Annotated in this window: 216 protein-coding genes, 7 tRNA genes, 1 other RNA gene and 1 pseudogene (2 of these 225 cut by a window edge); 137 read left to right on the plus strand and 88 right to left on the minus strand. The window is 71.7% G+C overall.

Annotation, left to right across the window (positions count from 1 at the left end):
• From ACQPYE_RS00845 to ACQPYE_RS00870, 6 genes are all read left to right on the plus strand, one after another.
• A protein-coding gene (locus tag ACQPYE_RS00845) for a GNAT family N-acetyltransferase (RefSeq protein ID WP_498718596.1) crosses the window boundary here: on the plus strand, positions 1–594 show its 3' portion. Its footprint begins 54 nt before the window's first position; 594 of the gene's 648 nt are visible here — the last part of the coding sequence; its start codon lies off the left edge, out of view; it ends in the stop codon at positions 592–594.
• A 63-nt stretch (positions 595–657) separates the two neighbouring features.
• A complete protein-coding gene (locus ACQPYE_RS00850) occupies positions 658–2,184 on the plus strand; it encodes a M28 family peptidase (protein WP_498718597.1) in 1,527 nt (508 codons plus the stop codon).
• Positions 2,185–2,339: 155 nt separating this feature from the next.
• Positions 2,340–3,944 carry an SdrD B-like domain-containing protein gene (locus ACQPYE_RS00855; protein WP_498718598.1) on the plus strand — a complete coding sequence of 535 codons (1,605 nt, stop codon included), beginning with the start codon at positions 2,340–2,342 and terminating at the stop codon, positions 3,942–3,944.
• A gap of 110 nt (positions 3,945–4,054) precedes the next feature.
• Positions 4,055–4,654, plus strand: a complete 600-nt coding sequence (locus ACQPYE_RS00860) for a class I SAM-dependent methyltransferase (RefSeq protein WP_498718599.1) — start codon at positions 4,055–4,057, stop codon at positions 4,652–4,654.
• A 182-nt stretch (positions 4,655–4,836) separates the two neighbouring features.
• On the plus strand, positions 4,837–6,183 hold the full coding sequence (locus tag ACQPYE_RS00865) for a hypothetical protein (RefSeq protein ID WP_498718600.1): 1,347 nt from the start codon (positions 4,837–4,839) through the stop codon (positions 6,181–6,183).
• Between the two features lie 173 nt (positions 6,184–6,356).
• Positions 6,357–6,443, plus strand: a tRNA-Ser gene (locus ACQPYE_RS00870).
• Positions 6,444–6,615: 172 nt separating this feature from the next.
• On the opposite strand, the gene ACQPYE_RS00875 is transcribed toward ACQPYE_RS00870, so the two are convergent.
• Positions 6,616–7,086 carry a MarR family winged helix-turn-helix transcriptional regulator gene (locus ACQPYE_RS00875; protein ID WP_498718601.1) on the minus strand — a complete coding sequence of 157 codons (471 nt, stop codon included), beginning with the start codon at positions 7,084–7,086 and terminating at the stop codon, positions 6,616–6,618.
• Between the two features lie 134 nt (positions 7,087–7,220).
• On the opposite strand from ACQPYE_RS00875, the gene ACQPYE_RS00880 reads away from it, so the two are divergent.
• Both ACQPYE_RS00880 and ypfJ read left to right on the plus strand, forming a co-directional pair.
• Positions 7,221–8,954 carry a bifunctional metallophosphatase/5'-nucleotidase gene (locus tag ACQPYE_RS00880; protein ID WP_498718602.1) on the plus strand — a complete coding sequence of 578 codons (1,734 nt, stop codon included), beginning with the start codon at positions 7,221–7,223 and terminating at the stop codon, positions 8,952–8,954.
• Positions 8,955–9,501: 547 nt separating this feature from the next.
• Complete coding sequence (gene ypfJ, locus ACQPYE_RS00885; protein ID WP_498718604.1) at positions 9,502–10,404, plus strand: KPN_02809 family neutral zinc metallopeptidase; 903 nt, start codon at positions 9,502–9,504, stop codon at positions 10,402–10,404.
• Positions 10,405–10,500: 96 nt separating this feature from the next.
• Here ypfJ and ACQPYE_RS00890 read toward each other — a convergent pair whose 3' ends face one another.
• Positions 10,501–10,935, minus strand: coding sequence for a MarR family winged helix-turn-helix transcriptional regulator (locus tag ACQPYE_RS00890; protein WP_498718605.1), 435 nt, complete (start codon positions 10,933–10,935; stop codon positions 10,501–10,503).
• An 82-nt stretch (positions 10,936–11,017) separates the two neighbouring features.
• On the opposite strand from ACQPYE_RS00890, the gene ACQPYE_RS00895 reads away from it, so the two are divergent.
• The 3 genes from ACQPYE_RS00895 (at position 11,018) to ACQPYE_RS00905 (ending at position 16,027) form a co-directional block, all read left to right on the plus strand.
• Positions 11,018–12,031 carry a hypothetical protein gene (locus ACQPYE_RS00895; RefSeq protein ID WP_498718606.1) on the plus strand — a complete coding sequence of 338 codons (1,014 nt, stop codon included), beginning with the start codon at positions 11,018–11,020 and terminating at the stop codon, positions 12,029–12,031.
• Between the two features lie 75 nt (positions 12,032–12,106).
• Complete coding sequence (locus ACQPYE_RS00900; protein WP_498718607.1) at positions 12,107–15,172, plus strand: RHS repeat domain-containing protein; 3,066 nt, start codon at positions 12,107–12,109, stop codon at positions 15,170–15,172.
• Positions 15,173–15,277: 105 nt separating this feature from the next.
• Entirely contained in the window at positions 15,278–16,027 is a 750-nt protein-coding gene (locus ACQPYE_RS00905; RefSeq protein ID WP_498718608.1) for a sulfite exporter TauE/SafE family protein, read from the plus strand.
• A gap of 4 nt (positions 16,028–16,031) precedes the next feature.
• Here the strand turns inward: ACQPYE_RS00905 and hisC are convergent, their stop codons facing one another.
• Positions 16,032–17,099: a histidinol-phosphate transaminase gene (gene hisC, locus ACQPYE_RS00910; protein ID WP_498718609.1), complete on the minus strand. Its 1,068-nt coding sequence runs from the start codon at positions 17,097–17,099 to the stop codon at positions 16,032–16,034.
• A 121-nt stretch (positions 17,100–17,220) separates the two neighbouring features.
• On the opposite strand from hisC, the gene ACQPYE_RS00915 reads away from it, so the two are divergent.
• The 7 genes from ACQPYE_RS00915 (at position 17,221) to ACQPYE_RS00945 (ending at position 23,248) form a co-directional block, all read left to right on the plus strand.
• The gene (locus ACQPYE_RS00915) at positions 17,221–17,898 is read left to right on the plus strand and encodes a dienelactone hydrolase family protein (protein ID WP_498718610.1); all 678 of its coding nucleotides are present in this window, start codon (positions 17,221–17,223) and stop codon (positions 17,896–17,898) included.
• Between the two features lie 174 nt (positions 17,899–18,072).
• Complete coding sequence (locus ACQPYE_RS00920; protein WP_498718611.1) at positions 18,073–18,765, plus strand: hypothetical protein; 693 nt, start codon at positions 18,073–18,075, stop codon at positions 18,763–18,765.
• The gene (locus ACQPYE_RS00925; protein WP_498718612.1) at positions 18,765–20,108 is read left to right on the plus strand and encodes a PPE domain-containing protein; all 1,344 of its coding nucleotides are present in this window, start codon (positions 18,765–18,767) and stop codon (positions 20,106–20,108) included. The genes ACQPYE_RS00920 and ACQPYE_RS00925 overlap by 1 nt, the downstream gene beginning before the upstream one ends.
• Positions 20,105–20,869 (plus strand): ESX secretion-associated protein EspG, encoded by a 765-nt coding sequence (locus ACQPYE_RS00930; RefSeq protein WP_498718613.1) that lies wholly within the window; start codon positions 20,105–20,107, stop codon positions 20,867–20,869. The genes ACQPYE_RS00925 and ACQPYE_RS00930 overlap by 4 nt, the downstream gene beginning before the upstream one ends.
• A gap of 59 nt (positions 20,870–20,928) precedes the next feature.
• Entirely contained in the window at positions 20,929–22,926 is a 1,998-nt protein-coding gene (locus ACQPYE_RS00935; protein ID WP_498718614.1) for an acetoacetate--CoA ligase, read from the plus strand.
• Positions 22,927–23,043: 117 nt separating this feature from the next.
• Positions 23,044–23,133, plus strand: a tRNA-Ser gene (locus ACQPYE_RS00940).
• Positions 23,134–23,172: 39 nt separating this feature from the next.
• Positions 23,173–23,248 (plus strand) — tRNA-Arg (locus tag ACQPYE_RS00945).
• Between the two features lie 106 nt (positions 23,249–23,354).
• Here the strand turns inward: ACQPYE_RS00945 and ACQPYE_RS00950 are convergent.
• Together ACQPYE_RS00950 and ACQPYE_RS00955 are read right to left on the minus strand one after the other, a co-directional pair.
• Positions 23,355–24,569 carry a tyrosine-type recombinase/integrase gene (locus ACQPYE_RS00950; protein ID WP_498718615.1) on the minus strand — a complete coding sequence of 405 codons (1,215 nt, stop codon included), beginning with the start codon at positions 24,567–24,569 and terminating at the stop codon, positions 23,355–23,357.
• Positions 24,566–25,252 carry a helix-turn-helix transcriptional regulator gene (locus ACQPYE_RS00955; RefSeq protein ID WP_498718616.1) on the minus strand — a complete coding sequence of 229 codons (687 nt, stop codon included), beginning with the start codon at positions 25,250–25,252 and terminating at the stop codon, positions 24,566–24,568. The genes ACQPYE_RS00950 and ACQPYE_RS00955 overlap by 4 nt, the downstream gene beginning before the upstream one ends.
• 94 nt (positions 25,253–25,346) lie before the next feature.
• On the opposite strand from ACQPYE_RS00955, the gene ACQPYE_RS00960 reads away from it, so the two are divergent.
• Positions 25,347–25,574 (plus strand): DNA-binding protein, encoded by a 228-nt coding sequence (locus ACQPYE_RS00960; protein WP_498718617.1) that lies wholly within the window; start codon positions 25,347–25,349, stop codon positions 25,572–25,574.
• A gap of 59 nt (positions 25,575–25,633) precedes the next feature.
• Here ACQPYE_RS00960 and ACQPYE_RS00965 read toward each other — a convergent pair whose 3' ends face one another.
• Positions 25,634–25,957 carry a hypothetical protein gene (locus ACQPYE_RS00965; RefSeq protein WP_498718618.1) on the minus strand — a complete coding sequence of 108 codons (324 nt, stop codon included), beginning with the start codon at positions 25,955–25,957 and terminating at the stop codon, positions 25,634–25,636.
• Positions 25,954–26,523: a bifunctional DNA primase/polymerase gene (locus ACQPYE_RS00970; RefSeq protein WP_498718619.1), complete on the minus strand. Its 570-nt coding sequence runs from the start codon at positions 26,521–26,523 to the stop codon at positions 25,954–25,956. Before ACQPYE_RS00970 ends, ACQPYE_RS00965 begins: the two co-directional genes overlap by 4 nt.
• A gap of 477 nt (positions 26,524–27,000) precedes the next feature.
• On the opposite strand from ACQPYE_RS00970, the gene ACQPYE_RS00975 reads away from it, so the two are divergent.
• The 4 genes from ACQPYE_RS00975 (at position 27,001) to ACQPYE_RS00990 (ending at position 31,403) form a co-directional block, all read left to right on the plus strand.
• Positions 27,001–28,335: a helix-turn-helix domain-containing protein gene (locus ACQPYE_RS00975; protein WP_498718620.1), complete on the plus strand. Its 1,335-nt coding sequence runs from the start codon at positions 27,001–27,003 to the stop codon at positions 28,333–28,335.
• Positions 28,316–29,053 carry a RibD family protein gene (locus ACQPYE_RS00980; RefSeq protein ID WP_498718621.1) on the plus strand — a complete coding sequence of 246 codons (738 nt, stop codon included), beginning with the start codon at positions 28,316–28,318 and terminating at the stop codon, positions 29,051–29,053. Before ACQPYE_RS00975 ends, ACQPYE_RS00980 begins: the two co-directional genes overlap by 20 nt.
• Positions 29,054–29,239: 186 nt before the next feature.
• Positions 29,240–29,794 (plus strand): MobC family plasmid mobilization relaxosome protein, encoded by a 555-nt coding sequence (locus ACQPYE_RS00985; protein ID WP_498718622.1) that lies wholly within the window; start codon positions 29,240–29,242, stop codon positions 29,792–29,794.
• 7 nt (positions 29,795–29,801) lie between these two features.
• On the plus strand, positions 29,802–31,403 hold the full coding sequence (locus ACQPYE_RS00990) for a relaxase/mobilization nuclease domain-containing protein (RefSeq protein WP_498718623.1): 1,602 nt from the start codon (positions 29,802–29,804) through the stop codon (positions 31,401–31,403).
• Between the two features lie 306 nt (positions 31,404–31,709).
• Here ACQPYE_RS00990 and ACQPYE_RS00995 read toward each other — a convergent pair whose 3' ends face one another.
• Together ACQPYE_RS00995 and ACQPYE_RS01000 are read right to left on the minus strand one after the other, a co-directional pair.
• Complete coding sequence (locus ACQPYE_RS00995; protein WP_498718624.1) at positions 31,710–32,099, minus strand: hypothetical protein; 390 nt, start codon at positions 32,097–32,099, stop codon at positions 31,710–31,712.
• A 67-nt stretch (positions 32,100–32,166) separates the two neighbouring features.
• Positions 32,167–32,382: a hypothetical protein gene (locus ACQPYE_RS01000; protein WP_498718625.1), complete on the minus strand. Its 216-nt coding sequence runs from the start codon at positions 32,380–32,382 to the stop codon at positions 32,167–32,169.
• 2,077 nt (positions 32,383–34,459) lie between these two features.
• On the opposite strand from ACQPYE_RS01000, the gene ACQPYE_RS01005 reads away from it, so the two are divergent.
• Both ACQPYE_RS01005 and ACQPYE_RS01010 read left to right on the plus strand, forming a co-directional pair.
• On the plus strand, positions 34,460–35,272 hold the full coding sequence (locus tag ACQPYE_RS01005; RefSeq protein ID WP_498718626.1) for a hypothetical protein: 813 nt from the start codon (positions 34,460–34,462) through the stop codon (positions 35,270–35,272).
• Complete coding sequence (locus tag ACQPYE_RS01010; protein WP_498718627.1) at positions 35,265–36,461, plus strand: helix-turn-helix domain-containing protein; 1,197 nt, start codon at positions 35,265–35,267, stop codon at positions 36,459–36,461. The genes ACQPYE_RS01005 and ACQPYE_RS01010 overlap by 8 nt, the downstream gene beginning before the upstream one ends.
• A gap of 226 nt (positions 36,462–36,687) precedes the next feature.
• Here the strand turns inward: ACQPYE_RS01010 and ACQPYE_RS01015 are convergent, their stop codons facing one another.
• Positions 36,688–37,995, minus strand: a complete 1,308-nt coding sequence (locus ACQPYE_RS01015; RefSeq protein ID WP_498718628.1) for a pentapeptide repeat-containing protein — start codon at positions 37,993–37,995, stop codon at positions 36,688–36,690.
• Between the two features lie 417 nt (positions 37,996–38,412).
• On the opposite strand from ACQPYE_RS01015, the gene ACQPYE_RS01020 reads away from it, so the two are divergent.
• A complete protein-coding gene (locus ACQPYE_RS01020; RefSeq protein WP_498718629.1) occupies positions 38,413–38,562 on the plus strand; it encodes a hypothetical protein in 150 nt (49 codons plus the stop codon).
• Positions 38,563–38,697: 135 nt separating this feature from the next.
• Positions 38,698–39,102, plus strand: a complete 405-nt coding sequence (locus tag ACQPYE_RS01025) for a hypothetical protein (RefSeq protein ID WP_498718630.1) — start codon at positions 38,698–38,700, stop codon at positions 39,100–39,102.
• A 153-nt stretch (positions 39,103–39,255) separates the two neighbouring features.
• On the opposite strand, the gene ACQPYE_RS01030 is transcribed toward ACQPYE_RS01025, so the two are convergent.
• The 6 genes from ACQPYE_RS01030 to ACQPYE_RS01055 form a co-directional block, all read right to left on the minus strand.
• Positions 39,256–40,521 (minus strand): DNA sulfur modification protein DndB, encoded by a 1,266-nt coding sequence (locus tag ACQPYE_RS01030; protein ID WP_498718631.1) that lies wholly within the window; start codon positions 40,519–40,521, stop codon positions 39,256–39,258.
• Positions 40,522–40,776: 255 nt separating this feature from the next.
• A complete protein-coding gene (locus ACQPYE_RS01035; RefSeq protein ID WP_498718632.1) occupies positions 40,777–42,102 on the minus strand; it encodes an AlbA family DNA-binding domain-containing protein in 1,326 nt (441 codons plus the stop codon).
• 369 nt (positions 42,103–42,471) lie between these two features.
• Positions 42,472–43,152: a DUF2637 domain-containing protein gene (locus ACQPYE_RS01040; RefSeq protein WP_498718633.1), complete on the minus strand. Its 681-nt coding sequence runs from the start codon at positions 43,150–43,152 to the stop codon at positions 42,472–42,474.
• Positions 43,149–43,790 (minus strand): helix-turn-helix domain-containing protein, encoded by a 642-nt coding sequence (locus tag ACQPYE_RS01045; protein ID WP_498718634.1) that lies wholly within the window; start codon positions 43,788–43,790, stop codon positions 43,149–43,151. The genes ACQPYE_RS01040 and ACQPYE_RS01045 overlap by 4 nt, the downstream gene beginning before the upstream one ends.
• Entirely contained in the window at positions 43,787–44,203 is a 417-nt protein-coding gene (locus ACQPYE_RS01050) for a hypothetical protein (protein ID WP_498718635.1), read from the minus strand. The genes ACQPYE_RS01045 and ACQPYE_RS01050 overlap by 4 nt, the downstream gene beginning before the upstream one ends.
• A 255-nt stretch (positions 44,204–44,458) precedes the next feature.
• Positions 44,459–44,794, minus strand: coding sequence for a hypothetical protein (locus ACQPYE_RS01055; RefSeq protein WP_498718636.1), 336 nt, complete (start codon positions 44,792–44,794; stop codon positions 44,459–44,461).
• Here ACQPYE_RS01055 and ACQPYE_RS01060 point away from each other — a divergent pair.
• Positions 44,793–45,149, plus strand: a complete 357-nt coding sequence (locus ACQPYE_RS01060; RefSeq protein ID WP_498718637.1) for a hypothetical protein — start codon at positions 44,793–44,795, stop codon at positions 45,147–45,149. The two genes, ACQPYE_RS01055 and ACQPYE_RS01060, sit on opposite strands and share 2 nt — an antisense overlap.
• A 10-nt stretch (positions 45,150–45,159) precedes the next feature.
• Here the strand turns inward: ACQPYE_RS01060 and ACQPYE_RS01065 are convergent, their stop codons facing one another.
• Together ACQPYE_RS01065 and ACQPYE_RS01070 are read right to left on the minus strand one after the other, a co-directional pair.
• The gene (locus ACQPYE_RS01065) at positions 45,160–45,402 is read right to left on the minus strand and encodes a hypothetical protein (RefSeq protein ID WP_498718638.1); all 243 of its coding nucleotides are present in this window, start codon (positions 45,400–45,402) and stop codon (positions 45,160–45,162) included.
• Positions 45,402–45,647 (minus strand): hypothetical protein, encoded by a 246-nt coding sequence (locus ACQPYE_RS01070; protein ID WP_498718639.1) that lies wholly within the window; start codon positions 45,645–45,647, stop codon positions 45,402–45,404. The genes ACQPYE_RS01065 and ACQPYE_RS01070 overlap by 1 nt, the downstream gene beginning before the upstream one ends.
• Before the next feature lie 97 nt (positions 45,648–45,744).
• Between ACQPYE_RS01070 and ACQPYE_RS01075 the strand changes: the two genes are divergently transcribed.
• Positions 45,745–47,325, plus strand: coding sequence for a hypothetical protein (locus ACQPYE_RS01075; RefSeq protein WP_498718640.1), 1,581 nt, complete (start codon positions 45,745–45,747; stop codon positions 47,323–47,325).
• A 688-nt stretch (positions 47,326–48,013) separates the two neighbouring features.
• Here the strand turns inward: ACQPYE_RS01075 and ACQPYE_RS01080 are convergent.
• From ACQPYE_RS01080 to ACQPYE_RS01090, 3 genes are all read right to left on the minus strand, one after another.
• A complete protein-coding gene (locus ACQPYE_RS01080) occupies positions 48,014–48,271 on the minus strand; it encodes a hypothetical protein (RefSeq protein WP_498718641.1) in 258 nt (85 codons plus the stop codon).
• Between the two features lie 416 nt (positions 48,272–48,687).
• Positions 48,688–49,635, minus strand: a complete 948-nt coding sequence (locus ACQPYE_RS01085; RefSeq protein ID WP_498718642.1) for an HNH endonuclease — start codon at positions 49,633–49,635, stop codon at positions 48,688–48,690.
• Positions 49,636–49,709: 74 nt separating this feature from the next.
• Positions 49,710–50,789 (minus strand): aldo/keto reductase, encoded by a 1,080-nt coding sequence (locus tag ACQPYE_RS01090; protein ID WP_498718643.1) that lies wholly within the window; start codon positions 50,787–50,789, stop codon positions 49,710–49,712.
• Between the two features lie 174 nt (positions 50,790–50,963).
• On the opposite strand from ACQPYE_RS01090, the gene ACQPYE_RS01095 reads away from it, so the two are divergent.
• The 5 genes from ACQPYE_RS01095 (at position 50,964) to ACQPYE_RS01115 (ending at position 54,590) form a co-directional block, all read left to right on the plus strand.
• Positions 50,964–51,875, plus strand: coding sequence for an AraC family transcriptional regulator (locus ACQPYE_RS01095; protein ID WP_498723096.1), 912 nt, complete (start codon positions 50,964–50,966; stop codon positions 51,873–51,875).
• A 235-nt stretch (positions 51,876–52,110) separates the two neighbouring features.
• Positions 52,111–52,893, plus strand: coding sequence for a hypothetical protein (locus ACQPYE_RS01100; protein WP_498718644.1), 783 nt, complete (start codon positions 52,111–52,113; stop codon positions 52,891–52,893).
• 92 nt (positions 52,894–52,985) lie between these two features.
• Positions 52,986–53,405 (plus strand): hypothetical protein, encoded by a 420-nt coding sequence (locus tag ACQPYE_RS01105; RefSeq protein ID WP_498718645.1) that lies wholly within the window; start codon positions 52,986–52,988, stop codon positions 53,403–53,405.
• A gap of 1 nt (position 53,406) precedes the next feature.
• Complete coding sequence (locus ACQPYE_RS01110; RefSeq protein ID WP_498718646.1) at positions 53,407–53,631, plus strand: helix-turn-helix transcriptional regulator; 225 nt, start codon at positions 53,407–53,409, stop codon at positions 53,629–53,631.
• Entirely contained in the window at positions 53,628–54,590 is a 963-nt protein-coding gene (locus ACQPYE_RS01115) for an NAD(P)-dependent alcohol dehydrogenase (RefSeq protein WP_498718648.1), read from the plus strand. Before ACQPYE_RS01110 ends, ACQPYE_RS01115 begins: the two co-directional genes overlap by 4 nt.
• Here ACQPYE_RS01115 and ACQPYE_RS01120 read toward each other — a convergent pair whose 3' ends face one another.
• Positions 54,591–56,588, minus strand: a complete 1,998-nt coding sequence (locus ACQPYE_RS01120; protein ID WP_498718649.1) for a glycosyl hydrolase family 28-related protein — start codon at positions 56,586–56,588, stop codon at positions 54,591–54,593.
• Between the two features lie 135 nt (positions 56,589–56,723).
• A complete protein-coding gene (locus ACQPYE_RS01125) occupies positions 56,724–57,548 on the minus strand; it encodes a serine hydrolase domain-containing protein (protein ID WP_498718650.1) in 825 nt (274 codons plus the stop codon).
• Positions 57,549–57,565: 17 nt separating this feature from the next.
• Between ACQPYE_RS01125 and ACQPYE_RS01130 the strand changes: the two genes are divergently transcribed.
• Complete coding sequence (locus tag ACQPYE_RS01130; protein ID WP_498718651.1) at positions 57,566–58,480, plus strand: ribonuclease Z; 915 nt, start codon at positions 57,566–57,568, stop codon at positions 58,478–58,480.
• 2 nt (positions 58,481–58,482) lie between these two features.
• On the opposite strand, the gene ACQPYE_RS01135 is transcribed toward ACQPYE_RS01130, so the two are convergent.
• Positions 58,483–59,403, minus strand: coding sequence for an NAD-dependent epimerase/dehydratase family protein (locus ACQPYE_RS01135; protein ID WP_498718652.1), 921 nt, complete (start codon positions 59,401–59,403; stop codon positions 58,483–58,485).
• A 117-nt stretch (positions 59,404–59,520) separates the two neighbouring features.
• On the opposite strand from ACQPYE_RS01135, the gene ACQPYE_RS01140 reads away from it, so the two are divergent.
• Together ACQPYE_RS01140 and ACQPYE_RS01145 are read left to right on the plus strand one after the other, a co-directional pair.
• Positions 59,521–59,733, plus strand: coding sequence for a hypothetical protein (locus ACQPYE_RS01140; RefSeq protein WP_498718653.1), 213 nt, complete (start codon positions 59,521–59,523; stop codon positions 59,731–59,733).
• Positions 59,734–59,881: 148 nt separating this feature from the next.
• Positions 59,882–61,312 (plus strand): hypothetical protein, encoded by a 1,431-nt coding sequence (locus tag ACQPYE_RS01145; RefSeq protein ID WP_498718654.1) that lies wholly within the window; start codon positions 59,882–59,884, stop codon positions 61,310–61,312.
• On the opposite strand, the gene ACQPYE_RS01150 is transcribed toward ACQPYE_RS01145, so the two are convergent.
• Positions 61,302–62,090, minus strand: coding sequence for a hypothetical protein (locus tag ACQPYE_RS01150; protein WP_498718655.1), 789 nt, complete (start codon positions 62,088–62,090; stop codon positions 61,302–61,304). The genes ACQPYE_RS01145 and ACQPYE_RS01150 overlap by 11 nt on opposite strands.
• An 83-nt stretch (positions 62,091–62,173) precedes the next feature.
• Here ACQPYE_RS01150 and ACQPYE_RS01155 point away from each other — a divergent pair, with 83 nt between their 5' ends.
• The 5 genes from ACQPYE_RS01155 (at position 62,174) to ACQPYE_RS01175 (ending at position 66,618) form a co-directional block, all read left to right on the plus strand.
• Complete coding sequence (locus tag ACQPYE_RS01155; protein WP_498718656.1) at positions 62,174–63,385, plus strand: DNA cytosine methyltransferase; 1,212 nt, start codon at positions 62,174–62,176, stop codon at positions 63,383–63,385.
• Positions 63,386–63,778: 393 nt separating this feature from the next.
• On the plus strand, positions 63,779–65,038 hold the full coding sequence (locus tag ACQPYE_RS01160) for a thioester domain-containing protein (RefSeq protein ID WP_498718657.1): 1,260 nt from the start codon (positions 63,779–63,781) through the stop codon (positions 65,036–65,038).
• A gap of 148 nt (positions 65,039–65,186) precedes the next feature.
• Positions 65,187–65,360, plus strand: a complete 174-nt coding sequence (locus ACQPYE_RS01165; RefSeq protein WP_498718658.1) for an antitoxin — start codon at positions 65,187–65,189, stop codon at positions 65,358–65,360.
• Entirely contained in the window at positions 65,357–65,983 is a 627-nt protein-coding gene (locus tag ACQPYE_RS01170) for a putative glycolipid-binding domain-containing protein (RefSeq protein ID WP_498718659.1), read from the plus strand. Before ACQPYE_RS01165 ends, ACQPYE_RS01170 begins: the two co-directional genes overlap by 4 nt.
• Positions 65,984–66,063: 80 nt before the next feature.
• Positions 66,064–66,618: a hypothetical protein gene (locus ACQPYE_RS01175; RefSeq protein WP_498718660.1), complete on the plus strand. Its 555-nt coding sequence runs from the start codon at positions 66,064–66,066 to the stop codon at positions 66,616–66,618.
• 129 nt (positions 66,619–66,747) lie between these two features.
• Here the strand turns inward: ACQPYE_RS01175 and ACQPYE_RS01180 are convergent, their stop codons facing one another.
• The 5 genes from ACQPYE_RS01180 to ACQPYE_RS01200 all read right to left on the minus strand — a co-directional run bounded on the left by ACQPYE_RS01180 (position 66,748) and on the right by ACQPYE_RS01200 (position 74,056).
• Positions 66,748–67,932 (minus strand): thiolase family protein, encoded by a 1,185-nt coding sequence (locus ACQPYE_RS01180; protein ID WP_498718661.1) that lies wholly within the window; start codon positions 67,930–67,932, stop codon positions 66,748–66,750.
• Between the two features lie 13 nt (positions 67,933–67,945).
• Complete coding sequence (locus ACQPYE_RS01185; protein ID WP_498718662.1) at positions 67,946–69,751, minus strand: hypothetical protein; 1,806 nt, start codon at positions 69,749–69,751, stop codon at positions 67,946–67,948.
• A gap of 66 nt (positions 69,752–69,817) precedes the next feature.
• Positions 69,818–71,560, minus strand: coding sequence for a hypothetical protein (locus ACQPYE_RS01190; protein WP_498718663.1), 1,743 nt, complete (start codon positions 71,558–71,560; stop codon positions 69,818–69,820).
• A 9-nt stretch (positions 71,561–71,569) separates the two neighbouring features.
• Complete coding sequence (locus ACQPYE_RS01195) at positions 71,570–72,520, minus strand: prephenate dehydrogenase (RefSeq protein WP_498718664.1); 951 nt, start codon at positions 72,518–72,520, stop codon at positions 71,570–71,572.
• 300 nt (positions 72,521–72,820) lie between these two features.
• Positions 72,821–74,056 carry a M20 metallopeptidase family protein gene (locus ACQPYE_RS01200; protein ID WP_498718665.1) on the minus strand — a complete coding sequence of 412 codons (1,236 nt, stop codon included), beginning with the start codon at positions 74,054–74,056 and terminating at the stop codon, positions 72,821–72,823.
• An 89-nt stretch (positions 74,057–74,145) separates the two neighbouring features.
• Here ACQPYE_RS01200 and ACQPYE_RS01205 point away from each other — a divergent pair, with 89 nt between their 5' ends.
• The 4 genes from ACQPYE_RS01205 to ACQPYE_RS01220 all read left to right on the plus strand — a co-directional run bounded on the left by ACQPYE_RS01205 (position 74,146) and on the right by ACQPYE_RS01220 (position 78,200).
• A complete protein-coding gene (locus ACQPYE_RS01205) occupies positions 74,146–74,634 on the plus strand; it encodes a tRNA adenosine deaminase-associated protein (protein WP_498718666.1) in 489 nt (162 codons plus the stop codon).
• A gap of 31 nt (positions 74,635–74,665) precedes the next feature.
• Positions 74,666–75,100: a nucleoside deaminase gene (locus ACQPYE_RS01210; protein ID WP_498723097.1), complete on the plus strand. Its 435-nt coding sequence runs from the start codon at positions 74,666–74,668 to the stop codon at positions 75,098–75,100.
• A gap of 83 nt (positions 75,101–75,183) precedes the next feature.
• A tRNA-Ser gene (locus tag ACQPYE_RS01215) sits at positions 75,184–75,268 on the plus strand.
• 481 nt (positions 75,269–75,749) lie between these two features.
• Positions 75,750–78,200, plus strand: a complete 2,451-nt coding sequence (locus ACQPYE_RS01220; RefSeq protein WP_498718667.1) for a DUF8508 domain-containing protein — start codon at positions 75,750–75,752, stop codon at positions 78,198–78,200.
• Between the two features lie 64 nt (positions 78,201–78,264).
• Here the strand turns inward: ACQPYE_RS01220 and ACQPYE_RS01225 are convergent, their stop codons facing one another.
• Positions 78,265–78,885 (minus strand): hypothetical protein, encoded by a 621-nt coding sequence (locus tag ACQPYE_RS01225; RefSeq protein ID WP_498718668.1) that lies wholly within the window; start codon positions 78,883–78,885, stop codon positions 78,265–78,267.
• A 122-nt stretch (positions 78,886–79,007) separates the two neighbouring features.
• Positions 79,008–79,092: transfer RNA gene (locus tag ACQPYE_RS01230), tRNA-Ser, on the minus strand.
• Between the two features lie 96 nt (positions 79,093–79,188).
• Between ACQPYE_RS01230 and ACQPYE_RS01235 the strand changes: the two genes are divergently transcribed.
• Positions 79,189–80,106, plus strand: a complete 918-nt coding sequence (locus tag ACQPYE_RS01235) for an iron-siderophore ABC transporter substrate-binding protein (protein WP_498718669.1) — start codon at positions 79,189–79,191, stop codon at positions 80,104–80,106.
• Here the strand turns inward: ACQPYE_RS01235 and ACQPYE_RS01240 are convergent.
• Positions 80,103–80,378 (minus strand): hypothetical protein, encoded by a 276-nt coding sequence (locus ACQPYE_RS01240; protein WP_498718671.1) that lies wholly within the window; start codon positions 80,376–80,378, stop codon positions 80,103–80,105. The two genes, ACQPYE_RS01235 and ACQPYE_RS01240, sit on opposite strands and share 4 nt — an antisense overlap.
• A gap of 23 nt (positions 80,379–80,401) precedes the next feature.
• A complete protein-coding gene (locus ACQPYE_RS01245) occupies positions 80,402–80,698 on the minus strand; it encodes a hypothetical protein (RefSeq protein ID WP_498718672.1) in 297 nt (98 codons plus the stop codon).
• A 98-nt stretch (positions 80,699–80,796) separates the two neighbouring features.
• On the opposite strand from ACQPYE_RS01245, the gene ffs reads away from it, so the two are divergent.
• The 5 genes from ffs to ACQPYE_RS01270 all read left to right on the plus strand — a co-directional run bounded on the left by ffs (position 80,797) and on the right by ACQPYE_RS01270 (position 84,715).
• Positions 80,797–80,893: signal recognition particle sRNA small type (gene ffs / locus ACQPYE_RS01250), an RNA gene on the plus strand.
• A gap of 30 nt (positions 80,894–80,923) precedes the next feature.
• The gene (locus ACQPYE_RS01255; RefSeq protein ID WP_498718673.1) at positions 80,924–83,239 is read left to right on the plus strand and encodes a DNA polymerase III subunit gamma and tau; all 2,316 of its coding nucleotides are present in this window, start codon (positions 80,924–80,926) and stop codon (positions 83,237–83,239) included.
• A 53-nt stretch (positions 83,240–83,292) separates the two neighbouring features.
• Complete coding sequence (locus ACQPYE_RS01260) at positions 83,293–83,640, plus strand: YbaB/EbfC family nucleoid-associated protein (RefSeq protein ID WP_233818784.1); 348 nt, start codon at positions 83,293–83,295, stop codon at positions 83,638–83,640.
• Positions 83,640–84,233, plus strand: coding sequence for a recombination mediator RecR (recR, locus tag ACQPYE_RS01265; RefSeq protein WP_498718674.1), 594 nt, complete (start codon positions 83,640–83,642; stop codon positions 84,231–84,233). The genes ACQPYE_RS01260 and recR overlap by 1 nt, the downstream gene beginning before the upstream one ends.
• Before the next feature lie 11 nt (positions 84,234–84,244).
• A complete protein-coding gene (locus tag ACQPYE_RS01270; RefSeq protein WP_498718675.1) occupies positions 84,245–84,715 on the plus strand; it encodes a uridine kinase family protein in 471 nt (156 codons plus the stop codon).
• 116 nt (positions 84,716–84,831) lie between these two features.
• Here ACQPYE_RS01270 and ACQPYE_RS01275 read toward each other — a convergent pair whose 3' ends face one another.
• Positions 84,832–88,092 (minus strand): AfsR/SARP family transcriptional regulator, encoded by a 3,261-nt coding sequence (locus tag ACQPYE_RS01275; RefSeq protein ID WP_498718676.1) that lies wholly within the window; start codon positions 88,090–88,092, stop codon positions 84,832–84,834.
• A 229-nt stretch (positions 88,093–88,321) separates the two neighbouring features.
• Here ACQPYE_RS01275 and ACQPYE_RS01280 point away from each other — a divergent pair, with 229 nt between their 5' ends.
• The 5 genes from ACQPYE_RS01280 to ACQPYE_RS01300 all read left to right on the plus strand — a co-directional run bounded on the left by ACQPYE_RS01280 (position 88,322) and on the right by ACQPYE_RS01300 (position 94,144).
• On the plus strand, positions 88,322–90,001 hold the full coding sequence (locus tag ACQPYE_RS01280; RefSeq protein WP_498718677.1) for an ABC transporter substrate-binding protein: 1,680 nt from the start codon (positions 88,322–88,324) through the stop codon (positions 89,999–90,001).
• Between the two features lie 71 nt (positions 90,002–90,072).
• Positions 90,073–91,077 carry an ABC transporter permease gene (locus tag ACQPYE_RS01285; RefSeq protein WP_498718678.1) on the plus strand — a complete coding sequence of 335 codons (1,005 nt, stop codon included), beginning with the start codon at positions 90,073–90,075 and terminating at the stop codon, positions 91,075–91,077.
• Positions 91,074–92,000 carry an ABC transporter permease gene (locus ACQPYE_RS01290; RefSeq protein ID WP_498718679.1) on the plus strand — a complete coding sequence of 309 codons (927 nt, stop codon included), beginning with the start codon at positions 91,074–91,076 and terminating at the stop codon, positions 91,998–92,000. The genes ACQPYE_RS01285 and ACQPYE_RS01290 overlap by 4 nt, the downstream gene beginning before the upstream one ends.
• Positions 92,001–92,006: 6 nt before the next feature.
• Positions 92,007–93,005, plus strand: a complete 999-nt coding sequence (locus tag ACQPYE_RS01295; protein WP_498718680.1) for an ABC transporter ATP-binding protein — start codon at positions 92,007–92,009, stop codon at positions 93,003–93,005.
• The gene (locus tag ACQPYE_RS01300) at positions 93,002–94,144 is read left to right on the plus strand and encodes an ABC transporter ATP-binding protein (protein WP_498718681.1); all 1,143 of its coding nucleotides are present in this window, start codon (positions 93,002–93,004) and stop codon (positions 94,142–94,144) included. The genes ACQPYE_RS01295 and ACQPYE_RS01300 overlap by 4 nt, the downstream gene beginning before the upstream one ends.
• A gap of 45 nt (positions 94,145–94,189) precedes the next feature.
• Here ACQPYE_RS01300 and ACQPYE_RS01305 read toward each other — a convergent pair whose 3' ends face one another.
• The gene (locus ACQPYE_RS01305) at positions 94,190–94,891 is read right to left on the minus strand and encodes an SDR family oxidoreductase (RefSeq protein ID WP_498718682.1); all 702 of its coding nucleotides are present in this window, start codon (positions 94,889–94,891) and stop codon (positions 94,190–94,192) included.
• Between the two features lie 81 nt (positions 94,892–94,972).
• On the opposite strand from ACQPYE_RS01305, the gene ACQPYE_RS01310 reads away from it, so the two are divergent.
• Positions 94,973–95,419 carry a winged helix-turn-helix transcriptional regulator gene (locus ACQPYE_RS01310; RefSeq protein ID WP_498718683.1) on the plus strand — a complete coding sequence of 149 codons (447 nt, stop codon included), beginning with the start codon at positions 94,973–94,975 and terminating at the stop codon, positions 95,417–95,419.
• Between the two features lie 101 nt (positions 95,420–95,520).
• Here ACQPYE_RS01310 and ACQPYE_RS01315 read toward each other — a convergent pair whose 3' ends face one another.
• On the minus strand, positions 95,521–96,084 hold the full coding sequence (locus tag ACQPYE_RS01315; protein WP_498718684.1) for a TIGR03086 family metal-binding protein: 564 nt from the start codon (positions 96,082–96,084) through the stop codon (positions 95,521–95,523).
• Positions 96,085–96,149: 65 nt separating this feature from the next.
• On the opposite strand from ACQPYE_RS01315, the gene ACQPYE_RS01320 reads away from it, so the two are divergent.
• Positions 96,150–96,767 carry a TetR/AcrR family transcriptional regulator gene (locus tag ACQPYE_RS01320; RefSeq protein WP_498718685.1) on the plus strand — a complete coding sequence of 206 codons (618 nt, stop codon included), beginning with the start codon at positions 96,150–96,152 and terminating at the stop codon, positions 96,765–96,767.
• An 80-nt stretch (positions 96,768–96,847) separates the two neighbouring features.
• On the opposite strand, the gene ACQPYE_RS01325 is transcribed toward ACQPYE_RS01320, so the two are convergent.
• Entirely contained in the window at positions 96,848–97,318 is a 471-nt protein-coding gene (locus ACQPYE_RS01325; RefSeq protein ID WP_498718686.1) for a helix-turn-helix domain-containing protein, read from the minus strand.
• Positions 97,318–97,605 carry a hypothetical protein gene (locus tag ACQPYE_RS01330; RefSeq protein ID WP_498718687.1) on the minus strand — a complete coding sequence of 96 codons (288 nt, stop codon included), beginning with the start codon at positions 97,603–97,605 and terminating at the stop codon, positions 97,318–97,320. The genes ACQPYE_RS01325 and ACQPYE_RS01330 overlap by 1 nt, the downstream gene beginning before the upstream one ends.
• Before the next feature lie 190 nt (positions 97,606–97,795).
• Between ACQPYE_RS01330 and ACQPYE_RS01335 the strand changes: the two genes are divergently transcribed.
• Complete coding sequence (locus tag ACQPYE_RS01335) at positions 97,796–98,632, plus strand: helix-turn-helix domain-containing protein (protein WP_498718688.1); 837 nt, start codon at positions 97,796–97,798, stop codon at positions 98,630–98,632.
• 12 nt (positions 98,633–98,644) lie between these two features.
• Complete coding sequence (locus ACQPYE_RS01340) at positions 98,645–98,833, plus strand: DUF397 domain-containing protein (protein ID WP_498718689.1); 189 nt, start codon at positions 98,645–98,647, stop codon at positions 98,831–98,833.
• Positions 98,834–98,836: 3 nt separating this feature from the next.
• On the opposite strand, the gene leuA is transcribed toward ACQPYE_RS01340, so the two are convergent.
• A complete protein-coding gene (gene leuA, locus ACQPYE_RS01345; RefSeq protein WP_498718690.1) occupies positions 98,837–100,627 on the minus strand; it encodes a 2-isopropylmalate synthase in 1,791 nt (596 codons plus the stop codon).
• Positions 100,628–100,854: 227 nt separating this feature from the next.
• On the opposite strand from leuA, the gene ACQPYE_RS01350 reads away from it, so the two are divergent.
• The gene (locus tag ACQPYE_RS01350) at positions 100,855–101,154 is read left to right on the plus strand and encodes a hypothetical protein (protein WP_498718691.1); all 300 of its coding nucleotides are present in this window, start codon (positions 100,855–100,857) and stop codon (positions 101,152–101,154) included.
• On the opposite strand, the gene ACQPYE_RS01355 is transcribed toward ACQPYE_RS01350, so the two are convergent.
• Together ACQPYE_RS01355 and ACQPYE_RS01360 are read right to left on the minus strand one after the other, a co-directional pair.
• On the minus strand, positions 101,151–101,756 hold the full coding sequence (locus ACQPYE_RS01355) for a nitroreductase family protein (RefSeq protein WP_498722814.1): 606 nt from the start codon (positions 101,754–101,756) through the stop codon (positions 101,151–101,153). The two genes, ACQPYE_RS01350 and ACQPYE_RS01355, sit on opposite strands and share 4 nt — an antisense overlap.
• Before the next feature lie 38 nt (positions 101,757–101,794).
• The gene (locus ACQPYE_RS01360; protein WP_498718692.1) at positions 101,795–102,994 is read right to left on the minus strand and encodes a hypothetical protein; all 1,200 of its coding nucleotides are present in this window, start codon (positions 102,992–102,994) and stop codon (positions 101,795–101,797) included.
• A gap of 101 nt (positions 102,995–103,095) precedes the next feature.
• Between ACQPYE_RS01360 and ACQPYE_RS01365 the strand changes: the two genes are divergently transcribed.
• The 3 genes from ACQPYE_RS01365 to ACQPYE_RS01375 are packed head-to-tail and all read left to right on the plus strand — an operon-like array spanning position 103,096 to position 106,881.
• Positions 103,096–104,361: an aspartate kinase gene (locus ACQPYE_RS01365; protein WP_498718693.1), complete on the plus strand. Its 1,266-nt coding sequence runs from the start codon at positions 103,096–103,098 to the stop codon at positions 104,359–104,361.
• Entirely contained in the window at positions 104,358–105,443 is a 1,086-nt protein-coding gene (locus ACQPYE_RS01370) for an aspartate-semialdehyde dehydrogenase (protein WP_498718694.1), read from the plus strand. The genes ACQPYE_RS01365 and ACQPYE_RS01370 overlap by 4 nt, the downstream gene beginning before the upstream one ends.
• 10 nt (positions 105,444–105,453) lie before the next feature.
• Positions 105,454–106,881 carry a gluconokinase gene (locus ACQPYE_RS01375; protein WP_498718695.1) on the plus strand — a complete coding sequence of 476 codons (1,428 nt, stop codon included), beginning with the start codon at positions 105,454–105,456 and terminating at the stop codon, positions 106,879–106,881.
• Here the strand turns inward: ACQPYE_RS01375 and ACQPYE_RS01380 are convergent.
• Positions 106,864–108,039 carry an MFS transporter gene (locus ACQPYE_RS01380; protein WP_498718696.1) on the minus strand — a complete coding sequence of 392 codons (1,176 nt, stop codon included), beginning with the start codon at positions 108,037–108,039 and terminating at the stop codon, positions 106,864–106,866. The two genes, ACQPYE_RS01375 and ACQPYE_RS01380, sit on opposite strands and share 18 nt — an antisense overlap.
• 85 nt (positions 108,040–108,124) lie before the next feature.
• Here ACQPYE_RS01380 and ACQPYE_RS01385 point away from each other — a divergent pair, with 85 nt between their 5' ends.
• Together ACQPYE_RS01385 and ACQPYE_RS01390 are read left to right on the plus strand one after the other, a co-directional pair.
• Positions 108,125–108,541, plus strand: a complete 417-nt coding sequence (locus ACQPYE_RS01385) for a Fur family transcriptional regulator (protein WP_498718697.1) — start codon at positions 108,125–108,127, stop codon at positions 108,539–108,541.
• Positions 108,542–108,571: 30 nt separating this feature from the next.
• Positions 108,572–110,020, plus strand: coding sequence for a catalase (locus tag ACQPYE_RS01390; RefSeq protein ID WP_498718698.1), 1,449 nt, complete (start codon positions 108,572–108,574; stop codon positions 110,018–110,020).
• Between the two features lie 132 nt (positions 110,021–110,152).
• On the opposite strand, the gene ACQPYE_RS01395 is transcribed toward ACQPYE_RS01390, so the two are convergent.
• Positions 110,153–111,220 (minus strand): alpha/beta hydrolase, encoded by a 1,068-nt coding sequence (locus ACQPYE_RS01395; protein ID WP_498718699.1) that lies wholly within the window; start codon positions 111,218–111,220, stop codon positions 110,153–110,155.
• Positions 111,221–111,300: 80 nt separating this feature from the next.
• On the opposite strand from ACQPYE_RS01395, the gene ACQPYE_RS01400 reads away from it, so the two are divergent.
• The 3 genes from ACQPYE_RS01400 to ACQPYE_RS01410 all read left to right on the plus strand — a co-directional run bounded on the left by ACQPYE_RS01400 (position 111,301) and on the right by ACQPYE_RS01410 (position 112,898).
• On the plus strand, positions 111,301–111,861 hold the full coding sequence (locus ACQPYE_RS01400; RefSeq protein ID WP_498718700.1) for an NADPH-dependent FMN reductase: 561 nt from the start codon (positions 111,301–111,303) through the stop codon (positions 111,859–111,861).
• A 113-nt stretch (positions 111,862–111,974) separates the two neighbouring features.
• Positions 111,975–112,397, plus strand: a complete 423-nt coding sequence (locus tag ACQPYE_RS01405; protein ID WP_498718701.1) for an organic hydroperoxide resistance protein — start codon at positions 111,975–111,977, stop codon at positions 112,395–112,397.
• Between the two features lie 15 nt (positions 112,398–112,412).
• Positions 112,413–112,898 carry a Dps family protein gene (locus ACQPYE_RS01410; RefSeq protein WP_498718702.1) on the plus strand — a complete coding sequence of 162 codons (486 nt, stop codon included), beginning with the start codon at positions 112,413–112,415 and terminating at the stop codon, positions 112,896–112,898.
• 235 nt (positions 112,899–113,133) lie between these two features.
• On the opposite strand, the gene ACQPYE_RS01415 is transcribed toward ACQPYE_RS01410, so the two are convergent.
• From ACQPYE_RS01415 to ACQPYE_RS01425, 3 genes are all read right to left on the minus strand, one after another.
• Positions 113,134–114,942: a prolyl oligopeptidase family serine peptidase gene (locus tag ACQPYE_RS01415; protein WP_498718703.1), complete on the minus strand. Its 1,809-nt coding sequence runs from the start codon at positions 114,940–114,942 to the stop codon at positions 113,134–113,136.
• The gene (locus tag ACQPYE_RS01420; protein WP_498718704.1) at positions 114,939–115,724 is read right to left on the minus strand and encodes a class I SAM-dependent methyltransferase; all 786 of its coding nucleotides are present in this window, start codon (positions 115,722–115,724) and stop codon (positions 114,939–114,941) included. The genes ACQPYE_RS01415 and ACQPYE_RS01420 overlap by 4 nt, the downstream gene beginning before the upstream one ends.
• Positions 115,725–115,799: 75 nt before the next feature.
• Complete coding sequence (locus tag ACQPYE_RS01425; protein ID WP_498718705.1) at positions 115,800–116,012, minus strand: hypothetical protein; 213 nt, start codon at positions 116,010–116,012, stop codon at positions 115,800–115,802.
• 251 nt (positions 116,013–116,263) lie between these two features.
• Here ACQPYE_RS01425 and ACQPYE_RS01430 point away from each other — a divergent pair, with 251 nt between their 5' ends.
• From ACQPYE_RS01430 to ACQPYE_RS01440, 3 genes are all read left to right on the plus strand, one after another.
• Positions 116,264–116,464 (plus strand): hypothetical protein, encoded by a 201-nt coding sequence (locus tag ACQPYE_RS01430; RefSeq protein ID WP_053715626.1) that lies wholly within the window; start codon positions 116,264–116,266, stop codon positions 116,462–116,464.
• 262 nt (positions 116,465–116,726) lie between these two features.
• Complete coding sequence (locus tag ACQPYE_RS01435) at positions 116,727–117,059, plus strand: hypothetical protein (RefSeq protein ID WP_498718706.1); 333 nt, start codon at positions 116,727–116,729, stop codon at positions 117,057–117,059.
• 516 nt (positions 117,060–117,575) lie between these two features.
• Entirely contained in the window at positions 117,576–117,926 is a 351-nt protein-coding gene (locus tag ACQPYE_RS01440; RefSeq protein ID WP_498718707.1) for a helix-turn-helix domain-containing protein, read from the plus strand.
• 212 nt (positions 117,927–118,138) lie between these two features.
• On the opposite strand, the gene ACQPYE_RS01445 is transcribed toward ACQPYE_RS01440, so the two are convergent.
• Both ACQPYE_RS01445 and ACQPYE_RS01450 read right to left on the minus strand, forming a co-directional pair.
• Positions 118,139–118,212 (minus strand) — tRNA-Pro (locus tag ACQPYE_RS01445).
• 24 nt (positions 118,213–118,236) lie between these two features.
• Entirely contained in the window at positions 118,237–119,196 is a 960-nt protein-coding gene (locus tag ACQPYE_RS01450; protein ID WP_498718708.1) for a metallophosphoesterase, read from the minus strand.
• Between the two features lie 64 nt (positions 119,197–119,260).
• On the opposite strand from ACQPYE_RS01450, the gene ACQPYE_RS01455 reads away from it, so the two are divergent.
• Complete coding sequence (locus ACQPYE_RS01455) at positions 119,261–119,728, plus strand: GatB/YqeY domain-containing protein (RefSeq protein WP_498718709.1); 468 nt, start codon at positions 119,261–119,263, stop codon at positions 119,726–119,728.
• 636 nt (positions 119,729–120,364) lie between these two features.
• On the opposite strand, the gene ACQPYE_RS01460 is transcribed toward ACQPYE_RS01455, so the two are convergent.
• Positions 120,365–122,836 carry a transglycosylase domain-containing protein gene (locus ACQPYE_RS01460; protein WP_498718710.1) on the minus strand — a complete coding sequence of 824 codons (2,472 nt, stop codon included), beginning with the start codon at positions 122,834–122,836 and terminating at the stop codon, positions 120,365–120,367.
• 256 nt (positions 122,837–123,092) lie between these two features.
• Here ACQPYE_RS01460 and ACQPYE_RS01465 point away from each other — a divergent pair, with 256 nt between their 5' ends.
• Complete coding sequence (locus ACQPYE_RS01465; protein ID WP_123744590.1) at positions 123,093–123,389, plus strand: WhiB family transcriptional regulator; 297 nt, start codon at positions 123,093–123,095, stop codon at positions 123,387–123,389.
• A gap of 14 nt (positions 123,390–123,403) precedes the next feature.
• Here ACQPYE_RS01465 and bagB read toward each other — a convergent pair whose 3' ends face one another.
• Genes bagB through ACQPYE_RS01485 form a run of 4 tightly spaced genes read right to left on the minus strand, consistent with a single transcriptional unit; the run spans position 123,404 to position 126,135 of the window.
• On the minus strand, positions 123,404–124,519 hold the full coding sequence (gene bagB / locus ACQPYE_RS01470; protein ID WP_230570035.1) for an ATPase BagB: 1,116 nt from the start codon (positions 124,517–124,519) through the stop codon (positions 123,404–123,406).
• On the minus strand, positions 124,516–125,508 hold the full coding sequence (bagA, locus tag ACQPYE_RS01475) for an ATPase BagA (protein WP_498718711.1): 993 nt from the start codon (positions 125,506–125,508) through the stop codon (positions 124,516–124,518). Before bagA ends, bagB begins: the two co-directional genes overlap by 4 nt.
• Positions 125,509–125,563: 55 nt before the next feature.
• Positions 125,564–125,815 (minus strand): hypothetical protein, encoded by a 252-nt coding sequence (locus tag ACQPYE_RS01480; protein WP_123744587.1) that lies wholly within the window; start codon positions 125,813–125,815, stop codon positions 125,564–125,566.
• Positions 125,816–125,847: 32 nt separating this feature from the next.
• On the minus strand, positions 125,848–126,135 hold the full coding sequence (locus tag ACQPYE_RS01485; RefSeq protein WP_498718712.1) for a hypothetical protein: 288 nt from the start codon (positions 126,133–126,135) through the stop codon (positions 125,848–125,850).
• Here ACQPYE_RS01485 and ACQPYE_RS01490 point away from each other — a divergent pair.
• From ACQPYE_RS01490 to ACQPYE_RS01515, 6 genes are all read left to right on the plus strand, one after another.
• Entirely contained in the window at positions 126,119–126,679 is a 561-nt protein-coding gene (locus tag ACQPYE_RS01490) for a DUF5753 domain-containing protein (RefSeq protein ID WP_498718713.1), read from the plus strand. The two genes, ACQPYE_RS01485 and ACQPYE_RS01490, sit on opposite strands and share 17 nt — an antisense overlap.
• Entirely contained in the window at positions 126,676–126,858 is a 183-nt protein-coding gene (locus ACQPYE_RS01495) for a DUF397 domain-containing protein (protein WP_498718714.1), read from the plus strand. The genes ACQPYE_RS01490 and ACQPYE_RS01495 overlap by 4 nt, the downstream gene beginning before the upstream one ends.
• Before the next feature lie 69 nt (positions 126,859–126,927).
• Positions 126,928–127,083: a Sp36 family protein gene (sp36, locus tag ACQPYE_RS01500; RefSeq protein WP_106616451.1), complete on the plus strand. Its 156-nt coding sequence runs from the start codon at positions 126,928–126,930 to the stop codon at positions 127,081–127,083.
• The gene (locus ACQPYE_RS01505; RefSeq protein WP_498718715.1) at positions 127,080–127,538 is read left to right on the plus strand and encodes a RidA family protein; all 459 of its coding nucleotides are present in this window, start codon (positions 127,080–127,082) and stop codon (positions 127,536–127,538) included. The genes sp36 and ACQPYE_RS01505 overlap by 4 nt, the downstream gene beginning before the upstream one ends.
• A gap of 1 nt (position 127,539) precedes the next feature.
• Complete coding sequence (locus tag ACQPYE_RS01510) at positions 127,540–128,142, plus strand: hypothetical protein (RefSeq protein WP_498718716.1); 603 nt, start codon at positions 127,540–127,542, stop codon at positions 128,140–128,142.
• Positions 128,143–128,180: 38 nt separating this feature from the next.
• Positions 128,181–129,527: a hypothetical protein gene (locus ACQPYE_RS01515; protein ID WP_498718717.1), complete on the plus strand. Its 1,347-nt coding sequence runs from the start codon at positions 128,181–128,183 to the stop codon at positions 129,525–129,527.
• Between the two features lie 56 nt (positions 129,528–129,583).
• Here the strand turns inward: ACQPYE_RS01515 and ACQPYE_RS01520 are convergent, their stop codons facing one another.
• Positions 129,584–130,483, minus strand: coding sequence for a Gfo/Idh/MocA family protein (locus ACQPYE_RS01520; protein WP_498718718.1), 900 nt, complete (start codon positions 130,481–130,483; stop codon positions 129,584–129,586).
• Positions 130,484–130,491: 8 nt separating this feature from the next.
• Complete coding sequence (locus tag ACQPYE_RS01525; RefSeq protein WP_498718719.1) at positions 130,492–130,848, minus strand: hypothetical protein; 357 nt, start codon at positions 130,846–130,848, stop codon at positions 130,492–130,494.
• Positions 130,849–130,876: 28 nt separating this feature from the next.
• On the opposite strand from ACQPYE_RS01525, the gene ACQPYE_RS01530 reads away from it, so the two are divergent.
• Positions 130,877–131,680, plus strand: a complete 804-nt coding sequence (locus tag ACQPYE_RS01530; protein ID WP_498718720.1) for an NUDIX hydrolase — start codon at positions 130,877–130,879, stop codon at positions 131,678–131,680.
• Positions 131,677–132,450 carry an MBL fold metallo-hydrolase gene (locus ACQPYE_RS01535; RefSeq protein ID WP_498718721.1) on the plus strand — a complete coding sequence of 258 codons (774 nt, stop codon included), beginning with the start codon at positions 131,677–131,679 and terminating at the stop codon, positions 132,448–132,450. Before ACQPYE_RS01530 ends, ACQPYE_RS01535 begins: the two co-directional genes overlap by 4 nt.
• A gap of 61 nt (positions 132,451–132,511) precedes the next feature.
• Here ACQPYE_RS01535 and dnaN read toward each other — a convergent pair whose 3' ends face one another.
• From dnaN to ACQPYE_RS01555, 4 genes are all read right to left on the minus strand, one after another.
• Entirely contained in the window at positions 132,512–133,618 is a 1,107-nt protein-coding gene (gene dnaN / locus ACQPYE_RS01540; protein WP_498718722.1) for a DNA polymerase III subunit beta, read from the minus strand.
• A gap of 67 nt (positions 133,619–133,685) precedes the next feature.
• A complete protein-coding gene (locus ACQPYE_RS01545) occupies positions 133,686–134,921 on the minus strand; it encodes an MFS transporter (RefSeq protein ID WP_498718723.1) in 1,236 nt (411 codons plus the stop codon).
• A 442-nt stretch (positions 134,922–135,363) separates the two neighbouring features.
• Positions 135,364–136,038, minus strand: coding sequence for a Crp/Fnr family transcriptional regulator (locus ACQPYE_RS01550; protein WP_033441932.1), 675 nt, complete (start codon positions 136,036–136,038; stop codon positions 135,364–135,366).
• 199 nt (positions 136,039–136,237) lie between these two features.
• Positions 136,238–136,489, minus strand: a complete 252-nt coding sequence (locus ACQPYE_RS01555; RefSeq protein ID WP_015097743.1) for a hypothetical protein — start codon at positions 136,487–136,489, stop codon at positions 136,238–136,240.
• 312 nt (positions 136,490–136,801) lie between these two features.
• Here ACQPYE_RS01555 and nth point away from each other — a divergent pair, with 312 nt between their 5' ends.
• Genes nth through ACQPYE_RS01575 form a run of 4 tightly spaced genes read left to right on the plus strand, consistent with a single transcriptional unit; the run spans position 136,802 to position 140,020 of the window.
• Positions 136,802–137,569 carry an endonuclease III gene (nth, locus tag ACQPYE_RS01560; RefSeq protein WP_498718725.1) on the plus strand — a complete coding sequence of 256 codons (768 nt, stop codon included), beginning with the start codon at positions 136,802–136,804 and terminating at the stop codon, positions 137,567–137,569.
• A complete protein-coding gene (locus ACQPYE_RS01565; RefSeq protein ID WP_498718726.1) occupies positions 137,566–138,168 on the plus strand; it encodes a TlpA disulfide reductase family protein in 603 nt (200 codons plus the stop codon). The genes nth and ACQPYE_RS01565 overlap by 4 nt, the downstream gene beginning before the upstream one ends.
• On the plus strand, positions 138,165–138,836 hold the full coding sequence (locus ACQPYE_RS01570; RefSeq protein ID WP_498718727.1) for an NUDIX hydrolase: 672 nt from the start codon (positions 138,165–138,167) through the stop codon (positions 138,834–138,836). Before ACQPYE_RS01565 ends, ACQPYE_RS01570 begins: the two co-directional genes overlap by 4 nt.
• Positions 138,833–140,020 carry a MarP family serine protease gene (locus ACQPYE_RS01575; RefSeq protein WP_498718728.1) on the plus strand — a complete coding sequence of 396 codons (1,188 nt, stop codon included), beginning with the start codon at positions 138,833–138,835 and terminating at the stop codon, positions 140,018–140,020. The genes ACQPYE_RS01570 and ACQPYE_RS01575 overlap by 4 nt, the downstream gene beginning before the upstream one ends.
• 39 nt (positions 140,021–140,059) lie before the next feature.
• Here ACQPYE_RS01575 and ACQPYE_RS01580 read toward each other — a convergent pair whose 3' ends face one another.
• The 5 genes and pseudogenes from ACQPYE_RS01580 to ACQPYE_RS01600 form a co-directional block, all read right to left on the minus strand.
• Positions 140,060–140,986, minus strand: coding sequence for an alpha/beta fold hydrolase (locus ACQPYE_RS01580; RefSeq protein ID WP_498718729.1), 927 nt, complete (start codon positions 140,984–140,986; stop codon positions 140,060–140,062).
• A gap of 8 nt (positions 140,987–140,994) precedes the next feature.
• A complete protein-coding gene (locus ACQPYE_RS01585; RefSeq protein WP_498718730.1) occupies positions 140,995–141,465 on the minus strand; it encodes a phage holin family protein in 471 nt (156 codons plus the stop codon).
• A gap of 68 nt (positions 141,466–141,533) precedes the next feature.
• Positions 141,534–141,806: pseudogene (locus tag ACQPYE_RS01590) on the minus strand (Na+/H+ antiporter NhaA); the annotation flags it as partial.
• Between the two features lie 195 nt (positions 141,807–142,001).
• Positions 142,002–143,978: an acetate--CoA ligase gene (gene acs, locus ACQPYE_RS01595; protein WP_498718731.1), complete on the minus strand. Its 1,977-nt coding sequence runs from the start codon at positions 143,976–143,978 to the stop codon at positions 142,002–142,004.
• Positions 143,979–144,181: 203 nt separating this feature from the next.
• Entirely contained in the window at positions 144,182–144,751 is a 570-nt protein-coding gene (locus tag ACQPYE_RS01600) for a GNAT family N-acetyltransferase (RefSeq protein WP_498718732.1), read from the minus strand.
• A gap of 92 nt (positions 144,752–144,843) precedes the next feature.
• Here ACQPYE_RS01600 and ACQPYE_RS01605 point away from each other — a divergent pair, with 92 nt between their 5' ends.
• Positions 144,844–145,569 carry a Fic family protein gene (locus ACQPYE_RS01605; protein WP_498718734.1) on the plus strand — a complete coding sequence of 242 codons (726 nt, stop codon included), beginning with the start codon at positions 144,844–144,846 and terminating at the stop codon, positions 145,567–145,569.
• 126 nt (positions 145,570–145,695) lie between these two features.
• Here the strand turns inward: ACQPYE_RS01605 and kynU are convergent, their stop codons facing one another.
• Entirely contained in the window at positions 145,696–146,817 is a 1,122-nt protein-coding gene (gene kynU, locus ACQPYE_RS01610) for a kynureninase (RefSeq protein WP_498718735.1), read from the minus strand.
• Complete coding sequence (locus ACQPYE_RS01615) at positions 146,814–147,629, minus strand: tryptophan 2,3-dioxygenase (RefSeq protein ID WP_498718736.1); 816 nt, start codon at positions 147,627–147,629, stop codon at positions 146,814–146,816. The genes kynU and ACQPYE_RS01615 overlap by 4 nt, the downstream gene beginning before the upstream one ends.
• A gap of 108 nt (positions 147,630–147,737) precedes the next feature.
• On the opposite strand from ACQPYE_RS01615, the gene ACQPYE_RS01620 reads away from it, so the two are divergent.
• A complete protein-coding gene (locus ACQPYE_RS01620; protein ID WP_201438208.1) occupies positions 147,738–148,187 on the plus strand; it encodes an Lrp/AsnC family transcriptional regulator in 450 nt (149 codons plus the stop codon).
• Here the strand turns inward: ACQPYE_RS01620 and murQ are convergent.
• The 6 genes from murQ to ACQPYE_RS01650 all read right to left on the minus strand — a co-directional run bounded on the left by murQ (position 148,156) and on the right by ACQPYE_RS01650 (position 156,167).
• A complete protein-coding gene (murQ, locus tag ACQPYE_RS01625; RefSeq protein WP_498718737.1) occupies positions 148,156–149,091 on the minus strand; it encodes an N-acetylmuramic acid 6-phosphate etherase in 936 nt (311 codons plus the stop codon). The two genes, ACQPYE_RS01620 and murQ, sit on opposite strands and share 32 nt — an antisense overlap.
• On the minus strand, positions 149,088–150,005 hold the full coding sequence (locus ACQPYE_RS01630) for a MurR/RpiR family transcriptional regulator (protein WP_498718738.1): 918 nt from the start codon (positions 150,003–150,005) through the stop codon (positions 149,088–149,090). Before ACQPYE_RS01630 ends, murQ begins: the two co-directional genes overlap by 4 nt.
• 109 nt (positions 150,006–150,114) lie before the next feature.
• A complete protein-coding gene (locus ACQPYE_RS01635; RefSeq protein WP_498718739.1) occupies positions 150,115–151,770 on the minus strand; it encodes a serine hydrolase domain-containing protein in 1,656 nt (551 codons plus the stop codon).
• A gap of 13 nt (positions 151,771–151,783) precedes the next feature.
• Positions 151,784–153,031: an exo-beta-N-acetylmuramidase NamZ family protein gene (locus ACQPYE_RS01640; protein WP_498722815.1), complete on the minus strand. Its 1,248-nt coding sequence runs from the start codon at positions 153,029–153,031 to the stop codon at positions 151,784–151,786.
• A 5-nt stretch (positions 153,032–153,036) separates the two neighbouring features.
• The gene (locus ACQPYE_RS01645) at positions 153,037–154,764 is read right to left on the minus strand and encodes a glycoside hydrolase family 3 protein (RefSeq protein ID WP_498718740.1); all 1,728 of its coding nucleotides are present in this window, start codon (positions 154,762–154,764) and stop codon (positions 153,037–153,039) included.
• A gap of 590 nt (positions 154,765–155,354) precedes the next feature.
• Complete coding sequence (locus tag ACQPYE_RS01650) at positions 155,355–156,167, minus strand: HAD-IB family hydrolase (protein WP_498718741.1); 813 nt, start codon at positions 156,165–156,167, stop codon at positions 155,355–155,357.
• Between the two features lie 491 nt (positions 156,168–156,658).
• Here ACQPYE_RS01650 and ssd point away from each other — a divergent pair, with 491 nt between their 5' ends.
• The 8 genes from ssd (at position 156,659) to ACQPYE_RS01690 (ending at position 162,621) form a co-directional block, all read left to right on the plus strand.
• The gene (gene ssd / locus ACQPYE_RS01655) at positions 156,659–157,711 is read left to right on the plus strand and encodes a septum site-determining protein Ssd (RefSeq protein WP_498718742.1); all 1,053 of its coding nucleotides are present in this window, start codon (positions 156,659–156,661) and stop codon (positions 157,709–157,711) included.
• Between the two features lie 590 nt (positions 157,712–158,301).
• A complete protein-coding gene (locus ACQPYE_RS01660; protein ID WP_498718743.1) occupies positions 158,302–159,432 on the plus strand; it encodes a TadA family conjugal transfer-associated ATPase in 1,131 nt (376 codons plus the stop codon).
• Positions 159,429–160,190 (plus strand): type II secretion system F family protein, encoded by a 762-nt coding sequence (locus ACQPYE_RS01665; protein ID WP_498718745.1) that lies wholly within the window; start codon positions 159,429–159,431, stop codon positions 160,188–160,190. The genes ACQPYE_RS01660 and ACQPYE_RS01665 overlap by 4 nt, the downstream gene beginning before the upstream one ends.
• A complete protein-coding gene (locus ACQPYE_RS01670; protein WP_498718746.1) occupies positions 160,187–160,741 on the plus strand; it encodes a type II secretion system F family protein in 555 nt (184 codons plus the stop codon). Before ACQPYE_RS01665 ends, ACQPYE_RS01670 begins: the two co-directional genes overlap by 4 nt.
• 31 nt (positions 160,742–160,772) lie before the next feature.
• On the plus strand, positions 160,773–160,928 hold the full coding sequence (locus tag ACQPYE_RS01675; RefSeq protein WP_498718747.1) for a DUF4244 domain-containing protein: 156 nt from the start codon (positions 160,773–160,775) through the stop codon (positions 160,926–160,928).
• Positions 160,925–161,281, plus strand: a complete 357-nt coding sequence (locus ACQPYE_RS01680; RefSeq protein ID WP_498718748.1) for a TadE family type IV pilus minor pilin — start codon at positions 160,925–160,927, stop codon at positions 161,279–161,281. Before ACQPYE_RS01675 ends, ACQPYE_RS01680 begins: the two co-directional genes overlap by 4 nt.
• A gap of 136 nt (positions 161,282–161,417) precedes the next feature.
• A complete protein-coding gene (locus tag ACQPYE_RS01685; protein ID WP_498718750.1) occupies positions 161,418–161,750 on the plus strand; it encodes an Rv3654c family TadE-like protein in 333 nt (110 codons plus the stop codon).
• A gap of 268 nt (positions 161,751–162,018) precedes the next feature.
• Positions 162,019–162,621 carry a bifunctional DNA primase/polymerase gene (locus tag ACQPYE_RS01690; protein WP_498718751.1) on the plus strand — a complete coding sequence of 201 codons (603 nt, stop codon included), beginning with the start codon at positions 162,019–162,021 and terminating at the stop codon, positions 162,619–162,621.
• Here ACQPYE_RS01690 and ACQPYE_RS01695 read toward each other — a convergent pair.
• A complete protein-coding gene (locus ACQPYE_RS01695) occupies positions 162,591–165,194 on the minus strand; it encodes a DEAD/DEAH box helicase (RefSeq protein WP_498718752.1) in 2,604 nt (867 codons plus the stop codon). The genes ACQPYE_RS01690 and ACQPYE_RS01695 overlap by 31 nt on opposite strands.
• A gap of 205 nt (positions 165,195–165,399) precedes the next feature.
• On the opposite strand from ACQPYE_RS01695, the gene ACQPYE_RS01700 reads away from it, so the two are divergent.
• From ACQPYE_RS01700 to ACQPYE_RS01745, 10 genes are all read left to right on the plus strand, one after another.
• Positions 165,400–167,703, plus strand: a complete 2,304-nt coding sequence (locus ACQPYE_RS01700) for a sodium-translocating pyrophosphatase (protein ID WP_498718754.1) — start codon at positions 165,400–165,402, stop codon at positions 167,701–167,703.
• 155 nt (positions 167,704–167,858) lie between these two features.
• A complete protein-coding gene (locus ACQPYE_RS01705) occupies positions 167,859–168,443 on the plus strand; it encodes a hypothetical protein (protein ID WP_498718755.1) in 585 nt (194 codons plus the stop codon).
• A 40-nt stretch (positions 168,444–168,483) separates the two neighbouring features.
• Positions 168,484–169,092: a hypothetical protein gene (locus ACQPYE_RS01710; RefSeq protein ID WP_498718756.1), complete on the plus strand. Its 609-nt coding sequence runs from the start codon at positions 168,484–168,486 to the stop codon at positions 169,090–169,092.
• A 90-nt stretch (positions 169,093–169,182) separates the two neighbouring features.
• Entirely contained in the window at positions 169,183–170,166 is a 984-nt protein-coding gene (locus ACQPYE_RS01715; protein WP_498718757.1) for a hypothetical protein, read from the plus strand.
• Between the two features lie 126 nt (positions 170,167–170,292).
• Entirely contained in the window at positions 170,293–173,070 is a 2,778-nt protein-coding gene (topA, locus tag ACQPYE_RS01720; protein ID WP_498718758.1) for a type I DNA topoisomerase, read from the plus strand.
• A gap of 13 nt (positions 173,071–173,083) precedes the next feature.
• Entirely contained in the window at positions 173,084–173,590 is a 507-nt protein-coding gene (locus tag ACQPYE_RS01725) for a hypothetical protein (protein ID WP_498718759.1), read from the plus strand.
• A gap of 84 nt (positions 173,591–173,674) precedes the next feature.
• Positions 173,675–175,702 (plus strand): bifunctional MFS transporter/dTMP kinase, encoded by a 2,028-nt coding sequence (locus ACQPYE_RS01730; RefSeq protein WP_498718760.1) that lies wholly within the window; start codon positions 173,675–173,677, stop codon positions 175,700–175,702.
• A 20-nt stretch (positions 175,703–175,722) separates the two neighbouring features.
• Entirely contained in the window at positions 175,723–176,922 is a 1,200-nt protein-coding gene (locus tag ACQPYE_RS01735; protein ID WP_498718761.1) for a DNA polymerase III subunit delta', read from the plus strand.
• A 201-nt stretch (positions 176,923–177,123) separates the two neighbouring features.
• The gene (locus tag ACQPYE_RS01740; protein ID WP_498718762.1) at positions 177,124–178,257 is read left to right on the plus strand and encodes a patatin-like phospholipase family protein; all 1,134 of its coding nucleotides are present in this window, start codon (positions 177,124–177,126) and stop codon (positions 178,255–178,257) included.
• Entirely contained in the window at positions 178,254–180,677 is a 2,424-nt protein-coding gene (locus ACQPYE_RS01745; protein WP_498718763.1) for a protein kinase domain-containing protein, read from the plus strand. Before ACQPYE_RS01740 ends, ACQPYE_RS01745 begins: the two co-directional genes overlap by 4 nt.
• A gap of 4 nt (positions 180,678–180,681) precedes the next feature.
• Here ACQPYE_RS01745 and ACQPYE_RS01750 read toward each other — a convergent pair whose 3' ends face one another.
• Complete coding sequence (locus tag ACQPYE_RS01750) at positions 180,682–182,265, minus strand: hypothetical protein (protein ID WP_498718764.1); 1,584 nt, start codon at positions 182,263–182,265, stop codon at positions 180,682–180,684.
• A gap of 126 nt (positions 182,266–182,391) precedes the next feature.
• Here ACQPYE_RS01750 and ACQPYE_RS01755 point away from each other — a divergent pair.
• Positions 182,392–182,465 (plus strand) — tRNA-Thr (locus ACQPYE_RS01755).
• A gap of 168 nt (positions 182,466–182,633) precedes the next feature.
• Positions 182,634–182,813 carry a hypothetical protein gene (locus ACQPYE_RS01760; RefSeq protein ID WP_498718765.1) on the plus strand — a complete coding sequence of 60 codons (180 nt, stop codon included), beginning with the start codon at positions 182,634–182,636 and terminating at the stop codon, positions 182,811–182,813.
• Here the strand turns inward: ACQPYE_RS01760 and ACQPYE_RS01765 are convergent.
• Together ACQPYE_RS01765 and ACQPYE_RS01770 are read right to left on the minus strand one after the other, a co-directional pair.
• The gene (locus ACQPYE_RS01765; RefSeq protein WP_498718766.1) at positions 182,800–183,750 is read right to left on the minus strand and encodes a TIGR03617 family F420-dependent LLM class oxidoreductase; all 951 of its coding nucleotides are present in this window, start codon (positions 183,748–183,750) and stop codon (positions 182,800–182,802) included. The genes ACQPYE_RS01760 and ACQPYE_RS01765 overlap by 14 nt on opposite strands.
• 11 nt (positions 183,751–183,761) lie before the next feature.
• Complete coding sequence (locus ACQPYE_RS01770) at positions 183,762–184,445, minus strand: excalibur calcium-binding domain-containing protein (protein ID WP_498718768.1); 684 nt, start codon at positions 184,443–184,445, stop codon at positions 183,762–183,764.
• A gap of 290 nt (positions 184,446–184,735) precedes the next feature.
• Here ACQPYE_RS01770 and ACQPYE_RS01775 point away from each other — a divergent pair, with 290 nt between their 5' ends.
• Together ACQPYE_RS01775 and ACQPYE_RS01780 are read left to right on the plus strand one after the other, a co-directional pair.
• A complete protein-coding gene (locus ACQPYE_RS01775) occupies positions 184,736–185,251 on the plus strand; it encodes a MarR family winged helix-turn-helix transcriptional regulator (protein WP_498718769.1) in 516 nt (171 codons plus the stop codon).
• Positions 185,251–186,927, plus strand: a complete 1,677-nt coding sequence (locus ACQPYE_RS01780) for an MDR family MFS transporter (RefSeq protein WP_498718770.1) — start codon at positions 185,251–185,253, stop codon at positions 186,925–186,927. Before ACQPYE_RS01775 ends, ACQPYE_RS01780 begins: the two co-directional genes overlap by 1 nt.
• A gap of 87 nt (positions 186,928–187,014) precedes the next feature.
• Here ACQPYE_RS01780 and ACQPYE_RS01785 read toward each other — a convergent pair whose 3' ends face one another.
• A complete protein-coding gene (locus ACQPYE_RS01785; protein WP_498718771.1) occupies positions 187,015–187,518 on the minus strand; it encodes an inorganic diphosphatase in 504 nt (167 codons plus the stop codon).
• A gap of 114 nt (positions 187,519–187,632) precedes the next feature.
• On the opposite strand from ACQPYE_RS01785, the gene dacB reads away from it, so the two are divergent.
• The 4 genes from dacB (at position 187,633) to hpt (ending at position 191,928) form a co-directional block, all read left to right on the plus strand.
• A complete protein-coding gene (gene dacB / locus ACQPYE_RS01790; RefSeq protein WP_498718772.1) occupies positions 187,633–189,255 on the plus strand; it encodes a D-alanyl-D-alanine carboxypeptidase/D-alanyl-D-alanine endopeptidase in 1,623 nt (540 codons plus the stop codon).
• Between the two features lie 182 nt (positions 189,256–189,437).
• On the plus strand, positions 189,438–190,451 hold the full coding sequence (locus tag ACQPYE_RS01795; RefSeq protein ID WP_498718773.1) for a zinc-dependent metalloprotease: 1,014 nt from the start codon (positions 189,438–189,440) through the stop codon (positions 190,449–190,451).
• Positions 190,448–191,359 carry a tRNA lysidine(34) synthetase TilS gene (gene tilS / locus ACQPYE_RS01800; protein ID WP_498718774.1) on the plus strand — a complete coding sequence of 304 codons (912 nt, stop codon included), beginning with the start codon at positions 190,448–190,450 and terminating at the stop codon, positions 191,357–191,359. The genes ACQPYE_RS01795 and tilS overlap by 4 nt, the downstream gene beginning before the upstream one ends.
• A 17-nt stretch (positions 191,360–191,376) precedes the next feature.
• Positions 191,377–191,928, plus strand: a complete 552-nt coding sequence (hpt, locus tag ACQPYE_RS01805; RefSeq protein WP_498722816.1) for a hypoxanthine phosphoribosyltransferase — start codon at positions 191,377–191,379, stop codon at positions 191,926–191,928.
• A 203-nt stretch (positions 191,929–192,131) separates the two neighbouring features.
• Here the strand turns inward: hpt and ACQPYE_RS01810 are convergent, their stop codons facing one another.
• Complete coding sequence (locus tag ACQPYE_RS01810; RefSeq protein ID WP_498718775.1) at positions 192,132–193,832, minus strand: substrate-binding and VWA domain-containing protein; 1,701 nt, start codon at positions 193,830–193,832, stop codon at positions 192,132–192,134.
• A gap of 422 nt (positions 193,833–194,254) precedes the next feature.
• Between ACQPYE_RS01810 and ftsH the strand changes: the two genes are divergently transcribed.
• The 8 genes from ftsH to ACQPYE_RS01850 are packed head-to-tail and all read left to right on the plus strand — an operon-like array spanning position 194,255 to position 201,533.
• Positions 194,255–196,516 (plus strand): ATP-dependent zinc metalloprotease FtsH, encoded by a 2,262-nt coding sequence (gene ftsH, locus ACQPYE_RS01815; protein WP_498718776.1) that lies wholly within the window; start codon positions 194,255–194,257, stop codon positions 196,514–196,516.
• 17 nt (positions 196,517–196,533) lie between these two features.
• The gene (folE, locus tag ACQPYE_RS01820; RefSeq protein WP_498722817.1) at positions 196,534–197,157 is read left to right on the plus strand and encodes a GTP cyclohydrolase I FolE; all 624 of its coding nucleotides are present in this window, start codon (positions 196,534–196,536) and stop codon (positions 197,155–197,157) included.
• Positions 197,158–197,186: 29 nt separating this feature from the next.
• Positions 197,187–197,975: a dihydropteroate synthase gene (folP, locus tag ACQPYE_RS01825; protein WP_498722818.1), complete on the plus strand. Its 789-nt coding sequence runs from the start codon at positions 197,187–197,189 to the stop codon at positions 197,973–197,975.
• Positions 197,976–198,003: 28 nt separating this feature from the next.
• Positions 198,004–198,366 carry a dihydroneopterin aldolase gene (gene folB, locus ACQPYE_RS01830; protein ID WP_498722819.1) on the plus strand — a complete coding sequence of 121 codons (363 nt, stop codon included), beginning with the start codon at positions 198,004–198,006 and terminating at the stop codon, positions 198,364–198,366.
• Positions 198,367–198,392: 26 nt separating this feature from the next.
• Complete coding sequence (gene folK, locus ACQPYE_RS01835; RefSeq protein WP_498718777.1) at positions 198,393–198,875, plus strand: 2-amino-4-hydroxy-6-hydroxymethyldihydropteridine diphosphokinase; 483 nt, start codon at positions 198,393–198,395, stop codon at positions 198,873–198,875.
• Positions 198,872–199,258, plus strand: a complete 387-nt coding sequence (locus tag ACQPYE_RS01840) for a hypothetical protein (RefSeq protein ID WP_498718778.1) — start codon at positions 198,872–198,874, stop codon at positions 199,256–199,258. Before folK ends, ACQPYE_RS01840 begins: the two co-directional genes overlap by 4 nt.
• A gap of 17 nt (positions 199,259–199,275) precedes the next feature.
• Complete coding sequence (locus ACQPYE_RS01845; RefSeq protein WP_498718779.1) at positions 199,276–199,728, plus strand: DUF3180 domain-containing protein; 453 nt, start codon at positions 199,276–199,278, stop codon at positions 199,726–199,728.
• A gap of 50 nt (positions 199,729–199,778) precedes the next feature.
• The gene (locus tag ACQPYE_RS01850; protein ID WP_498718780.1) at positions 199,779–201,533 is read left to right on the plus strand and encodes a DUF6779 domain-containing protein; all 1,755 of its coding nucleotides are present in this window, start codon (positions 199,779–199,781) and stop codon (positions 201,531–201,533) included.
• Positions 201,534–201,537: 4 nt separating this feature from the next.
• On the opposite strand, the gene ACQPYE_RS01855 is transcribed toward ACQPYE_RS01850, so the two are convergent.
• Positions 201,538–202,602, minus strand: coding sequence for an NADH-quinone oxidoreductase subunit D (locus ACQPYE_RS01855; protein ID WP_498718781.1), 1,065 nt, complete (start codon positions 202,600–202,602; stop codon positions 201,538–201,540).
• A 616-nt stretch (positions 202,603–203,218) separates the two neighbouring features.
• Between ACQPYE_RS01855 and ACQPYE_RS01860 the strand changes: the two genes are divergently transcribed.
• Complete coding sequence (locus tag ACQPYE_RS01860) at positions 203,219–204,802, plus strand: hypothetical protein (protein WP_498718782.1); 1,584 nt, start codon at positions 203,219–203,221, stop codon at positions 204,800–204,802.
• Here the strand turns inward: ACQPYE_RS01860 and ACQPYE_RS01865 are convergent.
• Together ACQPYE_RS01865 and ACQPYE_RS01870 are read right to left on the minus strand one after the other, a co-directional pair.
• Positions 204,799–205,245 (minus strand): DUF1203 domain-containing protein, encoded by a 447-nt coding sequence (locus ACQPYE_RS01865; protein WP_498718783.1) that lies wholly within the window; start codon positions 205,243–205,245, stop codon positions 204,799–204,801. The two genes, ACQPYE_RS01860 and ACQPYE_RS01865, sit on opposite strands and share 4 nt — an antisense overlap.
• Positions 205,246–205,307: 62 nt before the next feature.
• A complete protein-coding gene (locus tag ACQPYE_RS01870; protein ID WP_498718784.1) occupies positions 205,308–205,751 on the minus strand; it encodes a MarR family winged helix-turn-helix transcriptional regulator in 444 nt (147 codons plus the stop codon).
• Positions 205,752–205,800: 49 nt separating this feature from the next.
• Between ACQPYE_RS01870 and ACQPYE_RS01875 the strand changes: the two genes are divergently transcribed.
• Positions 205,801–206,124: a cupin domain-containing protein gene (locus tag ACQPYE_RS01875; protein WP_498718785.1), complete on the plus strand. Its 324-nt coding sequence runs from the start codon at positions 205,801–205,803 to the stop codon at positions 206,122–206,124.
• Between the two features lie 3 nt (positions 206,125–206,127).
• On the opposite strand, the gene ACQPYE_RS01880 is transcribed toward ACQPYE_RS01875, so the two are convergent.
• The gene (locus tag ACQPYE_RS01880; protein WP_498718786.1) at positions 206,128–207,039 is read right to left on the minus strand and encodes an SAM-dependent methyltransferase; all 912 of its coding nucleotides are present in this window, start codon (positions 207,037–207,039) and stop codon (positions 206,128–206,130) included.
• 30 nt (positions 207,040–207,069) lie between these two features.
• Here ACQPYE_RS01880 and ACQPYE_RS01885 point away from each other — a divergent pair, with 30 nt between their 5' ends.
• From ACQPYE_RS01885 to ACQPYE_RS01905, 5 genes are all read left to right on the plus strand, one after another.
• Entirely contained in the window at positions 207,070–208,242 is a 1,173-nt protein-coding gene (locus ACQPYE_RS01885; RefSeq protein ID WP_498718787.1) for a PrsW family intramembrane metalloprotease, read from the plus strand.
• A gap of 91 nt (positions 208,243–208,333) precedes the next feature.
• Entirely contained in the window at positions 208,334–209,224 is an 891-nt protein-coding gene (locus ACQPYE_RS01890; protein WP_498718788.1) for a Rossmann-like and DUF2520 domain-containing protein, read from the plus strand.
• Positions 209,221–210,111 (plus strand): pantoate--beta-alanine ligase, encoded by an 891-nt coding sequence (gene panC, locus ACQPYE_RS01895; RefSeq protein WP_498718789.1) that lies wholly within the window; start codon positions 209,221–209,223, stop codon positions 210,109–210,111. Before ACQPYE_RS01890 ends, panC begins: the two co-directional genes overlap by 4 nt.
• Before the next feature lie 10 nt (positions 210,112–210,121).
• Positions 210,122–210,604 (plus strand): aspartate 1-decarboxylase, encoded by a 483-nt coding sequence (panD, locus tag ACQPYE_RS01900; protein WP_498718790.1) that lies wholly within the window; start codon positions 210,122–210,124, stop codon positions 210,602–210,604.
• 27 nt (positions 210,605–210,631) lie between these two features.
• Complete coding sequence (locus ACQPYE_RS01905) at positions 210,632–211,417, plus strand: type III pantothenate kinase (protein ID WP_498718791.1); 786 nt, start codon at positions 210,632–210,634, stop codon at positions 211,415–211,417.
• A 134-nt stretch (positions 211,418–211,551) separates the two neighbouring features.
• Here the strand turns inward: ACQPYE_RS01905 and ACQPYE_RS01910 are convergent, their stop codons facing one another.
• A complete protein-coding gene (locus ACQPYE_RS01910) occupies positions 211,552–212,307 on the minus strand; it encodes a class I SAM-dependent methyltransferase (protein ID WP_498718792.1) in 756 nt (251 codons plus the stop codon).
• Positions 212,308–212,369: 62 nt separating this feature from the next.
• Here ACQPYE_RS01910 and lysS point away from each other — a divergent pair, with 62 nt between their 5' ends.
• The 5 genes from lysS (at position 212,370) to ACQPYE_RS01935 (ending at position 217,456) form a co-directional block, all read left to right on the plus strand.
• The gene (gene lysS / locus ACQPYE_RS01915; protein ID WP_498718793.1) at positions 212,370–213,881 is read left to right on the plus strand and encodes a lysine--tRNA ligase; all 1,512 of its coding nucleotides are present in this window, start codon (positions 212,370–212,372) and stop codon (positions 213,879–213,881) included.
• Positions 213,882–213,995: 114 nt separating this feature from the next.
• Entirely contained in the window at positions 213,996–214,343 is a 348-nt protein-coding gene (locus ACQPYE_RS01920; protein WP_033443198.1) for a histone-like nucleoid-structuring protein Lsr2, read from the plus strand.
• A 259-nt stretch (positions 214,344–214,602) separates the two neighbouring features.
• Positions 214,603–215,592, plus strand: a complete 990-nt coding sequence (locus ACQPYE_RS01925; protein ID WP_498718794.1) for a FecCD family ABC transporter permease — start codon at positions 214,603–214,605, stop codon at positions 215,590–215,592.
• Positions 215,593–215,627: 35 nt separating this feature from the next.
• A complete protein-coding gene (locus ACQPYE_RS01930; protein WP_498718795.1) occupies positions 215,628–216,653 on the plus strand; it encodes a FecCD family ABC transporter permease in 1,026 nt (341 codons plus the stop codon).
• On the plus strand, positions 216,650–217,456 hold the full coding sequence (locus tag ACQPYE_RS01935) for an ABC transporter ATP-binding protein (protein ID WP_498718796.1): 807 nt from the start codon (positions 216,650–216,652) through the stop codon (positions 217,454–217,456). Before ACQPYE_RS01930 ends, ACQPYE_RS01935 begins: the two co-directional genes overlap by 4 nt.
• Positions 217,457–217,467: 11 nt before the next feature.
• Here the strand turns inward: ACQPYE_RS01935 and ACQPYE_RS01940 are convergent, their stop codons facing one another.
• Positions 217,468–218,268, minus strand: coding sequence for a (2Fe-2S)-binding protein (locus ACQPYE_RS01940; protein ID WP_498718798.1), 801 nt, complete (start codon positions 218,266–218,268; stop codon positions 217,468–217,470).
• 361 nt (positions 218,269–218,629) lie between these two features.
• Here ACQPYE_RS01940 and ACQPYE_RS01945 point away from each other — a divergent pair, with 361 nt between their 5' ends.
• Positions 218,630–221,188: an ATP-dependent Clp protease ATP-binding subunit gene (locus tag ACQPYE_RS01945; protein WP_498718800.1), complete on the plus strand. Its 2,559-nt coding sequence runs from the start codon at positions 218,630–218,632 to the stop codon at positions 221,186–221,188.
• A 98-nt stretch (positions 221,189–221,286) separates the two neighbouring features.
• Here the strand turns inward: ACQPYE_RS01945 and pcp are convergent, their stop codons facing one another.
• The gene (gene pcp, locus ACQPYE_RS01950; RefSeq protein WP_498718801.1) at positions 221,287–221,919 is read right to left on the minus strand and encodes a pyroglutamyl-peptidase I; all 633 of its coding nucleotides are present in this window, start codon (positions 221,917–221,919) and stop codon (positions 221,287–221,289) included.
• An 18-nt stretch (positions 221,920–221,937) separates the two neighbouring features.
• Between pcp and ACQPYE_RS01955 the strand changes: the two genes are divergently transcribed.
• Complete coding sequence (locus ACQPYE_RS01955) at positions 221,938–222,912, plus strand: endonuclease/exonuclease/phosphatase family protein (RefSeq protein WP_498718802.1); 975 nt, start codon at positions 221,938–221,940, stop codon at positions 222,910–222,912.
• Here the strand turns inward: ACQPYE_RS01955 and ACQPYE_RS01960 are convergent.
• Together ACQPYE_RS01960 and ACQPYE_RS01965 are read right to left on the minus strand one after the other, a co-directional pair.
• Positions 222,884–223,681, minus strand: coding sequence for an SIR2 family NAD-dependent protein deacylase (locus tag ACQPYE_RS01960; RefSeq protein ID WP_498718803.1), 798 nt, complete (start codon positions 223,679–223,681; stop codon positions 222,884–222,886). The two genes, ACQPYE_RS01955 and ACQPYE_RS01960, sit on opposite strands and share 29 nt — an antisense overlap.
• A 10-nt stretch (positions 223,682–223,691) precedes the next feature.
• Positions 223,692–223,978, minus strand: partial view of an antibiotic biosynthesis monooxygenase family protein gene (locus ACQPYE_RS01965; RefSeq protein ID WP_053715850.1) — the 3' portion only. 22 nt of this gene lie beyond the right edge of the window; only the last 287 of its 309 coding nucleotides appear in the window; the start codon falls outside the window, past its right edge — the gene reads right to left on this strand; it ends in the stop codon at positions 223,692–223,694.

Below are 223,978 nucleotides of genomic sequence, written 5' to 3' on the forward strand. Positions count from 1 at the left end.
CGGCCCGACGACGACGAGGGCCTGGTCGAACTGGCGGAGCTGGCGCTCGACGGCGTCCACCCGCCGGAGCGGATGCCGTTCGGCGTCGAGTGGACCGACGCGCCGCGCGACCGGCTCGGCCTCAACACCCTCCAGCACTACTGGCACGAGCGCTCGACGCTCTCGCCGCGGCGGTGGACGGTGAACTTCGTCGTGCGGCTGGACGGCCGGGTGGTGGGCGTGCAGTCGCTCGGCGCGGACGACTTCCCGGTCCTGCGCGAGGTCACCAGCGGGTCGTGGGTCGGGCTGCGGCACCAGGGGCGCGGCGTCGGCACGGAGATGCGGGCCGCCGTGCTGCTGTTCGCGTTCGACCACCTCGGCGCGGTGGCGGCGCGGTCGAGCGCGTTCGACGACAACCTCGCCTCGCACGGCGTGAGCCGCAAGCTCGGCTACCGGCCGGATGGCACGTTCACCCAGGTCAGGAGGGGTGAGCCGGCTCGGCAGACCCGTCTGCTGGTCACCCCGGGCACGATCCGGCGACCGGACTGGGCCTTGGCGGTGGCCGGTGTCACGCCGTGCTTGCCCCTGCTCACAGGGCGACAACCAGCCGAGTGACGGATTGCGCTCGCCCCCGCGACTTGTGAGGGTTCGGCATCCGAGTGAAGGGGAAACTCGATCATGTCAGGTAGAACCGGGATTCGACGCGCGGTGGTCCTCGCGGCGTCAGCGTCCCTCGCACTGGTCGCCGTGCCGGGCGCCAACGTCGCTTCGGCGGCGGCGCTGGACGGGCCGAAGCTGGCCAAGAACCTCACCAAGAACGTCACCGCGGAAGGGGTCAACCGCCACCTGATCGCCTTCCAGCGCATCGCCGACCGCAACGGCGGCAACCGCGCCGCGGGCACGTCCGGCTACGACGCCAGCGTCGAGTACGTGGCGGGCAAGCTGCGCGGCGCGGGCTTCGAGGTGTCGACGCCGGAGTTCACCTACCCCGTGCAGATCACCGACGCCGCGACCGCGAAGGTCGGCTCGACCACGTACGAGAACATCCCGCTGGAGTTCTCGCCGCAGACGCCGGCCGGCGGCGTCACCGGCCCGCTGCGCGTCGTGCCCGAGGACGAGACCCCGGGCTGCGAGGCGACCGACTTCGCCGGGCAGGACTTCACCGGCTCGATCGCCCTGATCCGCCGCGGCTCCTGCACGTTCGACGTCAAGCACCGCAACGCCGCCGCCGCGGGCGCCATCGCGGTGATCATCTCCAACAACCGCGAGGGCGCCCTGTCGGGCGTCACGCTCGGCGCGCCGGGCGTCGTGCCCACCGGTGGCGTCACCCAGGCCGACGGCACCGCGCTGGCCCAGCTCGGCGGCCAGGCCGTGACCGTCGACCTGCGCTACCACGAGGAAGACCACATCTCGCGCAACGTGATCGCGCAGACGAAGACCGGTCGCACGGACAACGTCGTGATGGCGGGCGCGCACCTCGACAGCGTCGAGAACGGCGCGGGCATCAACGACAACGGCACCGGTTCGGCCGGCCTGCTGGAGACCGCGCTGAAGCTCGGCGGCTCGCCGAAGGTGAACAACGCGGTGCGGTTCGGCTGGTGGGGCGCGGAGGAGCTCGGCCTGGTCGGGTCGACGAAGTACGTGCAGGCGCTGACGTTCGAGCAGCAGCTCGACATCGCGCTGTACCTGAACTTCGACATGATCGGCTCGCCGAACGCGGCGTACTTCGTCTACGACGGCGACGACTCCGACGCGGTCGGCGCGGGCGCGGGCCCGTACGGCTCGGGGCAGATCGAGCAGGCGTTCGTGGAGTACCTGACGGTCGAGAAGGGCGTGCAGACCGAGGGCACCGACTTCACCGGCCGCTCGGACTACGGCGAGTTCATCGCCCAGGGCATCCCGGCCGGCGGTCTGTTCACCGGCGCCGAGGGCGTCAAGACCGATGCGCAGGCGGCGAAGTGGGGCGGCACGGCCGGCGCCGCCTACGACCCGAACTACCACGGTTCCGGTGACAACCTGGGCAACGTGGACCGCGTCGCCCTGGACCGCAACGCCGACGCGTTGGCGTGGGTGACGGCCTCGTACGCGATCAGCACGGAGAGCGTGAACGGCGTGCCGGCGCGGTCGGTGCGGGCCGCGGCGCGCGCGGCGGCGGCGCGTTCGCTGCACGTGGAGCACCACCACTCGCACGCCGACGTGGCGTAGATCACGGCTGGACGGGTAACGGAGGCCGGTCTCCCCCACGGGAGGCCGGCCTCCTCCCGTTCCCCAGAACGGTCCACAAAGGATGGACGGGTGCGGTGGTGATCGAGGTCGGTTAGGTTGCCGCCAACCGATTCCACCACCCAGGGGGCCTGGTCTTGACTTCCTCCCAGCGCGTGGTCGCGCGAAGATCCCTTGCCTTCGCCGCGGCGCTCGCGGTCACCGCGACCCTGTCCGTCGCGGCCCGCGCCCAGGAGCCGGCCACCGCGGCCGAGCCCGTCGCGCCGGCCGCCACCGGAGCGCCACCGGCCCAGGCCCAGGCCCAGCCCGCTGCCGCTGCTGCCGCCCAGCCGAGCGGGTCGCAGCCGACCGGGTCGCAGCCGGCCGCCGCGCCCGCGACCTCGTCGCCCGCTGCCGCCGCCGCCCGGCTCGCGATCTCGGCCACCGTCGGCGCGGGCCCGTTCCTGGTCGGCGAGCAGATCCCGGTCGAGGTGACGGTCTCCAACACCGGTGACGCCGACGCCACCGGCGTGAAGGCCTCCGGGTACTCGAGCGCCGGGTCCGACTTCTTCATCCAGTCCGCCGAGTGGGGCGAGCTGGCCACCTGGCCCGGCCCCGGCACCACCCTCCCCGCCGGGCAGCGGCGCGTCCTCACCGTCCGCGGCGAGGTCCAGGGGTGGAGCGGCGCCGCACCGGTGGTGAAGTTCCTCGTCTGGCAGGGCAACGCCTCGGTCGCCGAGCACACGCTGCCGCTCCCGGTCCGCGACCCGAACTCCGCCTCGGACGTCCTGGCCGGTCTCGTCTACGGCGACCGCAACGGCAACGGCGCGCCGGACGCCGGCGAGGGGCTCCAGGGCGTCCGGGTCACCGCCGCCACGAACGGCTCGCCGTGGGTGAGGCTGGAAGCGACCACCGGCGCCGACGGCCGGTTCCGGTTCGCCGACCTGTCGGTCCAGGTCTACGCGGTGTCCGTGGACAACGCGCCGGACGGCTGGGTCGTCGAGTCGCGCTACTCGCGCGTCGCGGTGGACGGGACCGGCTCGGCCGCGACCGTGCTGCTGCGCGCCACGCGGCCGACGAGCGACGTGCTGGCCGCGGCCATGCGGTTCACCCGGGACGCCTACCGGGTCGGCGACCAGGCCGAGGTCGAGGTGACGTTGACCAACCGCGGCGCCGCGGACCTGACCGGCGTCAAGGCCGCCTGCGACCGCGTCGGCGGCGGAGGGCCGGAGCTGCGCGACGTCGTCCTCGGCGACCTGGGCTGGGACGCGCCGGGCGTGACGGTGCCCGCGGGCCAGTCGCGCGTGCTCACCATGACCGGCCGCGTCTCCGAGGCGACGGCCGAGTACGGCGCGGTGAACCACGTCTGCGACTTCGGCCCGGAGCCGGACTCCGAGGGCCGCCCGCAGGCCTACGCCCTGGCCAAGGTGCCCGGCCCGGCCGTGGCGCTCCGCCTGGCCTTCCACCACGACGCCGACGGCGACGGGCGGGGCGAGCCGGAGGAGATGGTCCCCGGTCTGGCGATCGTCCTCAGGGACGCGGTCACGGGCCGGGTCGCGGCCGAGGGCCGGACCGACGCGGAGGGCCGCGTGCGCTTCGACGACCTGCCCTCGGGCCCGTACCGGGTGCGCGTCTACGGCGCGTGGCAGCAGCGCGGCGACGGCATCGTGTTCGCGGGCACCTGCGGCAACTGCCAGGCCGAGCTCTGGACCGACGTCGGCCCCACCCCGGACGTGACGAACACGCGTCGTGGCGGCAGGTGAGCAGGCGAACCGCCCGGACCCGGTGACCGGTCCCCCGCGGTGACCGGTCTGACCACGGTGAATTCCGCAGTGGTGGTGTCCGGGGTCTCGGCGTCGGCTACGGTACGACCGTGGACAAGACTGACGGTCAGGACTACACGGACCGGCTCGCGCGCCTGCAGAACCTGCCCTGGAAGCGTGTCCTGAACGTCCAGGCCCCGTACCGGTGGAACGTGCGCCGCATCTTCGGCGAGCGGGAGGTGCTCGACGTCGGCTGCGGCATCGGGCGCAACCTCAAGCACCTGGAGCCCAACGGCGTCGGGGTGGACCACAACCCCCATTCGGTGCAGACCTGCCGGGACATGGGCCTGACGGCGTTCACCACGGACGAGTTCTTCGAGACCGAGTACGCCAAGCCCGGCCGCTTCGGCGGCATCCTGGCCGCGCACCTGGTCGAGCACATGCCGCGCCCGCAAGCCGTGGAGATCCTGCGCGGCTACGTGGAGTTCCTCGCGCCCGGCGGCCTGCTGGTGCTCATCTGCCCGCAGGAGAAGGGTTACGCGTCGGATCCCACGCACGTGGCGTTCACCGACCTCGACGGCCTCGCGGACGTGACCTCCCAGCTCGGGCTGGTCGAGCGCGACCGCATGTCGTTCCCGTTCCCCAGGTCGGCCGGGAAAGTGTTCACGTACAACGAATTCGTGCACATCGCAGCGAAACCCGAGAACTGAGAAACCGACCTCAATTCGCTTTCGGCCGTCGTATCCCTGAGGTAGTGTCGCGCCCGTTCGGTCGAGTCGGGGGCTCGTCCCACAGGGGGGTCGCGCTTTGCGCTGCCAATGTCCGCGTGTCTCTGTCACGGACTGGCTGTAGACCGACGCCTTAATTCACTGTGCCATCAGGAAAGAGGATCATGCGTCGTTCCGCAGCGCTGCTGGTCGCCACCGCGGCGACCGCCGCCGTGGTGGCGGTCGCGGCTCCGGCCACCGCCGAGCCCGCGTCCGTCCACAATGGAGACCAGGTCGCCCGCACCGAGCTGTCGCTCGACCGCGCCGGCCGCACCGGTCGCCCGTACGGCACGAAGGCGACCGAGGCCAACGGCCAGGAGGTCGAGGCCGAGGAGTACCTGGGCACGCGGTTCATCCCGACCGCGCCCAGACGCATCCTGGACACCCGCAGCGGCATCGGCCGCGGCGGCATCACCACGCCCGTCGGCGCGGGCGGCCGGATCGAGGTGCCCGTCACCGAGCTCCCGGCGTACACCCTCGCCGTGGTGCTGAACGTGACCGGCACGTCGCCGACCGCGAACACGTACGTGACGGTGTGGGACGGCGGCGCCGACGTGCCGCGTCCGGGCGTGTCGACCCTGAACCTGGTGCCGGGTGAGACCCGCGCCAACTCGGTCACCACCTGGGTGTCGCTCGACGACACGATCAACCTGTACAACAACGCGGGCAGCACCCACCTGATCGCCGACATCGCGGGCTACTACGTCTACGACAACCCGAACGTGGCGGTCACCCCCGGTCGGTACTTCGCCACCGGCCCGACCCGCGCGTACGACTCCCGCAACACCGGCGGCCCGTTCGGCGGCGGCGAGTCCCGCTCGGTCGACTTCAGCTCCTACGGCGTGCCCTCGGGCGCGACGGCCGTGGCGCTGAACATCACCGGCGTCAACGCGACCGCGAACACCTACGTGACCGCGTGGCCGTCCGGCTCGGCCCGGCCGACCGCGTCGAGCCTCAACCTCGGCCCGAACTCCGCCACGCCGAACGGCGTGACCGTCGCGCTGGGCTCCGACCGCAAGGTCAACCTGTTCAACAACGCGGGTTCGGTGAACCTGATCGTGGACATCACCGGGTACTACCTGCCCACCGAGACCGGTGGCGCGGACTTCTACCCGGTCACCCCCGGTCGCGCGTTCGACACCCGCGACAGCTCCGGCCCGATCTGGCCGGGCGAGACGCTGACGCTGCTCTACCTGGACGAGGAGCTGGCGCCGGGCAACAGCCTGCTGCTCAACCTGACCGGCACCGAGCCGACCGCCGACACCTACGTCACGCCGTTCCCGGCGGGCGAGAGCAAGCCCGGCACCTCGGCGCTGAACCTGGCGCCCGGGCAGACCTCGCCGAACATGGCCACGGTCCGCCTCGGCCTCGCCTACGACGACGAGAGCGGTGTGAACCGCCCGTCGCACGCGTTCTACAACAACGCCGGCTACACGCACCTGGTCATCGACGTGTTCGGCATCTTCGCCTGATCACCGCGCCCGCCGGGTGAGCACCCGGCACAGCGGCAGGACGCGCGGGGTCCCGGTCACCGGGGCCCCGCGCGTTCGTCTTCCCGGGAGGACTCGGCCAGGCCGTCCGGGCGCGTGGTCGGGGTGAGCGGACTGCCCGCCGACGACGCCCGTCGGCTAGGCTCCTCCACCGGGGTAGCGTGCCCGAGCGGCCTAAGGGACACGTCTTGAAAACGTGCGAGGGTTGATCCCCTCCGTGGGTTCAAATCCCACCGCTACCGCGCTCGACGCGCCCCCGCGCCCCTCACCGGGCGCGGGGGCGCTGTCACGTCACGGGCCCGCCGCCGGATCACCGGGCCGCCGTGCCGGGCCGCGCTACCGTGCCAGGCCGCGCTACCGTGCCAGGCCGCGCTACCGGGCCGCCGCGTCACCGGCTCGGGTCACCGGCTCGGGTCACCCCTCCACGTCCCGCAGGTGGGTGATGATCCGCCCGAAGACCTCGGCCACCACCGCCTGCTCCTCCCGCGACAGCAGGTCGACCATGTGCTCGCGCACGCCCTCGACGTGGGTCGGCGCGGACGTCTCCAGCAGCGCCATGCCCTCGTCGGTCAGCTCGGCGAACACCCCGCGGCCGTCCTCGGGGCACTCCCGCCTGCGCAGCAGCCCCTCCCGCTCCATCCGCGCGACCTGGTGCGACACCCGGCTCTTGGACGACGCCACCTCGTCCGCGAGCTGCGACATCCGCATCCGCCGCGCCGGCTGCTCCGACAGGCGCACGAGCACCTCGTAGTCGGCCAACGACACGCCGTGCCCGTCCTGCAGCTCGCGGTGCAGGCGGTCGGCGAGCATCGACGCCCCGACCACGTAGTTGCGCCAGGCGCGCATCTCCCCATCGTCGAGCCAACGCGGCTCCTGCTCAGTCACCCCACAAGGTTAGGCCGCACATATCCGTTAACGGACGATCCACGAACATGTCTGGTGCCGGTCAGCTCCGCCAGGCAAACTCCTGCGCCGTACCGCGCCCTCCTACCGGGGCGCCGCAGGGAGGAACCCACCCCATGACCTCGTTCAGACGCACCGCGCAGCGCTCCGCCGCGCTCGCGGTCACCGCGGCGGCCGCGCTGGCGGTCACGCTGGTGCAGAACCCCGCGTCGGCCGACCAGGACAACCGGCCGGCACGCACCGTCGACGTCCGCCTGATCGGCATCAACGACCTGCACGGCAACATCGAGCCGCCCTCGGGCTCCTCGGGCCGCGTCACCCTGTCGGACGGCACGCAGGTCGAAGCGGGTGGCGCCGCCTTCAACGCGACCCACATCCGCACCCTCCAGGCCGAGGTGCGCAACTCGGTGGTCGTCGGCCAGGGCGACCTGATCGGGGCCTCCCCGATCGTGTCCGCGCTGTTCCACGACGAGCCGACGATCGAGGTCCTCAACAAGGTCGGCATGGACACGACCGCGGCGGGCAACCACGAGTTCGACGAGGGCTACCGGGAGCTGCTGCGGGTGCAGCGCGGCGGCTGCCACCCGGCCGACGGCTGCCAGTTCCGCGAGGGCTACGGGGGCGCGGACTTCCCGATCCTGGGCGCGAACGTGACGCTGGCCAAGAACGACCTGCCCGCGCTGCCGCCGTTCTGGGTCGAGTTCCGCGACGGCGTGCCGATCGGGTTCATCGGCATGCCGCTGAAGGACGTGCCGATCCTGGTCGACCCGAACGGGATCAAGGAGCTGGAGTTCGGCGACGAGGTCGCCGCCGCCAACCGGTACGCCGACCTGCTGAACTGGCTCGGCGTGAAGTCGATCGTGCTGCTGATCCACCAGGGCGACAGCACCTCCGGCGGCGGCCCCAACGACTGCCGCACGGTGCCGAGCGGCCCCGGCCGCAGCATCGCCGAGCGGGTCAGCCCGAAGATCGACGCGATCTTCTCCGGCCACAGCCACCAGCACTACAACTGCACGGTCACCGACCCGGCGGGCAACCCGCGCCCGTTCATCGAGGGCCTGGCGTTCGGCCGCGAGCTGTCCGTGGTCGACCTGAAGATCGACAAGCGGACCCGTGAGGTCGTCCGCTCGGCCACGGTCGCGCGCAACCACGTGGTCACCCGGGACGTCACCGCGGACCCCGAGGTGCAGGCGATCATCGACCTGGCCAAGTCGAAGTCCGGCCCGATCGCGAACCGCCCCGTCGGCGCCATCGCCCGGGACATCCCCCGCGCGCAGAACCCGGCGGGCGAGTCCCCGCTCGGCAACCTGATCGCCGACTCCCAGCTGGCGGCCACCACCGACAACGGCGCGGTGCTCGCGCTGATGAACCCGGGCGGCGTGCGCGCCGACCTGACCCACGCCTCCTCGCCGGCCGGCGAGGGCGACGGCGTGGTGACCTACGGCGAGGCCTTCACCGTGCAGCCGTTCGGCAACATCCTGCAGACGGTCACGTTGACCGGCGTGCAGCTGAAGGCGGCGCTGGAGCAGCAGTGGCAGGTCGTGAACGGCGCGCAGCGGCAGATCATCCTCCAGCCGTCGGCCGGCCTGGCCTACTCGTGGTCGGCGTCCGCGCCGATCGGCTCCAAGGTGTCGGACATCGTCCTCAACGGGACGCCGCTGGACCCGGCCGCGAGCTACCGGGTCACCATCAACAGCTTCCTGCAGGGCGGCGGTGACGGCTTCACCGCGTTCACCGGGGGCACGGAGATCGCCGGTGGCGGCATCGACCTGGACGGCTTCACGGCCTACCTGACCGCCAACCCGAACACCGTCCCGCCGGCGCTCGGCCGCATCACCACCACGCCGTGACGCACGCGCTGTGAGCGGGCTCCCCATGTGCCCGCCCACAGCGCGCGACCACCGTGCCGCCGATCCGGATGAATTCCGTTTCACCAGTTCAGGGGCTTCTCCTCGGGTTGTGCATTACGCCGGACAGGCGCATCCTCGATGGAGGACCTGCCATCGGCGGAACCCGAGCCGACTCGCCGGCGGCACGCCCGGAAGGGGTAGGTGGTGCGGTGCAGGTAAGTCCTCGCGGTGACGAGCCACGTTCGAACCGCAACCCCGCGGGCGGAGCGGTCAGGAGACCGGCCCGATCGCGACCGTGAACGGTTCCGACGAGGTTTCGAGCGCAGGGCGCCCTCGGCGCCATCGCCGCGCTTGACGATGTTGACCCGGTAGGTCATCAGGGCGCCGTCTCCACCGTCGGCGCCGACCGAGGTCCACGCCGACCTCGTCACGAGGTTTTCGTCACTTCCACATGGGAAAACCCGGGTGCGGTGCCCCGACGTCGGGCTCCGCACCCGGGGCCTTGCCTTGTCCGGGTTCGGTTTTGTTCTGTCTGGGAGGACGCGCGGTGCAGTTCAACGAGAACGCCGAGCTGGACACGTCACAGGTCTCCGACCAACGAGGGGTCGGCGGCCGGGTCGCCCTCGGTGGCGGTGGGCTGGGAATCGTCGGTCTGATCCTCTACTTCGTGCTCTCCCAGCTCGGCGGTGGCGCGCAGCTGCCGTCCGGCTCGGGGTTCGGCGACGTCGGCCAGGGGCAGCAGGTGGGCTCCGAGGCCATCAAGGAGAAGTGCCGGACCGGCGCGGACGCCAACCGCGAGTCCGACTGCCGCGCGGTGGCGTTCATCAACTCGATCCAGGGCTACTGGAGCGACCAGTTCGCCCGGTCGGGCCGCACCTACCAGGTCGTGCAGACGAACTTCTTCTCCGGCAGCGTGTCGACCCGGTGCGGCAGCGCGTCGTCCGCGGTGGGGCCGTTCTACTGCCCGGCGGACTCGCAGGTGTACATCGACCTGGGGTTCTTCCAGGAGATGCGGGACAAGTTCGGCGCCACGGGCGGTCCGTTCGTCGAGGCCTACATCCTGGCGCACGAGTACGGCCACCACGTGCAGAACCAGCTCGGCACGTCCGACCGGGTCGACTCGGGCTCCGGGCCCACGTCCGGCTCGGTGCGGCTGGAGCTGCAGGCCGACTGCTACGCGGGCGCCTGGGCCAACCACGCCGAGACCGTGCCGACGTCGTCGGGCCAGCCGCTGATCACCGGCGTCACGCGGGACGACGTGAACGCGGCGCTGGACGCGGCGTCCCGCATCGGCGACGACTTCATCCAGGGCGAGCTGGGCGGCGGCCAGGTCGACACGACCAAGTTCACCCACGGCACGTCGGCGCAGCGCCAGAAGTGGTACACGACGGGCTACGAGACCGGCGACCCGGCGCGCTGCAACACCTTCGACACCGACAACCTGGGCTGAGCGCCGCCTGTCGAGCACCGGGACCGCGACGGTCCCGACGAACCGGGCCACCCCGTCACCGGCCGCGATGTGCCGGTGACGGGGCGGCCCGGTTCGTCAGGACCGGTCGGTCAGGACCTTCGAGCACCGCGCCAGCAGGGCCCGGAGGGTCTCCCGCTCCGCCTCGCTGAACTCGTCGGCCAGCCGCCGCTCGACGGCGGACGCCCGCTCGTCGGCCGCCTCGAACGCGACCCGCCCCGCCTCGGTCAGCCGCGTCTCCAGCACGTTGCGGTGCACCTCGTGCGGCACGCGGGCGATCAGCTCGGCCGCCTCCAGGTTGCGCAGGATGGTGGTCATCGTCTGCGGCGTCACGCGGCAGCGGCGGGCCAGTTCGGCGGCCGACACGCCGGGGTGGTCGTCGAGCACCAGCAACGTCGCGTACTGGGCCACGGTCAGCCCGGCCGGCCGCACGGCCTGCTGCTTCACCAGCATCAGCTCGTGCTCGACCCGCTTGATGTCGCCGCCAAGGCGCTCCTCGACCGGCATGCCCATGTGCCGATCGTAAAGTGCGTTGACTCATATCAGTGCTCTGATCTAACTTCGTGTTCGTACTTGCACAAGTGGACGGAGCATCATGCGCTTACTGACGGTTCTCGTGCTGGTGGTCCTCACCGCCGCCCCGGCCGCCGCCGCGACACCCGGCCCGGCCGCCGCCACGCCCGCGCCGGACGTGATCACCGGCCGATCCGCCGCACTGCACCCCGAGGGCATCGCCTGGGACCCGCTGCGGCATACGTTCCTGCTCGGCTCGATCCGGCGCGGCACCGTCGAGGTCGTCCGCGACGGCACCACGAAAACCCTGATCAGCGACCCGCGGATGGTGTCGGCGTTCGGCGTGCACGTGGTCCGCGGCCGCGTCTACGTCGCGTACGGCGACATGGGCGTCGGCGTCCGGTCCACGCCGGAGACCACCTACCGGTCCTCCGGCCTCGGCGTGTTCGACCTCGCCACCGGGCGGCCGGTGCACGTGGTCGACCTGGCCATCGGCCCCGGCCGGCACAGCGCCAACGACGTCGCCGTGGACCACGCGGGCAACGCCTACGTCACCGACCCGGCCTCCGACGCGCTCTACCGGGTCGACCGCGACGGCCGCGCCACCGTGCTGGCCCGCGACCCGCGGTTCGGCAGCGAGACCATCGGCCTGAACGGGATCGTCTGGCACCCCGGTGGTTACGCGCTCGCGGTCCGCTACGACACCGGAGCGTTGTTCAAGATCACCCGATCGGGTCGGATCTCGGAGGTCGCCCTGGACCGGCCGCTGGTCGGCGGCGACGGCGCGGACCTGCGTCCGGACGGCACGCTCGCCGTGGTCACCAACTCCCTCGGCGCGCCGGGTGAAGCGGCCGTCAGCGTGCTGCGGTCGGACGACGGCTGGGGCACGGCCCGCACCACCCGCCGCGTCGCGCCGTGGGGCGACGACGAGCCGACCACGATCGCGCGTTCGCCGCACGGCAGCTACGTGGTCGACGGCGACCTGGGCACGCTGGTCGGCGGCACGGGGCTGTCCGACGCGCACACCCTGCGGAAGTTCCCGGAAAGCCGGGGACGGCACGGCGGCGAAGCGGTAGCTTCCGACCCGATCAGGTAAGGGCCCTGCCCGGCGGCGGCTCGGGGACGTCGGCAACCCGCGGTGGGCGAGGACCTACTCACGGGGGGACACCAGATGTCCGGCAGCACCAACGCGGGGCGCTTCGCGCGGGTGGTCACGGCGGGCGCGCTGGCGCTCGCCGTGGCGCTCGGCGGTCCGGTCGCGTCAGCGCAGGAGACCACACCCGCCACGACCACGACGCCCACCACGACCACGACACCGTCCGAGCCGCCGGCGGAAACGCCCGCCGGGACCACGACGCCCACCACGGCCACGACCGGGTCACCGGTGGAGACCTCGTCGCCCGCCCAGCCGGACCCCACCACCCCGCCGGCCGAACCCGAGCCGGCGCCGCCGGCCGTGCCGCGGGCCGGTGCGGCGCCCGTGCCGCGGGCCGACCTGGAGGTCTCCCTGGCCTTCGACCGCGCCGAGTACCCGCCGGACTCCGACATCGGCTTCACCGTCACGGTCCGCAACACCGGCTCCGCGCCCGCGGTCGACGTCCGGTTCACCCACTGGGGCGACCTGCGGCTCACGGCGGGCACGGCGGAGCTGCGCCGCGTGCCCGGCCCGACCATCGCGCCCGGCGAGGCGAGGACCTACCGGCTCGCCGGGCGGCAGCAGGTCCCGCTCTACGACCTGGTCGAGTACGCCGTGACCGCGAACACGGGCACGCAGTCGCTCCCGGACATGGACCCGACGCCGGAGGACAACACCGGCCGGGCCACCACCCGCGTGCCGCTGACCTGGGGTCGGGCCGGCGGCGTGCTCTACCGCGACGCCGACGGCGACGGCGCGTTCGACGAGGGCGAGGGCGTGGCGGACGAGCCGGTCTACGCCGAGGGCGGCCTGCCCTGGAACTGGCTGAGCGGTCGCACGGACGCCACCGGCCGGTTCACCTTCGGCGGCGACGTGCCCACCGGCCGCTACCGCGCCTCCCTGATCGAGCACGGCAACCCCTTCGTCATCGCGCCCGGCCACGCGGAGTTCACCGTCGAGCAGGGCGTCACCACCGAACTCGCGCTCCCGATGGCCTCGCCGGTCCTGGAAGTGCTCCGGCCCCGGCTGGAGTTCGACCGCGAGTCCTACCGGCCCACCGACCCGGTCGGCATCGACGTGACCCTCGCCAACACCGGCGCGACCGCGTTGACCGGGATCGTCGCGGTGTGCGACGAGGAGCCCGACGAAGGCCGGCTGACCGGCACCGGTCCCGCGTGGGCCGCGCTGAGCCCGGACGGCCCGGGCGTCACGCTCGCGGCCGGCGAGACGAAGGTGCTGCGGATCACCGAGACCGTGCCCGGGGACGCGGTGGCCGTGGGCCGGATCGGCGTCGCCTGCAACTTCGGCAACAGCGGTCGCAGCACCGCGGGCTACACCGGCTCGTCGGACTTCGCCGAGGTCGGCTCGTTCGGCGCGGTCGAGGGCACGCTGCGGCACGCCGACGGGACGCCCCTGGACGACGTGCGGCTCCTCGCGCTCGACCAGCGCGGCGGCCTGCCGGTCGCCGAGGCCCGGTCGCACGACGGCGGCGCGTTCTCCTTCGCCAAGCTGCCGGTGGGCCGCACGAAGCTCCTGGTGCTCGGCGAGTACCGGGACCAGGCCACCGGCGACGGCTGGTTCACCGTCGACGTCGTCGCCGACACGACCGCGCGGGTGGCGTTCGTGGTCGCGCCCGGCCCGGAGGTCGCCGAACCGGTCGAGGTGGACGGGATCGAGGTGACGGCGTCGTTCGACCAGGCGGCCTACGACATCGCCGAGCCCGTGACGGCCCGGGTCAAGGTCACCAACACGGGCGTCGGGCCGCGCGCCCCGGTCCGGTTCGTACCGGACTGGGTGCCGTCCACGATGCTGTACGACCACGCCCAGTGGGGCCCGCTGTACCCGGGAGGCCTGTACCTGTGGCCGGGCGAGTCCTACGAGGTCACCGTGGTCGGCGAGCCGCGGACGTGGACCGGCGACCTGGTCTCGCTCAAGGGCCGGTTCACCGTCGGCACGCGCGGCGCGTCCGTGCCGCTCGACCTGTCCGCCGCGGTGAGCCACGCGGTGGGCGACGCCACGATCCTGATCTACGGCGACGCCAACGCCAACGGCGCGTTCGACCCCGGCGAGGCGCTGCCGAACCAGTCGGTGACCGTCGAGGGCGGCCTCCCCACGACGCACCACCAGGGCGACACGGACGCCACCGGCCGCTACCGGGTCGAGGACACCCCGGCGGGCAACTACCGGGTCCGCGTCTGGCACTCGTCCCGCTGGGCGCTGCCGATCGACTTCTACGACCGGTTCACCCTCACCGCGGCCGGCGCGACGTTCGAGGTCGGCCTGGTCCGGCCCGCGGACACGCTGACCGCCGTGATCGCCTGGGACAAGCCCGCGTACCGGCCGGACGAGCGGCCCGGGCTGAACGTCACGATCACCAACAACAGCGGGTCGGACCGCACCGTGCACGCGGTGTGCGGCGGCGTCGGCACGCCGTACCAGATCGAGAACGGCGAGGAGTGGGGTCCGCTGGGCGAACTCGGCGGGGGCGTGCCGATCGCCGAGCGCAGGTCGTGGACGACCACCGTGGAGGAGACCATGCCGGCCGGGTCGCCCGACCACGGGTTGATCACGGCCTCGTGCGCGTTCGGCACGCGTGACGCCGACGGCCGGTTCCGCGAGCTGTCGCCGGTCGTCAAGGCCACGGCCAGGGTGCCGGGCGCGGTGTGGACCACGACCGGCCGGGTCGTCGAGTGCTGCGGGACGCAGGGCGTGGGCGTGCCGAACGCGACCGTGCTCCTGGTGGACCCCGACACGAACGGGACGGCGGCCCGCGCCACGGCGGACGCCGACGGCGTGCTCACGTTCCCCGACCTGGCCGTCGGGCACTACACGCCGGTGGTCCTCGGCCCGTGGCGGGTGGTCCGGACCCACGAGGACCCGCAGTTCGAGGCGGTCCGCGGCTCCGCGACGCCCCAGCTGATCGCGGTCGAGCCGGGGCCGGTGGTCGTCGACCCGGACGTCACCCCGCCGGCCGGCGGCGGCGGTCCGACCCGGGACGCCCTGGCGACCACGGGCGCGAGCGTGCTGGGGCTCGGCCTGCTCGGCTTGGCGCTGCTGGCGTTCGGCGTCGGCGCGCGGGCGCTGGGACGGCGTCCGGCGTAGCTCGCCGGCCCACCCGGCGGGGCGGGGTGTCGCAATCGCCACACCGCGCCCCGCCGGACGCGGTGTTAGCGTCGCTGACCAACCGCGAGAACCAGGGGGTGGCCGGTGACGGCGCTGGAGATGATCCTCGTCGTCCTGGCCGGTGTGTTCGCCGGTGGGATCAACACGGTGGTGGGCTCCGGCACCCTGGTGACGTTCCCGGTGCTGATGGCCGTCGGCTACCCGCCGGTGGTGGCGAACGTGTCCAACAGCCTCGGCCTGGTGCCCGGCTCGCTCAGCGGCGCGTGGGGCTACCGGCGCGAGCTGACCGGGCAGGCGGGCCGGGTGAAGCGGCTGCTGCCCGCCTCGGTGCTGGGCGCGGTGGTCGGCGCGATCCTGCTGGTCGTGCTGCCGGAGGACGCGTTCTCCGCGATCGTGCCGGTGCTGATCGCCGTCGCGCTGGTGCTGGTGGTCGCCCAGCCGTGGCTCAACCGCAAGCTCGCCGAACGGGAGCGGCACGAGCATGGTGGCGTGGCGCTGTGGGTCGGCGTGTTCTTCGCGGGCGTCTACGGCGGCTACTTCGGCGCGGCGCAGGGCGTGCTGGTGATGGGCCTGATGGGCGTGCTGATGAGCGAGCACATCCAGCGGATGAACGCCCTGAAGAACGTGCTGACCGCGTTCGTGAACCTGGTCGCGGGCGTGCTGTTCATCTTCATCGCCGACGTGGCGTGGCTCGCCGTGCTGCTGCTGGCGATCGGCTCGGTCGTCGGCGGTCAGCTCGGCGCGAAGGTCGGCCGCCGACTCCCACCCGCCGCGTTGCGCGCGGTGATCGTGGTGGTGGGAGTCGTGGCCATCACGCAGATCCTCACCCGCTGAACGCTCAGCCGGCGAAGGACAGGGCAGCCGCCAGGAACGCGTCGTTCTCCTCGGGCTCGCCGATCGTGACGCGCGCGCCGTCGCCGACGAACGCCCGCACGACCACCTTGTGCGCCAGGCAGTGCTCGTTGAACGCCGCGGTCCGCCCGCCCAGCGGCAGCCACACGAAGTTCGCCTGCGACTCGGGCACCTCGAAGCCGGCGGCCAGCAGCTCGCCGCGCACCCGCGCCCGCTCGGCCACGATCGCCCGGCACCGCGCCATCAGCTCGGCCTCGGCGTCCAGCGACGCCAGCGCGGCGACCTGCGCCAGGGCGTTCACGCTGAACGGCACGTAGACCTTGCGCAGCGTCTCGGCCACCGCGGGCGACGCCACCGCGTACCCGACGCGCAGGCCGGCCAGCCCGTACGCCTTGGAGAACGTGCGCAGCACGGCCACGTTGTCCCGACCGGCGGCCCACTGCGCCTTGGCCAGCTCCACGCCGTCGGGCACGTCCGGGTCGTCCACGAACTCCTTGTACGCCTCGTCGACCACCACGAGCACGTCCGACGGCACCCGCTCGACGAACCGCTCGATCTCCGCCGCCCGCAACGCCGTCCCGGTCGGGTTGTTGGGGTTGCACACGAACACCAGGCGGGTGGCCGGGGTGATCGCGGCGGCCATCGCGTCCAGGTCGAGCCCGTGGCCCGGCGTCAGCGGCACCCGGTTCTGCCGCGCGCCGACGACCGCGGTGATGAGCGGGTACGCCTCGAACGAGCGCCACGGGAACAGCGCCTCGTCGGCCTCGGTGCACGTCGCCTGCACCAGCTGCTGGCACAACGTCACCGAGCCGCAGCCCACGGCCACCTGGTCGGCGGGCACGCCGAGCTTGTCCGCCAGGCGCGCCACGAGCTCGGTGGCGGCGGTGTCGGGGTAGCGGTTCACGGCGGTGGCCGCGTCCGCGATCGCCCGCACCACGCTGGGCAGCGGTCCGGCCGACACCTCGTTGCTGGCCAGCTTGATCGCGCCGGGGATCGTCTTACCGGGCACGTATCCGGGCAACGCGACGAGGTCGGCGCGGGTTCGCACGGTCATCCAAGGACTCCCTTCGGGGTTCTGAGCTGGACGTTATCCGGTGAAAGACCCGGATGGGGCATACCTGCCGTACGGATGCTCACGTTGACTGCCGTTCACCCCCACGTGGAAGGGTTGGGACATGATTGCTACCCGCACCGAGACGCTCTCCCTCACCGACGGCCGCGAGCTGCGGTTGACCGTCGCCGAGCCGGAGAACGCCGTCCGCGGCGGCCTGGTCGTGCTGCACGAGGCGCGCGGCGTGACCGACACCGTCCGCGGGTTGGTGAGCAGCCTGGCCGCCGAGGGGTGGTTGGCGGTCGCGCCGCACCTCTACGACGAGGTGTCCGGCGACGAGGCGCCGGCGATGGTGAGCGGGTTGTCCGGCGACGCCGTGCTGGCCGACACCGACGTCGCGTTCGTCTGGTTGGCCCAGCGGGGCGTCGGCCAGGACCGGATGGGCGTCATGGGCTTCGACCTGGGTGGCACGGTCGCGATGGTGGTTGCGGGAAGCCGAACCGTCGGCGCGGCGGTGACCGTCGGCGGCGGCGGGATCCTGGAACCGCTGGCCGAGGGGCTGCCCTCGCTGGTGGAGGTCGCGGAGGAGCTGACCTGCCCGTGGCTCGGCCTGTACGGGGACGACGACGCCGAGATCCCGTACAGCGACGTGGAGAAGCTGCGCGACGCGGCGGCGGCGGCGCCGGTGGCGACCGACGTGGTCCGGTTCGCCCACACCAGCCACCGGTTCGACACCACCCCGGAGGCCAGCGCGGAGGCGTGGCAGCGCGCGTTGAACTGGTTCGACTCACATCTTCGCTAAGCCTCTGGTCGGCGGCTTGGAACCGAACCGGCTTCCCGGTACATCTAAGGGAGGCGTCCGGAACGCCTGATTTCGGTCGTCGTGGGCTAACGCGCGGTCGGCCTGCGGCGAATCGCAGTGCAGGGGGTAGTGATGAGCGACGGGAACACGGTCCCACTCGCGGGTGCACAGACGGTGCAGATCCCGCCTGGCTTCACGCCGTCCGCGGCGGCCCAACCGGCGGTCGTGGCGGACGCGCCGGTGGTCGAGGTGCCACCGGTTCCCGTGCCACCCGATCCCACGTCGGTCGCTCCACCGGTGTCGGTCCCGCCGGAGTTCGCTCCGCCGGTGACCGTGCCACCCGTGGCCGCTCCACCGCCTCCCGCACAGGCTCCCGTGCCGGCTCCCACGCCGACCGACGCCACCGTGACCCTGCCCGCCGCGACCGCGACCGATCCCGACGCGGCCAAGCCCGTGGTGGCGGAGAGCTTCGCGAAGGCCGCGCAGACCGACCTGGACAAGGCCACCACCGCGCTGGACGCGGTGGACAAGGACTCCGTCCAGCTCGACCTGGACAGGCAGGGCGTCAACGACCTGCTCAAGCTGGTGTCGCAGGCGCGCAACCTGGTCGACACCGTGCACGGCCGCGCGGTCGACAACCTCGACGTCGAGCTCCAGTTCGGCAACAACTGGGTGAGCGACGCGATCAGCAGGCGGCTGCGCGAGGTGGCCGTCGGGAACGAGGAGTCGGCGGTCAACGTGATCGGCGACTTCATGCAGGTGCTCTTCGAGGTCGAGGAGACCATCCGCGAAGCGGCGCGGAACCTGGAACGGGCCGACGACGAAGCGGCGGACGCCTTCGGATCCGCGGGGGAGGCCAAGGGCTGATGGGCGACAACAAGCACGGCGGCAACAACAACCACGGCAACCATGGCGGTGGTCAGGGCAACAACCACGGCAACAACCACGGCAACAACCACGGCGGCGGCCAGGGCGGTGGTCAGGGCTGGGGCCAGGGCAAGGACAAGCCCGCCGACCTCGGCCAGAAGGTCGACTGGATGACCTACACCCACCAGCAGCTGTGGGAGATGATCAACACCGGCGTCGACCTCAAGGCCGCCGGCAGCGCGCAGGCCGACTGGGCGACCGTCGGCAAGGCGCTCGGCGAGGTGCAGGAGCTGCTGGCCAAGGCGATCGGCCAGTCCACCCAGGCGTGGACGGGCGAGTCGGCCGAACGCGCCCGCGAGGCGCTGGAGTCGGTGGAGAAGTGGGCGCTGAACACCAGCGAGCACGCCGACAACGTGGCCAAGTGCATCGCCACCGAGATCGACCACGTGCAGACGGCGCGCGAGATGATGCCGCCGCCCGCGCCCGCGCCGCCGGTCGTCACGCCGGTCGCCGACCTGCCGTCGACCCCGGTCGCCACCCAGACCCCGCTCGTCACGCCGCGCTCGCCGCTGGTCGGCGGCCGGCTGACCGAGGACGCCGGCTACCGGTCGCCCGCCCTCGCGTCGCAGGACGGCCTGGCCGCGGGCCCGACCCCGATCGTCCGCGCGCCCGGCGCGTTCACCGGCATCGACACCATCGCCGGGTCCGCGATCGACTCGGTCGTCACCGCGGACGCGACGCACCGCCAGGCCGCCGAGGTCATGGCGATGTTCCAGCAGAACTCCTACGAGGTCGACCGCACCGTGCCGTCGTTCAGCCCGCCGACCAACCCGGTCGCGCCGCCACCCCCGCCGCCGGTGACCGTCACGCCGAACCTGCCCGTCACCGACGGCGTCGGCACGGGCGCGGGCGCCGGCGGTGGTCAGGCCGTGGTGAACAACCCGGCCGGCACGCCGAACCAGCGTCCCGGTGGCACGTCCGCCCAGTTCGGTCGCGGTGGCTTCGCGGGCGGTCGGGGCGGCTACGGCGGTCGTGGTGCCATGCCCACGCCCGTCGGCGTGGGCGGTGGTGGTGGCGGCGGACCGGTGGCCGGTCCCGGCGGCGCGACGGGCGCGATCGGCACCGAGCGCGGCTCCGCCAACCCCGGCAGCGTGACCAGCCAGTTCCAGGCGCCCAAGTCGGTGACGCCGCAGTCCGGCATGATCGGCGCCGCGCCGATGGCCGCGCCGCCGCCCGTCGCCGGCGGCGGTGAGAAGGACCGCAACCGGCCCGGGTACCTGGAGGACGACGACAACGTCTTCGGCGTCGACCGCAAGGCCGCACCACCGGTGATCGGCCTGTGAGCGATCGCGTCTTCCGGCTCAGCGAACTGGAGTTCTTCCTGCTCTGGCAGGCGGTCCACCGCGACGCCCACCCGGTCCCGCTCGGCGTCCGGCACTTCGGGCACACCCAACCGGAGCGGGACGCGCTGGTCGAGACCGCGTCCCGCGACCTGGCGGCACGCGGTCTCGGCACCGTGCGGCGGCCCGACGAGGAGCTGTACGGGCTGCTGCGCGGCCTGGCCGAGTTCGAGATCGGCCTGGAGGTGTTCTTCACCGTGCGGGGCGCCCAGGCGCGCGGCCTGGCCACCGCCGCGTGGCACGGCGCGTTCGCGGGCAGGCTCGGCAACCAGGTGCAGGTGGCCGGGTTCCGGCCGACCGCGCTGGCCGCCACCACGGTCAACACCCTGCCGCCCGCGCCGCCCGGCGGCGGCCGGTCGGTGAACGTGCGCTGGGACGACTACCTGGCCGCGGGCAAGGCGGGCGAGGACGACGGCAGCGAGGGGTTCCTCGACGCGCTGCGCGCCGTCGGCCTGCGCGAGCCGGAGGCCAACACCCTGATGCGCGCCGTGACCACGCGCAGCGGCGGCGGCCAGGTCGGCGTGATCGCCCGCAACCGGGCCGGCTACCTGCACCCGACCGGCGCGGTCGTGTCGTGGCTGGACACCGCCGAGGGCCGCTACCTCGTGCGGCGGGACGACGGGTGGCTGGTCGTCGCGCCGACGGACGCGCCGAGGCTGATCTCCGCGGTCGAGGGACTGGTGGCGAGCGCCGGCCGGAACTGATCCGGTGTGTGGACGCCCCCTGTGGTTCCGGGCCGTCGGATCGGCTAGGAACTTCAGGTATGACCGAGATGCGTGCCGGCGCCGCCGCCGGCGAGGCGGAAGTCCTGTGGCGTCCCGACCCCGACCGGGTCCAGGACACCAGGATGGCCGCGTTCCGCTCCTGGCTCACCTCCACGAAGGGCCTCGACCTCCCCGACCACGAGTCGCTGTGGGAGTGGTCCACCTCCGACCTGGAGGGGTTCTGGGGTGCGATCGCGGAGTTCTTCGAGGTGGTGTTCCACAGCCCGCCCACGCGCGTGCTGGAGGCGCCCGTGATGCCCGGGGCGGTCTGGTTCCCCGGCGCCACGCTCAACTACGCGGAGCACGCCCTGAGGGGCCCGGACGGCGACCTGGCGGTCGTGTTCCACCGCGAGGACGGGCTGTCGTCGCAACTCACGTACGGCGAGCTGCGCCGTCGGGTGGCCGCCGTGCGGGCCGGCTTCGCGTCGCTGGGCGTCCGACCCGGTGACCGCGTGGTGGCGCTCGTGCCGAACTCGCCGGAGGCGCTGATCGCGTTCCTGGCGGCGGCCTCGCTCGGCGCGACCTGGTCGTCGTGCTCGCCGGACTTCGGCGCGCGGGCCATCGCCGACCGGTTCGCCCAGATCTCGCCGACCGTGCTCGTGGCCGTCGACGGGTACCGGTACGGCGGGCGGGCGTTCGACGTGCGGCCGACGGTGGAGCGGCTCAGGTCGGAGATCCCGTCCCTGCGCGCCACCGTGGTGGTCGACTACGTGGGCGGCACCCCGCTGCCCGGCGCCGTGACCTGGGACTCCCTGCTGGCGGACCACGCCGACGCGCCGCTGGAGTTCGAACCGGTGCCGTTCGACCACCCGCTGTGGGTGCTCTACTCGTCCGGCACCACGGGCCTGCCGAAGGGCATCGTCCAGGGCCACGGCGGGATCGTGGTCGAGCACCTGAAGATGCTGGCGCTGCACAGCGACCTCGGCCCGGGCGACCGGTTCTTCTGGTTCACCACCACCGGCTGGATGATGTGGAACTTCCTCGTCTCCGGCCTGCTGGTCGGGTCGACGGTCGTGCTGTTCGACGGCAGTCCCGCGCACCCCGACCTCGACGTCCTCTGGCGCCTGGCCGAGCAGCACCGCGTCACGTACTTCGGCACGTCGGCGCCGTACATCCAGACGTGCCTGAAGGAAGGCGTCCGCCCGGCGGAGCGCTACGACCTGACGGGCCTGCGCGTCGTCGGCTCCACCGGCGCCCCGCTGACCCCCGAGGGCTTCCGCTGGATCGCGTCGGCCGTCGGACCGGACGTCCAGATCGCCTCGGTCTCCGGCGGCACCGACCTGTGCACCGCGTTCGTCGCCGCCGCCCCCGACCTGCCGGTGTGGCTGGGCGAGCTCTCGTGCCGGGCGCTGGGCGCGGCCGTGGAGTCCTTCTCGGAAGCCGGCGTCCCCGTCGTCGACGAGGTCGGCGAACTGGTGATCACCAAGCCGATGCCCTCCATGCCCGTCTACTTCTGGGGCGACGAGGACGGCACGAAGCTGCGCGAGGCCTACTTCGACACCTTCGAGGGCGTCTGGCGGCACGGCGACTGGATCAGGATCACCCCGCGCGGCTCGGCGGTCATCTACGGCCGGAGCGACTCCACCCTGAACCGCGGCGGCGTGCGCATGGGCACCAGCGAGTTCTACCGCGTCGTCGAGGGGCTGCCGGGCGTCGCGGACTCCCTCGTGATCGACACGTCCGGCGCCGGCCGGAGCGACGGCGAGCTCCTGTGCTTCCTGGTCCTGGACCCGGACGCCACCCTGGCCGACCTGGAGCCCCGCCTGAGGTCGGAGCTGCGCACCAACCTCTCCCCGCGCCACGTGCCGAACAGGTTCGTGGCCGTCGCGGAGATCCCGAGGACCCTCAACGGCAAGAAGTGCGAGGTCCCGGTGAAGAAGATCCTGGCAGGCACCCCACCCGAGCGCGCCGTCAGCCTGGACGCCCTGCGCAACCCGGCCGCCCTGGACCCATTCCTCGACCTTGCACGAGACCTACCTCACGTCACCCCCGCCTGAGGCCGTTCCGACGCCCCCCTCCGTACGCCCTGACCAGCGCAGACGGGTTAAGGAGGGGGGCGTTTTGCTAGAGCGGCGTGGGCATGTGTAATCTATGCGTCGTAGCCGAGGGCTCCGGGAGGCTTCGCCTAGTCTGGTCTATGGCGCCGCACTGCTAATGCGGTTTGGGTTTACCGCCCATCCCGGGTTCAAATCCCGGAGCCTCCGCAACACCCGGCTTCGGCCGGGTGACAACTGAAGAACGATGCGCTCGTAGCTCAACGGATAGAGCATCTGACTACGGATCAGAAGGTTGCAGGTTCGAATCCTGCCGAGCGCACCAGAGTTAGTCCAGGTCAGGGCCTTGTTTCGGTTAACGGAACGGGGTCCTGATTTGTTGTGTGGGGGGCTGCTGTCTCACATCTTCACACGAACGCTCGTACTGCTGCTCAGCCGTAGAGCTTGCCGAGCACCTCGGCACCCGAGTTGAGATCATCATCACTCGCGTGGACGTAGGTCGAGTACGTGAACGCGGTGTCGTAGTGCCCGGCCCACTTGCTGACGATCGAGATCGGCACCCCGGCCTTCTCCATCAGGCTCAGCGCTGTGTGGCGTCCTTCGTGCAGGACGATCCGCTTCACGCCAGCTCGCTTGGACAGCCTGCCGAACTCGTCGGAGTACCACTCAGGGTGCACCGGCTCGCCAACCTCGTCCACAACGACGTAGCCGCTGTTCCTGTAGCCCTCGCCGACCGCCAGCTTCTCCTCGGCCTGCTTGACCTTGAGCGTGTGCAGAGCTGACGCCGCCGCGAGGTCGAGCGGGAGCTTGCGGAACCCGTTCTCCGACTTGGGCGGGACGATCAACACCTTGCCCTCGACCAGCACACGTGCCTGCTGGACCTGCACGGTCGCCGTGCCCTCGACGTAGCAGTCCACGCACCACTTCACCTCGTGCGTGCTGCACGCCTTGGCGAACGTGCCGAAGTCGACGTCCTCGTCCCACCGCAGCCCGAGCACTTCACCTCGGCGCAGCCCGTACAGCGTCAGCCTCCAGGCCGCGTCCAACCGGTCCTCTTTGGCCTTGCGGAGGAACAGCCGCACCTCATCCTTCGACCAGGTGTCCGGCTTCGTCGGCTTGTACTTCGGCGGCTTCACCAGCTTGGCGACGTTGCGCGCCACCAGTCCCTCCAGCGTCGCCATCTCGAACGCGGCCGTGAGCCTGCCCAACGTCAACCGCACGCTGCGCGGCCCCAGCCCCGTCCCCGGCTTGCCACCACGACGCCTTCCCTCCGTCTGCATCCAGGTGACCATCCGCTCGATGTCGGCCTTGGTGACTTTCTGGATCGGCGTGGCGCCCAACTGCTCGCGCACGGGTCGGAGCGCATCCCGGTAGCTGCGCTTGCTGGACGCCCGAAGATCGCGCGTCGCACCCTCCAACCACCCATCGAGGTACTCATCGACCGTGACCTTGCTGGGCCGGATGTAGGTGCCCTCGTTGACCTTGTGACGGGTCTTGTCGTACTCGACGCGCGCGTCGCGCCTGGTGTCGAACGTGAACGTCTTCTGCTGCCGCTTGCCCGTAGCCGGGTCGCGGCCGATGTCCACAACGAACCGATATCTCACCGTCCCGTCCTTCAACGTGATCTTCTTGATCGGGTCACTCACTCGTCCTCCTCCGTCGGTCCCACCGGTTCGATTGGTTTCACGATCAGTCCACGCCGATCAAGCTCGGCCTGGACCTGCTGTGACAGCAGCCGGGTGATGTGCCCGCGGCGGGCTTGGCGCTCGTTGATATCGATGTCGCCGAGGTCGGCCAGTTGCGCGTCCCGCTCGTCGGTGAGCGTCCGTCCCCAAAGCTTCTGGGAGACGTCGACTACCGCCTTGGGCGAAACCCCGAGCCGGTTGGCCAGGGTGTTGTCCGCCTCGGTCCCCTGCACCTTGGCCGCGAACCACGCCTCACCCTTGGCCCGGATCGCGGACAGCCCGAACAGCTCGTCCCGGCGTGTCTTCGGATCCCACTGCTCCGACCGTCCACCGGCGGCGATTCCCCGGATGAAGTCCTTGATCAGCGGTCGGCTCAGGGTGAAGTGCTCGGCGACAGCCACCGGCCCCTCACCCTCGAACAGCTCCGACAGCTCCACGTTGAACGTGTGAGCGATCAACAGCACGTCAGCGAAGTTCGGGTTGGGCCGCTCACCAGCCTCCAGTGCCGCGATCTTGCTGCGGCTGAAGGGGATCCCCCGCCGCGAGAACAGCCGAGCCGTCTCGTGCTGGGTGAGCCGAGCCCGCTTCCTCAGGCGCTCCAGGTTCTCCCCGACCACGGCACCGACCGACTGCGGCTCTGTCACCTCGCCAAGTATGCCAGCTCGTCGGTTCGCTTGACAGACAGACGAGGGTCGACGCACACTCGAATGGACTACAACGAATCGGGGGGTTCGTTACATGACCAGGCAAAACAAGGATGCATGGCACCCGACGCTCGACGAGGTCAGGCGCTGGCCCGCGACAGTGAACGTCGCGAAGGCGGCGAGCGCATTCGGCATCTCGCGCAGCCACGCCTACGAGTTGATCGCGACCGGGAAGTTCCCGGCCAAGGTGATCAAGCTGCGCACCACCTACCGGGTGATCACCGCGTCGATCGTCCGAGCCTTGTCCGCCGAGGCTGCTTAAACGGCAGCAGGAGGTGGTCCCGTCGATCGGGACCACCTCCTGCTGACGGGCGGCCTGGACTACTGGAGTCTTCCGTCCGAGCCGTCCAGCCACACGACGTGCACTCGCACACCCCTGGATCGCGAGCTGACCTCGAAGAGCTTCCGCGCGTTCTCCGGACTCTGGGACCTCAGTGGGAAGTCACCCTCCACGGAGTTGACGTCGGCGCGGTCGGGGTAAGCCAAGCCGTAGCCCGCGACCCTGGCATCCGCTCGATCCCCGTACTCCTCGACGAGGGCGAACAACCGCGGGGTCTCCTGCTCGGCGAGTTCTCGCATGACGTCGGCGAACTCTTCCCGATCCCACTGCGCCTCAACCACCGGGCGCTCGTCCAGCTTGGTCATGCGGCAGCCTTCCCAACACTCCGCAGCAGCGCATCGAACTCGTCCGCCAGGAGCAGGACATTGCCTGCTTCTTCGGGCGTGACCAGCCACATCGCCTGGGTTTCGCCGATGGAGGCCGGAGGCAGCGGGAGCGTCGTGCCCTCCGCCATGACCCGCACCTCGTCGCGGACCAGTGTCAACGGACAGGGCGGCTTCACGAGGAAGTAGGCCATCGGCATTCCAGGGATGGCGAACACCGGCGTGGGGCGGGTCGCGAACCAGCGGTGATCCAGCACCGCCTCGACCAACGACTCGTGGACCGTGATCGCGCCCAACGTCGGCCCGGTCACGGCGAGCACCGTCGGTGCGTGCAGGCAGGGTGCCGACCACCACTGGCGAACCACGTCGAGATCCGCGGTCGCGGTCTCGATCGGCCGCATCACGATCTTGTCCGCAGGCTCACCCGACACCGGGTCGACGAACTTGCCGTTCCGCCACACCGCTCCGGGTATGACCGGCCAGCCCATCTCGGCGTACGCCAGCGCGGCCGTCATCGGATCGGTGATCTCCGGGGTGGCTTTCGGCACGGTCGGTCCTCTCCTCCTGCTGGGGAACGTCGAGGCCAGTCCGTCGAGACTCGGGTGCGACTTCGAACAAGTCCTCGAACTGCATCGGTGCCAGCGCGATCAGTGCGCCGCCGATGAACGCAGGACCTGGCTGCAGTTCACCGCTTCTGACCCGCTTGACGGTCGAGCGGTTGAGTCCCATCGCGCCGGCCAGTCGGTAGTCGGAGTTGAAGCCGGCGAGCTGCGCCGCTTTCGCGAAGGACTTGGCGCGGAGCCTGACGGTGTACGACGTCGGCGCGGCTGTCACAGTCGTCCGCCCTCCTCGTCGTATGGCCTCATTGAGCGGCTACCGGCGCCAGAGATGCCGCAGGTCATGGGGGCACTTCCTGACTGATCACCTGGCGCCGGTGCCGGAATCAGCGTCGCTGTTAGACCGATCGGGCGGAGTCGCCGCCAGAGGGGCCATATGGCCCGAGGGGGCCGGGGGAGGTGGCCACAATGGTGACGTTCCACCTCCTCACCAGTCAGGATGGCGACATGCACGGGCCGACGAGCATCGGTGCGCTCCTGCGCCGCCTCCGCGAGGAGACCGGTCGCTCGCAGAGCGAGCAGGCCGATGACTTGTCCGTGCGTGCCGGCCGTGCGGTCACCCGGAACGAGGTGTCTCGCTGGGAATCCGAGAAGCGCCTGGTGACGCCCTACTGGCAGCAGCACTACGCGGACAGCTTCGGAGTTCCAGCGGAAGTCCTCGCGCGGGCGGTCGCAGCTACCAAAGCGCAGCGTCGCCTGGCCAGGCGCGCCGAGGACTCGTCCGGAGGGGACAGCGTGGAGCGGCGTGAATTCATGGGAGCCCTGGCCGGATTGGCAGCCTCCTCCCTCCCCGGCTTCCTGTCCTCGCGGTCTGCTGGCCGTGCCTCGGTGGATCCCGAGGTCATCGACCACTTCGTCTCGCTCCGGGACGCCTTGGTGTCGGCGGACAGCCTCCTCGGACCCGGCGATCTGGTGCGGTCAGCGGGGGAGCAGGTCGGCAACATCGCCAAGCTGTACGAACGGATCGAGTCGGGGTCGCGCGGACGCCTGTTCGAGATCGGTGCCTTGTTCGCCGAGTTCTGCGGCTGGCTCGCCGACGACCTGGGCAACTTCACCGCGGGTAAAGGCTGGTCGAGCAGGGCCCTTGAGTGGGCTCACTCGTCCGGCAATGCCAACATCGCGGCCTACGTCCTCATGCGGATGAGCCAGCAGGCCCAATTCCTCGGAGAACGCGCCCGAGCCATCACGCTCGCCCAGGCGTCCGTCCGCTACGAGGCCCAGGTATCCAGCCCGCAGGTACGGGCGGCCATCCACCAGCAGGCCGCGCACGCGAGCGCGTTGGACGGCAATGAGCACGCAGCCATGACCTACATCGACTGTGCTGAGGCCCTTTCCGAGGCCACCGCACCAGCGCTCGACCCGTACTCGTTGGCGAGCTACTGCACACCCAGTTACGTGTCAGTGCAGCGTGCGGCCGTCTACGGCACCCTCGGCAACCACGAACGTGCCCTCGCCGAGTACGACCACGTCATGAGCCAGTGGCCCAGGTCCTTCCACCGCGAACGGGGCCTGCACCTCGCCCGCAGGACAGCTGTCGCAGCACGGGCGGGTCTCCCCGAAGCAGCGCTGGAGAGCGGCGTAGAGGCGCTCAGGATCGCCCAGGACACCCAGTCGCACCGCACGGTCCGAGAGCTGGCGACGAGCGCCAAGATCATGCAGTCGTGGAAGGCGCACCCGAGCGTCGACGAGTTCATCCGAGCGGTGAGGAACGAAGGGGATCTGAATGGGCACGCTGAGCGTTGACGAGCTGGTCGGCCGAGCCGAATGGGACTCGGTGACCCAGACGCACCGGCGCCCGTTCGTGGTCTACAAGTTCGCCGCCACCCTCGACGGCCGCATCGCCGCCGAGGACGGCACCAGCCAGTGGATCACCAGCCCGGAGAGCCGAGCCGAGGTCCACCTCCTCCGCGCGGGCTGCGACGCCACCGTGGTCGGCTCAGGCACCCAGCAAGCCGACAACCCCAACCTGGCCGTGCGCGGCAACGACGACCCGCGCCTGGACCTGTCCATCGTGAACGACCCGAAGCGCCAACCGCTACGCGTCGTGATCGACAGCAACGCCAAGACCCCAGCCGACGCGAACGTGTGCAACGACGCCGCGCCCACGCTCATCGTCGTAGCCGAGGACGCCGACGCGTCACACCTCGACGGCGTGGTGGACTTGCTGAAGGTCAAGCGCGCGGACAAGGGCCTCGACCTGCCATCCGTCCTCGCGGGCCTCCACGCCCGCGGCGTCCGGGCGATCTTCCTCGAAGGCGGCCCCACGCTCGCCGGCAGCTTCATCGCCCAAGGCTTGGTCGACCGCGTGGTGAACTACGTTGCCCCTGCCTTGCTCGGCTCCGGGAAGAGCGGCCTGGAGAACGCGGGCATCCACAGCATGTCCGGAATCCTCCGCCTGGAGCTGCTCGACGTAGCCCGCTCGGGGAGCGACGTCCGTCTAGTGGCCCGTCCGGTCAGATAGCCACCCCACCGCCACCGGGCCGGAGGCAAGATGTGCCTTCGGCTAGCTGCGCTAGCCGAAGGCGGAAACACCAGGTCACCAGCCGTGCACATATGCGGCACGGCCCGGCGCGGGCGTAGGGTCGCGGCGTGGGACGCGGCGCGTCGGGGGATTGCGTCGAACGCCCCGACGGTCCGGGGGGACCTCATGCGCCACAACGAGGACGACCACGCACGCGAGGCCGGCGACTGGCCGGCCGATGATCCCGATACCACCGAGTCGCTACCGGACACCTCTGGGCAGGAGAGGCTGGCGTCGCTGCCAACCCTGATCGGCCACGGCGGGCACTTGGCACCCGTTCCCGGTGGACGTCGACGGCAACTGCTGCTGCGGTTCACCGCCGCCGAGCTGGCCGAGGTGACCGGCCGCGCCGCCGTCTACGGGCTGGCCCCGGCGGCGTTCGCGCACATCACCGCGAGGTTCTTCGAGCCCACCGCCCGTGCGCTGCGGCGGCTGCGGCCGCCGATGAGTCGGCAGGACGCGGTCGCATTGGCGGCGGACCTGGTGCCGCTGCGCCGGACGCTGTCGGGGATCGGCACCAACCTCAACCAGCTCGCCCGCGCCGCGAACGCTGGCGACCAGGTGAGCGCGGCACAGCTCACGGCCGCGGTCGAGTACCTGGCGCACGTGCTCGGGCGGGTCGAGGACTGGCTGGACCGGCTCGACCCCAACCGGGTCGTGCACCGGCGCGGCCCGCGGTGAGCCGGCGATGCTGCCCAAGCTGCTGCCGCGCCACTCCAACCTGCGCGAGACCGTCCGGTACTTGTTCGCCGTCGGCGGCCGCACGGTGCACACCGACCCGCACATCGTCGCGGCGTGGGACTCCGATCTGCTGCACCCCGACGTCGCCCGACCCAACGACCAGGGCGAGGACCGGGAGATCGTGCTGCGGGAGATCATCACGCAGCTCGACGCACCGCGCCGTCTGCGGCACAAGACGGTGGCGGCCGGGCACGTGCTGCACGTGCCAATCTCCGCGCACCACGACGACGGCCAGCTGGGCGACGAACGGTGGCGGGAACTCGCGGGCGAGTTCGTGGCCCGGCTGGGGTTAGAGCGGTGCCGGTGGATCGCCGTGCACCACGGCACCTCGAAGGCGGGCAACGACCACGTACACCTGGTGGTGCAGCTGGTCAACGAGGACGGCAAGGTCGCACGGCTGTCGCACAGCAAGGTCAAGGCCCGTGCCTGGGCGCAGGAGGTCGAGCAGCGGCTGGACCTGGTGCGCACCGGCGCCACCGGCACCGGCGCCCGCGAGCTGACCCGCGCCGAACACGAACGCGCCGACCGCACCGGTGTCGAGCCGCAACGGCGCACGCTGGAACGGCGGGTGCGGGCCGCGGCCGCCGGATCGACCGGGCCGGGCGAGTTCGTCGACGTCCTCGCGAGGGCCGGGGTGCGGGTGACGCCGGTGACCGGCGGCGACGTCGGCGCGGAGCGGGTGACCGGCTACCGCGTCGCCCTGGACGAAGACCAGGTGCTCGACGGTGGTCCGGCCCTGCGGTTGGGCTGCGGGCAGCTGGCCCGCGACCTGACCCTGCCCGAGCTGGCCGACCGGTGGCGAACTACTCGCGGCGTCCTCGGCGACGACGCGGTGCCCGACCGTGCGGCGGCGGCCGCCGACCCCACGGCGTGGGCGCCGGGCTCGACCAGGCCGACACGGGGCGGGGACGCATGGTGGGCGAGGGCCAAGGTGCACGTGACCACGGCGGCGGGGCTGCTGGACCGCCTCGACCTGGACGATCCGGCCCATCGGCACGTGGCGGTGGAGCAGGCCGCGCACTTCGCCGCCGTGCTCGCGCTGCGCTGGCCCGCCGACCCGGCTGACGAACACCAGCGGCGGGTGGCCGACGCGGTGCGCCGCGCGGCCGACGACCTCGCCGCCGCGACCCGGTTGTGGCACCCCTCGCCGACGTGCCGACCGCCTCGACCCCGGCCGCTGCTGCCGGTCCTGGGCAAGATCGCGGTGCGCCTAGCGCGCACCGGCGACGCCGAACTGGTCCTGGCCCTGCTGGTCCTGGCCGCGCTCGCGGTGCTGGTCATCGCCCTGGCCGACCGCATCACCGGGACCGGCGAACCACGGCCGCCGCGCGGCGAACCCGGTGCGCACCTGCGCGCGGCCGCCGACCACCTGCGTCCGTACCAACGCCGCAGCACCGCCGCCCCGGCTGGCTCGACGGCTGTGCGGAAGGACCCGGCGGCGAAGGTGGTCGACGACGTCGAACAGCGGCTCGCCGCATCGCGAGCTCGGCTCGCCGGACATCCGGGGCCGGGTGTCGACCCGCATCGGCGCACCGGGCGCAGTCGGTGAACGGCGGCGGCCGCACCAACAGCAGGTCGACCAGGCCCATGACGTTAAAGGGCCGGGACCTGTATCGGGTTGGTCGTTGCCGTGCCCACGCAGCGGCATCACCCGGTACAGCTCCGAACAGTCTGCCCAGGACGACAAGGAGCCGTCGGGTGGTCTGCACCGATGGTTCAGTCGATCAGCCAGTCCACGAACTTGGCGGTTGCGGCGAAGACCATGATCGGGCGAGCTGAACCACTCACCTGTCGCACTCATGGATGCGAGAGAGCCCGGACACCAACGGTGTCCGGGCTCTCGGCCTGTTGCTGGTCAGGCTGGACGCCGCAGCCAACGCACACGCGCGAGGCCGGCGGTTTCAGGCCTGGTCGGGCTGGCGTCGCCGGCGGCGTCCGCTACCGGCGCCGGCGGTTCCAAGGGGTCCTGGAGATCCTTGATGGCCACCCAGACGGGTCGCCAGTCCTGCTGGACCCGCTCGCGGTCGAGGCCGAGACCGGTGATGAGCAGCGCCTCGACCACGCGCCAGGTGGGCAGGTTCCCGCCCGCAAACGCGCGCTGCAACGTGCTGACGGAACCCTGAAACTGGATCCGGCGGGCCAGTTCACGCAGGGAGGGCTCGCCGGCGTCGCGACGGGCCCGGCGAAGACGGTAGGCGAACGCGCTGATCTCCGCGGCCACCTTGGGGTTGTCGTGCGACGACATGGTGTTCCCCTTCCTACGGGGAGCCTCGCCGAAGCGAGGCTCCCCGCGGGTGTGGTTTAGCGAGGCGCTAGGCCGGTGCCGGGCCGAGCGCCAGCTGACCACCGGCGCCGCCGGCGCCAGGAGTGTTGAACAGACGCACCGCGATCTCCGCCGCGGCCACGGCCATCAGACCGGACGCGGACGCGGCATCCACCAAGGGATAGCCGGACAGCACCAGCGTGATGAACGTGGACGGCGCGAGAACGCCAGTGATCCACATGAACACAATCAAACGCAGACTCACCCAAATCACCTCCCTCCCCTGCTAGTTGGCCTGGACGCGGGACTTTTCGAGGTCCACGCGGACTCCCCGGACTGCCAGATCCGGGTAGCTGGTGTGATCCTACGGCAAACTTGCGCCCATCGTGTAACACCACCCCCTGCGCGACACGACAGAAACACCAGTAATACCTGTTACCAAGGGTAACGATTAAGAGCGAAACCGTCGGCCGTGGCGCGAGTGGTCTAGACCTATCGACCAGGCGGAATCCGGCATAAGTTAGTTTTTCGAAAATGAAGAACCAGAGTTATCGAGCTGTATCGACAGTCAGCGCAAGACCCTCAGTCGAGGTGTCGACGAGCAGGGTGATCATAGATCGCGGAAGGGGATAGCATATATGTCTCGGGCATAGCGAAGGGCCCCTCGCTGGCACGAGGGGCCCTTCATTAATCCCGATGCCCGCGTCCAGGCCAACTACAGGGGAGGGGCGTCGGGAAAACAAAGATGTCCGGCGCGACGCGAACAGCCGCGACGCAGGGGGCCATGCGGCGAAATGCCAGCGGTCCCGGTCAAGCGGCGGCGGCGCCGAACAATGAGGAAGGTTGCAGGACGTGACACTGCAGCGACTATGGAGGCAACAGGCAGGCTGCCACCTACACCGACGATTCTCGAACTTTTCAAGGTTCCCCCCGGGTCGATGCATCCGCGGCCAAACGCTGATGCGCCGGGTGTGGTGCAAGGTTGCGCCTCGTACTGGGCGGCCCTTACGTCACCAGTGTACCCCGACCCGGCCCAGGTAGAGCCTGTCCGGAGCCCCTACCTGGGCAGATCGCTCCTTGACTCTGCGGTGACCGTCATGGCGCAGGCGCATCGAGCAGGCCGGATGGATGGGGCGACCGGGGAGCGCGCCGCTCTCCGGTCGCCGCCAAGCCGCAGGCCCGGTACTTGCCGGGGACGAGGGGAACCTGGGTTGCGGTCGGCTCCTGCGGCTATCGACGCCAGCGTGGATGACAGCCGTACCGCTCGCTCTACGAATACTGTTCGCGTGATTCCCGACATCGTCTTCGCCAACCTTCCCTTGCATCAGAATTGGACACTCTCCCGTGAACGCGTGCACGGGAGACGACATCAGCCTGCGTGTCGGACGGGGGTGGATGCAACCGGCAAGCAGGGTCTGACATGACTATGGGACGATTTGGAACAGTATGCAACAAAAAGGGACTTCCGAAACATGTCGGAGTGTCGTAACGTCCCGCGCCCCTGTGCAAAGCGCGCGCGGGTTCGAGCGATGTCGACGGCCTGGGCGCTCCGCCGATAACGCACGAGCACTCGCAGTATTGCGGACTGTTCCAGTTTTAGGGCGGCCAGCTGTGACCGGGATCGGTAAACGCTCACAGTGTGCCCACTCCTCGCCGCCACGTGCCCAACCGGATTTGAAATACCAGCCATACGAAGCCGAGTATCTGACTCCAGCAAACCATTCAAACCCCCAACGGGAATCCCCCGAAAGCGTACCTCCAAACGGGCCAATGTTTCCAGGTGATCAAATCACCCTAGTGTCGACCCGAAACGACCCAACGTCGAATGACCACGAATTTCCCACGCATTGAACTTCAATTACTTTCCATTCCGAGTGGAATTAGTTGACTGAGTCAGACAGTCCCATGTCAATCATTGTGGACACTCTCAAGCTCGCCACCTCGGACCTGTCGAACGACTCCGCAGCGCACCCGAACACCTTGTCGGCCGTGACACACGTCACGACCGACGGCTCCGGTCGCGGAAGCTTCAGGTGGACGCAGCGCGCGACCGGGCGGGTGCGGAGGGCGTCCCGGTGGCGACCGGCGGCCAGGTTCGTGATCGGGGCCGACCGGCCATGCCGTACCAGCGGGTAGCGCCAAGCGTGGGCGGTCACACTTACGGCGTGGTGTCGATGTGCGCACATTGCCTTGGGGTGACATGCCGTCCTGCACCTGTTCAGGGGTGCTCCTAACCTCCACTGGAGCCAGGAGTGCTCTTGATCTGTGATTTACGTAAGTGGTACTAATACTCTGCCGCTCGGATCGTAAGGGGTTCGAGCCTGTAGATCGGGAGACCCCTGATGAGCGAGCTGCTGCCGTCGCCGTGGGCTTGTGAACGGTTCGGTGACCTGGCCGGTGTGTTACTGCGGGAGATCCCCCGCGCGCTGAGACGGGCACACCGACGGGCTCTGGCCGCCTACGTGGAGCTGGGCCTCCCGACCAACGAGGCCTACGGGCTGATCTGGAAGGTGTTGCATGAGGAGTTGATCGACGCCATCGGCCACCTTCCGGACGTGCGCAGGACCAGGCCCGAGAGGGCCAGCTACGAGCTCGCGGTGATCGGGGAGAACAACGTCATCCTCTATCCGTGGCGCTACGGCGACGACCCGCACCTCGAGGTCACTGCCCAGCGGATGCGGCTGTCGGATGTGCGCGTCAACCTGCTGGCCCTGAGTCTGGGTGTTCCCGAGCCGCAGCTCACTCTGGAGCACGCCGAGCTCACCGAGGAGCAGGTCGCCGACCTGTTCGAGGAAGCCCACATCGACGTGCGGGCGATGTCGTCGGCTGGCCGGACGGTTGTAGTGGCTTATGCCAGCAACCCGCACTCCGGAGTGCTGCGCGTGTTCTGGGGGGATGCGGAGAAGGCCGACGACGACGGCCGTCTGCACTGGCCGCACATCGAGGAGATCCCGCTGCCCGCCGCCGAGGACGAAGACGGCGGCGACACCGGCCGCGGCCCCGTGCGGCCCATCACGCCGACCGACCCTGACACCGGCGCCGCCCGGTTCGACCGGGCACCATTGCAGGAACCGGTCATGGGTGTCCGCGCGCCATTGACCTCACCCGACACCGACCCCACCACGCCGCAGCCCGGCACCGGAAGCGATGAGTGACCGTCCTCCTCAGCTGCGCCTGTTCGGCGACGGCGACAAAACACCCGACGCCGCGCAGGTGGCGACGACCTTCGACCCCGCTCGCCTGACCCAAGCCCGATGTCTGGCCGGGCTGACCAAGACGGCGCTGGCCACAATGCTGAAGGTCAGCGCTCCGGCGGTGAGCCAATGGGAATCCCACACCAGCCCTCCACGCCCCGACCACCTGCGCGCCTTGGCCGAGGCGCTCGATGTCCCTCTGGACTTCTTCGCCACCGGCCGACCGCACGCTCGCTTGGACGCCTCCACCGCGCACTTCCGCAGCCTGCGCTCCACCCGCTCGTTCCAACGCGCCAAGGCGGTGGCCTTCGTCGAACAGGTCTGGGAGCTGACCCACGCCCTGGAAAAGCGCATCGCCCTGCCCCCAGTCGACCTGCCCGGCTTCGCCGCAGGCGACGACGATCCCGACCACCCGCACATCATCGAACCGGAGGACATGCCCGGCGAACCGGCGGCTGCGGCGCGGGCGGTGCGGCGCCGTTGGAGCCTGGGCGCAGGCCCGATCCCCCACCTGGTGCGCACCATGGAGACCCGCGGGATCGTGGTCACGATGGTGCCGTTCGCCGGAACGGACACTCCGCGAGTGGACGCCTTCTCCACCTCGCGGCTACCCCGTCCCTTGGTGGTGCTGACCCCCGACCGTGCCGACAACGTCTACCGGCACCGCTTCACCGCCGCTCACGAACTGGGGCATCTGCTGCTGCACCGCGACAGCGCCCCCGGCGACCCGCTTCAAGAGCAGGAGGCCGACCGTTTTGCCGCCGAACTGCTCACTCCTGCCGAGTCGATCAGGGATCTGCTGCCTACCCGGGTGGATTTCAACGCCTTGCAGCGGCTGGCGGGCGAGTGGGGCGTGTCGGTCAAGTCGCTGATCTACCGCTCACGGGAGTTGGGCGCCCTGTCCGACGCCAGCGCCCGTCGGGCCTACCAGAGACTCAACCAGCTCACCGCGGTGGGACTGGTCGACCCGGGCCCTGTCGCCGACTACCCCGGCGAGGCCCCCAGCCTGCTGTCCAAGGCGTTCACCTTGGCTGAGGAGCACGGTCTGCTGACGTTGACCGGACTAGCCCGTGAACTTCGCTGGCGCACGCCCCGACTGCGTCTGCTGCTCGGCCAAGTCGAGGAGCGCCCCGTGCTGCGCTTGGTCTGAGCGCGACCATCTCTCCAGTTCGGGGCGGGGAAGAGCACCAGAAATGCGAACATTAGCAACGCTCGCATTTTTGGTGCTCGTGTGGAGATCAAGGTCGCCGAGCGACGGTAAGCGTGTCCAGGCGAGCCCTGCGCTACGGCAGGGTTCTGGTGGCCTGGAACATCTCGCACGGGTCGTCGTGGCGGCCAGTGTTCGTGACTGCGGATCGGATGGAGGCGTGAGCCTGTCAGGGTGCCGAATCGCCGGGGCGCTCGGTCGTATCGGGGGCAGGGTCGCGGTCGACCGCGACGATGTGGTGCCAGGTTCCCTCCCCGTCATCGACCGGGACGTGCTCGTCGGCGGGCTCCCAACCGGTCGGCCAGATGCAGGTGCGGGGCACAGGATGGGCCACCAGTGCGTCCTCGAACTCACCCCCGCCGGGGAGCCCTGCCTTGGGGAAGTGGACCGCGGCGGCGAAGGTTACCTCGTTGAACCTAACGGTGCCGTTGCACTTCACGTTGCGGAACCTGAGGTCCCCGCGAAACTTCACCCTGGTGAACTCGATCTCCTCGGCGAAGGTGGCCCCGTTGAACACAGCGGTACCGGCGAATGTCACGTCGTCGAACCAGGTCTCCTCCTCGAACGTGGTGTTGGCGAACCAGGTGTTGCCGCCGAACCTTGCCCTGCCGAAGTCGGCCAACTCGGCGAAAGTGGCCTTGTCGAACCGGGCGAAGCCGAGGAACCGTGTCCTGTCGAACCGGACCGCCCCGTCGAACGTCGCCCCGCGGAACAGGGTCTCCCCGCCGAATCTCGCCCTGCGGAACTCGGCGCGGCGTGGTCGGCAGTCGGAGAAGTCGAAGTCGGTCAGGACGGCGCCGGTGAGGTCGATGTCGGTGTCGGGCCAGAAGGTCTCGACCGGATCGTGGGGGCCACCCGCTCCGGGGCGTAAGTGAGTGGCGAGGATGCGTTGGGCGGTGACCCGGACCTCGCGTTCCTGCACGCGTTCCTCGAAGACGGCGCGGGCTCGATCGTCTGCGTCGGGAAGCGGTTCCTCGGGCGGCGTGAACGGCATCATGCGCAGGTAGGAGCACATCATGCCCACCACGGCCTGCCGTTGATGGGGGTTGTCCTGGGCCAGGCGTTCCAGGGCGTAGAGCCCGCCCAGCCGCACTGCGGTCTTCTCCGAGCCGAGTTGCTCGACGGACTTGGCGTACAGCTCGGTGACGCGGCGAGCGGCAGCGTCCTCGCGAGTGTCACGCGCGACCTGTTCGGCGCGCACCCGGCTGTCCTCGGCGACGTCGCGTTGCAGTTCGAAGGCACGGTCGACGGCGGCCTGGTCGTGTTCCTTCTGTACCAAGCTGACCTCGGTGGCGTGCTGACGACGCCAGGCTAGGTAGAGCGCGAAAGCCCCGCCGCTGCCGGCGCCGACGCCGAGCCCGGTGCGCAGCGCGTCGAACCGGGCGGTGACCAACGCCTGCCCGGTCAGGCCAGCGGTGCCCCACCACCACAGCACTACGACCAGCACGAGGGTGAACACCCCGATGCCGGTAGCCACCCACGCGACCGTCCTAGGCGGCATGGGCTCCAGCGGCTTACGTGTCGACGGCGCAGGTTTCGCTGGTGGCGGAGCGGGGAGGGGCAGCGGGATGGGACGTTCGTCGCTCACGGGTGGATCATCGCCGGACGACGTCGCGGCGGTACATGGGTCCAGGTGCTTCTTGCTACGGCAGGGTGCCAGTGGCCTGGCACATCTCGCACGGGTCGTCGTCGCAGTCGGGGCAGGTGTTCGGGCCGGTGGTGGTCATGCCCGGCACGGTGGCCGGGTTGTGTCACCCGGCCGATCCGTCGTGCGCCACCGTGACCGCGTGGGAGGTCAGTGGCGGGCGATGGCCCAGTTGAAGAAGGCGGCCGCGCCCAGGCGGCGGCACCTCCGACGAGGACCGCCTGGGCGGGGTGGCTTCCGGACAGGGCGGTGAGCACCCCGGCGCCGACACCGGCGAGCACGGCCAGCGTGAAGATCAACGCGGCGCGCAGCCCGAGCAGCGGGGCGGGCTGGGAGGCGTCGGACTCGGTGGTGTCGGGGGTGGGCATCAGGCACTCCTGGTCGTGGGCGGGGTGGTGACCGGGCTCGCCCCGGCTGCGCTGGGGCTGTAGGTTCACCGCCCTTGATCGGCCCACGGAAATCCAGCCCGGACACCACGACAAAAGATCTTGGAAAAAAGTCAGCCGCATCGTCCGCCTCACCCTCGACGACATCGTGCAGGACGGAGACCAGGTCCTCCTCCGCCTCGGCGACCCACCGATACCGGTTCCGGCGCCGTTCGCCGCGCTCCTGCTGGACTACATCGCCCACCGCTCGAACATGCGCACCGCCACCAACCCCAGGTCCGCCTGGCTATTTCCCGGCCGACGCGCCGGCCAGCCACTGCACCCCGAGCACCTGGCCGCGCTCGTCCACGAACTCGGCGTCCCGACCGTCGCGGGCCGCACCGCCGCGTTCCGTCAGCACGTCTCGGCGACGCCCGCCCCGGTCGTCGCCGACGCCCTCGGCTACCACCAAGTCACCGCCGCCAAGGCCGCCGCACAAGCCGGAACGCCCTGGAGCCGCTACGCCGCAGGCGACCACACACCGTCAACTCAACGCCGAACCCGCGGCAGTTGAATACGCGGCCTTACCAGTCCGCGGTCGGGCTCGCGCCTGCCAGGTCCGCTCGAACCGTGAGGGCTCCTGCCACGGATGCGGCGGGAGCCCTCGCGATGTGACGAAGGGGCGTCCTCCCGATCGGGAGGACGCCCCTTGGTGGTCAGGCCTGGGCTACAGGGAGGCGGGGGCCTTCTTGTACCAACCGGTGATGACGCCGACCAGGTGCACGATGTTCTGGGTGCGCATGATCGGGGCGGACGCATCGGGCTCGAAGTCCAGGTTCGCGTCGCTGGTACGCCAGAGGCTGGTCTCGGTCACCGGTGCCGCCATGTGGGGGTCGAGGCGCTTGAAGAACTCGGTGATGTCGTCGAGACTCGCCGGGTTCTCGCCCGCGCGCAGCTCGCGGAACACGCCGCCCAACACGCGCAACATGCCCACCGACCCGAGCAACGAGTCGCGACGAAGCTGCTGGGACTTGGTCAGCTCCCCGGCCTTGCGCTCCAGCTCGGGGTCTTCCTCGGTGACGGCCGCCAGGCCGGCGAACGCGGTGGAGATGACGTCGAGGAAGTCCTTGACCTGCTCGATGACCTCGCCGTCGGTAAGGGTCTGTTCGGCCTTCTTGCTGATCCGGCCGCCAGCCCCGGCGAGCACGGCGCGGGTGATGTCCGCGACGTGCTTGGCACCCATGAGGTTGGGATTCTTCAACGTCATGCGGTCCTGCTCGGGGTCGACCCGACCCTTGAGCAGCGGGTGGTCGAGGACGTCGGACAGGGTGCGGTTGGCGACCTTGGAGTTGTCGAAGCGGGCGCGGACGGCGCCGCTGATGCCCTTGGCGTTGTCCGCGACGTCGACGAACATCTGCTGGCCCTTGATCGGGTCCAGCTCGACGTAGATGTCCAGGCCGACGTACTCGGTCTTGAGGCGTTCCATCTGGCCGACGAGCCGTTCCCGCTCGGTCTGGAGCTTGGCTGCCTTCTCCGGGCTGACCTTGCGCGCCGTCTCGCGGTCTGCCGCCCCGATGGCGTTGGTGATGCGCTGCTTCTCGATCGACACGCCCAGCACGCGGTGCTGGCCGTCGATGGTGCGCAGGGAGGAGATGCCGCCGATCGCCCAAGGAACCGTCAGGTAGCCCACGGCGCCGTGCTCGTCGACCTTCTCGAAGGAGCAGCCGCCGGTGTCGCGGGCCAACAGGGCGGGGGCGACCCAGTCTGGAGTGGTGTCGAGGTACTCGCCGAAGTGCTTGGCGTGCAGGCGATCGACCTTGCGGTTGTCCTTGTCGACGTCGTCCGGGTCCGGGATCGGGAGGATCGTCGGCAGGTCGAGCAGGGGCACACGAACGGTGTAGACGGGCCGCCCTCCCTGCACGGTCTTGATCGCCAGGTACGTGCTGGAGTCCTGCGGCTTCGACAGGCGCAGCGGGTCAATGTTGATGCTCATTTTAACCTCCTGTGGAGACTTCCAATCTCCTATTGGAGGCCGGTAGACGCTACGTTAGCACATGGGAACTTGGCACGTCAAATAAGAACTTAATTTGCCCAAGAAGGTGTACGTGAGCTCGATTCGCACTTCCTTGAGCAGGTTCCACGTCCCCGGGGTCGGGCCGCGAGGAACATCGGATTGAAAAACAGCTCTTGCACGCTCAGTAACTCAGCCAGTTACATTCCGTTATGGTCAGGCGAAGTCTTGGGGTGGTCACTGGACGGTGGTGTCGTCTTCGCGGTGGGGTGGCAGTGCGGCCTCGGCGCTGCCGAACTGCTGGTGGATGTCCTCCGCGAGCTGGCGGCCCGCGGCGTGCAGGGTCGGGGTGTCACTGTCGGCGTCGAACGCGGCCTCCACCGCGAGCGGGACCCGCACCGGCCACGTGTCGACGACGACCTCGACAGGGTTGATGTGCCCTGGGATCACTTGGTCGACGGCGACGAGGGGTTTCTCGGGCGTAGCGAGCAGGACGGCGCGGGCCAGAATGGTGCCGGTCCCGCCGAGACGCCGGACGTGCGTCGAGGCCACGGCGACGGCTTCGATGAGCAGCCCATCGACTCTCACGATCGGCACAGGCAGCGTGTTCCGCAGCCGCTTGTCCTCGAGGATGTGCGCGCCTTGCAGGAACGCGGTCAGGTTGACCGCGATGGCGATGCTGCCGTCGTGGTGCAGTTCCACCATCGCCCAGTCGACGCGCCCGTGCGGATCGACGGCGAGGCGGTTCGAGCGGAACGTCCATCTCCTCAGCCCGGTACGCGGGTGGATCAGGAACTCCCTGTAGTCGCCGGACAGGACCTGGAAGCGTTTCGCGCGGGCGCCCAGAACATCGTCGGCCAGCTCCAGCGCGCTGAGCATCGTGCCGACGATGTGCTCACGATCGGGTCGTGATGCCTGAGGCGGCGGAGGCGTGGTCGGCCTGGTCGCCACCGCCAGCCAGACTGTGTCACCCAGGCGCAGCTCGGGAACGAGGCCGTCGATCAGGACATGCATCGCGGCTCGGTCGTCGGCCTGGCGGGCGAACCGGTCCCGGTAGGCGCGTTCGAGTTCGGCCTCGGACATCCAGTTCGTGTGCGGCCCGGAGCGGTAGGGCACGCCCATCTCGTTCTTCTCGCCGACCACGTGCGGCGCGTCCGGGCTCGGAGGAACGAACACCACGATCAGCCCGGGACCACCGTTCTCCTCGTCGTCGAGCGACTCGATCACCAGCTCGCTGATCACCGGCCGGACCCATCGCAGCGCGTAGCTCCTCAAACGCTGACGCTCGCCCTCGTCGTTGGGGACCCCAACCAGTTCGTCGGCACGCTCGGCGTTCTCGCTGACCCCGAAGACGATCAGGCCGCCGCGGGTGTTCGCCATCGCCGCGACATCCTTGGCGAACTCCCACCACTTCTTCTCCACAGGCGGGATCAGCGCCTGCTTCCAGTCGAGGTCCTCCGCCTCGACGATGCCCGCTTCGACCGCGCTGCGCACCATGTCGTACGTCAACGCGGCTGGGCGCAGGCCCAGCTCGACGTGGATCCGTGACCACCTGATCGGCATCCCCGGATGCTACGAGCAGCACCACCGGCCCGCGGTCGACACGCACCGGTTCACCCGGTCGACGATCAGAGGCTGACGCGTTTTCGCCAGCGACCGCCGAGCGCTGGCCGATAACGCACGGCTACAAGCACCGAGAACTGGCGACAGTTGAATAGGCGATCTCACCAGTTCAGAGGGCCGTCACGGTGGACCTCGACCCGGACATCCCCGAATGGACGATCGCCGTCAGCAGTGAGCCGACCTGTAGTCCGCCGCAGTGCATGCCGGACCACAGGTCGGCATTCGCCCGGTGGTCCGGCGCGTGCTCGCGCGGTGGTCGAATGGGCAACGTGCCTACCGATCTCGACCATGTCTCCGCCGCTGTGGCGGTCACCGTTCAGCTGACTGGGACCGATCTCCCTGGCTGATCGCTCTCGGATTCCGATGAGCACTGTTGCGACTCATCGCGAGCAGCGCGAAGCCGGAGATGACCATGAGGCCGTCGAGGACCAGCGGGCCGACGGCCGCTGCCAGCGGGCCGTAGTGCCAGGCAAGCAGGAGGTCTCGGAGGTGGCCGTAGGAGATGACAGCTGAGCCGAGGGCCACGGTGCCCGTGCCGCCGAAGCGGGCGAGGGTCCATTGCCAGCCCTTCGGCCAGTGGATGCGGGAGAGGACTTCTACGGACAGCAGGAGGCCGATGGGCCAGACTGCGGCTCCGATCTGGGGTGCCAGTCCTGGTGACCAGCCGGCGGGGTGGTGTTCGGCTGGTAGCCAGGTGTGGAGGACGTTGGCGGCGATCGACATGACGGAGCCGAAGACGAAGCCTGCCCAGGCCACCAGGCGGCCGTCCGTGGTTCGGGCTGGTGTGGTGGCTGGTGAGGATGGTGTGGAGGTGTCGCCAGGGCTGGTGGCCTCCCTCGCCAGCTCCGCCAGGGCCTTGCGGACCGCGTGATCGGTGGCGCCGGTGAGGCGTACCAGCGTGGGGCGGCCCGGTGGTGGTTCGCCTGCGGCTCGCGCCGTTTCGAGGGCCTGGCGGATCTGGGTGACGAGTTCTGGGTCGGGCGCGGTCACTGGGCCGCCTCCCCAGCTCCGGTGGCTCGTGGGTGGCAGCGGGCGCAGAGGACCGAGCGGGTTCGGTCTTCGTCCAGCCAGATGACGCGGGCGGAGATCGGGTCGGAGTCGCGGGCGTCGCATTTGCCGCAGGGCGGTCTGGGCGAGCGCGCCTCGGGCGCGGGCTCGCGTGAAGGACGGTTCTCTGGAGGGTTAAGGACGGTTCGGGGGCGAGTGCTGCCCCTCGTGAAGCCGTTCCTTGCCGGTCGTAGCCGCGTTACCTGCCCCTCGTGCTGGTCAACGGGCGGCAATACTCGCAGGCCGTGGTGATGGCTGTCCGGAGGCTCGGTGAAGGGGCGAAGGGCCAGGTCGTAGCCGTTCGGCCTGCGGTCGGCCCTCTTGATGTGCGCGGCGATCACAGCCGGGTCCGACGGGCGGATCAGTTTCAGGGCTTGGAGGCTGCGGAGAGCTGAGCGGACGGTGCGCTCCGAGAGGCGCGTGTAGTGCATCAGCTTCTCGATGCTGGGGAAGGCGTGGCGGCCGTTCGGGTCAGCGTGGTTCGCCAGGCCGATCAGCACGGCCGCCAGGCTGGCGGCGTCCCCGCGGTCACGGGGGATCGGTGCGTCGTTGAGCGCCCAGCCGATCGCTTCGATGCTCACCAGGACACCTCCTCGGCGAGGAGGTGGAGGGTGGTGGCCTCGGCGTCGGTGAGGCCGAGGATGCCGGTGGTGTTGCGCAGGCGCATTTGGCGGACGAGCCACTCGTGGAAGCCGGTCTTGGCTTCAAGGCCGGTCATCGCCATTGCGGCACCGATCTCGGGCCAGGAGGGAGCGTTGCGTACGCGCAACAGGTCGGCGGCGACGCACCAGCGGCCGGAGGTGGCTTCTTGGGCAATGCGGGCGCTGTAGGACAGCTCGGCGAACAGGTCGTCGACGGTCGGAATGCCGCCATCGACGTGGGCGGCCAAGGTGGCGCGGAGCCGCGCCGACGACCAGTGCTCGACCAGGTCGCTCAGCGGCTGGTGCGGAATGTCGTCGGGCGTGCGGACAGGGGAGTGGGTGGGTGTCGACATCGGTTGGCCTCCGTCGCACCCGTCTCACAGTCGCCTCACGGACTGCCTGGACGGGGCGGGATCGGAGGCCCTGACCTGGACTGCCTAACGGACGCTTACCAGCGCGAACGGACCAAGTGGACCGTGCGGGCCAGCCTTCTCGCCTCTACGGATCAGAAGGTTGTAGGTTCGAATCCTGCCGAGCGCACCACGCTTACCAGCGGGTTTGCCCAACCGGGCAAGCCCGCTGAGTCATTTCGGGCTCATGTGGTCGCATCACGCGGAAAGTGCTCGCCGCGCCCGCTTCTCGTTGTCGTACTCGGCCGCCGCCGCGTCGAGGGCGGAGCCCATCGCGTCGGCCGCCTGAACCGCGACCTCGCGCGTCAGGTGGCCCGCATGACGTCGGCGAACTCTTCTCGACCCCACCGCGCCTCGACTACCGGGCGCTCGTCCAGCTTGGTCATGCGGCAGTCTCCCGACACTCCGGAGCAGGGCATCGAGCTCGTCCGCCAGGAGCAGGACTTTGCCTGCTTCTTCGGGCGTGACCAGCCACATCGCCTGGGTTTCGCCGATGGAGGCCGGAGGCAGCGGGAGCGTCGTGCTCTCTGCCATGACCCGCACCTCGTCGTCGCAGGACTACGTGCTGGTGGCCGACAACGGTTACGCCATCTACAGCGGGCCGTGGGGCGGGCCGGTGGTGGACGCCTGGCGCAAGACCCTCACCGAGGTCGACGTGGACGCGGCGCGGCGCCTACGCCGGGTGGCGCGGCTGCGGGAGAACTACGAGTCCCGCCCGATCAGCGCCGCCTACCGCGACCCCGAGGGCCGTTACGTGCTGGTAGAGCCACCGGCGGTGGAGCACGGACGGGTCTTTCTGCTCGGCGGATGTGTTGGTCGCACTTCTCATCCTGCCGCCGAAAGACCCGTCCCTCGTCTCAGGCCCTACCAGCCGTCACCAACGTCATGACCTGCAACAGCTAGCGGACCAGAGTGTGCGCGGCCATCAAAGCGCACCCGAAGGCACCCAGCCCGGCCATCGCGGCCCCGGCGATGCTGCTGTAGGCGATGAACGCGAGCCCGCTGATCATCAGGCCGATGACGACCGACATGAGCAACAGCACCGCGGAGCGCACGGAGATGAAGCTCTCCGGCGTCGGCGGCGGCGTTGTCCGGCACGCACACGTCGTCGACGGGCAGACAGTGCCGCTGGGCTGCTCCATCAGTTCACCTCCACGGTCAGGTCTGCAACGAGCGAGATCCGGCAAACGATCACACCGGTGCCCAGGAAGGGCCCGGGGTCCAGCGCCGGTGTCAGCGAGATCGGTTGAACCGTCGTGGTGGTGTGGTGGCTGTGGTCATGCTGATCATGTCCCTTCGCTGAGCTCTGCCCGGCGGAACCAGGACGGGCCGTGGCGGCCTCGTTGTTCTCAGTGAAGGTGCCGGGGGAGAACTCCGGCCAGCTCACGCCGGACAACTGCGGTGCAGTGATCAGGAAAGGGCAGGTGAGCGGGATGTCTGAGTCAGGTGGGAAGTCCGCGGGCAGACCCCCCAAGATCGACGAGTTGGCTCTGCGTGAGCGCTACGGCGAGGCTGCGGTGGAGCTGATCACCCTGCTGTACCGGCTCCGTGACGAAGGCGGGTTCACCATCAAGCAGGCCGCGTTGGCCTGGGCTCGGCGCCACCCCGAGGACCCGTCGGCCGGCAGGGTTCTGGACCGGGACGGGGGAGTCGATCAGCGGCGGCTCTCGGAGTTGATGAAGATGCCCCAGCCGTTGCCCCGGGGTCTGGTCCAAGCGTTCGTGGATCTGTGGTTCGCCGGCCGTGAGCGAGGCGAGGCCGAACAGCGGGTGGCGCTGCAGACCGTTGACCGGCTCAACATCCTGGACGCGACCGTCCGCGCGGCGGCTGCGACCCCATCGACCCGCGCCAGGCTCACTGCCCACGGCGAGGCCGCCCCCGCGAACCGGGACGGAGGCCTTGTCCGGAAGTTGCAGGCCTCACTGGGTGAGGTCCGGGACGAGCGGGACAGGTTCCGCCACTTGGCCTTGGCGTTGGCCGTGATCATCCTGCAGCTCGACGACCAGCTGGAGTTCTTGCTCGGCACGGCCCCTTCGTCCTCCGGCGGTGACCGGCAGGAGACCGCTCGACACGCCGCCTTGCTGCAGACTCAACAGGCTCGCGCCGACCGACAACGCGACCAGGCGCTGCGTCAGATCGAACGCGCCATCGTCTTGACCTCGCGTATCCAGGACCGCATCGCCCAGTTGCGCGGCACCACCGTCGCACAAGCCCCCTCCAGCGCCGTCGAGCTGAGCCCTCTGCCTGTGCGCGACTCGGTCCTCACCGACAACGACAAGGCTCTCGACCGTGTGCAGGACATGCTCCCCAGCCCTCGACTCGACCAGACCGACAGCGTCGTCACCGCCGCCGACGAGGAGATAGTCCGCGACACCGGCGACACGCCGGACAATCTCGTGACCAGCAGTGACGCCGCCGTGTCAGCGGACAACGTCGAACGGCGTTGGCAGCGCCGGGCCATGATCGCCAGCACCCTGATCGGTCTCGGTAGCGCCGTCGCGATCCTGGGAGTGCTCGTCTATCAAGGCCTGTCCGGCCAGAACGGCGGCAACGGCGGGTTCACCACCCAGATCACATTGCCCTCCACGTCGTCGCAGTCGACCACGTCCTCGTCGGCTTCCAGCGCCGCGCCCGCCACGCCGGTGCTCGTGGTGCCCGTCCACCCCGACTACCCGTTCAACTTCTACAACGACTCCTTAGCCCCTCGCGTGAGCCGGCCCGACCCGAGCAGCTACAGCCTGACCTGGGATATCGACGGCTCGGAGAAGACGGTCATGCTGTTCACCGGTCGCGGTGAGGCGTACAGCAACTGGGGCTACGCCATCACCATCCGAGGTACCCTGACCAACACCGGCGACTGCGCGCCCACCGTCCGGTTCATCGAAGGCGACCAGGCGATCACAGAGCGGATCAGCGTCACGCTCCCTGCGAACAGCGGCTCCACGCCCGTCGACGTCGAGCAGTTCGGCACCGGGGAATGGGGCCTCTACGTCAAGATCCTTCCTGTCCGCCCCGACTGCACCGGCCAGCTGACCTGGACCATCACCGACATCGTCATCCCCTGACCACCGCCCCGCGCCGTTTCGCGCGTCAACGCCGGACTACTGGCCGGGCGGGAGTCGGCCACTGGTTCGCCACCCCGTCGCACCGGGCGCGGCTGCAGCGGCCCGGCGCGACGGGGTGGGGGCTACGGCGTCAAGTCCCATAGGCTGCGGGCGAGTTCCGTCAGCCGCAGCGCCACGATCGAGGTAGTGGTCCATTCGGCCATCCGGCGGATCACCTCGTGTGGTGATACCTATGAGTTCTGCGAACGACAGGCCGGTTGCTCGCGGCCCTGGGTGTGAAGACCGGCGCGCTTCTTCTCGAAGTCGCGATGAGCGCGGCGATCCTGGATGATCTCTTGACCTCGGACGCGCAAGGTGCGATCCTTCGGGGGCATCGCAGGATAGCGCTCTCTTGTAGGAATCCCAGCCCGCGTGGGGACACCCATGTCCGGGATGAGGTTCAACTACAGAGGGAGCGGAAATGTCCAAGAAGCGAGCCAACCGCCGCAACAGTCACGAGGTCTCGTGCCGTAGGCGGACCCACATCACCCGCTTGATCCAGATCGTGTTGTTCGTTCTGGGCCAAGTGTTTCAGCTCATCACCGACTAGTTCCAAGCGTCAGGAGTCGGGCCTGCCTCGGCTCCTGACGCTGTTTTCAGCGAGATCACTGACAACCTGACTTGCTGCCTGTGCAGAAGGCGGGCAGTGCTACTCGTCAACGGCCAAGCGCTCGATCACAGCCTGCTTGTCGGCGTCGGTAGGCAGGCTGTAGCGGCGGGTGGTCTCCAGGGACTGGCTGAGGATCTCGGCGTCGCGGCTGACTTCCAGGCCCGCGTCGTCGGCGATGGCGCGCAGCTCGTCGTAGGCGGCGCGCGTGGTCAGCCGGCCGCCGCAGCGGTTGAGGAACAACGCGGGGTTGTCGGCCGCGCCGAGCCAGGTGACGCGTTCGGCGAGCCATTCGTCCAAGGCGATGGGTCTAGCCCTGAAGGGCAGGTCAAGCAACTAATGAGAGGGCTGGGCGGAGGTCTGGGTCTGGAGGACAACGACCTAGGTCCAGTGCAGGATGGAGGGGTCTTGAAGGAGGTCGCAGTCCGGCCCCGTCCAGCTCCATTCGAACTGTCGCAGCAGTAGCGTTGACCAGAGCAAAAGGACCTTCAAGCACCTTCGCGAACGGTCGGCAACGGAACTGCGAATCAAAAAGTTGCAGGTTCGGATCCTGCCGAGCACCAGGTCAGAGGCCCTGTGGAGATTCGTCTACAGGGCCTCTTTGTGTGGAAGCTGGGAAATGCACTGCCATCACCTCAGGTCTCCGGGTCATCGGACCGCGGGGTGCACTGCTGATGATCGCCGACGGCGCGGTCGGATGAGTGGGTATCGGTGGCTCAGGGGCGGTGCATGGTCCAGTGCTTCGCGATCCAGTGCTCTTGGCGCTCGGTGAGTGTTACGTGCAGCTTTTCGCCTTGGAGGCGGCGGTACTCGGGGTAGGTGCGGATGGTCTCGGAGACGTCGATGGTGTGGTCCTGCGGGTGGACGGCGAGGTGACCGAGGTCGAAGAGGCGGTGCACGTCGCGGCGGAGCAGGAGGCCGCCCTGGTCGTGGTGCCGCCCGTCGGCGGCGAAGCTGGTCAAGTGGGCGGCTTCGAGCGCGGAGTGCGGGGTGGGACCGGTGAACGCGCAGGTGTCGTCGTACTTCTCCAGGAGCAGTCGGCGGAAGGCCCCCTGCCCCCGCCGGACCCGCACGACCGCCGTGGTGTGGCCGCCCTCCAGCGCGGTCGCCAAAGCGGCCTCGACGGGCGACAAGGACGGCTGGCCGGGAGCTTCCCGCACGGCCTCCTGGAATCTCGCGTAGTCGATTTGGCGGATGCTGAGCTGCGACTTCGGCAGCGTGCACAGCCCGCGCAGCCGGTCACCGGTCAGCTCCCCGGTGAGATCGACCCAGGCGATGTCGTGGTGTGAGCGGTAGGTGGTGACGACTTTCCGGGTGGTGACGACCTCCGCCTCCTCGAACGTGCCGGTGCACTTGGAGCACCGGTAGGGCGGGTCCTCGGTCTTGCGCAGCTTGATGCCGGCCTTACCGCAGTGCGGACAGCGGTGGAGGGCCTTCTCCTCCTCGCCGACGACGACCTCCTCGATCACCGAGGCTCCCAACAGCACCTTCTTGTCCCACAGGACGATCACGTCACCCGCCTGCGGTAGCTGGTGGTTCGGGACCGAGCTGTCCCAGCTGTAGTGGGCCGCCGGGGAGTCGTCGTAGCCGTCGTTGCTGCGGCGCGGCCGGTCGTCTCCGACGGAGAGCATCAACCACGCGCCCCGCTGTGCGTCCGTCCGCATGATCCCCCCACGACGATGCAACCGTTCCGCGAAGGTCATCGCCACGCACTCGTGTCGCGTTAGGCGGAAGGCGGTCAGTAGCGGATGTCGCTCTGCGAAAGCGGTGGGTAGATGGTGGAGGGCTCGTCGTCCACCGTGGTGCCGGCGAACTGGAGCATCGCGCGGACCGGGCCGTTGAGGGCGGCGGGGTAGTTCAGGGTCGGTTGCGAGACCTCGTCCAGCGCACGCAGGTGGGTCGCGTCGAGGACGACGTCCAAGGCCGCCAGGTTGTCCTCCAGGTGCGCGACGCGACGAGCGCCGAGGATCGGGACGACGGTGCCCGAACGCGCCCGCAGCCACGCCAGCGCGACCGCCGCGGAGGACGTGCCGAGCGAGTCCGCGACGGCGCGCACCACGTCGATGACGGCGTGCTGCTCCTCGCTCGGACCGCCGACGAACGCCGCACGCGCCGAGTCGACCACCGCGTCCCGCCGGTACTTGCCGGACAGGAAGCCGTTCTTCAACGGGCTCCACGGCACCAGCGCCATGCCCTGGTCGAGCGCGAGCGGCGCGAGTTCGCCTTCGACGGTTCGGGCCAGCAGCGAGTACTCGACCTGCAAGGCGATCAACGGCGTCCAGCCGCGCAGCAGCGCCGTGGTCTGGGCCTGGGCCGTCACCCAGGCAGGCGTGTTGGAGAACCCGATGTAGCGGACCTTCCCCGCGCGCACCACGTCGTCCAACGCCCTCATGGTTTCCTCGACCGGGGTGTTGCGGTCCCAGTTGTGCAGCCAGTACACGTCCAGGTAGTCCGTCCGCAGCCGACGCAGCGTGTCGTGCAGCTGGCGCACGATCGACCCACGTCCGGCGCCGCCGCCGTTCGGGTCGCCGGGGAAGAGGTTGGCGAAGAACTTCGACGCCAGCACCACCCGGTCACGCCGGCCGGGACGGGACGCGAAGTAGTCGCCGAGGATCTTCTCCGAGTGCCCGTTGGTGTAGAAGTTGGCCGTGTCGACGAAGTTGCCGCCGTGGTCGAGGTAGGCGCCGAGGATGCGTTCCGACTCCTCGACGTCGCACCCGGCGCCACCGGGGTCCTCGCCGAACGTCATCGCGCCGAGCGCGAACGGGCTGACCCGAAGTCCGGAACGGCCCAGGGTGACGTAGTGGTCCAGTGGCATGTCAAGCTCCTCTGCGAGGGTTTCTCCGGGACTCCCCAATCCCATCGCGCACGCGTCCGGCGAGGTAGACCGATCCGCTCGACCTCTTGCACGATCCTGCCGACTTCACCCGGATCAGGCTTGCGGACGGACGGCCCGGGGTGCTTCCGTCGACCGGTGCGCGCCACCGCCGACCTGCTCACCGAGATCCGCCGCCTGATCACCACCCACGCGCGCCCCGACCCGCGGACGCGCATCGACGGCCTGCTGCTGTCCCACGTCGACACGGCCGCCCCGGACTACTCGCTCACCGAGCCGCTGCTGGTCGTGATGGCGCGGGGCGGCAAGCGCCTGCTGCTCGGCGACCAGGTGCACGAGTACCGCGCCGGCCAGTACCTGATCGTCACGGCCGACCTGCCGGTCACCGGTCACTACCTCGACACGCCGTCGTCGGGGGTCGGCCTGGTGCTGCGCCCGTCCGCCATCGCCCCGCTCGTGCTCGACACGCCGCGCACCCGCGTCACCACCGGCCCACCGGCTATGGCGACCGGCCGGGCGGACGTCGACCTGCTCGACGCCGTGGCCCGCCTGCTGCGCCTGCTCGACCACCCGGCGGACGCGCCCGTGCTCGCGCCGCTGGTCGAGCGGGAGATCCTCTGGCGCGTGCTGACCGGCCCGGACGGCGCCGTCCTGCGGCAGATCGGCCTGGCCGACAGCAGCTTGTCGCAGGTCAACCGCGCGATCCGGTGGATCCGCGACAACTACGCCGAACCGGTGCGCGTCGCCGACCTCGCGCGGCTGGCCGGGATGAGCCCGTCGGCGTTCCACCGGCACTTCCGCGCGATCACGGCCATGAGCCCGGTGCAGTTCCAGAAGCGCATCCGGCTCCAGGAGGCACGTTCGCTGCTCGCCGCACGTCCCGGTGACGTCGCCGGTGTCGGCCACCTCGTCGGCTACGACAGCCCGTCCCAGTTCAACCGCGAGTACCGCCGCCTGTTCGGCTCACCACCCGGCCGCGACGCCGCCCGCCTGCGCGCCGACACCGTGCCTCACCTGCCCGCCGACGCCGGCCGTCCACGCGCGGACGCCGTGCCGCGCCTGCCGTGAAAAATCCCCGGCCGGCGTGACAACCCGGTCGTGCGGGAGGACGTTCATCCTGGTTGTGTTCTTCGGACGGAGTACCGGGGGGGGGGGGGGCTGCCCGACGCCCGCTTCGAGGAGTTCGTGCGCGCGCAGTCGCCCGGCCTGCTGCGCTTGGCGTTCCTGCTGGTCAACGACCGAGGGCACGCCGAGGACCTCGTGCAGACCGCCCTGCTGAGGATCGCGCTGCGGCGCGGACGAGGTGCCGCCCACCCTGCTGCCGTCGCTGGCCAAGCGCTACGGCCGCCGCGTCGCCCTCCGCCGCGCGGGACTCGCCGCGGCGCCGGTCGTGCTCGCGCTCGCGGTCGGGATCGTGGCCGCGCGCCCCGGTTCGACCCCGCCGGACGCGCACCACCCGTCCTCGTCGGTCACCGGGGCGCCGAACGTGGACATCACGCTGGTGGCGCGGCAGGTCACGACCGCCCTCGACGGCGTCGACGGCTGGGTCGTGCGCCGGACCACGACCGAGGAGTCCGGCAAGTACGGCAAGCCGGGCCGACCCGCCGTCCACGACAACCACAGCCTCGGCGACGGCACCGCGTTCCGGTCGTCGGTCCTGGTGGGCGGTGAGCTCGTCATCGACACCAGCATCGAACGCGACGGGGCCACCACCTCGGTCGACCACGTGAACCGGACGTGGCGGCACACCCCGGGGTACCACTCGCCGGGGGAAGCCGTGGCGGACACCGACGTGCTGACCCCGGCCCGGATCAAGCAGGCGCTCGCCGACGGACGGCTGCGCGTCGTCGCCCAGGGCGAGCCCGTCAACGGCAAGCCGACCGTCCACCTGGAAGGCGACCTCGGGCTGAAGGCCACGCCGCCCGTGGGCCTCTGGGTCGACCTCGGGACGTGGCTCCCGGTGCGGCAGCAGTACCTCCAGGACGACGCCACGCCGCCGGCGGACCTGACGTGGCTGCCGCCGACCCCGGAGAACCTGGACAAGCTCGTCGCACCCGTGCCGGACGGGTTCACCGAAGTGCGGTGAGCACGGTCGCGCGATGTCAAAGATGCTTGACATCGTGTCAAGCAGGGCTGACACTGACGATGTCAAGTTTCCTTTACATCGGAGGGTGGGCGATGTCGTACGAGGAGAAGGGGACCTGGGTGTACCTGGTGGTCAGCGCGCTGACCTACCTCGGGTACGTCGTGGTCGTGCTGGGCCGCGCCGGCGACGGGCCGGTGGCCGAGGTGTCCTACGTGGCGCCCCTGCTGTGGGCCATCGGGATCTCCGTCGGGCTGGCCGTGGTCGGCCGGGTCGCGCTGGAGATCGCCGAGCCGAGCGAGAGCCACCGGGCCGACGCCCGGGACCGCGACGTCAACCGGTTCGGCGAGCACCTGGCCGCCGTCGTGCTCGGCGTCGGCATGGTGCTGCCGTTCGGGCTGGCGCTGGCCGAGGCGCCGCACTTCTGGATCGCCAACGCGATCTTCCTGGTGTTCAACGTGTGGGCCGTGTTCGGGGCCGCGGTCAAGCTCGTCGCGTACCGCCGGGGGTTCTGAGGTGGGCAAGCCGACCAGGATCACCAACTCGATCCGCGCGCTCCGCTTCGCGCACGGCGAGATGACGCAGGCCGAGCTGGCCCGCCGCCTCGACGTCACGCGCCAGACCGTCATCGCCATCGAGCAGGGCCGCTACTCGCCCTCGCTGGAGATGGCGTTCCAGCTCGCCCGCGTCTTCGACGTGCCGCTGGGCGACGTGTTCCAGTACCCGGAGGACGACTCGTGAGAGCGATCACCCAGGACGCGTACGGCGTCCCCGAAGAAGTGCTGCGCCTGCGAGACGTGGACAAGCCCGAGGTCGGTGACGGCGAGGTGCTGGTGCGCGTGCGGGCCGCCGCCGTCTCCGGCTCCGACTGGCACATCCTGCGCGGCCTGCCCTACGCGGCACGGCCGGTGGTCGGGGTGCGGCGTCCCCGCAACAGGGTGCCCGGCCTGGAGATGGCCGGCACGGTCGAGGCGGTCGGTCGGGGCGTGACCGGCACGAAGGTCGGCGACGAGGTGTTCGGATGGTGCTCCGGCGCGTTCTGCGAGTACGTCGCCGTGCCCGAGGGCCAGGTGACGGCCAAGCCCGCCAACCTCACGCCGGAGCAGGCGGCGGCCGTGCCGATCGCCGGGTTCACCGCGTTGCAGGCCGTCCGGGACGCGGGACGGGTGCGCGCCGGGCAGGAGGTGCTGGTGCTGGGCGCTTCGGGGTGCGTCGGGGTGTACGCCGTGCAGCTGGCCAAGCACCACGGCGCCGAGGTGACCGCGGTGTGCGGCGCGGCGAAGGCGGACCTGGTCGCGGGGCTCGGCGCGGACCACGTGCTCGACTACGCGGCCGGACCGTTGGCCGCGAGCGGTTTCGACGTCGTGCTCGACCTGTACGGCAACCCGTCGTTGCGCACGTTGCGGCGACTGCTGAAGCCGGGTGGGACGGTCGCGCTCGTCGGCGGCACGGGCGGTCGGTGGTTCATGGGCACCGACCGGTGGCTCCGGGCGGTGGTCGCGGCGCCGTTCCTGGGCATCAAGGCGCGACCGCTGGTGCACGAGGACCGCCTGGACGACCTCGTGCTGCTCCGCGACCTGATCGAAGCGGGTGCGCTGACGCCCGTGCTGGACCGCACCTACCCGCTGGCCGAGGCCGCCGCCGCGATCGAGGACGTGCGGCGTGGCCGGGTGCGCGGCCACGCCGTCGTCACGCCCTAGTCACCACCCCGACGGCGCGGGCGGCGGGACGACCGGGGGACGGTCGTCGCACGTGATCGTGTTCGGCAGCAGCCACGGCGCGAGCCAGCCGTCGTTGCCGCCGCGGTCGGTCAGCGAGAACTCCGAGCCGGTGGCCGGGAAGCTGAACGAACCGCAGTTGTTCACCGGCACCGCGCCGACGTTGCGGGCGTCCACGTTCTCGAACGTCGCCGAACCGGCCGCCCGCGCGCTCACCACGGACGTGCCCGTGCCGTCGACGCGGACGTCCCGGAAGTGCACGCCGGTGATCGAGTGGAGGTCCTTCACCGACCACTCGCTCACCAGCATGATCGCGTTGTAGGTGTTGTCCAGGAAGTGGTTGCCCACCACGCGCACGTCCGCGTCGATGTCCCCCTCCAACGCGTAGAACCAGATCGCGCCCAGCCCGATGTTCCAGTTCAGCTCGTGCGTGCCGGCCCGGACGGTGGTGTTGTCGGTGATCAGGACCTGCCCGGTGAACGGCTGCGCGCCGAACCGCGACCCGAGCTGGATGCCGCTGCCCTCGCGCACCGGGTCGGCGACCAGGTTGCCCACCAGGGCGTTGTCCGTGCCGCCGTACAGGGCGATGCCGTTGGCCAGCACGGGTGACTGCACGGTGTTGCGCTCGAAGCGGTTGCGCGCGTCCTGCTGGTGCTCGGACCACATGGCCAGGCCGTCGTCACCGGTGTTGCGGATGAAGTTGTTGCGCACCACCGAGTCCGTGACGCCGGTGTGGAGGTTCAGCGCGTCCGCGACCTGGTCGACCACGATGTTGTCGGTGACCGAGACGTTCGACATCGGACCGTCGAACCACAGGCCGACCTTGGTGTGGCGCAGGTGGAGGCCGCGGATGGTGGAGTCGCTGAGGGCGCCGCCGATCCCGTTGACCTGGTCGGTGTCGACCCGCTCGCGCACGTCGCCCTCGACGGCGAACCCGCGCAGGTGGACGTTGCGACTGCCGCCCTCGGCCGCCGGCTTGCCGTAGAAGCCGACTCCGGTGTGGACGGAGCCGTCCGGCGCGGGGGTGGGGAGGGCGACTTCACGGCCCTTGATCACGGTGTGCCAGTTGCCCGCGCCCTCGATCGTCACGTCGTCCACGACGATGTGCCGGTTGACCTGGAACGTGCCCGGCGGCACGGACACCGGCAGCCGGTGGCGCTTGGCGAAGGCGATGGCGCGGTCGAAGGCGTCGGCCGAGTCGCGCCGGCCGGTCGGGTCCGCGCCGAAGAGCAGCACGTTCGCCGCGACCGGGTTGACGCGCGGTGGCGCGACCAGCTCGGTGTCCAGCAGGTCGATCACGGTCCACGCGGCGTTCGTGCCGGCGGGCGCGGTGAGGCGGACCCGGTCGCCGGCGCGGTGGGTCCGGCCGAGCTTCAGGCGCTGCTCGTCGTAGAAGTGACTGGGGCGGAACGGCTTCCGGATGACCGGCGAAGGCGTGGTCTGGGACGGCACGCAAGCGCACTCGGTGATCCACCAGTCCGGGTGCAGCAGGTCGGCGTTCGGGTCGTTGGTGAAGGGGTACTGGTTGTAGAGCCACGCGTACTGCGAGGTGAGCGTCATCGTCTTGCGGTGCTTGCCGTTCACCGTCACGTCCAGCGGCGCGGTGATGCCGCCGCCGGTCGGGGCGTCCGGGATGCTGTAGCGGACGGTGATCGCGTCGGCGGCCTTCGGCAGGGTGAACTCGACGTGCTGACCGGGCGCGAGCCGGACCGCCCGCCGACCGGACGCCTCGGACGGCAGCGTGTACGCCGTCCGGTCGGGCCCGATGACCGTGCCGGTCGTGGTGGCGTTCTCCGCCTCCTGCTCGACGAACGCCACGTCCGCGCCCCGGCCCGCGACGAGCGCGGGGTCCAGCGCGGCCCGGGTGACGACGGGCGCGGGCGCGACGTCTACGACAGGCGCGGCGCCGGCGGTGGGCACTGCGAGGCCCGCCGCCACCACCGCGACGACCACGCCGAACCTGGCGGATATCCGCAACATCGAGGACTCGTTTCTCTCAAGGCCGGGGAGGCGACCTTAGGCACGCTGTGGCGTGCCTCACAAGAGCTTGCCGAGTCTTTTCACGAATCTGTCAATGACTTGCGTAGATCGAACACCGGCTTGCGGTGGCTGACGTCAACCCCGGGCGCGACCCAGCTCCGCCAGCACCCCGTCGGTGAACGCGGGCCACGCCTGTGCCGCCCACTCGCCGAACTTGCGGTCGGTCAGCGCCACGCACGCGACACCGGCATCCGGGTCGACCCACAGGAACGTGCCGCTCTGCCCGAAGTGCCCGAACGTCCGCGGCGAGCTGGCCGTGCCGGTCCAGTGCGGCGACTTGCCCGCCCGGATCTCGAACCCCAGACCCCAGTCGTTCTCCTTCTGCGACCCGAACCCCGGCAGCACGCCGCGCAGCCCCGGGAACGCCACCGCCGTCGCCTCCGCCACCTGCTCGGCCGACACCAGCTTCGGCTCCTGCACCTCCGCCGCGAACCGGACCAGGTCGGCCACCGTGGACACCCCGCCCGCGCCCGCCGAGCCGTCCAGCACCGACGACGCCATGCCCAGCGGCTCGAACACCGCCTCCGCCAGGTACCGCGCGAACGGGATACCGGTCGCCTCCGCGACGAAGTCCGCGAGCACCTGGAAACCGGTGTTGGAGTAGATCCGCCTGGTGCCCGGCGCGGCCTGGACGTCGGCCGAGTCGAACGCCAACCCGGACGTGTGCGCGATCAGGTGCCGCACCGTCGACCCCTCGGGCCCGGCCGGCTGGTCCCACTCGACCGCGCCCTCCTCCACCGCCACCAGCACCGCGTACGACGTCAGCAGCTTGGTCACCGAGGCCAGCGGGAACCGGTGGTCGACCGGTCCGTGCGAGCCGAGCACCTCGCCCCGCGCGTCGACCACGGCCGTCGCCGCGGTGTCCACCGGCCACGACGACAGCGCCTGCAAGCTCTCCATGCCGCAGACTCTGCCACGTGTCACCACGAGAGCTGGTCGTGCTCGGCACCGCGAGCCAGGTGCCGACCCGCGCCCGCAACCACAACGGCTACCTGCTGCGCTGGGACGCCGAGGGCTTCCTCTTCGACCCGGGCGACGGCACGCAGCGGCAGATGGCGCGCGCGGGCGTGGCGGTCACCGACGTCACCAGGCTCTTCATCACCCACTTCCACGGCGACCACTGCCTCGGCGTGCCGGGCGTGGTGCAGCGCATGTCGCTCGACCGGGTGCCGCACACCGTGCACGCGCACTTCCCCGCCGAGGGCGCGGAGTACTTCGACCGGCTCCGGCACGCCAGCTCCTTCCACGACGTGGCGGACGTCCGCGCGCAGCCGGTCACCGGGCCGGGCGTGCTCGCCGAGGGGCCGTTCGGCCGGCTGGAGGCGCGGCGACTCGACCACACGCTGCCCGCGTACGGCTACCGCCTGGTCGAGCCGGACGGCCGCACGATGATCCCCGAACGGCTGGCCGCCCACGGCATCCGGGGCCGCGCGATCCGCGACCTCCGGCCGCCGCTGCTGGACGAGGTGAGCGTGGCGCGCCGGGGCCAGCGGTTCGCCTTCGTGATGGACACCCGGCTCTGCGACGGGGTGTTCGAGCTCGCCGACGGGGCCGACATGCTGGTCATCGAGTCGACGTTCCTGCACGAGGACGAGGCGCTGGCGGTCGAGTACGGCCACCTCACGGCCCGTCAGGCGGCCCGGGTCGCGGCCGAGTGCGGCGTGCGCAAGCTGGTCCTCACCCACTTCTCGCAGCGCTACCCCGACCCCCGCCTGTTCCACGCCGAGGCCGCCGAGGTGTTCGCCGGCGACCTCGTCGTGGCCGCCGACCTGGACCGCGTCCCACTGCCCCGACGGCGTGAGACCACCGAACCTGTCGGACCCCGTCGGTAGGATCACTTCAAGGGTTCCCCTTGGCGGGGACCCTTGCGAAGCTGTCCGGACCTGCCCGGACGGGCCTCCGTCACCGGGCGGGCCTCCGCTGCCCGGCGCGACGTCTCGGCCGCCCACTGGTCGCGGACCAGGGTGTCCAGGTCCGAGCAGACGGGTTGCCAGCCCGACGAGCGCAGCGCGGTCGTGTCGGCACGCAGTTCGCGCGCCTCGCCGGGGTGCGCGGGCCGCCGCACGACCGCCACCTCCCGGCCGGTCACCCGGGCCACCGAGGCCAGCACGTCGGCCACGCTCGCCGGCGTCGCGCCCACGTTCAGCGCCACGTACCCGTCCCCGTCGCGCTCCACCGCCGTCACGAACGCCCGCGCCACGTCGCGCACGTGCACGAAGTCCCGCACCGCCGACCCGTCCCCGAACACCTCCATCGACGGCAGCCGCCCGGACGCCACCCCGCACGCCCTGGTGATCACGCGCGTGTCGTCCTCATCCCCGCCACCGGCGACGTTGAACAGCCGCAGCGCCACCCCGCTCACCCGGCCCGCCGCGGCGGCCCACGCCAGCACGTCCTCGGCGGCGGCCTTGGAAGCCGCGTAAGGACTGCCCGGCGCGCGCGGGCAGGACTCGTAGATCATCGCGACGGCCGACCCGTACACGCCGGCCGTGGACGCCAGCACGAACCGCGGCGGCGGCGAGCGCAGCAGGTTCACCGTGCCGCCCACGTTCACGTCGTAGAACCGCACGGGATCGCCGAACGACTCGCGCACCCGCGCGAGGCCCGCCAGGTGCACGACCGCGTCGACCGGCCCGTCGAGCGCCCCCACCCGGACGTCACCCGAAAAGGGGATAGGTGTGTGGCCCGCGGCGGACAACTCCGCCGACACCACCCGTCCGATGTACCCGGTCGACCCGGTGACCACAACGCGCATGGTCACATCCCAGCACGTCCACGGCGCCGTTCGCGTTCTTGAACTCGGTGCGAATTCACCCTAAAGGTCGGGACCGGTGGGGCCGATACAACCCAAGTGAGTTACCCGCATCCAGCCATGCACCCGAGCATCGAGGGCGTTCTCGCCGAGCACGCCGCGCACGAGGCCAAGCGCCAGCGGTTCCTGGAGACCGCCGCCGCGATCGTGGCCGCCGCGCCTCCGTCGGTGGACGACACGCTGCTGGGCCTGCTGCTCCCGTTCCCCGGGGGCCGGGGTCCGCGTGCCTTCCTGAACCGGGTTGACCAGGTACTTCGCGACGCCGCTCGATGATCTCGCGCACCCGCCCCTGATCCCATCGGCAAGTTCCATCGCTCGTTGCCGGACCGTGCTGGGCCGATCCCATCGGCTGCCTCTACAGTGCGTGGCACCGGCGCTCGCCGGCTGTCTCGTCTGCTTCTCATAAAGCGAGTTCTCGGCGATGGATGACGTCCTTTCCGCGCTTCAAGCGCGCCTCGGCACCCTGTTCGGCGACCGGTTGGTCGTGCTCGCGGGCGGCACCCGGTTGAGCAGTCGCGTCGGCGAGCTGCACCAGCTCGGCGCCCGCCACACGCTCGTGCTGTCGACGGACGACCACGCGCCGCTGCACGACTCGGAAGTCGCCCGCTGGGTGCCGCTCGGCATCGCGGGCGGCTTCGTCGCGGTCGAGCAGAACCGGCTCACCAGACTGCTCACCTCGCCCGACCGAGAGGTCCGCGCGGTGCTGGAGGACTTCGACCCGCGCGGCGAGGCGCTGGTGATCAGCACGCCGTACGTGCACACGCCGGAGTTCGCGGGCCGTCCCGTGCTCAACGCCCGCCGCCCCGAGTGGGTGGAGCTGGAGAACAAGACGACGATCGACGGCCTGTGGGACGAGCTGTCCGCGCCCCGCGCGCCCGCCGTCGTGCTCGGCCTCGACTTCGACGGCCTGTGGGCGGCGACCCAGCGCCTGGACCGCGGCGCGGGCGTCGTCTGGTCCGGCGACGGCCCGGCGATCAACGGCGGCGCGAACTTCGTCCGCCGCGTCCGCGACCGGCAGGAGGCGCAGGACGCGTTCGACGTGCTCGCGGCCAAGTGCGAGTTCGTCCGGGTGATGCCGTTCCTGGAGGGCATCCCGGTGAGCGTGCACGGGATCGTGTTCCCGGACGGCACCGCCGTGCTGCGGCCGATCGAGATGGTCGTGCCGCGCCGCGCGGGCCAGGCCCGGTTCCTGTACGCGGGCTGCGCCTCCTACTACGACCCGCCCGCGCGGATCCGCGAGGAGATGCGCAACCTGGCCCGCCGGGTCGGCGAGCGGCTGCGCGAGTCGGTCGACTACCGCGGCACGTTCACCCTCGACGGCATCGCCACCGCCGACGGCTTCCTGCCCACCGAGATCAACACCCGCTACGGCGGCGCGATGGTGTGCTTCGAGGACGCCCTGCCGCAGCTGCCGCTGGCGCTCGTGCAGGTCGCGCTGGTGGCCGGGCACGACCTCGGCGTGTCGTCCATCGAGTTCGAGGAGCTGCTGGTCTCCGCCGCGGACGACTACCGGCACGGCTCGGTCGGCGCGAACGTCCGCGCGGTCCACCCGACCGAGGTGGTGGAACGCTCGATCGTGTTCACCGAGTGGTCGTGCCGGTTCGCGCACCCCGAGGAGGCGCCGCACGGCGTGCTGCGCCTGCGCCCGTCCCCGCTCGGCGCGCGGCTGGAGCTGGACTTCTACGCCGACCAGCTGCCGCCGGCCCGTCCGGTGGTGGCGCTGACCGTGGCCGCGTTCGCCCTCGCCGACCAGGAGTGGGGCACCGCGCTCGGCCCGCTGGAGCCGGCGGTGCCGGTCGCCGACGACGAAGCCGCCGCCGCGGTCGTGGAGCCGACCGCCGTCACGGCGTGACCGTCACGCCTTCCTCGCCGTCGCCGTAAGCGGCGAGGAAGGCGTACCGGTAGCCCATCAGCTGCATGGTCACGTACGGCGGCTGGTGGTGCGGGTAGGCCTTGTCCCGGTAGGCGCGCAGCAGCTCCGGGTTGCACTGCGCGGTGGCGCGCAGCACCGCCGGCGTGATCGGCGCGTCGCTCACGAGGTGCAGCGCGACCCGGGCCGCCAGGGCGAGCAGCCGGGGCGAGCGGTCGGCGGAGGCCAGGGCCTCGGCCACGGCCGCCACGTGCCGCGGCACGGCCTCGGGCACCGCGATCGCCAGCGCCATGGAGCAGGCCACCTCCGCGCCGGCCAGCGCCTCGAACACCTTCGGCGCGCCCTTGGCCACCTCGTACCGCGTCTGCGTGATCCAGTCCGGCGGCCGGCGCGGCAGCTCGCGCCCGAGCGCGTTCCAGCGGCGGCGGGTGCGCTTGCCGTCGTCGGTGAACCCCGCGCTCGCCAACGCCATCGCGGCCAGCAGGAAGATCACCCGATCGCGGCTGTCCGCGGGCACCCGGTAGCTCGCGCCCACCTCCACCAGGAAGGGCACGGCCCACACGCTCGCCTCCGACACCGTGTCGTCGACGAGCAGCCGGGCGGCGAGGGTCCGGCACGCCGCCTCACGCGTGCCGCCTTCGTCGTGCACGACGCGGCGGAGGAGGTCGTCCACGCCCGCCCCGTGGGCGAGCACCGACCAGGGCATGTCCTCCAGTCCACGCAACGGATCCGGCCGTTGCCACGCAGGTGGGAGCTCCATGGCGCGCAACGTACGCGATCACGGTGATCGGTACCGGTGGGATCACTCGCCTGAGGGTGGTGCGCCCACCGTACGATCACGCCGTGCGCGGACCCACCTTCAAAGTCGTCGACCTGTTCTCCGGCGCCGGTGGCATGAGCCTCGGCTTCCAAGCGCACCGCGACTTCACCATCGTCGGCGCGGCCGACGCGCAGATCGGCAAGCCGTCGTCCCGATTGGGCTCGTTGCGCTGCAACGGGATCTACCGGGACAACATCGGCGTCGACCCGTTGCAGGTGGACCTCGGCCGGCTCGACCCGGCCGTGCTGCGGCAGGTGTGGAACCTGCGGCGCGGCGAGCTGGACGTGCTGGTGGCGTGCCCGCCGTGCTCGGGCTTCACCCGGATCGCGCCGGCCAACCACCTGCGTGACGACCCGCGCAACTCGCTGGTCGGCCGGGTCGCGGCGTACGTGGCCGAGTTCCGACCGCGGGTGCTGCTGCTGGAGAACGCGCGCGAGCTGGTGAAGGGCAGGCAGCGGCACCACCTGGACGGGTTGGCCGAGCTGCTGCTGGGGCTCGGGTACGAAGTGGACGCGAGCACGCACATGCTGTCGCGCTTCGGGCTGCCGCAGCTGCGCGAGCGGGCGATGGTGGTGGCGGTGGACTCCGGCGTGCCGCTGCGCACCCTCGAGGACCTGTGGCAGGGCTGGGAGCTCCGGCCCGGCGCGGTGACCGTGCGGCGGGCGATCGGCAAGTTGCCGCCGGTGGAGGCGGGCGAGTCGCACCCCGAGGACGGGATGCACGTGTCGCCGTCGTTCCGCCGCGACCGGTCGCTGGACCGGATGCGGGCCATCCCGGCCGACGGAGGGTCGTGGGGCGACCTGGTCGGCTCGCCCTCGGAGCAGCTGCTGAACCCGGCCCAGCGCAAGATCATCGAAGAGGGCAAGTGGGGTTCGCACCCGGACGTGTACGGCCGGCTGTGGTGGGACGAGCCGGCGCGCACGATCAAGCGGGAGTGCGGGCACGTCGGCAACGGTCGGTACGCGCACCCCGAGCAGCACAGGTTGTGCACGGTGCGGGAGATGGCGCTGCTCCAGGGCTTCCCGCGCCGGTTCCGGTTCGACGTGTCGGTGATCGGCAACGCCTACCGGCACGTGGGCGACGCCGTGCCGCCGTTGATCTCCTACCAGCTGGCGTCGCTGGTGAAGTGGATGCTGACCGGCCAGCCGCCGACCGCGCGCGACCTGTGCCTGCCGGGCACGTCGTTGCGGGTCGGCGACATCCGCCCGGTCACGCCGTCCGCTTTGGTCGCCTAGATCACCGTTCGGCAACGGTGTGGCGTCGAAACGGACCGACCGGTATTACGTGCAATCCACTGTGGACCGGCTGAGCTGCGGGAACGCCGTCACTTCGGTGATCCGCGCCCGTTTCGCGGCCCGTCGAAACAGGTGTCCCGCGGTCCATTCTCGACGGGCCGTCGACTCTGCTTGATCATCCGTTGTGGACGGATGACCTCGGTCTTCGCTGCTGGCAGGCGGTTCTACCGACGGTGTCCCCCGTCCTCGATCGAGTGGGGGGCGATCGGCTAGTGTTCGGCTGATTCCTGTCGTCTCGGTGTCGGAGCGCTCTGCCAAGTAGCTCCCCGGACGGCACGGACCGCCGCCTTGAACCACACCAACGGGCTACCCTCGCGAGCCTCAAGGAGACAAATGGCATCCCGGTCGACTGTGAAGCGCTTCGGCGCTGCGATCCTCGGCGCCGGCCTCGTGCTGATGTCGGCCCTCCCCGCGGCCGCCGACAAGCCGAAGGTCGAGCCCTACGACGGCGCGAACGAGCCCGGCATGGGCATCTACCTGGAGCGCGACGGCAAGGTCCTGGACAACGACGAGGACAAGGACGGCATCCAGGCGTTCAACGCCAGCCTGATCGGCCTCCGCCTCCAGCAGGGCGACGACTCGCAGACCGCCAAGGCGTACTGCGTCGAGCTGCCCACCCCGTTGCAGGACGGCCAGCCGCTGGTCGAGGTGCCGTGGGGCGAGCACCCCAACCCGGACACCAAGTTCAAGGAGAACGCCGCCAAGGTCAACTGGGTGCTGCAGAACAGCTACCCGGCCCTGGAGGTGGAGGACGCCTACAAGCTGTACGGCCTCGACCCGCAGAACAAGCGCAGCATCCTGATCGCCGCGACCCAGGCGGCCGTGTGGCACTTCAGCGACGGCATCGACCTGCGTGAGGACGACTCCACCACGGAGGAGGAGGACGTCCACGGCGGCACGGTGGACGGTCTCGTCCACGACGTCTACGAGTACCTCACCACCAAGGCCGAGGACCTGGCCGAGCCCAAGCCGACCCTGTCCGTCGAGCCGGGCGAGCTGACCGGCAAGGCGGGCGAGAAGATCGGCCCGTTCACCGTCGCCACCACGGCCGCCGAGGCGGTCCTGACCGCCGAGCTGCCCGCGGGCGTCACCATCGTCGACGCGGACGGCAAGCCGCTGCCCGTGGCCGACCCGAACGCCCGCGCCGCCGCGGCGGCCACGCCGAACGTCGCCGAGGTGTGGGTGAAGGTCGACGCGGGCGTCGAGCCCGGCGAGGTCGAGTTCACCGTCACGGCCGGCGCCAAGCTGCGCAGCGGCCGGCTGTTCGTGTCGAGCGACCGCAACCTGAAGACGCAGTCGCTGATCATCGCCAAGTCCGAGGTCTTCCCGGTCAAGGCCACGGCGAAGGCGAAGTGGCTCGAGGGCGCCGTCGTGACCACGACGACCGAGGCCACCACGACCACCGCGCCGACGACGACCACCACCACGACCGAGGCTCCGGTCACCAGCACCACGGTGCCGGCGGGCGGCGGCGGTGACGACGACCTGGCCAACACCGGCGCGTCGATCTTCGTGCCGCTGCTGATCGGCATCGGCCTGCTGGGCGCGGGCGCCGGGGCGCTGCTGTTCCTGCGTCGCAAGCGCACCGCCTGATCCCCAGATCGCTCGCGACGGCCCCCCGGGACTCTCCCGGGGGGCCGTCGCGGTGCGCGGGGGCGGTCGGCCGAGCCCGGAGGTACGTTTGCCGCTGGGGACGCGCGGTCGATTCGGGTAGCCTGCGTCAGGAGTGCGAAGGAGCACGATGAACTTCGACGAGATCAAGAACAAGGCGTCCGAGCTGCTCGAGCAGAACCACGAGAAGGTCGATGCGGGCATCGACCAGGCCGCCGAGTTCGTCGCAGGCAGGTTCGGCCACGAAGAGCAGGTCAAATCGGTGGCCGAGAAGGCCAAGGACATCCTTCCGGGTGGAGAGTGAACTCGTTCAACACGGCTGAGCGGGCAACCCCGTCGGGGGAGAGCACCCGTTCCGCGGCCGCGCAGATGGTGACCTGGCAGGGCTACGACGTGCCCAGGCTGGAGCAGGTGCGCTTCCTGCTCTCGGAGCGCAAGCTCCGCGCCTCGGGCCGGTTGGTGACCGCCGGCCCGGCCGAGCAGTTCAGCGGGTCGTTCGAGGTGTCGGTCGGCGAGACCGGCGCGGTGAAGCGACTGCTGCTGCGGACCGCCACGGTGTCGGAGGAGCGGCAGATCTCGGTCAGCCGGTCGCCGGAGGGCCTCTGGCTGGTCGACTCCGGCCAGGGCGCGGAGCGGGCGGACTTCGACGGCGCGGTGGACGTGGACGTGCAGTTCGCGGTCCTGTTCAACGCCATCCCGATCCGCCGCCTCAACCTCCAGCAGGAGGAGGGCGAGCACGAGATCCCGGTCGTCTACGTGACCCTGCCCGACCTGTCGGTCCAACTGGTCCGCCAGCGCTACCGCACGGTCTCGATCAGCGACGACCGCGCGGTCGTCTCCTTCACCCACGGCGAGTTCGAACAGGACATCACCGTGGACCGGACGGGCCTGGTCGTCGACTACCCCCGCATCGCCTACCGGATCTGACCCCCGGCCCGCCCGGGGCCTGATCATCAGATCGGGCGAGCAATCGTTTGCCCCTCTTGCGAGCACGCAACGATCGTTGGGTGAGCGCACATGTCTTCGTCGACGAGTCCCGTCGATCCAGTTACCTGCTCGTGGCCGTGTTCATCGAAACGCGCCAGTTGCTCGCGGTCCGAACCCTGATGCGGCGGCTCCGCGTCGCCGGTGAGCGCAGGCTCCACTTCAAGAGCGAGAGCGACACGATCCGCAAGGACGTCGTCGGGCGGTTGGTCGACGCCGGTTTCCGCAGCCGCGTCTACCTGGGCCGAGGTCCGTCGGAGGTCGTGCGGCAGAGGTGCCTGGCGCGGTTGGTGACCGATCTGCTCGACGAGAGGGTCAAGCGGTTGGTGCTCGACGCGCGTGGTCCGGCGGAGGACGGCGTCGACCGTCGCGTCATCTTCCAGGCGCTGTGCGACCGCGGTGCGCCGGTCGACTCGTTCTCCTACGAGCACCTGAACTCGCACAGCGATCCGGCGCTGTGGGTGCCAGACGCGATCGCGTGGTGCCACGGTGCCGGAGGCGAGTGGCGCAGGCGCGCGGCGCCGCTGGTGGAAGCAGTGATCGACCTCGGTGTCGTCAACCGACGACAATCGTGGTGACAGCGCGAAGCCCTGGCTCCCGCCGTCCGACGGGCCTACCAGGGCTCACTTCCTCGGCCTAGCGGCCTCGGCTGTGGCCAAGCCTAGCAACCCGCCGCCCGGTCCCGCTGTCGCTCGATCAGGCGATCTTCACACCCGGACGGCGATCGCCATGCCCTGGCCCACGCCCACACAAGCCGCCGCCACGCCCAGGCCGCCCCCACGCGCGCGCAGGTGCCGGCACAGGTCCACGACCACGCGCGGGAACGAGGCGCCCAGCGGGTGGCCGTACGCGATCGCGCCGCCGTGCACGTTCACCTTCTCCCGGTCGACCTCGGGCAGGTGGTGGAGCACCGACAGGGCCATCGCCGCGAACGCCTCGTTGATCTCCCACAGGTCGACCTGCGCCGACTCGATCGTCAACCGACCCAGCAGCTTCCGGATCGCCGACACCGGGGCCAGGGTGAACCGCTGCGGGTCCTCCGCGGTCACGGCCGACCCGAGGAACTCACCCAGCGGCGTGACCCCCAACGAGGACGCCACCTCCTCCGACCCCATCAGCACCGCCGCCGCGCCGTCGTTCAACGGCGACGAGTTGCCCGCCGTCACCGGCCCGCTCTCCGAGAACGCCGACTTCAGCTTCCCCAACCTGTCCGCCGACGTCTCCGGCCGCACGGACTCGTCCCGCCGCACCGGCGCGCCGTCCGGCAGCTGCACCGGGAACGCGAACCCGTCGTGCACCCCCGCGTCCCAGGCCGCCGACGCGCGCCGGTGCGACCGCAGCGCGAACAGGTCCATCTGCTCCCGCGTGATGCCCAACGACACCGCGACGTCCTCCGCCGCACGCCCCAGCGGCACGGTCCACTCGGCCTTCATCCGCGGGTTCACCAGCCGCCACCCGAGCGCCGTCGACACCGGCTCCAACCGGTCGGCGAACGGCTTGTCCGGCCGCGGCACGACGAACGGCGCCCGCGTCATCCCCTCCACCCCGCCGGCGACGAGCAGCGAGGCGTCACCGAGCGCCAACGCCCGCGCCGCCTGCACGATCGCCTCACCGCCCGACGCGCACAGCCGGTTGATCGTCACCCCCGGCACCGAGGTCGGCAGCCCGGCCAGCAACGCCGCCATCCGCCCGACATCGCGGTTCTCCTCGCCCGCGCCGTTGGTGTTGCCGAGCAGCACGTCGTCGATCGACGCGGGGTCGAGCGACGGGTGCCGGCGCAGCAGCTCCACGATGGGCAGCGCGGCCAGGTCGTCCACGCGCACACCGGACAGCCCACCGCGGTAGCGGCCGAACGGGGTGCGTGCGGCGTCGAGGATGAGGGGGCGCGACATGCGCCCCATCCTCTCACCGGCCGACGAAGAACGGGATGTAAGCCGAGGTGGGACGGGTCTCAGCGGACGTGCCGAACAGCCGGACCTCGATCATGTGCGGCCCCGGCGACAAGCCGCTCGTGGTCAGCGCGAACCGGTACTTCCCGGCGACACCGGGCCCACCGGACGCGGTCGGCACCACGGCCACCCGGTCGTCGTCCACCCGCACGGAGAACCCGGCCAGCCCCGCCAACCGCACCCCCGTCCGCCCTTCGAGCGCCAGGTCGAACACCATCCGCCCGGGCTGCACCGCCGCGCCCTCCGGCACGGTCTGGCCGCTCGCGTCGAGCACCCTGCCGTCGACCCGCGCCAGTTCCGGCTCCTGCCCGATCAACGGCGCCTTCGCGGTGGTCGGCGGCGGGGCCGGGGACGACCCGCTCAACTCCAGGTCCACGTGCGTGGCCTGCACCCGCAGCCCGGTCACCAGCGTGACCGCGAGCCTGCCCGACGACCCGACCCGCAACGCCTCCGCCGGCAGGTCCGCCACCACCGGGTAGGCCACACCGGCCCGCCACGGCGCACCGGTCGACGCGGCCCGCAGGGGCACCACTACCCCGCCCACCGACACGCTGAACGACGGCGCTCCCGGCGACTCGTCGCTGTGCAGCAACGCCATCCGCAACTGCCCGCCCGTCACCCCGGGCAGCGCCCGCGCCGCCCCCACCTCGGCCGCCTCGACCGCCACCGACACCTCGACCTCGGGCCCCGGCACCCACGCGGGCGTGGCGGCCCGCGCCGCGTCGAACGCGATCAGGCTGACCGCCGCGCGCTGCCCGGTCGGCCCGGCCACCGACACCAGCGCCGTCGCCTCGCGCCACGAGGGCACCGCCGGGCTGGTCGCGACCACGTCACCGTCGAACAGCACCCGCACGCCGTCACGCCGCAGCGCCAGCTCCCACCGGTGGCTCAGCCCGGTCTCCAACGCGGGCACCGCGCGCACCGCCGTGGTCGGCGTCCCGGCGGCCACGACGACCTGCACGGACGTCGCGCCCGCGCTCGTCGCCACCCGCAGCCGCACCGCGTCCGGCGGCGGCGCGTCACCGCTGACCAGCGACACCGGCCCCGGCACGAGGTCGAGCGCCAGCTCGCCGTCACCGCCGGGCGCGTCGGTCTCCACCACGAACCGGCCGAGCTCGTCGGCGTCCCGCAGCACGAACGGCGTGCGCGACCGCAACGTCGCCGGAGCCGCCGCGCAGTTGCTGCTGAGCACGAGCCGCCGCCCGTCGTCGTCCTGACCGGGCGTGGCCCGCGCGCAGTTGCCGCGCGACGCCAACCGCCACCGGGTCGGGTCGGGCGCGTCCGGCTGGTCGAACCGGTCCTCCAGGGCGTAGTCGCCCGACGGTCCGGCGTGCGGCGTCCCGGTGGACCTCGCGGGGGAGGAGCGCTGCCCGAACGAGTCCACGGCGTACACCGCGACCTCCTGCATCCGCTCGTCCTCGAGCCCGTCGATCTGCATCACGCGGTCGGTGACCAACCGGGAGTGGTCGAGCCGGCCGGGCTCGCCCCACCGGACCTCGTAGCCGGGCGCGTCACCGGTCCACCGCAGCTGCAATCGACGCGGTCCGGACGACACGCGCACCTCGCGCGGCGACTCCGGCGGCGGACCGGCCGTCGGCGCCAGCACGCCCTCGGCGGTGTACGGGGCCAGCGACGTGGGAGGCGGCGTGGAGGTGGTCGTCGCGGCGACGGGTTCGCCGACACCGGTGGTCCGCAACACGGTGATCACGCCGGCGAACAGCACCACACCGGCGGCGACGAGGGCGATCCGGCGACGTTCCATTGAGCCAAGCTAGGTGGCGTGGTGACCGCGGTCACCACGTCGTTGCGCACCCGAGACCAACGAGGGCTAGAGCGGCCGGATCTCGAACGACCGCACGTCGTGCCGTTCGTCCACCGGGAGCACCCGCACGGCCAACTCGTGCCGGCCGCCGGCCAACCCGGCGAGGTCGACCAGGAACTCGTGCCGCCCGCCGGCCGAGCCGTTCGTCGGCAGGACCGCGATCCGCTCGCCGTCGAGGTCGACCTCCACTCCCTTGACGGCGGCGACCTCGTGCGCCCGCGCGTCGGCGAACTCGACCGCCAACCGCACCTTGCCCTCGTTCGGGAACCCGGTGGCCTCGCCCGCGGCCTCGTGGACGACGGAAACCGCTGGTGAGGGCACCAGAGGGGCCGATGGCGGACGGGTGACGAGCCGGGGCGGCGGGTGGCGCGCGTCCGGGCCGTCGGCGATGACGAGGTGCGCGCCGTAGACGTTGAGGCCGCCGTCGGAGCTCACCCTGACCCCGGGGTTCGAGTCCGGTGACGGCAGCGGGAAGTCGGCGTGGACGACGGCCGGGCGGGACGGGTCGAGGCCGCGGTCCGGTGGCATGAACACCGCCGGCGCGGACCGCGTGCCCAGCTCGACGGTGATCGGCGCGGCGCGTTCGGCCACCACGGACGCGACCACGCGCACCGAGGACGCCCCCGCCAGCCGCGAGTTCGCCACGTTGCCCAGCGACACCCCGCCGTCGTCCACGCCGCTCACCCCGAGCGGCGCCACGGATCCCGGCGCCGGCGTGCCGGGTGCGCCGCCCAGCCCGAACGTGTCCAGGTGGGTGCCCCGGGCCTGCCGGAACGCCAGGCGGGCGCGGGCGGACGTCCACGGCAGCTCCACCGGCGCGGACGCCACCTCGACGCCGTCCCGCAGCGCCACCACCGAGCCGGGCAGCACGCGCAGTTCCCAGCGGTGGCGCACGCCCGTCGTGGGCGGCGGGTAGGTGCCGGACGTCTCGCCGAGCGGGGCGCCGCCCAGGACGAACCGCGCGCCGAACGGCGTGATGCGCAGGACCAGGGCGCCCGGCGGGAACGGTTCCTCCAGGTGACCGAGGTCCTGCACCGGCTCGGGCAGCAGGGCGATCAGCACCGCGCTCTCCTCCGTCCGGTCGCCGACCGGGCCGTCGGTGGTGAGCGAGACCCTGGCGACCGCGCCGTCCGGCGCCGGCACGCCGAACCGCAGCGGCACGTTGGACTGGAGGTCGACGCGGTCGCAGTCGATCTCCAGCCGTTCACCGCCGAACGGGCGCAGGCAGAGGCAGTCGGTGTCGCCGCGGTCGAAGACCCGCCACCGGCGCGGGTTGAGCGCTTCCGGGCCGTCGAACAGGTCGAGGGGCGCGCCCAGGCCGTCGAGCCACGTGTCGTCGTAGGCGAGCCTCGGCACGGCCTTCGCGGTGGCGGGGGCGGACCGGCCGCCCAGCGCGTCCAGCGCGCGCACCTCGACGGTGACGTCGGCATCGGCGTCGAGGCCGGTCAGCTCGGTCTCGGTGCCGCGGACCAGCCGGGCGCCGCCGTTCCAGCGCACCTCGAAACCGCCGTGGCCGATGCCGTCGGTGGCCGTCCAGGACGCGCGCAGGCTCGTGCGGTCCAACGCGGTCAGCTCCAGGTCGGTGGGCGTGGCCACGCGTTGGGTGTCGGGGACGTACTCGACCCTCTCGTCCAGGAACCGTTCGAACGCCTGTGGGGGAGGGGGAGCGGACTCGTTGCGCAGCACCACCACCGCGCCGCCGAGGAGTGCGAGACCCCCTAGGACGGCGATGAGCCTGCGACGCTCCACCGGTGCACCTTATGGGGTGCGTGCGAGCGCGGTCGTGCCGTTCAGCGCGACGACGCGGCCACCGCGTGACCCGAGGTCGCGCAGGTCGCGCAGGGCGTCGGGGGAGGTCAGGTCGATGGTCAGGTCGGTGTGCGCGGCCTGGGTCTGCAGCCGCACGCGTGCGGCGTGACCGGCGTCGATGGTCTTGGCCAGGCCGCCGGTGGAGGCGAGCGAGCCGCGGGCCGCGCCGAGCCGGCCCAACGCGTCGTCCACGGCGTCGAGCAGCGCGCCGCGGTTGCCCTCGCACATCGCGCGGACCAGCTCGGGTCGGCTGCCCGCGACGCGCGTCCCGTCGCCGAACGAGCCGGCGGCCAGGGACAGCGCGAGCGCTCCGCCGTCCGCGCCGACGCTGGCCAGCACGGCGGCGAGCAGGTGCGGGAGGTGGGAGATGCGGGCCACCGCGGCGTCGTGCGCCAGGGCGGTGGTGGGCACGACGTGCGCTTTCGCCGCGAAGGCCAGCTCCATGACGTCGGTGAGGACGTCCGGGTCGACGTCGTCCTCGGCGGTGACGACCCAGGCGGCGTCGTGGAAGAGGTCGGCGCGGCCGGCGGACCAGCCGGAGGAGGAGGTGCCCGCCATGGGGTGCCCGCCGACGTACCGGGCGTGCGGGGCGACCCGGCGGACCAGGTCGGCGACCGGGCCCTTGACGCTGACCACGTCGGTGAGCCGGACGCCCCCGGGCAGGGCGCGGAGCACTTCTTCCACAGCCGGCAGCGGAACCGCCACGACGACGAGCGCGTCGTGCACCCGGGCGCGTTCGAGCGCTCCGGCGAGGTCGAGCACGTCGTGGCCGTCCTGCCGAGCCGCCTCCGCGTCGGCTGTCGACGCGGTCGCGCCCCAGGTCACGCGCCCCGCGGCAGCCGCCGCGCGCAACACCGAACCACCGATCAACCCGAGCCCGACCACGCAGACGCTTCGCACGGCGCTCATCCTGCCGGCGCGGGCCGGTGCCCCCTACTTGTCCACAGGACAGGAGTTGTCCACAGATCGCGAATCGCCCCTCGCCCCACCCCTCGCCCGACGGCAAAGTCGAGGCCGTGAACCCCACAGCCCCGACCCCACCTCACCCCCGACTCCGGCCTACCGCAGGAATCCCCGCCGCACGCTCCACCCCTGGCCACCGTGCCGCCTGCCGCCGCACGTTCCGCCGCTGCGCGACCTGCCGCAGGAAAGCCCGCCGTGCCCCCAACCTCAGGAAGGCTCGCCCTTTCCCCCTACGTCCTATCGCAGGGCATCCAGCGCGAACGCGGTGTAGACCACCACTCCGTGCTCCATGGCGGCTTCGTCGAAGAGCACCCGGTTCGAGTGGTTCGGCTCCGCCCGGTCCAGTTCGATCCCGCGAGGGCAGGCGCCCAGGAAGGCCATCGCGCCCGGCACCCGTTGCAGCACGTACGAGAAGTCCTCGGCGCCCATCAGCGGGTCCTCCATGTGGGTCGCCCACCGTGAGCCGAGGGCCGCCGCCGTGATGTCGACGACGTGCGGGCCGACCGCGTCGTCGTTCACCGTGACCGGGTAGCCGGGGACGACCTCGACCTCGGCCGTGCAGCCGTGCGCGGCGGCCACGTGCGTGACGACCTGCTGGAGCTCGCGGTGCACCAAGACCCTGGTGTCCTCCGAGAGCGTCCGGATGGTGCCCTCGACCAGGGCGGTCTCCGGGATGATGTTGGTCGTCGTGCCCGCGGCGATGCGGCCGATGGTGACCACGGCCGGCTGGTGCACGCTCACCCGCCTGGCGACCATCGTCTGCAGCGCGCCGACCATGGCGGCGGCGGGCGGCACGGGGTCGATCGCGTCGTGCGGCATGCCGCCGTGCCCGCCGCGGCCCTTGACGGTGATGTGGAAGGTGTCCGCCGAGGCCATCGTCGGGCCGGGGCGGCAGACGACGACGCCCGACTGGAGCGTGGAGGTGATGTGCAGGGCGAACGCCTTCTCCACCGGTGTGCCCGCGGCGTCGAGCACGCCCTCGTCGAGCATGTGCCGCGCGCCGTGCAGGCCCTCCTCGCCGGGCTGGAACATGAACACGACCTGACCGGCCAGCGCGTCGCGGCGTGAGGAGAGCAGGCGCGCGGCGGAGGTCAGCATGGCGACGTGCGTGTCGTGGCCGCAGGCGTGCATGGAGCCGTCGATCTCGGAGGCGTACGCCAGGCCCGTGTCCTCCTGCAGCGGCAGCGCGTCCATGTCGCCGCGCAGCAGGACGGTCGGCCCCGGCTTGCCGCCGCGCAGCACCGCGGTGACCGAGCTGCTGGACTCACCGGTGGTCACCTCGAGCGGCAGGCCGGACAGCGAGTGCTGGATCGCGGCCTGGGTCGCGGGCAGGTCCAACCCCTGCTCCGGGTGCCGGTGCACCTGCCGTCGCAGCGCCACTGTCCTGGGCTGGAGGGCTCGGGCGGCCTCCACCAGCCCGGTGAACCGGGGCTCGGAGGCGGTCGTCCTGGCGTTCGGCAGAGTTGTGCTCATCCCACGATAGTGGCATCGCTCGGCCCCCCGTGCCCGCGGCCGAGGCCCCCGTGATACCGGGTGCCGAGGTGTGGCCCTACGGTGTGCACATGGCACACCAGGAGCCGGTCAACGGCTTCGCTGTCGCGGTCGTTCGTGAAGACGGCCGATGGCGGTGCAGCAAGATGGACAGCTCGGCGTTGTCCGAGCTCGACGCGGCGATCACGGAACTGCGCCAACTGCGTTCGACGGGTGCCGTGTTCGGGCTGCTGGCGGTGGACGACGAGTTCTTCATCGTCCTTCGGCCGGTGCCCGGCGGGGTGTCCCTCCTGCTGTCCGACGCGGCGGCGGCGCTCGACTACGACATCGCCGCCGACGTCCTCGACCTGCTCCGCGTCGACCCGCCGGACGAGGAGGACGACGAGCTCTGGCCCGAGGGCGACCTCGCCGTGCTCGCCGACATCGGCATGCCGGAGCACGAGATGCAGGTGATCGTGGACGAGGTCGACCTGTACCCGGACGAGCAGTTGCAGATAGTCGCGCAGCGCTGCGGGTTCGGCGACGAGTTCACCAAGCTGCTGGACAGCCTCCAGGTGTGACCGCGTGATCAGCCAGGCGTCCGACGAGGCGATGGTCGAAGCCGCCCTGGAGGTCGCCGCCGAGGCGCCCCGGACGGGCGACATCCCCATCGGCGCGGTCGTCTACGGCCCGGACGGCGCCGAGCTGGCGCGCGCCTGCAACGCCCGCGAAGCCCTGGGCGACCCGACCGCGCACGCCGAGGTCCTGGCCCTCCGCGCCGCCGCCGCGGCCTACGGCGACGGCTGGCGCCTGACCGGCTGCACCCTGGCGGTGACCGTCGAACCGTGCACCATGTGCGCCGGCGCGCTGGTCCTGGCCAGGGTCGACCGAGTCGTCTTCGGCTGCTGGGAACCCCGAACCGGCGCCGCGGGCTCCCTGTGGGACGTGGTCCGCGACCGCCGCCTCAACCACCGCCCCGAGGTGGTCGGCGGCGTGCTGGCCGAGCGCTGCGCCGCCCTGATGGAGTCGTTCTTCGCGGACCTCTGACCCCGCCACCCGTCCTGACCAGCGCAGATGCAATCGACCACCCCCTGTTGGTCGACGCCCTCCGGTCTTGTATTGTTCTCGGCGGTGGCGTGTCCGAGCGGCCGAAGGAGCACGCCTCGAAAGCGTGTGAGGTGAAAGCCTCCGTGGGTTCAAATCCCACCGCCACCGCTGCTCAGAGCCCCGGTTGCCGATCACGGCAACCGGGGCTCTGACGTTCGGTGGCATTCCCGGTGGCAATCGCCCTGCCGGCCGGCCGGTGCAGACGCTCCGGTGGCGTCCCATCGGCGCCGGCCATCACCCCGTCGGCGCTGTCGACATCGAAGTCCGCGACCGGCGCGTGGAGAACTCCTGCCGGCACTTGGGTCGAGAACGGTTCAAGGCTCCGGTCGGTCGCTCCGACCAGGGCGGTTGGCGCTCAACGCGCACGGGCGCCGAGCCGGGCCTCGTCAGGTCCGGGTCGGCGCCCCTGTTGTGCATGTCGTGTCCGCGCCGGCGCTGGGAGGGCCACCGGGAGGGCACGGCCATGACCCTACCCTACGTTCGAACACACGTTCGATAGTGGGTAATGGTCAACCGTTAGTGACGGTGTCTTCCGTCGTTCACTCGATCCGGGGAGGATGCGCGCACCCGCCAACTACCGGAGGACCCGTTGAGACCTACCCCGCTGCGCGTCGGGCTGGCGGTCACCGCCGCCTCGGCCGTGACGTTCGCCCTCGCCACGCCGATCCACGCGGCCCCGAGCCAGGACGCCCTGATCGCCGAGGTCTACGGCGGTGGTGGCAACTCCGGTGCCACGCTGACCCAGGACTTCGTCGAACTGGCCAACGCGGGCGCCGCGCCGGTCGCCGTCGACGGCTGGAGCGTGCAGTACCTCCCGGCGAGCGCCAGCGCGTCCAGCCAGTGGCAGGTCACCCCGCTGACCGGCTCGATCGCCGCGGGCGGGCGGTTCCTCGTCGGACAGGCCAAGGGCGCCGGCGGCACGGTGGAGCTGCCCGCGCCGGACGTCACCGGCACGATCGCCATGGGCGGCTCCGGCGGCACGATCGCCCTGGTCGCCGCGACCTCCGCGTTGACCTGCAAGACCGCCGCCGACTGCGCCGCCGACGCACGCGTGCGCGACCTGGTCGGCTACGGCACGTCGACCGTCGTCCGCGAGACCACGCCGACCGCCAACCCCGGCAACGCCACCTCGGCCGCCCGCACCGCGCTGACCGACACCGACGACAACGCCGCCGACTTCGCCATCGGCGCGCCGACCCCGGTCAACACCAAGGGCCAGGGCCCCGGCGACCCCGATCCCGACCCGGAGCCCGAACCCGGCGACAAGCGCGTCCGCGACGTCCAGGGCACGACCCGCGTCTCGCCGCTGCTCGGCCAGAAGGTCACCGGAGTGCCCGGGGTCGTCACCGCGACCCGCGCCGTCGGCGACCGCGGCTTCTGGCTCCAGGACACCGCGCCGGACGCCGACCCGCGCACCAGCGAGGGCGTGTTCGTCTACACCGCGGCCCTCGCCCCGACCGTCGAGCCCGGCGACGAGGTGCTGGTCTCCGGCACCGTCGCCGAGTACCGGCCGGGCGGTGACGCGGCGAGCAACTCCAACCAGACGCTCACCGAGATCACCGGCGCCACGGTCACCGTGAAGTCCAAGGGCAACGCCCTGCCGACGCCGGAGGTCCTGACCCCGCCGGCGGGCTACCTGCCCACCGCGAACGGCGGCACCATCGAGTCCCTCCCGCTCGACCCGGCGACCTACGGCCAGGACTACTACGAGTCCCGCGAGGGCATGTACGTCCAGGTCGACGACGCCCGCGTGGTCGGACCCACGAACAGCTTCGGCGAGACGTGGATCACCACCAACCCGACCCAGCACCCGACCGCGCGCGGCGGCACGATCTACCTCGGCTACGACCAGCCCAACAGCGGCCGGATCAAGGTCAAGCCGGGCGCGGCCACGCCGCAGGTCAGCAACGTCGGCGACGTGTGGCGCGGCGCGACGGTCGGCAACGTCGAGTACACCAACTTCGGCGGCTACACCCTGGCCGCGAAGACGGTGGGCGAGCACGTGTCCGGCGGCATCGAGCCCGAGGTCACGGACGCGCAGCGCTCCTACGAGCTGTCGGTCGCCACGTACAACGTGGAGAACCTGGCCGCCACCAACGACCAGGCCAAGTTCGACCGCCTCGCCGCCGCCGTGGTGGGCAACCTGAAGAACCCGGACGTCGTGGTGCTGGAGGAGATCCAGGACAACAACGGCGCGACCGACGACGGCACGGTGGCGGCGGACGCGACGTTCGCCAAGTTCACCGACGCCATCGCGGCCGCGGGCGGCCCGCGCTACCAGTGGCGCCAGATCGACCCGGTCAACAAGGCCGACGGCGGCGAGCCGGGCGGCAACATCCGGGTGGCGTTCCTGTTCAACCCGGCCCGGGTGTCCTTCGTGGACCGCGCGGGCGGCGACGCCACCACGCCGGTGTCCGTCGTGAAGCAGCACGGCCGCGCCGTGCTGTCGGTGTCGCCGGGCCGCGTCGCGCCCGCCGACCCGGCGTGGAACAGCAGCCGCAAGCCGCTGGCCGGCGAGTTCAAGTTCCGGGGCCGCACGGTGTTCGTGGTCGCGAACCACTTCAACTCCAAGGGCGGCGACCAGGCCATGCACGGTCGCTACCAGGAGCCGGTGCGCAGCTCCGAGGTGCAGCGCGCTCAGCAGGCCGCGCTGCTGCGCGGTTTCGTGGACCAGGTCAAGGCCGTCGACAAGGGCGCCAACGTGGTGCTCGCGGGCGACATCAACGACTACCAGTTCTCCCCGGCGGTCGGCACGCTGACCGGCAAGGGCGACGTGGTGGCCCTGATGGACACCCTGCCCGCCGCCGAGCGGTACAGCTACGTGTTCGAGGGCAACTCCCAGACCCTCGACCACATCCTGATCAGCGCGAACATCACCCGGTACCGCTACGACGTCGTGCACGTCAACGCGGAGTTCGCCGACCAGGCCAGCGACCACGACCCGCAGGTCGTGAAGCTGCGCCCGAGCACCGGCAACGCCCACGTCGACCAGCTGGTCTACCTGCTGGAGGACATCGTGGAGTACCTGCCCAAGCACTGAGCCCGGCAGCGGGAAGGCCCCTCGGACGCGACGTCCGAGGGGCCTTTTCGCGATCAGCCCCGGGCTAGGGCCTGGTCGTGGGCACGACGGTGGTGGTGATCGGGGTGGACGGTCGAGTGGTGACCGTGCTCGTCGGGGTGGACGGCCTGGTGGTGCTGGTCGGGCCGGCGGTGGTCGTGGGAACCGGCCGCGTGGTGGTGGTCTGGCCGGGCGTGGTCGTGGGGACGGGCCGCGTGGTGGTGGGCGCGGGCGTGGTGGTGGGGCTCGGCTCGGTGGTGGTCGGCCTCGGGGTGGTGGTGGGCGGCTGGGGCGCGTCGGCGCAGTAGGCGTCCTTCGGCAGGTTCGCGTACTCGTCGCCGGCGAAGTAGATGGCGCTGGACCACTGCGTGCCGCCGTCCTGCCGGCCGATGTTCAGCCACACGTCGTTCGTGTAACCGAAGTCCGTGACCGACTCGCCGTGCACCCAGCAGTACACCCCGACCGTCCAGCCGGCCAGGACCGGGCTGCCCGGCGCCTGCGTGCACGACGTCGACGGGCAGTGCCGGACGTTGACGTCGTGCCACGCCGTGGCGGAGTACCGCGGCGGTGCGCTCGCCCCGACCTGGGCCGAAGCCGTGGCGACACCGCCGGCGAGCAGGCCCGCTCCGGCGACGGCCGCGGCGACGGCGGTCGTGAAGATCCTCATGCGTGTCCTCCCAGTGATCACGGTCGATCACTGGTTAAACGCGGTTGGTGACCTCCGGCGTTGCACCGGGCCGGAAAATGAGCAGAGCCCCGGTTGCCTGACGGCGCCGGGGCTCTGATCTGCGGAGGATACGGGATTTGAACCCGTGAGGGGGTTAACCCAACACGATTTCCAGTCGTGCGCACTAGGCCACTATGCGAATCCTCCGTGGAGGAGTCTAACGGAGGGTCCGTGCGTCCCCCAAAACGGGTGGTCGGTGGGTCGGACGCATCGGTCGCCAATGGGTTCGGTTAGGCTTGCCTAATGAAGCGTGGTTTGGTGATCGTCCTGTCCGCCCTGCTCCTGGCCGCCTGCGGGGGAGGCGGCGGTGACGCCGCGCCGACCTCGTCCGGGGTCACGGTCGACACCCGGTTCGGGCCCGTGACGATCGAGGAACCGCCGACGCGGGTCGTGGCGCTGGGCTGGTCGGACGCCGAGACCGCCCTCGCGCTCGGCGTGCAGCCGGTCGGGGCGAGCGACTGGCTGGCGTTCGGCGGCAAGGGCGTCGGGCCGTGGGCGGAGGGGCTCTACCAGCAGGCGCCGACGCTGCTGGGCACCACGGAGATCGACTACGAGGCCGTCGCCGCGCTCCAGCCCGACCTCATCCTCAACACCAGGTCGGACAACGACGAGAAGAAGCACGAGACGCTGTCCAAGATCGCGCCCACGATCGGCGCGCCGAAGGACGTCATCCCGTACGGCACGTCGTGGCGGCAGCAGGTCGAGCTGGTCGCGAAGGCCCTGGGCAAGGTGGCCGAGGGCGAGAGGATCGTCGCCGACCTGGACGCGAAGTTCGCCGCCAACGAGAAGTTCGCCGGCAAGACCGCCGTGGTCGGCGCGTACTTCGACGGCAAGTTCGGCGCCTACGTCTCCGGCGACCCGCGCGCGGACTTCCTGAAGGCCCTCGGCTTCACCCTGCGCGCGGACGTCGAGGACCTCGCCTCGGGCACGTTCTACGTCGACATCTCCACCGAGCGGCTGGACCTGCTGACCGCCGACCTGAGCGTGCTGTTCCCCATCGGCGGTGACGCGACCGCGCTCAAGGCCAACCCGCTGGTGCCGGAGAAGGCGTTGATCCTGGAGGACGAGGCCCTGGTCAACGCCTTCTCCAGCGGTTCGGCGCTGGGCACGGCCTACGCGCTGGACCACGCCGTGCCGCTGTTCACGACCGCCCTCGGCTAGCAGAACCAGCCGTCGACCACCCAGCCGTGCGCGTTGATGTGCCCGTAGGCGAAGCCGTAGACGTAGTTGCCGGTCTTCGGGCCCTTCACCAGGAACGTCTGGCCGCGGTAGAGGGTGCCCATCCACGGGCCGTCGTTCGGCGCGGTGCGGACGTAGAGGTCGGTGGCGCACACGGTCTCGCGTTCGCCGACGGTGCCGTTGGCGGCCTGGGCGGGTGACGCGGTGGCGACGAGCGCGACGACGGCGGCGAGGGCCGCCGTCGCTTTCACCACGAGTGCTCTCACTACGAGTGCTCTCACCACGAGTCGTAACCCCCGATGCACTCGATCCGGATGTACCCCCAGTCGTCGGGGCCGAAGTCCATGCTCGCCGCCCACCCGTTGTAGACGGGGTGGGCGCCGGGCGTGTGGCCGATCTTGTTGCCGTAGGTCAACGTCCGCTTGAACTCGACCGGCCCGACCGAGTGGTCGTAGTTGCCGTAGAAGCTCGCGGTCTGGCAGATGACGACGGCGTGCCGCGGTGGCACGGGGTCGGCCGCCGCGGCGGTGGCTCCGAGCACCAAGGCGGTGCACGCGAGGACGAGAGCCCTCATCTGGTTCCTCCTTCACCGGGTAGTGCCGCTAACCGGTGAAATTCTCCCGTGCCCGGAGTGGGTGCGGACAGGGCCGGGAGGGCGACCGGCTACACTGGTCTCGGACCTCGTGCGGCACATATCTCGCGAACTTCCCCAGGGCCGGAAGGCAGCAAGGATAAGCGGGCTCTGGTGGGTGCACGGGGTCCCCTTTCTTTGTCGGACCCTCCCGGTAAGGTCCCCGACGTGGCGCTCGCCCTCTACCGCAAGTACCGTCCGGCGACCTTCGGCGAGGTCGTCGGTCAGGAGCACGTCACCGAACCGCTGCGCACCGCCCTGGCGGCCGGTCGGGTCAACCACGCGTACCTGTTCTCCGGGCCGCGCGGGTGCGGCAAGACGTCCAGCGCCCGCATCATGGCGCGCTCGCTGAACTGCGTGCAGGGCCCGACACCCGACCCGTGCGGTGAGTGCAACTCGTGCGTGGGCCTGGCGCCCAACGGTCCGGGCAGCGTGGACGTGGTCGAGCTGGACGCGGCCAGCCACGGTGGCGTGGACGACGCGCGCGAGCTGCGGGACAAGGCGTTCTACGCGCCGGCCGAGTCGCGGTACCGGGTGTTCATCATCGACGAGGCGCACATGGTCACCACGCAGGGCTTCAACGCCCTGCTGAAGATCGTGGAGGAACCGCCCGAGCACCTGATCTTCATCTTCGCCACCACCGAGCCGGACAAGGTGCTGCCCACCATCCGCTCGCGCACGCACCACTACCCGTTCCGGCTGATCCCGCCGAGCTCGATGCGGGCGCTGCTGGAGCGCAACTGCGCGGCCGAGGGCGTGACCGTCGACCAGGCGGTGTTCCCGCTGGTGATCCGCGCGGGCGGTGGGTCGGCGCGGGACACGCAGTCGGTGATGGACCAGCTGCTGTCCGGCGCGGGCCCCGAAGGGGTGCGCTACGACCGGGCGATCTCGTTGCTCGGCGTGACCGACGTGGCGTTGATCGACGACGTGGTGGACGGCCTGGCGAACGGCGACGGCTCGGCCGTGTTCGGCACCGTCGACCGACTGGTCGAGGCCGGGCACGACCCGCGCCGGTTCGCGTCCGACCTGCTCGACCGGCTGCGTGACCTGGTGCTGCTGCACGCCGTGCCGGACGCGGCGGCGCGCGGCCTGGTGTCCGCGCCGGACGACGAGCTGGCCAAGATGGTCGCGCAACGCGACGCGACCCGGCCCGCGACGATCACCCGCTGGGCGGAGATCCTGCACCAGGGGCTGACCGAGATGCGCGGCTCGACCGCGCCCCGCCTGCTGCTCGAACTCGTGACGGCGCGGATGCTCCTGCCGTCGGTCGGCGACCTGGAGTCCGGCCTGCTGCAACGCGTCGAACAGCTGGAACGCCACGGCCCACCGGCGGGCGGCGCACCGGCAGGTCCCGCGGAGACCCGCTTCCAGCGCCCGTCGCAGCGTGCCGCCGAACCCGCCACCCCGCCGCAGCCGGCCACCCCGCCGCCACCCGCCGCTGTCCCGCAGGCCGCTGTCCCCCAGGCCGCGGCGGCGCAGGCAGGTGTCCCGCAGGCGGCGGCGCCGCAGACCGCTGTCCCGCAGGCCGCTGTCCCCCAGGCCGCGGTGCCGGTCGCGTCCGCCGTGGCGGCCCCGCAAGCCGCCGCGCCACCCGGCCCGCCCGCCGACACCGCGCCGCCCGCCGGTATTGCGCCGCCCGCCGCTCCCGCGCCGAGCGCCGTCCCGCCCGGGCTGCCGACGCCGCCGGTGCTGAAGTCGGCCGCGATGAGGTCCGCCGGCGCGCCGGCGCGGCCCGAGCAGTCCTCCGGCGATGCCGCCCGGGTCACCGACATTCCGGCTCCGCCGCAGGTCGAGGTGCCGGACCCGGTCGAGCCCGCGGCGCCGCCCGTCGCGTCACTCCCGGACGAACCGGCAGCCGCGCCACGCCCGGCGGAACCGGCGGCCGTGCCGGCGCCGTCCTCCGGCGGTGTCGACGCGGTCGAGGTGCGGCGGCGCTGGTCGGAGCTGCTGGGCGTGGTCCGCGGCACGAGCCGGAGCACCGAGGCGATGCTCACCAACGCCACCGTCGCCGACGTCGACGGCACCACGGTCACCCTCACCCACACCTCCGCCCCGCTCGCCCGCAGGCTCGCCGAGCCGCGCAACGCCGACGCCATCGCCGCCGCGTTCGCGCAGGTCCTCGGTGGCACGTGGCAGGTGAGGTGCGTGCACGGCGACGCGGCCGCGGCGCCGGCCCGCCAGGCGGCGCAGAAACCGCAGCGCCCCGCGGTGACCAGGCCGAGCCAGGCCCAGCAGCCCGGTCAGACCAGGCAGCCCGAACCGTCCCGCCCGGCGCCGTCCGGCCGGGCCCCGGCCGATGACGTGCCGCCGCCCCCCGAGCCGCCGGAGCCCGATGAGCCCCTCCCGCCGGAGCCGGTGGACGAAGAGGAGATGCTGGCCGAGGCCGCCCTGCCCGGCGACGCGGACGACCAGCGGCTCGACCCGGAGGCCGTGGTGCTCAAGCTCCTCGCCGACCAGCTTGGCGCTCGGCCGTTGAAGGGCTGATCGTCGCGACTACGCTGGTGAACGGCGGCAGACCCCGAAGAGAGGAACCCGCGGTGCAACCCGGTGGGCCCAACATGCAGCAAATCCTCCAGCAGGCGCAGAAGATGCAGCAGCAGCTCGCGGAAGCCCAGCAGGAGCTGGCCGAGGCCGAGGTCACCGGCACCGCCGGCGGCGGTCTGGTCACCGCCGTCGTGTCCGGCGGTGGTGAGCTCAAGAGCCTGAACATCGACCCGAAGGCGGTCGACCCGGACGACGTCGAGACGCTGTCCGACCTGGTCGTCGCCGCCGTGCGCGACGCCAACCGCGCCGCGCAGGAACTGGCGGCCCAGAAGATGGGCCCGCTCGCCAGCGGCATGGGCGGCATGGACGACCTCGGCGGTCTCGGGAAGCTGTTCGGCTGATGTACGAAGGGCCTGTCCAGGACTTGATCGACGAGCTCGGCAGGCTGCCGGGCGTCGGTCCGAAGAGCGCGCAGCGCATCGCCTTCCACCTGCTCGCCGCGGACCCGGCCGACATCGGCCGGCTCCAGGACGCGTTGCAGAAGGTCAAGGACGGCGTGGTGTTCTGCGACGTGTGCGGCAACGTCTCGGCCGAGACGACCTGCCGCATCTGTCGCGACCCGCGCCGTGACCTGACCCTGATCTGCGTGGTGGAGGAGCCGAAGGACGTGCTGGCGGTCGAGCGGACCCGCGAGTTCAAGGGCCGCTACCACGTCCTGGGCGGCGCGCTCGACCCGTTGTCGGGCGTCGGGCCGGACCAGTTGCGGATCAGGCAGCTCCTCACCCGGATCGGCACGGACGTGTCGGAGATCATCATCGCCACGGACCCGAACACGGAGGGCGAGGCGACCGCGACGTACCTGGTGCGGATGCTGCGGGACTTCCCGGGCCTCAGCGTCACCAGGCTCGCGTCCGGCCTGCCGATGGGCGGCGACCTGGAGTTCGCCGACGAGCTGACCCTCGGCCGGGCGCTGTCCGGCCGGCGCAGCATGTGAGGCTCGTCGCGGTGGACGGGCCCTCGGGCTCGGGCAAGTCGACGTTCGCGGCGCGCCTGGCGTTGGAGCTGGGCGCGACCGTGGTGCCGACCGACCACTTCGCCACCTGGACCGACCCGGTGTCGTGGTGGCCGCGCCTGGTCGCCGAGGTCCTCGACCCGCTGCGGCACGGCCGCGAGGCCCACTACCGGCGCGTGGAGTGGCCGGGCGGCGTGCCGCGCCTCGGCGACCTGGTGCACGTGCCGGTGCCGGACGTGCTGGTCGTCGAGGGCGTGTCGGCGGCCCGGCGGTCGATCGCGCCGCACCTGGACGAGGCGATCTGGGTCGAGGTGCCGGACGCGGGGGAACGGTTGCGCCGGGCCGTCGAGCGGGACGGCGAGGCGAGTCGTGCGCACCTGCGGCGCTGGCAGGCGTTCGAACGCGGCTGGTTCGCGGTGGACGGCACGAAGGCCCGCGCCGACCGGATCGTGACGCCCGACTGAGCGACGCCCGCCCGGGTGGCGCGCTTGAGCGGCGCCCGACCGCCCGACGCCCGACCGCCCGACCAACCGACTGAGCGACGCCCGAGTGGCACCAGGTCGAACGGAGCCCGGCCGGGTCACGCGTCGAGCGACGCCCGCACCACGTCCGCGTCCGGCGACCCGACGGCGGTGAACCACTCCAGCGCCGTCCGCCAGTGCCGTGGCGCCTCGGCGTCGTGGCCGGTGGCGGCCAGGACGTCGCCGACCAGGTGGGCGGCCCGCGCGTGCACGCACCGCTGCCCCGTGGCCGCGCTCATCTCCAGGCACCGCCGCGCCAGGTCGAGCGCCTGCGCCGCGTCGCCCTGGTCGAACCTGATCCGCCCGAGCACGGCCAGCAGGTCCACCTCGGCGATCCGCAGCCGGTACCGGACGGCGCTGTCCAGCGCCTGGCTCGCCGAGTAGCGCGCCTCGTCCAGCCTGCCCGCCGCGCGGTGGGTCAGCGCCAGGCTGCGGCGTGCCGCGCAGATGCCCAAGGGGTAGCCGGTCTCCTCGGCGATCCGCAGCGCCTCCGTCGTGCGCTCGACCGCCTCCTCCAGCCTGCCCAGCCCGCACAACGCCTCACCCCAGGCGTTCTTCGCGTCGCACAACCCCTTCAGGTTGCCCAGCTCCTCCGCGATGCCGACCGCCCGCTCGGCCTCGCGCGCGGCGTCGGCCCACCGGCCACGCATCACGTGCGCCAACGCCAGGCCCTCGTGCGAGAAGTGCGCGAACCGACGCGCGCCGGCCCGTTCGTACAGCTCACCGCACCTCTCGTACAGCTCGGCGGCCCGTTGCGGCCGGCCGAGGAACAGGTGCGCCTCGGCCAGCGCGCGGTGGCTGTCGGCCTGCGTCATCCACGCGCCGAGCCGGTTGCCGACGTCCAGCGCGCCCTCGAACGACGACACGGCCCGGTCCAGCTGCCCGAGCTGCATGTAGACGCCGCCGAGGTTGAGCTGGGCGATGCCCTCCTGCTGCAGCGCCCCGATGGTCCGGGTGATCACGAGCGCCCGCTCCAGGTGTTCCGCGGCCTGCTCCAGGTCGCCCACCTCGATGTAGACCGTGCCCAGGTTGGACAGCACGGCCGCCTCGACCGCGGGCGCGGCGCCGGTGCGCTGCTGGATCGGGATGGCCCGGCGGAAGTAGTCGACGGCCACCAGGTGCTGCCCGATCGCCCAGTGCAGCGTGCCCAGCGACGACAGCATCGCCACCTCGCCGACCGCGTCCTGCGAGCCCTGCGCCACCGCGAGCCCCGCCTTCGCCGTCGCGAGCCACTCGGCGGGTAGCCCGATCGTGTAGAAGTACCGCCGCAACGCGTCGGCCAGCTGCCACACGTCGCGGTCGGGCTGGCGGTCGGCGGCGTGCACGACGAGCCCGACGAGGTTGGCCCGCTCGGCGTCCAGCCAGGCCAGGGCCTCGGCCGAGGTGGAGAACAGGCGCGGTGACACGCCCGCCACGACGTCGGTGCGCGGCAGCCGCAGCAGGGTGCTCTTGAACGCGTCCGTGGCGTTGTCCACCGACCGGATCGACCAGTCCAGCAGCCGCCGCGACGCCTGCGCGCTCTCCGCCGGGTCGTCCTCGATCCCGCGCCGCTCGGTCGCGTAGTCCCGCAGCAGGTCGTGGAACTGGTAGCGGCCGGGCGCGTGGTTGTCCACGAGGTTCGCCGTGGCCAGCCGGTCGAGCCGACGGCGCGCGTCCTGCGTGGTCAGCCCGCCCAGCGCCGCCGCCACGTCCGGCGTGATGTCGCCCGGCGCCAGCGACAGCAGCCGGAACAGCGACGCCAGCTCCGGCTTCAGCGCCGTGTACGACAGGTCGAACGCCGCGTGCACGGCCGCCCGCTCGTCACCCTCCACGGCCAGCGCCGCGAGCCGGTTGCCCGCCCGCAGCTCCTCCACGTAGGACGCGATGGTGATCTCCGGCCGGGACAGCAGGTTCGCCGCCGCGATCCGCAGCGCCAGCGGCAGGTGCGCGCACAGCTCGGCCAGCTCGTCGGCCGCGGCGGACTGCGCCGCCACCACGTCGTCGCCGAGCATCCCGGCCAGCAGCGCCCGCGTCTCGGACCGGTCGAGCACGTCGAGCCGCACGTTGGACGCGGCGTGGCTGACCGCCAGCCCGCGCAGGGTGTCGCGGCTGGTCACGAGCACCGCGCACCCCGGCGAGCCGGGCAGCAGCGGCCGGATCTGCTCGGCGTTGGCCGCGTTGTCCAGCACCAGCAGCACCTGCTGGCCGGTCAGCCGCGACCGGAACATCGCCTCCTGCTCGTCCTGGTCCAGCGGCACGGACTCGGGCGGCACGCCCTGCGCCCGCAGGAACCGCGGCAGCACGTCCACCGCGCTCAGCGGCGGCCCCTGGGCGTAACCGCGCAGGTTGACGTACAGCTGCCCGTCGGGGAAGAAGTGCCGCATCTGGTGCGCCGCGTGCACGGCCAGCGCCGTCTTGCCGACGCCGGGCGGCCCGGCCAGCGTGACCACCGGCACGCCCTGCGCGGTCCGCAGCAACGCCTCGATCAGCTGAACGGCCTGCTCACGGCCCACGAAGTCGCCGATGTCGGCGGGCAGCTGCGAGGGCACCACCCGGTCACGCCGCGCGGCGGACGCGCCCTGCCCCAGGTCGAGCGCCGGCGAACCGCCGAGCACCTGCTGGTGCACGCGCCGCAGCTCGTCGCCGGGGTCGATGCCGAGCTGCTCGGCCAGCAGCCCGCCGACCCGCCGGTAGGCGCCGAGCGCGTCGGCCTGCCGCCCGGACCGGTACAGCGCGATCATCAGCTGCGCCCACAGCCGCTCGCGCAGCGGGTGTTCGCTGGTCAGCCGGGACAGCTCGGGGATCAGCTCGGCGTGCCTGCCCAGTTCGAGGTCGACCTCGACCCGGCGCTCCTCCACGTGCAGCCGCCGTTCACCCAGGCGGGGGACCTCGTCGCGGTGCAGCACCTCCGACGGCACGTCCACCATCGCGGGACCGCGCCACAGCGCCAGCGCGGCGGTGAAGATCGCCGACGCCGACTCCAGCCTGCCCGCGGCCCGCTCGCGCTCGCCCTCCTCGACGAGCTGCTCGAACCGCATCACGTCGATGGTGCGCTCGTCGACGTCGATCAGGTAGCCGTCGGGCACGGTCCGGATGGGCACCGCCGGTCCGAGCACCTGCCGCAGCCGCATCACGTAGGTCTGCAACGTGCCGCGTGCCCGCGCGGGAGGCTCGGCGCCCCAGATGTGCTCCGCCAGCTCGTCCACCGAGACGCCGGCGCCGGCGCGCATGAGAAGAGACACAAGCAGGGACCGCTGCCGCCCCGCCCGCACCACGACCTGCTCGCCGTCGACCAGCACCTGCAACGGGCCGAGGACGCGGAACTCGACCACAGGGCTCACCAGCGACCTCCTTCCCGCGCGTGTGCGGTTCTGTTGTCCGTTGTACAGCGTAAGAGGGCGTTCACCCGATCCGCCGTGGTCACGGTGGGTCAGCGAAGCTGTGCGGGACGTGTGTTAATGCTGATTCACGTGGCCGGATCGTGACCTCGGACGAAGCGGAAGGTTGTGGTGACCGGTTAGGGTCCGTGACCACACCGTGAGATCCCGGATTTCCCTAGGGGTGTGTCAAATGCTTCATTCTCGAACGGCCCGGCGCCGATGGTTGGCCGCGATCGGCCTGACCGGCGTCGCGGCACTGGCACTGTCGGCCTGTGCCCAATCCGAGCGCGGCGACGACTCGGGGTCCGGCAAGGTCGGCGGCACGATGGTCTTCGGCGCCGCGGGCGAGCCCAAGAACTTCGACCCGATCTTCAACGACGACGGCGAGAGCTTCCGGCCCATCCGCCAGATGTTCGACACGCTGGTCACCTACAAGCGGGGCACCGCCGACCTCGCGCCGGGTCTCGCGGAGAAGTGGACGCCGAGCACGGACGGCAAGTCCTGGACGTTCGACCTGCGCAAGGGCGTCAAGTTCCACGACGGCACGCCGTTCGACGCCGCCGCCGTCTGCTTCAACATGGACCGCTGGTTCAACATGAAGGGCGCGGGCGCCCAGAGCCAGATGATCTACTACGGCGACGTGTTCGAGGGCTTCGCCAAGAACGAGGGCGACGCGGCGGGCGAGCCGGTCTACAAGTCGTGCGAGGCCAAGGACGAGCACACCGCCGTGCTGAACCTCAACAAGTACAAGGGTGCCTTCCCGGCCGCCTTCGGCTTGACGGCGCTCTCCATCTCCAGCCCCGAGGCGCTGAAGAAGTACGACGCGGACAACGTCGTGCAGTCCGGCGACTCGTTCACCTACCCGGCTTACGCGACCGAGCACCCGACCGGTACCGGCGCGTTCAAGCTGGAGAAGTTCGACAAGGCCAACAAGACGATCACCCTGGTCCGCAACGACGACTACTGGGGCGAGAAGGCCAAGCTCGACAAGCTGATCTTCAAGATCATCCCCGATGAGAACGCGCGCAAGCAGGAGCTCAAGGCCGGCACGATCGACGGCTACGACTTCCCGAGCCCGGCGGACTACAACTCGCTGAAGACCGACGGCTTCAACGTCACGCCGCGGCCCGCGTTCAACATCCTGTACCTGGGCCTCAACGGCGCGAACAACCCCGCCCTGAAGGACCTCCGGGTCCGCCAGGCCATCGCCTACGCGGTGAACCGCGACCAGCTGGTGAAGACCAAGCTGCCGCTGGGCGCCGAGGTGGCGACGCAGTTCATGCCGAAGACCGTGGCCGGCTACGCCGACGACGTGCAGCAGTACCCGTACGACCTGGCCAAGGCCAAGGACCTGCTCGCGCAGGCCGGCGTGTCGAACCTGTCCCTCAAGTTCTACGTGCCCACCGAGGTCAGCCGGCCGTACATGCCGAACCCGTCCGAGATCGCGGCGGTCATCGCCGACGACCTGAAGGCCGCGGGCATCACCGCCGAGATCGTGTCCCGGCCGTGGAACGGCGGCTACAAGGACGACGTGCAGAAGCTCGGCAAGCACGACATGCACCTGCTCGGCTGGACCGGTGACTACAACGACGCCGGCAACTTCATCGGCACCTTCTTCGGTCGCGAGAAGAAGGAGTTCGGCTTCGGCGACCAGACGCTGTTCGACGCGATCGCCGCGGCCGACGGCGTCGTGGACCAGGGCCAGCACGCGGACGCCTACAAGCAGGTGAGCCGCGACCTGATGAGCAAGTACCTGCCCGCGATCCCGGTGTCCCACTCGCCGCCGGCGATCGTGGTCAGCAGCAAGATCTCGGGCCTCGTCCCCAGCCCGCTGACCGACGAGCGCTTCGACACGGTGAGCAAGGGCTGAACCGAACGGTAGGCGGGTGGTGGCGTCCGTGACCCGGACGTCACCACCCGTGCTGTCCAGAGGGCTTCCACATGCTGCGATTCATAGTCCGTCGCCTGCTCCAGGCGATCCCCACACTGCTCATCCTCTCGCTGCTGGTCTTCGTCTGGCTGCGGTCGCTGCCCGGCGGGCCGGCCGGCGCGCTGCTCGGCGACAAGGCGACCCCGGAGAAGATCGAGGCGCTCAACAAGGTCCTCGGCCTCGACCAGCCGATCTTCATCCAGTACTTCAAGTTCCTGGGCCGCATCCTCAGCGGTGACTTCGGCAGCTCGCTGATCAGCGGCGAGCCGGTGGTGGCCGAGATCAGCCGCGCGCTGCCCGCCACCATCGAGCTGGGCCTGACCGCGCTGCTGTTCGCCGTCGTGCTGGGCATCCCGCTCGGCTACCTGGCGGCCAGCTACCGCGGGCGGTTCCTGGACAACGCCACGGTCATCGGCACGCTGGTCGGCGTCGCCGTGCCCGTGTTCTTCCTCGGCATCCTGCTCAAGCAGCTGTTCGCGCAGGACCTGGCGCTGTTCCCGCCGTCGGGCAGGCAGGACGTCACCATCGACCCGACGCACGTCACGAACTTCGCCGTGCTCGACGGGCTGCTGACCCAGGAGTGGGACGTCGCGGCCGACGCGCTGTGGCACCTCGTGCTGCCCGCGATCGCGCTGGGCACCATCCCGCTCGCGGTCATCGTGCGGATCACCCGCGCCTCGGTGCTCGACGTGCTCAACGAGGACTTCGTCCGCACCGCCAACGCCAAGGGCCTTCAGGCGACGCTGGTCCGCCGCCGGCACGTGCTGCGCAACGCGATGCTGCCGGTGTCCACCACGATCGGTCTCCAGACCGGTCTGCTGCTGGGCGGCGCCGTGCTCACCGAGCGGGTGTTCGTGTGGGGCGGGCTGGGATCGTTGCTGGCCCAGGGGATCGAGCGCCGGGACTACCCGCGCCTGCAGGCGTTGCTGCTGCTCGCGGCGGTGGTCTACGTGCTCGTCAACCTGCTGGTCGACATCTCCTACGCGATCATCGACCCGAGGGTGCGGGCATCATGACCAGTCTCCTCAAGCGCAAGCGGCAGCGGGTGGACGCGCTGGCCGAGTCGGCGGGCACGAGCCTCGCCGCCGACGCGGTGCGGCGGATGCTCCGCAGCCCGGTCGCCCTGCTGGGCGCGTTCCTCGTGCTCCTGTTCGTGGTGCTGGCGATCATCGCGCCGTTCATCGCGCCGAAGGACCCCTACCAGCGCTACCCGGAACTGCTGGAGGACCTGCGGCCGGACTTCATCCCCGGCGCGCAGCCGGGGTTCCTGCTCGGCGGTGACGAGCTGGGCCGCGACTTCTTCAGCCGGCTGCTGGTCGGCGCGCAGCAGTCGCTGGTCGTCGGCGTCGGCGCGACGTTGATCGGCCTGGTTCTCGGCATGCTCATCGGCGGCGCGGCCGGCGCGTTCGGCGGCTGGGTGGACAGCTGGCTGATGCGGTTCACCGACATCATGCTGTCGATCCCCAGCCTGCTGCTGGCGATCTCGATCGCGGCGCTGGCGAGCCGGGGCAGCCAGACCACGGTGATCATCGCGGTCGCGGTGACCACGGTGCCGATCTTCGCCCGGCTGCTGCGCGGCGCCATGCTCGCCCAACGGCACAGCGACCACGTGCTCGCGGCGACGGCGCTGGGCGTGCGGCGGCGGACCGTCGTGTTCCGGCACATGCTGCCGAACTCGCTCGGCCCGGTCATCGTGCAGTCGACGCTGACCCTGGCGACGGCGATCATCGAGGCGGCGTCGCTGTCGTTCCTCGGCCTCGGCGACCCGGACCCGTCCCGGGCCGAGTGGGGCCTGATGCTCGGCAACTCGCAGCGCTACATCGACGTCAAGCCGGAGCTGGCGTTCTACCCGGCCATCGCCATCATCATCGTCGCGCTGGGCTTCACCCTGCTCGGCGAGTCGTTGCGCGAGGCGCTCGACCCGAAGAACCGGAGGTGAACCGCGATGGCGTTGCTCGAAGTGCGTGATCTGCGGGTGGTCTTCCAGCGCAAGGGCACCGAGCCCTTCACCGCCGTGGACGGCGTCTCCTTCGACGTCGACCCCGGCCAGACGGTCGGCCTGGTCGGCGAGTCCGGCTGCGGCAAGTCCGTGACGTCGCTGGCGATCATGGGCCTGCTGCCCTCGCGCGGCAACAAGGTCACCGGCTCGGTCCGGTTCGAGGGCACCGACCTGCTCACCCTGAACGACCGGGAGATGCGCAACCGGCGTGGCCGCGACCTGGGCATGGTGTTCCAGGACCCGCTGTCGTCCCTCAACCCGGTGATCCCGATCGGGTTGCAGGTCACCGAGGTGCTGGAACGGCACCGCGGCATGTCCCGCAAGGCGGCGATGGTGGAGGCGGCCGAGCTGCTGGGCCGGGTCGGCATCCCGGACCCGCGGCGCAGGTTGAGCGAGTACCCGCACCAGCTCTCCGGCGGTATGCGGCAGCGCGCGCTGATCGCGATCGCGCTGGCGTGCCGGCCCCGGCTGCTCATCGCCGACGAGCCGACCACGGCGCTGGACGTGACGATCCAGGCCCAGATCCTCGCCCTGCTCAAGGAGCTGGTGCGGGACATGGGCACGGCGCTGATCATGATCACGCACGACCTGGGCGTCGTGGCGGGGCTGTGCGACGAGGTCAACGTGCTCTACGGCGGCCGGGTCGTGGAGAAGGCGGCGCGGTACCCGCTGTTCGCCGAGCCGCGGCACCCGTACACGCACGGGCTGCTGGCGTCGATCCCCCGGCTCGACGGCGCGCGCGGCGAGAAGCTGGTCCCCATCAAGGGCTCGGTCGCCGACAACATCCCGTGGGACCACGGGTGCGCGTTCGCCCCCCGTTGTCCCAACGCGCTGGCGGTGTGCCGCGAGGTCACGCCCGAGCTGGAGGCCGGTGACGTGCGGTCGCTGCGCTGCCACAACCCGGTGCTGCCGGGAACGCCCGCCGCCCAGGAGGTGCCCGCATGACCGCCGCTGTCGAACCGGCAGCCGCCGACGCCCCCGCGGGCGACACGCTGGTGTCGGTCGAGGGCCTGAAGATCCACTTCCCGATCAAGCGGGGCCTGCTGGTCGACCGCACGGTCGGCCACGTCTACGCGGTCGACGGCGTGGACCTGCGGATCAAGCGCGGTGAGACCTACGGCCTGGTCGGCGAGTCCGGCTGCGGCAAGTCGACGCTGGGCCGCGGGATGCTGCGGCTGGTCGAGCCGACGGACGGCCGCGTGCTGTTCGACGGCACCGACCTGGTCGGGCTCAAGGGCGAGGAACTGCGCCGGATGCGCCGCCGGATGCAGATGGTGTTCCAGGACCCCATGTCGTCCCTGGACCCGCGGCAGTCGGTGGACTCGCTGCTGGTCGAGGGCCTGCGGGCGCACGGCCTGGACAAGGGTCGCGAGCAGACCGGCAAGCGCCTGCGGGAGCTGCTGTCGGCGGTCGGGCTGCCGTCGACGTCGCTGCGCAAGTACCCGCACGAGTTCTCCGGCGGCCAGCGGCAGCGCATCGGCATCGCGCGGGCGCTGGCGGTCGAGCCGGACCTGATCATCGCCGACGAGCCGGTGTCCGCGCTGGACGTGTCGGTGCAGGCGCAGGTGGTGAACCTGCTGGAGGACCTCCAGGAGGAGTTCGGGCTCACCTACCTGGTGATCGCGCACGACCTCGCCGTGGTGCGGCACATCTCCGACCGGGTCGGCGTGATGTACCTGGGCGGCCTGGTGGAGGAGGCGACCTCGGACGACCTCTACGCCGAGCCGCTGCACCCGTACACCAGGGCGCTGCTGTCCGCGATCCCCGTGCCGGACCCGGTGGTGGAGGACGAGCGCGAGCGGATCCTGCTCACCGGCGACCTGCCGTCGCCCGCCAACCCGCCGACGGGCTGCCGCTTCCACACGCGCTGCCCGTGGAAGCAGGCGACCCGGTGCGACACCGAGCGGCCCGCGCTGCGCGAGGTGCTGCCGGGGCACAAGGTGGCGTGCCACTGGGCGGAGGACATCCGGTCCGGCCGCATCCGGCCGCACGCGGTCGAGGCCGTGCTGGTGGAGGAGGACAGCGTCTCGCCGGACATGCCGCTGGTCGGCCCGGCGTCGGTGTCCGAGGTGCTGAACCCGTAGTCCCGGGTCCGGGGGACGCCGCGCGGCGTCCCCCGGACCGGTCGCTCAGACCACCTGCGGGTAGAGGGTGCGCGGGTCGGCGGACAGCGCGGCCTTCAGGTCCACGACGACCTGGTCGGCCAGCACCTCGACGAGGTCGGCCTCGACGCCGTCCAGCGCGACGCGCACGACGTCGGCCGGGTCGTTCTTGGGCACGTCCATGCTCGCGGTCATGTCGGTGTCCGTCACGCCCAGCAGCACGCCGGTGACCAGCGTGCCCTGGCCGGCGAGCTCCACCCGGGCGCCGTTGGTCAGGCTCCACTGCGCCGCCTTGGCCGCGCTGTAGGCGGTGGCGCGGTCGTAGGAGACCCAGGACATCGACGACAGCACGTTCAGGATGGCGCCGCCGCCGTTGGCCGCGAGGACCGGCGCGAACGCCCGGATCATCTCCAGCGTGCCGTAGAAGTGCGTGTCCATCTCCAGCCGGATCGCGGCGGGGTCGCCGGTGACCAGGTTCTCGCCGGTGATGATGCCCGCGTTGTTGACCAGCAGGGTGACGTCGCGGGCGGCGTCGGCCGCGGCGGCGACGGCGGCCGGGTCGGTGATGTCCAGCGACAGCACCTCGACGCCCGGCAGGTCGATCGAGCCGGCGTCGCGCGCGGTGGCGTAGACCTTCGCCGCGCCGCGTGCCAGTAACTGCCGCGCGAAGTGCAGGCCGAGGCCGCGGTTGGCCCCCGTGACCAGGGCGACCGAGTTGGCGATCTTCATGGAGGGTTCTCCCAGAGGTGAGTTGGCTTTGCCAACCTAGCTTGGCTGGATTGGCATTCACAACCGAGCCATACTGGGGCCGTGACGGCACCGGACGGGAACTGCTCCTTGGTCAAGGCGGTGGACCTCGTCGGTGAGCGCTGGACGTTCCTCGTCCTGCGCGAGGCCCTCGCCGGCGCGACCCGCTTCTCCGAGTTCCGCGCGCGCCTCGGCATCGCCTCCGACGTGCTCGCGGCCAGGCTCGCGAAGCTGGTCGACAGCGGCCTGCTGGCCAGGCAGTCCTACCGCGAGCCGGGGCAGCGCCCGCGGGACGGCTACTGCCTCACCGAGGCGGGCCGGCAGGTGAACGTGGTGCTGTGCGCGTTGCAGGAGTGGGGCGACGCGCACCTGCCGGACACCGTGTCCACGGTCGTCTACCGGGCGGACGACGGACGACGGGTCCGGGTGCGGTTCGTGGACGGCGAAGGCGCCGTGGTGCCCGCCGGCGACGTGCGCCCGGAGCCGGGTCAGCGGCTCGCGGGCCGGTAGAGCAGCCGCACGACCGCGAGGCAGGCGGCCCATTCCCGACGTGCTACCGGGGTAGTGGGTCGGGGGCGCCTCCCCCTGTGGCGGCGCCCCCGACCCGGTCCTCACGCGGGCCAGTTCGGCGAGCGGCCGAGCAGCCCGATGAGGCGGTCGGTGATCGGCGCGTCCTCGGGCACGTCGACCGGCAGCGCGAACGCCGCTCCCGGCCCGCGGACGTCCGGCGTGGTCGGGTAGTGCCGCGCCATCCGGTAGGCGGCCGTGGCGAGCCCGGTGTCGAGGGTGCTGTCGATCCCGATCGCGCGGCACAGGTCCCAGGCGTGCGTCAGGTTGTCCACGAAGTGCGCGGCCACGAGGTGGCTGCCCGGACGGCGGCCGTAGCCCGGGAACTCGGCCTCGCGCTCCAGCACGCCGTCCGCCCGGAACGCCTCGGTGACCGCGTCGGTGGCGACCCGGTAGGCGGTGGCCATGTCGTCGCTCGCGGGCGGCTCGACGGCCGTGCGGCGGATGGCCGCGGTGAACGACAGGGTCGACTCGACCTGGTGGCGCAGCAGTTCGTAGACGGTCCAGCCGGCGCACGGCGTGGGCAGGTCCAGGTGCGCTTCCTCCAGGTCGGCCATGAGCTTCAGGTTGAGGTCGAGCGACGACCGGTTCAGGTCCAGGAGATCCATGCGTTCCACCCCTCAAGTTGTACGAACGATCGTACAGTTAGTTTGCGAGTGGTCAACCGGCTAGCGTGGAGGACGTGAAGGTCGACGGACGGGTGGAGCGCGGCGAGCAGACGCGGCGGCAGATCCTGCGGCGGGCCGCGGAGATCGCGTCGGTGGAAGGGCTGGAGGGCCTGTCGATCGGGCGGCTGGCCACCGAGCTGGAGGTCAGCAAGAGCGGCGTGTTCGCGCACTTCGGGTCCAAGGAGGAGCTCCAGCTCTCGACCGTGCGCGCGGCGGCGGCGATCTTCGCGCGCGAGGTCGTCGACCCGGTGACCGAACCCCCCGGCGTGGCGCGGCTGGCGGCGCTGCTGGACTCGTGGCTGGCGTACTCGGAGCGCCGCACGTTCCCCGGCGGGTGCTTCTTCTACGCCGTGCAGGCCGAGTTCGACGCCCGGCCGGGACGGGTGCGCGACGCGATCGCCGGGTACGGGCGCGAGTGGAACGCCTACGTCCGCGAGACCGCCGCCGCGATCCCGGAGGTCGCCGACCCGGACCAGCTCGCGTTCGAGCTGATCGCGTTCCTGGAGATGGCCAACGCCCAGTCGGTGCTGCACGACGACCCGCTGGCCTACTCGCGCGCCCGTGCCGCCGTGCGCGCCCGCTTGGCTCAGGCGGTCGCGGCGGCGTCCACGGCGCGGCGCTGAGCGGCCCTGACCGCCATCCCGATCGGCACGCTGATCAGCGTGGCCACCGCGAACGAGACCGGCAACCTGTTGGCTCGACGTCACAAATCCGCAGGTAGAGCCTCGATGATGTGATGCGCGGCACTGATCTCGTCGAGGTGTTCGGTGAAGAACGCGGAGGCCAGATGGGCGTGGAAGACGACGTCGGGACCTTCCGGCATGAGGAACAACGTGAACGGCCGCTCGCCGCTCGCGACCGTGTGCACGCCGGTTGCCGTGGCGTGCAGCAGGTCGAGCACCTGCGTCGCCTCCACACCCCATGTGCACCGCAGTTCGGGCAGGTGCGCTTCTTGCGACGCCTTCAGCAGCCGCTGGTAGGAGTCCCCGAGGGCGGGCGCGCACGCCACCATGTCGGGGAACCGGACGGGCGCGTACCCGGCCTCGACCCGTTCTATCTGCCGCACCGACCCCCGGGACCGGGCCGCCACCTCCTCGGCGCTGATCCCGGCCGCTTCGCGAATCGACCGGACCTCCCGCCCCAGCAGTCGCCCCCGCAACGTCGGCGCCGCCATCACGCCACCTCCCGCGCGTCCACCGACAGGTCCAGCAACACCGTCCGCGCGAGCAGGTACTGGCGGCACGGAACAGTGGGCCGCTGCCACCACCTCCGTCCCCAGCAGGCTCGGCAGTAGCCCTCGGCGTCGGGCCGGTGGCCGTCGAGCAGCACGCGGATCGCGGCCACGAGCAGCGGCACCTCGGACCGCCCGAGGTCCGCCACCACCCGCTCGTCGCCGCCGGCCGCGACCCCTTCGACCACCGACAGCCGGTTCCTGACCTGGAGATGCAGTTCCTGCCACACGAGCCCTCCCGAACGGTGAGGACCGGCCGGACGCCGCGCGACGTCACCCGCGCGGCATCCGGCCAGCCACGACCCAAGGCCGCAAGAGCTAAGCTAGGGATTAGCTAAGAATTTAGGTATTCCTCAATCGGGTGACTGCCGGGACCACGCCGCCACCGGGCACACTTGCCGGCGAGGTGAAGGAGGACGGGTGGCTGAGCCCTCGGCGTTGAGCTGGCTGATCGGCAATGAACTGCGGGACCACCGCGAACGGGCGCGGAAGAAGGGCACCGAGGCGGCGAAGGTGCTGGGCTGCACCTCGGGCAAGATCAGCCAGATCGAGGGCGGCATGTACCGCCAACGCCCCAACGAGGTCGCGATACTCCTCGGCTTCTACGGTGCGGATCGCGCGGACATCGACCGGCTCGTCGCCCTCGCCGGACAGGACGACGAGAGCACGTGGTGGGGCGCGTGGACCGACGTCGTCCCGGACTGGTTCCAGACCTTCGTCGGTCTCGAACGCCTGGCGGCGACCGAGTTCGCCTATGAGCCGATCGTCCTGCCCGCCCTGCTCCAGACCGAGGCTTACGCCACCGCGGTGACTACGTCTTCTCGACGGGTCCGACCTGATCACGGCGATCGGGTCGTGCACTTCCGGATGGAGCGCCAGCGACGTCTGTTCGCCGAGGAGAACCCGCTGGCGCTGCACGCGATCGTCGAAGAGTCGGCGCTGCACCGACCGGTCGGCGACGCGGATGTCATGAGGGGTCAACTGGAGCACCTGCTGGAGTTGGGTGCTCGACCCAACCTGGACATCCAGGTGATCCGCACCGAGGCCGGAGTGCATTCGGCGACCACCGGCTCGTTCGTGCTGCTCGGCTTCGAGAAGTTCCGCGACGTCGTGTACGTGGAAGTGCAGGAAGGCGCGCTCAACGTGCAGGAACCGGCACAGGTCCGGGCCTATAGCATGTCAGCGAAGAACCTTCGCGCTGTCGCGCTCGACCAGCGCGAGTCCGCTTCCTTGATCACGTCACTGCTCAAGGGATAACCGGAGGTCGCCATGGCCGCCCACGTCCGTTGGACCAAGTCCAGTTACTCCGCCGACAACGGCAACTGCGTCGAGGTGGCCGCTACCGACACGGTGATCGGGGTCCGGGACTCGAAGAACGCCGGAGGGCCCGCGCTGAGCTTCCCCGCGGCCCGGTGGGCGGGGTTCCTCGCCACCGCGCGGCGGCGAGGAACCCCGTGACCCCTACCGGTTGGCTCGGTTGATCGCCGAGACCAGGGCGCGCAGGGACGCGGCCACCGTGGAGCTGTCGATGCCGACGCCCCACAGCACGCGGTCGGACACGGCGCACTCCAGGTAGGCCGCGGCACGGGCGTCGTCACCCGACGACATGGCGTGCTCGAAGTAGTCCAGCACGCGCACGTCGTAGCCGACGGTGGCCAGGGCGTCCACGAACGCGGCGATCGGGCCGTTGCCGCCGCCGGTGATCTCCTGCGTCTCGCCGTCGACCACGACCACGGCCTTGATCGTCTCGTGGCCGCTGCCGTCGCCGGACACCTTCTGCCGCAGCAGCCTCAGCGGCGCGGTGGCGTCCAGGTACTCGTCCGCGAACGCGTCCCACATGTCCTTGGGGCCGATCTCGCCGCCCCTGGTGTCGGTGACCTCCTGGATGACCTTGGAGAACTCCACCTGCAACCGGCGCGGCAGGTCCAGGTGGTGCTCGGTCTTCATCAGGTACGCCACGCCGCCCTTGCCGGACTGCGAGTTCACCCGGATCACGGCCTCGTAGTTGCGGCCGACGTCCTTCGGGTCGATCGGCAGGTACGGGACGTCCCACGGGAACTCGTCCACGTGCTGCCCGGCGGCCTTGGCGGCGTCCTCCAGGGCCTCGAAGCCCTTCTTGATCGCGTCCTGGTGCGAGCCGGAGAACGCGGTGAACACCAGGTCGCCGCCGTACGGGTGCCGCTCGGGGACGGGCAACTGGTTGCAGTACTCGACCGTGCGCCGGACCTCGTCGATGTCGGAGAAGTCGATCTGCGGGTCGACGCCCTGGCTGAACATGTTCATGCCCAGCGTCACCAGGCACACGTTGCCGGTGCGCTCGCCGTTGCCGAACAGGCAGCCCTCGATCCGGTCGGCGCCCGCCAGGTAGCCCAGCTCGGCGGCGGCCACGCCGGTGCCGCGGTCGTTGTGCGGGTGCAGCGACAGGATGATCGAGTCACGGCGGGCCAGGTTGCGCGACATCCACTCGATCGAGTCGGCGTAGACGTTCGGCGTGGCCATCTCCACCGTCGCCGGCAGGTTGATGATCAGCGGCTTCTCCGGCGTCGGCGCGATGATCGCCGACACGGCGTCGCAGACCTCCAGCGCGTACGACAGCTCGGTGCCGGTGTAGGACTCGGGCGAGTACTCGTAGCGGAACTCGGTCTCCGGGTAGTGCTTCTCCTGCTCCAGCGCGAACGCGGCGGCGTCCGTGGCGATCTTCTTGATGCCCTCGCGGTCGGACTTGAACACCACCCGGCGTTGCAGGATGGACGTCGAGTTGTAGAAGTGCACGATCGCCTTGCCCGCGCCGCGCAGCGACTCGAACGTGCGGGTGATCAGCTCGGGGCGGCACTGGGTCAGCACCTGGATGGTGACGTCGGGCGGGATCGCGCCGTCCTCGACGATCTCGCGGACGAAGTCGAAGTCGGTCTGCGACGCGGCTGGGAAGCCGACCTCGATCTCCTTGTAGCCCATCCGCACCAGCAGGTCGAACATCTTGCGCTTGCGGGCGGGGGACATGGGGTCGATCAGGGCCTGGTTGCCGTCGCGCAGGTCGACCGCGCACCACAGCGGCGCCTTGGTGATCCGCTTGGTCGGCCACGTGCGGTCGGGCAGGTCGACGGTTTCCACCTGCTCGTGGAACGGGCGGTAGCGGTGCACGGGCATCGACGTGCCGCGTTGCGGGTTCCAGACCGGCTGGTCGGCCACCGGGCGGGCCGGCGGTCGGATGCGGCTGGTGCCGGAGGTGTACGCGTCGTGATTGGCGCTCATGATTCGAATGCTCCTGCTGGTGCCGGTGGGAGGACGACCGGCGGGCAGTGCTCGTCCCGCGACGGGGGGCCGGTCTGATCAGACCCCGTCACGGCGGCGAAGCAGGAGGGCGCGTGCCATGACGGACAGGTTAACCGGATTTCGCGCCGAGGTGGAACCGAGCGCCCAGATGGTGGAACTTCACCCGATCGGGTTTCACTTGATCGTGGTTAGGGCATCTTCCGGACATGTCCAGATGGCGAACCTCAACGCGCAGCGGCAGCTCCACCGCTGCCCGAGTGATCCGCGGTGTCGGTGCCGTTTTCGCGGGCATCGAGGTGCTGTACATCCTCATGCTCCTCATCGGGGTGAACACGGCCAACGCGTTCTTCCGCTTCATCCAGCAGCTCGCCGAGCCGCTGGCGCTGTTCTTCCCAGGGCTGTTCCAGACGGGCAACGTCAACGTCGACGTGATCCTGAACTACGGCCTCGCGGCGGTGTTCTGGCTCGTCGTCACCGGTCTGCTGGCCCGCGTCGTGGCCCGCTAGACCCCTTCCGCCCCGGTCCCCGCCGTCTTCCCCCCTGCGGCGGGGACCGGCTGTTCGTCCGCGAACGCCGGCCGGCCCCACCTGCCCGCGAACGCGGTCTCGCCCAGCGGCCTGCGCACCCGCGGTCGCCGTTCCCGGGCCCGCAGGTCCTCCGGCAGCTCCTCGTCGTCGCCGAGCCGCCCCACCGCGATCACGACGACCGGGCGCACGTGGTCGGGCAGCCCGAACGCCTCCCGCACCTCCTCCGGCGCGAACCCGCCGATCTGGTGCGTGACCAGGCCCAGCTCGACGGCCCGCAGCACCAGGTTCTGCACCGCGAGCCCCAGCCCGAACTCGGTGTTGGGCACCGGCCCGCGCTCGTCCGACTCGGCCACCGCGCCCACGAGCAGCACCGACGCCCGCCCCGCCCACACCTGGTTGCCCGGTCGCAACGCCGCGAAGATTCGCTCGAACGTGTCGTCACCGCGGTAGCCGACGACGAACCGGGCGGGCTGGGTGTTGCCGTGCGAGGCCGCCCACCGGGCCGCTTCCAGCAGCGCGCGCACGGTCTCCGGCGGCACCTCGGCCGTGCCGTCGAACGCCCGCGGGCTCCAGCGCCGCATGATCACGTCGTTGCCGTCCACGACCCCATGCTCCTCGATCAGATCGCGTACGGCCACGCCGTGATGGCGTACGCGCCGAACCAGGCGCTGAACACCGACACGCCCACCAGCACCGCCACCGCCGTGCTCGTCCGCCGCCGCGCCAGCGCCAGCGCGATCGGCGCCAGCAGCGTGAACGCGGGCAGCAGCAGCCGCGCCTTCGAGTTCATCAGCCCGTTCGACCCGAGGTCCATGGCGAGCACGCCGGCGCCGTAGACGACCAGCGGCCACTCCAGCCCGCGCCGGTAGCTCAGCACCACCAGGGCCAGCGCCACCACCAGCAGCCACACCGTGGCCAGCTCCAGCACCGACCGGGGCTCGCCCAGGATGAGCAGCGCGAACCTCCAGGTGGCCGCGCCGCCGTCGAACCGCGAGTCCCACCCGATCTGCTGCACGGCGAACCAGCCGTCCCAGCGGCCGGTGCGCACCGCGACGTACCCGAGGTAGCCGAGCAGCCCGAGCGGCGCGACCAGCGCGCCCACCCACGGCCGCCAGTCGTCCCGGCGCCGCCACGCCGCGACCAGGGCCGCCGCGCACACCGCCAGGACCAGCGCCGCCGCGGTCGGCCGCACCAGCCCGGCCGCCGCGCAGCACGCGCCGGCCGGCACCCAGCGCCGTTCCACCACGCCGACCAGCGACCACACGGCGAGCGCGCAGAACGTCGCCTCGGAGTACGTCATCGACAGCACCACCGACATCGGCGACGCCGCGAACAGCACCACCAGCACGACACCGGCCCGGCGCGACCCGCCCGACACCCGCGAACCCAGCCGGGCCAGCCCGTAGGCGCACAGCACGCCGCTGACCAGGCTCACCGCGAACGCGGCGCCGACCGTCGGCACACCGGGCAGCCCGTCGACCCACCGCACCAGCGTCGGGTAGCCGGGGAAGAACGCCAGCGGCGTCTCGTCCGTCCGCCGCCCGAACGCGTCCACGAGCCACGTCGGCACGTCCGCGTAGCCGCCCTCGGCGATGCCCAGGAACCACTGCCCGTCCCACGACGTGAGCGCCCGCGTGACGTCCTTGTCCCACCGCGCCGCCATCAGCTGGAGCGCGACCAGACCGAGCTCGCGGACGGCCAGGTAGAGCAGCGCGGGCGCGAGCAGCGCGGTGACCCGGTGTCTGGCCACGCGCGCCAACCGCCCGCGCGCGCTCGACGCGTCCTCCGGCTCCACGCGAACGGCCTCCAGGGTCGACACGGGGTCGAGAGTAGTGGGCGTCACGGCGACCGCTGTCCACTCCTTGGGCCAGGTAGGGTGCCTGACAAGCTGGGCTTTAAGCACCTGGGAGGAGTGGGTCTGTGGCGCTCGTCGTCCAGAAGTACGGCGGTTCCTCGGTCGGGAGCGCCGAGCGGATCAAACGGGTGGCCGAGCGCGTCGTCGCGACCCGCAAAGCGGGCAACGAGGTCGTCGTCGCGGTCTCCGCGATGGGCGACACCACCGACGAGCTGCTCGACCTCGCGCGCCAGGTGTCCCCGGTGCCGCCCGCCCGCGAGATGGACATGCTGCTCACGTCCGGTGAGCGCATCTCCATGTCGTTGCTGGCGATGGCGATCAGCTCGCTGGGCGCCGAGGCGCGTTCCTACACCGGCTCGCAGGCCGGCGTGATCACCACGTCCGTGCACGGCAAGGCGCGCATCATCGACGTGACGCCGAGCCGGATCCAGGACGCGCTCGCGGAGGGCGCCATCGCGATCGTCGCGGGCTTCCAGGGCGTCAGCCAGGACAGCAAGGAGATCACCACGCTCGGCCGCGGCGGCACCGACACCACCGCGGTGGCGTTGGCGGCGGCGCTGAAGGCCGACGTCTGCGAGATCTACACCGATGTCGACGGCGTGTTCACCGCCGACCCGCGCATCGTGCCGAACGCCAAGCGGCTGGAGACCATCACCTACGAGGAGATGCTCGAGATGGCGGCGTGCGGGGCCAAGGTGCTCATGCTGCGCTGCGTCGAGTACGCCCGCCGCTACGGCGTCCCGGTGCACGTCCGATCTTCGTTCAGCAACAAGCCCGGGACCATCGTGTCCGGGTCAGTGGAGGACCTTCCCGTGGAACAGGCGATGATCACCGGCGTCGCGCACGACCGGTCCGAGGCCAAGGTCACCGTGACGGCGGTGCCCGACCTGCCCGGCATGGCGGCGCGGATCTTCCGCGTCGTGGCCCAGGCGGAACTCGACATCGACATGGTCGTGCAGAACGTCTCCCAGGCCGTGTCCGGCCGCACCGACGTCACGTTCACCCTGCCGAAGGACGACGGACCGCGCGCGGTCGCCGCGTTGGAGAAGTCGCGCGAGGAGATCGGCTTCGACCAGGTGCTCTACGACGACCACGTGGGCAAGGTGTCGCTGGTCGGCGCGGGCATGCGCTCGCACCCCGGCGTGACCGCGCAGTTCTGCGAGGCGCTGGCCGCGGCCGGCGTCAACATCGAGATCATCTCCACCTCGGAGATCCGGATCTCGGTCATCTGCCGCGACACGCAGCTCGACGACGCGGTGCGCGCCCTGCACGACGCGTTCGAGCTCGGCGGCGACGAAGAGGCCGTGGTGTACGCGGGGAGTGGACGATGAGCGCGAACCCTGGTGCCTCGCGAGGCCCTGTCCTGGCTCTCGTGGGAGCCACCGGCGCCGTCGGCACCGTCATGGTCGACATCATGAACGGCCGGGAGTCCGTGCCGTGGGGCGAGGTCCGGCTGATCGCGTCCGCGCGCTCGGCGGGCAAGAAGATCACCGTGCGCGGCGAAGAGCTGACCGTGGTGGCCCTGTCGCCGGAGGCGTTCGACGGCGTGGACGTCGCGATGTTCGACGTGCCGGACGAGGTGTCGGCCGAGTGGGCGCCGATCGCCGCGTCGAAGGGCGCGGTCGCGGTGGACAACTCGGGCGCGTTCCGGATGGACCCCGACGTGCCGCTGGTGGTGCCGGAGGTGAACGCCGACCAGATCGGCGTGCGCCCCAAGGGCATCATCGCGAACCCGAACTGCACGACGTTGTCGATGATGGCCGCGCTGGGCGCCCTGCACCGGGAGTTCGAGCTGCGCGAGCTGGTCGTGGCGTCCTACCAGGCGGCGTCGGGCGGCGGGCAGGCGGCGATCGACCGGCTGTACGCGGAGATCTCGGCGTTGGCGGGCAAGGAGGTCGGCGTGCGCGCGGGCGACGTGCGCGAGACGCTGGAGGCCGCCGGCCTGCCGGTGTCGGACTCGCCGTTCCCCGCGCCGCTGGCGTTCAACGTGGTGCCGTGGGCCGGTTCCCTGAAGGACGAGGGGTGGACCAGCGAGGAGCTGAAGGTCCGCAACGAGTCCCGCAAGATCCTGGGCATCCCGGACCTGAAGGTGTCGGCGACCTGCGTGCGCGTGCCCGTGGTGACGACGCACTCGCTCGCGGTGCACGCGACGTTCGCCCGCGAGGTGACCGTCCAGCAGGCGCACGAGCTCTTCGAGGCCCAGCCGTCCCTCGTGCTGGTGGACGACCCGGCGGCGAAGGAGTTCCCCACGCCGGCGGACGTGGTCGGCGGCGACCCGACCTACGTGGGCCGGGTGCGGCAGGCGCTGGACTTCCCGAACACGCTGGACTTCTTCGTGTGCGGCGACAACCTGCGCAAGGGTGCGGCGCTGAACACCTACGAGATCGCCGAGGAGCTGGCCGCCCGGCTGTAGGTTCACCCCCATGGCTGAGGTAGTGCTCGCGATCGACCTGGGGACGACGTCGACCAAGGTCATCGCGGTGGACCGGGACGCGGGCGTGGTGGCATCGGCGGAGCACGGCTACCCGATGCGCACCACGCCCTCCGGCGAGGCGACCCACGACCCGGTCGAGGTGTGGGCCGCGGCGCTGCGGGCGTTGCGCGAGGTCGCGGCGCGGGGGCTCACCGTGCGGGCGCTGTCGTTGACCGGCGCGATGCACACCCTGGTCGGGTTGGACGCCTCGGGCACGCCCGTCACGCCGTCGTTGTCGTGGGCGGACAACCGCGCCCTGGAGCAGACGGCGCGGCTGCGCGGCACGGCCGAGGGGATCGCGCTGCACCGCGCGACCGGCACCCCGATCCACACCATGTCGCCGCTGGTGAAGCTGGCGTGGTTCCACGACCAGGGGTTCTCCGCCGCGCGGTGGTGCGGGCTCAAGGACTTCGTCGCGCTCCAGCTGACCGGCGAGCTGGTGACCGAGCACTCGTCGGCGTCCGCGACCGGCTTGATGGACCTCGTGGCGCTGGACTGGCACCCGACCGCGCTGGACTTCGCCGGCGTCCGCGCCGACCAGCTCCCGGAGCTGCGCGCGCCGGTCGACTCGTTCCCGCTGACGCTGGACGTCCCCGGCCTGCCCGCCGGCCTGCCGGTCGTGCTGGGCGGCGGCGACGGGCCGATGGCGAACCTCGGCGTCGGCGCGGTCGTGCCGGGTGTGGCGGCGGTGTCGCTGGGCACGAGCGGCGCGCTGCGGGTGGTGCGCTCGTCACCGGCGGTGGACGAGCAGGGGCGGGTCTTCTGCTACGCCGTCGCCGAGGGGCTGTGGGTGCTCGGCGGTGCGGTCAGCAACGGTGGTGTGGTGGCGCAGTGGGCCGCCGAGACGTTCGGCGTGGACGTGGGCGACCTGCTCGACGAGGCCGCCGGGGTGCCGGTCGGCGCGGCCGGCGTGACCGCGCTGCCGTACCTGCTGGGCGAGCGCGCGCCGTGGTGGGACGCGGACGCGACGTCGGCGGTGATCGGGCTGCGGCGCGAGCACGGGCGGGCCGAGATCACCCGTGCGCTGGTCGAGGGCGTCGCGCAGCAGTTGGCGCTGGTGCTGGACGCGGTGCGCTCGGTGGCGGAGGTGCACGCGGTCCGGGTGACCGGCGGCGCGTTCCGCAGCGACCTGTGGGCGACCGTGCTGGCGTCCGCGCTGGGCCTGGACCTGGAACTGGCCGACGACAGCGAGGGCTCCGGCGTCGGCGCGGCCCTGGTCGCCTGGCGGGCGCTGGGCGAGATCGGGTCGCTGACCATCGCCGCCGACCTGGTCGAGCCGGTGAGGACGATCTCGCCCGACCCGGACGCCGTCCGCCACTACGCCCGGGCCCGCCCCGCCATCGACCGCCTCTACCAGGCCCTACGCGACCTGGTGTGAAGCGCGGACGTGACGGCCCAGCACCACCGTGCCCGCCGCGATCACGACCGCGCCGACGCCCGCCACCGCGAAGCCCCACGCCGGCGACGAGTGGTCGATCACGACACCGGCGACCGGCGCGCCCAGCGCCACGCCCAGCGTGAACGCCGAGCTCTGCAAGCCCATCGCCACGCCGCGCGCGGACGCCGGCGCGTGCTTCGTGATCAGCTCGCCCGTCGCGGTGATCGTCGGCGCGCACAGGAAGTTCGTCGGCACCAGCGCCAGCGCCAGCCACCACGGCGACCAGCCGAACAGGCCGATCGGCACGGCCAGCACCCCCATGCCGCCCATCAGCGCCCACAACGGCGGCACGCGCGTCAGCCCGCCGTACAGGAAACCGCCCGCCAACGACGCCACGCACATCACCACGATCATCGCGCCGGTCCACCCGGTCAGCCCGAGCCCGCGCATCGACGCCACCACCGACACCTCGACGCCCGACAGCACGAACGTCGCGCCGCCCGCGCTGATCAGCACGCCGAGCAGCCGGCCGTCCAACCACTCCCGCCGGGGCACCCGCGCGCCGGCGGTCTCGCCCTCGCGCCGCACCGGCGGGTCCACCGCGCAGAGGATCGCGCCGATCAGGACCATGGACGCGCCGATCGCCCACATCGCCGTCCGGCTCGACGCCTGCGTGGTGAGCGCCACGCCCAGCGCCGGCCCGGCCATGAACGAGAGCTCGACGGCCATCGAGTCCATCGCGAGCGCGGTGCGCCTGCGGTCCTCCGGCACGAGCGCGGTCAGGATCTGCCTGCCCAGCGACATCACGGGCATCACGGTGATGCCGGTGATGAAGCACGTGACGAGCAGCACCTCGTAGGACAGCAGCGGGGCGACGAACCAGAAGACGCCCTCGGTGACCATCGACAGCACCAGCATCGCGCGCAGACCGCGCCGGTCGACCAGGTGGCCCATCAGCGGCGAGCCCACCGCGATGCCGATCGTGCTGACCGCGCCGACCAGGCCCGCCGCGCCGTAACCTCGGTCCAGGGCGAGGAGGACGTGCATCGTGATCGTCATGCCCGCCGCCGTCGGGGGCACGCGTGCCAGCAGCATCAACAGCATGAAGCCGGGCACGCGCGGCGTTCGGAGGACGGCCAGGTAGCGGGAGACGTTCACGTGCCCATCTTCACCCGCCGGGGCAACACGTTTAACCGTTCGTTTTCTTGACCTGTTCCAGAAAGCGTGGTGGAGTGGTGGAGCCATGACCCCAGGACCTCGCGAGCTGCTCAAGGACGCCGGGCTGCGCGTCACCGCGCCCCGGGTCGCGGTGCTCGACTGGCTCGCCGAGCACCCCCACGCCACGGCCGAAGCGGTCGCCGCGGGCGTGCGGGCCAGGTTGGGGTCCGTGTCGACGCAAGCCGTCTACGACGTGCTGCACGCGTGCGCGCGGACCGGGTTGCTGCGCCGGATCGAACCCGCCGGCCACCCGGCGCGGTACGAGACGCGGACCGGCGACAACCACCACCACCTCGTGTGCCGGGACTGCGGCCGGACCGAGGACGTCGACTGCGTCCACGGCGCCGCGCCCTGCCTGGAGCCCTCGAACGCGGCCGGCTTCACCGTGGACGAGGCGGAGGTCCTGTTCTGGGGACTCTGCCCGGACTGCCATGCGCCCTGACTGCCGACCCCCTCAGAAGGAGCTACCAGCGTGACGGAAGCGCGTCCCACCACCACCAACGCGGGCATCCCGGTCGCGAGCGACGACCACTCGCTGACCCTCGGCGCCAACGGCCCGATCCTGCTCCAGGACCACTACCTGATCGAGAAGAACGCCCAGTTCAACCGGGAACGGGTGCCCGAGCGGGTCGTGCACGCCAAAGGTGGCGGTGCGTTCGGCTACTTCGAGACGACCGAGGACGTCAGCCGCTTCACCAAGGCGGCCCTCTTCCAGCCCGGCGTGAAGACCGAGACGCTGCTGCGCTTCTCGACCGTCGCCGGCGAGCTCGGCTCGCCCGACACCTGGCGCGACCCGCGCGGCTTCGCGCTGAAGTTCTACACCGCGCAAGGCAACTACGACCTCGTCGGCAACAACACCCCGGTGTTCTTCCTGCGCGACCCGATCAAGTTCCCGGACTTCATCCGCTCGCAGAAGCGCCGCGCCGACACCGGCCGCCGCGACCACGACATGCAGTGGGACTTCTGGACGCTGCAACCGCAGACCGCGCACCAGGTGACGTGGCTGATGGGCGACCGCGGCATCCCGAAGACCTGGCGCCACCAGAACGGCTACGGCTCGCACACGTACCTGTGGGAGAACGCCGCCGGCGAGCGCTTCTGGGTGAAGTACCACTTCAAGACCGACCAGGGCATCGAGACCCTGACGTCGGAGGAGGCCGCGAGGATCGCCGGCGAGGACGCCGACGCGCACCGCGCCGACCTGTGGCACGCCATCGAGCGCGGCGAGTTCCCGTCGTGGACGCTGCGCGTGCAGGTGATGCCCTACGCGGACGCCGCGACGTACCGCTTCAACCCGTTCGACCTGACCAAGGTGTGGCCGCACGCCGACTACCCGCTGATCGAGGTGGGCAAGCTCGTGCTCGACCGCAACCCGGCGGACTACTTCGCGGAGATCGAGCAGGCCGCGTTCGAGCCCACGAACCTGGTGCCCGGCATCGGCACGTCGCCGGACCGGATGCTGATCGGCCGGATCTTCTCCTACCCGGACGCCCACCGGTACCGGATCGGCGCGAACTACAACGAGCTGCCGGTGAACCGGCCGAAGTCGCCGGTCCACTCGTACTCCAAGGACGGCGCGATGCGGTTCGCGAACGCCGCCGACCCGGTGTACGCGCCGAACTCCTACGGCGGCCCGCACGCGTCCGCCGAGGCGGCCGGCGAGGTGGCGTCGTCCTACGGCGTCGAGGACGTGGTCACCCGTTCGGCTTACAAGCTGCACGCGGAGGACGACGACTTCGGCCAGGCGGGCACCCTGATCCGCGAGGTGATGGACGAGGGCCAGCGCGAGCGCCTCGTGCGGACCGTGATCGGGCACGCGTCGAACGGCGTGTCCGAGCCGGTGCTGGAGCGCGTGTTCGAGTACTGGCGCTCCATCGACAAGGAGACCGGCGACAAGATCGCGGCGGCCTTCGGCCGGTGACCGCGCCACCCCGATCCGCGCCAATCCGACTCGTGCCACCCCGACTCGTGCACCCCTGACAGTGCACGTCCCGACAGGGCCGTCCGGATCCGTCCGGGCGGCCCTGTCCTCGCCGTCACGCGGTCTCCGGCGTCACGCGGTCTCGGGGATGTCCTGCCGCGTGTTGGCCAGCGCCAACCCGGTGCGCAGCGACCCGACCGCCTCCGCCACCGCCTCCCGGAACACGCCACCGACGCCGAGGATGTTCGCGTAACCGTGGAACAACCCCTCGTACCGCCGCAGCACCACCGGCACGCCCTGCTCCGCCAGCTTCTCCGCGAACGCCTCGCCCTCGTCCCGCAGCGGGTCGAACCCGGCCGTCGCCAGGTACGTCGGCGGCAGCCCGCTCAGGTCCTCCGCCAGCAGCACCGACAGCCGCGGATCGGTGTGCGTGTCGCGTGACGGCGCGTAGTGGTCCAGGAACCAGTCCATCTTCTGGTCGGTGAGGAAGAACCCGTTGCCGAACAGCTCCCGCGACCGCCGCCGCACCGACGCGTCCACCGCCGGGTAGAACAGCAGCAGGAACACCGGCTTCACCTCGCCCGCGTGCAGCGCGGTCACCGCCGCCAGGTTGCCGCCCGCGCTGTCACCGCCCAACGCGATCCGCCGCGGGTCGATCCGCAGCTCGTCGGCGTGCGCCACCGCGTACTCGAACGCCGTCCGCGCGTCGTCCGCCGCCGCCGGGAACGGGTGCTCCGGCGCGAGCCGGTAGTCGGCCGACAGCACCCGCACCCCGCCCTCGACGGCGAGGAACCGGCACAGGTTGTCGTGGCTGTCCAGGTCGCCGCTGACCCATCCGCCACCGTGGTAGAAGACCAGCAGCGGCGAGCCGGCGGCCAGTCCGGTCGGCTCGTAGAACCGCGCGCCGACGCCGTCGAGCGACAGCGGGCGCACCGCCACGCCACCGATGACGGGACCGCGCACCAGGGCGTTGCTGCGGGTCAGCGCCAGGCGGTTCGCGGCGGGCGTGGTCGTCTGCCAGTCCTCGCCGCTGAGCCGCTGCAACCTCAGCAGCAGCTGGGCCTCCGGGTGCAGCCGCTGGCCGTCCACCGTGACGGGAGGTCCGGCGATCAGCCTGCGCAGCGGCGCGGGCAGGCCGAACACGAAGCGCAGGGCACCGGCCAGGACACCGGGGGGGATCGACTCGGCGAGCTTCGACATGAGACGTACGTTACTAGCCGGTAAGGGCTGCGGCGAGCGAGTGGACCTCCAGTTAGGTCCAGGTGGCAGGATCGGACACCATGACGGTCACCGTGGTGGGCATCGGCGGATCCCTCCGCCCCAACTCGCAGTCCGAGCGCGCGATGAGGATCGCCCTGGAGGGCGCCGTGGACGCGGGCGCGAAGGTCGTCGAGGTCTCCGGACCCGACCTGGTGCTCCCGTTCTACGACCCGGCCATCCCGGACCGCACGGACAACGCGCGCCGGCTCGTCGAGGCGCTGCGCGGCGCGGACGGCGTCGTGCTCGTCTCGCCCGGCTACCACGGCACGGTGTCCGGCCTGGTCAAGAACGCCCTGGACTACATCGAGGACCTGCGCGGCGACGACCGCCCCTACCTGGACGGCCGCGCGGTCGGCTGCGTGGCCACGGCCCAGGGGTGGCAGGCGTCGGTGACCACGCTGACCGCGTTGCGCTCGATCGTGCACGCCCTGCGCGGCTGGCCGACGCCGCTGGGCGCGGCGGTGAACTCGCGCGAGGTCGAGTTCGACCTCGAAGGCGGCTGCACGGTGCCGTCCGTGGCCGACCAACTCCGCACGATCGGGCGACAGGTGGCCGAGTTCGCCGTGTCGAGGGCGGGCTGAGCGGGTAAGTGTGAGGGGGGCGTGAGCTGCCACACCACCGGGTGTGGTTCGGCTTCGGCCGGGTGTTGAGCTGATCGACGGGCTCGACCACCAGCTCGAAGGAGAGCGTTCACATGCAGGTGCTCTACACCGCGGAAGCCATCGCAGTCGGGGACGGTCGCAACGGCGAGGTCCGCTCCTCCGACGGGGTGATCGACGAGCAGCTCTCCACGCCCGCGGAGCTGGGCGGCCCCGGCGGCGAGATGACCAACCCCGAGCAGCTGTTCGCGGCCGGCTACGCGGCGTGCTTCCACAGCGCGCTGAAGGTCGCCGCGCGGCAGGCCAAGGTCAAGGTCGGCGAGACGTCGGTGACCGCCAAGGTCGACCTCGGCGCGAACGGCAGCGGCGGCTTCCAGCTGGCCGTCGAGCTGGCGGCGCACATCCCGGGCGTCGAGCAGGCCGTGGCCGAGCGGCTGACCGCCGCCGCGCACCAGATCTGCCCGTACTCCAACGCCACGCGAGGCAACATCGAAGTGGCTCTCACGACCACCGTTTGAGGAGGCGTCAGACCCATGAGCAAGTCCCAGAAGTCTCCGATCAGCAGCCCGCTGTCCGACGCGGACAAGGCGTCGGTCGGTGCGGTGCTCCAGTCCACCCTGGTCGACCTGGTCGACCTGTCCCTGGTGGCCAAGCAGGCGCACTGGAACGTCGTCGGCAAGAACTTCCGCAGCGTCCACCTCCAACTGGACGACCTCGTCACGACCGCCCGCACGTACACCGACGAGGTGGCCGAACGGGCCGCCGCGCTCGGCATCTCGCCGGACGGCAAGGCGAAGACCGTGGCGGCGGGCTCGGGCGTGCCGGACTTCCCCGGCGGCTGGCTGAAGGAGGACGAGGTCGTCGCCGCCGTCGTCACCGCGCTGGGCGAGCTGATCGGCCGGCTGCGCGAGCGGATCGACGAGACCGACAAGTCCGACCTCGTCACCCAGGACCTGCTGATCGAGATCACGAAGAACTTCGAGCAGGCCCACTGGATGTGGCAGGCCCAACAAGCCTGACCACCACTCCCACCCCGCGCCGCGGGTGTCGCCCTCACGGGGGCCACCGGACCTCCGGTGGCCCCCGAAAATGTCGTACCCCGCCGGTAAAATCAAACCAGGGGTCCCTTGGGCGGGGACTCCTGCGCAGCACGGCCTTCGCGGCGAGCGCCGGCCCCACGGCACCGTCCTTGCGGCACCGCCCTCGCGACGAGCGCCGGCACCGTCCTCGCGGCGAGCGCCGGGCCCGCCGCTCCTAGAGCACGCGCTGCACGAAAGCGACTTCGGCGGCCGTCTGCCGGATCGTCTCGGCGACCACCAGTGACCCGTGCCCGGCGTCGTACCGGTACACCTCGTACGCCGCCCCGCGCGCCGCCAGCCGCTCCAGGTAGTTGTCGATCTGCCGGATCGGGCAGCGCGGGTCGTTCTCCCCCGCCAGCACGAGCACGGGCGCGCGCACCGCGTCCACGTACGTCAACGGCGAGCACTCGCGGTACCGGTCGGGCACCTCCTCCGGCGAACCGCCGAACAACGCCCGGTCGAACGCGCGCAGCGGCTCCATCTCGTCCTCGTAAGCGGCCAGGTAGTCCGCCACCGGCACGCCCGCGACACCCGCCGCCCACCGCTCCGGCTGCGTGCCCAGCGCCAGCAGCGACAGGTACCCGCCCCACGACGCGCCGTTGACCACGCACCTCGCCGGGTCGGCGAACCCGGACCCGACGGCCCACTCGTGCACCGCCGCCACGTCCTCCAGCTCGGTCAACCCCGGCCGGCCCTCGATCGCGTCACGCCACTTCGACCCGTACCCGGTGGACCCGCGGTAGTTCACGTGCACCACGGCGAACCCGGCGTCCAGCCACACCGCGCGGTACGCGGAGAACCGGTCCTCGTCCGCCGAGTGCGGCCCGCCGTGCAGGTGGAACACCGTCGGCAGCGGACCGTCGGGCGCACCGGCCGGCCGCGCGACCAGGGCGTGCACGTCGCCCACGAACACGTCGGTCAGGTCGACCGACGGCGGCGCCTTGTGGCCGGGCGGCTCCAGCAGCACGCGCTCGTCGCCGTCCACGTCCAGCACCCGCACCACCCCCGGCTGCCCGGCCGACGACCACGAGTACTCCACCGCGCCGTCGGGCCGCACGTTCGCGCCGCCCACCGTGCCGTGCGGGGTGTCCAACGCCGACAGGACGCCGGTCCCCAGGTCGTAGCGGTGCAGGGTGTTGCGCGCCTGGAACGTGTGCAGGACCAGCAGCGACCGCGCGTCCGGGTACCAGTCGGCGCTGATCTCGCCCGGCAGGTCGATCACGACCTCGGTCTCGGTGTCCGCCGCGACGTCCCAGATCAGCAGCTCGTCCTTGCCGCGCCGCTCGTGCCCGACCAGCAGCCGGTTGTCGCCGCGCACCGGGCTGAACGCGATCGCGTCCAGGCCCTTCCCCGGCCCGTCCCACTTCTCAGTGACTTTTTCACCTGACGGGGTGATCACGCGCAGCGCCGCGTGCCGGTTGTCGCCGTGCTCGGAGTGCGACAGCACGACCAGCGTCTCGTCCTTGGACAACGCCGACACGCCGCCGTCGTTCTCGTGCGCGTAGACCACCTCGGCCGGCCCGCCGCCGCGCGCCACGTAAACGGTGGTGCCGTCGTCGGTGGACGTGCCGACCGCGACGACCTCGTGCCCGATCTCCAACCCGGCCGGGTAGCCCGCGGGCACGCCGTCGACGGCGGGCTTCGGGCCGTCACCCGGCTTGAACGGCTCGCTGACCCACGTGCCGAACTCGTCACCGTCGGTGTCGGCGAACCACCAGATCGCGGCGCCGTCGGGGCTGAGCGCGCCGTGCGACGTGCCGTTCGGGCGGTCGGTCACCTTGCGGTGGGTGTCGCTCGCGCGGTCCCAGGCGTAGATCTCCCACACGCCGCTGGAGTTCGACAGGTACAGGCTGCGGTCGGGCGCGTCGTCGGCCCACCCCGGCAGGCTCACGCGCGGTGCCGTGAAGCGGGCCCGCCAGCGGGCTTCGGCCTCGGCGTCGGCGAACAGCGGGTCGGGCACTTCGGCGGTCGGGTGCGTCGTCACACACCCGATCCTGCCGGCTTCCGCGCGGTGACCAGGTAGTAGTCCACGAGACCCCGCTCGGCGGCGCGCAACCAGTTGCGGTCCCAGTGGTCGGGGCGCGGGCCCAGTTCGAGCCACCGGTCCAGGCCGCGCCACACGTGCTCGCCGATGGCGCGCGCGGTGACCTCGGCGAACCCGGCCCCACGCAGGTCGCGCACCACGTCGTCGACGCGGTGGGCGCGGTCGAGGCCGGAGGCGAACGTCTCCAGCAGCTCGGCCAGCCGCGCCCCCGCGTCATCCGTCCTGGTGAAGAACGTGGTGACGGCCAACCGCCCGCCCGGCGCGAGCACGCGGGCGCTCTCGCGCGCGAACCCCGGGACGTCCTCGAAGTGCTGCGCGGCCTCCACGGACAGCAGGGCGTCGAACGACGCGTCGGGGAACGGGAGGTCGTCGCACGCGCCCTGGACGAACGCCGCGCGCGGGTCGTCGTTGGCCTCCGCCGCCCGCGCGACCTGCTCCGGCACCAGGTCGACGCCCCGGACCACCGCCGGCCCGCGGCTCAGGACGCGACGCGCGCCCAGGCCGCGCCCCGAGCCGACCTCGATCACCCGGTCGCCCGGTCCGATCCCGAGCGCGGTCACGACCAGGTCGTACAGGGCCTGCTGCGAGGCGATCCGCTGCTCGACGGTCAGCCCGCCGTCCAGCGGGATGCCCGCCCAGTAGCCGAAGTTGATGAAACCACCGGCGAACACCGGTAACGCCGCCAGGTCACCGGCCCCGTACACGCGCCGCACGTCTCCCATGTCCACGATCATGCCGCGCCGCGTTCACGGTGCGTGAGAGCGATTCGGCCACGGAAGGTCACCGGGCAGGGCGGTTCAGCGGTCGAGCTCCTCGGCCATGATCCGGTCCAGCTTGCGCGACGCCCGGACGAGGGCACGGCAGGCCGCGGCGATCGGCACGGTGATCACGGCGACGACGAGGGCCGCGAGCGGCGAGGCCAGAACCCCGACCAGACCGGTCAAACCGATCGTGACCTGCGCCCAGGCGATCATCGGGACCCAGCTCCTGGTGGCGGTGTCGGTCGTCATGCGCATCTCCCTGCCGGCGGTGGTGGACGCCAATCGGACTTGTCGACTCGTCGTCGTCCCGTCTCCGCTGGTCGTTACTCAACGTCACTTAGATCGACAACCTTCACTCGATCGGGTTAACGGAACGTGACAGGCCCTCGCGACACGCCGGGTCCGGCGAATTAAGAAACAGCGGGGAGTAGTTCGTAACGTCCTCGTTGGTCCGAACGAATCACGGGTTACACGGGTGGCAGCGCAGGGAGGTCTGACCGATGATCGAGAACACGGTTCGGCAGGGCGGTCGCGTCGGGTGCACCGACGCCCTGGGTCGTCGGCGCACGCTGGAGGTGTCGCTCACCGAAGAGGGCAACGTCTGCATCCACACCCCGCCCGGCGAGTCCGCGAAGCTCGACTGGAACGAGGTCGGCGAACTCCTCCGGCGCCTCGCGGAGCTGCGACCGCACGTGAAGTGACGTCCGGTCGGCGCGGTCGGGGGGATCAGCGGACCCTCCCGACCGCCACCCGACCGGAAATCGGTTCGGCGTCCGCCGCGCCACCCGCTCCAATGGGCACACGATCGACCACGCGGAACTCAACCGCCGTCACTGGGAAGACAACGCCGCCGCCGCGCACGGCCCCCTGACGCGCGAGCACTGGTCGAAGACCGAACCGCGCCGGGGCCTGTGGGCCACCCCCGAGTCCGAGGTCTCGGCCCTGCCGCCGGACGTGTCCGGGATGGACGTCGTCGAACTCGGCTGCGGCACCGCCTACGTGTCGGCGTGGCCGGCCAGGATGGGCGCCCGCCCGTCGGCATCGACATCTCGGCCCGCCGGCTCGACACCGCCCGCGAGATGCAGGCCGAATCGGCCTCGACTTCCCCTGCCGCACGGCGAGGTGCTGCGGCTGCTGCGCTCGTCCGGCTTCACCGTGGACGACCTGATCGGGATCCAGGCGCCCACCCCGGCCAACCGCGAGTGCCAGGAGGTGTCGTCCGCGTGGGCGAGCCAGTGGCCGAGCGAGGAGATCCGAGAGGCGCGATTGACGTCTGGGCAGGTCAGGCAGTCGTAGCCATCCGAACGAGTAAATCTGTGATCGCGGGAGTAGACATTCGCCCCCCGACGTGTGTAGTGTTCTCCTTGTACGAGAGAGAACGTCAGATCGGCACGGGAGATGACGAACTACCCGTGATGCGGTGGCAAGGCGGTCAGGCGAGCTGGAGCCGATCAGTAGAAGGGGTTCCAGCGCGGTGACCGGGCGGTCGACGAGGTGAGCCGGAGCGCGCGAGAAGTCCGGTGCCGACCGCCGAAACGAGTGGCGAGCAAGTCGAGAACCAGGAAGAAGGGAAGGGCAGAACACCATCGGATCGCCTGCCTCAGGCCGAAGTCGGGCCAGGTGGGTACCGCAGTCCAGAAAGATTGGAAGGTGGTCTCCGGTTACGCAAACGCGATCCACGCAGTCTCCGCCGCTGTACGGGCGGATGACGCGGACACGGTAAACCGGCCGCGAGGCCGGATGGTGGGAACCCATAACCCTGGGGCCCGGTGCCGACAAACGGCACCGGGCCCCTCGTGGCGCGGAGGTGCGATGAACCCAGAAACGAACGAGCCGCGACTGGCGGCTGACAACTTGGACGACGACCACTACCCCGCCTTCACGATGGGCAGAGCCGCGGAGATGCTCGGCACCACGCCGGGTTTCCTGCGGGGCCTTGACGAGGCGAAGCTGATCGAGCCGGAGCGCTCGTCAGGCGGCCACCGCCGCTACTCCCGGTACCAACTCCGGTTGGCCTCCCGGGTCAGGGAACTGGTCGACCAGGGCATGAGCCTCGACGCCGCGTGCCGCATCGTCACCCTGGAGGACCAACTCCAGGAAGCCAGGGACCTCAACAAGCAGAACGAACCGGACCAGCCGTACCCGCCACTGCGGGGCGTGTGAACCGCGTCGGGCCCACCCGACCCAGCAGAGCCGCGCGCGTCACGGCCTCACCACCCGTGACGCGCCAGCCAGCCACTCTTCGTCAGTCCGACCACACCCACAAGCCTCACACCTGCGCCCGCATCGGCCTCCAACGAGCCGCCCCGCGCAGAGCTACACCGAAGACGACTCAGGGCCTGTCCGAATACTTCTCGGACAGGCCCTGAACTGTGTCGGGGTGACAGGATTTGAACCTGCGACCTCTTCGTCCCGAACGAAGCGCGCTACCAAACTGCGCCACACCCCGGCTTGCTCTCGAACGAGGAGAACTCTACCTGACGTTCCCACCCACTCCGAACCGGGTATCCCTTTTCGCGTCGGACAGGTCCTGACCTGCGTCAACGGGACGCGGGACCAAGGTCAGCAGGCTCGCCTCCGGCGGGCACGCGAAGCGGACCGGGGCGTAGGGCGACGTGCCCAGGCCGGCCGACACGTTCAGCCACATGTGCGCGCCCCACCGCGAGACGCCGCGCGCACGCGACCGGTCCAGTTCGCAGTTCGTCACGATCGCGCCGTAGCCCGGGATGCGCAGCTGGCCGCCGTGCGTGTGGCCCGCCAGCACCAGGTCGTAGCCCTCTGCGGCGAACGGGTCCAGCACGCGCGGCTCGGGGGAGTGCGTCACGCCGAGGCGCAGCGGGACGTCCGGCACCGGGCCGCTGATCTCGTCGAACCGGTCGCGCTTGAGGTGCGGGTCGTCCAGGCCCGCGGCGAAGACCTCCAGGCCGTTCACCTCGAACCGGTGGCGCGCGTGCGTCAGGTCCAGCCAGCCGCGTTCGACCATCGCCGCGCGCAGGTCCTTCCACGGCAGCGGGATGCCGTGGATCCGCCGCGTCTTCGCCGACGGCAGCAGGTAGCGGGCCGGGTTCTTCGGGCGCGGCGCGTAGTAGTCGTTGCTGCCGAACACGAACACGCCGGGACGGCTCAGCAGCGGACCGAGCGCGCGCACGACCGCCGGCACGGCCTGCTTGTGCGCCAGGTTGTCGCCGGTGTTCACGACGAGGTCCGGCTCCAGCTCGTCCAGCGCGGCGACCCACCGCTGCTTGGACTTCTGGCCCGGCATCATGTGGAGGTCCGAGATGTGCAGCACCCGCAGCGGCGACGAGCCGGGCGCGAGCACCGGCACTGTCGCCTCGCGCAACGTCCACCGCCTCCGCTCGATGCCCGCCGCGTAAGCGAGCGTGGCGGTGCCGAGGGCGGTCGTGGCAAGCAGCGTTCGGCCGAGCGTGTTCACGTTGTCGAGGGTAGGGGGTTAACCGATTCGGGGTGAGACGGGCTTCCCGGTACCGTTCCGGCTCATGGCGGAGTTGAAGGCGCGGTTGCAGGCGGACCTGACGGCGGCGATCAAGGGCCGGGAGACGGTCCGGGCAGGCGCGCTGCGGATGACGTTGGCCGCCCTGACCACCGAAGAGGTCTCCGGCAAGAGCGCTCGCGAGCTCGGTGACGACGAGGTGCTCAAGGTCATCACCCGTGAGGTGAAGAAGCGCAAGGAAGCGGCGGAGGCGTTCGCCGGCGCGGGCCGCACCGAGCAGGCGGAGTTGGAGCAGGCCGAGTCCAAGATCCTGGAGGCGTACCTGCCGGCGCAGCTTGGCGACGCCGAGCTGGCAACCCTGGTCGACGCCGCGGTCGCCCAGGTGGCCGAGCAGCTCGGCGAGAAGCCCGGCCAGCGGCAGATGGGCCAGGTCATGAAGGCGGTCAACGCCCAGGTGGCGGGCCGCGCGGACGGCGGCCGAGTTGCCGCTGCGGTCAAGGCCAAGCTGATCTAAGGTCGCAGGTCGTGGGGTGCTGCGGCTCAGCACCCCACACTCGAGGTCGAGAACGGTCAGACCAAACACGATTGGGTGAACATCGCCCGAAAATGTACGGAAACACCGTTCTCGTACCTCGGTTGAAAACCAGCGGAGCCTCGAGACCACCCCACTACCCTCCGACCACCGCCCACCACCCCAGCCATCCCCGTCACTGCTGCCACTGCCACTGCCACTGCGGCTGCGGCTGTGACTAGCCACGAGGGAACGGGGCGGAACGGAGCCGGGTGTTCGGCGGAGACGGGCTGATCGTCCGGACGCAGGCAGGACCGCAGTGTGAGTCGGCCGCGCGACTGGATGCCACAAGCTGGCACGGCATGGTGCCCGCTCGCCATGCCCTCGCAATCGGCCCGCTGGCACCACGCGCCTCGCGGACTGTCGCCACGTCCGCTCTGCGTCTCGCTATCACAGCCACAGCGTCGCCGTGCCGGTGCCGTGCCGAGTCGGGCCATCGAGGCTGCGGGGCAGACCCGGCTGCGGGTCACGTGCGCCCTGGTGCCACGTCTCGCGGCTGCCACGCCGTGGGGCTGCGCCGCCTCGCCCGGGTTGCGGCACGCGGCAGGCTGAGGAGGGCGGGAGCGGGTGGGGTGGGGGTTAGCGGCGGGGTGGGTCGGTGGGGATGGTGATTTGTGGTGGGCCGGTGGGGCGGATGGGGTCGTTGGGGCGGGTTGGTTGGCCTTGGCCCGGGTTTTGGGGTTCGGTGGTCGTCGGTGGGTCGGTCGCCTGTGGCGGGGGGACGTAGCCCGTGGAGACCAGCAGGGTGATCACGGTGCCCTTCAGGGCGCTGCCGCGAGGGGTTTGGCCGACGACTTGGCCCTTGGCCTGCTCGGAGTTGCGGTTCTGCGCGGAGACCTTGTAGCCGGCCTGTTCGAGGATCCGGGTGGCGTCGTTGACGTTCCGGCCGACCACCTCGGGCACGCGGATCTCGCTGCCGCCCTTGAGGTAGCGCTCCTCGACGGCCGGCATGCCGCGCACCGGCAGTCCTTCGTGGACCCTGGTCATCGTGTCGAACCACGTGCGCGCGGGGACGGTGCCGCCGTAGATGTCACCCTTGCCGCACAAGCGGGGTGGGCCGCCGTTGACGCAGATCCCCCGCGGTTCGACGCCGTCGTTGAAGGTCTGCACGGCGCCGGCGAAGTCCGGGGTCGCGCCGATGAACGCGGCCGACTTGTAGTCCTCCGTCGTCCCCGTCTTGCCCAGCATCGGCCGGGTCCACTTGAACTGGCGGGCGGCGCCGGCGGCGGTCCCGCTCGCCTGGTCGTCCTTCGACATGCCCACGGCCAGGCCGTTCGCCAGGGGCTCGGCCACGACCTGCTCGCACGGCGCCTCGTTGACCGGCACGGGCTGGCCGGCGCGGTCCACGATCTGGGCGATCGGGGACGGCGGGCACCACACGCCGCCGCTCATGATCGTCGCCGCGACGTTCGCCAGCTCCAAAGTGCTCACCGGCGCCGGGCTCAACGTGAACGAGGCGTTGCCGCCGTTGGACTTGTAGAACTCGGTCTGCGAGATCCGCAGCTCCTTGCTCTTCGCCTTCGCGTCCGGCCGCACGCCCGCGATGTTCGTCGCCATCGTCTCGCGCATCCCCAACCGCGACGCCATGTCCACCACCGGGTCCATGCCCAGCTGCTCTTCCAGGATCACGAACCCGGTGTTCGGCGAGGTCTGCAACGCCGTCTGCAACGACATCTGCGCCGGGTACGACGACGACGCGTTGCCCAGGCAGTACCACCGCGTGTTCGGCTCACCGGTCGGCGGGCACTTGTCCCCACCGCCCTTGAACACCCGCGACACGTAAGAGTTCGGCGTGGCCATCGTGTTCTCGATGCCCATGCCCTTCTCCAACGCCGCCGCGGCCGTGAACACCTTGTAGACCGACCCGGCCCCGAACTTGTTCTCCACCCCGGACGGCAGGTCGAACTGGGTCTGGAACTGGTCGGCCTTCAGCCCGTAGTCGCGGTTCGCCACCAGCGCCACGACCTCGTGCCGTTCCTTGCCCGGCCGCACGACCGCCATCGTGTTCGCGATCCCGTCGGTCGACTTCGCGACCTGCGCCTCCGCCGCCCGCTTCGCGTGATCGGTGATCGTGCGGTCCAAAGTGGTCCGGATCGTGTAGCCGCCGGTCTTCAGCTGCTCCTGGCTGAAACCGTTGCGCGCCAAGTAGTTCAGCGCGTACGAGCAGAAGAACCCGTGCTCCGGCCCCGCGCCGACGCACCCGCTGGGCGGCGTCCGCACCGGCGTCGCCAGGCCGAGCGGTTCGGCCTTCGCGGCGGTGGCGGCGTCACGCGAGAGCTTGTCGTTCTCGACCATCTTGTCGATCACCTGGTTGCGCCGCTCCAACGCCTTCTCCGGGAACACCTCCGGGTTCAGCGCGGACGGGCTGTTGACCATGCCCGCGAGCATCGCCGCCTGCGACACGGTCAGCTTGTCCGCCGTCGTGTTGAAGTAGGCCTGCGACGCCGCCGCGATGCCGTAGATCGTCGAGCCGAACGGCACCACGTTCAGGTACCGGGCGAGGATCTCCTCCTTGCCCAGCTGGCTCTCCAGTTGCAACGAGATGCGCCACTCGCGCGCCTTGCGCGCGACCGTCTGCTCCTGCGCCTTCTGCTGCTCCACCTGGTTGTTGCGCGCGACGACGTGCACGAGGTAGTTCTTCACGTACTGCTGCGTGAGCGTCGAAGCGCCCTGCGTGACCGAGCCGCTGAACTGGTTCGTCAACCCGGCCCGGATCGTGCCCCGCCAGTCCACGCCCTGGTGCTCGTAGAACCGGCGGTCCTCGACGGAGATCAGCGCGGCCTTCATCGTCGGTGAGATCATCTCGGGCGTGACGAGCACGCGGTACTGGTCGTAGAGGTAGGCGATCGGCGCGCCGTCCTTGTCCGTGATCGTGGAGATCAACGGCGGGTCGGTGGTGACCAGGTCGGCCGAGATGCTGTCGACCGTGTCGCTGGCGCTGTTCGACACCACCCCCAGCGAGCCGACGACAGGGAACAACATGCCTGCCAGCAGCACTCCGGCTAGCAGACACAGGCCGAGCAGTTTCAGCACGCCGTTCCTGGCTCGCATGCAGGTCAGCGTACGCGGCACCTGAAGGGGTGATTCGGATCGCGCACAGTTGATTACACAGGATGAGTACTCGTACTCAAGACAGGTAACAGGTGGGCAACCCAGGGTTGGAGGTGGAACCGGAAGGCTCTACAGTCCGTCACTGTCCACGACAGCAGCCGACGGCGCGACCACTCGATGGTGAGCCTACGGCATCCGCGGCAGGGGTGTGGCGGATTTAGAAGCTCTGGGCACTGTGTGAACTGAGGTGGGGGATATGCAGCAGGTGCAGGGGGATTGGCGGATCAAGGCCTCGTGCCGTGATGAAGAGCCGGACCAGCTCTTCGTTCGCGGCGCCGAGCAGCGCAAGGCGAAGGTGGTGTGCCTGGGATGCCCGGTGCGCACCGAGTGCCTTGCCGAGGCCCTGGACAACCGGATCGAATTCGGTGTGTGGGGCGGTATGACGGAGCGTGAACGGCGGGCGTTGCTGAGGCGTCGCCCGGATGTCACCTCATGGCACGAGCTCCTCGACACGGCACGTCAGGAGCACCACGAGGAGTCCGCGGTCGGCTGACCGGCCGGGCTTCCCTACTCGCCCGCCAACCGCCGACCGATCTCGTGCAGGCCGTCCAGGTCGTGCACGTCGGTGGGCAGCGCGGGCACCCCGATCAGCGGAACACCGGGGTGCGCACGGGTGAACCGCGCGAGCAGTCGCTTCTCCCGATCGGCGACGGCCACGCGATCCGCGTGCACCCGCAACACCGCGGCAGCCAGCGGAGCGTCTCCAGTGCGCTCGAGCCGGTCCGCCGCCGCCAACGCGCCTGGTGCCGGCAAGGGGGCCAGCACCGGGTGCGTCCGGTTCGCGACCAGGCCGGTCAACGGCATCCGTTCCGCGCTCAACCGCTCCACGAAGTAGCTGGCTTCGCGCAACGCGTCCGGTTCGGCCGCCGCGACCACCAGAAATCCGGTTCCGGGTGATCGCAGCAGCTCGTAGGTGGCCTGGGCGCGTTGCCGGAAGCCACCGAACATGCTGTCGAACGCCTGCACGAACGTCGAGGCGTCCTGCAGGAGTTGGCCTCCGACGATGGTGGACACGGCTTTGGTGAACAGGCCGAAGCCCGCGCCCACGATCTTGCGGATGCCGCGCCCGCCCGCCCGGGCGGGCGCCGACAGCATCCGGATCAGCTTGCCGTCCAGCACCGTCGACAGCCGCTGCGGCGCGTCCAGGAAGTCCAGCGCCGACCGGCTCGGCGGCGTGTCCACGACGACCAGGTCCCACTCGTCGCGTTCGACCAGCTGGCCCAGCTTCTCCATCGCCATGTACTCCTGCGTGCCGGAGAACGACGTGGAGATCGTCTGGTAGAACGGGTTCGCCAGGATCTGCTCGGCCCGCTCACGGCCGGCGTGCTGCCACACCATGTCGTCGAACGTGCGACGCATGTCCAGCATCATCGCGTGCAGCTCGCCCTTGACGCCCTCCACCTCGACGCGCCGCGGCTGGTTGTCCAGCTCGCCGAGGCCCAGCGACTGCGCCAGCCGGCGCGCCGGGTCGATGGTCAGCACGACGGCACGCCTGCCGCGCTCGGCGGCCCGCACGGCCAGCGCCGCCGCCGTGGTCGTCTTGCCGACGCCGCCGGACCCGCAGCACACCAGCACCCGGGTCGCCGGGTCGTCCAGCAGCGCGTCCACGTCGAGCCGGTTCACCGCACACCCCGCCCGACCAGCACCTCGGCCAGCTCGTAGAGCGCGGCCACGTCCACCCCGTCGGTCACCTCCGGCAGTTCCAGCGTCGGCAGGTCCGCCTCGGCCAGCTTCTCCTTCGCGCGTTCCTCCGTGCGGACGCGCAACGCGTGCTCCACGGTCTGCTCGACCAGCCCGTCCAGCACGTCGCCGTCCACCTCCAGGCCCGCCGCCTCCAGCCCGGCCCGCACCCGGCCGCGGTCGACGCGCCCCTCGGACGCCGACGCGACCGACCGCGCGGGCAACCGCGGCTGGCTGACCCGGTTCACGAACACCGCGCCCGGCCGCAGGTCCGCGGCGTCCAGGTCGGCCACCGCGTCCAACGTCTCCCGCACCGGCATCTCCTCGAGCAGCGCCACCAGGTGCACCGCCGTGTCACCGGAGTGCAGCAGCTTGACCACGCCGTCGCTCTGGCCCTTGATCGGCCCCACCTTGGCGAGGTCGGCCATGGCCCGGGTGACGTCCAGGAACCGGACCACCCGACCGGTCGGCGGCGCGTCGAGCACGACCGCGTCGTACTCGTGCCGCCCGGTCTTGCCCGCGCGGCGCACGCACTCCTTGACCTTGCCCGTGAGCAGCACGTCCCGCAGGCCGGGGGCCAACGTGGTGGCGAACTCGATCGCGCCCATCCTCTTCAACGTCCGGCCGGCGAAGCCGAGGTTGTAGAACATGTCGAGGTACTCGAGCAACGCCGCCTCGGGGTCCACCGCGAGCGCGCGCACCTCACCGCCACCGGGCGCGGACGCGATCCGCTCCTCGGAGTACGGCAGCGGCGCGCGGTCGAAGAGCTGCGCGATGCCCTGCCGGTTCTCGACCTCCACCAGCAGCACGCGCCGCCCGCCGGTGGCCAGCGCCAGCGCGAGCGCGGCGGCGACCGTGGTCTTGCCGGTCCCGCCCTTGCCCGTCACCACGTGCAGCCGCGCCCGGGTGAGTTCGTCGGTCCAGCCGTTCACCGGATCAGCCTATGCGCGCCGCCCTGAGAACCGCTGGCCACGCCGCCCGCCACGGTCAGTCCCACATGGTGACGAACACCACCCCGATGGCGGTCGCCGCGACGACGCCCCAGGCCAGGACCGACGGCAGCACGTACGCGATCAACACCGCCACGACCGCGACGGTCACCGCCCCGACCAGCAACGCCCGCATCACGTCGGACCGCCTGGCTCCCTTGCGATCCCGCGCCTGGGCCATGCCGACGAGGATCATCACCAGCCCGCCCAGCAGGAACGCGCTGGTGGCGACGATCCGCCACGTTTCCACGTGATCAAAGCTAGCGCGCAGTGATCGCCCAGTCACGTCACGCTTTGGGGCTCCCGCACCACCTCCTCCCGGTCCACCCACACCAGGCGCGCCCGCGCCGTCTTGTCGATCGCGAAGTACCAGAGCGCCCGCTCCGCGCTCGTGGTCGAGATGCGCAGCCCCGGACCGCCCTCCGGACCCCGCCCGATCCTGGAGCGGTCCGGCCTCAAGGTGGACGAGGTCGTCAAGGCCTCCCGGATGTCGCGCCCGACGATCACCCGGATGCTGTCCGGCGAGGCCCTGGCCCGCTGACCGGCGTTGTCGATGGTCCTGGACGTCATCGGGGCCACCCCGGAGGAGAAGACGCGGGCACTCCAGCTCTGGGAGGTGGCTGACGTCGACCCGTCGGTGATCGGGCACGCCCGTGACCTGCCCAGGCGGATCATCGGCGACAGCTGGGACGAGCACGCCGCCGCCGAGCGGTCGGAACGGCAGAAGCTGCTGGCGGGCGAGAGGCCGCTGGAGTTCCACGCGGTGGTGGACGAATCGGCGTTGCGGCGGTTGGTGGGCGGTGTCGAGGTGATGCGCGGGCAGTTGGACCACCTCGTCGCCGCGGCGGGACTGCCGAACGTGACGATCCAGGTCCTGCCGCACAGCCGAGGCGCCTACGAGGCGCAGGCCGGTGGCCTGCACCTGCTGGAGTTCGCCGAATCGGACGAGCCGCTCACCGCCTATGTGGAGGCGTTGACCGGTCTGGCTCCGGTGGAAGATGAAGATGCCGAGGTGTTGTCGGCCGTGTGGGACGACGCGGCACGCCTCGCGCTCACGGCGGAGGAGTCCGTGAGCCTCATCAGAGCAGTGCGGGACACGCTAGGAGATTCGTGATCAACCAAGAGTGGCGTAAGAGCAGCCGGAGCGCTTCCGCCGCCCAGTGCGTCGAGTTGGCGGTCGGTGAGCGGGTCGCCGGGGTGCGGGACACGAAGAACCGGGACGGCGGGACGTTGGAGTTCGGCGCGAAGGCGTTCGCCGCGTTCCTGGCTGATGTGAAGCGATCTCGGGTCTGAGCACGGCGTGACACGAATGGGGGTACTCGGACGGGTGCCCTCATTCAACGTCCCGCTAGGCTGCGGCCCATGCAGAAGTGGGAGTACGCGACCGTCCCGCTGTTGATCCACGCCACCAAGGCGATCCTGGACCAGTGGGGGGACGACGGCTGGGAGCTGGTCACCGTGCTGCCGAACCCGAGCGGTGAGCAGCACGTCGCCTACCTGAAGCGGCCCAAGGCATGAGCTGGACGGCGCGCCTGGCCGAGCTGGGTGTCGAACTGCCCGAGGTCGCGGCCCCCGTCGCGGCCTACGTGCCCGCCGTGCGCACCGGCCAACTGGTCTTCACGTCCGGGCAGCTGCCGTTCGTCAAGGGCACGCTCGCGGCCACCGGCAAGGTCGGCGGCGACGTCAGCCCCGAGGAGGCCAAGGCGCACGCCCGCACCTGCGCGCTGAACGCGTTGGCCGCCATCGACGCGCTCGTCGGCCTGGACCAGGTCGTGCGCGTCGTCAAGCTGGTCGGGTTCGTCGCCTCCGCCGACGGCTTCACCGGCCAGCCCGCCGTGATCAACGGGGCCTCCGACCTGCTCGGCGAGGTGTTCGGCGACGCCGGCAGGCACGCCCGGGCCGCGGTCGGCGTCGCCGAGCTGCCGCTGGGCGCGCCGGTCGAGGTGGAACTGATCGTCGAGATCGGGGAGTGAGATGTCGGACACGTGCCACGAGCTGTTGCTGAGGCTGGCCGGGCGGCTGCCGGACGACCTCATGTGGAGGTTCCGCGACTGGGCCGCCACGGACGCCATCACGGTGCTCGCGCGAGTCCTCCCGCGCACGTTGCTGCACGACAGGATCGGTCTCACGGACTACGAGCAGCGCCTGCTGGCGGACGCCCTCGTGCCGCACGGGGCCGACCGGTCCACGATCAGTTCCGTCAAAGGGCTGGACGAACTGCCCGAATCCGGCTACACCTTCTCCCCGGAATCACCCGATCGGGTGTCGATGGGTGATTCCGCGACCGTGGTGCTCGGAGCGACCTTGCGCGGACGTCCCGGGGTCGGCGAAGTCCGGTCCTCGTGGCGACTGGGCCGAGGCGAACCCAGGAGGCTGATCCTGGTCACCGCCACGACCGGCGAAACCCGGTTGACCGGTGAGCTCCAGCGAGTGCTGCGGGCGCTCGGCGAGCACGACCCGTGCGTTGAGGTACTGCCCGCCGGACTGGACCTGCCGCCCTACCACGGGGCGGCGTTGGCGGCGTCGGAGCTGGTGTGCGCCGGCGCCGACGCCGACGGGCACCTGGTGCCCGTATAGAGCTCGGCGCTCCCGCGCGGGCCGGAAGGAGAACAGGCGTGACGAACGACGGAGTGGGACTCCCCGTCCGTTTACACGACCTCCTGTTGGCGTTGGCCGGACGTGTCGACGACGACGCGTTGACGCAGGCTCGGGAGCTGCTGGCGGTCGCTGAGCTGGACAGAGCCGTGGAGCTGGTCGTCGGCTGCCTGCTGGCCGGCCGCATCCCGGTGTCGCCGGAGGAACGCCACGAGATCGGCTGGTTGCTCGGCGAGGTCCGCTCGGACCGGTCGCTGGCCGACCGGCTGTTCGCGGTCGAGCGCGTCCCGGTGGTCAAGCACCGGTTCACCGCGGAGTCCGACCCGGCCGACGGCCTCGGCGACGTGCTGGGCAAGACCGTGTCGGTGCTGCCGGACGTGCGCGGCGTGCGTGCCACGTGGCGGTCCAGCCCGGCCGGCGCGACGCCCGGACCGCTGCCGCAGCGGGTCGTCCTGGTGGACATCGGCCCGGCGGGATTCGCGCCGGCCACCGCCTACCGGGTGGACACCGTGCTGCGCAAGGCGGGCATCCGCGCGGCGGTCGAGGTGCTGACCGTGGGCACGCAGCTCGGCGAGTACCACGCGGCGGCCGTCACCACGGCGCGCGAGGTGTTCTTCTCGTCGGGGTCGACGAGCCCGCAGCCACCACCGGACCAGGCCACGTGGTTCGACGGTGAACCGCGGGACCAGGCACCGGTGATCGAGCCGGAACCGGTGCCTGTCGAACCCCAGAACGGCTCCAAGTCACGTCGGGCGCGCGTCGAGTCCTATGAAGGCGTGCAGCCGTTCCCGCCGAAGCCGGTGAAGCGGTTGCCGGTGCGCGAGCCGGTCGAGGACGTCCACGTCGAGGAAATGCGCGTCGAGGACGTCTACGTCGAGGACACGCGCGTGCAGGACATGCGCATGGAGGACACCCGGGTGGAGGACATCCGGGTGGAAGACGTGCGCGTGGAAGACGTTCGTCCGGAGGACGTTCACGTCGAGGACGTTCGCCCGGAAGAGACGCGCGTCGAGGAAGCCCCGGTGGTCCAGGAGACGGTGCCGGCCGAACCGCCGCCCGTGGTCGAGCAGCTGCGGCCCATGCCGATGTTCGCGTTCCCGGACGACCACCCGCTGTCGCGGGCCGAGGTCACCACGGAACTCGGGCCGGACGACCTGGCCGCGTTGCAGGCCGCGTTGGCGGAGGGGCAGCCACCCGCCGCCGTGCACCTGCCGCCGACCGTGGACGCCAAGCTCAGCGACCGGGAACGGGCGTTGTTGCAGCAGCTGCACGAGGAGCTGGCGCAGCGGGAGCAGCAGTCGTGGCCGGGTGGTCCCGAGTACGTCAACGGGGCGCCCAAGCCGACGAACGGCAAGTACCCCGGCTAGGAGTTCTCCGGCTCGGCCCTGTCGTCCCTGATGAGGGACGGCAGGGCCGAGCGGTTTCACGCTCCGGCTTTCCGCCGCGCCAGGTCGATGACCCGTTGCAGGTGCAGGCCGCGTCGGACGTCCAGCGGGTGCTCGGTGGCGCCGTTGTCGATCATGGCCACGAAGTCGTCCAGCAAGTTGGCGAACGCTTGCTGCGCGGTCGTGCCGCGGTCGGCCAGCACGTGGTGGCCGTGCTCCCCGTAGACGATCACCTCGGCGATGCTCGGGGTGAGCGGCAACCTCATGGTCATCGTGGCCACGCTGGTCGCGCCGCCCTCGTGCCGGAACACGACCTGCCACAGGCCGTGCTCGGACTCGTTCGCCGCGATGACGTCGGTGATCGTGCCCAAGGTGGCGTCGAGCAGGTCGAACGCGTGCGGGCCGATGTCGTCCAACGGACCGCGTTCGTGCCGCCACGGCGACTGGGAGTACGGACCGCCCAGGAGCGCTCCGTTCAGCCAGCGCGCGCTGCCACCTACCCAGCCGCCTTGCTGTTCGAGCCGCGCGAGCTGTTCGCGGGTCTCGGGGGCGTAGCGCTTGGTGAGGACGACCAGCGAGGCGACGTTGTTGGCCTTGACGGCGTCGGCGAGACGTTCGGCGTCCTCCAGGGTGGCCGCGATCGGCTTCTCCAGGATCAGGTGCCTGCCCTGCTCGGCGGCCTTGACGGCGATCCCGGCCTGCACCTCGGGCGGCACGGCGAACGCGACCGCGTCCACGTCGGCGATGAGCTCGTCGACGGACTCGGCGGTGGTCGCGCCGTGAGCCCCGGCGAGCTCGGTGGCCGCCTCTTCGCGGCGGGCCCAGATCGTGGTCAGGCGGGTGCCGGGGTGGTCGGCGATGACCGGTGCGTGCACCGCGGTCGCCCACGGGCCGGCACCGATGAGTCCTACGCGCAGCTGTTCGTCCACTTGGTCCATCCTGCCTCTCACCGGCCGCCGAGGTAACTCGACTCGGGGACGAAGATCCGGCCGCCGTGGTCGAACCTCAGCTCCACGCCGTCCGGGCGGCGGTCGACCTCGGGCGTGGCGCCCCACCCGCTCGGGATCTCGACGACGTGGCCGCGGTCGGGCGTCCGGCCGAGCCACACCTCGTGGTGCGTGCCGCCGACCAGGCTCGACCGCTCTTTGACGTAGACGTTCGGTGAGCCCTCGTCCGTGCTGGTCGTCGTGCTGCCGGGGAGGAAGAGGAGCACGGCGGCCGTCGCCGTCAGGGCCGTGCCGAGGATCGCGCCCCCGACGAACAGCAGGACGTTCAGGAGGCAGCCTTTGCGCGTGGTGTCCACACGCGGATGATCCTCGTAGGCTCGGGTCGTGCGCGAACTCCCCGATGAACTCGTGTTGCCCGCGTCGCCGGCGCTCCCGGACCTCACGGGGCCGCCGGCGCGGCCCCGTGACGCGGCGACCGTGGTGCTGGTGCGTGACGGCGCGGCGGGGCTGGAGGCGTTCCTGCTGCGGCGGGTGGCCGGGATGGCGTTCGCGGGCGGGATGACGGTGTTCCCGGGCGGTGGGGTCGACCGGCGTGACGCGGACACGTCGGTGGCGTGGAGCGGGCCGCCGCCGTCGTGGTGGGCTTCGAGGTTCGGGTGTCCGGTCGAGTTGGCCACCGCGTTGGTGTGCGCGGCGGTGCGGGAGACGTTCGAGGAGTCCGGGGTGCTGCTGGCCGGGCCGTCCTCGACGTCGGTGGTGGCCGACACGGCCGCTTACGCCTCGGCGCGGACGGCGCTGGTGGCGCGGGAGCTGTCGTTGGCGCAGTTCCTGGCCTCGGAGGGGTTGGTGCTGCGGGCGGACCTGCTGCGGCCGTGGGCGAACTGGTTGACGCCGGTGGAGGAGCCCCGGCGGTACGACACGTACTTCTTCGTGGCGGTGCTGCCCGAGGGGCAGCGCGCCGACGGGGCGACCACGGAGGCTTCGGACGCGGCTTGGCAGCGGCCCGCGGAGGCCCTGGCGGACTGGAAGGGTGGGCGGCGGGCATTGATGCCACCCACTTGGGTGACGTTGACGGAGTTGGACGAATTGGGGTCGGTGTCGGCGGTGGTGGACGCGTCTCGGACGGTGTCGAAGGTGATTCCGAAGTTGGTGCGGGAGGGGTCGGTGTACCGGGTGGTCGTGCCGTGAGCGAGTTGGTTTATGGGGTGTTGCGGCAGGTCACGCCCACGGCGGCGGTGCTGCTGGCGGAGAACCCCGGCGTGATGACGTTGGAGGGGACGAACACCTGGGTGTTGCGCGCGCCCGGGTCGGCTTCCTGCGTGGTGGTCGATCCGGGGCCCGCGGACGCCGTGCACCTGGGGCGGATCGCCCGGGAGGCGCCGGTGGAGGTCGTGCTGCTGACGCACGGTCACCCTGATCATTCGGATGGGGCACGTTCGTTCGGGCGACAGGTGGACGCGCCGGTGCGGTCCGTGGATCCGGCGTTCCGGTTGGGCGGGGAGGGGTTGGCCGAGGGGGACGTGATCTCGGCGGCCGGGTTGTCGATCCGGGTGCTGCCCACGCCGGGGCACACGGCCGATTCGGTGTGCTTCCGGTTGGACGACGCGGTGTTGACCGGGGACACGGTGCTGGGGCGGGGGACGACCGTGGTCGCCCATCCCGATGGGCGGCTCGGTGACTACCTGGAGTCGTTGCGCCTGTTGACCACGCTTCCGGTGGGCACGATCGGGTTGCCGGGGCATGGGCCGGAGCTGCCGGACGTGGTCGCTGCCGCCGGCGGGTACTTGGCGCACCGTGAGCAGCGGTTGGCGCAGGTCAGGGCAGCGGTGGCGGCCTTGGGCGGCGCTCCGACGGCACGCGAGGTGGTGGAGGTCGTGTACGCCGACGTCGACCGTTCGCTGTGGCCGGCGGCGGAGTGGTCGGTGCGGGCTCAGCTGGAGTACCTGCGCGACGCCTGAGCGGTCTCCGCGACCTACCACGGTTCCGGACCGACAAGTGGGAACGCGGCCCGGCGACCACCTACGAGACCGTGCGCAGCGGGACGACCAGGTAGGTGAGCTCCACTCCGTCCGGTCCCGCTTGGCTCGTCAGGACGGTGGAGCGCAGGCCGTCTTGGATCCGGAGTTCGACCCGGCGGCCGCTGAAAGCGCGCAGGGCGTCGGACAGGTACTTGGCCTGGAAGGTCTTGGTCACGCGGTTGCCGTCGATGGTGGCCTTGACCGACTCCTCGGACTCGCCGCTCTGCGGATCGCTGCCGCGCACCCGCAGTTCGCCGTCGTCCACCTGGATGGTGACCGAACCGTGCGGACCGGCGTACGGGACCGCGCGTCGCACCGCGCCGGCCAGCACGTCGGCCTCCACCAGCACCGTGCTGTCGATGACCGCCTCCAGCAGCTTCCGCACTCGGTCGTCGGGGAAGGGCGCCGCCAGCAGCGCCGTGCTCACACTGCCACCCGCCCACGACAGGGCGATGCGGTCCACGTCGGCGTGCACCGTCACCTCCGCGTCGCGGTCCGGTTGCCGGGACGCCTCGGCCAGCACCACCGCCGGCGCGAGGACGTCCAGCTCGCCGGTCGGCAGCCACGGCAGCGAGGCGAACGCCATGCGGTAGCGGTCGGTGGCGATCAGTTCCAGCCGACCGCCCGGCGCGTTGTGCATGCGCACGCCGGTGAACATCGGCAGGGCGTCGTCCTTCGACGCGGCCGACGACACCGGGGCCAGGGCGGCGGTCAGGGTCCGGGCGGGGATCACGCCCACGGCCGGGGGCAGCGGGGGGATGCCGGGGTGGGACGCGAGGTCCAGCAGCGGCAGGGCGAAGCGGGCGGTCGAGGTGCGGATGGCCAGGCGGGAGCCCTCGACGACCAGTCGGGCCTGGGGGTCTTCCAGGCCGCGCAGGGTGTCGGCCAGGGGGCGGGCCGGGACCACCACGGCACCGTCGGTGTGCACGGTCGCCGCACGGGTCAGGCGGACGGCGTGTTCGCGGTCGCTGCCCGCCAGCTCGACGCCGCCGGCGGACGCGCGCAGCACCAGGCCGGCCAGCACCGGGTCGTACACCCTGGTCGGCAGCAGGCGGGCGACGTCGGCAGCGGCGGCGGCGAGGTCGGCGGTGGTGGCGGTCAGGTCCATGCCGGTGAAGGTAGACCCGACCACCGACAGTTTCCGACCACCGACAATTTCCAGGGGAGGGGAGGGGTCAGCGGGAGACGAGGGCCAGTTCGTCCTGGCGCAGCGGGACGCCGGCGGCGACCGTGCGGCGGAAGATCCAGACCAGGACGGCGATCACCAGGCCGGAGGCGGCTGCCGCGACGAACGCCACGCCGGTGCCGTGGGACTCGACCAGCTGACCGCTCGCCGACTGGCCGATGGCCAACCCGACCGTCACCGCCGTCACCACCCAGCCGAACGCCTCGGTGGCCGTCCCGGCGGGCGCGACCTGCTCGATCGCGGCCGAGTGGGTGGTGGCCTGCGGCGTGATCAGGGTGCCGACCACGAACAGCGCCGCGCCCAGGCCGATCAACGTCGTCGGCACGGCGAGCAGCAGCGACAGCACCGCGAAGCCGCCCAGCAGCACGGGCAGCCGCAGGTGCATGGCCCGCGGGAACGGGCGCATCGAGTACAGGATGCCGAACAGCACCGAGCTGACCGACCACAGGCTCAGCAGCAGCCCGCCCATGCCGACGTGACCGGCCTGCGCGGCGGCGGCGGGCACGGCCACCTCGATGAACCCGATCGTGACGCCGAAACCCAGCGCCGCCAACGCGACCGTGCGCATGCCGGGTGACGCCAGCGCGCCGAGCAGGTTCCGCCTCATGGGCTCCGGGCGGACGCCGCGCACGGTCGGGTTCATCGCGAACCACAGCGCGCCGACCACCATCGACACCGCGCCGATCACCACGCCGGTCCCCGCCCACGGCGCCGTGACCAGCAGCCCGGCCAGGCCGGGGCCGAGGATGAAGAAGACCTCCATGCTGATCGCCTCGTAGGCGTACCCGGCCAGCCGCGTCGGCCCGGCGGGCAGCACGTGCGCCCACAGGGCGCGGGACGCGGAGCCGACCATCGGCTCGGTGATCCCGACCAGGAACGCGACCGGCACCAGCACGGCCAGCGTGGCGCCGGCCTCGACCGCGCCGATCGCCAGCGCCACGAACACCACGAACAGCGACACCGCGCCGAGCAGCGGGCGGGTCGGCCCGAGCCGGTCCATCAGCCTGCCCTGCACGATCGACCCGACCGCGACACCCACCAACGACGACGCCGACACCAGGCCCGCCGCGGCGAACGAGCCGGTCTCGCGCTGCACGTAGAGCAGCAGCGACAGACCGACCATCGCGATCGGCAGGCGGGCGAGCAGGGACGCGACCACGGGGCCGCGCATCCCGGGGGTGGTGAGGGCAGCTCGGTAGTCGGAGAGGCGGGCAGAGTGGGACATGCGTACCAGTATGCCTCGCACTGGTACGCCCGTACCAGTCATCGCGCGGTGTGATCCGTCACCGGCCCGGAAAACGGTCTTGGACCGTCCAGCGGCTGGGAGTGGGTTGCAGTTCGATTACAACAATGGGATGACCGGGTGAAACCACCCGGAGAAACCGCTGAACAGAGGGTCCTTGAGGGTGAACGGGCTTGAGTTGCGGGGGAGGTGGCGTGCGATCGTGGAAGCAGCCACCACCACGTCGCCGCCGAGTCACTGCCGGCTCGTTTCGCGTGCGGTGGCAGCGGGTAACCAAGCCTCCTTCCGGTGCCACGAGGGTCGGGGCCTGCGGGTGCCGGAGGTGTGGAAGGCGCGGTCTGTCGGGGGATGGGCCGTGCGGCAACAAGACCGGTGCGCCGCGTCGGGGGCGGCGCCCGGTCTTGTTGTTCCTCCGGCGGTGCTGTCAGCGGGCGCGTCGAGCCAGGCGCTCCGGGTCCAGGATCAGCACGCTCTTGCCCTCCAGTCGCAGCCAACCGCGGTGGGCGAAGTCGGCCAGGGCCTTGTTCACCGTCTCGCGCGAAGCGCCGACGAACTGGGCGATCTCCTCCTGCGTCAGGTCGTGGGTGACCCGCAGCAGACCGGCCTCCTGGCTGCCGAAGCGCTGTGCGAGCTGCAGCAGCGCCTTGGCGACCCGGCCGGGCACGTCGGTGAAGATCAGGTCGGCCAGCATGGAGTTCGTCCGGCGCAGCCTGCGGGCCAAGGCCCTCAGCAACTGCTCGGCGATCTCCGGCCGGTTGGTGATCCACTGCCGCAGCGCTGGGCGGTCCATGCTGACCGCGCGCACTTCGGTCACCGTGGTCGCGGTGGACGTGCGCGGACCGGGGTCGAAGATCGACAGCTCGCCGAACATGTCGGACGGTCCGAAGATCCCCAAGAGGTTCTCCCGGCCGTCCGGCGACTTGCGGCCGATCTTCACCTTGCCGGACTGGATGATGTAGAGCCGGTCGCCCGGCTCGCCTTCCGCGAAGATCACGTGGCCACGCGGGAATTCAACAGACTCCAGCGTCTGCGCCAGCGCCTCCGCTGCGGCCTGTTCAACCCCCTGGAAAATGCCCGCGCGGGCCAGGGTCTCGTCCACCTCGTCCCTCCTGTCGAGACGCGGCGGCATGGTTGAGCGCGTTCCGCCTTCTGGCGGATCAGCGCCTGCCGCCGATCACTGAGTGCAGTCTAAGGGCTGTGGTCGGGATCGCCTTTCGGCGCGCCGCCCATCCCAGCCCGGACAGCCCGATAAGGCCCTCGGGGGGTTGACCCCGTGGGCCTCGCCGGTCCTTCCCCGCTTAGCGGCGGGTGCGCCGCTGACGCAGGTTCCTGGCACGACCGCCCAGCCTGCGCAGCCGGAACAGTTCCAGCGCGCGGCCGATGCCGTGCCCGTAGAGCGCCCTGACCTCGTCGGGGCGCGCCGACTCCAGGAACTCCTCGACCTCGTCCTCCTGCACGGCGACGTGCCGCAGACGAGCTTCAACGCGCTCCATGAAGAGCGCGAAGAACATGATCACGATCGGAACGGCGATGACGAACCAGGCAGTCATGATGGCTCCGATCCTTGCGCATCCGGTTCGGCGCGCGGTCAAGGGGGGGTCACTCCGGCGTGTCGGTTCGAGGTCGTTCGACCGTTCAAAGGACGTGTGCGGTCGGCCGCTGGTTGCCTGCCCACGATCGTCGCGCCTCAAACCGGCCGCCGCCCGCCGACCCGCATCCCCCACGAGGGTGGGACTTTCGCCGAAGCGCGCGCGAGACGCGGCCGGGACCGTGCGGGGCTCGACTAGACCGCGCGCGGCTCATCGGGCTTCGCGGACGACCGAGCCGCCGTGCGCACGGCGGTGGCCAGTAATCTCGTCCGCATGGCGAAGAGCGCGGTGAAGCAGCCGGAGACGCGGCTGGGACTGGTCCGCCGGGCGCGCCGCGTGGTGCGGGTCCTCGGTCAGGGCTACCCCGACGCGCACTGCGAGCTGGACTTCACCGAGCCGCTGGAACTGCTGGTGGCCGTCGTGCTCTCGGCGCAGACGACGGACGTCCGGGTGAACCTCGTCACGCCGGCGTTGTTCAAGCGGTACCGCACGGCCGCCGACTACGCCTCCGCCGACCGCGCCGAGCTCGAAGAGCTGATCAGGTCGACCGGCTTCTACCGCAACAAGGCGACGTCGCTGATCGGCCTCGGCGCCGCGCTGGTGGAGCGGTTCGGTGGCGAGGTGCCCGGCCGGCTGGAGGACCTGGTGACCTTGCCCGGCGTGGGCCGCAAGACCGCGAACGTGGTGCTGGGTGACGCTTTCGGTGTGCCGGGCATCACGGTCGACACGCACTTCGGCCGGCTCGTCCGCCGCTGGGGCTGGACCAAGGAGGAGGACCCGGTCAAGGTCGAGCATGAGATCGGCGCGCTGGTCGAGCGCAAGGAGTGGACCTTGCTCTCGCACCGCACGATCTTCCACGGCCGCCGCGTCTGCCACGCCCGCACCCCCGCGTGCGGCGCGTGCCTGCTGGCGCCGCAGTGCCCGTCCTACGGCATCGGCCAGGTCGACCCGGTCAAGGCGCGGGAGCTGGTCAAGGGCGAGGAGGCGGCGCACCTGATCGACCTGGCCGAACGCGTGCGCGCGGGGGAGAGACTGGCGTGAGCGTGGCCGCGCGGTGGGCCGTCGTCGTCGTGGTGCTGGCGGTGGCGAGCGCCGTCGCGCTGTGGCCCCGCTCACCCGACCCGGTCGACCGGGGCGCGATCCCGACCCGGACCGAGCTGACGACCGACCTCGCCGCGGCACGTGACCGGGCCGCGCTCCGGCCGTGCCCGCAAGGCCCGGCGGACGCTCAGGGGCCGCAGGTGTTGCGCGGTGTGGTGGTGACGTGCCTCGGCGACGGGCGGCCGGTCGACGTGGCGTCCACCACGACGGGTCGGGTCGTGGTGAACTTCTGGGCCACCTGGTGCGTTCCCTGTCAGGAGGAGCTCAAGGTCCTCGACGCCTACTCGCGCGAGCCCGGCGCGGTCGCGGTGGTCGCGGTCCTGGTGGAGAGCAAGGAGGCGGACGGTCTGGAGCTGCTGGCGAAACTCGGCGTGCGCCTGCCGTCCGTGGCCGATCCGGCCGACGGGGTGCGCAAGGCCGCCCGCGTGCCGCGGACGTTGCCGATGAGCTACGTCGTCGGCGCGGACGGCTTGCTGACCCAGGTCACCGATCCCGCCGTCTTCACCTCGGTCGAGCAGGTGCGCGAGGTGGTCGGATGACGGCCCTGGTCGATCCGGACGACGTGCCCGAGTGGATGAGCGGGCTGGTCAAGGCCACCGCCGAGATCGACGCCCGCGCGTTCACCCGGATCAAGCCGCCACCCGACGGCGTCGGACGTCCCGCCGCCGTGCTCATGCTGTTCGGCGACGGTCCGAACGGCCCCGACGTGCTGCTGCTGCGGCGGGCCGACACGCTCGGCTCGCACCCCGGCCAGGTCGCGTTCCCCGGTGGCGCGGCGGACCCGACCGACGACGGCCCGGTGGACACGGCGTTGCGCGAGGCGTTCGAGGAGACCGGCGTGCTGCGCGAGGGCGTGCGGCCGGTGGCGACGTTGCCGCGGCTGCACGTGCCGGTGTCCGGTTTCGTCGTCACGCCCGTGCTGGCGCACTGGGACGAGCCGTCGCCGGTCGCGCCCGTCGACCCGGGCGAGACCGCCGCCGTGGCGCGGGTGCCGGTCGCGCACCTGGCCGACCCGGCGAACCGGTTCCGGGTGAGCCACCCGTCCGGGTACACCGGTCCGGCGTTCTCCGCGCCCGGCATGCTGGTGTGGGGCTTCACCGCCGGCCTGCTCGACGGCCTGCTCGCGCTGGGCGGGTGGGAACGGCCGTGGGACCACGCGGACGTGCGTGATCTAGACCTGGCGCTGCGAGCGGTGGAGGTTCCGTGAACTGGGTCGACCTGCTCGTGCTGGCGCTGGCCGCCTTCGCCGCGGTCTCCGGCGCGCGGCAGGGCATGGTCGTGGCGCTGCCCGCGTTCGTCGGGGTGCTCGTCGGCCTGGTGCTGGGCACGCAGCTCGCGCCGCTGGTCGTCTCGCAGTTCGACAACGTGGTGACCAAGGTCGTGTTCGCGGTCGGCATCGTGGTGCTGCTGGTGGCGTTGGGCGAGACGCTGGGCGTCTACATCGGCCGCAGCATCAAGTCCAAGGTCAACGCCACCCCGTTGCGCGGCGTGGACAACGCGCTGGGCGCGATCGTGCAGGGCGCGGTGGTGTTCGTGGTGGCGTGGATGATCGCGCTGCCGCTGACCATGGTCGCGGGCCTGCCGTCGTTGGCGAAGTCGCTCAACCAGTCGGTGATCCTGTCCACGGTCGACGACACCATGCCGCAGGCCGCGCGGACGTTGGCCGACGAGCTGCAGAACCTGTTCGACGTGTCCGGTTTCCCGGCCGCGATGGACCCGTTCGACCGGACGCCGCTGCGGGAGGTGGGTCCGCCGGACCCGGCGTTGAGCGGGAACCCGGTCGTGGAGAGCCTGAGGCCCAGCGTGCTGAAGGTGCGCGGGCGCGCGCCGTCGTGCTCGCGGGCGTTGGAGGGCACGGGTTTCGTCATCTCGCCGGAGCGGGTCATGACGAACGCGCACGTGGTCGCCGGCACGACGGACGTGACGGTGGAGGTCGGCATCGGCGAGTTCGACGCCACGGTCGTGCACTACGACGCGCAGACCGACATCGCGATCCTGGCCGTGCCGGACCTGGAGGCGGAGCCGCTGCGGTTCCGCACGGACGAGATCGCGCCGGGCGAGGACGGGATCGTGCTCGGCTACCCGTTGGACGGGCCGTACACGGCGTCCGAGGCGCGGGTGCGCGAGCGGATCAGGATGCTGCGCGGGCCGGACATCTACGACGCGCAGACCGTGACGCGGGACGTCTACACGGTGCGGGCGAAGGTGCGCAGCGGCAACTCCGGCGGGCCGTTGGTCGACCCGCAGGGGCGCGTGATGGGCGTGGTGTTCGGCGCGGCCGTGGACGACCAGGAGACGGGGTTCGTGCTGACGGCGGACGAGGTCGCGGAGGAAGTGGCGAAGGCGCCGACGATGGTGCGCCGGGCGTCCACGCAGACCTGCGCGTCGTGACCGGTCGGCGTGGCCAGACCTCGGCACCGGTCGGCGTGGCTAGACCTTGGCCAGGAAGTCGGTGATGTGCCGGCTCGTCGTGCCCGGCGCCTCCTGGTGCGGGAAGTGGCCCACCTCGGGCAGCACGCGGTACGCGGAGCGGGCGCCCGTCCACAGCGCCGAGTCGGCCGCGGTGGGTTCGAGCACCACCGGGTCGAGGGCGCCGTGGAGCTGCAGGACGGGGACGTCCAGCCTGCGGTCCACCGCCTCGGCGAAGCGGCGGCCGTCGCTTCGCAGCTGGGACCGCACGGCCCAGCGGTGGTACTCCATGGAGCTGTGCGCGACGCCCGGCACCAGGACCGCCTCGCGGTTGCGGCGCGCCACCTCGTCGAACTCGGGTGACACCCTCCACTTCGGACCGCCCCACGCGTCGAGCAGCCCGGCCACGGCCGCGCCGCGGTCCTTGGTCAGCCACCGCTCCGGGTACATCGGGAGCTGGAAGCGGAACAGGTGCGCGCTGGCCCGGCCCTGCCGGCGCGGGTGGCGGCGGATCGCGCGGCGCAGGGCCAGCGGGTGCGGCGCGGACACGGCGGTCACCGAGTAGACCAGCCGGGAGTGCATGGCGGCGACCGTCCACGCCAGCATGCCGCCCCACGCGTGGCCGACGAGGTGCGCCCGCGGTTCGCCGAGCGCCTTCACCAGGCCCGCGACGTCGCCGGCGAGGGTGAACCCGTCGTAGCCGCGCGGCGGTTTGTCGGAGTCGCCGTAGCCGCGCAGGTCGACGGCCACCGCGCGGTAGCCCGCCTCGGCGATCGAGACGAGCTGGTGCCGCCACGTCCACCAGAACTCGGGGAAGCCGTGCAGCAGCAGCACGAGGGGGCCCTCGCCCAGCTCGGCGACGTGCAGGCGGATGCCGTTCGCGGACACGTCGCGGTGCGCCCACGGGCCGGGCACCCGAGCGGTCGACGGATCCGGTGGCAGCCGCACGGCGCGGCTCAGTTGCCCTCGCCGCGGTGCCGCAGTGCCGCGACGGTGTCCCTGGCCGAGTCGATGGTCCGCTGCGGCGCGCGCAGCTTCTTCACCTTCCGGTAGCCCAGCAGCGCGAAGAGCACCGCCGTGACGAGCATCAACCCGAAGACGATGAGGAACGCCGACCAGCGCGGCAGCCACACGTCCAGCAGTTCCGCGCCGAAGAAGAAGAAGAAGAACGAGCTGAACAGCAGCACGGTCAGCGCGACGATGAAGTAGACGCTGCCCTTGACGCCCTTCTTGATCTCGCCCGCGACCTCGGACTTGGCGAGCTCGACCTCGGCCCTGACCAACGTGGACAGGTGGGCCGTCGCGTCGCGCACCAACCCGCCGATGGACGTTTCCTCCGCGATCCTCACCGCGCTCTCCGCGGTCAACGGGATCGACGGAACAGGTGGCAGTCCGCTGCCGTTGGTGTTCTCCCGAGCGCTGGTCACCGCCTCATCGTGCCATGCACGCGGGCCCGAGGCCGCTCGACCGGCTGAACGGCCGCGGTTTGCTCGTCCTCTTCGGCGAGTCGGTGCGCCCGACTGCGCCGAACCAGCAGGATCGCCGCGAGCGCCGACGCCGTCACCGAGGCCGGCAGCACCGCCGCCTTGGCCTGCTCGGCGGCGGCGCCGTCCAGCGCGAGGTCCGCGATCAGCAGGCTGACGGTGAACCCGACCCCGCCGAGCACGGCCACCGCGACGACGTCCCGCGGTCCCGCGCCGCCCGGCCACCTGGCGGTCTTGACCAGCACCGCCAACGCGGACGCGCCCACGATGCCGACCACCTTGCCCGGATCATCCCGCCGACGGTCCCGGTGCGCAGGTAGCGCGCGAACTCGGCGGCGGTGGGGCGACTGCGGTTCAAGATCGACTCCGGTGGTTCGGCAACGACTCGTCCTCGTGCCGACCAGGCTTCCCGGCTCACCGGGGACGACCCTGACCCGGGGAGGGGCCCGCCGACGAGCGGCGGGCCCCTCCCGACGTGCTCAGTCCTCCGAGGCGCCCGACTTCAGGCCGCTGGAGATCAGGTCCATCACCGACGAGTCCGCGAGCGTGGTCACGTCGCCGACCTGCCGGTTCTCCGCCACGTCGCGCAGCAGGCGGCGCATGATCTTGCCCGAGCGGGTCTTCGGCAGCTCCGGCACGACCATGATCTGCCGGGGCTTCGCGATCGGGCCGATCTCCTTGGCCACGTGGTCGCGCAGCGCCTTGATCGCCTCGGCGCCGTCGGAGCCCTCGGCCACGCCGCCGCGCAGGATCACGAACGCCACGATGCCCTGGCCCGTGGTCGGGTCGGTCGCGCCGACCACCGCCGCCTCGGCCACCGTGGGGTGCGAGACCAGCGCGGACTCGACCTCGGTGGTGGAGATGCGGTGCCCGGACACGTTCATCACGTCGTCCACCCGGCCCAGCAGCCAGATGTCGCCGTCGGCGTCGTACTTCGCGCCGTCGCCGGCGAAGTAGTAGCCCTGCTCGGCGAACCGCGACCAGTACGTGTCGCGGTAGCGCTCCTCGTCGCCCCAGATGCCGCGCAGCATCCCCGGCCACGGCTGGTCGAGCACCAGGTAGCCGCCGCCGCCGTGCGGCACCTCGTTGCCCTGGTCGTCGACGACCTTCGCGCCGATGCCGGGCAGCGGGCGCTGCGCCGAACCGGGCTTGGCGGACGTCGCGCCCGGCAGCGGCGAGATCATGATCCCGCCGGTCTCGGTCTGCCACCAGGTGTCCACGACGGGCGTCCGGCTCGCGCCGATGGTCTCCCGGTACCAGATCCACGCCTCGGGGTTGATCGGCTCGCCGACGCTGCCCAGCACGCGGAGGCTGGACAGGTCGTACTTCGCCGGGATGTCCGCGCCCCACTTCATGAACGTGCGGATCAGCGTCGGCGCGGTGTAGTAGATCGACACGCCGTACTTCTGCACGATCTCCCAGTGGCGGCCCTCGTGCGGGGTGTTGGGCGTGCCCTCGTAGACGACCTGCGTGACGCGGTTGGACAGCGGGCCGTACACGATGTAGCTGTGCCCGGTGACCCAGCCGATGTCGGCGGTGCACCAGTAGACGTCGGTGTCCGGCTTGAGGTCGAACACGTTGTGGTGCGTGTACGACGCCTGGGTCAGGTAACCGCCCGAGGTGTGCAGGATGCCCTTGGGGTTACCCGTCGTGCCGGACGTGTAGAGGATGAACAGCGGGTGCTCGGAGTCGAACGCCTCCGGCGCGTGCCGGTCGGACTGGCGGTCGACGACGTCGTGCCACCAGACGTCGCGGCCCTCGGTCCAGTCGACGTCGGAGTTCGTGCGCTTGACCACCAGCACGTGCTCGACGCTCGATGCCTTGGCCACGGCCTCGTCCACGGCGGGCTTGAGCGCCGCCGGGTTGCCGCGCCGGTACTGGCCGTCGGTGGTGATCACCAGCTTGGCCCGCGAGTCCTCGATGCGGGTGCGCAGCGCCTCGGCGGAGAAGCCGCCGAACACCACGCTGTGCATCGCGCCGAGCCGCGCGCAGGCGAGCATGGCGAAGATCGCCTCGGGGACCATCGGCATGTAGATGGCGACCCGGTCCTCCGCGCCGACACCCAGCTCGATGAGCGCGTTGGCCGCCTTGGAGACCTCGCGCTGAAGGTCGGCGTAGGTGATGGCGCGGCTGTCGCCGGGCTCGCCCTCCCAGTGGATGGCGACCTGGTCGCCGTGGCCGGACTCGACGTGCCGGTCGACGCAGTTGTAGGCGACGTTGAGCTTGCCGCCGACGAACCACTTCGCGAACGGGGCGTCAGACCAGTCGAGGACCCGGTCCCACTTGGTGTCCCAGGACAGCCGCTCGGCCTGAGCCGCCCAGAACGCCTCCCGGTCGGCGTCCGCCTCCTCGTACAGGGCGGCGGTGGCGTTCGCCTGGGCGGCGAACTCCTCGCCGGGCGGGAACGTCCTGGTCTCCGTCGACAGGTTGTCCAGGGCGACTTGCGGCTCTGTCATGGCGGGCGGACCTCCTGAAATCCGTGGGGGTGCGCACTGACGGTAGTGCGATTCAGCTCACTGCGCACCCAAAAGGTTCAGACCAATTTCGGCCGAGTTCGAAACGCGTGGGTAACTGTGTAACCCGTGGCACGGCCCGTGACCACCGCGATTCCGCCGAACGACACCTAGGTTGCGACCAGTGGCAGGTGTCGTGACTCACGTCACGTCGTCAGCTTGGCCTTCAGGTCCGGCCACTCGTTCGAGGTCATCGAGTACACCACCGTGTCGCGCAGCGTGCCGTCCGGCCTGATGCGGTGCACCCGCAGGACGCCCTCGCGGGTCGCGCCGAGGCGTTCGATGGCCCTCTGCGAGCGCTCGTTGCGCAGGTCGGTGTGCCAGCCGACGCGGAGCGCGCCCAGGTCCTCGAAGGCGTGGCGCAGGAGCAGGAACTTGGCGTTGGTGTTGAGGGCGGTGCGCTGCCAGCGGGCGCCGATCCACGTGTGGCCGATGTAGAGGCCGCGGTTGGCCGGGTCGATCTCGTAGTACGACGTGGTGCCGGCGACCTCGTTCGTCCGCGGGTCGATCTGCGCCCAGGCCAGTCGGGTGGGGTCGGCGAGGCTGCGCTCGACGTAGGCGCGGGTGTCCTCGACCGTGGCGGGCTGGGTGGTGCTGAGCCACGTCCAGACGTCCGGGTCCTTGCCCGCCTCGTGCAGGCCTTCGACGTGGTCGGGGGTGAGCGGTTCGAGGCGGACGTGGTCGCCGGTCAGCACGGGGCGGTCGTACCAGTTCATGGTGCGGACGGTAATAGCACTAGTGGCTATCCGGAATATCCATTTCCGGCTAGTACCGGAGGGCCACTTACCGGCGGGTAGTGTGCTCCGGCGTGACCGATCCGCTTGTTCCGCTGCTGGACCTGCCCGGGGTGGCCGACGCCGTCGCCGCGGCCCGTGACGCCGTGTTCCAGGTGCACCGGCACCGGGTGAACCTGCGCGGCTGGGCGACCACCGCGGCCGAGGCGTCCGTGCGCGCCGCCCGTGCGTCGGCGGCGTTGGACGGCGGGCCGACCGCCATCCCGTCGGACGGGACCGTGACGGACCCCGTGCTGGCGGGGGCGCTGCGGGTGGCCGAGTCGTTGGGCGTGGTGTTCCCGACGTGGCAGCGGGCGCCGTTGCAGGCGTTGGCGCGGTTGCACGTGCTGGCGGGCGCGGACCTCGGCGGCGAGCTGGGGCGTCCCCGGTCGGCGGCGGGCGTCTCGGAACGCCTCGGCGTGCTGTCGCAGCTCGTCACCGGCGGCACGTCCGTCCCCGGTCCGCTGCTGGTCGCGGTGGTGCACGCGGAGCTGATGTCGCTGGCGCCGTTCGACACGGCGAACGGGGTGGTGGCGCGTGCGGCGTCCCGGCTGGCGTCCATCGCGACGGGCCTGGACCCGAAGTCGCTGGGCGTGCCCGAGGTCCTGTGCCTGCGTCGGCAGAACGACTACGCCTCCGCCCTGCACGGCTTCTCCACCGGCGACCCCGAGGGCATCACCCGCTGGCTGCTCTTCTACTGCGAGGCGCTCCAGGCCGGCGCCCGCGAAGCCCGCAGCATCGCCGACACCGCCACCCCCTGACCCGCGAGAGTCCTACGTCCACACCGCGAGAGTCCTACGTTCACGGGCCTTGAATTCAACGCTCAATGTCGAACTCGGGGTGCGCGAACGTAGGACTCTCGCGCGGTGAACGTAGGACTCTCGCGGTCAGAGGAGTTCTTTCAGGGTGGCGGCGGCGCGGTCGGCTTCGGTGAAGGTGTTATAGAGCGGGGCGAAGCCGAAGCGCAGCAGGTCCGGTGGGCGGTGGTCGCCGATGACCTGGCGCTCGATCAGCTCACCCATGATCCGCTCGGCCTCGGGGTGGCGGAGGGTGACCTGGTGGCCGCGCCACTCGTCCGCCGGGGTGATCACCTCGATGCCCGGCAGGCCCTCGACCAATGACCGGAAGTGCGCGGTCAGGGCCAGGCCCTTGGCCCGCACGTCGGCGAGGTCCACGTGGTCCCAGACGTCGAGCGCGGCGTCCAGGGCGAGCATGGAGATGATGTCCGGCGTGCCGACGCGCGCCCGGGACACGCCCGGGTCCGGCGTGTACTCCGGCGACATCGCGAACGGCACCTCGTGGCCCGTCCACCCGGTCAACGGCTGCTCGAACGTCGCCTGGGCGTGCTTCGGCACGTACAGGAACGCGGGCGAGCCCGGCCCGCCGTTGAGGAACTTGTACGTGCACCCCACGGCCAGGTCGACCCCGATGTCGTCCAGCTCGATCGGCAGCACGCCCGCGCTGTGGCACAGGTCCCACACCACCTTCGCGCCCACCTCGTGCGCCTGCGCGGTCAGCTTCGCCATGTCCAGCAGGCGACCCGTGCGGTAGTCGACGTGGTTGAGCAGCACGACCGCCGTCGTGTCCCGCAGGTCCAGCTCCTCCGGCGGCGCCGGCCGCAACGCCAGGCCGGTCAGCTTCGCCACCGAACGGGCGATGTACCCGTCGGTCGGGAACGTCCCCTCGTCCACCACGATCTCCATGCGGTCGGTGTTGCGCACCGCCGCCATCAGCGCCTTGAACAGGTTCACGCTGGTCGAGTCCGCGACCACGACCTGCCCCGGCTTCGCCCCGATCAACCGGCCGACGCGGTTGCCGACCCGTTCCGGCGCCTCCCACCAGCCCTCCGACCAGCTGCGGATCAGCCGTCGGCCCCACTGCTCGCGCACGACCTGCCCCACGCGTTCGGCGACGGCCTTCGGCGGCGCGCCCAGGGAGTTCCCGTCCAGGTACACGACGTCGTCGTCGAGGTCGAACAGGTCGCGGATGTGCGCCAACCGGTCGTTCACACGTAGCTCCTGGCCGTCCACAGTTCGGGGAAGACGGATCGTTGCGTGCGCTTCTCCAACCACGCAACCCCCGCGGAGCCACCGGTCCCGGTCTTCGCGCCCATCGAACGCCGGGTGGCCAGCAGGTGGTCGTAGCGCCAGCGGGCGAACTCCTCGGCGATGTCGGTCAACGCCTCGCCCAGTTCGAGCAGGTCACGCGACCCGCTGCGGTAGATCTCCGCCCACACGGCCTCCACCTCGGCGTTCGGCTCGTACGGCCGGCTGACGTCGCGCTCCAGCACCTCCGCCGGGATCGGCAGGCCGTGGCGGCCCAGGGCGGCGAGCACGTCGTCGTACAGGCTCGGCTCGTTGAGCAGCTCCTCCAGGGCGGCGTGCTGCTCCGGCACGGCCCGGTGCGGCACGAGCATCGACCGCGACTTCTCGCCGAGCAGGAACTCCACCTCGCGGTACCGGCCCGACTGGAAGCCGGAGCCCTCGCCGAGGGCGTCGCGGAACGAGTTGAACTCGGCGGGCGTCATCCGGGCGATCGGCCGCCACGCCGCGTTGAGCGCCTGCATGTGCAGGTCGCTGCGACGCAGGGTGCGGACCGCCGCACGCAGGTCGTCGGCGCGCAGCTCGGCCTTGGCCTGCCGCCACTCGAAGCACAGCAGGCCGAAGTACAGCTCCATGACCTGCGTGATCACCAGGAACGACATCTCACGCGGGTCCTTGGACCACTGCTGTTGCAGCGAGTGCAGCACGGAGGCGTGCACGTAGTCCTCGTAGGGCGTCGTGCCGCCGAAGTCGAGCTTGGGTGAGACGGGGCAAGTCATGCCTTCCATCATGACCGTGCGTTCGGAGTAGTTGAATGGGCGATGGCTGCTATTCAGGCAGAAAGTTCTTACGAATGAAAAGGCTGATCGCGGAGTAGCTTTGCGGTCGTGAGCATCGAATTGGACGGCGTGGATTGGGCCCTGCTGGAGGCCCTCCAGGAGGACGCGCGGTTGTCGTACAACGAGCTGGCACGGCGCGTGCACGTGTCGCCGCCGACGGTCGCGCAACGCGTGCGGCGGCTGGAGAACGCGGGCGTCATCACGGGTTACCGCGCGACCGTGGACCCGACGGCGGTGGGGCGGTCGGTGGTCGCCCTGGTGCGGATGAAGTGCTACGGACCACGGTGCATCACGGTGCACCCGGAGCTGCTCGACGACTGCCCCGAGGTGGTGGAGGTGGTGCGGCTGACCGGCGACATCTGCTCGGTGGTGAAGGTGGTGACCACGTCGATCAGCGAGTTGGAGCGGTTGCTGGTGCGGCTGGGCGGCTACGGCGAGACGTCCAGCGCGATGGTGCTGTCGACGCCTATCCCGTGGCGCCCGGTGCTAGCCGGCTGAGCGCCAGCCGGACGTGCCCCTGGGTGTGTTCCAGCGCTTCGGCGGCGCGCGCCGCGGGCACGCCCGACAGCAGGTGCACCAGCGCCACCTTCAGGTCGCCGCCCGAATCGGCCAACGCCGTCGTGCACTCCTGCTCGTCCAGGCCGGTCGCCTCGCGCAGGATGCGCACCGTGCGACCGCGCAGCTTGGCGTTGGTCGCGCGCATCGACACCATCAGGTTCGAGTACGTGCGGCCGAGCCGGACCATCACGGCGGTCGAGAACGACGTCAGCACCAGCTTCTGCGACGTGCCCGCCTTCATCCTGGTGGAGCCCGCGATGGCCTCCGGCCCGGTGTCGACCGCGATCAGCACGTCCACGTCGACCGGCGCGGGCGCGGTCGGGTTGTTGGACACCAGCACGGTGTGCGCGCCGAGCGAGCGCGCCTCCTCCAGCGCCGCCATCACGAACGGCGTGCGGCCGGACGCCGTGACGCCGACGACCAGGTCGCCCGCCGCCGCGTGCTTGCGGATCTCGGCGGCGCCGTCGGAACCCTGGTCCTCGACGTCCTCCACGGCGTTGACCAGGGCGTCCCGGCCTCCCGCGTGGTGGGCGACGAACCAGTCCGGCGGCGCGTTGAACGTCGGCACCAGCTCGGCGGCGTCGAGCGTGGCCAGCCGGCCCGAGGTGCCCGCGCCGACGTAGTGCACGCGGCCACCGCCGCGCAGGGCGCCCACGGCGAGGTCCGCCGCGCGCGCCAACTCGGGCAGCACGGCGGCCACGGCGTCGGGGACCAGGTGGTCCTCGGTGTTGATCAGGCGGAGCACGTCCAGCGTGGAGAGCCGGTCGATGTCTTGCGTCCGCGGGTTCCTGGCCTCGGTGGGCGAGTCCACGCGGACCGCGACGCCGTCCGGGGGCGGGGTCATTTACCGGACTCCCGACGACGCCTGCCATCCGGTCGGGCGCCGAGGCGGTGCCCCGACACCGCGTCGTACGTCGCCTCGAGCGCGGTCTTGGCGCTGTCCACGTGCCGTTGCGCGACACCGATGAACAGGCAGTCGATCACGGTGAGCTGGGCGATCCGGCTGGCCATCGCGCCCGAGCGGAACGTGGTCTCGCGCGCCGCCGTGGTCAGCACGTGGTCGGCGACCTCGCTGATCGGCGAGCGCGGGAAGTTCGTCAGCGCCACCGTGGTCGCGCCGTGGTCCTTGGCCACCCGCAGCGCCTCGACGGTCTCGGACGTGGAGCCGGTGTGCGATATCCCGACCGCCACGTCCGCCTCGGTGAGCACGGCGGCCGACGTGAGCGCGATGTGCGTGTCGTTCCAGGCGAAGCACGTTCGCCCGATCCGGTGGAGCTTCTGCTGGAGGTCGAACGCGACGAACGCGCTCGCGCCGAACCCGTAGACGTCCACCCGGCCCGCGCCCGCGACCGCCTCGACCACCGCTTCGAGCGTCTCCACGTTCAGCTGCTCGGCGGTCTCCTCGACCGCCCGCGCGTCCGCGAACGCCACCTTGCCCACGACCTGGCGCAGGTCGTCACCGGGGCCGATGTCGCCGCCGAGGTCGCGGTCGGGGCGCATGGACGTGCGTGCCGTGTCGGCGGCCAGCGCTATGCGCAGCTCCGGGTACCCGCCGACGCCGATCGCCTTGCAGAACCGGGTCACCGTCGTCTCGCTGGTGCCCGCGGCCTCGGCGACCTCGGTGATGCTGCGGTGGGCGACGGTCGCCGGGTTGTCCAGCACGACCTTGGCGACCCGTTGCTCGGCCCGGGCCAGGCCTGGCAGGAGTGAACGGATCTTGACCAGAGGACTGGAGTCGGCGGTACTTTCGGTGGACACGTGGGAAACTTACTAACCGCTCAACTCATGGTCAACGCAGGGTCGGGGTAACTCACCCCAACCGTGACCCAATAGCACCGCTTGGCGGGATCGGGCGGACCGAATGTCACTAACGGTCCGCGAGCCGCCACCCTTCGGGGTGCATTCCCGCTGGTTCGCGCTCCGCGTCCAGCACCACGCCCCGCTCGTCGGTCACCCGGACGGCGTCCACGTACACGCCGCGCCCGCCATAACCCGTGCCGCGCACGTACCGCCAGCGGAACTTCGCCGCCGACTCCGTGTCGACCTCGACCTTCCGCCAACGTCGCTCCCCGTAACCGGCCAACACCCGGACCTCGCGCCAGGTGGACCCGTCGTCGGTCGCCTCGACCACCACCCGGTCGCCCGGGTCGAGGTCGACGAAGGCCCAGAACGACAGCGCCTGCCGCTCCGCGCGCCGAGGGAGGTCACGCGTGGTCACCGTGCCGCCGGCCGTTTCCGGCGTCCACGCCGTGCCGCCGTGGCGCGGGCGCACCGCCAGCGCCTTCGCCAGGCCGTCGGCCGCCACGCGCCGGGCCGGGTTGATCGAGCCCCAGTTCCGGCTCGGGTGCACGCGGTTGGTCAGCAGGATCGCGATCGACCTCGACAACGGGTCCAGCACCAGCGTGGTGCCCGTGTAACCGGTGTGCCCGGCGGCCCTCGGCGACGTCAGCGCGCCCATGTACCAGCGCTGGTCCAGCTCGAAGCCGAGGCCGTGCGAGTTGCCGGGGAAGGCCTGGTTGAAGTCGGTGAGCATCAGCTCGACGGTGTCCTCGCGCAGGATCCGGCTGCCCGCGTACGCGCCGCCGTTGAGGATCGCCTGGCCGAGCACGGCCAGCTCGCGCGCGGTGGAGAACATGCCCGCGTGGCCCGCGACGCCGCCCAGCGACCAGGCGTTCTCGTCGTGCACGGTGCCGCGGATGATGCCCCGGCCCGCCTGGTACTCGGTGGCCGCGATCCGGTCGAGCTTGGCCGCCGGCGGGTTGTAGCCGGTGTCCACCAGGCCCAGCGGGCGCGTGATGTCGTCGTGGACGAGCTGGTCGAGGGTCTTGCCCGACCACTTCTGGACCAGCACGCCGAGCGTGATCAGGTTCAGGTCCGAGTACAGGTACCTGGTGCCGGGCGGGCTGCTCGGCGTCGTGTCCATCACGGCCTTGAGCCGGGACGGGACGTCCGGGTGCTGCGACCACAGCGGCAGCCACGCCACCAGGCCCGAGGTGTGGGTGAGCAGCTGCCGGACGGTGATGGCCTCCTTGCCGTTGACGCCGAACTCCGGCAGGTGGCGGGCCACCGGGTCGTCCAGCCCGAACCGGCCCAGCTCGTGCTGCCGCATCACCACGATCGAGGTGAACAGCTTGGAGATCGACGCCAGGTCGAAGATCGTGTCCGGGGCCATGGGCACGCGTTCGGCCTCGGGCAGCTCGGTGCCGGCGGCGTCGCCGTAGCGGACCGCCCAGCCCGTCGGCTCGTGGGTGACCACGACGCCGTCGTGCGCGAACAGCGTGACGGCGCCCGCGAACAGCGGGTGGCCGGTCGCGTCCGGGACCGTGTACCGCTCGATCTGCGCCAGGGCGGCGTCCAGCGGCGCCGGGTCGAGTCCCACGTGGTGCGGGGTACCCGTTCGCAGCACGCTGTGCGCCCAGCCGTCGTGCGGCTGGTCGAAGCGGGCTTCCCGGCCACCGGCGTGCGCCGGCGTGGTGACGCCGAGGGCCATGGTGGTCGCGATCAGCAGGGTGGGGACGCGCATCGCTGTTCTCCCTCTACCGGTAGCGCAGGTACGGCCGACGGGTGGCGTCGAACGCGGCCAGCTCGTCGGCCCAGGCGCCGACCACCTCGTCGGCGCCCGCGCCCGCGTCGACCATGCGGCGGAGCCGGTCCGAGCCGCTGAGCTTGTCGATGTAGAGGTCCGGCCGCCACGCGAAGACCTCGGGGTAACGGGCCCTCGCCGTGACGATCATGGCGACGGCCGTGCGCGGCGCGTCGAAGGCGTGCGCGTCGGTGAGGTGCAGGGCGACCCCGCCGCACAGCTTGTTGGCGAACTTGTTGAAGGTGGGCGTGAAGTAGGTCTCGCGGAACCGGACGCCGGGCAGCCCCAGCGCGTTGAGGTCCTCGGCCCACCGCCAGTCCAGGCCCGGCGCGCCGATGGTCTCGAACGGGCGGGTGGTGCCCCGGCCCTCGGAGAACACGAGCCCTTCGAACAGGCACGTGCCGGGGTAGACCAGCGCGGTGTCGTGCGTGGGCACGTTCGGGCTCGGCGGGACCCACGGGACGCCGGAGTGCAGGTCGTCCCGCTTCCAGCCCCTCACGTCGACCACTTCGAGGCTCGACACCCGGCCGCCGTCGGTGGGCAGGAACTCGCCGTCGAACAACCGCGCCAGCTCGCCGATCGTCATGCCGTGCTGCTGGGCGATCGGCTTGCGGCCGACGAACGTCGCGTAGGCCGGGTCGAGCTGCGGGCCGCGGGCCGTGCCGCCGACCGGGTTGGGCCGGTCGAGCACGACGAACCGCACGCCGGTCGTGGCGGCGGCCTGCATGACCGCGTACATCGTCCAGATGTAGGTGTAGAAGCGCGCGCCGATGTCGGCGATGTCGAACACGAGCGTGTCGACGCCCGCCTTGGCGATCATCTCGGCGATCTTGGCGGTGCTCGCGCCGTAGGTGTCGTAGACCGGGATGCCGGTGCGCGGGTCGAGGTAGCTGCCCTCCGAGCCGCCCGCCTGCGCCGTGCCGCGGAAGCCGTGCTCGGGGCCGAACGCGGCCAGCGGCCTGAGCCCGGCGGCCACCATCGAGTCGACGATGTGGGTGTGGTCGCGCAGCACGCCGGTCGGGTTGGTGACCACGCCGATCCGGCTGCCGGCGAACCGCCGCCAGCCGTCCTCGGCCAGCTGCTCGGCCCCGGTCTTGACCAGGCGCGGCCGGTCGGGGTGGTCGGGGGCGTGGTCGAAGGCGCCGAGCGCGGGCACGGCGAGGGCGCCCGCGCCGGCGGCGAGGAAGTGCCTGCGGTCCATGTCGCTCACCACTCCACGCCGTGGCCGAAGGGGTACGGGGTCGGTCCGGGCACCTCGACCGGCAGCTTGCCCACCGGGCCCACCTCGCCGGTGATCACCCTGGCCAGCGCCTCCATCGACACCGCGCCGTAGGAGTAGGTCGCCAGCCACGTCGGCGCGGCAGTGTGCGCCACGTCGTACGGGTTCTGCACGGCGACCGCGATCACCGGCTTGCCGGTGGCCAGGAGGCCGGTCAGCAGGGTCTGCTGCGCGGGTTGGCGCGACAGCCCGTTGGTGAGCACGACGACCACGTCGGCGTTGGCCGCGGCTTGGACGGCGGCGGTGACCTGGGCCTGGGTGGGCGCGCTGCCGGTGGGCAGCGCGGTGCCGCCGAGCACGCCCGCCAGGGTGCGGGTCGTCGTCTCACCCCAGCCCGTGACCAGGGCGGCGGTCGGTTTCGCGGTCAGGGGCAGGACGCCCGCGTCGTTGCGCACGGCGGTGATGGTGCGGTCGGTGATCGCCCTGGCGGCGGCGAGGTGCTCGGCCGGGCCGACCGCCGAGTCGACCGCGTCCACGTCGACGGGCGGGCCGGTGAGCACGCCGCGCAGGAACTTCATCCGCAGGATCCGCAGCACGCTCTGGTCCACGCGCCGTTCGGAGAGCTCACCGCCGCGCACGGCCGCCAGCACGCTGGTCACGGCCAGTTCGAGGTCCACCGGCATGAGGAGCTGGTCGACGCCCGCCTTCAGTGCCAGCACGGGGATCTCGGCGTCGCTGTGCAGCTGCCGCACGCCCGCCATGGCCAGCGAGTCGGTGATGACCACGCCGTCGTAGCCCAGGTTCTCGCGCAGCAGGTCGAGCGAGGGCTTGGACAACGTCGCCGGCTCGCCCGACGGGTCGATCCTCGGCAGCTGGATGTGCGCGGTCATGACCGAGTCGACACCCGCCGCGATGGCGGCCCGGAACGGCGGCGCGTCCACCGCGTTCCACTCCGCCTCGGTGCGGTCGACCGTCGGCAGCGTCGAGTGGCTGTCGGTGGCGGTGTCGCCGTGGCCGGGGAAGTGCTTGGCGGTCGCGCTGACGGTGTGCTTGGCCAGGATGCGGCCCTGGTAGCCGCGCACCTGGGCGGCGGTCAGCTCGGCCGTCAGCGCCGGGTCGCTGGAGTAGGAGCGCACGCCGATGACCGGGTTCGCCGGGTTGGAGTTGACGTCCGCGTCCGGCGCGAAGTTCTGGGTGATGCCCATGGCGCGCAGCTCGCGGGCGGTGATGCGGGCGGCGCGCTCGGCGTTCTCCGCGCTGCGGCCCGCGCCGAGGGCCATGTTGCCGGGGAACTGGGTGGCGGGCGCGCCGATGCGGGTGACGATGCCCATCTCCTGGTCCGTGGCGATGGCCGGCGGGATGCGGCTCGCCCGGCGCAGGCCGGCGGAGAGGGCGGCGATCTGGCGCGGGGTGTCGATGTTGTCGTAGCTGGAGTTGTTGAAGTAGACGACACCGCCCGGCTGGAACTTGGCCACCACCTCGGCCGGGGTGGCGACGCCGAAGTCGCGCAGGTTGCCGGGGTGCGCCTCGTCGGGGGACTGGCCGTGCAGGTAGGTGACGAACAGCTGGCCGACCTTCTGCTCCAGCGACATGCCGCGGACCAGGGCGGTGAGGTGCTGCGCCTGGTCCGGGGCGGTGTGCGCCGGTGCGGCGACGGCCGGGGTGGTCACTGCGGACGCCGCGGCCACGGCGACGACGACGAGCGGACGGAGCACTGCGGCCTCCCCACTGGGAATCTCTCACCACAACGTGGTGCAATCGGCAAGTTACCCACGTCACAGAGGCGGGTCAACGGGTCGCGCTGTGTGGCCATTGTGGGTGGGGGTACCGACAGAACCAGGGGTTTGCCGCGTCACTCGTTCGGGCACTTGTTCGGGGAGTCGCGCTTTCGGGGCAGGAAGCAGCGGTGCAGAAAGACGGTGGGGCCCCTCAGCAGAGGGGCCCCACCGTCGTCAGCGCGGGCTTCAGAGTTACCAGGCGTGCAACTCGTGTCGTATTGATCTGGCCTCGGCGTCCGGCGTCCCGGTACGCAGGCCCTGGACGACAAGCCTCCCGCGGCGTGCTGCGCGTGGGTGTCTCGAAGTCCGCGCACGGAGCTCTGCCGGGGTGGACGCCGCTTCTCCTCCGCTTCGTCCCTGGCCGACCCGAGGTCCGCACTTCCTTTGTAGTGCGTGTCCGGCGTCACAGCAAGGGCTCGATGGGGTGCACCGGTCAAGCGACGTTCAGTAGCGGAAAGGCTTTTGTGACAGTGATTCCGACCCGCTCGGGGCCTCGGGTACCGCTGTCCGGGGCACGCCGGGGTGAACTAGCTCCGACGCCGCCTGCGCAGGCCGTACCAAGCCACGCCCGCGGCCGTCGCGGCGCCCAACCCGATCGCGGTCACGGCGACCGCGGCGCCGGACGGGCGGGGGATGCGGGCCCGCAGCGACACGGGGTCGGAGAACGTCAGCACCGGCCAGCCGCGCTGGGCGGCGACCCGGCGCAGCGCGCGGTCCGGGTTGACCGCCGTGGGGTGGCCGACGGCCTCCAGCAGCGGCAGGTCGCTGATGGAGTCGGAGTAGGCGTAGCAACTGCTCAGGTCGTAGTCGTGCTGCTCGGCGAGCTGCTTGACCGCGATCGCCTTGTTCTCGCCGGCGCAGTAGAAGCCGACCTCGCCGGAGTAGCGACCCTCCGCGACCACCATCCGCGTGCCGACGCTGTGCGTCGCGCCGACCATGGCGGAGATGGGCGAGACCAACTCCTCGCCCGAAGCGGACACGACGACCACGTCGTGCCCCTCGCCCTTGTGGTCGGTGATGAGCTGCGTGGCCTCCTTGTAGACGAGGGGGTCGACGATGTCGTGCAGCGTCTCGTCGACGATCGAGCGCACCTGCTCGATGTCCCAGCCCTGGCACAGAGCGGTGATGTGCGAGCGCATCCGGTCCATCTGGTCGGCGTCCGCGCCGGCCAGCATGAAGACGAACTGCGCGTAGGCGCTCTTGAGCACCGCACGCCGGTTGATCAGGCCTTCTTGGAAGAAGGGCCGGCTGAACGCCAGCGTGCTCGACTTGGCGATGACGGTCTTGTCCAGGTCGAAGAACGCGGCGACTCGACTGCCTTCGGTGGCGTGCTCGGTCACCGGTCAAGCTTAAGCGGGGCGGGCTCGGCGGACCGTCACCGTTACTTCGTCACTTTACGAAGCAGGTGTGCGGGTTATCGAAATTTGGTCTCCCTCTAACGGAAGACACGCAAGACCCTGTCCCGTGGGGATACAGTAGACGGGTCCGGCTCGACCGGACGGGTTCAGTCCGACCCCCCGGGACTGAACCAATGACGACCCCCGTCCCTCCCCCCTGGCGGGGGTCGTCCCATGTCCGGGGTCGGTTCTGCCGGGCCCTCGCGCTGGACCTCCGCGCACTCGCGCCCCTCCTTGTATCAAGCCCTGATCTTTCGTCGCGGCACCGGGCGGCACCAGGCGGCACCGTGGCGGCGTCCGTTCGCGGGTGCGTGGCGCCCCGAGTTGTCCACAGGCCACCCGGTTGTCCACATGTTGATCATGTGTTCTTGTGTCCTTCCTCACCGCTCGACACCGTGGAACCCGTACCACCACGGAGAACCGAGGAGAGCGGCATGAGGCGAACGGTGGCACTGGTGACCGACGCGGGCCTGGTCGACGAGGTGCTGAACGCGGCGGCGGTCGTCGGCTGCGAGGTGGAGCGCGTGGTCGACGTGACGGCGTTGCGCGAACGGTGGCCCGTCGCGGCGGCGGTGGTGCTGGACTTCGCGGCCGTCGTCGCGTGCGGGGGTTTCCCGCGCAGATCGGGAGTCCACGTCGTCGGCGCGGGTCCGCCGGGCGCGGAGGTGTGGCGGCGGGCCCTGGCCCTGGGCGCGGAGCAGGTGCTGGAGCTGCCCGCCGACCAGGAGCGGCTGCGGGCGGTGCTGGCCGATGCCGCCGAGGGCGCGCCGGCCGGTGGCGGCAGGGTGCTGGCGATCCTGGGCGCCCGTGGCGGGGCCGGGGCGTCGGTGCTGGCGGTGGCGGTGGGTCAGGCCGTGTCGGCGGCCGGTGGCCACGGCCTCCTCGTCGACTGCGACCCGTTGGGCGGCGGTCTGGACCTGACGCTGGGCGCCGAGCGGCAGGAAGGGCTGCGGTGGCCCACTTTGCGGCTGACGGGCGGCCGGGTGCCGGCGGCGGCGTTGCGCACGGCGCTACCGGGGCGTTCGGGCGGGCGCGGCAGCCTGACCGTGCTGTCCTGCGGCCGGACGGGGCCGGGACCGGAGCCGGACGCCGTGGTGGCGGTGATCGAGTCGGGCAGGCGTGCCGGTGGCACCGTCGTGTGCGACGTGCCGCGCCAACTGACCGAGGCCGCCTGCGCCGCCCTGGACCGGGCCGACTTGGCGGTGCTGGTGGTGCCGGCCGACGTGAAGGCGTGCATGGCGGCCAAGACCTTGGTCGACCAGGCCGGCGCGCGGGGCGTGCGGCTGAAGGCGGTGGTCCGGGGGCCGGCCCCGGGCGGCCTCACCACGGCACAGGTGGTGGAGGCGATCGACGTTCCGTTGCTGACCACCATGCGCCCGGAGCCAAGGCTGGCCAGGGCCCTGGACAACGGCCACTTCCCCACCACCACCCGCGGCCCCCTGTCCAAAGCCGCCCGCAAAGTCCTGGCAGCCCTGAATGCCGACTAACCAAACCCCACACCACAACACCTCCGTACTCACACGGCAGGCAGCAGGCGCACCCCACCGTCCAACACACCTCCAACCCCGTCACGAAGTTCCCCACCGCGCCTCGCTCGGAGTACGGCTCGTCCTTCTTTCCCGCCACCACCGGCGGCTCCTCCGCGCCCAGTCACGCCGAACCTGCTTGTACACGCCCGCCAAACGCCTTGGCTCACACGGCGGTCCACTCCTCACCGTCCTCCGTGAGGGTCGGCCGTGGTGCCGGCCGGTGAGCCGTCCGAACGCCGATGCCGGTGCGCTGGTGGTTGCGGCGTGCGGTGACCGTCAAGGGCAGTGGCGTCGACCGTGCGGCAAGTGTTTCCCAACGGATTGGAGGTTGGTCGTGAGTTGTGATCGTGGGCCCGTTGTGCGGCGGCATCCGGGCTTCCGGCCGCCGGTGGCGTTTCGGAGTTGCCGGCCTGTGTCGCTTTCCGAGTTGGTGCTTGCCGAGTTGTCCGCGCCGTTGCTGGCCGAACCGGGCGGTGGCCGGCAGGGGTTGGTCGAGGCGGCTCGGGAGGTCCTGGTCGGGCGTCGTCGACTCGTGGGGGAGGGTGGTTGTGAACGACCTGGTTGAGCGCGTTCGCCTGCGGCTGGCCAGCGGGCACGGTGATCTCACGTCCGCTGCCGTCGCGGCGGCCGTGCGAGGTGAGGCCGGCGGGGTGCTCGGCGACGAGGACGTCCAACGGGCGCTTGCCGTGTTGCGGCAGGAGTTCGTCGGGGCCGGGCCGCTCGAACCGCTGTTGCGCGATCCGGACACGACCGACGTCCTCGTCACCCGGCCGGATCAGGTGTGGGTCGACGGGGCGGGCGGGTTGCGGCGTGCCGACGTCGCCTTCCCGGACGAGGCGGCCGTTCGGCGGCTCGCGCAGCGACTGGCGGTGGCGGCCGGGCGGCGGCTGGACGACGCCGCGCCCTACGTCGACGGGTGGTTGCCCGGCTCGGTGCGGCTGCACGCGGTGTTGCCGCCGATCTCGCCGTTCACCTGCCTGTCGCTGCGGGTCCTGCGCCCGGCGGTGCACGACCTGATGACCTTGGAGGCGTGCGGCACGTTCGACCACCTGGCGGCCGACCTGCTGCGGGCGATCGTGGTCGCCCGGCAGGCGTTCCTGGTCGTCGGCGGCACGGGCTCGGGGAAGACGACTCTCCTGGCCGCCTTGTTGGGGTGCGTGCCGCACGACGAACGGGTCGTGTGCGTGGAAGACGCGGGGGAGCTCCAGCCCGATCACCCGCAGGTCGTCCGGCTGCTGGCACGTGGCCCGAACGTCGAGGGCGCGGGTGAGGTGACGATGCGCGACCTCGTCCGGCAGGCGTTGCGGATGCGGCCCGATCGGATCGTGGTCGGGGAGGTGCGGGGCGCGGAGGTGTGCGAACTGCTGTCGTCGTTGAACACGGGGCACGACGGCGGCGCGGGAACGTTGCACGCCAACTCGCCGGCCGAGGTGCCCGCCCGGCTGGAGGCCCTGGCCGCGCTCGGCGGGCTCGACCGGCACGCCTTGCACAGCCAACTGGCGGCTGCGGTGAAGGTCGTGCTGCACATGCGCCGGGCGGGCGACGGCACGCGGCACCTGGCCGAGATCGGTGTGCTGGAACGGAAGTCCGGGCACCTCGCCGTCCGGCCCGCGTGGCGACGTGATGGCGGTTGGCAGGAAGCCGGAGCGGCGCTGAGGAGCTTGGTGGGTGCGTCATGAGCCTGCTGTTGCTGGCCGCCGCGTTGTTGGTGTTTCCGTCGGCCGAGGCGCGACGGCGGCTCGCCGTGCCCCGGCGTCCAGGTCGGTGGAGGTCGCTGAAGCCCGATCGGGTGTCGGCGGTCGTGGTGGGGATCGTGCTGGGCATGCCGGTGGGCGTCGGCGGGGTGGTCGCGGGCGCGTTGCTGGCCGCGACCGTGTGGCGGACGTACCGGGAGACGACCAGGCAGCGCGACCGGATGGCGGCGTCCGTCGCGCTCGCCGACGGGCTGAAGGCGTTCGTCGCGGAACTGCGGTCGGGCGCTCACCCGGCCAAGGCGGCGATCGGCGCGGCGGAGGACGCGGAGCCGCCGGCGACCGACGTCCTGCGGGCCATCGCGGAGACGTCGGCCCGCGGCGGTGACGTCGAGGTGGCGCTCGCCGACTTCCCCGACGCCCACCACCTGGCCAGGGCGTGGCGGCTGTCGGCGGTGCACGGCGTGCCGTTGGCCGACGTGCTCGACGCGGTCCGCCGGGACCTGGATCGGCGCACCGCGTTCGCCGGGCAGGTCCACGCCCGCATGGCCGGTCCGAGGGCCGGCGCGGCGGTGCTGGCCGGGCTGCCGCTCTTCGGCGTGGTGCTCGGTGAACTCGGCGGCGCGGGGCCGTTGGCCGTCCTGTCCGGCACTCCGCCCGGACAGGTGCTGCTGGTCGCCGGGGTGGTCCTGATCTGCGCCGGGTTGCGGTGGAGCGGTCGGCTGACCAGGCAGGTGATCGCATGAGCCTGCTGCTGCTCGCCTTGGCGGTCATCGCCTTCCCGGCTCCGACGAGAGCCGCGGCGCGGCTGCGACCGAGGACCAGGCGAAAACCCGTGCCGAAGGCGAGACCGCCGGACCCGTTCGCCGCCGCGGCGACCTGGGACCTGTTGGCCGCCGCCTTGCGGGCGGGTCTGCCGGTGGCCGGTGCGGTGCGCGCCGTGCTGCCGGGCGTCCCACCCGGGCCGGCCGAACGTCTCCGCGAGGTGGTCGACCTGCTCACGTTGGGCGCGGATCCGGTGCACGCGTGGGCCAAGGCGCTCGTGCACCCGGACACCGCGCCGCTGGCGAGGGCGGCCCGCCGGACCGCCCGGTCGGGCGCCGCGCTCGCCGGGGCGGCGGCGGACCTGGCCGCGGAGGCGCGGGCGAGGGTGTCCGACCAGGCCGAGGCCCGTGCGCAACGCGCCGCGGTGCTCGTGGCGGGGCCGCTGGCGCTGTGCTTCCTGCCCGCGTTCCTGTGCCTGGGCGTCGTGCCCGTGGTGATCGGCGTCGTCGCCGGCGTGAGCGACAACTGGTGAATGTCCACAACAGACTTGAGGAGAGTGGAAGATGTTGGGCGACAGTGGGATGTCGACGGTGGAGTACGCGATCGGCACGCTCGCCGCCGCGGCGCTCGGCCTGCTCCTGTACTCGCTGATGAGCGGCGACTGGGTGCAAGGGCTCCTCCGGGCACTGCTGGTGCGGGCGTTCACGGTGGACGCGTGAAGCGGGCGGTGCTGGGCGACGACCGGGGCGGGGTGACGGTCGAGGCGGCGGTGGCGGTGTGCGGGTTGGTCGCGGTGCTGGTGCTCGGCGTCGGCGCGGTGATGGCGGTCGTGGCGCAGCTCCGGTGCACGGACGCGGCACGGGAGGCGGCACGGCTGGTCGCCCGGGGTGATCCCGGACGGGTCGACGGCGTGGTCGGGGCGATCGCGCCGGAAGGGGCGCGGTGGGCGGTGCGGAGGGAGGGGGACACGGCGTCGGTGGAGGTCGCTGTCTCGCGGCTGGGTGTCGAGCTGCGGGCACGGGCCTACGCGGTGGTGGAGCCGGGGGTGGGGCAAGAGGCGACCGGTAGATGACCGCAGGGGTGGGCAGCGCCGCCGATCCCGGTGACCGGTGGAGACCGGCCGGCGGAGGTCGGGCGATGGCTGTGGGGATCGGCGTCGGTCGGTTGGTCGGTCGGTCGGGTGAGGGAGCGGGAAGGGGTGGTGATCGGTGGATGACCGGGGGTCGGCGTCCGTCATGGCGGTGGCGGTGGCGGCGGTGTGGTTCGGGCTCGTGGTGGTTGGCGTGCACGTCGGCGAAGTGGTCGTGAGCAGGCACCGGATGGGTGCGGCGGCCGATCTCGGGGCGTTGGCGGCGGCCGGGTGGTTGGTCGGTGGGGCCGCGCACGCCTGCGACCGCGCCGAGTGGGTCGTCGAGCGGATGGGTGGCCGGTTGGCTTCGTGCCAGGTGGAGGGGTGGGTGGTGAGCGTCCACGTCACCGGCGAGCCCACGGTGTTCGGCGCGCCCAGCGCACAGGCCCGTGCAGGCCCGGCCGAACCGTGACCCCCACCCCACACGACGAACGGTCGTCCGTCGGCGGTGAGCGGACTCACACGACCGCAGATTCGCGGCTTCGCGGTGGGTGGACGGCTCGCACGCCGTTCTGCCCCCCGCCCCCGCCCACCGCGCTCGCCGTGCCACAACGACCAGTTGCCGACAAGCGGTTACCAAAACCCCCGGTCATGGCGTTAGTTCAAGTGGTGGCACCGACACGGTGTCGAACAACACGCGACACGGTGTCGTGGACCGGAACGCAGGAGGCGAACGAAAGATGGAGTGGTCGGATAGCTGGCGCGGGGCCTTCCGCATCGAGCTGCGCGCAGAGGCGGTCAACCTCGCGTGGCACGGGTGGCCTGTGCTGCCGGGCACCTATCCGGCGGGTGAGCAGTGGGCCGGGCGCGACGGCGTCGAGGACAGCGGTCCGACCCCGGTGCACCACGACTGGCAGGAGCGCATCGGCACCAAGTCGGAGCAGGTCGCCACCTGGTGGGCGGGCCACTCCTACAGCATCCTGCTGGCCACCGGCCACGGCGTCGACGCCGTCGAGGTGAGCGCCGACCTCGGCCGCCGGGCCGCGGTCGAGCTGCGCGCCGCCGGCGTCCCGGTGCCGATCGTGGCCACCCCGGAAGGCCGCTGGATGTTCCTGGTCGCCTCCGGCGGCACGCCGGTCACCGACCCGGACGTCAAGCACTACGGCCAGGGCGAGTACGTCCCGCTGCCGCCGAGCACGGGCCAGGTCGGCGTCGTGCACTGGCGGGTCAAGCCGCAGATCTGCGCGTGGCACCTGCCGCACGTGGACGTGGTCCGGGACGCCCTGCTCCAAGCCGCCGACCGCACCACGGACTACGGCCTGGTCGCCGCCGACCGGTCGTGATCGACTCGGCCGTGCCGGACGTCGTGTCGTCTCTCCCCGACAACCCCGAGTACGACGTCCAGCACGGCCACCCCGCCCGCCTTGTCCAGCGGATCGTTGCCATTCCCGCACTTCGGCGACTGCACGCAGGACGGGCACCCGGCCGGACACGCGCAAGCCGCGATGGCCTCCCTAGTAGCGACCAACCACGGGACTACCGCGTCGAACCCGCGGTCGGCGAACCCGGCTCCTCCGGGATGACCGTCGTGCACGAACACCGTCGCCTCCCCGGTGTCCTGGTGCAGCGCGGTCGAGACTCCGCCGATGTCCCAACGGTCACAGGTCGCGAAGAGCGGTAGCAGGCCGATCGCCGCGTGTTCGGCAGCGTGCAGTGCGCCGGGGACGCGCGCCGGATCCAGACCGGCGCGCCCCGGCGCACTGCGCGCACCCGCACCACCGGGCGACGCACCACCCGGTGAACCAGTGCCCGGTGAACCAGTGCCCGGCGAATCAACCTCCGGGGACGTACCGCCGGGCGAGCCGGCGTCCGGTGACGCAGCGCCGAGTGAACCAGCGCCCGGTGAACCGGGGTTCGGCGACGCAGCGTCCGGTGAACCGGGGTTCGGCAACGCGATGGCCAGCAGCTCGGCTGACACCGTGTACCAGACCGCCCGCGTGACCAGCGTCTGCGCGGGCAGTGACAGCGGTACCGAGTCGATGACTTGGCCGGATGGGAGTTTTCGCAGGTAGCCGACCACCTGGGAGGTCACCTCGACCTCGCCGAGGCACACCGTCACCCCGTCGAACTCGCGCTTCTCCAGCACCCGCACCACCGAGATGTCCTTGGTGTCACGCGCGGTCGTGGTCCAGTCCGGTTTTTCCGCGTGCACCATCGCCAGACCGCTGTCCAGGTCCAGCTCGTCCACCACGTACGACTCGCCCTGGTGCAGGTAGACGGCGCCGGAGTGCACCTGCCAGCAGGCCGAACCGGGATCGACCGTGCCGAGCATCCGCCCCGAGTCGGCCTCCACCACCACGACCTGCTCGCCGCCGGACCCCCGGATGTCCACCGACGAGTGCGGCCGGTCGTGCGAGGTCCAGTACCAGCCGTTCGGCCGCCGCCGCAGCACCCGCCGCGCCACCATGTCCTCCACCACGGCCAGCGCCGCGTCACCGCCGAACGCGGCCAGCGACTCCGGCGTCAGCGGCAGCTCGGCCGCGGCGCACGCCAGCTGCGGCTCCAGCACGTACGGGTTCGCGGGGTCCAGCACGGTCGCCTCGACCGGCTTGTCCAGCACCGCCGACGGGTTGTGCACCAGGTAGGTGTCCAGCGGGTCGTCCCGCGCCACGAACACGACCAGCGCGTCGCTGTCCCCGGTCCGCCCCGCCCGCCCGGCCTGCTGCCAGAACGACGCCAGCGTGCCCGGGAAACCGGCCACCACCACCGCGTCCAACCCGACGATGTCCACGCCGAGCTCCAACGCGTTCGTCGTCGCCACGCCCAGCAGCTCGCCCGACGACACGGCCCGCTCCAACGCGCGCCGCTCCTCCGGCAGGTACCCGCCCCGGTAGGCGGCCACCCGCGCCGCCAACGACGGGTCGACCTCCGACAACACCCGCCGCGCGCCCAGCGCGGTCAGCTCCGCGCCCACCCGCGACCGCACGAACGCCAACGACCGCGCGCCCTCCACCACCAGGTCGGCCAGGATCCGCGCCGTCTCCGCGCCCGCCGACCGCCGCACCGGCGCGCCGTTCTCGCCCTCCAGGTCGTCCAGCAGCGGCGGCTCCCACAACGCCACCGTCCGCCCCGCGCGCGGCGACCCGTCCTCCGTCACCGCCTCGCACGGCGCGCCGAGCAACGCCGCCGCCGACGCCGCCGGATCGGCCACCGTCGCCGACGCCAGCACGAACACCGGGTCCGCGCCGTACCGCTGCGCGACCCGCCGCAGCCGCCGCAGCAACAACGCCACGTGCGAGCCGAAAACACCCCTGTACGTGTGACATTCGTCGACCACCACGTACGACAGCCGGCGCAGGAACCTGATCCACCGGGCGTGGTTGGGCAGCACGCCCCGGTGCAGCATGTCCGGGTTGCTGAACACCCAGTTGGCGTGCGCCCGCACCCAATCGCGTTCCGCCATCGGCGTGTCGCCGTCGAACGTCGCCGCGCGCACGCCCGACACGCCCAAACCGCTCACCGATCTCAACTGGTCCGCACCCAACGCCTTCGTGGGCGAGAGGTAGAGGGCCGTCGCCTTCGGATCAACTGTCAACGCGCTCAGGACCGGCAATTGGTACGCCAGCGATTTTCCCGACGCGGTGCCCGTCGCCACCACGACGTGTGATCCGGACCACGCGTGCGTCGCCGCTTCGGCCTGGTGCCGCCACGGCTGCGTCACACCCCGCTCCACCAGCGCGGACACCACTGAAGGCGGCACCCACGACGGCCACGGGACGGGCTGCGCGGGGCGCGGCGGCTGCTCCTCGGTGTGCGTCAGCGGCGATTCGCCCGCCGGAACCCCGGCGAGGACCCGGTCCAGCAAACGACGTCCCTGGTTCGCCACGTGGCGCAGCTTCGCACATCCGGCCGACATCCGGACCGTACCTCCGCAGATAACGGTGTGTGTACGGATCGGGACGCGTTGTTGCCTGGTTGCGCACTATGAATAGACTCCGCCGCTATCGCATCCAATGAGGGGTGCATCACGTTGTGTCGGGGCTGACAGTCGCGTGAGTGACCCGCCTCACAGCAGCGGGGTGGCCCTGCCATTGGGCTTGGAAAACTCACCAGGAGGACGGATGTCCCGGCAATTCCTCGCGGAGGGCCTAGAGCTCTCCGGAGGTGATCGCGGCCTCGTGGCCGTGGTCGCCGTGGTCGCCCTGGCTGCCCTGGCCGTGGGCTACGTGCTGCTCCGGGAGGTGCTGGCCGCGGGCCAGGGCACCTCCAAGATGCAGGACATCGCCAGGGCGGTCCAAGAGGGCGCAGCGGCCTACCTCAACCGGCAGTTCCGAACGCTCGGCATCTTCGTCGTCATCGTGTTCGTGCTGCTGTTCGCGCTTCCCGCCGAGGACATCGGCGAACGGATCGGCAGGTCGCTGTTCTTCCTCGTCGGCGCCGGCTTCTCCGCCGTCATCGGCTACCTCGGCATGTGGCTGTCGACCCGCGCGAACGTGCGCGTCGCCGCCGCGGCCAAGGAGGCCGGCGGCCGGGAGAAGGCCATGCGGATCGCGTTCCGCACCGGCGGCGTGGTCGGCATGTTCACCGTCGGCCTCGGCCTGTTCGGCGCGGCCCTGGTCGTGTTCGTCTACGTCGGCCAGGCGCCCCGGGTGCTGGAGGGCTTCGGCTTCGGCGCGGCCCTGCTCGCCATGTTCATGCGGGTCGGCGGCGGCATCTTCACCAAGGCCGCCGACGTCGGCGCGGACCTGGTCGGCAAGGTCGAGCAGGGCATCCCCGAGGACGACCCGCGCAACGCCGCGACCATCGCCGACAACGTGGGCGACAACGTCGGCGACTGCGCCGGCATGGCGGCGGACCTGTTCGAGTCCTACGCCGTCACCCTGGTCGCGTCGCTGATCCTGGGCACGGCCGCGTTCGGCGCGAAGGGCCTGCTGTTCCCGCTGATCGTGCCCGCGATCGGCGTGCTCACGGCGGTCATCGGCGTCTACATCACCCGTGCGCGGACCGGCGAGAGCGGCTTGTCGGCGATCAACCGCTCGTTCTACATCTCGGCGGTCATCTCGGCGGTGCTGTGCACGGTGGCGGCGTTCCTGTTCCTGCCGAGCTCGTTCGCGGGCCTCGCCGGTGTGTCCGAGGAGATCGCGGGCACCCCGGGCAACCCGGCCCTGATCGCGGCCGTCGCGGTGATCATCGGCATCGTGCTGGCGGGCGTCATCCTGTGGCTGACCGGCTACTACACCGGCACCGAGCACAAGCCGGTCAAGGAGGTCGGCCGCACCTCGCTCACCGGCGCGGCGACCGTCATCCTGTCCGGCATCTCGGTCGGCTTCGAGTCGGCGGTCTACACCGCGCTGGTCATCGGCGGCGCGGTCTACGGCGCGTTCCTGCTGTCCGGCTCGGTGGTCGTGTCGCTGTTCGCGGTCGCGCTGGCCGGCTGCGGCCTGCTGACCACGGTCGGCGTCATCGTGGCCATGGACACCTTCGGCCCCGTCTCCGACAACGCGCAGGGCATCGCGGAGATGTCCGGCGACGTGGACGGCGAGGGCGCGCAGATCCTCACCGAGCTCGACGCGGTGGGCAACACGACCAAGGCCATCACCAAGGGCATCGCGATCGCCACCGCCGTGCTGGCGGCGACCGCGCTGTTCGGCTCCTACAAGGACGCCATCGAGCAGGCGCTGCGGGACGTGCAGGTGGGCATCGGCGAGGTGCCGGTGTCGTTCACCAACGTGGTGTTCAGCCCGAACGTGCTGGTCGGCCTCATCATCGGCGCGGCCGTGGTGTTCATGTTCTCCGGTCTCGCGGTCAACGCGGTGACCCGCGCGGCGGGCGCGATCGTGTTCGAGGTGCGCCGCCAGTTCCGCGAGAACCCCGGGATCATGGACGGGACGGTCAAGCCGGAGTACGGCCGGGTCGTCGACATCTGCACCAGGGACTCGCTGCGCGAGCTGGCCACCCCCGGCCTGCTCGCGGTGCTGGCGCCGATCGCGGTCGGCTTCGGCCTCGGCGTCGGCCCGCTGGCCGGCTACCTGGCCGGCGCCATCGCGACCGGCACGCTGATGGCGGTGTTCCTGGCCAACTCCGGTGGCGCCTGGGACAACGCGAAGAAGCTGGTCGAGGACGGCAACCACGGCGGCAAGGGCTCCGACGCCCACGCCGCCACCGTCATCGGCGACACCGTCGGCGACCCGTTCAAGGACACCGCCGGTCCGGCCATCAACCCGCTGATCAAGGTGATGAACCTGGTCTCGGTGCTGATCGCGCCCGCGATCGTCGGGTTCTCCGTGGGCTCCGGCGAGTCGGCCGGCATCCGGTACGCGATCGCGATCGTGGCGGTCGTGGTCATCGTGGGCGCCGTGGTCGTGTCCAAGCGGCGCGGCACGGCGATCTCGGACTCCCCGGCGGAGGTCACCACCTCCGCGTGACGTCGTGAGCAGGGGCGGGGTGCCGGCGGTCCGCGGCGCCCCGCCCTTCCACGTCCGGTCGAGCCGGGTAGGCCGGGTGGGCGCGCCCGGATGGGGGCACACTGTCCGGTATCACCCGGAATCGCCAGTCGCACGCAACGATGGGGAGCGCCCTGATGAGACTTCTGCCGCTGGTCGCCGCGACCGCCCTGGTCGTGGCGGTCGCCGGGTGCGGGTCCGGGGGCGACTCCACCACACCCCCGTCGTCCACCGAGTCCCCGGCCGAGGCGGCGGCGGTGGCGTACATGGACAAGGTGTGCACGGCGGCGTCCTCGTTCACCACGGTGCAGAAGACACCGCCGCAGCTCGACGCGAACGACCCGGCGAAGCTGAAGGCCGACATGGGCGCGTACATGGGCCAGATGGCCGACGCGTTCACCCGGACCGCGACCGAGCTGCGCGCCGTGGGACCGTCGCCGGTGGCGGGCGGTGACGAGCAGGTGGAGCAGATGGCGGTCACGTTCACCGGGATCGCGAAGAACTTCACCGACGCCAAGGCGGCCATCGAGGCGGCGGACGCGGGCGACCCGGTCGGCGGGTTGCAGGCCGCCGGCGAGGCCATCACGCGGCTGGACGACTTCGTCGCGCCCCTCAAGCAGCTGGAGGCGTCACCGGAGCTGTCGGCGGCGGCCGAGAAGGCGGCTGCCTGCCAGGACCTGCGGACGCTGAGGCCGTCGGAACCCGTCACACCGACTTCGTAGTAGGTTGCCCCCTCACCTTTTTCCGATTTGGGGGCATTCTGTGAAGCACCGTGTCGCGCTCGCCGGCGTGTTCGCCGCAGTCCTGGTCACCTCCGCGTGCGGTGGTGGCGGCTCGCCGGCGTCCTCCACGTCAGGTTCGACGGCGACCACCACGACCACCACCGCGGCCGACGCCGACCCGATCGAGTGGACCGGGACGTTCTGCGAGGGCATCTCGCCCACCATCGAGGGCGTGCTGACCCTGCTGAAGACGATGTTCGAGGGCGGCGCGGAGGACCCGGCCGTGCAGAAGACCGCGCTGCTCGACTACAGCTCCAAGGCGGGCAAGTCGCTGACCGCGGCGGGCGAGAAGCTGGACGACCTCGGCGCGCCGTCGGCCGAGAGCCAGGAGCTGCACGACGAGCTGGTCAAGTTCTTCACCGACTCGGGCAAGACGCTGACCCAGGTCAACACCGAGCTGGCGGCGCTGGACCCGGCCGACCCCGAGTTCGCCACCAAGCTGGAGCAGCTGGGCGGCGACCAGGCGGACCCGTCCAAGCTCCAGGAGCAGATCAAGAAGCTCCAGGACGACCCGAAGCTCGGCCAGGCGTTCAAGGAGGCGCCGGAGTGCGTCGCGATGTCGGAGACGCTGAAGAGCCTGGGCAGCTGACACCGCTGGGACCGATGGGACCGTTGGGGTAGGTGGTTCAGCCCTTCGGAGACTGGCCGTGGTCGAACGTGTGTTCTACGCTGCCTGTCCGTGGGGCAATTGTCCTTCTACTCGGCCGAGGCGAGACAGCCTTGCGTCGGTGACCTGGCGGGCCTGCTGTGCGGGCCCGGCCGGGCGCTGGGCTTCGCCCGTGGACGTGCGGCCCGGGTGTCGGTGGCCCTCGACACCCGGGACCGGGCCGCCGCGGTGGGGGCGGCGCTGGCCGAGCGGGGCGTGCAGGCCCGCGTCGAGCGGATCGAGGTCGTCGCGGACGAACCCGCCCCGGCCGGACTCGCCGACGACGAGCCGGCGGGCGAACCGCCTGACGAGCCGGTGGAGGAACCCCCGGACGGCCCGGGTGAACCCCTGGACGAGCTGGACGGACTCCCGGACGAGCTGGACGAACCTCCCGACGAGCCGGTGGACGACGAGCCGGACGGGTTCGCCCCGGTGGTGATCGGGTCGGGCCGGCGCGGACCGGCCGCCGCCGAACCCGAAGTCGAGCCCGAGCCCCGAACCGACTCCGAGCCGCAACCCGAGCCGCAACCCGGCCCCGAGCCGCACCCCGACCCCGGCCCGAAGCCGGAGACCGACGAGCCGGAGACGGACGAGCCCGAGCCGGAAACCGCCGAGGACAAGCCGGCCGAGCCGGTGGTCACCGAGTCGTGGCAGGTCACGACGGCGTTCCGCACCGACCTGGCCGGGTTGGCGGCGCAGTGGTTCGACGGCGACCGCAAGGTCGTCCCACCCGACTTCACGCTCGACGGCGCGGCCCTGCGGCTGTGGGCGCTCGCGTCCGGCCGGTGGGTCGAGTCCGGTTCCGGGTACCTCCTCGGCCTCGACCCCGAGGCGCCCGACACGCACGAAGCGTTGCGAAAAGCATTGGCCACATCGGGCCTGCCCTCGACACTCTTGATCGGCAAGACCGGGGGACCCGCGTTGCGCGTCGTCGGCAGACGGCGGCTGGAACGGCTCGCCGAGCTGGTCGGACGCGCGCCGAGGGGCGTCGCGGAACGCACCTGGCCGGCCGCGTAGCGCGTCCTCCTGGCGGAGGATCCGGCACAGTTGTGTCACCCTGTCCCGACCAGGGCTGCCCAGCGGCGACAAAGGACAGTGCACACTGGCGGGTCGGGACACAGTGTTCGAAGAGAGCGGGACGGCGTGGCTGGATCGACACGGGCGAGGAAGACAAACGGGGGATCAGCGAGCGGCAACCGGCGGTTGGTGATCGTCGAGTCGCCCACGAAGGCGCGGAAGATCGCGTCCTACCTCGGCAGCGACTTCGTCGTGGAGTCATCCAAGGGGCACATCCGGGACCTGCCCCGCGGCGCGGCCGACGTGCCCGCGAAGTACAAGGGCATGCCGTGGGCCCGGCTCGGGGTCGACGTGGACCACGGCTTCGAGCCGCTGTACGTCGTCACGCCGGACAAGAAGGCGACCGTCGCCGAGCTGAAAGAGCTGCTCAAGGACGTCGACGAGCTCTACCTCGCGACAGACGGCGACCGCGAGGGCGAGGCCATCGCCTGGCACCTGCTCGACACGCTGAAGCCGAAGGTCCCGGTTCGGCGGATGGTGTTCCACGAGATCACCGAGCCCGCGATCCTCGCCGCCGCCGCGAACCCCCGCGACCTGGACCAGGACCTGGTCGACGCCCAGGAGACCCGCCGCATCCTCGACCGCCTCTACGGCTACGAGGTCAGCCCGGTGCTCTGGAAGAAGGTCATGCCGAAGCTCTCGGCGGGCCGGGTGCAGTCCGTGGCGACCCGGATCGTGGTCGAGCGCGAGCGCGAGCGGATGAAGTTCGTGACCGCCTCGTACTGGGACGTCTCGGCGACCATGGACGCCGGGGCGGACGCCTCGCCGCGCACGTTCGGCGCGCGGCTGATCGCGGTCGACGGCACGCGCCTGGCCGCGGGCCGCGACTTCGGGCCCGACGGCAGGCTCAAGGCGGGACCCAAGGGCACGCCCACCGACGTCCGGGTGCTGGACGAGGCGCAGGCAACGGCCATCGCGGAAGGCCTGGTCAACGCCGCCATGACGGTCTCCTCGGTCGAGGAGAAGCCGTACTCGCGCAAGCCGTACGCGCCGTTCATGACCTCCACGTTGCAGCAGGAGGCGGGCCGCAAGCTGCGGTTCTCCGCGGACCGCGCCATGCGCACCGCGCAGAAGCTGTACGAGAACGGCTACATCACCTACATGCGCACCGACAGCACGACGCTGTCGGAGACGGCCATCGTGGCGGCGAGGGCGCAGGCCACCGAGCTGTACGGCTCGCAGTTCGTGTCCAAGGAGCCCCGCCAGTACACCCGCAAGGTCAAGAACGCGCAGGAGGCGCACGAGGCCATCCGCCCGGCCGGCGAGGTGTTCCGCACCCCCGGCCAGGTGGCCCGTGAGCTGGAGTCCGACGAGTTCAAGCTCTACGAGCTGATCTGGCAGCGCACGATCGCCTCCCAGATGTCCGACGCGCGCGGCAACACCACCAGCGTCCGCATCACGGGCAGGACGACCGGCGGCGAGGAGGTCACGTTCGCCTCGTCCGGCCGCACGATCACCTTCGCGGGCTTCCTCAAGGCCTACGTGGAGACGGTCGACTCCGAGGCGGGCGGCGAGTCCGACGACGTCGAGTCGCGGCTACCGCAGCTGGTCAAGGACCAGTCGGTGCTGGCGGCCGAGCTGTCCCCGGACGGCCACTCGACGTCGCCGCCGCCGCGCTTCACCGAGCCGAGCCTGATCAAGACGATGGAGGAGCTGGGCATCGGCCGCCCGTCCACCTACGCCTCGATCATCAGCACCGTCCAGGACCGCGGCTACGTGTGGAAGAAGGGCTCCGCCCTGGTCCCGTCGTGGGTGGCGTTCGCCGTGGTCGGGCTGCTGGAGCAGCACTTCGGCCGGCTGGTCGACTACGACTTCACCGCCGCGCTGGAGGACGAGCTCGACGGCATCGCCGCCGGCCGCCAGGAGCGGACCACGTGGCTGTCCGGGTTCTACTTCGGCGGCAACGTCGGCCCCGAGTCGTCGGTCGGCCGCTCCGGCGGGTTGAAGAAGCTGGTCGGCTCCAGCGTCGAGGCGATCGACGCCCGCGAGGTCAACTCGATCCCGCTGTTCCCCGACGTGGACGGCCGCACGGTCTTCGTCCGGGTCGGCCGCTACGGGCCGTACCTGGAGCGCGAGGTCGAGGGCGAGGACGGCACGACCAGCGCGCAGCGGGCGAACCTGCCCGACGACCTGCCGCCGGACGAGCTGAACCGCGAGGTCGCGGACAAGCTGTTCGCCACGCCGCAGGAAGGCCGCTCGTTGGGCAACGACCCGGTCACCGGGCACGAGATCGTGGCCAAGGAGGGCCGGTTCGGCCCGTACGTGACCGAGGTGCTGCCCGAGGCGCCGGAGGGCGCGAAGAAGGCGCCGAAGCCGCGCACCGGCTCACTGTTCAAGTCGATGTCGCTGGACACGGTCACGCTGGACGACGCGCTGAAGCTGCTCTCGCTGCCGCGCGTGGTCGGCAAGGACCCGGAGACCGGCGCGGAGATCACCGCGCAGAACGGCCGGTACGGGCCCTACCTGAAGAAGGGCACCGACTCGCGGTCGCTGACCGGCGAGGACCAGCTGTTCTCGGTCACCCTCGACGAGGCGCTCAAGATCTACGCCGAGCCGAAGAAGCGGGGCCGGGCCGCCGCCGCGCCGCCGTTGAAGGAGCTGGGCGACGACCCGGTCTCCGGCAAGCCGATGGTGGTCAAGGAGGGCCGGTTCGGCCCGTACGTGACCGACGGCGAGGTCAACGCGTCGCTGCGCAAGACCGACAGCGTCGAGGGCCTGTCCGACGAGCGGGCGGCCGAGCTGCTGGCCGAGAAGCGGGCCAAGGGGCCGACGGCGAAGAAGAAGGCCCCGGCGGCCAAGAAGGCGCCCGTGCGGAAGAAGGCTCCGGCGAAGACGAAGAGCTAGGGGAGGCGGGGCGGTGGACGGCTTAGCCAAGGGTCGGTCCGGCGCGGGCAGGCCCGGCGCGGGCCGATTCGCGCACGACGGGACGCAGCCGCCACCGCCCCCTCCGCTGTTCCCGGACGCGCTCGCCGGCCTGGTCACGGGCGAGCGCTACGTGACGAAGGCCGTGCCGCCGATCGTGCCGCCGACGCCTGCGCCCGTGCCGCGGCCCGGACCGGCGTACGTCCCGCCGGCCCGGCGCGAGCCGGCCCGCAAGCCCGTGCGCGCTCCGGCCCGACAGGTGACGGGCGAGCCCGCGGCACACGTGCCGCACGCCGAACTGGCACGTCAGCAGCCCAAGGCGGCGTCCGCGCCGCAGACTTGGCCGGACCGGCTCACGCCGGGGCACGGGGTCGTCGAGCCGGGGCCGAAGAAGGGCAAGGGCGGGCTGATCGGCTGCCTGGTCGTGCTGGCCGCGCTCGGGGGGCTGCTCTTCAACGTCGTGCGTGAGATCATCGAGGCGGTGGTCGACCTGATGCGATGATCTCGCCCAGGTCACCCGAACGGCGGATGTGGTCAGACGGGTGAACCGGTCCGGCTACCCTTACCGCCTGCACCATCGGCGGGGGTGAGCACCATCCAAGACGGCGGCACAGCGGCCTCGACCAGCCACCGGATTCGCAGCGTGTTGGCGATCCGGCCGTTCCGCAGGCTCTGGGGTGTCACCTATCTGTGCAGTGTTGGTGACTGGTTGTCACTGTTGGCCTTGACGGGCCTGGTCACCAAGATGATGGACAGCTACCAGTGGCAGAGCTTCTCGCTCAGCCTGGTCGTGCTGACCCAGCTGCTGCCCGGCATCCTGTTCGCGCCGCTCGGCGGCGTGCTCGCGGACCGGTTCGACCGCCGCAAGATCATGGTGGTCTGCGACCTGCTGCGCGGCGGCTTGTTCATCTCCATCGCGCTGGTCGGCACGGCGTGGTGGCTGTTCATCGCGAACTTCCTGGTCGGCTGCTGCGCGATGCTGTGGATCCCGGCCAAGGACTCGGCGGTGCCGAACCTGCTGCGGCGGCCGGACCAGGTGGAGACGGCCAACCAGCTCGGCCTGGTGATGACCTACGGCATCTCGGTCATCTCCGGCGCGGGCCTGTACTCGATCATCTCCGGCATCCCCGGTTACCTCGGCCTGCAGAACAGCGACCTGGAGTTCCGCATCGCGACCATCGCGGTCATGGTCAACGGCGCGCTGTACGTGACCTCGGCCATCATCGTCGCGACCCGCATCCCGGAGCTGTCCGGCCGGATCGCCGCGATCAAGCGGACCCGCGAGAACGGCGAGGCGCCCGGCTTCTTCGCCATGCTGCGCGACGGCATGAAGTACGCGGCCCGCACGCCGCTGGTCCGCGGCCTGGTCATCGGCATGATCGGCGCGTTCGCCGCGGCCGGCGCGGTGATCGGCACGGCCACCCCCTACTCGCTGTCGCTGCTGGGCGGCGACTCCGCGTTCGGCCTGCTGTTCGTGGCCGTGTTCGCCGGCCTGGCGCTGGGCATGGCGACCGCGCCGCGGATGGCCCGCCGGCTGCCCTACGACCGGCTGTTCGGCGTGACGATCCTGGTCGCGGGCGTGAGCCTGCTGTTCGTGGCGTTCGCGCCGCACCTGTGGGTGGCGCTGATCGCGGTGGCGTGCGTCGGCGCGTCGGCGGGCATGGCGTTCCTCACCGGCCTGACCATCGTCGGCTCGCAGGTCGAGGACGCGATGCGCGGCCGGACCGTGGCGCTGCTCCAGTCGTTGCTCAAGGTCGTGCTGTTCGCCGCGTCGGCCGCCGCTCCGCTGCTGGTCACGCTGGTGCAGAAGCGCACGGTCACGGTCTTCGGTCACCCGATGGTGGTGGACGGGACGCGGCCGGTGCTGTTCGGCGCGGGCGTGATCGCCGCCCTGCTCGGGCTGATCGCCTACCGGCAGATGGACAACCGGCGCTCCGAGCCGTTCCTGTCCGACCTGCTCGCGGCGCTGCGCGGGCGGGCGCGGCGGACCGGCGGCGTGCTGATCGCGGTCGAGGGCGACACCCGGCAGGACACGTCCGTGCAGGCCAGGAGGCTGGCCGAGGCGTTGCGCGAGACCGGCCGCGAGGTCGTGCTGGCCTCCGACCCGGACCTGGACGAGCAGCGGTTGCGCAACCTGCTGTCCACCGCCGACCTGGCCGGGGTGCGGGCGCACGCCCTGGTGGCCGCCGCCGTGCGGGCCGACGTGGTGGAACGCGAGGTGCGGCCCGCGCTGGACAACGGCGCGCTGGTCGTCATGGAGCGGTACGTCGACAGCCCGCTGGCGCACTTCAGCGCGGCGGGCAGCGTGGAGCCGCGCGAGGTGGAGGGCCTGGTCGACTGGGCCACCGGCCGGCTGCGGCCGGACATGACCGTGCTGCTGGACCGGACGCCGTCGCAGGTGCGGGCCTCCGGCGGCACGCTGGACACCGTCGAGCACCACTGGCGGGTGCAGAAGCTGCTGACCGACATGGCCTCGGCCGACCCGGAGCGGTACGTCGTGGTCGACGCCGACGGCACCGAGGACGAGGTGGCCGCGCGGGTGCGGACCGCCGTGCTGCCGCTGCTGGCGCGGCGGACCAGGATGCCGGTCAAGCCGGTGGCGGAGACGCCCTGACGGGTCGGTACGGTCGCCCCGTGAACCGTGGTGTGTGGGGCGACGTCGTCGGCCAGCCGGAGGCGGTCGCGGTGCTGTCGGCGGCGGCGGAGGCGGCGGCGTCGATCGTGGCGGGCGGCACGCCGGCCCCGGGCGCGATGACGCACGCGTGGTTGTTCACCGGGCCGCCCGGCTCGGGGCGCTCGGTCGCGGCACGGGCGTTCGCCGCCGCGTTGCAGTGCGGCGCCACGGACGACCGGCCGGGCTGCGGCGCGTGCGCCGGGTGCCACACGACCTTGGCCGGCACGCACGCCGACGTGCGGGTGGTCGCGCCCGAGGGCCTGTCGATCTCGGTGGCCGAGATGCGGTCGCTGGTGCAGGTGTCGGCCCGGCGGCCGACGTCCGGGCGGTGGCAGGTGGTGATCATCGCCGACGCCGACCGGCTCACCGAGGGCGCGGCGAACGCGCTGCTCAAGGCGGTGGAGGAGCCCCCGGCCCGGACCGTGTTCCTGCTGTGCGCGCCGTCGGACCACCCCGAGGACGTGTCGGTGACCATCCGGTCGCGGTGCCGGATCGTCTCGCTGGCCACCCCGCGCGTCGCGGCGATCGCGTCGGCGTTGGAGCACGAGGGCGTGGCGCCGGAGGTGGCGTCGTGGGCGGCCTCGGTGTGCGGCGGGCACGTGGGCCGGGCGCGGCGGTTGGCCACGGACGAGGAGTCGCGGTCCCGGCGCGAGGCGGTGCTGCGGATCCCGACCGCGTTGCGGCGGCCCGCGGACGTCTTCACCTGCGCCGACCAGCTCGTCTCGGCCGCCGAGGGTGACGCGCAGACCGCGAACGAGGGCCGGGACGTGGCCGAGCGCGAGGCGCTGGAGACCGCCATGGGCGGTGGCGGCACGGGCAAGGGCACGGCCGCCGCGTCGCGCGGGGCCAAGGGCGCGTTGAAGGACCTGGAGAAGCGGCAGAAGTCGCGGGCCACCCGGACCCAGCGCGACTCGCTGGACCAGGCGCTGGTCGACCTGGCCGCGTTCTACCGGGACGTGCTGGTGACCTCGACGGGCGCGCCGGCCGTGCTCAACCACCCGGACCGGGCCGAGGACGCGCGCGCGGCGGCGGCGGAGTGGACGCCGGAGTCGACGTTGCGCCGGCTGGAGGCCGTGCTGAGCTGCCGGACCGCGCTGGAGCTGAACGTGAAGCCGCGGATCGCCATCGAGGCCATGCTCACCACCCTGCAACGGGGCTGACCGGCTCGTCCCGACGAAGTGGAATTCGTCCCGACAAGACGGTGCGAGATCCGCAGAATTGCGGGAATTCGACGTTTCCGTTTCGGACGTCGAATCGTTGGAATCATACGTTCGGGTGATGAAGGGTCGACTCGGACCGGAGTCGGCGGCACGCTACTAGCGTTGATCGCGTAGCCGCGCTCTCCGAGAGGTCGTCGCCTCATGTCCTGGAACAACGGTCAACGCCGTCATCGGCCGCCGCTGCCCGGCGCGCGCACGATCGCGTCGGCGACGCATTCGGGCGCCGGGCTGCCGTGGTCGCCCACGCACCCCGTCCTGGAGGTGCTGCGGGCCCGCCGTGCCTCGGGCAGCAAGCCCGGTGCGAGGGAGGACGGCCTCAAGGTGGGGCTCGCCATCGAGGGCGGCGGTCTGCGTGGGGTCGTCTCCGGCGCGATGCTCACGGCGGTGGAGGACCTCGGGTTCGCCGACGCGTTCGACGACGTCTACGCGTGTTCGTCCGGCGCGGTGAACGGCGCGTATTTCATCAACAGGCGCACCTGGTTCCCGCTGTCCATCTATTTCGACGACCTGACCGATCCGGCGTTCCTCGACTTCCGCCGGGTGCTGCGGCGCGAAGGGCCGATGAATCTCGCGTACGTGTTCGAGGAAGTGCTGGTCCGGCGCAAGCCGCTGGACTACGCGGCAATCATCTCGGCCGCCCAGCGGTTGCACGTGATGGTCACCGACGTCGACGCGCTGCGGACGCTCGACGTCAGCGACTTCTCCTCGCCGGAGGACGTGCGGGAGGCGTTGCGGGCGAGCACCTGGTTGCCGTTGGCGATCAAGGGCACCACGACGTTCCGGGGCAACCGCGCCATCGACGGCGGCGTGCTGCGCTTCCACCCGTTCCGGGCCGCGGTCGAGGACGGGTGCACGCACGTGCTGTCGTTCAGCACCAGGCCGATCGCGCCGCCGAGGACCGGGGTGTCGGTGATCAACCGCCTGGTCGCGCGCCACCTGGAGAGGATGCGGCCGGGCCTCGGCTCCGGGTTCCTGGACTCGACGGTGGAGTACGTGACCGAGGACCGGCCCTACCTGGCCCGGAGCCGGCGGTCCCCGGACCCGTCGCCCGCGGTGCTCGACCTCGCGCCGCTGCCCGGCACGCCCGAGGTGAAGCGGCACGAGGTCGACCGGGGCAAGCTGCTGGACGGCGCGCGCTCGGCCTACCGGATGACCCACCTGGCGCTGGAGGGCGTCGACGCGGAGGTGGTGCCGAGGCTGACGGTCGTGCCCCCCACCCCCGGCGTCGGCCCGGGTTCGATCCCGAGCCCGGCGGTCGAGGAGCCGACGTTGTGAGCGGGACGCCACCGGCTCGCCGGCCCGACGTGGAGACCCTGAGGCAGGTCTTCGGCGACATCACGGCCTTCGACGCGAAGGAGCCGGACACCTCGCTGCTGCGCCACATCCGCGAACTGTGCCCGGCGGTGGAGGACTGGCGGCGGCTGCTGGCCGCCATCCCGCCCGACAAGCTGTCCTTCCAGCTCGACGTGGGCGTGCAGCGCCCGCGCGCGGTCGAGGTGCTGACCCGCTGGTGCCGGGACTTCAAGACCAGCCGGGTGGGCGGGCACTCCCGGCGTGACGCCGAGACGCACGGCTACCTCTCGGTGCTGCTGATGACGCTGATCACGATGGAGGACTCGACGCCGGCGGGCAACGGCGTCGGTGGCCGGCCCGTGGGGCACGGGTGCGACGCGTTGTGCCGGCTGCTGGTGCGCGACGCCTCCGTGCGCGCCGTGCTGCTCAACCTCTACGCGCCCGACGCCGGTGACCGGTCGGACGAGCGGGCCGTGCGGGAGTGGCAGCGGATCCGGCACGCGGAGCTCGAGTTCCACCGGCACGGCTCGACCTCGTTCATCCTGCGCGGCCTGCCGGACGAGTCGGCGGGCCGGCGCATCCGGTTCGCCCTCAAGTGCGTGCTGTTCCCGTACTCGAAGATCCCGGTGATCGCGGAGAAGACCCGGACGTACGCGCGCGACCACAACGCGCTCGACGTCGACGGCAGGCCGGTCGAGCACATGGTGCGGGTCTGGGCGAGCACGTCGCACTGGATCCTGATGGACTTCGCCGAGGGCAACACGCTGGCGGAGGAGATCCAGCGGGTCAAGGACGACTCCGCCACCGTGGCGCTGAGCCGGCGGCGCACCCAGGTCCGCTCGCCCGCGGGCAACGTCCGCCTCGACGTGATCCGCAAGATCGGCCTGCCGCTGGTGACCGCGCTGGCCGAGCTGCACTCGCGGGACAAGCGGCACGAGGACCTGTCGCCCACGAACATCATCGTGCGCCGACGCGCGCCCGGCACGGGCGGTGGCGAGTACGACGTCACGTTCGTCGACTTCGGCCGGAACTACCTCTACAGCGGCGCGGTCGGCGGCCTGGAGACCGGGCAGGGCGCCTTCGTCGCGCCGGAGGTGCGCGAGAACGCGGACGACGTCACCAAGGCCGACGTGTACTCGCTCGGCCGGATCCTGATCGCGCTCGGCGACGTCGGCGAGAACCGGGACGGCACCATCCCGGACCGCTTCTACGGCCAGGCGCCGCTGCTCGCGCGCTTCGTCGAGGACCTGATCGACGTGCGGCCGGAACGCCGGCTGCTGGTCTTCCCGATCGCCGCGGCCGACCCCGACGTCTACCGGGTCCTCCGGCAGGTGCTGGAGCAGGAGCTCGACGTCACCCAGGCGGCACTGGTCGAGGACCCCCTGCGGCGCCCCCACGCGATCCCGGACGACCGGCAGTCGGTGGTGGCGATGCTGTCGTCGCTGGTCCCGCCGTCGCGCGAACCGAAGAAGAGGCGGCGGATCCACCGGCTCCGCAAGGCGCAGGGCGTGCTGGCGGACCCGCGCCGGTCGATGCACGCGCGGTGGCTGCTGACGTTCTCCGTGCTGTCGTCGATCAGCTTCGCGCTCAGCACGACGGTGTGCGTCTACTGGTTCCTCCGCGACATCGGCATCGACGTGCTCGGGCCGGCCGACCAGCTCGCGCTGCGGGTGCTCGGCGCCCAGCCCGACGTCATCCCGCTGGTCGACGACCTGCGCCGGCCGGGGTACGAGCTGGGTCGGGTGTGGGAGAACCTGCCCGCGCGGATCATCGGCGTGAGCTTCGCGCTCGCGTCGGTCCGCTACTACCAGAACATCCTGGGCGGGCTGACGACCCGGGTCGCCGACTCGCCGGGCGCGCCGGGGGCCGCGCTGCGGTTCGGCACCGAGCTGTCGCTGCGGATCATGTCCATCTGGGGCTCGTGGCTCATCCTGGCCGTGAACCTGGTCGACGTCCGCTGGTGGCCGATCGGGACCGCGATCGGCTACACGGGCGTGCTGTTCTCCAACATCCTCTGCGCCCGGTTCGCGACCGAGCAGCTCGCGCTGGCCCGGCGGCACGGGCTGAGCACGGTGCCGCCCGAGCACCAGAAGATCACCGGCCTCGACGGCTTCCGGCAGTGGGGCCCGACGATCACGTTCTACGCGCTCACGGTGTGGACGTTCGCCATCCTGATCGTCCAGGGCGTGCTCAACGACACCTACGTGTACGCGGCGGCCGTGGCGCTGGTGAACATCGGCCTGTTCTACGTCATCAAGACCGGTGTCAACGCGCTCGACGTGCGCACCGGCCTGAACCGGTGCTTCCTGGCCGCCGAGCGCCTGCGGTACGAGGCCGACCGCGACCGGCGGCTGCTGATCCCGGTCAGCAGGCCCCAGCCGGTGCTCGCGGACATGGGGTGAGGCGCTACGGGGCGGACGAGCCGGCGCGCGCCACCGGACGGGGACGGCGGGTCGGCAGGGCCGCCACCAGGACGACGCCGACCAGCAGCAGCGCGGTGCCCGTCCAGAAGATCGGGACCGTGCGGTACGCCGCGTTCGTGTAGGCGAGCGGTTCGCCCTTCTTCGGCGGCGCGGCCTGCCCGCCGCCACCCGGGGGCTCCTGCGCCGGAGCGCAGACCACGCCGCCGTTCGGGGCCGCCGCGCGCACGACCTGCTCACCCAGGGACACCTGTGCCAGCGCCGACGGCAGGTTCGGCAGACCGAGGGCGTCGGTCGGCAGCAGCTGGAGGTCGAGCAGGCGCGCGGTGGCCCCGAGCATGAAGCCCTCGATGGTGGGACCGCCCTGCTGGAGCGGGCCGTCGAGCGCCACGTCCTTCTGGTTGAGCTGGGCGATCTGCAACCGCAGCACGCCGATGTCGAGCTTGGGCAGGCCCTCGGCCACCGCGCCGACCAGCGGCAGCTCCCGGCCGGGGCTCAGCCCGATCGGGACGTCCAGCACGGGGTTGGCCGCGTCGAGCGTGGCCAGCTCCACGCCGCCCTGGCTGACCCGCAGCACGGGCGCGGTGTAGGTAATCCCGGACGTGGCCCGGTCGCCGGTGGACAGCGCGACCAGCGTCGGTTGGCCGACCACGTCGACGCGGATCTCCGCCGGGGTGCCGGCCAGGAGGCGCACGCTCGCGGCCTGGAGCGTGGACGTCGACCGCACGGCCTTGTTCGGGCTGCCGGGCAGGTCGACCAGCTCCACGGTGGAGTGCGCGCTGAGCGTGTCGGGGAGGCTGAGCAGCGAGCCGTTCGCGCCGGTGCCTGGCGTGCCGGAGAGCAGGCCGCCGAGTCGGCTGAGCGGCGCGGCGAGCTGCTTGACGCCGTCGACCAGGGCCTGCCTGGCGGCGGTGTCGAGCTTCGTCGCGTCCCCGCTGAGCAGGTCGGTGAGGTCGGGCGTGCCGGGCAGGGTGGGGATCGCGTTGAGGACGCTCAGGGACGCGACGGAGGTCTTGGCGTCGGCGAGGGGCCGCACGCACGGGCCCAGCTCGTCGTGCCAGCGGGCGTGCGCGCTGCCGGTGAGCAGGCCGACCTCGATCAAGGCGTCCAGCGGGGTGGCGGGTGGGGTGAGGCCGCCGGTGACGGGCGCGGCGTTGTCCGGCGAGGCGGTCTGCACCAGCGTGCCCGGCGTCTGCGGCGCCCGGCCACCCACCGCGAAGCCGAGCGGCGACGCCTGCGCGACCGACCGCTCGTAGGACAGGAACGCCTCGGTGTTGGCCTGGGCGGAGGCGAGCCCGACCCCGATCTCGGCCGCCGACTGCTCGGGCAGCCGCTCGCCGAGGCCCGGCAGGATCGTGGTCGTCGGCGTCGAGCCGGGCGCGAGCCTGACCACGGCCAGACCGGTGCCCGCGTCGCCGATCGCGTGCGCCCGGGGAGCCGGTCCGGCGGACACCGGCGGCTGGTCGGGGTCGCGCGGACCGGGCACCGGCGTCGTCACCGGCTGGGCGAGGGCGGGAGCGGCGCAGAGCGCGACCAGCACGGCGGCGGCGGGCAGGGCCATCAGGCGCATGTGGTCGGACCTCCAGTACGGCGGCGGCCATCGCGCGACGCCCACGTGAGCGGCGTCACTTGTCGCTCTAACGACCAACCCCCGGTTCGGTGACGGTGGGGAGGTCGGCTATAGTTGTCGCGTCTCGCCGCCTTAGCTCAGTCGGCCAGAGCGGCTCACTCGTAATGAGCAGGTCATCGGTTCGATTCCGATAGGCGGCTCGCGAGATACGAAGGCCCCGGGCGTCCACCCGGGGCCTTCGTCATGTCCGGCGCGTGCGCCACACCACTGCCGGCTACCGCCGGGGTCGACGACGTTGCTCCATCGGGGTGACCTTTTCACCATTGGCGTCAGGGGTGCGTCACCGTGTCGTTGCCACGGTGGAGGTGATGGCGATGGTCACGATGGTCGTGCTGACGGTGCTGGCCCTGCCGCTGGCCGTGCTCGCGGCACGCGTCGGGCGTCGGCGCTGGGTCCGCGGGCGGACCGCGGCGCGGGTCCGGGCCGAGTTGTTCCGGCACTGGGTGATCCGGGACGAACCGAGCGGACGGCACCTCATCCGGTCCTGACGACCGGGGCCGCGATCCGGGTGATCACGTCGCCGTAGCGGCGGATCAGCTCGGCCTTCGCGGTCGCGGGCGTGCCCACGACGGCGAAGGCGTGCAGGACCTCGTCGGTGACGGCGGCGGCCATCTCGTCCCACCGCCGCCGCCGGGACAGCCGGTGCAGCTCCTCGTGCAGGTCGCCCCAGCCGTGCAGGTCCAACACCTTGCGGTAGGCGGGCGTCGAGCCGTAGAACGCGATCTGCCGCCGGACCTCCGCCACCCCTTCCTCGTCGCACGCCACCAGCGACGGCCCGCTGATCTCCAGTCCCGCCGACGGCTTCCCGGCCTTCGCCCGGCCGCGCGCCAACGCGGGCAGCGTCACCTCCCGCAGGTACCGCTCGGTGGTGAAGGAGTGGCACAGGAAGCCGTCCGCCACCTCGCCCGCGACCTCGGTCATCAGCTCGCCGACGCCCGCGAGCCACACCTTCGGCGGGCCGTGCGGGTTGGGGCCGGGGTCGAAGAACGGCGTCATCAGCGTGTGGGTGTAGAACTCGCCGCGGAACCTCAGCCGCTCGCCGGTGGCCCAGGTGTGCCAGATGGCGCGCAACGCCAGCACGAACTCGCGCATCCGCGCGGCGGGCCGTGACCACGGCATGCCGAACCGCTTGGTGACGTGCGGTTCCACCTGCGAGCCGAGGCCGAGGTGGAACCGGCCGCCCGACAGCAGTTGCAGGTCGTTGGCCTGCACCGCGGTGCTCATCGGGTTGCGCGCGAACGCCACCGCGATCGCCGTGCCCAGCTCGACCCCGTCCACCAGCCCGGCCACCCGACCCAGCGCCAGGAACGGGTCGTGCCTGGTCTCCGCCAGCCAGAAGCCGTCGCAGCCCCGCGCCCGGGCCGACCGGGCCGCGTCCACCACGGTCCGGGGGTCGTACTCGATCTCCAGCCGGTCCACCTTCACGGCGCTCGAACCTACTCGCAGGCCACGCCGTCCTTGTCGCGGTCCAGGGCTGCCCGGTAGCCGGGCTGACCGGAGTAGAGCGGCGCGGCGCCCGCGGCGCGGGCGGCGTCGCAGTTGGCGTAGTACGCGCTCGCCGGCTGTTCCGGCTGGGGCGCGGGGGCGGGCGGGGGTGGGGGCGGGTCGTACGTCGGCGCGGGAGGCGGCGGTGGCGGTGGTGGCGGCGCGACGGTGTCCGCGCCGGCGCAGGGCGCGCCCCACAGACCGAGACCGGCGGCCTTCGCCGCGTCCTGGGCCGAGGTGAGGGCGGCGGAGGCGGCCTGCCCGGCGCGGGCCATGCCCCGGCTCACCGCGTGCACGGCCAGGTCGGCGCCGTCGGGCAGCAGCACGGTCGCTCCGACCACGCGCAGGTCCTTGCCCGCCACCGCGGCCTTCAGGAAGTCCACCGCGGCCGCGGACCAGCACTCGCCGGGCTGCGCGAGCCCGGCCAGCAGCACGCGCCCGCCGCCGGACAGGGTGATCGTGCGCCCGTCGACCACTTCCGCGACCTTCACGGGCGGGGGCGTCGTGGTCGTCGTCCTCGACGACGTGACGGTGGTGGTGGTCGTCGTCGTGGTCCCCGGTGCGGTGAGCGCTCGCGGGCTGCCGTCCTCGGCTCCCGAGTTCGCGATGCCGATGATGAACAAGAGCAGCAGCACGACACCGACGGTGATGAGGAAGCGGCGCTCGCGGGGGAGCGCGCGCCAGGAAGCTAACGGGCCCGGATCCGTCGGGCCTGCGGGTTTACCTGCCATGCACGCCTCATCGTCAACGCGACGACCGGGTGTTACCCACGTCACTTGGCATGTCTGAACGGTTACTCAGGGTCAACTGCTACGCCTGGGGTCATGAGACCGGTGTCACCGGTAATTGATTTGCCATGTCACCCGTTCGAGCGCATGCTTGTACCTAGCAACTAGTTGGTTGATGCAAGCAAACGGAGTGTGCGATGACGACCCCGGTAGGTGACGAAGTGCGGGCCGATGGGCTCGTGATGGCCGACCGGCTGGGCATGGCGTTGGTACGGATGAACAAGATGCACGCCTGCGTCGCGTCGCACATGAGCAAGGCGGGCCTGGACAAGGCGTCCTTCGTCCTGCTGGCCAACCTCAACCAGATGGGCCCGTCCCGGGCCGGCGCACTGGCCGAGGCGGTGTTCTCCGACCCGTCCACGGTCAGCCGCCAGGTGGCGACGCTGGTCAAGGACGGCCTGGTGGAACGCCGGGCCGACCCGGAGGACGGCCGGGCGAGCGTGCTGGCGGTGACCGAGGCGGGCGCGCGGCTGCTCGCCGAACGCCGCGCGCAGCGCAACGTCGCGCTGGCCCGCCTGTTCGCGGACTGGCCCCCACAGCAGTGGGCCCAGTTCATCGAGTACTTCGAGCGCTTCGTGGGGGACTACGAGAAGGCGCTACCGGATTTCATCGCTGAGAGCGGACTGGGGCCGCGCTCAGAAGGGGAGAAGTGATGTCGGAAACGACAACCCGAGCGGACGCGCCGCCACCCGGCGCCGCCCTGCTCACCCACCGGCAGATCCTGACGATCCTGTCGGGCCTGCTGCTCGGGCTGTTCCTGGCCGCGCTCGACCAGATGATCGTGGCCACGGCCATGAAGACCATCGCGGACGAGCTGCACGGCCAGACGCTCCAAGCGTGGGCGACCACCGCGTACCTGATCACCGCGACGGTCTCCACGCCGCTGTACGGCAAGCTGTCCGACATCTACGGCCGCAAGCCGATGTACCTGACCGCGATCTCGCTGTTCCTCGCGGGCTCGCTGCTGTCCGGCATCGCGAACTCGATGTACGAGCTGGCCGCGTTCCGCGCGGTGCAGGGCCTCGGCGCCGGCGGTCTGATGTCGCTGGCCATGGCGATCCTGGCGGACATCACCTCGCCGCGTGAGCGCAGCCGTTACACGGGCTACTTCATGGCCGTGTTCGGCATCTCCAGCGTGGCGGGCCCCGTGGTCGGCGGTCTGTTCGCGGGCATGGAGTCGTTCCTGGGGACGGCCGGCTGGCGCTGGGTGTTCCTGATCAACGTGCCGATCGCGCTGGTCGCGCTCGTCGTGGTGGCCAAGGTGCTCAACATCCCGCACCAGCGGGTGAACCACCGGATCGACTTCGTCGGCGCGGGCCTGCTGACCACCGGCCTGGTGCCGCTGCTGATCGTGGCCGAGCAGGGTCGCGGCTGGGGTTGGGCGTCGGGCACCTCGATCGCCATGTACGTCGTCGGCGTGCTCGGCCTGGTCGGGTTCGTGCTCACCGAGAAGCGGATGGGCGACGAGGCGCTGCTGCCGCTGCGGCTGTTCAAGCGGCAGACGTTCGCCCTCGGCAACGTGGTCAACTTCCTGCTCGGCGTCGGGATGTTCGGCGGCATGGTCTCGCTGCCGCTGTACCTGCAGATCGTGAAGGGCTACTCGGCCACCGAGTCCGGCCTGATGATGCTGCCGCTGACGTTCGGCATCATGCTGGCGGCGGGCACGAGCGGCAACATCACCGCCAAGACCGGCCGCTACAAGGTGTTCCCGGTCATCGGGTTCGGGTTGATGACGGCCGCGCTGTTCGTCTTCAGCACGGTCGGCACGGACACGTCGATCTACCAGCCGCTGGCGCTGATGTTCTTCCTGGGCGCCGGTCTGGGCCTGTGCATGCAGACCCTGCTGGTGGCCATCCAGAACGACGCCGAGCCGCGCGACATGGGCGTGGCGACCTCGTCGGCCACGTTCTTCCGCCAGATCGGCGGCACGGTCGGCACCGCGGTGTTCCTGTCGATCCTGTTCAGCACGGTCGGCGACAAGATCGGCGACGCGCTGCGCACGGCGGCCGGCACGCCCGACTTCCAGGCGGCGCTGGCCCGGCCGGAGAACCGCGAGTTCGCGGCCGGCCTGCAGGGCGGCGGCTCGGGCTTCGACCTGGACAACACCGAGTTCCTGACCAAGCTCGACCCGGTGCTGGCGCGGCCGTTCCTGGACGGCTTCTCCTCGTCGATCGACCTGGTGTTCCTGGTCGGCGGCCTGGTGACGGCGATCGGCTTCGTGGTGATCTGGTTCCTGCGCGAGGTGCCGCTGTCCAACCGGTCCGGCCTGGAGCGGGTGCGGGACGAGAACGCGGAGGGCGAGAAGCCCGCGCCGATCGCGCTGCACTGACGCGTCAGGCGCACGGACCGGCGGAAGCCGGAGAAGCGGAAGAGGCCCGCTCCCCGAGAAGGGAGCGGGCCTCTCGCGTGCGTCGGCTCAGTGGTCCTCGCCGCGCGCCACGGCGTCCTTCAGCCGCTGGTACGAGCGGACGATCTCCGCCTCGGCCTCGGTGCGGCCGACCCACGTCGCGCCCTCGACGCTCTTGCCCGGCTCCAGGTCCTTGTAGACCTCGAAGAAGTGCTGGATCTCCAGCCGGTAGAACTCGTTGAGGTGGTGGATGTCGCGCAGGTGCTCGGAGCGCGGGTCGTCCGCCGGGACGCAGAGCAGCTTGTCGTCGCCGCCCTTCTCGTCGGTCATCCGGAACATGCCGATCGCGCGCGACTTGATCAGGCAGCCCGGGAACGTCGGCTCCTGCACGATCACGAGCGCGTCGAGCGGGTCGCCGTCTTCACCGAGCGTGTTGTCGACGAACCCGTAGTCCGCCGGGTACTGAGTGGCCGTGAACAGGGTCCGGTCCAGCCGGATGCGCCCCGTCTTGTGGTCCATCTCGTACTTGTTGCGGACCCCCTTGGGGATCTCGATCGTGACGTCGAACTCCACTGCGCGGTCCTCGCTCGTCTTCGCCGTTCGTTACGCCACTAGTGTGGACTACGTCGTCTCGTCAACCCCTGGCAGAGGGTGTGACGTTGCCCGTACTCGACCGCGGAGGACTGCGTGCCCGACGAGCCATCGTGGCCGACTTTCGACGGCGACGAGGTCGACCGCGAGCCGCCGACGGTGCAGGTCAGGCGGCCTGACCCGCCCACCATGCGGATACCGGCGCCGGTGCCGGCCAAGCCCGTGCGGGTGCCGCCGAAGCCCGTCGCGCCACCGTCGCCCGCGCCGGCGACCGAGATCAAGTCGGAACCTGAACCGGTCCCTGAACCGATCACGGAACGTGAAGAGCCGTCGCCTCCGACGCGGCGGCGCAAGCGCCCGTTCGTGTTGGCCGCCGCGGCGCTGCTGGTGATCGCGCTCGCCGGCACGGCGGTGGTCGGCGCGCAGCGGGGGTGGTTCGACGCCACGCCCGCGGCGACGACGGCCGCGCCGCTGCCACCCGCGCCGGTGTCGTTGTCGGTGAAGGGCGTCGGCGCGGAGGGCAAGCAGGCCACGGCGGCGGGCGTGGGCGCGGTGCTGGCCGGTCCCGCGGCGAACGGGCTGCTGGCGCCGTTGACGGGCCTGGTGGTGGACCCGGCGACCGGCGCGGCGCTGTGGAACCAGGGCGAGACGACGCCGCAGACGCCCGCGTCCACGATCAAGGTCCTGACCGCGGCGGCGGCGCTGCTGGCCCTCGACCACTCGGCCCGGTTCTCGACGAAGGTCGTGCGCGGCGCGCAGCCGGGCGCGGTCGTGCTGGTGGGCGGCGGCGACCCGACGTTGTCGTCCCGGCCCGCCGGCGAGACGACCGTGTACCCCGGCGCGCCCACGGTCGACGAGCTGGCCGCGCAGGTCCGCGCGTCCGGCGGCCAGGTGACGCAGGTCCAGTACGACGTGTCGCGGTACGTGGGACCGGGCACCGCGCCCGGCTGGGACCCCAGCGACGTGCCGAACGGGTACGTCGCGCCGATCGAGCCGGTGATGCTGGACGGCGGGCGCGGCGACCCGACCAAGTACGACACGCCGCGCACGGCCACGCCCGCGGCGACGGCCGCCCAGGCGTTGGCGCAGCGGCTCGGCGTGCCGTCGGTGCCGGCCCCGGTCGTGGCGGCGCAGGACGCGCAGGTGCTCGGCGAGGTGAAGTCCGCGACGGTGGAGCAGCTGGTCGAGAACCTGATGCAGATCTCGGACAACGTGCTGGCCGAGACGATGGCGCGCGAGGTGGCCAAGGCGCGTGGGCTGGAGCCGTCGTTCGCGGGGGCGGCGCAGGCGGTGCGGCAGGTGCTGACCGAGCACGGGTTCGACCTGTCGACGGCCGCGGTCGTGGACGGCAGCGGGTTGTCGCCGAACGACAAGGTGCCCGCGAAGCTGCTGGCCGACGTGCTCGTGGCGGCGGCGGAGCCGGACGCGTCCGACCCGGAGACGGCCGAGCTGCGGCCGTTGCTGACGGCCCTGCCGGTGGCGGGCGGCAGCGGCACGCTGGCGACCCGCTACGAGCAGTGGGGCGCGGGCGGTCGGGGCTGGGTGCGGGCCAAGACGGGCACGCTGACCTCCGTGAACACGCTCGCGGGCGTGGTGGTGGACGCCGACGGCCGGCTGCTGGTGTTCGCGTTCATGTCGTTGAGCCCCGAGCAGAACAACGCCAAGGTGCGCGGCGCGCTGGACGAGATGGCCGCCGCGCTGCGCACGTGCGGCTGCTGACCGTTCTGAGCGTTCAACTCGGGGTGCCTGAACGTAGGACACGCCTGTTCCGAACGTAGGACTCGCGCGACGTGAACGTAGGACTCGCGCGAGAGTCCTACGTTCGGAACAGGCGAAGTGAGCGCTCAGGACGTGGACGCGGGAGTGTTGTGGGGGCGGTCGGCGCAGGTAGCGTCAGGAGGGTGAACCCGGCGACGCAGGACCGCAGTGCCCCGGTCGATTGGGCCCTGGCCGTCACCACGGCGACCAGGCTCGTCCGGCCCGGCCCGATCGTGCCCAGAGCCGAGGCCGACATCGCCGTGCACCGCCTGCGGGAACTCGCCGTCGACGCCGAGGTGCACGTCCGCGAGCTCACCGGCCTCGGTCACGGCATGCCGCTCGCGCAGGGCGAGGTGGTGGACCGGCCGGGCTGGGTGCGGGCCGCCGTGCAGGGCCTCGCCGCCCTCACCGACGGCGCCCTGCCCAAGCAGTCCGGCGCGTTCGGCGGCGTCCTCGCGGGCACGGCGGGCGTGCAGGCGGGCGTCGTCATCGCCTTCCTCAGCGGCCGGGTGCTCGGCCAGTACGACCCGTTCTCCGAGGGCGGCAGGCTGCTGCTGGTCGCGCCGAACATCGTCGGCGCGCAACGCGCCCTCGACGTCCCCGGCGAGGACTTCAGCATGTGGGTCTGCCTGCACGAGGGCACCCACCGCCTCCAGTTCACCGCCGTGCCGTGGCTCGCCGGGCACTTCGCGGGCCTGGTCGCCACCCTGCTCGGCAGCATGGACGAGGGCTCCGCGCCACGCCTGCGCGACCTGCCGAAGCGGCTGCGCGAGTCGGGCGGCCTGGTGGAGCTGCTGCAGAGCCCCGGCCAGCGCGAGGTGCTCGACCGGCTCATCGCCCTGTCGACGTTGCTGGAGGGCCACGCCGACCACGTGATGGACGCCGTCGGCCCGGAGGTCGTGCCGTCGGTCCGCACGATCCGCGAGCGCTTCACCGCCCGCCGCCAGGGCGGTGGCGTGCTGGACCGGATCCTGCGCACGCTCCTCGGCGTCGAGGCGAAGGTCCGCCAGTACGCGGAGGGCGCGGCGTTCACCGGGCACGTGGTCGACGCGGTCGGCATGGAGCGCTTCAACACCGTCTGGACCAGCGCCGACACCCTGCCGACGCGGGCGGAGATCGCCGACCCGGCTGGTTGGCTGCGCCGCGTCCAACCGTGAACGGACCGCTCGCCGAGGTGCGCACGGCCGTCAAGCGCTTCCTCGCCGAACACCGGCCCGACCGGGTGACGGTGGCCGTCAGCGGCGGCGCGGACTCGCTCGCCCTGGCCGCCGTCACGGCCGGGCTGACCGAGGCGGGCGCGGTCGTCGTGGACCACGGCCTGCAAGCCGACTCGGCCCAGGTCGCCGAACGGGCCGCGCGCACGTGCCGCGAGTTGGGCCTGACCGCCGAGGTGCGCCGGGTGGAGGTCACCGGATCGGGTGGACCTGAGGCCGCCGCGCGCAAGGCCAGGTACGCGGCGCTGAGACCGGAGCGCGGCCTGGTCCTGCTCGGCCACACCAGGGACGACCAGGCCGAGACCGTCCTGCTCGGCCTCGGGCGGGGCTCCGGACCGCGCAGCATCGCCGGGATGCGCGCGCACGACCCGCCGTGGGGCCGTCCGCTGCTGCGGGTGCCCCGCGCCGTGACGGAGGCCGCATGTGACGAACTCGGCCTCACGCCGTGGCGCGACCCGCACAACGAGGACCCGCGCTACACCAGGGTCCGCCTGCGCCGAGAGGTCCTGCCGCTGCTGGAGGACGTGCTCCAGGGCGGTGTGGCCGACGCCCTCGCCCGCACCGCCGCCCACCTGCGCGAGGACAACGACGCGCTGGACGAGCTGGCCGAGGCGTTCGACGGCGACCGCCGCTCGGTGGCCGACGTCGGCCGCCTGCCGACCGCCCTGCGCCGCCGCGTCCTGCGCCGTTGGCTGCTGGCGGAGAACGTGCCCGAGTTGTCCGACTCGCACCTGCGCCGGGTGGACGCGCTGGTGAGCGAGTGGCGCGGGCAGGGCGGCGTGTGGCTGCCCGGCGGCTTTGTGGCGCGGCGTGCGCATGGCAGGCTGCGAGTGGAACCAGTGCAGTCATGACAAAAGGGGAACCGTCCGTGTACGACGGCGACATCAGCTCCGTGCTCATCAGCGAGCAGGAGATCAGCGACAAGGTCACCGAGCTGGCCAACAAGGTCGCGGCTGACTACCCGGCCGACGGTGGGAACGACCTGGTGCTGATCACCGTGCTCAAGGGCGCGGTGATGTTCATGACCGACCTGGCCAGGGCGTTGCCGGTGCCGGTGCAGCTGGAGTTCATGGCGGTGAGCTCCTACGGCTCGTCGACCTCGTCCTCCGGCGTGGTGCGCATCCTCAAGGACCTCGACCGGGACATCGCGGACCGCGACGTGGTCATCGTCGAGGACATCATCGACTCGGGCCTCACGCTGTCGTGGCTGCTCAAGAACCTGGCGTCGCGCAAGCCGCGGTCGCTGGAGGTCTGCACGCTGCTGCGCAAGCCGGACGCGGTGAAGGTCGAGGTGCCGGTGAAGTACGTCGGCTTCGAGATCCCGAACGAGTTCGTGGTCGGCTACGGCCTGGACTACGCCGAGCGCTACCGCGACCTGCCCTACATCGGCACCTTGGACCCCAAGGTCTACTCGGTGTAAATGGCCGCTGCTTCGCAGACGGCGGCGAGGTCGCCTGGAAGTCGGTCGTTCGTGACTCGTTTTCCGACGATCGAAGAGCGTGATCGCCGGAAAATGAGTCACGAACGACCGACGCGACCTCGCGGCGGGGTGGCGGGGTGGTGGTGGGGTGGTGCCATCATGGTGCCGCCGGCCGGCTGCGGAGCAGCGGCAATCCGGCACCGCTAACAGTTCGGCCGGCAGCGCCGCTGCGAGATGCCGTCCAGCAGCACGCCGCGGATGTCCTCGGGCTCCATCGCCTGGTAGGCCTTGCCGCCGGTGGCCTCGGCGATCTGCCGCAACGCGTTCATGTCCGCGTCCGCGCCCAGCCCCACCATGATCATCGGCACCGGCCGCGACGGGTCGGCCTCCTGCCTCAACGTGGCCAGCAGGCCGGGCAGGTCGATGCTGGAGATGTCGTCGTTGCTGCCGTCGGTGATCAGCGTGACCGAGTTGATCTTCGACGGGTCGTAGGTCTGCTGCACGTGCCGGAACGCGGCCAGCGCCGTCTCGTGCAACGCCGTGCCGCCGCCGACCAGGGCGGGCAGGTTGCCGGCGCCCTTCTGCAGCTGCACCCGGCGCGGCGCGCCGCCGATCGGCTCGCCGAGCGGGCCGACCGGCACCAGCTCGATCCAGTCGTTCGGCGGCTTCTTGTTCGTCGAGAACGCCCACAGGCCGATCTCCGAGGTGTCGGGCAGCATGCCCAACGCGGTCAGCGCCGCCTCCTTGGCCGCCTCGACCCGGGTCTGGCCGTTGCTCATCTTCTCGGCCATCGAGCCGGACACGTCCAGCACCGCGAGCAGCCGGGTGTCCAGGCTGACCGCGCCCCACGTGCGCAGCAGCTCGGAGACCTGGTCCGGGTCCGGCGTCCTCAGCACGGTCACGTCGTCGCCGCGCACGCCGTGCTCCTCGTTCGTCCAGCCGCCGGGCGCCTTGCCGTCCGGCGTGCGGAAACCGGCCTCGGCGAACCGCTGGGCGGTCCGGACGGTGCGCAACGCCTGCTCGAAGCCGACCGCGGCCTGCGCGGTGCCCGCCTGCTCGCTCAACCGGCTCACCCGCACCACGGGGTAGTCGAACGAGACCGTGCCCTCCTTGGGGTAGGAGGCGACGACCCGGCGCGTCCCGGCCGCCCGGTTGGCCGACAGCACGGACTGCTCCGAGGCGGTGAACACGGGCGCGTCGTCCGAGCCCTGCACGACCTTGCCGAACGCGTCGCGCACGGACGGCAGCGCGTTGCGGCCGACCCGCAGCAGCGCGCCGATCAGCTCGGGCTTCGGCGTGCCGTCCGGGTTGCCCAGCTGCGCCCGGATGACCGCGAGCGTGGCCAGGCCCTCGGTGGACGTGGTCGGGTCGCTCAGCGTCACCGGCACCCTCGGGTCGACGACCTTCGCCCAGCTCACGGGCGTGATCGGCCAGCCGAGCGCGGTCATGGCGCCCGCCGAGCCCGCGATCACCAGCGGCGAGCCCGCCAGCGGGTCGTGGATCTCCAGCCGCGGCGCGTCCTCGCCCTCGTCACCGGCCTGCCGCTGGGTCTCGGCCGCCCACATGGACGAGTCCGGCACCCACAGCGCGGGCGGGTTGATCTGCGCGGTCGGCAGGTCGTTGGCCACGTCGGCGGCGCCGCGCGCCTCGACCTGCACCTGCACGCACTTGCCGTCCACGATCGGCTGGGTCGCCTGGTAGTCGTCGGCCGCGCCGCGCACCACTTCCTCGATCGCGGGGGTCACCGCGATCTTGAGCGGTAGGGTGCCCTGGCACTCGGGTCCGCTGGTGGCTCGCAGGGCCACCACGGTGACGCCCGCGGCGGCGATGACGCCGAGCAGCGCGCCCACGGGCAGGAGGACGCGGCGGAGGCGGCCGGGGCGGTCCGGGTTGCGAGCTGACATGCTTCGTACCTTCGGTCGGTGTTCACCCTTTCGGGTGGGTGAGGAACACTCGGTTGGTTGCCGAGGATGACACGGCTCACTCACATGACAAACTCTCGTGTTCCATGTCACCCGAGTGGCCCTCAAGTTGTCGCTACCTGCTAGTAGGCGATGACCCCTCGTGAGTGACTACGGGCCCGGGACCTCGCCGGTTCACGGCCGGATGAGCCGACCGGCCGAACCTCGTTGACCTGCGATCCGTGTTCGCGGTCACCACGGGAACCCCAAGGGCTCCTCACCCGTTGGTCCGGACAAGACGCGACAGGGCCCGCACGCGGAGCGCTTCGCCCGAGCCACGGGCGGTAGTCTGGTCGGACGGGTGTGCCCGTCTGCGCCCGTCGACAAGTCAGGGAGGGTCGAGGCCGCCCGCCGGCCGTAAGTGCATGGACCGCAAGCGCCTGCTTCGCAACCCGCTGCTGTGGATCGTGGCGGTGTTGTTGCTCTTTTACGCCTTCAACGTGCTCTTCGACGACAACCGGGGCTACGCCCCGATCAAGACGTCCCAGGCACTGCAACAGATCCGGGACGGCCAGGTCAAGGAAGCCACGATCGAGGACAAGGAGCAGCTCCTCAAGCTCACCCTCAACGACGGGGTGACCGTCGAGGGCAGCAACCGCGTGCGCGCCCAGTTCCCGGCGAGCTCGACGGACGAGGTCTTCACCATCCTCGACCAAGCGGGCAACAAGCCCGTCGTGGAGACCAAGGTCACGCAGGACTCGTTCCTGATGCAGATGCTGCTGTACATGATCCCGCTGGGTCTGCTGCTGCTCCTGCTGATGTGGATGATGAACAACTCCCAGGGCGGCGGCAACCGCGTCCTGAACTTCGGCAAGTCGAAGGCAAAGCAGCTCTCCAAGGACATGCCCAAGACGACGTTCGGTGACGTCGCGGGCGCCGAGGAGGCTGTCGAAGAGCTCTACGAGATCAAGGACTTCCTGCAGAACCCGGGCCGCTACCAGGCCCTGGGCGCGAAGATCCCCAAGGGCGTGCTGCTCTACGGCCCGCCCGGCACCGGCAAGACGCTGCTCGCGCGCGCCGTGGCCGGCGAGGCGGGCGTGCCGTTCTACTCGATCTCCGGCTCGGACTTCGTCGAGATGTTCGTCGGCGTCGGCGCCTCGCGCGTCCGCGACCTGTTCGAGCAGGCGAAGCAGAACGCGCCGTGCATCATCTTCGTCGACGAGATCGACGCGGTCGGCCGCCACCGCGGCGCCGGCATGGGCGGCGGGCACGACGAGCGGGAGCAGACCCTCAACCAGCTCCTGGTCGAGATGGACGGCTTCGACTCGCGCGGCGGGATCATCCTGATCGCGGCGACCAACCGGCCCGACATCCTCGACCCGGCGCTGCTGCGCCCCGGCCGCTTCGACCGGCAGATCCCGGTGTCCGCGCCGGACCTGAAGGGTCGCAAGCAGATCCTGCGCGTGCACGCCAAGGGCAAGCCGTTGGCCCCGGAAGCGGACCTCGACGGCCTGGCCAAGCGCACCGTGGGCTTCTCGGGCGCCGACCTGGCCAACGTGGTCAACGAGGCCGCGCTGCTCACCGCGCGCAAGAACGGCACCATCATCACCAGCGTCGAGCTGGAGGAGTCGGTGGACCGGGTGATCGGCGGTCCGGCGCGCAAGAGCCGGGTCATCTCCGAGAAGGAGAAGAAGATCACCGCCTACCACGAGGCCGGGCACGCCCTGGCCGCGTGGGCGATGCCGGACATCGACCCGGTCTACAAGGTCACGATCCTCGCCCGCGGCCGGACGGGTGGTCACACCCTCTCCGTGCCCGAGGAGGACAAGGACCTGATGACCAGGTCCGAGATGATCGCCCGGCTGGTGTTCGCGCTGGGTGGCCGCTCCGCCGAGGAGCTGGTCTTCCACGAGCCGACCACGGGCGCGTCCAACGACATCGAGCAGGCGACCAAGATCGCCCGCGCGATGGTCACCGAGTACGGCATGTCCGCCCGGCTCGGCGCGGTCAAGTACGGCCAGGAGCAGGGCGAGCCGTTCCTCGGCCGCACGGCGGGCCGGCAGGCCGACTACTCGCTCGAGGTCGCGCACGAGATCGACGAGGAAGTGCGCAAGCTGATCGAGGCCGCGCACACCGAGGCGTACGAGGTGCTCAACACCTACCGCGACGTGCTCGACGCGCTGACGCTGGAGCTGATCGAGAAGGAGACGCTGCACCAGAAGGACCTGGAGCGGATCTTCGCCGAGGTCGAGAAGCGACCGCGGATCACCCAGTTCAACCAGTTCGGCAACCGCACCCCGTCGGACAAGCCGCCGGTCAAGACCCCGGCGGAACTGGCCAAGGAGCGCGGCGAGCCGTGGCCGCCGGCCATCGAGGACACCCTGGACGACGAACCGCCGGTCCAGGACCCGACGCCCACGCCGCCGAACGGCCACAACGGCGTGCTGACCCCGCACCCGCAGGCACAGCACCCGCAGGCACAGCCGCAACCGCAGCCGTACCCGCAGGCCTACCCGCAGCAACAGCAGCACCCGTCGTCCGGTCCGCCGAACTACGGCGCGCCTCCCGGGTGGACCCCCGCGACGGCGCCCGGCGGCGCACCGCAGCCACCGCAGTGGCGGCCGGAGCCGACGGACGCGGAAGCGGGGAAGCGGTCCTTCGACACGGACCCGGACAACCGCACGTGACCGAGCACGGCACCGCGATCGACCAGACCGGCCTCTCCGCGAACGGGGGGGCCGGTCTCGCGCGCCGGCCCTTCGACCAGAAGCGGGCCGAGGCGGCGGTGCGCGAGCTGCTGCTCGCGTGCGGTGAGGACCCGGAGCGCGAAGGGCTGCGCGACACGCCGGCCCGGGTGGCGCGGGCGTACCGGGAGCTGTTCGCCGGGCTGCACACCGACCCGGACAGCGTGCTGGCGAAGACGTTCGACGAGAGCCACGAGGAGCTGGTGCTGGTCACCGACATCCCGATGTTCTCGTTCTGCGAGCACCACCTGCTGCCGTTCCACGGCGTCGCGCACGTCGGGTACATCCCGAACGAGCACGGCCGGGTGACCGGGTTGTCGAAGCTGGCCCGCCTGGTCGACCTGTACGCCAAGCGGCCCCAGGTGCAGGAGCGGCTGACGTCGCAGGTGGCGGACGCGCTGATGCGCCGGCTCGACCCGCGCGGCGTGATCGTGGTGGTCGAGGCCGAGCACCTGTGCATGGCCATGCGCGGGGTGCGCAAGCCGGGCTCGCGGACCACGACGTCGGCGGTGCGCGGGCTGCTGCGCGACTCGGCGTCGTCGCGGGCCGAGGCGATCGACCTGATCAAGGGGCGGTTGCGGTGAGCGTGCCCAGGCCGGGGCACTGCGTGGTGATGGGCGTGCTCAACGTGACCCCGGACTCGTTCTCCGACGGCGGCCGGTACCTCGACCTGGACGACGCGGTGGCGCACGGCGTGGCCCTGTTCCGCCGCGGCGCGGACCTGGTCGACGTCGGCGGCGAGTCGACCCGCCCCGGAGCGGAGCGGGTGTCGGCGGAGGTCGAGGCCGCGCGGGTCGCGCCGGTGGTCGAGGCGCTGGTCGCGGAGGGCGTGCCGGTCAGCGTGGACACCACGCGGGCCGAGGTGGCGCGGGCGGCGCTGGACGCGGGCGCGTCGATCGTGAACGACGTGTCCGGCGGGCTGGCCGACCCGGCGATGGCGCCCCTGGTGGCGTCGGCGGGCGTGCCGTACGTGCTGATGCACTGGCGCGGGCACAGCAGGCGGATGGACCGGCTGGCCGCGTACGACGACGTGGTGCGCGACGTGCGCGACGAGCTGTGCCGCCAGGTGGACGCCGCCCTGGCCGCCGGCGTGGCGTCGGACGACATCATCCTCGACCCCGGGCTGGGGTTCGCGAAGGACGCCACGCACAACTGGCAGCTGCTGCACGGGCTCGGCTCGTTGCTGGAGCTGGGTTTCCCGGTGCTGGTGGGCGCGTCGCGCAAGAGGTTCCTCGGCGCGCTGCTGGGTGACCGGGCGCCGGACGGCCGGGAGGACGCGACGGCGGCGGTGTCGGCGTTGGCGGCCTTCGTCGGGGCGTGGGGCGTGCGGGTGCACGACGTCGACCGGTCGTTGGACGCGGTGGCCGTGGCGCGGGCGTGGAGGGACGGGCATGCGCCCTGACCCGGGTGGATCGGCGGAGGTGGGCGGGATTTCCGATCGGATCTCGTTGCGCGGCCTGCGGGTGCGCGGGTTCCACGGCGTGTTCGAGCACGAGAAGCGCGACGGCCAGGACTTCCTGGTCGACGTCACCGCGTGGCTGGACCTGTCGCGCGCGGCGGCCACGGACGACCTGCGGGAGACGCTGCACTACGGCGAGCTGGCCGAGCGCGCGGCGGCGATCGTGGCCGGTGGGCCGTACGACCTGATCGAGACGGTGGCGGGCAAGGTCGCCGACGAGGTGATGACCGACCTGCGGGTGCGGGCGACCGAGGTGACCGTGCACAAGCCGTCGGCCCCGATCCCGCTGGCGTTCGAGGACGTCTCGGTGACGATCCGGCGCACGCGTGACTAGGGCGCACGCGTGATGGGGGCGCACGCGTGACCAGGGCGGTGCTGTCGCTCGGCTCGAACCTGGGCGACCGGCTGGGCTACCTGCGGCTCGCGGTGGCCGGGTTCGCCGACGTGCTGGTGGCGGCCTCGCCGGTGTACGAGACGGCGCCGTGGGGCGTGACGGACCAGGGCGACTTCCTCAACGCGGTGCTGGTCGTCGCCGGCGACGTGGACGAGTGGGGCTGGCTCCGGCGTGGGCAGGAGCTGGAGCGGGCGGCCGGGCGGGTCAGGGAGCTGCGGTGGGGTCCGCGCACGCTGGACGTGGACGTCGTGACGGTGGATGGCGTGCGGTCGACGGACCCGGAGCTGCTGCTGCCGCACCCCGGCGCGCACGACCGCGCGTCCGTGCTGGCGCCGTGGCTGGACGTGGAGCCGGACGCGGTCGTGCCGGGGCACGGTCCGGCGCGCGACCTGCTCGCCGGCCTCGACCTCGGCGGCGTCACCCGACGGGATGATCTCCGCCTGACGTGATCAGCGACTCGCCGGCGGGCGCGGTGCTCATCGCCGAGGTCATCTCGCACGAGCACGACATCCGGACCGCGCCGGGACAGCCGGGCGAGCGGGACACCGTGGCCGTGCGGGCGGCGTTGACGCGGCCGTTGCAGGACCTGGACAAGCGGCTGCGGGCCAAGCACCTGCCCGCGCTGCGGGTCACGTTGGAGCACGGCGACCGCGTCCTCGGCGAGGGCGGGCCGGCGGGCGCGTTGCGGACGTCGTCGTTCGAGCTGCTGCGCGTGCTCGGCGGGCGGCGTGACGACGACCAGGTGCGCGCCCTGGACTGGGACACCGATCCCGGGCCGTGGCTGCCCGAGCTGTCGCTGTTCGGCGGGCGCGGCACCGCGCTGGTCGAGTAGTCGGGGACGATGGTGGGGTGAGGTTCACCAAACCCCGTGACCTGCTCGCCGCCGGACTCGTCGCGGGCCTGCTCGCGCACCTGCTGATCAGGCTCGCCTACGACACCCTGCCGCCGCTGCCGACGTTCGCCGGTTTCACCCTGCTGGTGATCGCGGCGGTGAACCTCTGGCTGGCGTTCTCGCTGCGCGCCCGCATCCTGCGCAAGCCGGGCGCGCGGCCCGTCGAGCCGTTGACCGCGGCACGGGCGGTGGCGTTCGCCAAGGCGTCGTCGTTGCTCGGCGCGATCATGCTGGGCGCGTGGGCGGGCGTGCTGGTGTACGTGCTGCCGGCGCGCGGCGCGTTCGAGGCGGCCGGTCACGACGTGCTCAGCGCGAGCGTCGGAGCGGTCTGCGCCGGGCTGCTCATCGCCGCCGCGTTGTGGCTGGAACGGTGCTGCAAGACGCCCGACGACCCGCACCTCGATCGATAGATGCGGACACCGAGGTCTCAATCGGGTAACTGACCGGTACGGTAGACGCCATGACCGGGCGAGGCGCGTCGGACGATGACGAGCAGCAAGATCACGGTCGTGGTCCGGGGCGACTACTGCTGGTAGCGGCATTGGCGCTCGCCCTCGGTGCCGCGGCGGTGCTGGTGCTGAGCGACAACGCCCGCTGGCTGCGGCTGGCCGTCGTCGCCGCGCTGTGGGCGGCGCTGGTCGGCGCGTTCCTGGCGGCCCGCTACCGCAGGCAGGTCACCGACCGCGAGGACGAGGTCGCCGACCTCCAGTCGGTCTACGAGCTCGAACTGGAACGCGAGATCGCGGCTCGTCGCGAGTACGAGCTGGAGGTCGAGGCCGAGACCCGCAAGCGGGTTCAGGAAGAGGCCAAGGACGACCTGGACGCGCTGCGCGGCGAGCTGCGCGCCCTGCGCGAGAACCTGGAGGCCCTGCTCGGCGGCGAGGTGCTGGTCGAGCGGGTGGCGTTGCGGGCCGAGTCGACCCGGATGCGCGCCCTGTCCGACCAGTCGCGGTTGATGGCGGTGGGTGACAAGCGGATCATCAACGCCGGTCCCGCCGTGCCGGTGACGAAGAAGGCCGCGGAGACGCCGCAGGTGGAGCGGGTCGAGCGGACCGAGCTGATCGAGCGGGTCACCGTCGAGACCTCGCGCAAGGAGCAGGTTCGGCGTCCCGAACCGACGCGTCCCGAGCCCGCGCGGCGCGAGCAGGCCCAGCCGGTGCGCCGCGAGCCCGCCCGCGCGGCGGCCCAGCCCCGGCCGACGCCGCCGGTGGTGGTGCGGCGGGAGGCGGCCAAGCAGGAGCCGACGGAACGGGTCGGCCGGGACGTGGCGGCGCGACCGACCCCGCCGGCGGCCCCGGCCGGTCGGCCCGCCGAGCCGTCGAAGACCGAGCACACCGTGCAGCGGCGCAGCCGGGTGGCCGACCGGACCGAGATGATCAGCCGGGAGGCGCTGGCCGAGGAGACCGCGCGGCGGCCGGAGGGCGCGGGCGGCGCCGTGCGGCGGACGGGCGAGCAGCGGGCCGTGCCGAGGACCGAGTCGACCGGGGAGCAGCGCTCCGTGCCCGCGGACCCGCGCCGACCGTCGAGCACGCGCGCCGAGCTGACCGGCGAGCACCGCCCGGTGGAGGCGCGTCGGCCCGCGCCGCGCGCCGACGCGACCGGTGAGCACCGCCCGGTCGAGCCCGGCCGTCGACCCGCCGCCCGACCGGACCAGACCGGCGAGCACCGGCCCGTGGGTCGTCCCGAGCAGACCGGTGAGCAGCGGTCCGCGGGGCGTCCCGACGCGGGTGAGGCCGGTCGTCGGACCGGCACGACCGGCGAGCAGCGGCCCGCCGGCCGGCCCGACCCGGTGCGCCGACCCGCGACGCGGGCCGAGCTGACCGGTGAGCACGTCCCGGTGCCGGACCCCGCGCGCCGGGCGCTGGCCGAGGAGGACGCGCGCCGGTCGCGTCGCGCGGCCGAGCCGGCCGGCGGGCACCGACCGGTGGCCGAGCCGGAGTCGATCGGCGGTCGTTCGGCGGATTCCGCGTCGGCCTCCGTGACGCCCGAGGGCCGTCGCCGGGCCGCCGAACCCGCGGCCGAGGCGGGCGGCCGTCGTCGGGCCGAAGAGCGCTGGGACTCGTGGGAGGACACCCCGAAGCCGGCCGGCAGGCGCGGCGCGCCGGAACCCGTCGAGCCCGCCGGGGCGCACGCGGACGGCAAGTCGGTCAGCGAGCTGCTCGCCGCGTTCGGCGGTGGCGACTCGCCGCGCCGCCGTCGTCGCCGCGAGGACTAGGGCCCTACTTGTCGATGTCGCCGACGACCACGGCGAACGACCCGAGCACCGCGGGCAGGTCGGCGACCTTCGTGCCGGGCAGCAGCGCGGACAGGGCCTGGACGTTGTTGAACGACGGGGTGCGCAGCTTCAGCCGCCACGGCGTCTTCTCGCCCCGTGACGCGAGGTGCACGCCGGACGTGCCCAGCGGCGCCTCGACCCACGTGTAGACCGAGCCCTCGGGCGCTTTGACCGCCTTGGGCAGCCGCAGGTTCACCGGGCCGGCAGGCAGCCGGTCCAGGCACTGGTTCGCGAGCGCGACGGACTGGTGGACCTCGTCCACCAGGTTGCGGACGCGGGCCAGCGCGTCGCCCTCGGTGCGGACCACGGGCCGCACGTCGAGGTTCCGGTAGCCGGGCAGCGGGTCGTCGCGGCGCAGGTCGGAGTCCACTCCGGACGCCCGGCCGATCGGACCGGTGACGCCGAACGCGAGCGCGGCGTCCCGGTCGAGGACCCCGAGGCCCGCCAACCCCTCCGGCGCCTCACCGGGGTCCACAGTGGACAGCACCTCGCGCACCCGGCCGGTCCAGCCGGCGGGCACGTCCTCGCGCAGGCCGCCGATCCGGTTGGCCATGAAGTGGATCCGGCCGCCGGACGCCTCTTCCAGCACGGCCTGCACGGCGTCGCGGTCGCGCGTGCCGGTGAGCGGCGCGAGGAACACCAGGTGCGCCATGATCCGGTTCAGTTCGCACAGCAGGACCCGCAGCGCTTGGGCGCGCGGCGGGACGTCCATGCCGGTCATGCGCTCCACGGCCAGCGCGACGGCCAGCTCGTTGCAGAAGGCGGCGAGCCAGTCGTGCCGGTTGGCGAGGGTGAGGACCTGCCGGTAGTCGCGGACCTCGAACAGCTTCTCCGCGCCCCGGTGCAGGTGGCCGACCAGGGGAGCGGCGGCGGTGATGACCTCGTCGTCCCGGACCGTCAGCCGCAACCGGTACGCGCCGTGCGCCGACGGGTGCAGGGGCCCGAGGTCGACCACCCGGTCCACGCCGAGGTGGCGTGCACCGGCGCCCACGCCAACGGTGATCTCCACCGGCTCATCGTCGCACGGTCCGGCAGCTCCCCGGCACGAAGGACGCGCGGCAGTACACCCGGTCGGGAAAGCCGACCTTGGCAGAACCGAGACATTGTGTTGGCGCAGACACCGTGCACCCGACGACGGCGGTGTGGTCCCCTTGTCGGTGGGGTCGGGGGACACCGCTGTGGGGGGATTCGGGATGAGCGAAGACAGATCGAAGGCGCAGCCACCGGCGGTGGAGCCGCCGGCCGAAGCGCCACAGCTCGACAACACGATCGCGGAACCGCCGCCGGAGCCGGCGCCGGTGGAACCGGGAGCACCGGCCACCGAACCGGCAACCGCCGAACCGACGCCGGAACCCGCACCCGTCGAACCGGAAGCACCGCGGGCCACCGAGCCGGCCACCGGACCGGATCGGGCCGAACCACCGGTTGCTTCACCGCCGGCCGTCGTCGAGCCGCCGGCCGCTGAACTACCGGCCGCTTCACCGCCGGCCGTCGAGCCGTCAACGGTTGAACCATCGGCCGTCGCACCGCAGGCTCCGCCGGTCGCCGAACCGCCGGTTGCCGAGCAGTCGGCAGCCGGACCGGCGACCGCCCACTCTCCCGAGCTCTCGGCGGCTCACCCCACCGTGGCGGAGAACCCGTGGGCGCGGCAGGCCGGGCCGGAGGCGCAAGTCGAGTGGGTCGACCCGACGCCGACGGACCCGATCCTGCGGATCCCGCCGACGCCGCCGACACCGCCGCCCGCCAAGTCCACCGCGGCGGCCGTGCTGTTGAACCTGACCGGGGTCGGGGCCGGTTACTTCTACCTGCGCCGACGCCCGCGAGCGTGGACGGCGGCCGTCCTCGCGGTCGTGCTCGTCGTCGTCGCGTTCGCCACCAACGCGGCGGCCGACCCGTGGTTGTGGCGGACCCTGGCGGGGTGCTGGCTCGCGTTCCTCGTCCTCGACGCGTGGCGGATCGGGGTGAAGCACCCGCCGGTCGCGAACCGCAGGCCCGTGGTCATCGGGGCGATCGCGGTGGTCGCCGTGGTGGGCGCGTACGTCGGGTACGGCGTGCTGGGCCGCAGCGCCTACGACGACGGCCTAGCCGCTCAGGGCCGCGGTGACTGCGCGGCGGCGACCGGCCGGTTCGAGGCGGTGACCGGACCTTACGAGCTGACGCTCAGCTCGGACGTCGCGGCGGCGAACCGCGGCTTGGTCGAGTGCGCCGACTTCACCCGCGCGGCCGACTCCGAGGACGAAGCCACCGCCGTGCAGCGCTACGGCCAGTTCCGCCGCGACCACCCGGGCAGCCCGCTGGGCCCGTTCGTCCACGACGAGCTCGTCGAGACCTACACGACCTGGGCCCGCGGCCTGCGCGACGAGGGCAAGCTGTCCGAGTCGATCAAGGTCTACCGCGACCTGCTCGCCGAGGACGAGTCGTTCGGCCCGGAGGTCGCCGACACCTACCTGCGGCTGGCGAAGGAGGTCACCTCCGAACCGCCGCCCGTCAGCGCCAGGGCGGGGGTCACCGCCCTGGAGGCCATCGCCGACGAGTTCGGTGACACGCCGTCCGCCAAGGAGGTGCCCGCGGCGTTCGACGCGCTCTACGCGGCGGCCACCGCGCCGCTCGCCGGCCAGCCGTGCCAGGCGGTGGACTCCTTCGCCTTCTTCGCCGATCTGACCAGCAGGGCCGCCGCGAAGGTGGCGGGCGAGGCGAAGGTCAAGCACCCGCTCGCCATGCTCGACTGCGGGCTGAACCAGCTGCGCGAGGGTGAGGCCCAGACCGCGCTCGACACGCTGGACCGGTTCATCAGGACCTTCCCGGACCACGGCGGCCTGCCGCAGGCCAAGTCGGCGCGGATCTCCGCCGAGGTGGCCATCGGCACCGACGCGCGGGTGCAGGTGCCCGCGCCCCTCGGCACGGGCGGCCCGATCACGATCACCTTCTACAACACCGTCAACAGCCCGATCACCATCAAGTTGGCGGGCTCCACCGCGCACGAGTTCACCCTGCCGCCGTGCGAGACCTGCCCGGAGTTCTACGCCCCCGGCGCCGGCGTGGCCGCCTGCGACTCGCCCGTCGGGCGGCCCTTGTTCGCCGTCGGCCTGGGCGAGGGCACCCACCACGTGTACGCCGAGTTCGAGGACAGCGGAGACCTGGTCAAGCAGTTCGACGCCACCGCCGGCGGGTTCGACCTGTACTGCCTGTACGTGGAGCGCGAAAGCTAGTCGCGGGTGATCGCGAACAGGAAGCACCCGTGCGACGCGCTGCGGACCTGGATCGCGGCGACGTCCGGGTCGTCGAGCAACGCGGCGACCCGGACGTCGAGGCGGTCCGGGTCGGCGACCTCACCGCCGTGGATGCGGCCTTCGGCGGTGTAGGCGCGCAGGGTCCGCGGCGCGTGGCGCAGCGCTTCGGGGAACGCCGCCGCGGTCGCGGGCCCGTCGCACGGCTCGGCGTGCGCGTACACCGGCCCCGACTCCTCGTACGGTCCCGCGCCCGAGGCGGGGGTGTGGCGGAAGAGGACCAGCGGCTCGCCCGGCCCGGCCTTGCGCAGGCAGCAGCGCAGCGGCGCGCCGGGCGACTCGGCGTGCCACTCGTGGTGCCGGTCCGTGCCGGCGAGTTCGCGGGCGCGGTCCAGCACGTCGTTCGGCAGCGCGTGGATTCTCATGCGCTCGACCTTCGCCCACCCCACCCGCCACCGCCGGCGGTCTTCGGCCGTCGCGCCGGCGGTCACCAGACCGGGCGGAGGCCGGTGGGGTCGGCGTCGGCCAGGTAGGTCTCCAGGGCTTCGCGCAGGGCGGTCAGCCGTTCCGGGCCGACGGTGGACGCGAACTCGTCCTCCAGTTCCGACCAGAGGGCGTCGGCCAGGCTGAGGTAGGAGCGGCCCTTGCCGGTCAGGGTCAGGACGTGGGCGCGGCGGTCGGTCGGGTGGGGCGTCCGGTGGACGTAGCCCCAGTCGACCAGTTCGGCCACGGTCTTGGCGGCGGCCTGCTTGGAGACGCCCAGGTGGGCGGCGAGGTCGACGGCGGTGGCCGAGGGTTGGGTGGCCAGGTAGCGGAAGACGAAGCCGTGCGCCGGGCGCAGCGGTTCGAGGTCGCGTCCGGCCAGTCGTTCGTGGAAGCGGTCGGTCATCAGACGGAACGTCCTGGCGAACAGCATCGACACGGGTTCCACGGTCGCCTAGTCTGCAACTAGACAACTTGGTTGACTAGTTTGGAGAGCGATGTTCGAGCGCCACGGCTTCGTGTTCCACCCCCACGCCTCCCCGTCCCGCGGCGGCAGCACGCAGATCGCCCTGTGGACCGTCGAGGTGCCGGCGGACGCGAAGGGCGAACGGCACCAGGTCGACAAGGAGGAGGTGTTCCACGTCCTGGAGGGCCGGGTGACCGTCAACGACGTCGAGGCGGGCGCCGGTGACACGGTCGTCGTCCCGCCGCACGTGGAGTTCCAGCTGGTCGGCGGCCCGGCCAAGGTCCTGGTCGCCACGTCGGTCGGGATCACGGGCCTGGTCGGGGACCAGCCGATCACCCCGCCCTGGGCGTTGTAGGCCTCAGGGCCGCCACGGGGGCAGGGGCGGGAGCAGCGCCGACACCGGCACGCCGACGCCGTGCAGCAGCCAGCCGAACGACCCCAGCCCGCCCTCGGCCCGCAGCTCCGCGATCCGCGACGCCCGCGCGGCCGCCGCCAACCAGTCGGGCTCACCGGGCGACACCGCGCCGACCAGGCCCAGCGCCGCCAGCGCGTCCCGCTGCGAGACCAGCGCCCACTCGCCACCGGCCGCCTCGGCGCACGCGTCCAGCGCCACGTGCGCCGTCAGGTCGCACGTGCCGTCGAACACCGGCTCGACCCGACGCCCGCCCCGGTACGCGGCGAACGTGCCCGCCGCGTACCGCCCGGCCACCCGGTCGGCCCGCACGTGCCCGTAGTCCACCGCCAGCGCCGCCCCGCGCGCCACCCGCGACACCGCGTCCGCCCACGCCACGTCCCGCGGCTCGCCGATCTCCGCCCGTTCCCCCTCCGCCACCGGCCACCAGCGCGCCGACCAGGGGTGCGACGACGGCCCCGTGACCAGCGGGCAGGGCACCGCGTCCAGCCACTCGTGCCCCACCAGCAGGCCGCACACCGACGTCGGCAGCGCCGACCTCCACCGCACCCCGGGCACGGACCGGGCCGGCCCCACGTCCACCGCCGTCACCACCAGCCGCGCCGCCAGCGACCCCGACGCCGAGGACCGCACCGCGTCCGCCAGCTCACCGCCGCCGGCGCCCACGTCCACGAAGTCCAGCCGGGACGGCCCGCCGAGCGCGAAGTCCACCCGTTCGAGCAGCACGAGCAGCGCTTCGGCCAGCTCAGGACCCACCAGCGGCGCGGTGCGGAAGTGGTCGGCGGGGACCTCGCCGCGCGTGAAGAAACCCGACGGCCCGTACAAGGCCTCCCGCCACAGGGCTTCCGACTCCACCACCGGTCAAGTGTCCCTTTAAGGTTTCCCACCGTGACCACTCCCGCCCGCAAGCGCGTCGAGCAGCAGCGCTGGACCGTCCTGCTCCCGGTCCTGGGCCTGATCGCGCTGGGCGTGTGCGGGCTGGTCCTGCTCGGCCTCGGCACCTCGCGGACCGGGCTGCTGCCGATCCTGGTCGGCGCGGTGGCCGCGCTGCTGCCCGTCCTCGCCGTGATCGGCGCCTACCTGTGGATCGACCGCTGGGAGCCGGAGCCCGCGAAGATCCTGCTGCTGGCCTTCCTCTGGGGCGCGTGCGGCGCGACGATCACCTCCCTGGTGTTCAACCAGAGCGCGCACGTGCTCGGCCAGCTCATCGACGGCGGCGACGGCAGCACGTTCGCCGCCGTGATCGGCGCGCCGATCACCGAGGAGGCCGCGAAGGCCGCGTTCATCGTGGTGCTGTTCCTGCGCCGCCGCCAGGAGTTCGACGGCGTGGTGGACGGCGTGGTGTACGCGGGCGTGACGGCCGCCGGCTTCGCGTTCACCGAGAACATCTGGTACTTCGCCCGCGTCTTCTCCGACAGCGGCTTCGGCGACCTGAGCAGCGGCGTGATCGCGTTGTTCGTCCTGCGCGGCGTGCTCTCGCCGTTCGCGCACCCGCTGTTCACGTCGATGACCGGCATCGGGATCGGCATCGCGGCCATGACCACGAACCGCAAGGTGCGGATCGCCGCGCCGCTGCTGGGCTACCTCGGCGCGGCCGGTCTGCACTCGCTGTGGAACTTCTCCACCACCGTCGGCACCGGCTCCACCTTCATCAACCTGTACTTCCTGATCATGGTGCCGATCTTCGCCGGCATGGCGCTGATGGTCGTCTGGCAGCGCCGCCGCGAGCAGCGGATCGTCGCGGGCCAGCTGCCGACCATGGCCGCCAACAAGTGGATCGCCTCCAGCGAGGTCACCCTGCTGGCGAGCCTCCAGGGCCGCAGCCGGTGGCGGCGCACGGTCAAGCGCAAGGTCGGCGACGAGGCGGCCAAGGCGGTCGCGGGTTACCAGGTCGCCGCCACGGAACTGGCGTTCCTGCGCCACCGGATGGCCGACGGCACGGCGGGCCACGACGCGGAGGAACGTCACGCCAAGCTGCTCGCCGCGCTCGTCGCCGCACGTCAGGCCGCCGTGGACGCGCCGGGCGCGCTGAAGGCCGCGGGTGGCGTTCGTCGCAGTTGACGGCCCCTGGCAGCACACCGGATTACGCTCGCGGCCGTCGTCCGGTACCCGGGCATCGGGACTGGAACGCCGCGGTGAAGGAGTACGTCGCATGGACGCGACCCCCCGCCCCGCGCGGTTGGCCGTGGGAGTGATCTCGGCCGGCCGGGTGGGTTCGGTGCTGGGCGCCGCGCTGTCCCGGGCGGGACACGTCGTGAGCGCCGTGTCCGCCGTTTCCCGCGACTCGCTGCGCCGCGCCGAAGAGCTGCTGCCCGACGCGCCCGTGCTGTCGCCGCCCGAGGTGGCCGCCGCCGCCGACCTGGTGCTGCTGGCCGTGCCGGACGACGAGCTGCCCGGCCTGGTGCGCGGCCTCGTCGCCACCGGTTCGCTGCGCGCCGGCCAGATCGTCGTGCACACCAGCGGCGCGCAGGGCGTGGGCGTGCTGCGGCCCGCCGCCGACCTCGGCGCGCTGTGCGTGGCGCTGCACCCCGTGATGACGTTCACCGGCCGGGTCGAGGACGTGCAGCGGGTGAACGCCTGCTCCGTCGGCGTCACGGCGGCCGACGACGACGAGGTCGCGTGGCACGTCGGCGAGGCCCTGGTGGTGGAGATGTCCGCCGAGCCGGTGCGGGTGCCCGAGGCCGCCCGCCCGCTCTACCACGCCGCCCTCGCGCACGGCGCCAACCACCTGATCACGCTGGTCGCCGACTGCGCTGACCTGCTGCGCGACGCGGGCATCCAGGACGCCGAGCGGATGCTGGGCCCGCTGCTGTCCGCCGCCCTGGACAACGCCCTGCGGCACGGCGACCGCGCCCTCACCGGCCCCGTCGCGCGCGGCGACGCGGGCACCGTGGCCAAGCACCTGGCGGTGCTCTCGGACACCGAAGCGCTCCCCGCGTACCGAATCCTCGCGCTCCGCACCGCGGCCCGCGCCCAGGCCGCCGGGCTGCTCAAGCCCGAACTCGCGTCCGACGTCCGCACCACCCTAGAGGGACAGGCATGACCAAGCCGCTCACCAAGGACGACTACACGCCCAACGACGTGACGGTGCACCGCGACCCGGAACGGCTGCGTCGCGTCACCCGGGCGTTGAGGGCGGCCGGCCGCAACATCGCCCTGGTGCCGACCATGGGCGCGCTGCACGAGGGCCACCGCAAGCTGATCCGCGAAGCGCACGTCATGCAGAACACCGTGGTCGTCGTCTCCCTCTTCGTGAACCCGACCCAGTTCGGCCCGAACGAGGACTTCGACCGCTACCCGCGCAGCTTCGAGTCCGATGTGGACGTCTGCCGCGAGGAGCGCGTCGGCCTGGTGTTCGCGCCGTCGGTGGACGACATGTACCTGCCGGGCAGCACGGTCACCGTGAGCCCGGGTCCGCTCGGCGACGACCTGGAGGGCAGGACCCGCCCCGGCCACTTCGCCGGCGTGCTGTCCGTGGTCGCCAAGCTGTTCAACATCGTGCAGCCGACCTACGCGGTGTTCGGCGAGAAGGACTACCAGCAGCTCACGCTGATCCACCGGATGGCGCGCGACCTGAACTTCCCGCTGGACGTGGTCGGCGTGCCGACCGTGCGCGAGCCCGACGGCCTGGCGCTGTCCTCGCGCAACCGCTACCTGTCCGCCGAGGAGCGCACCGCCGCGACCGCGTTGTCCGCCGCCCTGGTGGCGGGCGCGTACGTCAGCGGGCAGGGCGCGGACGCCGTGCTCAAGGCCGCAGGCGACACCCTCGCCGCGGTGCCCGGCGTCGACCTCGACTACCTGGAGCTGCGCGCGCCCGACCTCGGTCCGGCGCCGGAGAACGGCGACGCCCGCCTGCTGGTGGCCGCCCGCGTCGGCTCCACCCGACTGATCGACAACGCCGCCGTGCTGCTCGGCGCCGGCGACGAGTGAGGGGACCGCCATGTTCCGCACCATGCTCAAGTCGAAGATCCACCGGGCCACCGTCACCCAGGCCGACCTGCACTACGTCGGCTCGGTCACGGTGGACGAGGACCTGATGGAGGCCGCCGACCTGCTGGCCGGCGAGCAGGTCGCGATCGTGGACGTCACCAACGGCGCCCGCTTGGAGACCTACGTCATCCCCGGCGCCCGCGGCACCGGCGTGATCGGCATCAACGGCGCGGCGGCGCACCTCGTCAAGCCGGGCGACCTGGTGATCCTCATCGCCTACGGGCAGATGGACGACGCCGAGGCGCGGGTGTACGAACCGAAGGTGGTCTTCGTCGACGCGGACAACAAGGCGGTCGAGCTCGGCGCGGACCCGGCGCACGCGCCGGCGGGCTCGGGACTCGTGAACGGGTCCACGACCGCGCCGCCGGAGCCGGTGGCGGCGGAGACCGAGGACGCCGCGGCGCTGGACGCGTTGATCCAGGCCGAGGACTAGTAGGCCGAGACCCAGGGGAGACCCGCTGTGCTGCTAGCCATCGACGTCGGCAACACCAACATCGTGCTCGGCCTGTACGACGGCGCCGGTGATTCCGCCGCGCTCGTCCGGGACTGGCGGATGCGCACCGACGCCCGGATGACCGCCGACGAGCTGGCGCTGACCATGCGCGGCCTGCTCGGCGAGTACGCGGACAAGATCACCGGCATCTCGGCGCTGTCCACCGTGCCCGCGGTGCTGCGCGAGCTGCGCGTGATGCTGGGCCGGTACTACGGCGGCGTGCCGAAGGTGCTGGTGGAGCCCGGCGTGCGGACCGGCGTGCCGCTGCTGGTGGACAACCCCAAGGAGGTCGGCTCCGACCGGGTGATCAACACGCTGGCCGCGCACCACCTGCACAGCACGGCGTGCGTGGTGGTCGACTTCGGCACGTCCACGAACCTGGACGTGATCTCGGCCAAGGGCGAGTTCCTCGGCGGCGCGCTGGCGCCGGGCATCGAGATCTCGGTCGACGCGCTGGCGGCCCGCGCCGCGCAGCTGCGCAAGGTCGAGCTGGTGCGGCCCCGGTCGGTGATCGGCAAGAACACCGTGGAGTGCCTTCAGTCCGGCATCGTCTACGGGTTCGTGGGCCAGGTGGACGGCCTGGTGCGCCGGATCGTGGACGAGCTCCAGCTCAGCGAGCCCGGCCCGGTCACGGTCATCGCGACCGGCGGCCTCGCGCCCCTCGTGGTGACCGAGTCGGCCACCATCCAGGCGCACGTGCCGGACCTGACCCTGCTGGGCCTGCGCCTGGTCTTCGAGCGGAACCGTGTTTGATGGCCGCTGCTCCGCAGACGGCGGCGAGGTCGCCCGGAAGTCGACCGCTCGCGCCCTGATTTCCCGACGATCGAAGAGCGTGATCGCCGGGAAATGAGGACCCGAACGATCGACGCGACCTCGCGGCGGGGGTGTCAGACCCTCCGCAGGCGCTTGACGTAGGTGATGAGGGGGAGGTCGAACTCGCCCTCGGCGGTTTCGGGGCGGGACTTGAGGAACGCGAGCATCCTCGCGTTCATCGCGGCCCGCTCCTTCTCCGGGACCACCATGGCGTGCGAGTGCGTGTTGACCATCGCCACCAGGGACTCGGCGGTGCGCCGGTGCGAGTGCGGGAAGACCCGAGTCTCCGCGCCGGCGAACAGCTCGTGCTCGGTCACCGGGTCGAAGGCGAGCTCGTCCTGCGCGCTGACGCTGGACCAGGAGGTCCGGACGAACTCGGCCACCCACGGCGTCGAGTCGTCGTAGTCGTTCCACAGCGCCGCCAGCACGCCGCGCGACCGCAGCACGCGGGCGATCTCCGGCAACGCGCGCGCCGGGTCGAACCAGTGGAACGCCTGGCCGACCACGACGGCGTCGACCGTGCCGTCCGGCACCGGGATCCGCTCCGCGCTGCCGGGCAGCGCGCGTGCCGCGCCGTGGTGGCGCACCAGCTCCGACAGCATCGCCTCGTTCGGCTCCACCGCCGTCACGTGGTGCCCCTGGGCGATCAGCCCGCCGGTCAGCTTGCCCGTGCCCGCGCCGAGGTCGAGCACCTGGCGCGGTCCTCCGCCCAGCGGCTCCAGCACCCAGCGGATGGCCTCGGCGGGGTAGTCCGGTCGGTGTTCCGCGTACGCCGGGGCTTGGGCTCCGAAGGAGTTCGCCCGCCTGGCCCGCAAGTCATCTCCCGTCACCAGGAAGAGCCTAGTGAGATCCGGTTCGATTTCCCGAGTGGTCTTTCCGTACTCTTCGTCTTGTGAGTGAGCAGCCAGCGACCGGTTCCGCGACCAGCGACGACGATCTGCCCGAGCAGCTGAGGGTGCGCCGGGAGAAGCGGGCGCGACTGCTGGAACGCGGGGTCGACCCGTATCCGGTCGAAGTCCCGCGCACGCACACGTTGCGCGAGGTCCGCGAAGCGCATCAGGGACTGGAACCGGACACCGCGACCGGTGATGTGGTCGGTGTGACGGGCCGGGTCATGTTCATCCGCAACACCGGCAAGTTGTGCTTCGCCACGCTGCGCGAGGGCGACGGCACCGAACTGCAGGCGATGCTGAGCCTGAACGGCGTCGGCGAGCAGTCGCTCGGCGAATGGAAGTCCGACGTCGACTTGGGCGACCACGTATTCGTGCACGGCGAGGTCATCACGTCCCGCCGCGGCGAACTGTCCGTGATGGCGGACCAGTGGTCGATGACGGCGAAGGCGTTGCGCCCGTTGCCGGTCGCGCACAAGGAACTCGCCGAGGAAACCCGCATTCGCCAGCGGTACGTCGATCTGATCCTGCGCGAGCAGGCCCGGAACACGGTGCGCAACCGGGCCGCCGTGGTGCGCTCGTTGCGGGAGTCGTTCCACCGGCGTGGTTTCATCGAAGTCGAGACCCCGATGTTGCAGACGTTGCAGGGCGGCGCGACCGCCCGGCCGTTCGTGACCCGGTCGAACGCGCTCGACATCGACCTGTTCCTGCGGATCGCGCCCGAGCTGTACCTGAAGCGGTGCGTGGTGGGTGGTATCGAGAAGGTCTTCGAGATCAACCGCAACTTCCGCAACGAGGGCATGGACTCGTCGCATTCGCCCGAGTTCTCGATGCTGGAGTACTACGAGGCGTACGCCACGTACGACTCCAACGCGGTGCTGACCCGGGAGCTGATCCAGGAAGCCGCGTTGGCGATCGCGGGCTCGCACGTGGTGACGTTGGTCGACGGCACGGAGTACGACCTCGGTGGCGAGTGGACCACGTTGGGCATGTACGAGTCGTTGTCCGAAGCGGCGGGCGAAGAAGTCACGCCCGAAACTTCTCCGGAGCGGTTGCGCGAGCTGGCCGACAAGCACGGCCTGGAGACGGACCCGAAGACCGGGCACGGCAAGCTGGTCGAGGAGCTGTGGGAGCACCTGGTCGGTGACGCGCTGCACGCGCCCACGTTTGTGCGCGATTTCCCGGTGGAGACCTCGCCGCTCACCCGTCAGCACCGCACCCGGCCGGGTGTGGCGGAAAAGTGGGACCTGTACGTGCGCGGTTTCGAGTTGGCCACGGGATACTCGGAACTGGTGGACCCCGTGGTCGAGCGGGAGCGGTTGGAAGCCCAGGCCCGGCTGGCGGCGACCGGCGACGCCGAGGCGATGCCGGTCGACGAAGACTTTCTGCGATCACTGGAGTACGGAATGCCACCGAGCGGTGGTGTGGGAATGGGCATCGACCGGCTGCTGATGGCGCTCACCGGTCTCGGTATCCGGGAGACGATCCTCTTCCCCCTCGTGCGCCCGGAATGAGTAACTTCTCGGACTCCAGGCGGCGCATTCCCGCAGTTGTGCGCTAACCTGCACTCGCCAATGCTTTAGGTCGCGGTCGGGGAACACCGCGCATTCGAGTCCAGGAGGATACGCATGGCGCAGAAGGTCACCGTGACCCTGGTCGATGACCTGGACGGTGGGAAGGCAGAGGAGACGGTCGGCTTCGGATTGGACGGTGTGTCCTACGAGATCGACCTTTCTGCGGGCAATGCGGGCAGGCTCCGCGACGCTCTCGCCGACTTCGTCGCCAGTGCCCGCAAGGCGGGCGGTCGCAAGCGCGGCCCGGGTCGTCCGGCCGGTGTGAAGGCAGCTCGTCCGGCTTCGGCGGATCGCGAGCAGAACCAGGCCATTCGGGAGTGGGCGCGCAAGCAGGGGATGAAGGTCTCCGATCGCGGGCGCATCCCGGCCGAGGTGCTGGAGGCTTACCACCAGCAGGGCTGACGCGAGTTGTGCACGTGGCGCAGGCCACGGCAATTACGTCAATCGACGAAGGGGCGCCGGAATCCTCCGGCGCCCCTCGGTTGTTTTCCAGGACTTGCCGGTGAGTTGCGAAGATCGATTCTGCGGATGACCGCCGGCCCGTCAGGGTGATCTTCGACTCGGCCGTTCGGCGGCACGGAGCGTGCTCGGCGGTGATCGCACCGTGTTCGGTTAGGCTTACCTCACCGAACGTCGGGTCGCCGTGGGAGGAGCAAGCGCGTTGGCTCTCCGCACCACCCGCCTGGCGCTGCTCGTCGGGCTCCTCGCCCTGGTCGCCCTCGCCAGCGTCGCCATCGGCGCGAAGGACATCCCGATCGCCGACGTCTGGCACGCGTTGACCGCGCCGACGGGGCTGGAGAACGACCTCGTCGTCCGTGAGCTGCGGGTGCCGCGCACGCTGCTCGGCATCGCGGTCGGTGTCGCGCTGGGCGTCGGCGGCGCGTTGATGCAGGGCCACACCCGCAACCCGCTGGCCGACCCGGGCATCCTCGGCGTCACGCAGGGCGCGGCGTTCGCGGTCGTGCTGTCGATCTTCACGCTGGGTGTGACCAGCCTCTACGGGTACGTGTGGTTCGCGTTCGGCGGCGCGCTCGTGGCCAGCGTGGTGGTGTTCCTGCTGGGGTCGGGGCGCACCGGGCCGACGCCGGTGACGTTGGCGCTGGCGGGCGCGGCGGTCAGCGCGCTCATGCAGGGGCTGGTGTCCGCGCTCGTGCTGCTGGACCGGCAGAGCCTCGACGCGTTCCGGTTCTGGCAGGTCGGCGGCATCGCCGGGCGCGACCTCGCGGTGCTGTGGCAGGTGCTGCCGTTCCTGGTGCTCGGGCTCGTGCTGGCGGCGGGCAACGCGCCCGGCCTGAACGCGCTGTCGCTGGGTGACGACGTGGCCAGGTCGCTGGGGCAGCGGGTGGCGGCGACCAGGGTCGTCGGCGTGGCCGCGACGACGTTGCTGGTGGGCGGCGCGGTGGCGGTGTGCGGGCCGATCGGGTTCCTCGGGCTCGTCGTGCCGCACGCGGCGCGGGCGCTGACCGGGCCGGACTACCGGTGGCTGCTGCCGTTCGCCGGGGTGATCGGCGCGATCGTGCTGCTGGTCGCGGACGTCGTCGGGCGGGTCGTGACCAGGCCGGGCGAGCTCGAGGTGGGCGTGGTGATGGCGCTGGTCGGCGCGCCGTTCTTCATCGCCCTGGTGCGGCGGCGGAAGCTGGTGAAGCTGTGAGGGGCGGCCCGGTCAAGGGGTTCCGGGTCGGACCCGTGTCGGGACCGCTGCGGTGGCGGCCGTTCGTCGTGGTGGTCGTGGGGCTGGCGCTGGTGGTGCTCGCGGGCGCGGTGAGCGTGGCCCGCGGTGACTTCCCGATCCCGCTGGGGCAGGTGTTCGACGTGCTGCTGGGCGGCGGTCAGCGCGGTCAGCGGTTCATCGTGCTCGACCTGCGGCTGCCGCGGGCGTTGACCGGGGTGCTCGTCGGCGCGGCGCTCGGGGTGGCGGGCGCGGTCTTCCAGTCGATCGCGCGCAACCCGCTGGCGAGCCCGGACATCCTCGGCGTGACGTGGGGCGCGGGGGCCGGCGCGGTCACCGTGATCACGTTCGCCGGGTCGATGGGCGCGGTGGGCGGGACCGTGGCGAAGGTCGGCGTGCCGCTGGCGGCGCTGGGCGGCGGGCTGCTGGCCGGCCTGCTGGTCTACGGGCTGGCGTGGCGACGGGGGATCGAGGGGTTCCGGCTGGTGCTCGTCGGCATCGGCGTCTCGGCCGTGACCGGCAACATCACCCACTACCTGCTGACCGTCGGCGACGTGACCGACGCGGCGCGGGTGATGGTGTGGATCACCGGCAGCCTGAACGGGCGCGGGTGGGAGCACGTCGTGCCGGTCGGGTTGGCGCTGGCGGTGCTGATCCCGGCGGCGCTGGTCGGCTCGCGGCTGCTGGGCGCGCTGCGGTTCGACGACGACACCGTGCGCGGGCTCGGCGTGCGGCTCGACGGGGCGCGCAGCGTGCTGCTGCTGATCGCGGTCGTGCTGGCGGCCGTGGCCACGGCGTCGGCCGGACCGGTGGCGTTCGTGGCGCTGGCGTCGCCGCAGATCGCGCTGCGGGTGGCCGGGACCGCCACGCCGCCGCTGCTCGGGTCGGCCGTGGTCGGCGCGCTGCTGGTGGTGGTGTCGGACCTGGTCGCGCGGCTGGCGTTCGGCGGGTTCGAGCTGCCGGTGGGCGTGGTGACGGCGGTGATCGGCGCTCCTTATCTGATGTACCTGCTCGTCCGCAGTCGTCGGGAGGCACGGGTATGACCGCTGTTCGGCTGCAGGCGCAGTCGCTGTCCGTGGGGTACGGGGAGCGGCTGGTGGTGTCCGGGCTGGACCTGGACGTGCTGTCCGGTTCGGTGACGGCGGTGATCGGGCCCAACGGGTGCGGCAAGTCGACGTTGCTGCGGGCCCTGGGCCGGTTGCTGCCCGCGCGGTCGGGCGCGGTGGTGCTGGACGGCAAGCGGATCGACCGGACGCCCACCCGCGAGGTGGCGAAGGTGCTGGCGATGCTGCCGCAGTCGCCGCAGGCGCCCGAGGGGCTGACCGTGGGGGAGCTGGTGGCACGGGGTCGGCACCCGCACCAGGCGTGGTACCGGCAGTGGTCGCCGGAGGACGAGGCGGCGGTGGCGTCGGCCCTGGAGATGACCTCCATGGCGGAGCTGGCCGACCGGACCGTGGACGAGCTGTCCGGCGGGCAGCGGCAGCGGGCGTGGATCTCGATGGCGCTGGCCCAGGGCACGGACCTGCTGCTGCTGGACGAGCCGACGACCTACCTGGACCTGGCGCACCAGATCGACGTGCTGGACCTCGTGCAGCGGTTGCACCGGGACTTCGGCCGGACCGTGGTGATGGTCCTGCACGACCTGAACCTGGCCGCCCGCTACGCCGACCGCCTGGTCGCGATGAAGGAGGGGCGGATCGTGGTGGCCGGCGCGCCGGCCGACGTGCTGAGCGAGCCGAACCTGCTGGAGGTCTTCGGCCTGGACGCCCGCGTCGTCCCCGACCCGGTCACCGGCACCCCCCTGGTCGTCCCGGTCGGCCACCGCCACCGCACCCCCGAGCGCTGACCCGCGCGGGGTCAGCGGACGCGGGGGCAGGTGGCGCAGGCGTCGGCGTTCGGCAGCACGAAGTGGAAGCAGCAGCTCTCGCGGCGGCGGGTCCAGCCCGTGTCGGTCGCCCGCAGGGTCGACGCCGAGGTGAACGGGTCGAGCTTGGCCGGCAGCAGCAGCGCCGAGTCCATCACGCCCGCGGTCTCGTCGCCGCACAGCTGGCCCACCGTCCACGCCGCGCTGTCCAGCGCGTCCGTGGCCGCCGCCCACAGCATCCGCCGCCCCAGCCGCACGGTCGGCCCGTACGCGCCCACGAACTGCGCGCTGTGCGCCGCGAACCGTGCCCTCAGCAACGCCGCCAGCGCGGTCTCGTCGGCCACCGCGGTCGCCGTCGGGTGGTCGCCCTCGGGGTCGTCCGGCAGGCACGCGAACTCGTCGCTCAGCAACGCCACGCCGACCACGTGCGGCCGACCCGAGGGCGCGATCCTGATCGCCACGTCGGCGGGCCGCAGCGACGGCACCCGCCGCGCGGTGTGGAACAGCAGCCCGCCCAGCACGCCGACGACGTTGAGGTACCAGCTCATGACGTACCCGGCCGTGGTGCGCTCGGGTGCCTCGCCGTGCTGCTCGCGCAGCCACTCCGCCAACGCCTTGCGCCACGCGTCGAACCGCTCCGGCTCACCCGTGAACTCCGAGCACAGGACCCAGTCGCCGCGCTCGGCCGGCAGCCCGAACCGCACCTCGAAACCCTCGTACAGCGACACCCGCCCGAGGGACCGCGCGACGGGGGTCGTCACGTCGCACACCGTCGTCCGGGTCGGTACGGTCATGTCCGGGAGGTCCTCGTCGGTTCGGGGTGGCCGGGTGGTTCAGTGGAGCATGAGGCATGCCTAACCTAACCGAGGTCGCCCTAACTCGCACCCCTCCGGTGACCCCGGTCACCGCCGTTGTCGCCGAACGGTTGAATGTTCGCGCTCAGCGGACAACCCCCGTTCCGTGGAATCCCGCTGGCAGATCACGCGTTGGTACCGATGTCAGAGATCCCCGAAGACGGCTGCCTGCGATCGGGAACTGAGAGTGTCGGGGCTGACGACTACAGTGGTCCCACGGTGCCGCGCTCTCCAACGGTCAGCCAGACGGTCGGCCAGGGGTGAGCCCGAGGACCGCCGGCGCAGCAGTCAGGGAGTGCGAATGTTCGAAAGGTTCACCGACCGCGCGAGGCGGGTGGTTGTCCTGGCCCAAGAAGAGGCCCGGATGCTCAACCACAACTACATCGGCACCGAGCACATCCTCCTGGGGTTGATCCACGAGGGTGAAGGTGTCGCCGCCAAGGCGCTGGAGTCGTTGGGGATCGCGCTGGAGGGCGTCCGCCAGCAGGTCGAAGAGATCATCGGCCAGGGTCAGCAGGCCCCATCCGGCCACATCCCCTTCACCCCGCGCGCCAAGAAGGTGCTCGAGCTGTCACTGCGCGAAGCGCTGCAGCTCGGACACAACTACATCGGCACGGAGCACATCCTGCTCGGCCTGATCCGCGAGGGCGAGGGCGTCGCCGCCCAGGTGCTGGTCAAGCTCGGCGCGGACCTCAACCGGGTGCGCCAGCAGGTCCTCCAGCTCCTGTCCGGCTACTCCGGCGGCAAGGAGCCGACGGAGTCCGGCGGCCGCGGCGAGGGCACCCCGTCCTCCTCCCTGGTCCTCGACCAGTTCGGGCGCAACCTGACCGCCAGCGCGCGGGAGGGCAAGCTCGACCCGGTGATCGGGCGCACCAAGGAGATCGAGCGGGTCATGCAGGTGCTGTCCCGCCGCACCAAGAACAACCCGGTCCTGATCGGCGAGCCCGGCGTGGGCAAGACCGCCGTGGTCGAGGGCTTGGCCCAGATGGTGGTCAAGGGCGAGGTGCCCGAGACGCTGAAGGACAAGCAGCTCTACACGCTGGACCTGGGTTCGCTGGTCGCGGGCTCGCGCTACCGCGGTGACTTCGAGGAGCGCCTGAAGAAGGTCCTCAAGGAGATCCGCACGCGCGGCGACATCATCCTGTTCATCGACGAGATCCACACCCTGGTGGGCGCCGGTGCGGCCGAGGGCGCGATCGACGCGGCGTCGATCCTCAAGCCCATGCTGGCCCGCGGCGAGCTCCAGACCATCGGCGCGACCACCCTCGACGAGTACCGCAAGTACGTCGAGAAGGACCCCGCCCTGGAGCGCCGGTTCCAGCCGATCCAGGTCGGCGAGCCGTCGCTGGAGCACACGATCGAGATCCTCAAGGGTCTGCGGGACCGGTACGAGGCGCACCACCGCGTCTCGATCACCGACTCCGCGCTGGTCGCCGCCGCGACGCTGGCCGACCGGTACATCAACGACCGGTTCCTGCCGGACAAGGCGATCGACCTCATCGACGAGGCGGGCGCGCGGATGCGCATCCGCCGGATGACCGCGCCGCCGGACCTGCGCGAGTTCGACGAGAAGATCGCCGACGTGCGCCGGGACAAGGAGTCCGCGATCGACGCGCAGGACTTCGAGCGCGCGGCGAAGCTCCGTGACGCGGAGAAGACGCTGCTGGGCCAGAAGGCCGAGCGGGAGAAGCAGTGGAAGGACGGCGACCTCGACGTCGTCGCCGAGGTGGACGACGAGCAGATCGCCGAGGTGCTGGCGAACTGGACCGGCATCCCCGTGTTCAAGCTCACCGAGGAGGAGACCACGCGTCTGCTCCGCATGGAGGACGAGCTGCACAAGCGGATCATCGGCCAGGTCGACGCGGTCAAGGCCGTGTCGCAGGCGATCCGCCGCACGAGGGCCGGTCTGAAGGACCCGAAGCGCCCTTCCGGCTCGTTCATCTTCGCCGGCCCGTCCGGTGTGGGCAAGACCGAGCTCTCGAAGGCGCTGGCGAACTTCCTGTTCGGCGAGGACGACGCCCTGATCCAGATCGACATGGGCGAGTTCCACGACCGCTACACGGCGTCGCGCCTGTTCGGCGCCCCTCCCGGGTACGTCGGCTACGAGGAGGGCGGCCAGCTCACCGAGAAGGTGCGCCGCAAGCCGTTCTCCGTGGTGCTGTTCGACGAGATCGAGAAGGCGCACCAGGAGGTCTACAACACGCTGCTCCAGGTGTTGGAGGACGGCCGCCTGACCGACGGTCAGGGCCGGACGGTGGACTTCAAGAACACCGTCATCATCTTCACGTCCAACCTGGGCACGTCGGACATCAGCAAGGCCGTCGGCCTCGGCTTCACCTCGGGTCAGGACACCGCGTCCAACTACGAGCGCATGAAGAACAAGGTCAACGACGAGCTGAAGAAGCACTTCCGGCCCGAGTTCCTCAACCGCATCGACGACATCATCGTCTTCCACCAGCTCACGCAGGACGAGATCATCAAGATGGTGGACCTGATGATCGCCCGCGTCGAGACGCAGTTGAAGAACAAGGACATGGCGATCGAGCTCACGGATCGCGCGAAGATGCTGCTGGCCAAGCGCGGGTTCGACCCCGTGCTGGGCGCCCGGCCGCTGCGTCGCACGATCCAGCGCGAGATCGAGGACCAGCTGTCGGAGAAGATCCTGTTCGGGGAGATCCAGCCCGGCCAGATCATCATCACCGACGTCGAGGGCTGGGACGGCGAGTCCGAGGCCGACGACAAGGCGCACTTCACCTTCCGCGGCGAGACCAAGCCGCTGCAGGTGCCGGACGCCCCGCCGGTCGACCTGGCCGCCTCCGGTGGCGACTCGGTCGGCGACTCGGACTCCGAGTCCGCCTGATGTGACCGACGTGGAACGCCCCCCGGGTTCGCCCGGGGGGCGTTTCGCGTGCTCGGACGGTCAGCGCGAAGGCGCCGTCAGCTGAGGGGAAGCCGCCGTCAGTGCAGGGTGCCGGCGGTGGTGCGCAGGTCGGTGGACGTGCTCAGCGAGGTGCGCACGATCAGTTCCAGCGCCCGTGCCGCGGTGGCCACGGGCAGGCTGGGGTGACCGCCCGCCTCGGCCTGCTCCGGCGAGAACGGCACGTGCACGAACCCGCCGCGCACGTCCGGGTGCTCGGTCGCGACCAGGTGCATCAGGCCGTAGAACACGTGGTTGCACACGAACGTCCCCGCCGAGTGCGACACCGACGCCGGGATGCCCTCGGCCGCCAGCGCCGCCACGCACGCCTTCACCGGCAGCCCGGTGAAGTACGCCGCCGGACCGCCGGGCACCACCGGCTCGTCGATGGGCCGTCCGCCGGCGTTGTCCGGGATCCGGGCGTCGTCCAGGTTCACCGCGACGCGCTCCGGCGTGACCCCGTCCCGGCCACCGGCCTGCCCCACGCACACGACGAGGTCGTACCGGCGAACGGCGAGGGCGTCGCGCACGGCGGCGATCGACTCGCCGAACACGCACGGCAGGCGCAGCTTCGTCAGCCGGTGACCGTCCGACCGCACCGCCTCGACCGCGTCCCAGGACGGGTTGGTGACCTCCCCGCCGAACGGTTCGAAGCCCGTCAGCAACACTTCCACTCGGGCAGACTAGAACGCGTGGTCGACATCGGGGAACGCCGCACCAGGCGCAAGGGGACGACGTTCCTGCTGGTAGTGGCGGCCATCACGTTCCTGCTCGCCGCGTTCACCAGGCTGCTCGGCATCGACGGCACCCGGCACATGGTCGCCACGACCGCCCTCACGCCCTACTTCACGGCGGCGGGCGTGGTGCTGGGCGCGCTCGCGCTGCTGCTGCGGCGCTGGGCGGTCGGCACGGTGACGTCGCTGGTCGCGGTGGTGCTGGTGGCGGCCGTCGCGCCACGCGCGTTCCCCGACTCGCGGCCGGTCGGCGTCGGCCAGGAGGTCACCGTGATGGCGGCGAACCTGCTGGTCGGCAAGGCCGAGGCGGAAGCGGTCGTGGCGGCGGTGAAGGCGCACGACGTCGACGTGCTCGCGTTGCAGGAGCTGACCCCGGCGATGGTCCTCGACCTCGAACGCGCGGGCCTGGACGAGGTGCTGCCCTTCCGGCACTTCCTGGACGAGCCGGGCGGCTCCGGGTCCGGCATCGCGTCCCGCTACCCGGTGTTCCCGCGCACGCTCACGCCGCCCAGCACGTTGCGCCAGGCCGGCGCGCTGGTCGACCTGCCCGGCGAGGACCTGGAGGTGCTGTCCGTGCACCCGCTGCCGCCGGTGGTCGACGCCGGGCCGGAGAGCTGGCAGCGCGACCTGGCCGGCCTGCCGGACCGGGAGCTGGACGGTCCGGTGCGCGTGCTCGCGGGCGACTTCAACGCCACCCTGGACCACGTCGGCCTGCGCCGGCTGCTCAACGGCGGTTACGTCGACGCCGCCGATCAGGTGGGCGCGGGCCTGGACCCGACCTGGCCGTCCGGCGGCGCGCTGTGGCCGCCGCCGGTGGCCATCGACCACGTGCTGGTGGACGACCGGTGCCCGGTGGACGCGTTCGCCGTCGTCGACGTGCCCGGCTCGGACCACCGGGCCGTGGTCACCCGATTCGTCGTGCCAACTCGGTGATCGCCGCCAGGGCGCCCATCGGCAACGACACCCCGCGCCCGTGCCGCACCTCCGGCTCACGCGGGTTGATCCTGATCAACGCGCCCGACGCGGCACTGGCCAGCTCCGCCTGACGCCGCACGGTCGGCACCGCGACACCCGCCCCGAGCTCCAGCACGACGATGCCGCGGTGGGCCCGCCGCCACTGAGCCAACGCGTCCAGCGCCTTCTGCGACGGCCCGCCGACCCACGCCCAGTCGCCGAACATGAGGATGTTCGGCCGCGCCAGCCCACCGCAGTTGCGGCACGACGGCAACCGCCCGGTCGCGCGCATCGACCCGGGGTCCACGTCCACCACGACGCCGTCGGCGGGCCACACGTCGTCCGTGCACGGCTCCACGCACTGGAGGTGGTGGATCGACCCGTGCACCTCGGCCACGTGGTCGAACCCGGCCCGCTGGAACTGGCCGTCCACGTTCGACGTGAACACCCGCGCGCCCCACTCCCGCAGCACGCGGAACCCGTCGTGCGGCGCCGTGCGCCGGTACAGGTCGAGCCGGTGCCCGTAGAAGCCCCACGCGAGCGCCGGGTCCTCCACGAAGTGCACCGGGTCGGCCAGCTCCTCGAACCGCAGGCCCAACCGCTCGTAGGGCGGGTACGCCTGCCAGAAGCCGGTCGCGCCGCGGAAGTCGGGCAGGCCGGAGTCGACGCCCATCCCCGCCCCCGCGCACACCAGCACCGCGTCGGCGGACCGGATCAGCTCCGCCGCGCGGTCGAGCGCCTCGTTCACCCGTTCAGGGTCACTTCTTCGCTTCGGAGCTGAGCACGACCTCGAACTCCAGCAGGTCCGAACCGGTGCCGACGGGCTTGGCGCGCTCGCCCGAGTGCGCCTCCTTGGCCCGGCCGCCCATCCAGTTCTGGAAGTCCTCCTCGGTCTCCCACTGGGTGACCACGAAGTACCGCTCGTCGCCCTTGACCGGCCGCAGGAGCTGGAAGCCCAGGAAACCGGGCTCGGAGTCGACCGCGCCCAGTCGCGCGGCGAACCGCTTCTCCAGCTCCGGGCCCGAGCCGTCGGGCACGTGGATCG

It is taken from the genome of Actinosynnema sp. CA-299493 (assembly GCF_050946825.1).
Classification (GTDB): Bacteria; Actinomycetota; Actinomycetes; order Mycobacteriales; family Pseudonocardiaceae; genus Actinosynnema.

Bases quoted from the DNA above. Each gene is read 5' to 3' on its own strand.
- ACQPYE_RS00850 (WP_498718597.1), top strand. From the start codon at position 658: ATGTCAGGTAGAACCGGGATTCGACGCGCGGTGGTCCTCGCGGCGTCA.
- ACQPYE_RS00865 (WP_498718600.1), top strand. From the start codon at position 4,837: ATGCGTCGTTCCGCAGCGCTGCTGGTCGCCACCGCGGCGACCGCCGCC.
- ACQPYE_RS00880 (WP_498718602.1), top strand. From the start codon at position 7,221: ATGACCTCGTTCAGACGCACCGCGCAGCGCTCCGCCGCGCTCGCGGTC.
- ACQPYE_RS00890 (WP_498718605.1), bottom strand. From the start codon at position 10,935: ATGGGCATGCCGGTCGAGGAGCGCCTTGGCGGCGACATCAAGCGGGTC.
- ACQPYE_RS00895 (WP_498718606.1), top strand. From the start codon at position 11,018: ATGCGCTTACTGACGGTTCTCGTGCTGGTGGTCCTCACCGCCGCCCCG.
- ACQPYE_RS00900 (WP_498718607.1), top strand. From the start codon at position 12,107: ATGTCCGGCAGCACCAACGCGGGGCGCTTCGCGCGGGTGGTCACGGCG.
- hisC (WP_498718609.1), bottom strand. From the start codon at position 17,099: ATGACCGTGCGAACCCGCGCCGACCTCGTCGCGTTGCCCGGATACGTG.
- ACQPYE_RS00915 (WP_498718610.1), top strand. From the start codon at position 17,221: ATGATTGCTACCCGCACCGAGACGCTCTCCCTCACCGACGGCCGCGAG.
- ACQPYE_RS00925 (WP_498718612.1), top strand. From the start codon at position 18,765: ATGGGCGACAACAAGCACGGCGGCAACAACAACCACGGCAACCATGGC.
- ACQPYE_RS00935 (WP_498718614.1), top strand. From the start codon at position 20,929: ATGACCGAGATGCGTGCCGGCGCCGCCGCCGGCGAGGCGGAAGTCCTG.
- ACQPYE_RS00960 (WP_498718617.1), top strand. From the start codon at position 25,347: ATGACCAGGCAAAACAAGGATGCATGGCACCCGACGCTCGACGAGGTC.
- ACQPYE_RS00965 (WP_498718618.1), bottom strand. From the start codon at position 25,957: ATGACCAAGCTGGACGAGCGCCCGGTGGTTGAGGCGCAGTGGGATCGG.
- ACQPYE_RS00975 (WP_498718620.1), top strand. From the start codon at position 27,001: ATGGTGACGTTCCACCTCCTCACCAGTCAGGATGGCGACATGCACGGG.
- ACQPYE_RS00980 (WP_498718621.1), top strand. From the start codon at position 28,316: ATGGGCACGCTGAGCGTTGACGAGCTGGTCGGCCGAGCCGAATGGGAC.
- ACQPYE_RS00985 (WP_498718622.1), top strand. From the start codon at position 29,240: ATGCGCCACAACGAGGACGACCACGCACGCGAGGCCGGCGACTGGCCG.
- ACQPYE_RS00990 (WP_498718623.1), top strand. From the start codon at position 29,802: ATGCTGCCCAAGCTGCTGCCGCGCCACTCCAACCTGCGCGAGACCGTC.
- ACQPYE_RS00995 (WP_498718624.1), bottom strand. From the start codon at position 32,099: ATGTCGTCGCACGACAACCCCAAGGTGGCCGCGGAGATCAGCGCGTTC.
- ACQPYE_RS01005 (WP_498718626.1), top strand. From the start codon at position 34,460: ATGAGCGAGCTGCTGCCGTCGCCGTGGGCTTGTGAACGGTTCGGTGAC.
- ACQPYE_RS01010 (WP_498718627.1), top strand. From the start codon at position 35,265: ATGAGTGACCGTCCTCCTCAGCTGCGCCTGTTCGGCGACGGCGACAAA.
- ACQPYE_RS01030 (WP_498718631.1), bottom strand. From the start codon at position 40,521: ATGAGCATCAACATTGACCCGCTGCGCCTGTCGAAGCCGCAGGACTCC.
- ACQPYE_RS01035 (WP_498718632.1), bottom strand. From the start codon at position 42,102: ATGCCGATCAGGTGGTCACGGATCCACGTCGAGCTGGGCCTGCGCCCA.
- ACQPYE_RS01050 (WP_498718635.1), bottom strand. From the start codon at position 44,203: ATGTCGACACCCACCCACTCCCCTGTCCGCACGCCCGACGACATTCCG.
- ACQPYE_RS01060 (WP_498718637.1), top strand. From the start codon at position 44,793: ATGACCCGCACCTCGTCGTCGCAGGACTACGTGCTGGTGGCCGACAAC.
- ACQPYE_RS01055 (WP_498718636.1), bottom strand. From the start codon at position 44,794: ATGGCAGAGAGCACGACGCTCCCGCTGCCTCCGGCCTCCATCGGCGAA.
- ACQPYE_RS01065 (WP_498718638.1), bottom strand. From the start codon at position 45,402: ATGGAGCAGCCCAGCGGCACTGTCTGCCCGTCGACGACGTGTGCGTGC.
- ACQPYE_RS01085 (WP_498718642.1), bottom strand. From the start codon at position 49,635: ATGCGGACGGACGCACAGCGGGGCGCGTGGTTGATGCTCTCCGTCGGA.
- ACQPYE_RS01090 (WP_498718643.1), bottom strand. From the start codon at position 50,789: ATGCCACTGGACCACTACGTCACCCTGGGCCGTTCCGGACTTCGGGTC.
- ACQPYE_RS01105 (WP_498718645.1), top strand. From the start codon at position 52,986: ATGTCGTACGAGGAGAAGGGGACCTGGGTGTACCTGGTGGTCAGCGCG.
- ACQPYE_RS01120 (WP_498718649.1), bottom strand. From the start codon at position 56,588: ATGTTGCGGATATCCGCCAGGTTCGGCGTGGTCGTCGCGGTGGTGGCG.
- ACQPYE_RS01125 (WP_498718650.1), bottom strand. From the start codon at position 57,548: ATGGAGAGCTTGCAGGCGCTGTCGTCGTGGCCGGTGGACACCGCGGCG.
- ACQPYE_RS01135 (WP_498718652.1), bottom strand. From the start codon at position 59,403: ATGCGCGTTGTGGTCACCGGGTCGACCGGGTACATCGGACGGGTGGTG.
- ACQPYE_RS01140 (WP_498718653.1), top strand. From the start codon at position 59,521: ATGCACCCGAGCATCGAGGGCGTTCTCGCCGAGCACGCCGCGCACGAG.
- ACQPYE_RS01145 (WP_498718654.1), top strand. From the start codon at position 59,882: ATGGATGACGTCCTTTCCGCGCTTCAAGCGCGCCTCGGCACCCTGTTC.
- ACQPYE_RS01150 (WP_498718655.1), bottom strand. From the start codon at position 62,090: ATGGAGCTCCCACCTGCGTGGCAACGGCCGGATCCGTTGCGTGGACTG.
- ACQPYE_RS01160 (WP_498718657.1), top strand. From the start codon at position 63,779: ATGGCATCCCGGTCGACTGTGAAGCGCTTCGGCGCTGCGATCCTCGGC.
- ACQPYE_RS01165 (WP_498718658.1), top strand. From the start codon at position 65,187: ATGAACTTCGACGAGATCAAGAACAAGGCGTCCGAGCTGCTCGAGCAG.
- ACQPYE_RS01180 (WP_498718661.1), bottom strand. From the start codon at position 67,932: ATGTCGCGCCCCCTCATCCTCGACGCCGCACGCACCCCGTTCGGCCGC.
- ACQPYE_RS01185 (WP_498718662.1), bottom strand. From the start codon at position 69,751: ATGGAACGTCGCCGGATCGCCCTCGTCGCCGCCGGTGTGGTGCTGTTC.
- ACQPYE_RS01200 (WP_498718665.1), bottom strand. From the start codon at position 74,056: ATGAGCACAACTCTGCCGAACGCCAGGACGACCGCCTCCGAGCCCCGG.
- ACQPYE_RS01205 (WP_498718666.1), top strand. From the start codon at position 74,146: ATGGCACACCAGGAGCCGGTCAACGGCTTCGCTGTCGCGGTCGTTCGT.
- ACQPYE_RS01210 (WP_498723097.1), top strand. From the start codon at position 74,666: ATGGTCGAAGCCGCCCTGGAGGTCGCCGCCGAGGCGCCCCGGACGGGC.
- ACQPYE_RS01225 (WP_498718668.1), bottom strand. From the start codon at position 78,885: ATGAGGATCTTCACGACCGCCGTCGCCGCGGCCGTCGCCGGAGCGGGC.
- ACQPYE_RS01235 (WP_498718669.1), top strand. From the start codon at position 79,189: ATGAAGCGTGGTTTGGTGATCGTCCTGTCCGCCCTGCTCCTGGCCGCC.
- ACQPYE_RS01245 (WP_498718672.1), bottom strand. From the start codon at position 80,698: ATGAGGGCTCTCGTCCTCGCGTGCACCGCCTTGGTGCTCGGAGCCACC.
- recR (WP_498718674.1), top strand. From the start codon at position 83,640: ATGTACGAAGGGCCTGTCCAGGACTTGATCGACGAGCTCGGCAGGCTG.
- ACQPYE_RS01280 (WP_498718677.1), top strand. From the start codon at position 88,322: ATGCTTCATTCTCGAACGGCCCGGCGCCGATGGTTGGCCGCGATCGGC.
- ACQPYE_RS01285 (WP_498718678.1), top strand. From the start codon at position 90,073: ATGCTGCGATTCATAGTCCGTCGCCTGCTCCAGGCGATCCCCACACTG.
- ACQPYE_RS01290 (WP_498718679.1), top strand. From the start codon at position 91,074: ATGACCAGTCTCCTCAAGCGCAAGCGGCAGCGGGTGGACGCGCTGGCC.
- ACQPYE_RS01295 (WP_498718680.1), top strand. From the start codon at position 92,007: ATGGCGTTGCTCGAAGTGCGTGATCTGCGGGTGGTCTTCCAGCGCAAG.
- ACQPYE_RS01300 (WP_498718681.1), top strand. From the start codon at position 93,002: ATGACCGCCGCTGTCGAACCGGCAGCCGCCGACGCCCCCGCGGGCGAC.
- ACQPYE_RS01305 (WP_498718682.1), bottom strand. From the start codon at position 94,891: ATGAAGATCGCCAACTCGGTCGCCCTGGTCACGGGGGCCAACCGCGGC.
- ACQPYE_RS01315 (WP_498718684.1), bottom strand. From the start codon at position 96,084: ATGGATCTCCTGGACCTGAACCGGTCGTCGCTCGACCTCAACCTGAAG.
- ACQPYE_RS01325 (WP_498718686.1), bottom strand. From the start codon at position 97,318: ATGGCGGCGCCGACGTTGCGGGGGCGACTGCTGGGGCGGGAGGTCCGG.
- ACQPYE_RS01340 (WP_498718689.1), top strand. From the start codon at position 98,645: ATGGCCGCCCACGTCCGTTGGACCAAGTCCAGTTACTCCGCCGACAAC.
- leuA (WP_498718690.1), bottom strand. From the start codon at position 100,627: ATGAGCGCCAATCACGACGCGTACACCTCCGGCACCAGCCGCATCCGA.
- ACQPYE_RS01350 (WP_498718691.1), top strand. From the start codon at position 100,855: ATGTCCAGATGGCGAACCTCAACGCGCAGCGGCAGCTCCACCGCTGCC.
- ACQPYE_RS01355 (WP_498722814.1), bottom strand. From the start codon at position 101,756: ATGCGGCGCTGGAGCCCGCGGGCGTTCGACGGCACGGCCGAGGTGCCG.
- ACQPYE_RS01370 (WP_498718694.1), top strand. From the start codon at position 104,358: ATGAGCGCGAACCCTGGTGCCTCGCGAGGCCCTGTCCTGGCTCTCGTG.
- ACQPYE_RS01375 (WP_498718695.1), top strand. From the start codon at position 105,454: ATGGCTGAGGTAGTGCTCGCGATCGACCTGGGGACGACGTCGACCAAG.
- ACQPYE_RS01385 (WP_498718697.1), top strand. From the start codon at position 108,125: ATGACCCCAGGACCTCGCGAGCTGCTCAAGGACGCCGGGCTGCGCGTC.
- ACQPYE_RS01395 (WP_498718699.1), bottom strand. From the start codon at position 111,220: ATGTCGAAGCTCGCCGAGTCGATCCCCCCCGGTGTCCTGGCCGGTGCC.
- ACQPYE_RS01400 (WP_498718700.1), top strand. From the start codon at position 111,301: ATGACGGTCACCGTGGTGGGCATCGGCGGATCCCTCCGCCCCAACTCG.
- ACQPYE_RS01405 (WP_498718701.1), top strand. From the start codon at position 111,975: ATGCAGGTGCTCTACACCGCGGAAGCCATCGCAGTCGGGGACGGTCGC.
- ACQPYE_RS01410 (WP_498718702.1), top strand. From the start codon at position 112,413: ATGAGCAAGTCCCAGAAGTCTCCGATCAGCAGCCCGCTGTCCGACGCG.
- ACQPYE_RS01420 (WP_498718704.1), bottom strand. From the start codon at position 115,724: ATGGGAGACGTGCGGCGCGTGTACGGGGCCGGTGACCTGGCGGCGTTA.
- ACQPYE_RS01425 (WP_498718705.1), bottom strand. From the start codon at position 116,012: ATGACGACCGACACCGCCACCAGGAGCTGGGTCCCGATGATCGCCTGG.
- ACQPYE_RS01430 (WP_053715626.1), top strand. From the start codon at position 116,264: ATGATCGAGAACACGGTTCGGCAGGGCGGTCGCGTCGGGTGCACCGAC.
- ACQPYE_RS01435 (WP_498718706.1), top strand. From the start codon at position 116,727: ATGGACGTCGTCGAACTCGGCTGCGGCACCGCCTACGTGTCGGCGTGG.
- ACQPYE_RS01440 (WP_498718707.1), top strand. From the start codon at position 117,576: ATGAACCCAGAAACGAACGAGCCGCGACTGGCGGCTGACAACTTGGAC.
- ACQPYE_RS01455 (WP_498718709.1), top strand. From the start codon at position 119,261: ATGGCGGAGTTGAAGGCGCGGTTGCAGGCGGACCTGACGGCGGCGATC.
- ACQPYE_RS01460 (WP_498718710.1), bottom strand. From the start codon at position 122,836: ATGCGAGCCAGGAACGGCGTGCTGAAACTGCTCGGCCTGTGTCTGCTA.
- ACQPYE_RS01465 (WP_123744590.1), top strand. From the start codon at position 123,093: ATGCAGCAGGTGCAGGGGGATTGGCGGATCAAGGCCTCGTGCCGTGAT.
- ACQPYE_RS01490 (WP_498718713.1), top strand. From the start codon at position 126,119: ATGGTCCTGGACGTCATCGGGGCCACCCCGGAGGAGAAGACGCGGGCA.
- ACQPYE_RS01485 (WP_498718712.1), bottom strand. From the start codon at position 126,135: ATGACGTCCAGGACCATCGACAACGCCGGTCAGCGGGCCAGGGCCTCG.
- sp36 (WP_106616451.1), top strand. From the start codon at position 126,928: ATGCAGAAGTGGGAGTACGCGACCGTCCCGCTGTTGATCCACGCCACC.
- ACQPYE_RS01505 (WP_498718715.1), top strand. From the start codon at position 127,080: ATGAGCTGGACGGCGCGCCTGGCCGAGCTGGGTGTCGAACTGCCCGAG.
- ACQPYE_RS01510 (WP_498718716.1), top strand. From the start codon at position 127,540: ATGTCGGACACGTGCCACGAGCTGTTGCTGAGGCTGGCCGGGCGGCTG.
- ACQPYE_RS01520 (WP_498718718.1), bottom strand. From the start codon at position 130,483: ATGGACCAAGTGGACGAACAGCTGCGCGTAGGACTCATCGGTGCCGGC.
- dnaN (WP_498718722.1), bottom strand. From the start codon at position 133,618: ATGGACCTGACCGCCACCACCGCCGACCTCGCCGCCGCCGCTGCCGAC.
- ACQPYE_RS01545 (WP_498718723.1), bottom strand. From the start codon at position 134,921: ATGTCCCACTCTGCCCGCCTCTCCGACTACCGAGCTGCCCTCACCACC.
- ACQPYE_RS01555 (WP_015097743.1), bottom strand. From the start codon at position 136,489: ATGACTGCCTGGTTCGTCATCGCCGTTCCGATCGTGATCATGTTCTTC.
- nth (WP_498718725.1), top strand. From the start codon at position 136,802: ATGGCGAAGAGCGCGGTGAAGCAGCCGGAGACGCGGCTGGGACTGGTC.
- ACQPYE_RS01570 (WP_498718727.1), top strand. From the start codon at position 138,165: ATGACGGCCCTGGTCGATCCGGACGACGTGCCCGAGTGGATGAGCGGG.
- acs (WP_498718731.1), bottom strand. From the start codon at position 143,978: ATGACAGAGCCGCAAGTCGCCCTGGACAACCTGTCGACGGAGACCAGG.
- ACQPYE_RS01600 (WP_498718732.1), bottom strand. From the start codon at position 144,751: ATGAACTGGTACGACCGCCCCGTGCTGACCGGCGACCACGTCCGCCTC.
- ACQPYE_RS01615 (WP_498718736.1), bottom strand. From the start codon at position 147,629: ATGACTTGCCCCGTCTCACCCAAGCTCGACTTCGGCGGCACGACGCCC.
- murQ (WP_498718737.1), bottom strand. From the start codon at position 149,091: ATGACCCCGCCCCCGGACGGCGTCGCGGTCCGCGTGGACTCGCCCACC.
- ACQPYE_RS01635 (WP_498718739.1), bottom strand. From the start codon at position 151,770: ATGCGCGTCCCCACCCTGCTGATCGCGACCACCATGGCCCTCGGCGTC.
- ACQPYE_RS01640 (WP_498722815.1), bottom strand. From the start codon at position 153,031: ATGGACCGCAGGCACTTCCTCGCCGCCGGCGCGGGCGCCCTCGCCGTG.
- ssd (WP_498718742.1), top strand. From the start codon at position 156,659: ATGAGGCGAACGGTGGCACTGGTGACCGACGCGGGCCTGGTCGACGAG.
- ACQPYE_RS01665 (WP_498718745.1), top strand. From the start codon at position 159,429: ATGAGCCTGCTGTTGCTGGCCGCCGCGTTGTTGGTGTTTCCGTCGGCC.
- ACQPYE_RS01670 (WP_498718746.1), top strand. From the start codon at position 160,187: ATGAGCCTGCTGCTGCTCGCCTTGGCGGTCATCGCCTTCCCGGCTCCG.
- ACQPYE_RS01675 (WP_498718747.1), top strand. From the start codon at position 160,773: ATGTTGGGCGACAGTGGGATGTCGACGGTGGAGTACGCGATCGGCACG.
- ACQPYE_RS01690 (WP_498718751.1), top strand. From the start codon at position 162,019: ATGGAGTGGTCGGATAGCTGGCGCGGGGCCTTCCGCATCGAGCTGCGC.
- ACQPYE_RS01695 (WP_498718752.1), bottom strand. From the start codon at position 165,194: ATGTCGGCCGGATGTGCGAAGCTGCGCCACGTGGCGAACCAGGGACGT.
- ACQPYE_RS01700 (WP_498718754.1), top strand. From the start codon at position 165,400: ATGTCCCGGCAATTCCTCGCGGAGGGCCTAGAGCTCTCCGGAGGTGAT.
- ACQPYE_RS01705 (WP_498718755.1), top strand. From the start codon at position 167,859: ATGAGACTTCTGCCGCTGGTCGCCGCGACCGCCCTGGTCGTGGCGGTC.
- ACQPYE_RS01740 (WP_498718762.1), top strand. From the start codon at position 177,124: ATGTCCTGGAACAACGGTCAACGCCGTCATCGGCCGCCGCTGCCCGGC.
- ACQPYE_RS01750 (WP_498718764.1), bottom strand. From the start codon at position 182,265: ATGCGCCTGATGGCCCTGCCCGCCGCCGCCGTGCTGGTCGCGCTCTGC.
- ACQPYE_RS01760 (WP_498718765.1), top strand. From the start codon at position 182,634: ATGGCGATGGTCACGATGGTCGTGCTGACGGTGCTGGCCCTGCCGCTG.
- ACQPYE_RS01775 (WP_498718769.1), top strand. From the start codon at position 184,736: ATGACGACCCCGGTAGGTGACGAAGTGCGGGCCGATGGGCTCGTGATG.
- ACQPYE_RS01780 (WP_498718770.1), top strand. From the start codon at position 185,251: ATGTCGGAAACGACAACCCGAGCGGACGCGCCGCCACCCGGCGCCGCC.
- ACQPYE_RS01810 (WP_498718775.1), bottom strand. From the start codon at position 193,832: ATGTCAGCTCGCAACCCGGACCGCCCCGGCCGCCTCCGCCGCGTCCTC.
- ftsH (WP_498718776.1), top strand. From the start codon at position 194,255: ATGGACCGCAAGCGCCTGCTTCGCAACCCGCTGCTGTGGATCGTGGCG.
- folP (WP_498722818.1), top strand. From the start codon at position 197,187: ATGGGCGTGCTCAACGTGACCCCGGACTCGTTCTCCGACGGCGGCCGG.
- ACQPYE_RS01850 (WP_498718780.1), top strand. From the start codon at position 199,779: ATGACCGGGCGAGGCGCGTCGGACGATGACGAGCAGCAAGATCACGGT.
- ACQPYE_RS01865 (WP_498718783.1), bottom strand. From the start codon at position 205,245: ATGAGAATCCACGCGCTGCCGAACGACGTGCTGGACCGCGCCCGCGAA.
- ACQPYE_RS01875 (WP_498718785.1), top strand. From the start codon at position 205,801: ATGTTCGAGCGCCACGGCTTCGTGTTCCACCCCCACGCCTCCCCGTCC.
- ACQPYE_RS01890 (WP_498718788.1), top strand. From the start codon at position 208,334: ATGGACGCGACCCCCCGCCCCGCGCGGTTGGCCGTGGGAGTGATCTCG.
- panC (WP_498718789.1), top strand. From the start codon at position 209,221: ATGACCAAGCCGCTCACCAAGGACGACTACACGCCCAACGACGTGACG.
- panD (WP_498718790.1), top strand. From the start codon at position 210,122: ATGTTCCGCACCATGCTCAAGTCGAAGATCCACCGGGCCACCGTCACC.
- ACQPYE_RS01920 (WP_033443198.1), top strand. From the start codon at position 213,996: ATGGCGCAGAAGGTCACCGTGACCCTGGTCGATGACCTGGACGGTGGG.
- ACQPYE_RS01935 (WP_498718796.1), top strand. From the start codon at position 216,650: ATGACCGCTGTTCGGCTGCAGGCGCAGTCGCTGTCCGTGGGGTACGGG.
- ACQPYE_RS01940 (WP_498718798.1), bottom strand. From the start codon at position 218,268: ATGACCGTACCGACCCGGACGACGGTGTGCGACGTGACGACCCCCGTC.
- ACQPYE_RS01945 (WP_498718800.1), top strand. From the start codon at position 218,630: ATGTTCGAAAGGTTCACCGACCGCGCGAGGCGGGTGGTTGTCCTGGCC.